Source organism: Pseudomonas oryzihabitans, assembly GCF_001518815.1.
GTDB classification, from domain to species: Bacteria; Pseudomonadota; Gammaproteobacteria; order Pseudomonadales; family Pseudomonadaceae; genus Chryseomonas; species Chryseomonas oryzihabitans_E.
On record NZ_CP013987.1, the window covers coordinates 2,362,924 to 2,585,394 of the forward strand.

Annotated in this window: 219 protein-coding genes, 1 tRNA gene, 6 pseudogenes and 2 riboswitches (2 of these 228 cut by a window edge); of the genes and pseudogenes, 139 read left to right on the plus strand and 87 right to left on the minus strand. The window is 64.3% G+C overall.

All coding sequences use genetic code 11. The features are described from left to right. A protein-coding gene (locus tag APT59_RS22715) for a hypothetical protein (protein WP_237140595.1) crosses the window boundary here: on the plus strand, nt 1–116 show its 3' portion. It extends 229 nt beyond the left edge of the window; only the last 116 of its 345 coding nucleotides appear in the window; its start codon lies beyond the left edge, outside the window; its stop codon occupies nt 114–116. A 306-nt stretch (nt 117–422) separates the two neighbouring features. Here APT59_RS22715 and dnaQ read toward each other — a convergent pair whose 3' ends face one another. From dnaQ to APT59_RS10925, 3 genes are read right to left on the minus strand one after another with little or no spacing between them, the layout of a single operon-like run. Then, nucleotides 423–1,157, minus strand: coding sequence for a DNA polymerase III subunit epsilon (dnaQ, locus tag APT59_RS10915; protein ID WP_059314869.1), 735 nt, complete (start codon nt 1,155–1,157; stop codon nt 423–425). Nucleotides 1,158–1,174: 17 nt separating this feature from the next. Beyond that, complete coding sequence (gene rnhA / locus APT59_RS10920; RefSeq protein ID WP_059314870.1) at nt 1,175–1,639, minus strand: ribonuclease HI; 465 nt, start codon at nt 1,637–1,639, stop codon at nt 1,175–1,177. Beyond that, nucleotides 1,632–2,408 carry a methyltransferase domain-containing protein gene (locus APT59_RS10925; protein WP_059314871.1) on the minus strand — a complete coding sequence of 259 codons (777 nt, stop codon included), beginning with the start codon at nt 2,406–2,408 and terminating at the stop codon, nt 1,632–1,634. Before APT59_RS10925 ends, rnhA begins: the two co-directional genes overlap by 8 nt. A gap of 77 nt (nt 2,409–2,485) precedes the next feature. Between APT59_RS10925 and gloB the strand changes: the two genes are divergently transcribed. The 3 genes from gloB (at nt 2,486) to fabI (ending at nt 6,041) form a co-directional block, all read left to right on the plus strand. Further along, a complete protein-coding gene (gloB, locus tag APT59_RS10930; protein WP_059314872.1) occupies nt 2,486–3,265 on the plus strand; it encodes a hydroxyacylglutathione hydrolase in 780 nt (259 codons plus the stop codon). A 145-nt stretch (nt 3,266–3,410) separates the two neighbouring features. Then, the gene (locus APT59_RS10935) at nt 3,411–5,045 is read left to right on the plus strand and encodes a lytic transglycosylase domain-containing protein (protein ID WP_156428944.1); all 1,635 of its coding nucleotides are present in this window, start codon (nt 3,411–3,413) and stop codon (nt 5,043–5,045) included. 195 nt (nt 5,046–5,240) lie between these two features. Next, on the plus strand, nt 5,241–6,041 hold the full coding sequence (fabI, locus tag APT59_RS10940; RefSeq protein WP_042134086.1) for an enoyl-ACP reductase FabI: 801 nt from the start codon (nt 5,241–5,243) through the stop codon (nt 6,039–6,041). Between the two features lie 56 nt (nt 6,042–6,097). On the opposite strand, the gene APT59_RS10945 is transcribed toward fabI, so the two are convergent. The 9 genes from APT59_RS10945 to APT59_RS10985 all read right to left on the minus strand — a co-directional run bounded on the left by APT59_RS10945 (nt 6,098) and on the right by APT59_RS10985 (nt 14,467). Then, complete coding sequence (locus APT59_RS10945) at nt 6,098–6,961, minus strand: formate/nitrite transporter family protein (RefSeq protein ID WP_059314874.1); 864 nt, start codon at nt 6,959–6,961, stop codon at nt 6,098–6,100. Then, nucleotides 6,961–7,206, minus strand: a complete 246-nt coding sequence (locus tag APT59_RS10950; protein ID WP_059314875.1) for a hypothetical protein — start codon at nt 7,204–7,206, stop codon at nt 6,961–6,963. The genes APT59_RS10945 and APT59_RS10950 overlap by 1 nt, the downstream gene beginning before the upstream one ends. Before the next feature lie 95 nt (nt 7,207–7,301). Then, nucleotides 7,302–7,685 (minus strand): response regulator, encoded by a 384-nt coding sequence (locus APT59_RS10955; RefSeq protein ID WP_156428945.1) that lies wholly within the window; start codon nt 7,683–7,685, stop codon nt 7,302–7,304. A gap of 105 nt (nt 7,686–7,790) precedes the next feature. Continuing rightward, nucleotides 7,791–8,003 (minus strand): hypothetical protein, encoded by a 213-nt coding sequence (locus tag APT59_RS10960; RefSeq protein WP_059314876.1) that lies wholly within the window; start codon nt 8,001–8,003, stop codon nt 7,791–7,793. Between the two features lie 228 nt (nt 8,004–8,231). Beyond that, nucleotides 8,232–9,584 (minus strand): OprD family porin, encoded by a 1,353-nt coding sequence (locus APT59_RS10965; protein WP_059314877.1) that lies wholly within the window; start codon nt 9,582–9,584, stop codon nt 8,232–8,234. Between the two features lie 128 nt (nt 9,585–9,712). Further along, nucleotides 9,713–11,179, minus strand: coding sequence for an ABC transporter ATP-binding protein (locus tag APT59_RS10970; protein WP_059314878.1), 1,467 nt, complete (start codon nt 11,177–11,179; stop codon nt 9,713–9,715). After that, nucleotides 11,176–11,997 carry an ABC transporter permease gene (locus APT59_RS10975; protein WP_059314879.1) on the minus strand — a complete coding sequence of 274 codons (822 nt, stop codon included), beginning with the start codon at nt 11,995–11,997 and terminating at the stop codon, nt 11,176–11,178. The genes APT59_RS10970 and APT59_RS10975 overlap by 4 nt, the downstream gene beginning before the upstream one ends. Beyond that, nucleotides 11,994–12,929 (minus strand): ABC transporter permease, encoded by a 936-nt coding sequence (locus tag APT59_RS10980; protein ID WP_059314880.1) that lies wholly within the window; start codon nt 12,927–12,929, stop codon nt 11,994–11,996. Before APT59_RS10980 ends, APT59_RS10975 begins: the two co-directional genes overlap by 4 nt. After that, nucleotides 12,926–14,467, minus strand: coding sequence for an ABC transporter substrate-binding protein (locus tag APT59_RS10985; protein ID WP_059314881.1), 1,542 nt, complete (start codon nt 14,465–14,467; stop codon nt 12,926–12,928). Before APT59_RS10985 ends, APT59_RS10980 begins: the two co-directional genes overlap by 4 nt. A gap of 2,050 nt (nt 14,468–16,517) precedes the next feature. Between APT59_RS10985 and APT59_RS22410 the strand changes: the two genes are divergently transcribed. Both APT59_RS22410 and APT59_RS10990 read left to right on the plus strand, forming a co-directional pair. After that, complete coding sequence (locus APT59_RS22410; protein ID WP_156428946.1) at nt 16,518–16,805, plus strand: hypothetical protein; 288 nt, start codon at nt 16,518–16,520, stop codon at nt 16,803–16,805. A 170-nt stretch (nt 16,806–16,975) separates the two neighbouring features. Then, a complete protein-coding gene (locus APT59_RS10990) occupies nt 16,976–17,326 on the plus strand; it encodes a hypothetical protein (protein WP_059314882.1) in 351 nt (116 codons plus the stop codon). Between the two features lie 72 nt (nt 17,327–17,398). On the opposite strand, the gene APT59_RS10995 is transcribed toward APT59_RS10990, so the two are convergent. Further along, the gene (locus APT59_RS10995) at nt 17,399–18,412 is read right to left on the minus strand and encodes a phage portal protein (RefSeq protein ID WP_059314883.1); all 1,014 of its coding nucleotides are present in this window, start codon (nt 18,410–18,412) and stop codon (nt 17,399–17,401) included. After that, nucleotides 18,412–20,199: a terminase ATPase subunit family protein gene (locus APT59_RS11000; protein WP_059314884.1), complete on the minus strand. Its 1,788-nt coding sequence runs from the start codon at nt 20,197–20,199 to the stop codon at nt 18,412–18,414. The genes APT59_RS10995 and APT59_RS11000 overlap by 1 nt, the downstream gene beginning before the upstream one ends. 154 nt (nt 20,200–20,353) lie before the next feature. Between APT59_RS11000 and APT59_RS11005 the strand changes: the two genes are divergently transcribed. The 12 genes and pseudogenes from APT59_RS11005 (at nt 20,354) to APT59_RS11055 (ending at nt 26,600) form a co-directional block, all read left to right on the plus strand. Then, the gene (locus APT59_RS11005) at nt 20,354–21,199 is read left to right on the plus strand and encodes a GPO family capsid scaffolding protein (protein WP_059314885.1); all 846 of its coding nucleotides are present in this window, start codon (nt 20,354–20,356) and stop codon (nt 21,197–21,199) included. Between the two features lie 27 nt (nt 21,200–21,226). Continuing rightward, a complete protein-coding gene (locus tag APT59_RS11010) occupies nt 21,227–22,243 on the plus strand; it encodes a phage major capsid protein, P2 family (RefSeq protein ID WP_059314886.1) in 1,017 nt (338 codons plus the stop codon). A 3-nt stretch (nt 22,244–22,246) separates the two neighbouring features. After that, nucleotides 22,247–22,948, plus strand: coding sequence for a phage terminase small subunit (gene gpM / locus APT59_RS11015; RefSeq protein WP_059314887.1), 702 nt, complete (start codon nt 22,247–22,249; stop codon nt 22,946–22,948). 102 nt (nt 22,949–23,050) lie between these two features. Next, entirely contained in the window at nt 23,051–23,512 is a 462-nt protein-coding gene (locus APT59_RS11020; RefSeq protein ID WP_059314888.1) for a head completion/stabilization protein, read from the plus strand. Next, nucleotides 23,512–23,736 carry a tail protein X gene (locus tag APT59_RS11025; RefSeq protein WP_059314889.1) on the plus strand — a complete coding sequence of 75 codons (225 nt, stop codon included), beginning with the start codon at nt 23,512–23,514 and terminating at the stop codon, nt 23,734–23,736. Before APT59_RS11020 ends, APT59_RS11025 begins: the two co-directional genes overlap by 1 nt. A gap of 22 nt (nt 23,737–23,758) precedes the next feature. Then, entirely contained in the window at nt 23,759–24,073 is a 315-nt protein-coding gene (locus APT59_RS11030; protein ID WP_059314890.1) for a phage holin, lambda family, read from the plus strand. Beyond that, nucleotides 24,070–24,894 carry an N-acetylmuramidase domain-containing protein gene (locus APT59_RS11035; protein ID WP_059314891.1) on the plus strand — a complete coding sequence of 275 codons (825 nt, stop codon included), beginning with the start codon at nt 24,070–24,072 and terminating at the stop codon, nt 24,892–24,894. The genes APT59_RS11030 and APT59_RS11035 overlap by 4 nt, the downstream gene beginning before the upstream one ends. Then, entirely contained in the window at nt 24,891–25,097 is a 207-nt protein-coding gene (locus APT59_RS11040) for a hypothetical protein (RefSeq protein ID WP_059314892.1), read from the plus strand. Before APT59_RS11035 ends, APT59_RS11040 begins: the two co-directional genes overlap by 4 nt. Then, nucleotides 25,094–25,447: pseudogene (locus tag APT59_RS22720) on the plus strand (LysB family phage lysis regulatory protein); the annotation flags it as partial. The gene APT59_RS11040 and the pseudogene APT59_RS22720, both read left to right, overlap by 4 nt. Beyond that, entirely contained in the window at nt 25,371–25,628 is a 258-nt protein-coding gene (gene lysC, locus APT59_RS22640; protein WP_217265991.1) for an Rz1-like lysis system protein LysC, read from the plus strand. The pseudogene APT59_RS22720 and the gene lysC, both read left to right, overlap by 77 nt. Then, complete coding sequence (locus APT59_RS11050; protein ID WP_059314893.1) at nt 25,625–26,155, plus strand: phage tail protein; 531 nt, start codon at nt 25,625–25,627, stop codon at nt 26,153–26,155. Before lysC ends, APT59_RS11050 begins: the two co-directional genes overlap by 4 nt. Further along, nucleotides 26,148–26,600 carry a phage virion morphogenesis protein gene (locus APT59_RS11055; protein ID WP_059314894.1) on the plus strand — a complete coding sequence of 151 codons (453 nt, stop codon included), beginning with the start codon at nt 26,148–26,150 and terminating at the stop codon, nt 26,598–26,600. The genes APT59_RS11050 and APT59_RS11055 overlap by 8 nt, the downstream gene beginning before the upstream one ends. Before the next feature lie 2 nt (nt 26,601–26,602). Here APT59_RS11055 and APT59_RS22415 read toward each other — a convergent pair whose 3' ends face one another. Continuing rightward, entirely contained in the window at nt 26,603–27,340 is a 738-nt protein-coding gene (locus APT59_RS22415) for a hypothetical protein (RefSeq protein ID WP_156428947.1), read from the minus strand. Between the two features lie 114 nt (nt 27,341–27,454). On the opposite strand from APT59_RS22415, the gene APT59_RS11060 reads away from it, so the two are divergent. The 18 genes and pseudogenes from APT59_RS11060 to APT59_RS22430 all read left to right on the plus strand — a co-directional run bounded on the left by APT59_RS11060 (nt 27,455) and on the right by APT59_RS22430 (nt 42,151). Then, nucleotides 27,455–28,048 (plus strand): phage baseplate assembly protein V, encoded by a 594-nt coding sequence (locus APT59_RS11060; protein WP_059314895.1) that lies wholly within the window; start codon nt 27,455–27,457, stop codon nt 28,046–28,048. Continuing rightward, nucleotides 28,045–28,389: a GPW/gp25 family protein gene (locus APT59_RS11065; RefSeq protein WP_059314896.1), complete on the plus strand. Its 345-nt coding sequence runs from the start codon at nt 28,045–28,047 to the stop codon at nt 28,387–28,389. Before APT59_RS11060 ends, APT59_RS11065 begins: the two co-directional genes overlap by 4 nt. Continuing rightward, nucleotides 28,386–29,294 carry a baseplate J/gp47 family protein gene (locus APT59_RS11070; RefSeq protein ID WP_059314897.1) on the plus strand — a complete coding sequence of 303 codons (909 nt, stop codon included), beginning with the start codon at nt 28,386–28,388 and terminating at the stop codon, nt 29,292–29,294. Before APT59_RS11065 ends, APT59_RS11070 begins: the two co-directional genes overlap by 4 nt. A 3-nt stretch (nt 29,295–29,297) precedes the next feature. After that, nucleotides 29,298–29,912: a phage tail protein I gene (locus APT59_RS11075; RefSeq protein WP_059314898.1), complete on the plus strand. Its 615-nt coding sequence runs from the start codon at nt 29,298–29,300 to the stop codon at nt 29,910–29,912. Next, the gene (locus APT59_RS11080; RefSeq protein ID WP_059314899.1) at nt 29,909–31,567 is read left to right on the plus strand and encodes a phage tail protein; all 1,659 of its coding nucleotides are present in this window, start codon (nt 29,909–29,911) and stop codon (nt 31,565–31,567) included. Before APT59_RS11075 ends, APT59_RS11080 begins: the two co-directional genes overlap by 4 nt. Before the next feature lie 15 nt (nt 31,568–31,582). Then, nucleotides 31,583–32,152 carry a hypothetical protein gene (locus tag APT59_RS11085; RefSeq protein WP_059314900.1) on the plus strand — a complete coding sequence of 190 codons (570 nt, stop codon included), beginning with the start codon at nt 31,583–31,585 and terminating at the stop codon, nt 32,150–32,152. Continuing rightward, entirely contained in the window at nt 32,149–32,574 is a 426-nt protein-coding gene (locus tag APT59_RS11090; RefSeq protein ID WP_059314901.1) for a hypothetical protein, read from the plus strand. The genes APT59_RS11085 and APT59_RS11090 overlap by 4 nt, the downstream gene beginning before the upstream one ends. A gap of 195 nt (nt 32,575–32,769) precedes the next feature. Next, nucleotides 32,770–33,573 (plus strand): hypothetical protein, encoded by an 804-nt coding sequence (locus APT59_RS11095; RefSeq protein ID WP_059314902.1) that lies wholly within the window; start codon nt 32,770–32,772, stop codon nt 33,571–33,573. A 106-nt stretch (nt 33,574–33,679) separates the two neighbouring features. Continuing rightward, nucleotides 33,680–34,846 carry a phage tail sheath protein gene (locus APT59_RS11100; RefSeq protein ID WP_059314903.1) on the plus strand — a complete coding sequence of 389 codons (1,167 nt, stop codon included), beginning with the start codon at nt 33,680–33,682 and terminating at the stop codon, nt 34,844–34,846. Nucleotides 34,847–34,894: 48 nt separating this feature from the next. Next, the gene (locus APT59_RS11105) at nt 34,895–35,410 is read left to right on the plus strand and encodes a phage major tail tube protein (protein ID WP_059314904.1); all 516 of its coding nucleotides are present in this window, start codon (nt 34,895–34,897) and stop codon (nt 35,408–35,410) included. A 57-nt stretch (nt 35,411–35,467) separates the two neighbouring features. After that, nucleotides 35,468–35,773: a phage tail assembly protein gene (locus APT59_RS11110; RefSeq protein WP_059314905.1), complete on the plus strand. Its 306-nt coding sequence runs from the start codon at nt 35,468–35,470 to the stop codon at nt 35,771–35,773. 8 nt (nt 35,774–35,781) lie between these two features. Next, nucleotides 35,782–35,901: a GpE family phage tail protein gene (locus tag APT59_RS22175; RefSeq protein WP_017640277.1), complete on the plus strand. Its 120-nt coding sequence runs from the start codon at nt 35,782–35,784 to the stop codon at nt 35,899–35,901. Next, the gene (locus APT59_RS11115; RefSeq protein ID WP_059314906.1) at nt 35,891–38,488 is read left to right on the plus strand and encodes a phage tail tape measure protein; all 2,598 of its coding nucleotides are present in this window, start codon (nt 35,891–35,893) and stop codon (nt 38,486–38,488) included. The genes APT59_RS22175 and APT59_RS11115 overlap by 11 nt, the downstream gene beginning before the upstream one ends. 5 nt (nt 38,489–38,493) lie before the next feature. Next, the gene (locus APT59_RS11120) at nt 38,494–38,937 is read left to right on the plus strand and encodes a phage tail protein (RefSeq protein ID WP_027599413.1); all 444 of its coding nucleotides are present in this window, start codon (nt 38,494–38,496) and stop codon (nt 38,935–38,937) included. Continuing rightward, entirely contained in the window at nt 38,934–40,205 is a 1,272-nt protein-coding gene (locus tag APT59_RS11125; protein ID WP_027599414.1) for a phage late control D family protein, read from the plus strand. Before APT59_RS11120 ends, APT59_RS11125 begins: the two co-directional genes overlap by 4 nt. A gap of 15 nt (nt 40,206–40,220) precedes the next feature. Then, nucleotides 40,221–40,348 (plus strand): annotated as a pseudogene (locus tag APT59_RS22725) (arsenical resistance protein ArsH); the annotation flags it as partial. A gap of 299 nt (nt 40,349–40,647) precedes the next feature. Continuing rightward, a complete protein-coding gene (locus APT59_RS22425; RefSeq protein WP_156428948.1) occupies nt 40,648–41,451 on the plus strand; it encodes a hypothetical protein in 804 nt (267 codons plus the stop codon). After that, nucleotides 41,444–42,151 (plus strand): hypothetical protein, encoded by a 708-nt coding sequence (locus APT59_RS22430; protein ID WP_156428949.1) that lies wholly within the window; start codon nt 41,444–41,446, stop codon nt 42,149–42,151. Before APT59_RS22425 ends, APT59_RS22430 begins: the two co-directional genes overlap by 8 nt. Nucleotides 42,152–42,198: 47 nt before the next feature. Here the strand turns inward: APT59_RS22430 and APT59_RS11130 are convergent, their stop codons facing one another. Continuing rightward, nucleotides 42,199–42,603, minus strand: a complete 405-nt coding sequence (locus tag APT59_RS11130) for a DUF4113 domain-containing protein (RefSeq protein ID WP_051398751.1) — start codon at nt 42,601–42,603, stop codon at nt 42,199–42,201. A gap of 155 nt (nt 42,604–42,758) precedes the next feature. On the opposite strand from APT59_RS11130, the gene imm45 reads away from it, so the two are divergent. The 3 genes and pseudogenes from imm45 (at nt 42,759) to APT59_RS22435 (ending at nt 44,245) form a co-directional block, all read left to right on the plus strand. Further along, nucleotides 42,759–43,049, plus strand: a complete 291-nt coding sequence (gene imm45, locus APT59_RS22180; protein ID WP_237140611.1) for an Imm45 family immunity protein — start codon at nt 42,759–42,761, stop codon at nt 43,047–43,049. 31 nt (nt 43,050–43,080) lie between these two features. Next, a pseudogene (locus APT59_RS11135) lies at nt 43,081–43,320 on the plus strand (phage late control D family protein); the annotation flags it as partial. Between the two features lie 148 nt (nt 43,321–43,468). Further along, entirely contained in the window at nt 43,469–44,245 is a 777-nt protein-coding gene (locus APT59_RS22435) for a hypothetical protein (protein WP_156428950.1), read from the plus strand. 155 nt (nt 44,246–44,400) lie between these two features. Here the strand turns inward: APT59_RS22435 and APT59_RS11140 are convergent, their stop codons facing one another. From APT59_RS11140 to APT59_RS11150, 3 genes are all read right to left on the minus strand, one after another. Next, nucleotides 44,401–45,492, minus strand: a complete 1,092-nt coding sequence (locus APT59_RS11140) for a DUF4238 domain-containing protein (RefSeq protein WP_059314907.1) — start codon at nt 45,490–45,492, stop codon at nt 44,401–44,403. A gap of 424 nt (nt 45,493–45,916) precedes the next feature. Further along, the gene (locus APT59_RS11145) at nt 45,917–46,141 is read right to left on the minus strand and encodes a hypothetical protein (RefSeq protein ID WP_027599416.1); all 225 of its coding nucleotides are present in this window, start codon (nt 46,139–46,141) and stop codon (nt 45,917–45,919) included. A gap of 122 nt (nt 46,142–46,263) precedes the next feature. Continuing rightward, nucleotides 46,264–46,614 (minus strand): helix-turn-helix domain-containing protein, encoded by a 351-nt coding sequence (locus tag APT59_RS11150; protein WP_027599417.1) that lies wholly within the window; start codon nt 46,612–46,614, stop codon nt 46,264–46,266. An 81-nt stretch (nt 46,615–46,695) separates the two neighbouring features. On the opposite strand from APT59_RS11150, the gene APT59_RS11155 reads away from it, so the two are divergent. The 8 genes from APT59_RS11155 to APT59_RS11190 all read left to right on the plus strand — a co-directional run bounded on the left by APT59_RS11155 (nt 46,696) and on the right by APT59_RS11190 (nt 51,969). Further along, a complete protein-coding gene (locus tag APT59_RS11155) occupies nt 46,696–46,944 on the plus strand; it encodes a hypothetical protein (protein ID WP_059314908.1) in 249 nt (82 codons plus the stop codon). Beyond that, complete coding sequence (locus APT59_RS11160) at nt 46,941–47,423, plus strand: YmfL family putative regulatory protein (protein WP_027599419.1); 483 nt, start codon at nt 46,941–46,943, stop codon at nt 47,421–47,423. The genes APT59_RS11155 and APT59_RS11160 overlap by 4 nt, the downstream gene beginning before the upstream one ends. 105 nt (nt 47,424–47,528) lie before the next feature. Further along, nucleotides 47,529–47,882 (plus strand): hypothetical protein, encoded by a 354-nt coding sequence (locus APT59_RS11165; RefSeq protein ID WP_027599420.1) that lies wholly within the window; start codon nt 47,529–47,531, stop codon nt 47,880–47,882. Beyond that, nucleotides 47,879–48,235 (plus strand): hypothetical protein, encoded by a 357-nt coding sequence (locus APT59_RS11170; protein ID WP_027599421.1) that lies wholly within the window; start codon nt 47,879–47,881, stop codon nt 48,233–48,235. Before APT59_RS11165 ends, APT59_RS11170 begins: the two co-directional genes overlap by 4 nt. Nucleotides 48,236–48,309: 74 nt before the next feature. Continuing rightward, a complete protein-coding gene (locus APT59_RS11175) occupies nt 48,310–48,549 on the plus strand; it encodes a hypothetical protein (RefSeq protein WP_027599422.1) in 240 nt (79 codons plus the stop codon). Between the two features lie 2 nt (nt 48,550–48,551). Then, on the plus strand, nt 48,552–51,389 hold the full coding sequence (locus tag APT59_RS11180) for a toprim domain-containing protein (protein ID WP_082696333.1): 2,838 nt from the start codon (nt 48,552–48,554) through the stop codon (nt 51,387–51,389). A gap of 71 nt (nt 51,390–51,460) precedes the next feature. Beyond that, the gene (locus APT59_RS11185; protein WP_059314909.1) at nt 51,461–51,703 is read left to right on the plus strand and encodes a hypothetical protein; all 243 of its coding nucleotides are present in this window, start codon (nt 51,461–51,463) and stop codon (nt 51,701–51,703) included. Continuing rightward, complete coding sequence (locus APT59_RS11190) at nt 51,700–51,969, plus strand: pyocin activator PrtN family protein (RefSeq protein WP_027599424.1); 270 nt, start codon at nt 51,700–51,702, stop codon at nt 51,967–51,969. The genes APT59_RS11185 and APT59_RS11190 overlap by 4 nt, the downstream gene beginning before the upstream one ends. Here the strand turns inward: APT59_RS11190 and APT59_RS11195 are convergent. Further along, on the minus strand, nt 51,966–53,084 hold the full coding sequence (locus tag APT59_RS11195; RefSeq protein WP_059314910.1) for a tyrosine-type recombinase/integrase: 1,119 nt from the start codon (nt 53,082–53,084) through the stop codon (nt 51,966–51,968). The two genes, APT59_RS11190 and APT59_RS11195, sit on opposite strands and share 4 nt — an antisense overlap. A gap of 102 nt (nt 53,085–53,186) precedes the next feature. On the opposite strand from APT59_RS11195, the gene dusA reads away from it, so the two are divergent. Next, nucleotides 53,187–54,197, plus strand: a complete 1,011-nt coding sequence (dusA, locus tag APT59_RS11200) for a tRNA dihydrouridine(20/20a) synthase DusA (protein ID WP_059314911.1) — start codon at nt 53,187–53,189, stop codon at nt 54,195–54,197. 47 nt (nt 54,198–54,244) lie between these two features. Next, nucleotides 54,245–55,171, plus strand: coding sequence for a transaldolase (gene tal, locus APT59_RS11205; protein WP_059314912.1), 927 nt, complete (start codon nt 54,245–54,247; stop codon nt 55,169–55,171). A 12-nt stretch (nt 55,172–55,183) separates the two neighbouring features. On the opposite strand, the gene rssC is transcribed toward tal, so the two are convergent. Beyond that, nucleotides 55,184–55,666 (minus strand): anti-sigma factor antagonist RssC, encoded by a 483-nt coding sequence (gene rssC / locus APT59_RS11210; RefSeq protein ID WP_059314913.1) that lies wholly within the window; start codon nt 55,664–55,666, stop codon nt 55,184–55,186. Continuing rightward, on the minus strand, nt 55,663–56,847 hold the full coding sequence (gene rssB, locus APT59_RS11215; RefSeq protein ID WP_059314914.1) for a two-component system response regulator RssB: 1,185 nt from the start codon (nt 56,845–56,847) through the stop codon (nt 55,663–55,665). Before rssB ends, rssC begins: the two co-directional genes overlap by 4 nt. A 204-nt stretch (nt 56,848–57,051) precedes the next feature. Between rssB and APT59_RS11220 the strand changes: the two genes are divergently transcribed. Further along, on the plus strand, nt 57,052–57,351 hold the full coding sequence (locus tag APT59_RS11220; protein ID WP_059314915.1) for a PilZ domain-containing protein: 300 nt from the start codon (nt 57,052–57,054) through the stop codon (nt 57,349–57,351). Nucleotides 57,352–57,406: 55 nt separating this feature from the next. Here the strand turns inward: APT59_RS11220 and APT59_RS11225 are convergent, their stop codons facing one another. Next, complete coding sequence (locus APT59_RS11225; protein WP_156428951.1) at nt 57,407–58,108, minus strand: VacJ family lipoprotein; 702 nt, start codon at nt 58,106–58,108, stop codon at nt 57,407–57,409. A gap of 144 nt (nt 58,109–58,252) precedes the next feature. Here APT59_RS11225 and APT59_RS11230 point away from each other — a divergent pair, with 144 nt between their 5' ends. Then, nucleotides 58,253–58,522, plus strand: coding sequence for a DUF4404 family protein (locus APT59_RS11230; RefSeq protein WP_007158392.1), 270 nt, complete (start codon nt 58,253–58,255; stop codon nt 58,520–58,522). Here the strand turns inward: APT59_RS11230 and queF are convergent, their stop codons facing one another. Genes queF through APT59_RS11245 form a run of 3 tightly spaced genes read right to left on the minus strand, consistent with a single transcriptional unit; the run spans nt 58,523 to nt 61,072 of the window. Beyond that, on the minus strand, nt 58,523–59,350 hold the full coding sequence (gene queF / locus APT59_RS11235; RefSeq protein ID WP_059314916.1) for an NADPH-dependent 7-cyano-7-deazaguanine reductase QueF: 828 nt from the start codon (nt 59,348–59,350) through the stop codon (nt 58,523–58,525). 13 nt (nt 59,351–59,363) lie between these two features. Beyond that, a complete protein-coding gene (locus APT59_RS11240; protein WP_059314917.1) occupies nt 59,364–60,143 on the minus strand; it encodes an ABC transporter permease in 780 nt (259 codons plus the stop codon). Then, the gene (locus APT59_RS11245; protein ID WP_059314918.1) at nt 60,140–61,072 is read right to left on the minus strand and encodes an ABC transporter ATP-binding protein; all 933 of its coding nucleotides are present in this window, start codon (nt 61,070–61,072) and stop codon (nt 60,140–60,142) included. The genes APT59_RS11240 and APT59_RS11245 overlap by 4 nt, the downstream gene beginning before the upstream one ends. 142 nt (nt 61,073–61,214) lie before the next feature. Here APT59_RS11245 and APT59_RS11250 point away from each other — a divergent pair, with 142 nt between their 5' ends. Then, complete coding sequence (locus APT59_RS11250) at nt 61,215–61,625, plus strand: PA2817 family protein (RefSeq protein WP_059314919.1); 411 nt, start codon at nt 61,215–61,217, stop codon at nt 61,623–61,625. 61 nt (nt 61,626–61,686) lie between these two features. Here the strand turns inward: APT59_RS11250 and nfuA are convergent, their stop codons facing one another. The 3 genes from nfuA to APT59_RS11265 all read right to left on the minus strand — a co-directional run bounded on the left by nfuA (nt 61,687) and on the right by APT59_RS11265 (nt 64,322). Continuing rightward, nucleotides 61,687–62,271 carry a Fe-S biogenesis protein NfuA gene (nfuA, locus tag APT59_RS11255; RefSeq protein ID WP_059314920.1) on the minus strand — a complete coding sequence of 195 codons (585 nt, stop codon included), beginning with the start codon at nt 62,269–62,271 and terminating at the stop codon, nt 61,687–61,689. Between the two features lie 81 nt (nt 62,272–62,352). Continuing rightward, nucleotides 62,353–63,318, minus strand: a complete 966-nt coding sequence (locus APT59_RS11260) for a sensor domain-containing diguanylate cyclase (RefSeq protein WP_059314921.1) — start codon at nt 63,316–63,318, stop codon at nt 62,353–62,355. 2 nt (nt 63,319–63,320) lie between these two features. Next, a complete protein-coding gene (locus tag APT59_RS11265) occupies nt 63,321–64,322 on the minus strand; it encodes a response regulator (protein ID WP_156428952.1) in 1,002 nt (333 codons plus the stop codon). A gap of 226 nt (nt 64,323–64,548) precedes the next feature. Here APT59_RS11265 and metH point away from each other — a divergent pair, with 226 nt between their 5' ends. Continuing rightward, the gene (gene metH, locus APT59_RS11270) at nt 64,549–68,265 is read left to right on the plus strand and encodes a methionine synthase (RefSeq protein WP_174523137.1); all 3,717 of its coding nucleotides are present in this window, start codon (nt 64,549–64,551) and stop codon (nt 68,263–68,265) included. Between the two features lie 93 nt (nt 68,266–68,358). After that, nucleotides 68,359–69,486, plus strand: coding sequence for a PQQ-dependent sugar dehydrogenase (locus APT59_RS11275; protein ID WP_059314924.1), 1,128 nt, complete (start codon nt 68,359–68,361; stop codon nt 69,484–69,486). Nucleotides 69,487–69,522: 36 nt separating this feature from the next. Here the strand turns inward: APT59_RS11275 and APT59_RS11280 are convergent, their stop codons facing one another. Next, nucleotides 69,523–69,825 (minus strand): DUF1883 domain-containing protein, encoded by a 303-nt coding sequence (locus APT59_RS11280; protein ID WP_007158402.1) that lies wholly within the window; start codon nt 69,823–69,825, stop codon nt 69,523–69,525. An 85-nt stretch (nt 69,826–69,910) separates the two neighbouring features. Here APT59_RS11280 and APT59_RS11285 point away from each other — a divergent pair, with 85 nt between their 5' ends. From APT59_RS11285 to APT59_RS11325, 9 genes are all read left to right on the plus strand, one after another. Next, nucleotides 69,911–70,939 carry an RNA methyltransferase gene (locus tag APT59_RS11285; protein ID WP_059314925.1) on the plus strand — a complete coding sequence of 343 codons (1,029 nt, stop codon included), beginning with the start codon at nt 69,911–69,913 and terminating at the stop codon, nt 70,937–70,939. 100 nt (nt 70,940–71,039) lie between these two features. After that, entirely contained in the window at nt 71,040–71,444 is a 405-nt protein-coding gene (locus APT59_RS11290; RefSeq protein WP_059314926.1) for a hypothetical protein, read from the plus strand. Between the two features lie 51 nt (nt 71,445–71,495). Then, entirely contained in the window at nt 71,496–72,518 is a 1,023-nt protein-coding gene (locus tag APT59_RS11295; RefSeq protein WP_059314927.1) for a hypothetical protein, read from the plus strand. Between the two features lie 150 nt (nt 72,519–72,668). Continuing rightward, nucleotides 72,669–73,526, plus strand: coding sequence for an iron uptake transporter permease EfeU (efeU, locus tag APT59_RS11300; protein WP_059314928.1), 858 nt, complete (start codon nt 72,669–72,671; stop codon nt 73,524–73,526). After that, nucleotides 73,523–74,722, plus strand: coding sequence for an iron uptake system protein EfeO (gene efeO, locus APT59_RS11305; protein WP_082696334.1), 1,200 nt, complete (start codon nt 73,523–73,525; stop codon nt 74,720–74,722). The genes efeU and efeO (APT59_RS11305) overlap by 4 nt, the downstream gene beginning before the upstream one ends. Continuing rightward, nucleotides 74,719–76,011, plus strand: coding sequence for an iron uptake transporter deferrochelatase/peroxidase subunit (efeB, locus tag APT59_RS11310; protein WP_059314930.1), 1,293 nt, complete (start codon nt 74,719–74,721; stop codon nt 76,009–76,011). The genes efeO (APT59_RS11305) and efeB overlap by 4 nt, the downstream gene beginning before the upstream one ends. 21 nt (nt 76,012–76,032) lie before the next feature. Further along, the gene (gene efeO, locus APT59_RS11315) at nt 76,033–76,848 is read left to right on the plus strand and encodes an iron uptake system protein EfeO (RefSeq protein WP_059314931.1); all 816 of its coding nucleotides are present in this window, start codon (nt 76,033–76,035) and stop codon (nt 76,846–76,848) included. A gap of 202 nt (nt 76,849–77,050) precedes the next feature. Beyond that, entirely contained in the window at nt 77,051–78,709 is a 1,659-nt protein-coding gene (locus APT59_RS11320; RefSeq protein ID WP_059314932.1) for a nitrite/sulfite reductase, read from the plus strand. After that, the gene (locus tag APT59_RS11325) at nt 78,693–79,193 is read left to right on the plus strand and encodes a DUF934 domain-containing protein (RefSeq protein ID WP_059314933.1); all 501 of its coding nucleotides are present in this window, start codon (nt 78,693–78,695) and stop codon (nt 79,191–79,193) included. The genes APT59_RS11320 and APT59_RS11325 overlap by 17 nt, the downstream gene beginning before the upstream one ends. 57 nt (nt 79,194–79,250) lie before the next feature. On the opposite strand, the gene APT59_RS11330 is transcribed toward APT59_RS11325, so the two are convergent. Together APT59_RS11330 and sohB are read right to left on the minus strand one after the other, a co-directional pair. Then, entirely contained in the window at nt 79,251–80,243 is a 993-nt protein-coding gene (locus APT59_RS11330) for a YhdH/YhfP family quinone oxidoreductase (protein ID WP_059314934.1), read from the minus strand. Nucleotides 80,244–80,284: 41 nt separating this feature from the next. After that, complete coding sequence (gene sohB / locus APT59_RS11335; RefSeq protein WP_059314935.1) at nt 80,285–81,310, minus strand: protease SohB; 1,026 nt, start codon at nt 81,308–81,310, stop codon at nt 80,285–80,287. A 260-nt stretch (nt 81,311–81,570) separates the two neighbouring features. On the opposite strand from sohB, the gene APT59_RS11340 reads away from it, so the two are divergent. Continuing rightward, entirely contained in the window at nt 81,571–81,882 is a 312-nt protein-coding gene (locus APT59_RS11340) for an SCP2 sterol-binding domain-containing protein (RefSeq protein WP_058765123.1), read from the plus strand. 51 nt (nt 81,883–81,933) lie between these two features. Here the strand turns inward: APT59_RS11340 and APT59_RS11345 are convergent, their stop codons facing one another. The 7 genes from APT59_RS11345 to APT59_RS11375 all read right to left on the minus strand — a co-directional run bounded on the left by APT59_RS11345 (nt 81,934) and on the right by APT59_RS11375 (nt 97,005). After that, entirely contained in the window at nt 81,934–83,415 is a 1,482-nt protein-coding gene (locus APT59_RS11345; protein ID WP_059314936.1) for an efflux transporter outer membrane subunit, read from the minus strand. Further along, nucleotides 83,412–86,522, minus strand: a complete 3,111-nt coding sequence (locus APT59_RS11350) for an efflux RND transporter permease subunit (RefSeq protein ID WP_059316878.1) — start codon at nt 86,520–86,522, stop codon at nt 83,412–83,414. Before APT59_RS11350 ends, APT59_RS11345 begins: the two co-directional genes overlap by 4 nt. A 1-nt stretch (nt 86,523) precedes the next feature. Next, nucleotides 86,524–89,655 (minus strand): multidrug efflux RND transporter permease subunit, encoded by a 3,132-nt coding sequence (locus APT59_RS11355; protein ID WP_059314937.1) that lies wholly within the window; start codon nt 89,653–89,655, stop codon nt 86,524–86,526. A 9-nt stretch (nt 89,656–89,664) separates the two neighbouring features. Then, on the minus strand, nt 89,665–90,900 hold the full coding sequence (locus tag APT59_RS11360) for an MdtA/MuxA family multidrug efflux RND transporter periplasmic adaptor subunit (RefSeq protein WP_059314938.1): 1,236 nt from the start codon (nt 90,898–90,900) through the stop codon (nt 89,665–89,667). Nucleotides 90,901–91,059: 159 nt separating this feature from the next. After that, nucleotides 91,060–91,560, minus strand: coding sequence for a thiol peroxidase (gene tpx, locus APT59_RS11365; RefSeq protein WP_059314939.1), 501 nt, complete (start codon nt 91,558–91,560; stop codon nt 91,060–91,062). Nucleotides 91,561–91,639: 79 nt separating this feature from the next. After that, a complete protein-coding gene (locus APT59_RS11370) occupies nt 91,640–95,332 on the minus strand; it encodes a translocation/assembly module TamB domain-containing protein (protein WP_059314940.1) in 3,693 nt (1,230 codons plus the stop codon). Then, nucleotides 95,329–97,005: an autotransporter assembly complex protein TamA gene (locus APT59_RS11375; protein WP_059314941.1), complete on the minus strand. Its 1,677-nt coding sequence runs from the start codon at nt 97,003–97,005 to the stop codon at nt 95,329–95,331. Before APT59_RS11375 ends, APT59_RS11370 begins: the two co-directional genes overlap by 4 nt. A 178-nt stretch (nt 97,006–97,183) precedes the next feature. Here APT59_RS11375 and xthA point away from each other — a divergent pair, with 178 nt between their 5' ends. Next, nucleotides 97,184–97,996, plus strand: a complete 813-nt coding sequence (gene xthA, locus APT59_RS11380) for an exodeoxyribonuclease III (protein WP_059314942.1) — start codon at nt 97,184–97,186, stop codon at nt 97,994–97,996. Nucleotides 97,997–98,065: 69 nt separating this feature from the next. After that, nucleotides 98,066–99,421, plus strand: coding sequence for a substrate-binding domain-containing protein (locus tag APT59_RS11385; protein WP_059314943.1), 1,356 nt, complete (start codon nt 98,066–98,068; stop codon nt 99,419–99,421). A 359-nt stretch (nt 99,422–99,780) separates the two neighbouring features. Here APT59_RS11385 and APT59_RS22825 read toward each other — a convergent pair whose 3' ends face one another. Continuing rightward, on the minus strand, nt 99,781–100,266 hold the full coding sequence (locus tag APT59_RS22825) for a DUF192 domain-containing protein (RefSeq protein ID WP_059314944.1): 486 nt from the start codon (nt 100,264–100,266) through the stop codon (nt 99,781–99,783). A 64-nt stretch (nt 100,267–100,330) separates the two neighbouring features. Between APT59_RS22825 and APT59_RS11395 the strand changes: the two genes are divergently transcribed. Beyond that, the gene (locus tag APT59_RS11395; RefSeq protein ID WP_059314945.1) at nt 100,331–101,539 is read left to right on the plus strand and encodes an MFS transporter; all 1,209 of its coding nucleotides are present in this window, start codon (nt 100,331–100,333) and stop codon (nt 101,537–101,539) included. Beyond that, the gene (locus APT59_RS11400) at nt 101,536–102,744 is read left to right on the plus strand and encodes an MFS transporter (protein WP_059314946.1); all 1,209 of its coding nucleotides are present in this window, start codon (nt 101,536–101,538) and stop codon (nt 102,742–102,744) included. Before APT59_RS11395 ends, APT59_RS11400 begins: the two co-directional genes overlap by 4 nt. A gap of 59 nt (nt 102,745–102,803) precedes the next feature. Here APT59_RS11400 and APT59_RS11405 read toward each other — a convergent pair whose 3' ends face one another. Beyond that, nucleotides 102,804–102,998 carry a hypothetical protein gene (locus APT59_RS11405; RefSeq protein ID WP_059314947.1) on the minus strand — a complete coding sequence of 65 codons (195 nt, stop codon included), beginning with the start codon at nt 102,996–102,998 and terminating at the stop codon, nt 102,804–102,806. Between the two features lie 227 nt (nt 102,999–103,225). On the opposite strand from APT59_RS11405, the gene APT59_RS11410 reads away from it, so the two are divergent. Further along, nucleotides 103,226–103,624, plus strand: a complete 399-nt coding sequence (locus APT59_RS11410; RefSeq protein ID WP_059314948.1) for a response regulator — start codon at nt 103,226–103,228, stop codon at nt 103,622–103,624. 318 nt (nt 103,625–103,942) lie between these two features. On the opposite strand, the gene APT59_RS11415 is transcribed toward APT59_RS11410, so the two are convergent. Beyond that, the gene (locus tag APT59_RS11415; RefSeq protein ID WP_156428953.1) at nt 103,943–104,203 is read right to left on the minus strand and encodes a hypothetical protein; all 261 of its coding nucleotides are present in this window, start codon (nt 104,201–104,203) and stop codon (nt 103,943–103,945) included. A gap of 157 nt (nt 104,204–104,360) precedes the next feature. Here APT59_RS11415 and APT59_RS11420 point away from each other — a divergent pair, with 157 nt between their 5' ends. Continuing rightward, nucleotides 104,361–104,594: a hypothetical protein gene (locus APT59_RS11420; protein ID WP_059314950.1), complete on the plus strand. Its 234-nt coding sequence runs from the start codon at nt 104,361–104,363 to the stop codon at nt 104,592–104,594. Between the two features lie 676 nt (nt 104,595–105,270). Here APT59_RS11420 and APT59_RS11430 read toward each other — a convergent pair. Next, a complete protein-coding gene (locus APT59_RS11430) occupies nt 105,271–105,453 on the minus strand; it encodes a hypothetical protein (RefSeq protein WP_059314952.1) in 183 nt (60 codons plus the stop codon). Between the two features lie 361 nt (nt 105,454–105,814). Between APT59_RS11430 and APT59_RS11435 the strand changes: the two genes are divergently transcribed. Continuing rightward, complete coding sequence (locus tag APT59_RS11435; protein WP_059314953.1) at nt 105,815–107,404, plus strand: ABC-F family ATPase; 1,590 nt, start codon at nt 105,815–105,817, stop codon at nt 107,402–107,404. A gap of 455 nt (nt 107,405–107,859) precedes the next feature. Continuing rightward, complete coding sequence (mqo, locus tag APT59_RS11440; protein ID WP_059314954.1) at nt 107,860–109,356, plus strand: malate dehydrogenase (quinone); 1,497 nt, start codon at nt 107,860–107,862, stop codon at nt 109,354–109,356. 133 nt (nt 109,357–109,489) lie between these two features. Here the strand turns inward: mqo and APT59_RS11445 are convergent, their stop codons facing one another. The 3 genes from APT59_RS11445 to APT59_RS11455 all read right to left on the minus strand — a co-directional run bounded on the left by APT59_RS11445 (nt 109,490) and on the right by APT59_RS11455 (nt 112,694). Beyond that, the gene (locus APT59_RS11445) at nt 109,490–111,286 is read right to left on the minus strand and encodes a gamma-glutamyltransferase family protein (protein WP_059314955.1); all 1,797 of its coding nucleotides are present in this window, start codon (nt 111,284–111,286) and stop codon (nt 109,490–109,492) included. Between the two features lie 74 nt (nt 111,287–111,360). Further along, the gene (locus APT59_RS11450; RefSeq protein WP_082696335.1) at nt 111,361–111,861 is read right to left on the minus strand and encodes a DUF1294 domain-containing protein; all 501 of its coding nucleotides are present in this window, start codon (nt 111,859–111,861) and stop codon (nt 111,361–111,363) included. Beyond that, nucleotides 111,858–112,694, minus strand: coding sequence for an undecaprenyl-diphosphate phosphatase (locus tag APT59_RS11455; protein WP_059314956.1), 837 nt, complete (start codon nt 112,692–112,694; stop codon nt 111,858–111,860). Before APT59_RS11455 ends, APT59_RS11450 begins: the two co-directional genes overlap by 4 nt. 266 nt (nt 112,695–112,960) lie before the next feature. Here APT59_RS11455 and pnuC point away from each other — a divergent pair, with 266 nt between their 5' ends. From pnuC to APT59_RS11480, 5 genes are all read left to right on the plus strand, one after another. Beyond that, nucleotides 112,961–113,524 (plus strand): nicotinamide riboside transporter PnuC, encoded by a 564-nt coding sequence (gene pnuC, locus APT59_RS11460; protein WP_059316880.1) that lies wholly within the window; start codon nt 112,961–112,963, stop codon nt 113,522–113,524. Beyond that, a complete protein-coding gene (locus APT59_RS11465; RefSeq protein ID WP_059314957.1) occupies nt 113,521–114,048 on the plus strand; it encodes an AAA family ATPase in 528 nt (175 codons plus the stop codon). Before pnuC ends, APT59_RS11465 begins: the two co-directional genes overlap by 4 nt. Nucleotides 114,049–114,085: 37 nt before the next feature. Next, nucleotides 114,086–114,640, plus strand: a complete 555-nt coding sequence (locus APT59_RS11470) for a Smr/MutS family protein (RefSeq protein ID WP_059314958.1) — start codon at nt 114,086–114,088, stop codon at nt 114,638–114,640. Between the two features lie 63 nt (nt 114,641–114,703). Then, nucleotides 114,704–115,252, plus strand: a complete 549-nt coding sequence (gene folE / locus APT59_RS11475) for a GTP cyclohydrolase I FolE (protein ID WP_059314959.1) — start codon at nt 114,704–114,706, stop codon at nt 115,250–115,252. 64 nt (nt 115,253–115,316) lie between these two features. Next, nucleotides 115,317–115,622 (plus strand): putative quinol monooxygenase, encoded by a 306-nt coding sequence (locus APT59_RS11480; protein WP_059314960.1) that lies wholly within the window; start codon nt 115,317–115,319, stop codon nt 115,620–115,622. Nucleotides 115,623–116,025: 403 nt separating this feature from the next. Here the strand turns inward: APT59_RS11480 and APT59_RS11485 are convergent, their stop codons facing one another. Then, a complete protein-coding gene (locus APT59_RS11485; RefSeq protein ID WP_059314961.1) occupies nt 116,026–116,574 on the minus strand; it encodes an adenine phosphoribosyltransferase in 549 nt (182 codons plus the stop codon). A gap of 207 nt (nt 116,575–116,781) precedes the next feature. Between APT59_RS11485 and APT59_RS11490 the strand changes: the two genes are divergently transcribed. The 6 genes from APT59_RS11490 to rbsD are packed head-to-tail and all read left to right on the plus strand — an operon-like array spanning nt 116,782 to nt 122,602. After that, nucleotides 116,782–117,738: a sugar ABC transporter substrate-binding protein gene (locus APT59_RS11490; protein WP_059314962.1), complete on the plus strand. Its 957-nt coding sequence runs from the start codon at nt 116,782–116,784 to the stop codon at nt 117,736–117,738. 15 nt (nt 117,739–117,753) lie between these two features. Then, nucleotides 117,754–119,310, plus strand: coding sequence for a sugar ABC transporter ATP-binding protein (locus APT59_RS11495; RefSeq protein ID WP_059314963.1), 1,557 nt, complete (start codon nt 117,754–117,756; stop codon nt 119,308–119,310). Continuing rightward, a complete protein-coding gene (locus APT59_RS11500; RefSeq protein ID WP_059314964.1) occupies nt 119,307–120,284 on the plus strand; it encodes an ABC transporter permease in 978 nt (325 codons plus the stop codon). The genes APT59_RS11495 and APT59_RS11500 overlap by 4 nt, the downstream gene beginning before the upstream one ends. After that, nucleotides 120,284–121,303, plus strand: a complete 1,020-nt coding sequence (locus APT59_RS11505; RefSeq protein WP_059314965.1) for a LacI family DNA-binding transcriptional regulator — start codon at nt 120,284–120,286, stop codon at nt 121,301–121,303. The genes APT59_RS11500 and APT59_RS11505 overlap by 1 nt, the downstream gene beginning before the upstream one ends. Further along, entirely contained in the window at nt 121,293–122,201 is a 909-nt protein-coding gene (rbsK, locus tag APT59_RS11510) for a ribokinase (protein ID WP_059314966.1), read from the plus strand. The genes APT59_RS11505 and rbsK overlap by 11 nt, the downstream gene beginning before the upstream one ends. Then, nucleotides 122,198–122,602 carry a D-ribose pyranase gene (rbsD, locus tag APT59_RS11515; RefSeq protein ID WP_059314967.1) on the plus strand — a complete coding sequence of 135 codons (405 nt, stop codon included), beginning with the start codon at nt 122,198–122,200 and terminating at the stop codon, nt 122,600–122,602. Before rbsK ends, rbsD begins: the two co-directional genes overlap by 4 nt. On the opposite strand, the gene APT59_RS11520 is transcribed toward rbsD, so the two are convergent. Beyond that, on the minus strand, nt 122,599–125,472 hold the full coding sequence (locus tag APT59_RS11520) for an EAL domain-containing protein (protein WP_237140509.1): 2,874 nt from the start codon (nt 125,470–125,472) through the stop codon (nt 122,599–122,601). The genes rbsD and APT59_RS11520 overlap by 4 nt on opposite strands. 350 nt (nt 125,473–125,822) lie before the next feature. Between APT59_RS11520 and APT59_RS11525 the strand changes: the two genes are divergently transcribed. From APT59_RS11525 to APT59_RS11535, 3 genes are all read left to right on the plus strand, one after another. After that, the gene (locus tag APT59_RS11525; protein WP_059314968.1) at nt 125,823–126,335 is read left to right on the plus strand and encodes a ferritin-like domain-containing protein; all 513 of its coding nucleotides are present in this window, start codon (nt 125,823–125,825) and stop codon (nt 126,333–126,335) included. Between the two features lie 40 nt (nt 126,336–126,375). Then, nucleotides 126,376–127,275 (plus strand): manganese catalase family protein, encoded by a 900-nt coding sequence (locus APT59_RS11530; protein WP_059314969.1) that lies wholly within the window; start codon nt 126,376–126,378, stop codon nt 127,273–127,275. Nucleotides 127,276–127,614: 339 nt separating this feature from the next. Then, nucleotides 127,615–128,037, plus strand: coding sequence for a hypothetical protein (locus tag APT59_RS11535; RefSeq protein WP_237140510.1), 423 nt, complete (start codon nt 127,615–127,617; stop codon nt 128,035–128,037). 45 nt (nt 128,038–128,082) lie between these two features. Here the strand turns inward: APT59_RS11535 and APT59_RS11540 are convergent, their stop codons facing one another. Together APT59_RS11540 and APT59_RS11545 are read right to left on the minus strand one after the other, a co-directional pair. Further along, a complete protein-coding gene (locus APT59_RS11540) occupies nt 128,083–128,682 on the minus strand; it encodes a glutathione S-transferase family protein (protein WP_059314970.1) in 600 nt (199 codons plus the stop codon). Between the two features lies 1 nt (nt 128,683). After that, nucleotides 128,684–129,853, minus strand: a complete 1,170-nt coding sequence (locus APT59_RS11545) for a PLP-dependent aminotransferase family protein (protein WP_059314971.1) — start codon at nt 129,851–129,853, stop codon at nt 128,684–128,686. An 80-nt stretch (nt 129,854–129,933) separates the two neighbouring features. On the opposite strand from APT59_RS11545, the gene APT59_RS11550 reads away from it, so the two are divergent. The 5 genes from APT59_RS11550 (at nt 129,934) to APT59_RS11570 (ending at nt 134,457) form a co-directional block, all read left to right on the plus strand. Then, nucleotides 129,934–130,395: a MarR family winged helix-turn-helix transcriptional regulator gene (locus tag APT59_RS11550; RefSeq protein WP_059314972.1), complete on the plus strand. Its 462-nt coding sequence runs from the start codon at nt 129,934–129,936 to the stop codon at nt 130,393–130,395. A 108-nt stretch (nt 130,396–130,503) separates the two neighbouring features. Beyond that, nucleotides 130,504–131,109 carry a LysE family translocator gene (locus APT59_RS11555; protein WP_059314973.1) on the plus strand — a complete coding sequence of 202 codons (606 nt, stop codon included), beginning with the start codon at nt 130,504–130,506 and terminating at the stop codon, nt 131,107–131,109. Nucleotides 131,110–131,116: 7 nt separating this feature from the next. Beyond that, the gene (locus tag APT59_RS11560) at nt 131,117–132,301 is read left to right on the plus strand and encodes a benzoate/H(+) symporter BenE family transporter (protein WP_059314974.1); all 1,185 of its coding nucleotides are present in this window, start codon (nt 131,117–131,119) and stop codon (nt 132,299–132,301) included. A 57-nt stretch (nt 132,302–132,358) separates the two neighbouring features. After that, on the plus strand, nt 132,359–133,360 hold the full coding sequence (locus tag APT59_RS11565) for an NADP-dependent oxidoreductase (protein ID WP_059314975.1): 1,002 nt from the start codon (nt 132,359–132,361) through the stop codon (nt 133,358–133,360). Between the two features lie 173 nt (nt 133,361–133,533). Continuing rightward, nucleotides 133,534–134,457 carry a GGDEF domain-containing protein gene (locus tag APT59_RS11570; RefSeq protein WP_059314976.1) on the plus strand — a complete coding sequence of 308 codons (924 nt, stop codon included), beginning with the start codon at nt 133,534–133,536 and terminating at the stop codon, nt 134,455–134,457. Nucleotides 134,458–134,488: 31 nt separating this feature from the next. On the opposite strand, the gene rluB is transcribed toward APT59_RS11570, so the two are convergent. From rluB to zwf, 4 genes are all read right to left on the minus strand, one after another. Beyond that, nucleotides 134,489–135,541, minus strand: coding sequence for a 23S rRNA pseudouridine(2605) synthase RluB (gene rluB / locus APT59_RS11575; protein ID WP_059314977.1), 1,053 nt, complete (start codon nt 135,539–135,541; stop codon nt 134,489–134,491). Between the two features lie 308 nt (nt 135,542–135,849). Next, nucleotides 135,850–136,488, minus strand: a complete 639-nt coding sequence (locus APT59_RS11580) for a bifunctional 4-hydroxy-2-oxoglutarate aldolase/2-dehydro-3-deoxy-phosphogluconate aldolase (protein WP_059316883.1) — start codon at nt 136,486–136,488, stop codon at nt 135,850–135,852. A 20-nt stretch (nt 136,489–136,508) separates the two neighbouring features. Then, the gene (gene pgl, locus APT59_RS11585) at nt 136,509–137,219 is read right to left on the minus strand and encodes a 6-phosphogluconolactonase (RefSeq protein WP_059314978.1); all 711 of its coding nucleotides are present in this window, start codon (nt 137,217–137,219) and stop codon (nt 136,509–136,511) included. Then, complete coding sequence (gene zwf, locus APT59_RS11590) at nt 137,206–138,675, minus strand: glucose-6-phosphate dehydrogenase (RefSeq protein ID WP_059314979.1); 1,470 nt, start codon at nt 138,673–138,675, stop codon at nt 137,206–137,208. Before zwf ends, pgl begins: the two co-directional genes overlap by 14 nt. A 163-nt stretch (nt 138,676–138,838) precedes the next feature. Between zwf and APT59_RS11595 the strand changes: the two genes are divergently transcribed. Continuing rightward, nucleotides 138,839–139,708 carry a MurR/RpiR family transcriptional regulator gene (locus tag APT59_RS11595; protein ID WP_059314980.1) on the plus strand — a complete coding sequence of 290 codons (870 nt, stop codon included), beginning with the start codon at nt 138,839–138,841 and terminating at the stop codon, nt 139,706–139,708. A gap of 180 nt (nt 139,709–139,888) precedes the next feature. Here the strand turns inward: APT59_RS11595 and APT59_RS11600 are convergent, their stop codons facing one another. The 7 genes from APT59_RS11600 to APT59_RS11630 all read right to left on the minus strand — a co-directional run bounded on the left by APT59_RS11600 (nt 139,889) and on the right by APT59_RS11630 (nt 145,754). Then, a complete protein-coding gene (locus tag APT59_RS11600) occupies nt 139,889–140,938 on the minus strand; it encodes an AI-2E family transporter (protein WP_059314981.1) in 1,050 nt (349 codons plus the stop codon). Nucleotides 140,939–141,063: 125 nt separating this feature from the next. After that, nucleotides 141,064–142,740 (minus strand): methyl-accepting chemotaxis protein, encoded by a 1,677-nt coding sequence (locus APT59_RS11605; protein ID WP_059314982.1) that lies wholly within the window; start codon nt 142,738–142,740, stop codon nt 141,064–141,066. A gap of 73 nt (nt 142,741–142,813) precedes the next feature. Beyond that, on the minus strand, nt 142,814–144,154 hold the full coding sequence (locus APT59_RS11610) for a sensor histidine kinase (protein WP_059314983.1): 1,341 nt from the start codon (nt 144,152–144,154) through the stop codon (nt 142,814–142,816). Beyond that, nucleotides 144,151–144,816: a response regulator transcription factor gene (locus APT59_RS11615; protein ID WP_059314984.1), complete on the minus strand. Its 666-nt coding sequence runs from the start codon at nt 144,814–144,816 to the stop codon at nt 144,151–144,153. The genes APT59_RS11610 and APT59_RS11615 overlap by 4 nt, the downstream gene beginning before the upstream one ends. Continuing rightward, on the minus strand, nt 144,817–145,092 hold the full coding sequence (locus APT59_RS11620) for a PepSY domain-containing protein (protein WP_082696424.1): 276 nt from the start codon (nt 145,090–145,092) through the stop codon (nt 144,817–144,819). It lies immediately after the preceding gene. Nucleotides 145,093–145,112: 20 nt separating this feature from the next. Continuing rightward, nucleotides 145,113–145,421: a PepSY domain-containing protein gene (locus APT59_RS11625; RefSeq protein ID WP_059314985.1), complete on the minus strand. Its 309-nt coding sequence runs from the start codon at nt 145,419–145,421 to the stop codon at nt 145,113–145,115. 75 nt (nt 145,422–145,496) lie between these two features. Then, nucleotides 145,497–145,754 carry a DUF3253 domain-containing protein gene (locus tag APT59_RS11630; RefSeq protein WP_059314986.1) on the minus strand — a complete coding sequence of 86 codons (258 nt, stop codon included), beginning with the start codon at nt 145,752–145,754 and terminating at the stop codon, nt 145,497–145,499. Nucleotides 145,755–145,835: 81 nt separating this feature from the next. Between APT59_RS11630 and APT59_RS11635 the strand changes: the two genes are divergently transcribed. From APT59_RS11635 to APT59_RS11650, 4 genes are all read left to right on the plus strand, one after another. Beyond that, nucleotides 145,836–146,933: a DNA topoisomerase IB gene (locus tag APT59_RS11635; protein ID WP_059314987.1), complete on the plus strand. Its 1,098-nt coding sequence runs from the start codon at nt 145,836–145,838 to the stop codon at nt 146,931–146,933. Nucleotides 146,934–147,207: 274 nt separating this feature from the next. Next, nucleotides 147,208–147,942: a zinc ABC transporter ATP-binding protein AztA gene (aztA, locus tag APT59_RS11640; protein ID WP_059314988.1), complete on the plus strand. Its 735-nt coding sequence runs from the start codon at nt 147,208–147,210 to the stop codon at nt 147,940–147,942. Further along, nucleotides 147,939–148,808, plus strand: coding sequence for a metal ABC transporter permease (locus APT59_RS11645; protein WP_059314989.1), 870 nt, complete (start codon nt 147,939–147,941; stop codon nt 148,806–148,808). Before aztA ends, APT59_RS11645 begins: the two co-directional genes overlap by 4 nt. A gap of 11 nt (nt 148,809–148,819) precedes the next feature. Continuing rightward, nucleotides 148,820–149,740 (plus strand): metal ABC transporter substrate-binding protein, encoded by a 921-nt coding sequence (locus tag APT59_RS11650; RefSeq protein ID WP_059314990.1) that lies wholly within the window; start codon nt 148,820–148,822, stop codon nt 149,738–149,740. 129 nt (nt 149,741–149,869) lie between these two features. Here APT59_RS11650 and APT59_RS11655 read toward each other — a convergent pair whose 3' ends face one another. Genes APT59_RS11655 through cobW form a run of 4 tightly spaced genes read right to left on the minus strand, consistent with a single transcriptional unit; the run spans nt 149,870 to nt 156,391 of the window. Next, nucleotides 149,870–150,532: a vWA domain-containing protein gene (locus APT59_RS11655; RefSeq protein ID WP_237140613.1), complete on the minus strand. Its 663-nt coding sequence runs from the start codon at nt 150,530–150,532 to the stop codon at nt 149,870–149,872. A 2-nt stretch (nt 150,533–150,534) separates the two neighbouring features. Next, on the minus strand, nt 150,535–151,581 hold the full coding sequence (locus APT59_RS11660; protein ID WP_059314992.1) for an ATP-binding protein: 1,047 nt from the start codon (nt 151,579–151,581) through the stop codon (nt 150,535–150,537). A 1-nt stretch (nt 151,582) separates the two neighbouring features. Then, entirely contained in the window at nt 151,583–155,332 is a 3,750-nt protein-coding gene (gene cobN, locus APT59_RS11665; RefSeq protein ID WP_059314993.1) for a cobaltochelatase subunit CobN, read from the minus strand. Between the two features lie 6 nt (nt 155,333–155,338). Beyond that, a complete protein-coding gene (cobW, locus tag APT59_RS11670; protein ID WP_059314994.1) occupies nt 155,339–156,391 on the minus strand; it encodes a cobalamin biosynthesis protein CobW in 1,053 nt (350 codons plus the stop codon). A gap of 101 nt (nt 156,392–156,492) precedes the next feature. Next, nucleotides 156,493–156,833, minus strand: a riboswitch (cobalamin riboswitch). A gap of 58 nt (nt 156,834–156,891) precedes the next feature. Then, nucleotides 156,892–157,229, plus strand: a riboswitch (cobalamin riboswitch). 86 nt (nt 157,230–157,315) lie between these two features. On the opposite strand from cobW, the gene APT59_RS11675 reads away from it, so the two are divergent. From APT59_RS11675 to APT59_RS11685, 3 genes are read left to right on the plus strand one after another with little or no spacing between them, the layout of a single operon-like run. Then, nucleotides 157,316–157,501, plus strand: coding sequence for a CbtB domain-containing protein (locus tag APT59_RS11675; protein WP_059314995.1), 186 nt, complete (start codon nt 157,316–157,318; stop codon nt 157,499–157,501). 12 nt (nt 157,502–157,513) lie between these two features. Further along, complete coding sequence (locus tag APT59_RS11680) at nt 157,514–158,191, plus strand: CbtA family protein (protein WP_059314996.1); 678 nt, start codon at nt 157,514–157,516, stop codon at nt 158,189–158,191. Next, nucleotides 158,188–158,562, plus strand: a complete 375-nt coding sequence (locus APT59_RS11685) for a cobalamin biosynthesis protein (RefSeq protein WP_059314997.1) — start codon at nt 158,188–158,190, stop codon at nt 158,560–158,562. The genes APT59_RS11680 and APT59_RS11685 overlap by 4 nt, the downstream gene beginning before the upstream one ends. On the opposite strand, the gene APT59_RS11690 is transcribed toward APT59_RS11685, so the two are convergent. The 3 genes from APT59_RS11690 to APT59_RS11700 form a co-directional block, all read right to left on the minus strand. After that, nucleotides 158,553–159,281: a segregation and condensation protein A gene (locus APT59_RS11690; RefSeq protein WP_167348582.1), complete on the minus strand. Its 729-nt coding sequence runs from the start codon at nt 159,279–159,281 to the stop codon at nt 158,553–158,555. The two genes, APT59_RS11685 and APT59_RS11690, sit on opposite strands and share 10 nt — an antisense overlap. Before the next feature lie 110 nt (nt 159,282–159,391). Further along, entirely contained in the window at nt 159,392–160,021 is a 630-nt protein-coding gene (locus tag APT59_RS11695) for an L-threonylcarbamoyladenylate synthase (protein WP_059314999.1), read from the minus strand. Beyond that, nucleotides 160,018–160,890 carry a PHP domain-containing protein gene (locus tag APT59_RS11700; RefSeq protein ID WP_059315000.1) on the minus strand — a complete coding sequence of 291 codons (873 nt, stop codon included), beginning with the start codon at nt 160,888–160,890 and terminating at the stop codon, nt 160,018–160,020. Before APT59_RS11700 ends, APT59_RS11695 begins: the two co-directional genes overlap by 4 nt. Before the next feature lie 61 nt (nt 160,891–160,951). Between APT59_RS11700 and APT59_RS11705 the strand changes: the two genes are divergently transcribed. The 4 genes from APT59_RS11705 (at nt 160,952) to APT59_RS11720 (ending at nt 164,382) form a co-directional block, all read left to right on the plus strand. After that, entirely contained in the window at nt 160,952–161,536 is a 585-nt protein-coding gene (locus APT59_RS11705; RefSeq protein WP_059315001.1) for a septation protein A, read from the plus strand. A 4-nt stretch (nt 161,537–161,540) separates the two neighbouring features. After that, nucleotides 161,541–162,218: a response regulator transcription factor gene (locus APT59_RS11710; protein ID WP_059315002.1), complete on the plus strand. Its 678-nt coding sequence runs from the start codon at nt 161,541–161,543 to the stop codon at nt 162,216–162,218. A gap of 114 nt (nt 162,219–162,332) precedes the next feature. Further along, nucleotides 162,333–162,767, plus strand: coding sequence for a Spy/CpxP family protein refolding chaperone (locus APT59_RS11715; RefSeq protein WP_059315003.1), 435 nt, complete (start codon nt 162,333–162,335; stop codon nt 162,765–162,767). A gap of 241 nt (nt 162,768–163,008) precedes the next feature. Further along, complete coding sequence (locus tag APT59_RS11720; RefSeq protein ID WP_059315004.1) at nt 163,009–164,382, plus strand: sensor histidine kinase; 1,374 nt, start codon at nt 163,009–163,011, stop codon at nt 164,380–164,382. Here the strand turns inward: APT59_RS11720 and APT59_RS11725 are convergent. Further along, complete coding sequence (locus APT59_RS11725) at nt 164,357–164,923, minus strand: nitroreductase family protein (RefSeq protein WP_059315005.1); 567 nt, start codon at nt 164,921–164,923, stop codon at nt 164,357–164,359. The genes APT59_RS11720 and APT59_RS11725 overlap by 26 nt on opposite strands. A 200-nt stretch (nt 164,924–165,123) precedes the next feature. On the opposite strand from APT59_RS11725, the gene APT59_RS11730 reads away from it, so the two are divergent. Then, entirely contained in the window at nt 165,124–166,506 is a 1,383-nt protein-coding gene (locus tag APT59_RS11730; RefSeq protein WP_059315006.1) for an adenylate/guanylate cyclase domain-containing protein, read from the plus strand. 67 nt (nt 166,507–166,573) lie between these two features. On the opposite strand, the gene APT59_RS11735 is transcribed toward APT59_RS11730, so the two are convergent. Both APT59_RS11735 and APT59_RS11740 read right to left on the minus strand, forming a co-directional pair. After that, complete coding sequence (locus APT59_RS11735; protein WP_059315007.1) at nt 166,574–168,280, minus strand: DEAD/DEAH box helicase; 1,707 nt, start codon at nt 168,278–168,280, stop codon at nt 166,574–166,576. A 281-nt stretch (nt 168,281–168,561) separates the two neighbouring features. After that, on the minus strand, nt 168,562–169,311 hold the full coding sequence (locus tag APT59_RS11740) for a spermidine synthase (protein ID WP_059315008.1): 750 nt from the start codon (nt 169,309–169,311) through the stop codon (nt 168,562–168,564). Between the two features lie 113 nt (nt 169,312–169,424). Here APT59_RS11740 and APT59_RS11745 point away from each other — a divergent pair. After that, nucleotides 169,425–170,770, plus strand: a pseudogene (locus APT59_RS11745) (class II 3-deoxy-7-phosphoheptulonate synthase). A 34-nt stretch (nt 170,771–170,804) separates the two neighbouring features. Here APT59_RS11745 and APT59_RS11750 read toward each other — a convergent pair. Together APT59_RS11750 and APT59_RS11755 are read right to left on the minus strand one after the other, a co-directional pair. After that, nucleotides 170,805–172,004: a winged helix-turn-helix domain-containing protein gene (locus APT59_RS11750; protein WP_059315009.1), complete on the minus strand. Its 1,200-nt coding sequence runs from the start codon at nt 172,002–172,004 to the stop codon at nt 170,805–170,807. A 33-nt stretch (nt 172,005–172,037) separates the two neighbouring features. Further along, nucleotides 172,038–172,289 carry a DUF1127 domain-containing protein gene (locus tag APT59_RS11755; protein ID WP_059315010.1) on the minus strand — a complete coding sequence of 84 codons (252 nt, stop codon included), beginning with the start codon at nt 172,287–172,289 and terminating at the stop codon, nt 172,038–172,040. A gap of 100 nt (nt 172,290–172,389) precedes the next feature. Here APT59_RS11755 and APT59_RS11760 point away from each other — a divergent pair. After that, nucleotides 172,390–173,241: pseudogene (locus tag APT59_RS11760) on the plus strand (LysR substrate-binding domain-containing protein). On the opposite strand, the gene APT59_RS11765 reads toward APT59_RS11760, so the two are convergent. From APT59_RS11765 to earP, 3 genes and pseudogenes are all read right to left on the minus strand, one after another. After that, nucleotides 173,242–173,982, minus strand: coding sequence for a sulfite exporter TauE/SafE family protein (locus tag APT59_RS11765; RefSeq protein ID WP_059316885.1), 741 nt, complete (start codon nt 173,980–173,982; stop codon nt 173,242–173,244). It abuts the pseudogene before it with no gap. A 121-nt stretch (nt 173,983–174,103) separates the two neighbouring features. Then, nucleotides 174,104–174,670, minus strand: a complete 567-nt coding sequence (gene efp / locus APT59_RS22555; RefSeq protein WP_167348583.1) for an elongation factor P — start codon at nt 174,668–174,670, stop codon at nt 174,104–174,106. Between the two features lie 48 nt (nt 174,671–174,718). Further along, a pseudogene (gene earP / locus APT59_RS22560) lies at nt 174,719–175,846 on the minus strand (elongation factor P maturation arginine rhamnosyltransferase EarP); the annotation flags it as partial. Between the two features lie 138 nt (nt 175,847–175,984). On the opposite strand from earP, the gene APT59_RS11775 reads away from it, so the two are divergent. Further along, nucleotides 175,985–176,677: an endonuclease gene (locus APT59_RS11775; protein WP_059315011.1), complete on the plus strand. Its 693-nt coding sequence runs from the start codon at nt 175,985–175,987 to the stop codon at nt 176,675–176,677. A 6-nt stretch (nt 176,678–176,683) separates the two neighbouring features. Here the strand turns inward: APT59_RS11775 and APT59_RS11780 are convergent, their stop codons facing one another. The 3 genes from APT59_RS11780 to APT59_RS11790 form a co-directional block, all read right to left on the minus strand. Then, nucleotides 176,684–177,295: a tRNA-(ms[2]io[6]A)-hydroxylase gene (locus APT59_RS11780; RefSeq protein ID WP_167348584.1), complete on the minus strand. Its 612-nt coding sequence runs from the start codon at nt 177,293–177,295 to the stop codon at nt 176,684–176,686. 73 nt (nt 177,296–177,368) lie between these two features. Beyond that, entirely contained in the window at nt 177,369–177,845 is a 477-nt protein-coding gene (locus APT59_RS11785; protein ID WP_059315013.1) for a DUF1289 domain-containing protein, read from the minus strand. 95 nt (nt 177,846–177,940) lie between these two features. Next, a complete protein-coding gene (locus tag APT59_RS11790) occupies nt 177,941–179,386 on the minus strand; it encodes an NCS1 family nucleobase:cation symporter-1 (RefSeq protein ID WP_059315014.1) in 1,446 nt (481 codons plus the stop codon). A gap of 297 nt (nt 179,387–179,683) precedes the next feature. On the opposite strand from APT59_RS11790, the gene APT59_RS11795 reads away from it, so the two are divergent. The 11 genes from APT59_RS11795 (at nt 179,684) to APT59_RS11840 (ending at nt 192,922) form a co-directional block, all read left to right on the plus strand. Then, the gene (locus tag APT59_RS11795) at nt 179,684–180,388 is read left to right on the plus strand and encodes a GntR family transcriptional regulator (protein WP_059315015.1); all 705 of its coding nucleotides are present in this window, start codon (nt 179,684–179,686) and stop codon (nt 180,386–180,388) included. An 8-nt stretch (nt 180,389–180,396) separates the two neighbouring features. Continuing rightward, on the plus strand, nt 180,397–181,128 hold the full coding sequence (locus tag APT59_RS11800; RefSeq protein ID WP_059315016.1) for an aspartate/glutamate racemase family protein: 732 nt from the start codon (nt 180,397–180,399) through the stop codon (nt 181,126–181,128). Between the two features lie 357 nt (nt 181,129–181,485). Beyond that, on the plus strand, nt 181,486–184,086 hold the full coding sequence (gene acnB / locus APT59_RS11805; protein WP_059315017.1) for a bifunctional aconitate hydratase 2/2-methylisocitrate dehydratase: 2,601 nt from the start codon (nt 181,486–181,488) through the stop codon (nt 184,084–184,086). Nucleotides 184,087–184,242: 156 nt separating this feature from the next. Continuing rightward, complete coding sequence (locus APT59_RS22195; RefSeq protein ID WP_082696338.1) at nt 184,243–184,455, plus strand: hypothetical protein; 213 nt, start codon at nt 184,243–184,245, stop codon at nt 184,453–184,455. A gap of 337 nt (nt 184,456–184,792) precedes the next feature. Continuing rightward, on the plus strand, nt 184,793–185,011 hold the full coding sequence (locus APT59_RS11815) for a hypothetical protein (RefSeq protein WP_059315019.1): 219 nt from the start codon (nt 184,793–184,795) through the stop codon (nt 185,009–185,011). 142 nt (nt 185,012–185,153) lie between these two features. Then, nucleotides 185,154–185,243, plus strand: a complete 90-nt coding sequence (locus APT59_RS22440; protein WP_017640468.1) for a potassium-transporting ATPase subunit F — start codon at nt 185,154–185,156, stop codon at nt 185,241–185,243. A 9-nt stretch (nt 185,244–185,252) separates the two neighbouring features. Next, a complete protein-coding gene (kdpA, locus tag APT59_RS11820) occupies nt 185,253–186,950 on the plus strand; it encodes a potassium-transporting ATPase subunit KdpA (RefSeq protein WP_059315020.1) in 1,698 nt (565 codons plus the stop codon). A 1-nt stretch (nt 186,951) separates the two neighbouring features. Next, the gene (gene kdpB, locus APT59_RS11825) at nt 186,952–188,982 is read left to right on the plus strand and encodes a potassium-transporting ATPase subunit KdpB (RefSeq protein WP_059315021.1); all 2,031 of its coding nucleotides are present in this window, start codon (nt 186,952–186,954) and stop codon (nt 188,980–188,982) included. Nucleotides 188,983–188,992: 10 nt separating this feature from the next. Continuing rightward, on the plus strand, nt 188,993–189,544 hold the full coding sequence (gene kdpC / locus APT59_RS11830) for a potassium-transporting ATPase subunit KdpC (RefSeq protein ID WP_059315022.1): 552 nt from the start codon (nt 188,993–188,995) through the stop codon (nt 189,542–189,544). Then, nucleotides 189,541–192,168 (plus strand): sensor histidine kinase, encoded by a 2,628-nt coding sequence (locus tag APT59_RS11835; protein ID WP_059315023.1) that lies wholly within the window; start codon nt 189,541–189,543, stop codon nt 192,166–192,168. Before kdpC ends, APT59_RS11835 begins: the two co-directional genes overlap by 4 nt. A 61-nt stretch (nt 192,169–192,229) precedes the next feature. Further along, on the plus strand, nt 192,230–192,922 hold the full coding sequence (locus APT59_RS11840; RefSeq protein ID WP_059315024.1) for a response regulator: 693 nt from the start codon (nt 192,230–192,232) through the stop codon (nt 192,920–192,922). Between the two features lie 293 nt (nt 192,923–193,215). Here APT59_RS11840 and APT59_RS11845 read toward each other — a convergent pair whose 3' ends face one another. The 4 genes from APT59_RS11845 to APT59_RS11860 all read right to left on the minus strand — a co-directional run bounded on the left by APT59_RS11845 (nt 193,216) and on the right by APT59_RS11860 (nt 195,865). Further along, the gene (locus APT59_RS11845; protein ID WP_059315025.1) at nt 193,216–193,590 is read right to left on the minus strand and encodes a histone-like nucleoid-structuring protein, MvaT/MvaU family; all 375 of its coding nucleotides are present in this window, start codon (nt 193,588–193,590) and stop codon (nt 193,216–193,218) included. Between the two features lie 355 nt (nt 193,591–193,945). After that, nucleotides 193,946–194,551: a hypothetical protein gene (locus APT59_RS11850; protein ID WP_237140511.1), complete on the minus strand. Its 606-nt coding sequence runs from the start codon at nt 194,549–194,551 to the stop codon at nt 193,946–193,948. 126 nt (nt 194,552–194,677) lie between these two features. Then, nucleotides 194,678–194,754, minus strand: a tRNA-Asp gene (locus tag APT59_RS11855). A gap of 163 nt (nt 194,755–194,917) precedes the next feature. Continuing rightward, complete coding sequence (locus APT59_RS11860; protein WP_059315026.1) at nt 194,918–195,865, minus strand: LysR family transcriptional regulator; 948 nt, start codon at nt 195,863–195,865, stop codon at nt 194,918–194,920. Between the two features lie 180 nt (nt 195,866–196,045). On the opposite strand from APT59_RS11860, the gene APT59_RS11865 reads away from it, so the two are divergent. The 7 genes from APT59_RS11865 (at nt 196,046) to APT59_RS11895 (ending at nt 203,190) form a co-directional block, all read left to right on the plus strand. Beyond that, entirely contained in the window at nt 196,046–197,344 is a 1,299-nt protein-coding gene (locus tag APT59_RS11865) for an MFS transporter (protein WP_059315027.1), read from the plus strand. 13 nt (nt 197,345–197,357) lie between these two features. Continuing rightward, the gene (gene rhmD, locus APT59_RS11870) at nt 197,358–198,542 is read left to right on the plus strand and encodes an L-rhamnonate dehydratase (protein WP_059315028.1); all 1,185 of its coding nucleotides are present in this window, start codon (nt 197,358–197,360) and stop codon (nt 198,540–198,542) included. 21 nt (nt 198,543–198,563) lie between these two features. After that, complete coding sequence (locus APT59_RS11875) at nt 198,564–199,898, plus strand: MFS transporter (RefSeq protein ID WP_082696339.1); 1,335 nt, start codon at nt 198,564–198,566, stop codon at nt 199,896–199,898. Nucleotides 199,899–199,916: 18 nt separating this feature from the next. Next, nucleotides 199,917–200,717 (plus strand): aldolase/citrate lyase family protein, encoded by an 801-nt coding sequence (locus APT59_RS11880; RefSeq protein ID WP_059315029.1) that lies wholly within the window; start codon nt 199,917–199,919, stop codon nt 200,715–200,717. A 13-nt stretch (nt 200,718–200,730) separates the two neighbouring features. Beyond that, nucleotides 200,731–202,164 (plus strand): aldehyde dehydrogenase, encoded by a 1,434-nt coding sequence (gene aldA, locus APT59_RS11885; RefSeq protein WP_059315030.1) that lies wholly within the window; start codon nt 200,731–200,733, stop codon nt 202,162–202,164. A gap of 109 nt (nt 202,165–202,273) precedes the next feature. Further along, nucleotides 202,274–202,498 carry a DUF2188 domain-containing protein gene (locus tag APT59_RS11890; RefSeq protein ID WP_059315031.1) on the plus strand — a complete coding sequence of 75 codons (225 nt, stop codon included), beginning with the start codon at nt 202,274–202,276 and terminating at the stop codon, nt 202,496–202,498. 125 nt (nt 202,499–202,623) lie between these two features. Next, nucleotides 202,624–203,190, plus strand: a complete 567-nt coding sequence (locus APT59_RS11895; protein ID WP_059316888.1) for an NUDIX hydrolase — start codon at nt 202,624–202,626, stop codon at nt 203,188–203,190. A 200-nt stretch (nt 203,191–203,390) separates the two neighbouring features. Here the strand turns inward: APT59_RS11895 and gabD are convergent, their stop codons facing one another. Together gabD and APT59_RS11905 are read right to left on the minus strand one after the other, a co-directional pair. Continuing rightward, a complete protein-coding gene (gene gabD, locus APT59_RS11900; RefSeq protein ID WP_059315032.1) occupies nt 203,391–204,836 on the minus strand; it encodes an NADP-dependent succinate-semialdehyde dehydrogenase in 1,446 nt (481 codons plus the stop codon). A 52-nt stretch (nt 204,837–204,888) separates the two neighbouring features. Then, a complete protein-coding gene (locus APT59_RS11905) occupies nt 204,889–206,295 on the minus strand; it encodes a purine-cytosine permease family protein (protein WP_059315033.1) in 1,407 nt (468 codons plus the stop codon). A 271-nt stretch (nt 206,296–206,566) separates the two neighbouring features. Here APT59_RS11905 and APT59_RS11910 point away from each other — a divergent pair, with 271 nt between their 5' ends. From APT59_RS11910 to APT59_RS11935, 6 genes are all read left to right on the plus strand, one after another. Beyond that, entirely contained in the window at nt 206,567–207,604 is a 1,038-nt protein-coding gene (locus APT59_RS11910; protein WP_059315034.1) for an LLM class flavin-dependent oxidoreductase, read from the plus strand. A gap of 83 nt (nt 207,605–207,687) precedes the next feature. Then, nucleotides 207,688–208,278 carry an amino acid synthesis family protein gene (locus APT59_RS11915; protein WP_059315035.1) on the plus strand — a complete coding sequence of 197 codons (591 nt, stop codon included), beginning with the start codon at nt 207,688–207,690 and terminating at the stop codon, nt 208,276–208,278. A 13-nt stretch (nt 208,279–208,291) separates the two neighbouring features. Then, nucleotides 208,292–209,131 (plus strand): alpha/beta fold hydrolase, encoded by an 840-nt coding sequence (locus APT59_RS11920; RefSeq protein WP_059315036.1) that lies wholly within the window; start codon nt 208,292–208,294, stop codon nt 209,129–209,131. Further along, entirely contained in the window at nt 209,128–210,609 is a 1,482-nt protein-coding gene (locus APT59_RS11925; RefSeq protein ID WP_059315037.1) for an aldehyde dehydrogenase, read from the plus strand. Before APT59_RS11920 ends, APT59_RS11925 begins: the two co-directional genes overlap by 4 nt. Before the next feature lie 15 nt (nt 210,610–210,624). Next, nucleotides 210,625–211,110 (plus strand): flavin reductase family protein, encoded by a 486-nt coding sequence (locus tag APT59_RS11930; protein ID WP_059315038.1) that lies wholly within the window; start codon nt 210,625–210,627, stop codon nt 211,108–211,110. A gap of 128 nt (nt 211,111–211,238) precedes the next feature. After that, nucleotides 211,239–211,994, plus strand: a complete 756-nt coding sequence (locus APT59_RS11935) for a GntR family transcriptional regulator (RefSeq protein WP_059315039.1) — start codon at nt 211,239–211,241, stop codon at nt 211,992–211,994. Between the two features lie 44 nt (nt 211,995–212,038). Here APT59_RS11935 and APT59_RS11940 read toward each other — a convergent pair whose 3' ends face one another. Beyond that, the gene (locus APT59_RS11940) at nt 212,039–212,326 is read right to left on the minus strand and encodes a DUF1330 domain-containing protein (RefSeq protein WP_059315040.1); all 288 of its coding nucleotides are present in this window, start codon (nt 212,324–212,326) and stop codon (nt 212,039–212,041) included. 78 nt (nt 212,327–212,404) lie between these two features. On the opposite strand from APT59_RS11940, the gene ribBA reads away from it, so the two are divergent. From ribBA to APT59_RS11965, 5 genes are all read left to right on the plus strand, one after another. After that, on the plus strand, nt 212,405–213,514 hold the full coding sequence (ribBA, locus tag APT59_RS11945) for a bifunctional 3,4-dihydroxy-2-butanone-4-phosphate synthase/GTP cyclohydrolase II (RefSeq protein WP_059315041.1): 1,110 nt from the start codon (nt 212,405–212,407) through the stop codon (nt 213,512–213,514). A 190-nt stretch (nt 213,515–213,704) separates the two neighbouring features. Next, nucleotides 213,705–214,727 carry an ABC transporter substrate-binding protein gene (locus tag APT59_RS11950; RefSeq protein WP_059315042.1) on the plus strand — a complete coding sequence of 341 codons (1,023 nt, stop codon included), beginning with the start codon at nt 213,705–213,707 and terminating at the stop codon, nt 214,725–214,727. Nucleotide 214,728: 1 nt separating this feature from the next. Continuing rightward, on the plus strand, nt 214,729–215,652 hold the full coding sequence (locus APT59_RS11955; RefSeq protein WP_082696340.1) for an ABC transporter permease: 924 nt from the start codon (nt 214,729–214,731) through the stop codon (nt 215,650–215,652). Nucleotides 215,653–215,656: 4 nt separating this feature from the next. Beyond that, nucleotides 215,657–216,466: an ABC transporter permease gene (locus APT59_RS11960; protein WP_059315043.1), complete on the plus strand. Its 810-nt coding sequence runs from the start codon at nt 215,657–215,659 to the stop codon at nt 216,464–216,466. A gap of 16 nt (nt 216,467–216,482) precedes the next feature. Continuing rightward, the gene (locus APT59_RS11965; protein ID WP_059315044.1) at nt 216,483–217,625 is read left to right on the plus strand and encodes an ABC transporter ATP-binding protein; all 1,143 of its coding nucleotides are present in this window, start codon (nt 216,483–216,485) and stop codon (nt 217,623–217,625) included. 29 nt (nt 217,626–217,654) lie between these two features. Here APT59_RS11965 and APT59_RS11970 read toward each other — a convergent pair whose 3' ends face one another. Next, complete coding sequence (locus tag APT59_RS11970) at nt 217,655–218,563, minus strand: LysR family transcriptional regulator (protein ID WP_059315045.1); 909 nt, start codon at nt 218,561–218,563, stop codon at nt 217,655–217,657. 370 nt (nt 218,564–218,933) lie between these two features. Here APT59_RS11970 and APT59_RS11975 point away from each other — a divergent pair, with 370 nt between their 5' ends. The 3 genes in view from APT59_RS11975 to APT59_RS11985 are tightly spaced (at most 10 nt apart) and all read left to right on the plus strand, a layout consistent with a single transcriptional unit that may run on beyond the window. Further along, nucleotides 218,934–220,097, plus strand: a complete 1,164-nt coding sequence (locus APT59_RS11975) for an isovaleryl-CoA dehydrogenase (protein WP_059315046.1) — start codon at nt 218,934–218,936, stop codon at nt 220,095–220,097. Between the two features lie 10 nt (nt 220,098–220,107). Further along, nucleotides 220,108–221,715 carry a carboxyl transferase domain-containing protein gene (locus tag APT59_RS11980; protein WP_059315047.1) on the plus strand — a complete coding sequence of 536 codons (1,608 nt, stop codon included), beginning with the start codon at nt 220,108–220,110 and terminating at the stop codon, nt 221,713–221,715. A gap of 3 nt (nt 221,716–221,718) precedes the next feature. After that, nucleotides 221,719–222,471, plus strand: the 5' portion of a protein-coding gene (locus APT59_RS11985) for an enoyl-CoA hydratase-related protein (RefSeq protein WP_059315048.1). It continues 48 nt past the right edge of the window; only the first 753 of its 801 coding nucleotides appear in the window; the start codon lies at nt 221,719–221,721; the stop codon falls past the right edge of the window.

Genomic DNA, 222,471 nt, shown 5'->3' on the forward strand with positions numbered 1-222,471 from the left:
AAGCTCAAAGCTCTCGCTCCGGTCACCATGGTGCCTTACGCCTCCTGCGCCAATACAACCTCGCAAACGCCACTCTAAAACGGGAAGAAAGATTTGCTGTTTCCGATGAAGCCTAGGTGCCCGTGTCTTCCTGACCGAGCCACGCTAATCATCCCATGCATGGTTGCCGGGATCACTGCTCCGAAACACCAGACCTGTAAATCCACAACAGCGAAGCGATTATTCCGAATCGTCTTAGGAATCAAAGGAACGAAGAAAGTTCCGTGAGACTCGAAATATGATGCTTCATGCGGGCTCAATTGCTTAGCCTGCAGCATCTTTGTTGAACGGTAGCTGAAAATTGTGAAGGCTTTCAGCTTATTCAGACGAACGCTAACGCCTGACCAATGATAGGCCAGGCGGTTAGCCGTGCAGAGGAGCCATCACTCAGCGCCAGGCGTGGATAGCCAGAGTGGTACCCTGCCGCAGCTCTTTTCGATCGCTGCCATACGGGCGGCATGGGCATCGAGATCCTCCGCGGTGGCGCTGATGACCCGGGTCCGCTGGCGATCGGCTGGTAGGCGCTTGATCGGCATGACGTAGTTGCCATCACCATTGCCCTCCTGCCCATGCGCGGCCAACGACAGGCTGGTCTGGCCACCGGTCATGGCCAGGTAGACGTCGGCGAGAATCTCGGCGTCGAGCAGTGCGCCGTGCAGTTCGCGGTTGGAATTGTCTACGCCATAGCGCTTGCAGAGGGCGTCCAGGCTGTTGCGCTGACCGGGATGGCGACCGCGCGCCATGACCAGGGTATCGAGGACCGAGCAATGCTGGGTGATATCGGCCCGCTCGGAGTGAACACCCAGGCGCGCGAACTCCATATTGATGAAGCCCACGTCGAAGGGCGCGTTATGGATGACCAGTTCCGCGCCTTCGATGAATTCGAAGAAGCTGTCGGCGATCTCGGCGAAGCGTGGCTTGTCGGCGACGAACTCGTCGGTGATGCCGTGGACCGCGATGGCACCCTCGTCGATCTGCCGATCCGGATTGAGATAGACATGGAAATGCCGCCCGGTCAGACGCCGGCCAATGACTTCCACCCCCCCGATCTCGATGACCCTATGCCCATCGGTCACCGGCATGCCGGTGGTTTCGGTATCCAGCACTACGTATCTCATCGCTACCTCTCGCCCTGCTAGACCTTGGCGGCCTGCCTGGCCTGTCTGACTTCGTCCACGCCTCGATTGGCCAACTGGTCGGCCCGCTCGTTCTCCGGGTGACCGGTATGGCCGCGCACCCAGCGCCACTCGATCTGGTGGCGCTGGACCTGGGCATCCAGGGCTTGCCACAACTCGGCATTTTTCACCGGCTGCTTCGCAGCGGTCTGCCAGCCGCGCTTCTTCCAGTTAACCAGCCACTGGGTGATGCCCTTCATTACATACTCGGAATCAGTGGTCAGGCGGATCTGGCAGGGGCGCTTGAGCGCTGCCAGGGCCTGGATGGCCGCCATCAATTCCATGCGATTGTTGGTGGTGTTGGCTTCTCCGCCCCAGAGCTCGCGCTCCGCACCCTTGAATTTCAGCAAGGCACCCCAGCCACCCGGCCCGGGATTACCCTTGCAGGCGCCGTCGGTAAAGACCTCGACGATGTCGTCACTCATTGGATTCACTCGATTCGCGCCGGCTGATCTTGGCCACCGGCATGGGCAGCAGCTTGCCGCGCGGTTCCCTGCGCACCTGGGGTGCGGGGCGCATGCCAAACATCAGCTTGCGCGCCGATAGCAGATAGAAGCCCGCACCCGCCGCCTGTTCGCGGTTGGGTTCGGCTTCGCCTTGCTCCATCCAGGCCAGACGCTGTTGCCACTTGGGGGATGAAAGCGGCGGACGATAACACCCGAAGCGCCGTTTCTCCAGCGCGAACCCCAGCACCGACAGCCAGTCCGCGACCCGATGAGCACCGAAACAGCGCGCCTTGCGCAGCGCATCGCGGGCCAGGTAATGACGCACCCCCCATAGACTCCAGGGATTGATCCCGACCACCACCAGATGCCCGCCTGGCCTGACACTGAGCGCCGCCTCACGTAGCAGTCGATGGGGGGCCAGGGAGAAATCCAGACCATGCTGCAGCAGCACGACATCCGCCGCGTGTTCGCCCAGTGGCCAGGCCCCCTCCTCGCAAACGATATCGACATCGCCGAGCGGCGGACCGATACGAACACGATGCCGGAGTTGGCCACAGTTGGCGGGCGACTCGGGATGAGGGCCATAGTGGACCAGGTAGCTGCCGAAATGCCGCTTGAGCTCTTCATCGATCAGCAGCCGCTCCTGTTCGAGCAGCAACTGCCCCAGGGGCCCCGACAGCCACTCCCGGGCCGAGCTCATCAGTTTCAACCAGCGCGGATCGACCTGGGCGGAGAATTCATCGTGCATCGTCTGGTCCTCTGATACTGAAGCCTCTGCTGTTACCGTGCTACCGACTGCTACCCTAGCGATCAGAGAGTAACCTCATGTTCGACATCCTTCCGCTGCGCGCTTTCAACGACAACTACATCTGGCTGATCACCGACACCGAGAAGAGACAGGCGGTCGTGGTCGATCCCGGCGACGCCGCACCGGTGCTGACCTGGCTCGATGACCACCCTGACTGGCGGCTGACCGACATCCTCATCACCCATCACCACAACGACCACACCGGCGGTATCGCCGCACTCAAGCAGCGCAGCGGTGCCCGAGTGGCGGCGCCAGCCGACGAGCGTATCGCCGAGGTCGACCTGCCGCTGGCGGACAACGATCGTCTGGAAGTCCTGGGCGCTACCTTCGAAGTCCTGCGAGTCCCTGGCCATACCGCCGGCCATATCGCCTTTTATCTCGCCGGCGAGCGACCGCTGCTGTTCAGCGGCGACACCCTCTTTTCCGCAGGCTGCGGTCGCCTCTTCGAGGGAACGCCTAGCCAGATGCTGGCCTCCCTACGCCGACTGGCCAGCCTGCCGGACGCCACCGAGATCTACTGCGGCCACGAATACACCCTGAGCAACCTGCGCTTCGCCCAGGCCGTGGAACCGGATAGCCCCGCCGTCCAGGAAGCCCTGGCCGAGACCGAGCGGCTACGTGACGCCCAACGCCCCACCCTACCCTCTACACTAGGTCGCGAACGCCACATCAATCCCTTCCTACGGACGACCGAGCGCAGCGTTCGGCAACGTTTGCAAGAGCAGCGCGAGGTGGCCGCGGATGCCTCGGAGGATACCTTTTTCGCGGCCCTGAGAGCCTGGAAGGACACGTTCTGACACTCATTGATCGGCCCCTCTGGCAGCGCTGGAACAGCGGGTCTTCGGTCGTCGTACAGGTCACAGGCTGACGGGTTGTTCCTTGACCCCCCGGGATGCGGTTCCTAGAATCGCCCATCCTCCAGTTCCCGGAAAGCCCAGACCAATGCCGCCAGCGACGCCGAAAACCCGCGAAATAGACGTGCTGGCCACCTCTTTCAAAGTCTCGGCGCTATGCCTTGCTGTCTTCCTCGCAGGTTGCCAGAGCACCCCGCAGTCGGCGGATCAGCCCTACCAGGCCGATCTGGAAATGACGCCCAACAAGATGCAGCGGCCTCCCGAGTGGTTGCGCAAAGCCCCGGCGGCGGCGGCCACCAGCGGCGATATCTGGGACAGAGTGAGGGACGGCTATCAACTACAGGGCGCGGGCGACAACGGGACCAACCCACGCATCGAACGCCAGCGACTCTGGTACGCGAGCCACGAGGCGGCGCTCGCCCAATCCTGCAGCCGCGGCGCCCCCTATCTGCACTACATCGTCGAGCGCCTCAAAGAGCGCAACATGCCGCTGGAACTGGCCCTGCTCCCGGTGGTGGAAAGCTCCTTCAATCCCAATGCCCTCTCGCGTAGCGCTGCCTCCGGTCTCTGGCAATTCATCCCGACCACGGGCAAGTACTTCAACCTGCGCCAGACCCGCTTCTACGACGGTCGCCGCGACATCACCGCCTCCACCAATGCCGCGCTGGACTATCTGACCAAGCTGCACGACATGTTCGGTGGCGACTGGCTGCTGGCCCTGGCCGCCTACAATGCTGGCGAGGGAACGGTGAGCCGCGCCATCGAGCGCAACCAGTCGCTCGGCCTACCCACCGATTACTGGAATCTGTCCTCACTACCGGCAGAAACCCAGGATTACGTGCCCAAGCTGCTCGCCGTTTCCCAGATCGTACGCAATCCGGACGCCTATGGCCTGGCCCTGGAATCCATTCCGGACGAGCCCTACTTCGAGGTGGTGGACATCAAGCAGCACCTGGACCTGGCGCGGGTCGCAGAGCTGGCCGACCTGGATGCCAACGAACTCTATCGCCTCAATCCCGCCTACACCCAGCGCGTGACCATGGACGGCCCCAAGCATCTGCTGGTGCCGGCGGAAAAGGCCAAGCGTCTGGTCGCGACCCTGCCCAATATCGCCCCCGAAGCCGTGGTGCGCTGGCAGGAATACCGGATACGTAAGGGCGATACCGTGCGCAGCATCGCCAAGCGCAATCGCGTGAGCGTCGAGCAACTCGTAGCACTCAACAAACTCAGTAGCAGCAGCCGCCTGTCCGCTGGCCGGGAATTGATGATTCCGCGTCGCGAGACCGGCAAGACCACCACCCCTCTCGAAACCATCGCCGTGGCCGAAGAGCCCGTGGTACGGACCTACAAGGTGCGGACCGGCGACAGCCTCTGGTCCATCGCCCGCGCCAACGAGGTGGAACTGGGCGATCTCAAGCGCTGGAACGACCTGGGCAAGCGTGGTCTCAAGGTCGGTGAAACCTTGAAGCTGCATGGCACTGGCAGCAGCACTGCCACGGCCGTGGCGATGCCGGCGTCCTATACCGTCAAGACCGCCAAGGCGGCAGCCAAGACGACCAAGACCGCCAAGGCTGCCCCGACCTACTACCGGGTCAAGGCCGGTGATTCGCTGTACCAGATCGCCAAGCGCTACAACATCGGCGTGCAGGCCCTGCAGGATTGGAATCCGCGCATCGCGTCGGCCCTGACGCCTGGTCAGACACTGACGCTGTTCCTCAACTGAGCCGCGACCCCGCACCGCAGCGGTCATCCAGCGCTTTTGTCGCGGGTATCGACCTGCTACCTTACCGCCCCACCCGTGTCGGGTACCTCCAGGTGCCCGGACCAGATCTCGCTCTGACCTGCGCAGAGCCCTGCCCAACCCGGACCTCAGCCCTCTGGCTGCTGCCTGGGATTCAACACAGAAGAGGAAAAAACCATGGGATTTCTCGCCGGTAAGCGCGTTCTCATCGTCGGCGTCGCCAGCAAGCTGTCCATTGCCTCCGGCATCGCCGCGGCCATGCACCGCGAGGGCGCCGAGCTGGCCTTCACCTACCAGAACGAGAAGCTCAAGGGTCGCGTCGAAGAATTCGCCGCAGGCTGGGGCTCGAACCCCGAGCTGTGCTTCCCGTGCGACGTCGCTGACGACGCCCAGATCGAAGCCGTGTTCGCCGCACTGGCGAAGAAGTGGGATGGCCTGGACTGTATCGTCCATTCCGTCGGCTTCGCTCCTGGCGATCAACTGGATGGCGACTTCACCGCTGTGACCACCCGTGACGGCTTCAAGATTGCCCACGACATCAGCGCCTACAGCTTCGTCGCCCTGGCCAAGGCCGGTCGCGAGATGATGCGTGGCCGCAACGGCAGCCTGCTGACCCTGTCCTACCTGGGTGCCGAGCGCACCATGCCCAACTACAACGTCATGGGCATGGCCAAGGCTAGTCTGGAAGCCGGTGTACGCTACCTGGCCGGCAGCCTGGGCCCGGAGGGTACTCGCGTCAACGCCGTGTCCGCCGGCCCCATCCGTACCCTGGCGGCCTCGGGCATCAAGAGCTTCCGCAAGATGCTGGCTGCCAACGAGCGCCAGACCCCCCTTCGTCGCAACGTGACCATCGATGAAGTGGGTAATGCCGGCGCCTTCCTGTGCTCGGATCTGGCCTCGGGCATCAGTGGCGAAATCCTCTACGTCGACGGCGGCTTCAACACCACCGCCATGGGCCAGCTCAACGACGACGAGTGATCGTGGCAGCTGCCTGATCAGCGCGAAGGGCCGGCTATTTGCCGGCCCTTCTGCTTTCAGGTTTCGCTGCGTACCTGAGCGTGGCTGATCAGCGCGAAGATCAGGCTGCCCCCGACGATATTGCCTGCCAAGGTCGGCCCGGCGAAGGTCAGCCAGAAGTCCCCCCAGCTCGCCTCTCCGGCGAACACCAGATACGCCACCTCCACACTGCCCACCACGATATGGGTGAAGTCGCCCAGTGCCATCAGATAGGTGATGAGCACAATGATCCAGATCCTGGCGTTCTCCGCTGCCGGCAGCATCCAGACCATGGTGGCGATCATCCAGCCCGAGACTATGCCCTTGGCGAACATTGCCGAGACATCGTTCTCCATCACATGGGTGCCGATCTGCAGAAATTTCGCATCGGTCTTGGCGTCGAACAGTGGCAGGTGCAGGACCACGTAGGCCACCAGGATGGTACCCAGCAGGTTACCGACCAGCACTACGCTCCACAGCCGCGCCAGTCGGCCGAAGTTGTGTAACGTGGGCTCGCTCATCACGGGTAACACCGCCGTGAGGGTATTCTCGGTGAACAGCTGCTGGCGCGCGAGGATCACCGCCAGAAAGCCTGCCGAATAGCCGAAGCTGGCGATGATCTTGGTGTAGCCCCCCTCGGGCAGATTCGCATTGAGCAAGCCCATGGCCATCAGCGACAGGCCCATGGTCAAACCCGCGGCCAGCGCCGACCAGAACAGCGCAGCGAGGGTCCGTTCCAGCTCGTGATCACCCTGGGTACGAATGATCTCGTGCAGCACCACGGCACGTGGCAACTGGTTTTCGTCGACATCCTCCTCTTCTTCGCGACTCAGCTCCGGATCTTCCGGAGTGGACTCCCCGCTCTGTCGAGGTTCTTCGTCACGCTCCTGGTCTCGCTTCATCAGACGGCCTGCTCGTCCCAGAGAAGTTCATCGTTCTCACCGATTTCCGTCACGCGATTGAGGGCCGCATCGGCGGCTTCCTCCGCTTCGGAGGCCAGGTCGAAATGCCGCTCGGTCGCGACCTTGTGAAAGGTCGGATGCGCATCCTCCCGCCGCGCCTTGACGGCGATGACCGCTTCGAATCCCTGCTCAGCCGGAACGGCAGACGAGATCGCTTCGTGATGAGTGAAATGCTTGATAGCCATGGACGCCAATGTCTCCCAACCTGAGGCGACCGGACTGGTCGCGCCTGATCAATAGACTGTCCTGGCGGGAAAACGATCTGTGCGGCGGGTGTCGATCAGGCGCCGAGCAGCTTCTGCACCTGCAGGTGCAGACGTTCGAGGGAGAACGGCTTGGTCAGCAGAGGAACCTTGCCCAGTAGCGGGGAGCCGGTATCGATGATTTCGGCAGGATAGCCGCTAATGAACAGGACCTTGAGATCGGGGCGCAGCTTGAGTGCCGGCTCGGCGATCATTACGCCGGAAACGTCATCGGGCAGACGAAAATCGGTGATGAGGAGATCGAGATGTGGCCTGCCCGCGAGGATGCGGAAGGCTTCGAGCGAAGACGGGGCCTGCAAGACGGTGTAACCCAGTTCGGAAAGATAGTCCGCAAGGATCATCAAAATCTGCGGCTCATCCTCGACCACCAGGACGACCTTGCCAGTTTCCCCACTCACCATCTAACCCCTGTACGCAAACGTTCGGCTCCCTTCGACAGAAAGGGCCGATAAAGTTCAAACTATCGAAAGGTAAGGGCCGCCGAGCGTACCGGCAGCCCCTTGGCCTTACTGCTGTTTTTTCTGGCCTTGCTCGTTGATGGTGGTCTTGCCAGCACCGGTGGCGGCGCCAGCGCCTTCACCGGTCTTCTGACCAGCCGGGGTACCCATACCAGCACTGTTGGCCTTCGGCGGGTTACCCGCGCTCTCGGCTGCGAAGGCAGCGCCACTGACGGCGATCAGACCAGCAAACATCAAGGCGGCGGTTTTCTTTGCGTTCATGGTAGGACTCCGGTTTGATTGGACACTGTTTAGGCAGGCCAAGCGCCGATTCGTTCTCTACCTCTGCATGCGAGGGCTGTAACCGGATGCGAACCTCATGAGCGCGCTCTTTTCTGTAGGGCTTAGCGCCCTCTCACCTGCTCGCGCTCAACCGGCTGGCGCCAGGCCTGGCTTGGACATCCACACCAGACCCACCGCCACAATCGTGCCAGCAGTACCGGCCGAGCGTCAGAGCAGTCGCAACGGATAGTCGACGATCACCCGCAGCTGATCCACCGAACCACCGGTGGAGAGCGAGCCGCGGTGCCAGGCCTGGCGCACCCTGATGGACAGTCCCTTGGCCGAACCGGCCTGCACGACATAGCGTCCTTCCAGATTCAGCTCGCGCTCCTGGTCATCGGCTCCGTACATCCCTCGGTAGGCGCTACCCACGGGCAGGTGGCTGCCATCGATGTCGGTACCCTTGATATAGCGGGTCATGAGACTGAGACCCGGCACGCCCAGCGTCTTGAAGTTGAGGTCGTAGCGCGCCTGCCAGGAGCGCTCTCCGGGTGCGTTGAAGTCGGAAAACATCGAAGCGTTGCCCAGGAACAGACCACCGCCGGTACGGCCGTTGTCACCCATGCCGATGTAGTCGAACGGTGTATCGCCATCGATCCGCTGCCAGCCGAGGGTGAAGGTCTGGGGGCCGTGGCTGTAAGCGGCAGCCAGGCTGTATGACGTATTGTCGATAGGGCCAGCATTGGCGGCGCCGGTATCCCGGGTGCGATAGAGGTTGCCGTCGAAGGTCAGGGATTGGGTGGCCGACAGTGGCCGTACCAGATTGAAGTTGCCGTAATACTGGTTCCAGATGTCATCGAGCTGGGCGGCATAGAGCGACAGACTGACACCCTCGGCCAGCTTGTACTTGCCACCGGCGAAGTCGACGTGATCGGCGCGGCGGCGGGCGTAGCCCGCCCAAAGATCGCCGTCCCTGTTGGTACTGACCTGATCAGTACCCGAGGTGAAATGCCCGGCTTCCAGGGTCAGGTCGGGGATATCGGTGCTCAAGAGGCTCCAGCCGGTGGCACTCTGGGGCACCAGGCGGCTGGTGCTGATGGCGAACACCGGCGCCGTGGGCAGTTGCTGGCCATAGCGAACAACCGTCTGCCCCAGCCGCAGCTTGGCTGCCGCGCCGGCCCGGGAGTATTCGTCTGCCGGCTCGTTGGCGGCATGGATTGGCAGGTTGCCGGTACCCCGCCGCCCAGGACCGGCATCGAGCTTCATGCCCAGATAGCCGAAGGCATCGACACCCAGGCCAACGGTGCCCTGGGTGAAGCCGGACTGGTAGTCCAACAGGAAGCCCTGGGTCCAGTCCTTCTGGTCAGCACGCCCGTTGCGGCGATCACTGCCGAAGTAATAGTTGCGCAGGGTCAGCGTGAGCTTGCTGTCGTCCAAGAAGCCGTCAGCCCTGGCGTCCTGCCCATTCAGGAGTAGTACGCAGCTACCCAGCACGCCGAGCGCGAGAGGTGCGGCCAGACTGCGCCCCTTCAGCCCGTGAGCGCGAGGGGATGTTCCTTTCCGATATAGCGAGAGTTCCATGAAGTCCTCGGGATACTGTTGGCGATCTAGTTATGTGAAAGGCGCGCGCGCGAAAGCAGCGGATTCCTTCCGCGGCGGTGGCGACGTCCGGTGGGTGAGGCCCGCCCTCCCCAGCGCGGGCCGTTACGTCAGGTCAGGGACTCAGCCAATCGGCTGCCCCGTCCTGCTACAGCTGCCGGCTCCTGCAGCGTCCTCGTGCCGCCGGCCAGATGCAGGCGCCGGTCCGACACGGCGTCCACGAGGTCTTCGTCGTGACTGACCAGCAGTATGGCCGTCCCGAAGGCTTCGGCAGTCTCGGCCAGCAGCTCGATCATCTCCTTCTGGGTGATGAGATCCAGCCGCGAGCTGGGTTCGTCGGCAAAGATCAGCACCGGATCGAGCAGCAGTACGCGCAGCAGGGAAAAACGCTGCAGCTCGCCACCCGAGATGTTGCCGGGCAGTCGATCCAGCAAGCCTTCGTCGAGGCGCAGGCGCTGCATCAGTCGGCCGATTCTGGAGGTGTCCAGCCGGTGCAGCTGAACCAGATCCGCCAGCAGCTGGCGAAGGGTCACCGAAGGCGCAAAGGCGGCGACCGGATCCTGGTGCAGCTTCTGGAAGGCGAAGCGGCTCAGACCCGGCTGACGCCGGATCGCGCCCGCGCTGGGAGCGGCAAGCCCCAGGATGAGGTCGCCCAGGGTCGACTTGCCACAACCGGATGGTCCGGTCACTCCGAGAATCTCGCCTGGCCTGACCGCGAAGGAGAGGTCTTCGAACAGCTGCCGACCGCCGCGCTGGACCGCCAGACCCTCGACCGCCACCACGGGGTCGCCCGTGAGCGGTCGCGGCACCCGTCTGGGCCAATGCGCAGGATCGGCGGCCAGCAACTGGCGGGTATAGGCGTGCTGCGGCTGACCAAGGACCTGTTCAGCGCTACCGGACTCGACCACCCTCCCCTTGAGCATGATCATCACCTCGCCGCCCAGTCGGCGCGCCACTTCAAGATCGTGGGTGATGATGAGCAGACTGCCGCCATCGGCCAACATGGCCTTGAGCAGGTCGATGACCTCGTCGATACGATCCCGATCCAGGCCCTTGGTGGGCTCGTCGGCGATCAGCACCGGCGAGCCACCGGCGTGGGTGGCGGCGAAGGCCAGGCGTTGCGCCATGCCGCCGGACAACTGGAAGGGATACTTGCGCTCGGCGCCGGTCAGGCCCAGTCGCGCCAGATCCGCGGTAGCCTTCTGGCGGGCCTCCGCAGTCTTGAGCCCGACCACCTGGGTATAGGTCTCAGTCACCTGGGACAGCGCCTTCATGGTCGGGTCCAGGCTCAGCCAGGGCTCCTGGGGCAGCACGGCCAGCCCCCTGCCCCAATGCTGACGGCGGCCGGACTGACGCCCCTCCTCGCTGAAGCCGTCCGGCAAGCCGACCTGCCCGTGCGCCTGCAGCCCCGCCGGCAGATTGCCGACGACGCCCTGGGCGAAGAGACTCTTGCCGGAGCCGGTTTCCCCGATGATGGACAGCACCTGACCCGGTGCCAGGCTGATGGACAGCGGTGCCACCAACTGCGCCTCTGCCGTGCGGATCTCAAGCGCCGTGGTCATGAGCGACGAGGTCATGGCTTGCGTCCTCCAGTGATGAGCATCAATGACAGCACGGTCAGAAAGATCGCGATGATCGGCAGGGCGATGACGTAAGGCGCCTCCGCGTAATAGGGCAGCAACTCGGTGATCATCAGCCCCAGCTCCGCCGTGGGTGGCCGCACGCCGATACTGACGAAGCCCAGAGCGGCAATGGCCATGATGGTCGAGGCGGCGCCGAAGGCTGCGATGGTCAGCAGCACCGGTGCCAGCTGTGGCCAGAGGTGACGGCGTACGATGTAGACGGGACCGAAGCCCAGCAGCTGGCTGGCGAACACCGCCGGCGAGGCCAGCACGGTGCGCGACAGGGCGCGGGTCATGCGGAAGTATTCCACCCACAGCACCAGGGCCACGGCGCTATAGAGCGCGACGAAAGACCCGGGAAATACCGCGACGATCAGCAGTACCAGCAGCAACCCCGGCAAGGCCAGGAACAGCTCGGCCAGCCCACCCAGCAGCTTGTCGACCAGACCGCCCTTCCAGGCGGCGAGGATCCCTAACAGCACACCAGGGATGGCGGCGGTACAGACACTGATGAAGGCCAGCCCCAGGGAGAAGCGGATGGCCACCGACAACCGGGCCAGCATGTCGCGCCCCAGGTGGTCGGTACCGAAGGGATAGGCGCTGCTGGGTGCCGCGAGGATCGCCATATAGTCCTGGCGGGCGATGTCGCCTTGCCAGAGCAGCGGGGTCAGCACCGCGAAGGCGACCAGGGCTCCCAGCAGGCTCAGACCCAGCCAGCGGGCGGAGGATTTTACCGGTGGCGCCGCCAGGGCGGCGGTAGCGTCCAGATTCATGCGTTTCTCCCGCGCGGATCGATCAGGTGGTTGGCGAGATCGACGAGGGTATTGAGGATGACGAACAGCAGGCCCATCGCCAGGGCGGTCCCCTGCACCATGGGCACGTCGCGCTGGACGATGGCATGGACCAGGCCGTGGCCAATGCCCGGCCAGGCGAACAGCGTCTCTACCACCACCACGCCCTCGATGAGATACACCAGCTGTACCCCGAGGTAGGTCACCACCGGCACCCCGATGTTGCGCAGGCCATGGCGCAGGAACACGCTGGCGCCTCTCAGCCCCTTGAGTCGGCCAAAGCTGTAGTAGGCGGATGCCGCCACCTCCACGGTGGCATCCCGGGCAACCCGGGAAGACACGGCCGCCAGGCCCAGTGCCAGGGTCAACGTGGGCAACACGCTGTGCCAGAAGGTGCCGTGCCCAGCCGCCGGAAACAGCTTCCAGGAGATGGCGAACAGCAGCACGAAGATCACGCCCAGAACGAATTGCGGCAGCGCCCGGATGGCGGTGGTCAGCACCAGCAGGCCGCGATCCAGCACACTGCCCGGACGCAGACCCGCCACCACGCCCAGCGGCGGCCCGATCAGTAGCGACAGGCAGACGGCGCCAATGGCCAGGCGGATGGAGCTACCTAGCTCATGGGCAACGACGTCCATCACCGGCTTACCGGACACCAGCGAATGCCCGAGATCCAGGGTCAGCAGATCGCCGATCCAGGTAAAAAAGCGCCAGAGCAGCGGCTGATCGAGATTAAGTTCGGCCCGCACCGCCTCGGCGGCGGCGGTATCCACCAGGTCGTAGCCGTAACGTCCGGCGGCGATGCGGTAGGCGGCGTCACCCGGCAGTAGATTCATGAACAGGAAGGTAAGGCCTCCGACCACCAGCGCGACCAGGCCCGCCTGCAGCAGGCGAAAGGCGAGCAATCGGGTCATTGGGTCCACCGCATCTTGCTCAGGCCGAAGGTGCGCTCGAAGGGATCGATGGCGGCGCCTTCGACGGCATTGGAGACCGCCATGGTCTGGCGGTACCAGGCCACGGGAATCACCGGCAGGTCCTTTTGCACCTGGGCAATGGCGGCATAGCGGTGGCGCTGTTGCTCGGCTGGATCATCGCTGGCCAGCAGCGCGGCCAAGGCCTGGTCGAAGGCAGGATTCTTCCAACCCAGCGGCCCCCATTCGGCGCCGCCGTGGCTGAAATCATTTAAGAGGGTGACCAGAGGATCGGGCACCAGGGCGAAGTTGCGGCCATAGAGCGCCAGCTGCAGTGAGCCGTCATTGTGGGCTGCCGGAATGGCGCTGGAGTTCTGCACCGCGACCTCGACATCCACGCCAACCTCCCGCAGCTGCGCCTGCAACGCGGTAGCGATCAACGGCAGCTCAGGACGATCGGAATAGGTCAGCAGCTTGAGCTTGAGAGGCTTGCCGTCCTTCTGCAGGATGCCATCGGCTCCAGGTGCCCACCCGTGCCCGGCCAGTAGCGTGCGCGAAGCGCCCGGATCGTAGGCGAGTGGCGCCAGCTCGGGGTCGTGCCAGGCAGGCACGTTCTTGGCGAACAGCTGGGTCGCCCCGGTACCCGGCGCTCGCAATACGGCGGCGGCGACTCCCTCGCGCTGGATAGCCAGACTGAGCGCCTGGCGGACCTCGACCGGCGCAGTGGCGCCAGCGCCGGAGTTGGGGGTCAGCAGCACCACCCGCGGGACCGGCTCGATCAGCACCTTGAGGCTGCTCGAGCGCTTGAGCCGGGCGATGCTCGGCGGATCGAGCTGGAATACCAGCTCCGCATCGCCACTCTCTGCCATCAGGGTACGCGTCTCGCCCCGGCCGGCGGCCAGGTAGGTCGTCCGGGCGATTTCCGGCTTGGCGCCCCAGTAACCCGTGAAGCACTCCGCGGCCAGGCGCTGCGGCGGCTCCAGCAGCGTCAGCTGGTACGGTCCCGTGCCGATGATCTTCTGCACCTTGCCCTCGGTGTCATAGGCCGCTGGTGCCAGGATATTGGTGGAGGAATGAGCCAACAGCGCCAGCAGCGGTTTGAAGGGCTTCACCAGGCGGATCACCACCTCATTGCCTGCCGCGGTGACCGACTCCATGCCGGCCTGCTTGAGCACTCCAGGCTTGCCCCGTGCCGCGTTCAGCGCGGCCGCCGCAGCATCGGCCGTGAGATCGCTACCGTCATGGAATTTCACGCCCTGCCGAATGGCCAGGCGCCAGGTCAGGCCATCTGCCGACTCCGTCCAACGCTCTGCCAGTCCAGGAAGCGGCTTGCCTTTGGCGTCGGCTTCCAGCAGCGTTTCGGTGATCTGCATGCGCTGGAAGACAAAGCCCGAGATGGACGGATCCAGCCCGCCAATCTCGAAGGGGCCGACCACGTCGAAGACGCGGTCCTGGGCATTGGAAAGCGTGGGCACGAAAGCGACCAGGGTCGCCAGCGCCGAAGCCGTCAGGGCTGTACGGAAGGTGCGGGATAAAAGCATGACAGTCCTTAGCAAAGCGAAAACGCCGATACCCACTGCTGACGCCAGAGCATCGGCCAAGCCAATCAAGGCGCACGTTATATCATAACGTTTTCGCGGGAATCTAAAGGCAATCCCTGATGGCAACATCTTGAAACAGCTAGCTAAAATCAGGCGATGGAGTTCTGGCTTTCGCCGCCCAATAACAGCGGACCTGCGCTCTGGTAGCCCTGGACGATTCACTGATGTAGGCCCGTGCAGGAAGAAAGGCCGGTATGTTCATGTGCTGAAGATGGCGTACTACAGCTAGGCGCCGTCCTGACAGGCAACTAGCGTGTCACTAGTGAGATAGCCGTCATCGAGGGCGCGGTCGTTGCTGGCATCGGCCTATCCCACGAACCGCCAAGGCGGCGTACAGACTTGCAGCGCTAAGCCCACCGCATCCCATGCTCCGCATGCGTCCCCCTCAAGCCTAAGCAGTCAGGGTCCGCTCGGAGACCGGGAAATCTTGATAGACTGTGGGCCTCTCGCGGCGCCGCCTGATCTGGGCATAGTCATTCACGCCCTTATCCCTTTCTCGCCGTGTCATCCTTTCTTCTGCTGCCGAGTGCTAGACGTTTTTTCCGAGTGCTTAGATTTAGCACTGAGCCAGGAAGACACGCCCACAGGTGCAGCACATTGCTACAAACGAAGTCTCCCAATGCTAGCCGAAACCGCCTCAAACCCAGCAACCACGCGCCCTGAGCCGTCCCGCCGCTTTTCCGTGGCGCCCATGATGGATCGGGCCGACTGAAGCTGGAACGCCCGCCTGGCGCTGCCTCCAGAGTATCCCGTTTCGGCTCGTAGCAAATTTGTAGCAACGCCTTCTCCTTCCCTCGCCTTTTCCCTCTCTCTCACCCGCGAATCCAGCCTGTTTATTATTCGCCTCGGCCAACCTCTGGGCTTGGGCGTGTGAGCGTCTATGAACGTGCGAAAGCGTCAAAGCGAGCGAGAGACCTTTTGCGCGCAAATTGGGCGAGATCCCGGATTTATGTTCGAGCAAGGGGATGGCGTTACTTCCGTTACCTGGACGCCTTTCACCGAGCTAAGGCCCGTCCTACAAGGCTTCCAGCCAATCCGGCTGCCGTTACTTTTTCGTTACTTCACCGTTCCTAAGTAACAATTTTCACTGTTACTTTTGAAAAACTGAAAACCGCTCTAAATCAATGGTTTAAGAAAAAGTAACGGTACAGGTAACGGCTGAGTAACGACCACGAAATTGGCCGCGAGCCCAGTGATGACGCGGGCTCCCTTGCCCGGCCTATCCCAAAGGAACGGAAGTAACGCCCCGAAGCACCCCATATAGGATTTGAGCCAAGTCACGCGGTCCTGCAGGTGATATTTCAACGCCTACGCTTGACCGAACCGTAGGGTGCCGCGCAAGACTCCCCCCTTACCAAGCATAAGGACGGTAAAGGTGAACAGCGACGCCAGGGCGAGGCTTGCGTCTTATGTGGAAGGCTTTTTCCCATCCACATACGAGGTGGTAGTAACCGTATACGTGCTTGAAGGAGCATCCGCTCCAATCGTCACAGTCATGGTCATGGCTCCCAACAGAGTGGTGGCCTTCCACGACGCGTATCAGCATGAAGTGCTCGACGTCTCATACATGACGAGGGTGGCTGCACACCTGGTTCAGGTCGTCCGCACAGGGCCATGCATTACACGTCTTTAAAAAGCTCCAGTGGTGCAGGGATTCGCAGGTAATTCCACGTACCCAAAGCCTCCGTCTAGCCCAGTACTGGCGTGCACCAGGGCGTCGTGCAGGGCCGCAGAAAAAGCGACACATTTAGCCCGCAGGCGTGGCGGGGGGACGACGGCGCGCGCCAGGTACAGTCTCGCGGAGTTCAGCCGGGCCGGCGGTTCATTGAACCCTCGTGAGCTCGTCCGAGGGCCTGGCGCGACTCGCCCTCTTCCTTGTGCGCTAGCACTAGCTACTCACCGGACCGGTGGTGATAGTGGCCACTGAACGTAAGGTGTGGGTCGACCTCCCATGCGTGAGGCCATTCTGGTCTCCTTGAGAGGTAGTCGGATGATCATCGATATGCGTACCTGGGCCCGAATAGGCGCGTCAGGCGCAAGCCCCCGCACAACGACCCCACTGTCGGTGCTGCAAAGCTCCATCAACAGCCTTCATTTGGCTAACCAGTCGCGGAAGGAACAACTCGAGCAGTTATCGGTGCAGGCCGTTGAGCCCGATCCTATTGAACCGCCAAATCCCGACACGCCTGGTATGCCAGGAACAACGGATGCCGATGAAGATGTCGATCCGGGTGAAGTCGATGACCAGGCCGGTGCAGGCGACCCCCTAAACCGTTGATACGAATGCGCTGGGGATCTTATTAACGCAGGCCTTTGCAGCTCCACTCTTGGCTGGCAAGGAAGCTTATCCGGTGCCGCAAAGATACAGTGGTCCATGCCTCCTCGGTGGTGGTGCGATGCTAAGAGCGGCAGTCATCTGACCCCTAACGGGGCATCCGAGGATAAAATATGTCCTTCTTCTTAAGCGGTATCGGAAACTTGCAGGTACTGCTGGACAATTGTCTTCAGCGCGAGCGTGACTATTTCAGTCAACCTGCAGGACAGCGTCGCTGCGCTGACCCATTCGTCTTCGTGCGAGCCGCACTTATTTACCGCAAGCGGCAGGACACGGGTGCCGAACGGGCAATCTGTGAGCGATGGGATCTCATCCTTCAAGATTTTGAGCGCCAGGCGCAGGCGGTAGAAATGACCGGACGTGATAACGCCCTGGCTCTGCAGCTGCGTAGCCGCAAGCAGCTGCTAGAACGGCGCGACGCGACGCAGATGCGATTGCTGCCGCGGCAACGGGAGACTGGGTAGACGCCTGGTTCTGATCGATAAATCAGAACGAGTAGATTCGCTATTGAGCTAGGCTAGCTCTTCGCGTAGAGCTTAATTTGTAGTGTTGACCAACTCATACTGCCGGAAGCGGATCACCTCCTCACCCAGCCAGTCGTTGACCTGAGTCAGCCGCGCCTGCAGCGGCTCCAGCTCATTCGCCGCATACACCTCCGCCGCCTCCTTAATCGAGCCGAAGCCGCCGGCATTCTGCGGCACGATCCCCATCAGCTGCGGCGGGATCCGAAGGCCGGCGAGCATGTCGTCGCGGGTGATGCTTTTGATCGAGTTGAATTCGTCCTTAGCCGCCACCTCGCTGACGGGGATCAGCTGGATGCCATCTTTCTTGCCATTGGGCGCGTAGACGAACAGGTTGCGGAAGTTGCCCGGGCCCTTGGCTGAGCGAAGTGCGGTGCGCAGGGAGTTGATGTCTTCCTCCTTCTGCGCGGCGTCGGTCATGTAGAAGATGAAGCCGGCGTGGCTGCCGTTGTTGTAGTACTTGCGCCGGAACAGCGTGGCCGACTCGTTGAGCAGCGCCGACTGCATCGCGGCCAGCCACTCGGGCATGCCGTAGATCTCCTGATTGATATCGGCCTCGCGCAGGTGGCAGATGGTGCCCTGGGCGAACTCATGTTCGTCCTGCCAGCCCCTGACCTGAAAGAAGCGGCCCTCCTCCCCTCGCCGCATGTACTTGGCTAGCGGCGGCTGCAGGCTGATCGGCGTACCCAAGCGTGACTGGCGGCGCTCCAGATAGGCGTTGCCGCACCAGAGGTAGTCCAGGGCCAACTGCTCGAAGGCAGCGCGGCTCAGCAGCGGATGCGGAATGAAGGTGCGGGCTAGAAGGTTGCGCTTGAATTTGAGCCCCGAATCCAGATAGACGCTTGCCCGAGTGGCCTTGGCCAGGCCGTCGAGGGACAGCGGCGGGTCGTAGTAGCGGCCGTTGAACCAGCACTCCAGGTAGTCGAAGACCTCGCGGCCATCGAGCACTGGCGCCGGATCGCCGAAGGTGAAGGCTTCGACGCCAGGCGCGTGGGCGGCCAGGCTGGTCAGGCAGGTGGAATCGCTCATCAGTAGATCTCCATGACGCCGGTGTTGCGGCCGGTCTGGCCCTCCAGCGGCTCGTTGTGCAGGGCATGAAAGAGGGCCCACGCGAGATCCGCGTGGCCCGTGGTGTCATTGCGGCCGGCGGTGTAGGTGAATTGCCGGCCGCTGGCGGTGGTGGTCTTGCGAATGGCCATGAGCGACTGGGCGACATCGGTCCAGCCGGCGTCGAATTCGAGCCGGCCGTTCTTGATCACGTCGTAGGCCTTGAGCACCAGGCGGGTCTTCACCTCGGGCGAGTAGCTGAAGGTGGTCAGCCCCGGGAAGAACTGGCGCACCAGCTGGGCCACGCCGCTGCCCATGCCCGTGACGTCGATCCCGATGTAGCTCACCCAGTAGCGCTGGCAGACCTGACGGATTGCCTCGGCCTGGGCGGCGAAGTCCATCCCGCGGAACTGGTGACGCTCAAGCACGCGAAACTTGCCGCCCGGTACCGCCGGCGGCGCGACCACCACCAGGCCGGCGGTGTCACCGCTCTCGGCGGGGTCATAGCCGACCCAGACCGGGCGATCACCCAGCGGCCGGGCGGCGAAAGGCTTGTAGTCCTCGGCCCACTCGACCCAGCTGTCCACCATGCAGGGCTGCAGCATGGCCAGGGGGAAGATGCTCGCGCCGTCGTCGACGAACTGGCACATCAACAGGTTCTGAAAGGCCTCGGCCGAGTATTCGAGCTTCAGCTCCTCTAAGTCGAATAGGTCGCAGCCGCGCGCCTCGGCATCGAGGATGGTGACGATCTGGCGCCAGATCCGGTCCTCGCAGAGCCGGCCCTGCTGCAGGGCGTCGTGGGAGACATCCAGCTTGAGGTGCTGGGCGACGGGCTTGCCCTTGTTGAAGCGCTCGCCGGTCCAGAAGGTGTAGGCCTCATGGGCCATGGAGCTGGGCGTCGAGAAGTAGGTGCGACGGTACTGCTTCTGCATGGCCATGCCGCTGGCCACCTTGTTCAGCTCCTCGAAGCGGAAGGTCCAGAAGAATTCGTCGAAGTAGAAATTGCCGTGGTAGCCCTGGGCGGTGCGGGCATTGGTGCCGAGGAAGTGCAGCTCGGCGCCGTTGGCCAGGATGATCGGATCCCCGGTCACCTCGACACCGCAGATCTCCCGCGCAAAGGCCTGGATATACGCCTTGAAGATATGCGCCTGGTTCTTGCTGGCCGACAGGAAGATCTGGTTGCGCCCGGTGATCAGGGCATCCAGGAAGGCCTCGCGAGCGAAGTAGTAGGTGGCGCCGATCTGCCGGCTCTTGAGGATGGCGCGGGTCCGCTGCTGGCCTGCCCGGTACCAGTCGAGCTGGTAGCCGAAGCACTGGTCGTGGAAGGCGCTCTCCAGGGCCTCGATCTGCTCCTCGGTGAATTCGTTGCGCGACGGCTTCTTCTTCGGTCCGGCATTGCGATTGTCCAGCTTGGGATTGAGCTCGGCCTCAGTACCGCCACCCTGGAAGCGCTGAATCCGCGCCTGGCGCTCTAGCTGGCGGTGCAGCAGGTCGATCTCCTTGAAGTCGCCGCCGGTCTTGGCGTCCTTGAGGATCAGCTGCACCAGGCGCGCCTCCAGCGCCCCGCCGATGCGCTCCACGTTGTCGGCCCGATCCCATTCGTCGCGGGCCTTCCAGCTATGGACAGTTTTCTCCTTCTCCTCGATTGCCTCGGCGATCTCTGTCACCCGCCAGCCCATCCAGTAGAGATGCTTGGCGCGGCGGCGCACGTCCATCAGCAGGTCGGTGGACGGGATAGGCACGGAGTCGGATTCAGGTAGGCTTTTCATGGCCGCCAGACTGCCGCCCCTGCTCCCTCCTCCATAGCGCGCGGATTTGTACAGCGCGCCGCTACAACGGCCCCTCGTTGCTGGGACGCGCGCGCGTCCCGACCATGCCCCTCATCGCCCAAGCACTCCCGCTAAGCCTTTGAGGATCCCCGGCATGGCCGACCCCAAGACCCCGAAACTTCGCTCTCCCTTCTTCCGCGTCGCTGTCGAGGGCGCCACCAGCGATGGCCGCCAGATCGAACGCGCCTGGATCGAGCAGGCCGCGGCCAGCTACAACCCCAAGACCTACGGCGCCCGCATCTGGATGGAGCACATCCGCAGCAGCGTGGCGGACAGCCCCTTCAAGGCCTACGGCGACGTGGTGGCAGTGAAGGCCGAAGAGGTCGAGATCAACGGCCAGAAGAAGCTTGCCTTGTTCGCCCAGATCGAGCCCACCGCCGACCTGGTGGCCATGAACAAGGCCAAGCAGAAGATCTACACCTCGATCGAGATCTCGCCCAAGTTCGCCGACACCGGCGCCGCCTACCTGGTCGGCCTGGGCATCACCGACAGCCCGGCCAGCCTGGGTACCGACGTGCTGTCTTTCGCCGCGGCCAATCCGGCGGCCAACCCCTATGCCAGTCGCAAGCTGCATGCGGACAACCTGTTCACCGTGGCCGAGGAGACCGCCCTCACCTTCGACGAGGTCGAGGACAAGCCCGGGCTGGGCGCCCTGCTCTTCGCCAAGGTCCAGGAGCTGCTCAAGGGCAAGGACGCGCAGACCCAGGGCGAGTTCGCCCAGTTCGGCGCCGCGGTCACCGCCGTGGCCGAGCACGTTCGCGAGCAAGACGAGCGCTTCACCCGCGCCGAGGCCGCCCTCACCGAATTGGCTGGCAAGCACAAGCAGCTGCAGACCGACTTCGCCGCCCTGCAGCTGCAGCTCAGCCAGACCCAAGACCCCAACCAACCCAAGCGCCCTCCGGTCACCGGCGGCGATGGCCAGAACCTGACCGACTGCTGATCAGCCGTTCACCTTCCGGAGAGATCCATGCGTAACGATACCCGTGTGCTGTTCAACCAATACCTGGAGCAGGTCGCCAAGCTGTCCGGCGTCTCCTCCTCCGCAGCGACCTTCGCCGTGGCGCCCACCGTCCAGCAGAAGCTGGAGACCCGCATCCAGGAGTCCAGCGAATTCCTTAGCAAGATCAACGTCATCCCCGTTGACGAGCTGATGGGCGAAAAAGTCGGCCTGGGCGTCTCCGGCACCATCGCGGGCCGCACCGACACCAGCGGCACCGCCATCCGCCAACCCCGCGAGATGCAGGCGCTCGACAATCGCGGGTACGAGTGCAAGAAAACCGACTTCGACACCGCCATCACCTACCAGCTGCTGGATACCTGGGCCAAATTCCCCGACTTCCAGTCTCGCCTGCGTGACGCCATTGTGAAGCGGCAGGCCCTGGACCGCCTGATGATCGGCTTCAACGGCACCAGCGCCGCAGCCACCACCAACCGCGCCACCAACCCGCTGCTGCAGGACGTGAACATCGGCTGGCTGCAGCAGTACCGCAGCAATGCACCGCAGCGCGTGCTGAAGTCGGGCAAGGCCGAAGGCAAGATCGTGATCGGTACCGGCAGCGACGCCGACTACAACAACCTGGACGCCCTGGTCTTCGACGCGGTCAGCAACCTGATCGACCCCTGGTACCGCAAGGATCCGGGCCTGGTGGTGATCCTTGGCCGCGACCTGGTGCACGACAAGTACTTCCCGCTGGTGAACAAGGAGCAGCCCGCCTCCGAGAAGCTGGCCACCGACGTCATCCTGGCCCAGCGCCGCATGGGCGGTCTGCAGCCGGTGGAGGTGCCGTACTGCCCGGACAACGGGATGCTCATCACCTCGCTGCAAAACCTGTCGCTGTACTACCAAACCGGTGGCCGCCGCCGCTTCGTAAAGGAGGCGCCAGAGAAGAACCGCATCGAGAACTACGAGTCGAGCAACGACGCCTACGTGGTCGAGGACTACGGCTTCGGCTGCCTGATCGAAAACATCGTGACGGGCGTGTAAGCCATGGCCTCCTCTCCCGCGAAAAGCCACTTCCAGGCAGCTGCGGCGGCGCTCGCCGCCGCGGCCGCCGGGCCGGCCGACACCATGGCGGGCCGCACCGTGTACGAGCAGCAGCTGGCCCAGCTGCTGCAGGACCGGCTGCGACTCAAGCAGGTGCAATCCACCCAGGCCAAGGCCGAACTCAAGCGGCAGCTGCTCGGCGCCTACGCTGACTATGTCAGCGGCGTGCTCGAGGGCGGCAATGGCGCCCAAGACGAAGTGCTGGTCACCGTGATGATCTGGCGCATCGATGCCGGCGAGTTCGCCGGCGCCCTGGACATCGCCGCCTACGTGCTGCGCCACGGCCTGCTGATGCCCGATCGCTTCGAGCGCACCCCGGGCTGCCTGATCGCCGAGGAAGTCGCCGAAGGCGCACTCGCAGCGCAGAAAGCCGGCCAGATCTTCGACCTGGACATCCTGGTCCGCACCGCCGTACTCACCGACGAGCACGACATGCCCGACGAGGCGCGCGCCAAGCTCTACCTGGCCATCGGCCGGGCCGAGCTGGCCGACGTCGACGAGGATCGACCAGGCCGTCCGGGCCAATTGGTCTCGGCGATCGAGATGCTGCGCAAGGCGATCGGCTTGCACGACCGCTGCGGCGGCAAGAAAGACCTGGAACGGGCCGAGCGCCTGGCCAAGAAACATGCCGCCCCTGGCGGCTAACCGAGCGGTCCCCCGCAACCCCGCCGGCTCGGGGCGGATCGGCCAGGCCTCGCCTAGGACCGTGAAGCCCCGATCACCGGCGACCCATTCGAGAGCAGCACCATGAGCGGATTCGTTGCAGGCGGCACCGTCGCCAGCGGTCAGGTGGTGTCCGACCCCTTCTGGCCGGCGATCGAGCTGGACCAGGTCCGCGCTCGGCTGCGGATCGATAGCAGCGTCAGCACGGAGAAGCTGAAAGCCGCGGTGATCGCCGCAGCCATCGGCGTCAACCGCGAGCTCGCCGGCTACCGCTTCGCCCAGTCCACCAGCGGCTACGCGACCCTGGCCGCCGTGCCCGGGCCCCAGGTCGACGGCATCAGCGAGCGCGCTCACCTGTACCTGCGCGCAATCGATGCCGCCACTGCGGCCGAGGTCGCCGAGCGATACCGCAGCTACGACAGCACCGCTAAGGGCGACAAGGATGCCGAGGCTCAGACGCCCACCATCGACGAGTACCGGCGTGATCAGCGGTGGGCCGTCCGCGACTTCCTGGGCCTGGCCCGGACCACCGTGGAGCTCATCTGATGGCCACCGTCGTGCGCGCCCAGCAAGGCGACACCCTGGACCGGATCTGCCTGCGGCACTACGGGCGTACCCGGGGCATCACCGAGGCCGCGCTCGAAGCCAACCCGGGCCTGGCCGAGCTGGGCCCCATCCTGCCAATCGGCACCCCTATCACCTTGCCAGACGCCCCCGCCCAAGCCTCTGCCGGCATTGCCACGCAGCAGCCGGTGAACCTCTGGGACTGACCCCATGCACGAGAAACCTCCTATGCCCGACCGTCCCGACACCTGGGCCTGGCTCGCCGCCTGGCTCGAACACAACTGGCCTGCGCTCTATGCCGGGCTGGTGGCTGGCGTCATTGCCGCCCTGCGCATCGCTTACGGCGGCGGCACCCTGCGCCGCGTGCTGCTCGAAGCGCCCCTCTGCGGCGCCCTGGCCCTGGCGGCGACCCATGGCCTCTCCCTGCTGGGCATCCCTGCCAGCACCGGCCCCTTCTGGGGCGGAATCATCGGCCTGCTGGGCGTCGAGGGCACTCGCGCCGCAGCCAAACGCTTCGTCGAACGCAAGGTGGAAACGCGATGAACCAGCCCAAGATCCTGATCCTCGGCGCCCACGGCCTGGCCGTGCGCGACCTGCAGAAAGCCCTGACCGCGGCCGGCTTCACCGTCGACCTGGATGGCGACTATGACGAAGGCACCGAGCACGCCGTCGAAGCCTTCCAGCGCTCTGTCGGCCTAGTCGCCGATGGCATCGCTGGCCCGAAGACCTTCGCCGCCCTGCTCGGCAAGCGTGACCTGCTCCACCTGGGCTACGCGGACCTCGAGCTCGCTGCCAAGGCCCTGGGCGTCCCCATCGCGGCCGTCCAGGCGGTCAACGAGGTCGAGTCCAAGGGCGAAGGCTTCCTGGACAACGGCAAGGTGGTGATCCTGTTCGAGCGCCACGTCTTCTACCAGCGCCTGGTCAAGGCCCACGGTCAGGCCGAGGCCGATCGCCTGGCGGCCCTCAACCCGAACCTGATCAACCCGAAGTCCGGCGGCTATGCCGGCGGTGCGGCGGAGTGGCAGCGCCTGACCTCGGCCCGGCAGATCGATGAGGCCTGTGCGCTGGAGTCGTGCAGCTGGGGCCTGTTCCAGGTCATGGGCTACCACTGGCAGGACCTGGGCTATGCCAGCGTCCAGGACTTCGTCACCCGCATGCAGGCCAGCGAGGCCGAGCAGCTCGACGCCTTCGTCCGCTTCGTCAAAGCGGAGCCCGCTCTGCTCAAGGCGCTCAAGGCCGGCAAGTGGGCCGACTTCGCCCGCGGCTACAACGGCCCGGCCTACGCCCGCAACCTCTACGACGTGAAGCTTGAGCGTGCCTTCGCCCGCTACAGCGCCGCCGCCCCGACTAAGGACGCCGCATGACACCCGTCACCGACGTGCAGCGCCTGGAGCCGCAGGATGGGGAGGTCTTCATCCTACCGGCCGGCGCGTCCTTTGAAGAAGCTGAGCGCCTCTGCGAAGCCATCCAGACCGCCAAGCCGGGCGTGCGGGCTGTCGTGGTAATCGGCGAGCTCGAACACCTGGACCAGGCGGCCATGGGCCGTGCTGGCTGGTACCGCCGATGATCAGCTGGAAGGAGAAGGCGCTCTTCGCGCTCGCCCTGGCCCTGACGATCACCGTGCTGTGCCTGACCCTCTATGGGCAGAGCCTGCGCATCGACCAGGCCAACCAGAAGCGCGAGGCTGCTGAGGACCAGGTCACCCAGCTGACCGGGGATCGCGACCACCTCACGGCCACCCTCACCGAGCAGCGGGCCGCCCAGGCCCAGCTGCAGACCACCCAAACCGACCTGCGCCGCGAGATCGATGTCCGCAAGCGCCGGATCCAGGAGCTCGAACATGAAAACGCTGAACTCAGGGCGTGGGCTGGCCAGCCTCTGCCTGCTGCTGCTCGCCGGCTGCGCCAGCGGCCCGTCCTCACCGGAGCCGCGGCTTACCGTGAGTGGCTGTCCAGTGGTAACGCGCTGCCAGCTGCCGTCGACCGCCCCGCGCAATAACGGCGAGCTCCTGGACGACAGCGAGGTCCTGGAAGCTGCCTGGGCCGACTGCGCCGCCCAGGTCGATATGGTCTATGACGCCCAGCAGGCCCACCCATGAACAAGCCCGAAAGCCTGCGCGCTCACCTGCTCGCCGCCGTCCCTGAGTTGCGCTACAGCCCTGACCGGCTGCTGGTCTTCATCGACAAGGGCAAGCTGCGCTGCACCGCGGCGGCCAGCCTGTCCTGGGAGTACGGCTACGAGCTGCAGATCATCCTGACCGACTTCGCCGGCCACCCGGACGCCGTGATGCTGCCGCTGCTGGCCTGGGTCCGGACGAATCAGTCCGAGCTGCTGGCCAACCTGGACAAGTCCGCCCAGGGCATCGGCTTCGAGGCCGACATCCTGGACAACTCCAAGGTAGATCTGGCGATCACTCTGCCCCTCACCGAGCGCGTGGTCGTGAAACGCCAACCGGACGACACCTACCAGCTGAGCCACGTACCCGAATCCCCGTACACCGAGTACCAGGAGCCGGCCACCTGGCAGGTCTTCACCGGTTGCGAGCTGCTCGCCGAGTGGCAATCCGGATCTGCCGGCGACGCCTTGGCCCTGGAAACGCCGCAGCCGGGTCGCAGCCATGGCTGACCTCGAGGCGCTGGAGACCTGGCTCTCGCCGCTCCTGCAGAAGCTCGAGAGCCGCGGCCGGGCCCAGCTGGCCCGGAAGGCTGCCCAGCAGCTGCGTCGCAGCCAGCAGCAGCGGATCCGCGCCCAGGTGAACCCGGATGGCTCACCGTTCGAGGCGAGAAAGCCGCGGGATCTACGCGGCAAGAAGGGTCGCATCAAGCGGCGCATGTTCGAGAAGCTGAAGATGGCCCGGTACCTCAAAGCCAAAGGTACGCCGCAACAGGCCGTAATTGGCTTCGCCGGCCGCGTCTCCCGCATTGCCCGCGTCCACCAGTACGGACTGAAAGACCGCGCCGAGCGCCGAGCCCCAGAGGTTCGGTATGCCCGCCGCGAACTTCTCGGCCTGTCTGATGAAGAGCTGAAAGACTTAGGCAATTCCATTCTAAATTGCCTAAGCAGAATATAGCCTCAGTTCTTATCAGGCTTAGACACAGCCCATTCCACCTTCGCAATTGGAACTGTAACTACATCACCATCCTTATACAAAGCACAAAAAACAGCAGAGCATTCAATTATTTTATACTCTTGGTCAGTTGCGCCCTTGGGATCCTTTAAAAATATCACAGGCGAATCTTTAAACTTCCCCTTTAAATCCTCTCTGGCCTGATCGCGGCCAACCTCTAAAAACGGACTAATAAGAAAGGCTAGCAACATTGCAAACATCAATAGCAAAAAAAATATAACGTAAATCGAAGAGAAAAACATCAGACCAGACTTTGCGACCGTTTTTAACCAAGATGTCTTTTTGGGCCCATTATTCTTTTTAAGCTCTTTCTCTTCGGACTTTTTTCCAAAGTAGACTATGGTCCCCACAAGAATTATAAAAACGATCGAAAATCCTGCCAGCTTGAGCCAGTCACTTAAGGGCCATCGCTCCAAGCCATTAAGATACCCTACAATCGCATTTATCCACGCCACAGCCGAAAGCACTGCAGCATCACTACCCTGCAGCGGAAACATCGAAGAAGATAAGTTTAAATAGCTCAAGTAGCCATCATGATAAGCCCGACCATTTAGATATGAAATAGCAGTTGCCACAGCCAAAAGGAGCGTTACAGCAGCACTTACATCCAAAACAGATCGTCCGCCCTTATTACCTGACCCGCCCGAGGACGGCTCGATGTTGCTATCTCCAGCTTCCGACATATCCACCTCTCTAAGATTTAATCTTCACCTGTAAGCAGGCATTAAATTTGTAGCTGTGTTTCCTACAAAGTCAAAGAACTGCCTGAAAATTGTACCGTTGTCATGATCCCTGGCATGACAGATACCGCCGCCCTCTCCCGCCTCATCGAGAACCTGATTCGCCTTGGCACCGTAGCCGAGGTCGACCACGGCAATCTCCAAGACAAACGCCCTGCCCGGATTCGGGTTCAGAGCGGCGAGCTGCTGACCGGCTGGCTGCCCTGGACCGCCCTGCGCGCCGGCACCACCCGCGACTGGGATCCGCCCACCGTGGGCGAGCAGGTCCTGGTCCTCAGCCCCAGCGGCCAGACCACCCAGGGCGTCGCCATCACCGGCCTTTTCAGCACGTTCATTCCTGCCAACGGCGATCGAGCCGGCCTGCACCGCCGCACCTACCCGGACGGCGCCGTAGTCGAGTACGACAGCGAAGCCCACCGCCTGCGCGCCGTCCTGCCCGAGGGCGGCGTCACCGACCTGACCAGCACCGGCGGCATCAACATCATCGGGCCGATCAACCACCAGGGCGACTACACCCAGACCGGCAACCAGAACGTCACCGGCAAGGTGGTCGTCAGCGAGGATGTGATTGCTGCAGGCATCAGCTTGGTCAAGCACCCGCACGGCGGTGTCCAGCCAGGCAGTGGCAAGTCCGGAGCGCCCACGGCATGAACCGTAGCACCGGCCTGACCGTCACCGACCTCGAGCACCTGCAGCAGTCCGTGGCCGACATCCTCACCACGCCCATCGGCAGCCGCCTGATGCGCCGGGACTACGGCTGTGACCTGTTCAGCCTCATCGACCAGCCCCTCAACGGCGCTCTCGCCCTGCAGGCCAAGGCGGTGATCGTGATCGCCCTGCTGCGCTGGGAGCCGCGCATCAACCTCACCCGCATCGCCCTGGAGCTGGGCGACAAGTCCGGCCAGGCCTTCGTCGACCTCGAGGGCTACAGCACCGTGACCAACACCGCCGTCAGCCTGCGGGCTCTGCTCACCCTGGGAGGCACCAGGTGACTACCTTCACCCCAATCGATCTCAGCCAACTGCCGGATCCAGCCGTCGTCGAAGCGCTCGACTTCGAGACCCTGCTCGCCGCGCGCAAGGCCAAGGTGGTCAGCCTCTGGCCCGTAGCCGAGCAGGCCGCCATTTCCGCCCGCCTGGAGCTGGAATCCGAGCCGCTGACCAAGCTGCTGCAAGAGAACGTCTATCGTGAGCTGCTGCTGCGCCAGCGGGTCAACGAGGCCGCACTGGCTACCATGCTGGCAAAAGCCACCGGTACCGACCTTGAGCAGATCGCTGCCGGCGTCAACCTGACCCGCCTGGCTGTCACTCCGGCCAACCCTAGCGCGGTGCCGCGCACTGCAGCCGTGATGGAAACGGACGATGCCCTGCGCGAACGCGTCCAGATGGCCTGGGAAGGCCTCAGCGTCGCCGGCCCGCGCAATGCCTACATCCTGCATGCCCGCAACGCCAGCGGCCTGGTGGCCGATGCCAGCGCCACCAGCCCGAGCCCGGCCGCCGTGACCGTTACGGTCCAGGCCCTGACCGGCGACGGCGCCGCTTCGGCAGAGCTGCTGGCTATCGTCAGCAAGGCGCTCAACGACGAAGACGTCCGCCCGGTGGGCGATCGTCTCACCGTGCAATCGGCGCAGATCCTGCGCTACCAGGTAACGGCGATCCTGCACCTGGCTAACACCGGCGCCGAGGCCGAGGTCATCCTGGCCACCGCCAAGGCGAACCTCACCACCTACGTCAACCAGCGCCGTCGCCTGGGCGTACGAATCCCGCGCTCCGGCATCGATGCCGCCCTCCACGTCGCCGGCGTGGCCTGGGTCGAGCTGGTCGGCTGGCAGGACATCACCCCTACCGAAGCTCAGGCGGCCTACTGCACCGCCACCAGCGTCACCGTAGGGAGTTGAGGCATGACAGCCCTGCTCCCACCTAATAGCACCCGCCTGGAACGCCTAGCCGCCGAGGCGCTGGCCAGCATCGGCGACGTGCCGGTCCCGCTACGCGACCTGGGAGACCCCGACCGCTGTCCGGTGGCCCTGCTGCCCTATCTGGCCTGGGCCCGCTCGGTCGATCGCTGGGACAGCGCCTGGAGCGAGGCTACCAAGCGCCAGGTCATCAAGTCGGCCTACTTCGTCCACGCCCACAAAGGGACCATCGGTGCCCTGCGCCGGGTGGTCGAGCCGCTCGGCTATCTGATCCGTGTCCGCGAGTGGTGGCAGGAAAACCCGAGCGGCACGCCCGGCACCTTCCGCCTGGACATCGGCGTCCTGGACACCGGCATCACCGAGGCCATGTACGACGCGTTGTCGCTCCTGATCGACGACGCCAAGCCGGTCAGCCGCCACCTCCTGGGGCTTGCCATCAGCCTCGAAGCCCGCGGCCCGGTCGGCCCACGCCTGGCCGCCTATGAGGGCGAAATCCTCACCGTCTACGCCTACCAACCCGAAGCCATTGTCGTCAGCAGCCGAGCCTTGCTGGGCGGCGGTGGCACCCACGCCATCGACACCCTGAGCATCTACCCATGAGCCAGACCTACTACGCCATCCTCACCGCCATCGGCGAGGCCAAGCTCGCCAACGCCGCCGCACTCAACACCACCCTCAAACTCGCCAAGATGGCGGTGGGCGATGGCGGCGGCGTTGTCCCCACCCCCAACCGCAGCCAGACGGCGCTGGTCGGCGAGTGGTACCGCGCCGGCCTCAATACCCTGGCCGTGGATCCCAACAACACCAGCCAGATCATCGCCGAGCTGGTGATCCCGGAAGCCACCGGCGGCAGCTGGATCCGCGAGATGGGCCTCATCGATGCGGACGGCAACCTCATCGCGGTCGCCAACACCCCGCCCAGCTACAAGCCGCAGCTGGCCGAGGGCTCCGGCCGCACCCAGGTGCTGCGCATGGTCCTGGTCGTCAGCAGCACCAGCGCTGTGGAGCTCAAGATCGATCCCAGCGTGGTGCTGGCCACCCGGCAGTACGTCGACGACGCCATCACCGTGGCCGTCAACCGCCTGGACAACAAGCAATCGGTGCGCGTGGCCACCACGGCGAATCTGGCCCTGTCCGGTACGCCTACCGTCGACGGCATCGCGCTGGCCGTGGGCGATCGGATCCTGGTCAAGAACCAGGACACCGCCAGCCAGAACGGGCTGTACCTGGTCGCGGCCGGCACCTGGAACCGCGCCCTGGATGCCGACGCCAGCAGCGAGGTCACTCCAGGCTTGACCGTCTACGTCGAGCAGGGCACCGCCCAGGCCGACACCATCTGGAAGCTGGTCACCGATGCGCCCATCACTCTGGGTACCACGGCGCTGAGCTTCACCGATATCACCAGCGGCTACGCTCCGCTAAGGTCGCCGGCGTTCACCGACAAGCCAACGGCGCCGCTGCCCTCGCAGTTCGACTCCTCGAACCTCCTGGCCACTACCGAGCACATCCGGCGCGCGGCGCTCCACTATCGCGCCCTGCCCAGTCTCTCGGCAGCGACCGCGCTGACGCTCGACCACCTCGGCGCCCTGATCCTCGCCGGCGCTGCAACCACCTTCACCTTGACGCTGCCGGCTATTTCTCTAGCGCGGTATCCGAAAGCCCAAGGTGCTGCCCTGTGTATCGCGGCGACAACCGCCGCCGGCGTGACCATCGCTGCGCCTGGAGAAGTGGCCATCACTACGGCGTCCGGTGAGTCCATCGCGAGCCTAACGCTCGGCCAGAACGACACCGCCGAGTTCGTATTCCTCAACGAAGGGGAATGGCGGCTGGTAGGTGGCTCGGTTGCCGATGGCTATGCCAATACGCTGCTACGCCGTACTCGCTCGATCATGGCGTCCATTACCTCTGGCGGCACCCCAGCGGCCAACCAAGCCTTCCGATGGACCAAAACCTATCCGGCTTTCAGAGCGCCTTGCGACGGTATGGTCCTGGCTGTCAGCCATCTCAATATGGGTAACACCCCCCAAGCCAGCATCAGCAATGTCGCCAAGATCACCGGAAGCACGTCAGGCAGTTTCTCGACAGGTGACAGCACGCCATTACCTATGAGCGACATCGCTGGGGTAGCTGTGGTGCGCGGTGAAACCGTGACGGTGTCGTGTGAGGCGTCAGGTTCAGCCACGTCGGTGACCTGGCCCTCTCTCACACATAACACCGCCTACTGGTTCATCCCATCCAACAACCTCGCCCTCTGACCAGGAGCCCCGACCATGCTCTACGCCATCCAATTCGACGTCCAGGGTCAACCACTCGCTCAATGCCTGTACCGCCTTGATAGTTACGACGCCTTCGAGTTGCCAGCCGACCAGCACGAATGCACCGAGGCCCAGTACCACGACTACGCCAGTCAGCGCCTGGTCAGCGGCAAGGTTCGGCTCGCGAGTGAGGCGGATCTTCTACCTGCCGCTGTCGCCGCACGCCTCGCCGTCATTGCCGAGGCGTGCAACACCACCATCCTCGAAGGCTTCGCGTCCAAGGCACTCGGCGCCGAACATCGCTACCCGGCCAAGTTGACCGACCAGAGCAACCTACAGGCGTCTGTGCTGGCCTCTCTCTTCCCCGGCCTGGCCGAAGATTGGGCCACCCCCTTCTGGTGCCAGGACGCCGCCGGCTCCTGGGCGTACCGGCCCCACACCGCTGCCCAGATCCAGCGGGTAGGCACCGATGGCAAGGACGCTATCAATGCCTGCATCGCCCAGAAGATCCAGCTCGAGGAGCAACTAGCCAAGGCCAAGACGCTGGCCGAGGTCGAGGCCATCACCTGGACGGCGCCGCAGTGATCCGCCTGGCCCTGTACAGGGCGCCGGGCGACACCTACGACCGTCTCATCCGCGCCTGGACCCGCAGCCCCTACTCGCATTGCGAGCTGGTGATGCCGGACGGTCGCTTTGTCACCAGCTCGCCCCGGGACGGAGGCGTGCGGGCCAAGGTGATCGCTCAGGATCCAGCGGTGTGGGACTTCCTGCCCCTACCCTGGATCCAAGCCGCTCACGTCGAGCAGCTGCTCGAGCAGGAAGCCGGCGCCGGCTACGACTGGCTCGGCATTCTCGGCAGCCAGATCCTGCCTGCCGGCATCCAGAGCCGGTCGCGGTGGTTTTGTTCGGAGTTTTGCGCACACGCCCTCGACGTGAAACAGCCGCACCGATACAGCCCAGGGAAGTTGGCTGCGACTAGCCGCCGTGTTCCAAATCTTCCTGCGTGATAACACTGCTTCTAACAGCACCAGTTCATCCCTAACCCGCGAAACTTCAGTCGAACATGGCATACATACTTCACCAGCACGTTGGTTGAGAAGCCGCTCTCAAATTTTCTACAAATAATGGCCCTTGGAGTTGTTACCATCCGGAAAGCTGGAAGCCTGCAGCAATAGACATCAAAGCCATGGAATATGACCTTAATGGACCACCCAGAAATCAAGCAACTTGCCAAGAACTATAGAAAAACTTTCGGCTATGAATTTAATAGCACAGCCAAAAGAGATCCAAAACTATACATATCTTTGTCTGCGCTCCTAATGATGATCCTCTGCCTTGCTCTGCTGCTATGGGATGCATCATTCCTATCACCAGACACCTTCTTTGTACTGATGTTAGTTTTTGAACTAACATTTATGCTTTTCCTAGCCCTCCATGGAGAGTCTCAGAAGGATAAAAAAACGGAGGTTTTCCGCAACTCATTAAACCTCGACAAAAACTTAACGACAGTCGAGCTTAAAGAGAAATGGATTTCCCTAAATCTTAAATACAGCAAAAGAGACTACTTCGAACTGGTTGAGGGAATTGAGAAAATTCAGGATTATTTAAAATCAAACCAAACTAAAAACCAATCTTATTTTGACCATTATATCAAGCTAGTAACGAGCTGGAGCAAGCCACTCAAGGTCTTAATGCTAAGCATCTTGGTTCCTCTTACCCTTTTCATTTTGAAGGCTACTCTAAAGAAAGAAAGCTGGACCACTTCAATTACATCCATCATGACCCCACCGAATTTCCAAATCGTAACGTTATGGGTATTCGGCATTGTGGTAGCCGGAGCAATAATATCCTTCCTCATGAGTATGGTTGCGTTGGCATTCGACTATCATCAGGACTTTAAAAAAGTTAAGGGCTGCAGTGAATCCAGCCTGGAGATACTAAAATATGACCTTGTTCGTTTTTCTGAAATAAAAATTGATAGCGAATCAGACAAGACAACTAAGTAGATTTTTTTTGTAGCGATGTTTATAACAAAAGCGGCCTAAGGAAAAGCTCAACTCAATCCGCCAGCCTGTGCAGCGTCACCTACCCACCTGCGCAGGCTTACCCCCCATGGCTGACTACCATCACGGCACGCGAGTCCAAGAGATCAATCAGGGCACGCGGTCCATCTCCACCGTTTCTACCGCCATCGTTGGCATGGTCTGCACCGGCAGCGATGCCGATGCCACCGCCTTCCCACTCAACACCCCGGTCCTGCTGACCAATGTCCAGGGCGCGGTCGGCAAGGCCGGCAACAAAGGCACGCTCGCGGCCTCCCTGCAGGCCATCGCCGACCAGGCCAAGCCCATGACCGTCGTAGTACGCGTGGCCGAAGGCACCACCGCGGCTGAGACCACGTCCAATATCATCGGCGGCGTCACCGCAGGTAGATACACCGGCATGAAGGCCCTGCTCGCCGCCAAGGCGCAGCTCGGCGTGGTGCCCCGCATCTTGGGCGTGCCAGGCCTGGACACCCAGCCCGTCACCACCGCCCTGGTGGCCATCGCCAAACAGCTGCGTGGCTTCGTCTACGCCAACTGCAACGGCTGCGCCACCAATGAAGAGGCCGTCGCCTACCGCAACCAGTTCGGCGCCCGCGAGCTCATGCTGCACTGGCCGGAATTCCTGGCCTGGTCCACCACCGAGAACAAGACCGTTACCGTCAACGCCACCGCCCGGGCCCTGGGCCTGCGCGCGCAGCTGGACCGCGACATCGGCTGGCACAAGACCCTGTCCAACGCCACCGTCGAGGGCGTGACTGGCATCAGCAAGGATGTGTTCTGGGATCTGCAGGACACCGCCACCGACAGCGACTACCTCAACAGCAACGAGGTGACCACGCTGATCAACCACGACGGCTATCGCTTCTGGGGCTCGCGCACCTGCAGCGAGGATCCGCTCTTCGCCTTCGAGAACTACACCCGCACCGCCCAGGTGCTGGCCGACACCATGGCCGAGGCGCATTTCTGGGCCGTGGACAAGCCGATGCACCCGAGCCTGGTGCGCGACCTGGTCGAGGGCATCAACGCCAAGTTTCGCGAGCTGACCCGCCAGGGCTACCTGCTGGGCGGCGAGTGCTGGTACGACGCCGACGCCAACGAGAAGGAGTCGCTCAAGGCCGGCAAGCTCTTCCTGGACTACGACTACACCCCCGTCCCGCCGCTGGAAGACCTGACCCTGTGCCAGCGCATCACCGATCGCTTCCTGGCTGACTTCGCGACCCGCGTGAACGCCTGATCCTGACCACTCGGCGCCCCCTGTGGCGCCCTCTGGAGAGCTGCCCCCATGGCCATGCCCCGCAAACTCAAGAACCTCAACCTCTTCAACGACGGCAACAGCTACCTCGGCATCGCCAAGGGCTGCACCCTGCCGCCCTTGGGCCGCAAGATGGAAGCCTTCCGCGGCGCCGGCATGAACGGCCCGGTCAAGGCCGACCTCGGTTTCTCTGATGACGGCATTCAGCTGGAATGGACTCTCGGCGGCCTGGATCTCGTCGCCCTAAAGCAATTCGGCGCCGTGGGCGCCGCAGCCGTACCCCTGCGCTTCGCCGGCGCCTACCAGCAGGACGACACCGGCGACGTCAGCGCGGTGGAAATCGTCGTCCGCGGCCGCCACGAAACCATCGACATGGGCGAGGCCACGCCCGGTGAAGACACCGAGCACAAGATCACCACCACGTGCAGCTACTACAAGCTGATCGTGGACGGCCAAACCGTTATCGAGATCGACCTCCTGGCCTTCGTCGAGAACGTCGGCGGTGAAGATCGCCTGGCCAAGCAGCGCGCCGTCCTCGGCATCTGACCCCTTTCTCGGCCCGCTCTGGCGGGCAAGCCCTAGCCTATTACCTGGAGTACCACCATGAGCACCACCACCCCTGAGAACGTCGTCGTCCTAGACCAGCCGATCGTCCGCGGCGAAACCACCATCGAGCAGATCACCTTACGCAAGCCCAACGCCGGCGAGCTGCGCGGCATCACCCTGTCCGACCTGCTGCAGTTGGACGTCAACGCCATCGTTCGCGTGACCCCGCGTATCAGTCAGCCCACCCTCACCGAGGCGGAGCTGCGCGCTATGGATCCGGCCGACTTGGTCGACGTGGGTGGGAAGATCGCTGGTTTTTTGCTGAAGAAGTCCGACAAGGCGGCGCTCTACCCCGCCACGTAGAGGATGCGATGGCGGATCTCGCCATCACCTTCCACTGGCACCCCGCTCAGCTCGACCAGCTGAGCGTTTCCGAACTGATGGACTGGCGCGAACGCGCCCGCAAGCGAGTCTCCCCCGATGGCCAATGACCTGCAGATCCGCGTCCTCCTGTCCGCCCTGGACAAGGTCACGGCCCCGCTCAAACGCATCGCCGGGGGCGGCAACGCGACCGCCCGGGCGCTCAAGGCTGCCCGGGACCGGGTCAAGGAGCTCAACCAGCAGCAGCAAGACATCAGCGCCTACCAGCGCCAGCGCGAGGCCGTGCGCCAGAGCGCCGAGGCCCTGGCCAAAGGCCAGGAGAAGCTGCGCGGGTATCGGCAGGACCTCAAAGCTATGGACGCACCCTCGGCGGCGTTCCAGAAGCGCTTCGCCAACGTTGCGGCCGAGGTCGATCGCCTGCAGGCCAAACATACCGCCCAGCGAACCGAGCTGCAGCGCCTGCTGCCGATCATGCGCTCGGCCGGTGTCGATACCCGCGATCTTGGCGGTGCGCAGGCACGCCTGCAGGCGCAACTCACCAGCGCCAATGCGGCAATCGACACCCAGCGGGGCAAGCTCGAGCGCCTGAACCGCATGCAGGAGAAGCTGGCCAGCGCACGCGGCAAGCTCAAGCGCGGCCAGGAGTTCGCCGGCAACGCCGCCATGGCCGGCGCCAGCTCGGCTGCCACGGGCGCCGCGATCGGCGGCCCGGTGCTCGGCATGATCAAGGCCTTCGCTCCGGCCGAGGACGCCGCCACCCAGCTGCGCGCCTCGCTGATGCTGAGCGACGGCACCGCCCCCAGGGAATTCAAGGAGATCTCCGACCTGGCAACGCGCCTGGGCGATCGTCTGCCCGGTACCACGGCTGAATTCCAGGAAATGATGACCATGCTGGTGCGCCAGGGGATGTCAGCCAAGACCATCCTCGGCGGCATGGGCGAAGCCGCCGCCTACCTGGGCGTCCAGCTCAAGATGCCGGTCACCGAGGCGGCTGAGTTCGCCGCCAAGATGCAGGACGCCACCCGCACCAGCGAGAAGGACCTCATGGGCCTGATGGACACCATCCAGCGCGGCTTCTACCTGGGCGTCGACTCCAACAACATGCTCGAAGGCTTCAGCAAGATCAGCCCGGCGCTAGACATCATCAAGAAGGAAGGCCTCGAGGCGGCCAACGCGCTTGCCCCCTTGCTGATCCAGCTCGACCAGACCGGCATGGAAGGCGGCGCCGCCGGCAACGCCCTGCGCAAGATCTTCCAGATGGGTATGGATACGGACAAGGTAGGCAAGGCGAACAAGGGCCTCAAGGACAAGGGCATCAAGCTGGACTTCACCGACGGCAAGGGCGAATTCGGCGGCATGGATAAGCTCTACGCCCAGCTGGACAAGCTGAAGGGGCTCAATACCGAGACCCGCCTGGGCGTGCTGAAACAGGTCTTCGGCGACGACTCCGAGACTCTCACCGCACTCAACAACATGATGTCCAAGGGCCTGGCCGGCTACCAGGAAGTCCAAGGCAAGATGAAGGCCCAGGCCGACCTGCAGATGCGCGTCAACGAGCAGTTGGGCACCCTCTCCAACACCTGGGAGGCCGCGACGGGCGCCTTCACCAACGCCCAGTCCGAATTCGGCGCCGCCGTTGCGCCCCAGCTCAAGCAAATCATCACCTGGCTGGGTGACCTCGCCGGCAAAACCGGCGCCTGGGCCCGCGAGAATCCAGTCCTCGCCGGCAACCTGGTCAAGGTAGCCGCGGTGCTGTCTGCCGTCTCGATCGCCTTCGGTACCATCGCCCTGGGCGTCGCCGGCGTGCTTGGTCCCTTCCTCGCGCTGCGCTTCATGCTCGCCCAGGTCGGCATCCGCCTGCCGAGCCTGATCGGCCTGCTATTCGATCTCGGCAAGACCGCCCTGCCCCTGGTGGCCACCGGCTTCCGGTTGCTAAATGCCGCCGTGATGGCCAACCCCATCGCCGCGGTCATTCTCGGCCTGGTCACTGCGGGCGCCTTGCTCTACGCCAACTGGAGCACTGTTGGCCCGTGGTTCAGAGGGTTATGGGAAGAGATGAAGATAGGAGCCAGGGGTGGTATTGCTGGGATTGCCAAGCTGATCTTGGACTTCTCGCCGATTGGCCTCTTCTACCGCGCCTTTGCGGCAGTGATGACCTACTTCGGCGTCGAGCTCCCCACCAAATTCACCGACCTCGGCGGGATGATGATGCAGGGCCTGGTCAACGGCATCACCAACGGCCTGGGCGCGGTGAAAAACGCCGTCATGGGCGCCGGCGAGAGCGCAATCAACTTCTTCAAGGAGAAGCTCGACATCCACTCGCCATCCCGCGTCTTCGCCTCCCTGGGTGAATTCACCATGCAGGGCCTGGCCATAGGCTTAGGCAAGGGTGAAGGCAGTCCGCTAGCCCAGATCGTCGACACCGCCAAGCGTATCGCCAGTGCCGGCGCGGTGGCCCTGGGCATCGGTACTGCCGCCACTCCGGCGCTGGCCAACGGCATCACCTTCGACGACCGCTCCGCGATGTCCGCCGCAGCGCCCGCGGCACCCGCAGGCGGCGACGTCTACAACATCACCATCAACGCAGGCACCGGTATGGACGCCCAAGCGATCGCCCGCGAGGTCCAAGCTGCCCTCACCCGCATCGAGAACCAGAAGGCCGCCCGCGGCCGCAGCAGCCTCAGAGACAGGACCTGACGACCATGATGATGGCCCTCGGCAATTTCATCTTCAGCCTCTACACCCTCGCCTACCAGGAGCTCCAGCGGCAGACCGACTACCGCCACGCCAGCAGCTCCCGCGTGGGCGCCGCGCCGGCGCGCCAATTTCTGGGCAAGGGCGACGACAGCATCACCCTGCCCGGCTGGCTCGCCCCGGAGCTTGCCGGCACGCCCAGCAGCCTGGACGTGCTGCGCTACATGGCCGGTACCGGCGGCGCATGGCCGCTGATCGAGGGCAGCGGGCGGATCTATGGCCTCTGGGTCATCGAGAGCATCACGGAGACCAAGACGCTCTTCTTCTCGGACGGCACCCCGCGACGCATCGAATTCAGCATCGCCCTCAAGCGCGTCGACGACGACACCGGCCGCGAGCTGCTCGGCGCCGGCATGGCCGGCATGGGCACCCTGCTGAGGAAACTGTTGTGATCCAGGAGCTGCTCGACACCGCCTACGGACAGCTGCGCACCCTCGGCCGCGACCTGGTGCAGGGCGCCACCTATGCCCAGGCGCGCTACCAGATCCTGGTCGACGGCAAGGACATCAGCGCCCTCATCGCGCCGCGGCTGATCAGCCTGGATCTAACGGACAACCGCGGCCTCGAGGCCGACCAGTTGAGCCTGGTGCTGTCCGACCATGACGGCCTGCTGGCCATCCCGCCCCGGGGCGCCAAAATCCGCCTCTGGCTGGGCTGGTCCACCACCGGCCTGATCGACAAGGGCAGCTACATCGTCGACGAGACCGAGCACAGCGGCGCCCCAGATGTGCTCAGCATCCGCGCCCGCAGCGCCGACCTGCGCAAGGGCCTCAAGACCAAGCGGGACCAGAGCTACAGCGCCACCACCCTCGGCGCCGTGCTGCGCGTCCTGGCCGCACGCCAGGGCCTCACCCCGCTCATCGCGCCCGACCTTGAGGCGCAGCCCGTCCTGCAGCTGGACCAGACCGGCGAATCGGACGCCAACCTCCTGACCCGCCTGGGCGAGGACTACGACGCGGTGGCCACCGTGAAGGCTGGCCGGCTGCTGTTCCTCCCGGCCGGCGGCGGCAAGGCCGTGAGCGGCGCCGACCTGGGCCACGTCACCCTCACTCGCAAGGACGGCGACCAGCACAACTACCTCCAGGCCGATCGCGAGAGCTACGACGCCGTGCGTGCCTTCTACTACGACGTCAACAGCGCCAAGAAACAGGAGGCCATTGCCGGTGGCGGCGAGAACGTGAAGGACCTGCGCCACACCTACACCGACCAGCTCTCCGCGCTGCGCGCCGCCCGGGCCGAGTGGAACCGCCTGCAGCGCGGTACTGCCACCCTCACCTACCAGCTCGCGCTCGGCCGCCCGGAGCTCATGCCCGAACTCACCTACACCCTCCAGGGCGTGAAGGCCGAGATCGACGCCATCATCTGGTACGGGGGGAACGTCCAGCACAGTCTCACGGCCAACGGCGGCTACACCACGCGCCTGGAGCTGGAAGCCAAGCTGCCGGAGGACCTGGTCGCCGACCTGGTCGACGAGATCCAGAGCGACTTCACCGGCATCATCGCCTACTACCGCGATCCCAAGACCGGCAAGGAGCATACCCTCAGCGAGGGCGACCAGAGTAAGCCGCGGCGGCTGCGGCATCTGTATGCCACGAAGGCGACGGCGAAGCGGGCAGTGGAGCGGGAGTGGAAGCGGCTGCAGGAAAGTCACTCAGCCTAAACCTAGACCGCCCGTGAAGCGGAACGCATGAAGCCCTCGGCTACTACGACTGGGTGATAGATGTCATGGAGGAGTTGATGAAATTCACCCTTCTCACCAGAGGTCGGGACGCCTACCTGGTTGATCGCTACTCCGAGCCCTAGGAGAGCGCCGAAGCACTCGCTGCGCGGGTCAATTAGCGTTCTATCTGATCGACGGCCTTTCAACCCACCAAAACAAGCAGTGAGATTGCTCATGTTTACGTAGCCAAAACGGCGGCGAGGCGGGCAGTTGAGCGGGAACTCAAAATGACCCAATAGAGGCATTTTCATATCACAGCAAGAATGTTGACCAGCTCACATTCGCCTGTCATCTTATGACCCTAGCAAGGAAGCACTGCGCGTCTACATGCATATAGGCACTGCTTCCTACCCATAGATACGGATATTAGAAGAGATACGAAATGGAATTCGATTTTTCAATAAAATATGACTCCGAAGTTGAAGAATTTGATGGCCTTGACATGTATCATGGATCAAAATCCATGCAAGGTCTTTCAGAAGTAATAGCCATTGCAACCCACGGAATTGTAAACAAGCATTTTATAAAAAAAACCACAGCTGCAAAGGGTTTCAAGAATGAATTCAAAACAAGCTTCGAAGGATCTTTCAAGCAGCGCTTCAAAGTTATATTCAACACTGAAAGAACAATAAGAAGAATCAACGAAATAACCCCTCGAAGCTATATTGAAATTCTCAAAAAATCCATAAATGAAGTTATAGGAAACAATATCGATCTGACCAGGCGAACCGCCATCAGAAATTTCGCTGATATGTATTTTAGCGAAGATATTAGCCATCGAATCTCAACATCGCTAAAAGATGTGCACGCGCCCATCAAAAACCAAGGCTACAAGGCAACTCTCTATGCTGCCCAAACGCCTATAGCGACTTTCAACCAGCAGACCCTCTCTTATCTCGAAGAGGAAATAATGAGCGACGAAAGGGAAACCCTTATTGTGGGTATAAGTCGCTTTAATGGCCGCACAGCAACTGGACGTCTCATTGCCGGCCTAGATGATGAGTCCTTCAGTTTTGTTCCTGCAAACCCACTCAGAACTGACAAGAAAAGAGAGCTAGCCAGAAGCCTTTACGGAGTAGCGGCAGGGCGATTCGAGCCAGTTAGAGTCGAAGTCACCAGAGTCACGTTAAATAATGGGATGACTAAATTTTTCTTCCTGCACGACGTATCATCGATAGATGACTAAGTCTATTTTCATAGCGGCAATACTAACCCTAATTATTGCCGCATATAGCTTTTATTTTATCCTAAACCCACACATACCTGAGCCATCTGAACTTGGGCCGCTCGGCGACTTTATCGGCGGAAATATAAATCCAATACTAACTTTTATCTCGACAATTGTATTGGTCGAAACATTTGTGGTCCAATCCCACGCAGCAAAACTTGCAAGAGAGGAAAGCAAAGAGGCTAGAGAGGCGCTACGTCAACAAACAAAAACTGCAGCTATTCAGATATTTGAAACCTCATTTTTCAATATCGTCAACATGTGTCTAAATGACTTTTCCAGCACTGAAATAGTAAAAAATGGACGGTCGATCAAAGGATCAAAAGCCTTCGAGGAAATTGAAAAGAATTTTCAATTTTTAAAATCGAGAGGAATGGATCCTGGCGAGCTATTCGCCCACCTTGATTCCGACCACAACGACATCTGCTTCAATGTTATAAAAAATTTCTCTATCCTTTACGACTTCATAAAAAATAACGCACCTGAAGGCTCGTCCGAAAAGTATATATCCATTTTAAATAGACTTATACCAACACATTTAAACTACATAATATGTATAGCTGAAAACCATATGGAATGGCCCATACTAAAACCATATCGGGAGTGCGGTTTTTTCGAAAGAAAAAGCATTGATAAACTAATTAAAGCCTATGCATGATAATCTGATTATCTAGCTTATAAGGCATCGATGATTCAGCATACCTATCATCCCGCCCGCGGCAGCTCCCCCCACCGCGTCGTATACCCCCGCGACAGCAGCTCCCGCCGCATCTGCCACCCCGGATCGGCAGGCATCCGCCCCACGTGCAGCGCCGCCTGCCCGTACCGGGCATTGATCCGGTCCACCACCTGCATCAGCTCGCTGGGCTGCCCCTGCCCGGCCGGGGCGGAGAGATCCGGCGTGAACTCGTCCGTCTGCACGATGCTGCCCAGCACCACCGCGCACTTCGAATAGGCGTAGCCCTCGCGATAGATGGGGTCCAAGCCGGCCAGGGCGGACTGCACCAGGATGCGGGTATCGTTCGGATGCGCGAGCTGGATGCCCAGGCTGCGGTGGTAACGGCGTTCCTCGGGTTCGTGCTGGCCGGTTTGCACGCTCACCAGCAGCATGGTGCACAGCGCCCCTGCTCCTGGAGCTTCTCGGCTGTTCGGGCCACCTAGGTTGCGGCACATCCTATGAGGCACACTCCCTAGTCCGCAGGACGGAATGGAAGCCAGTGATCAAGCTTATAGATTGCATTAGCGATGCTTTTCAGCGTGGAAGCGTGTTTAGGGTTCCAGGGAAATACCCGTACGAAGAAACGGTAGATTTCATGGTTTTTGAGACGCTGGAAGAAGACCGCCGTTTTGGGTTGATGGTTACCACCGGCTATAAAGCTGGCTTGACCCTGCTCCGTCTACCTGCCGAGAGCAACCATGGTACGTGTGGGCTGAGCAAGGACTGGGTAATAGCAAACTGGGCCAAGTGGATCTATCCAGACTGCGATGTATCGCAGGTAGCCGTCTATGAGGGCTATGGGCCAGGCGTCAGTGTTCGCGCCCATGGGATGGCATAGAAGGCCTAGGCACGGGCTCTCTAAATACCTAGCCACGTGGAACCGCCTGCGGCGCGGTACCTCCATCCTCACCTACCAGCTCGCCTTGGGCCGGCCTGAGCTCATGCCTGAGCTGACCTACCCCCTGCAGGACGTGAAGGCTGAGATCGACGCCATCATCTGGTACGGGCGGAACGTGCAGCAAAACCTCACCGCGGAAGGCGGCTACACCACCCGGCTAGAGCTGGAGGCCAAGCTGCCTGAGGACTTAGTCGCCAACCTGGTCGGCGAGATCCGATGCAAATGGCCGCTGTCGACCCATAGCTGACCTTCGCACCGGGCGGCATGTGGCCAAAAATGACTGTCCGACTGATGAAGCGTAGATGCCGTTGGCCGCGAAGTGCTAACGTCATTTACTCTCGTTTTCGAAGGAGACCTAGGTGGGAGTATTCTTTGAGTCGTATCAGGCGAAGATGTGTTGCTTGTGTGGATCTGGTGAGTCGCTAACTGGTGAACACAAGATCAAAGCATCTGCCTTGCGAAAAATCTTCGGAAACGATCGCATGGTCATCGGAATTTTTGATGGCGAGAGCATTGTACGTCCCGCGCAAGGCCCAAAATCCGAAGCTTTTCACTTCACCGCCCGGATGTGCTCGACGTGTAATGGAGCGAGAACACAAGCAGCCGATAGAGAGTTCGACAGGTTTCATGCGCTGGTATCAGAGCGTTGCCTGAAAGGCGAGGATCCGTCTTCAGTTTTCGACCTACCCCAGTATGAGATCGGTAGCGAAGCCTATCTCAATGTGTTCCGCTATTTTTCAAAGCTGTTATGCTGCCATGTCGCGGAGTCCTCCGGCCCTCGACCGTTGGATGTCAGTCGGTTTGCCATTGGTGACGTTGACCGTAATGTTGTTTGTCTTAGTATTGATTCGGATCCAACCTATCTCGATTTCCGGGAAGTGTACGGTGAACATAAGTATGCAGCCCATGGGGGGCTAATCGTCCCCCTAGACTCGATGACTAGACGGCCTACACGTTTCATTAGCTCAATCAGCCTAGGCGCGGTTCGGTATAGGTTTTGGACTAAATTACTACCGATTTCGGGAGAGGCTTTAAGATGGTTTCATCGGGCATTTTGGGATAAATGCCAAGCGGCTTATAAAGATGCAGTCGAAAACCCGCTATCAGATGAGCAGAAGCGCCGTCTGGGCCTTTAGGCACGCGGAGAATTCCACAGATAGCGCAAGCATGGCATCGCGTGCTTAGCCACACAAGCTTGTTCTTTTTGAATCTTTTCAGCACCTCCACACAACTCGAAAATTGTCTCGGAGCGCGATCCCGCCTCATCAATTATTTACCCGAAAGCAGCCTCTCACTCTTTCCCGCTATACCGTTCGCCTAGCACCCTCTTCATATTTTCCTCAATTGATTTAGCGTCTTGTACCGCTTTATCAAATTCGGCTTTGCTGTTCGGCCGCCGACCAAACTCATCTTGAAAATAGTAAGAGCCGTCCTTCATTTTTACCGTCATGAAACCGCTCTGAAGCGCTGTCGCATAGTTTCGAGGCATCAAAAATCTTCCCAGCTTGCTCCACAGAGTAATTTCAAGATGGCGTTCGGGGAACAAGTCTTGCTCGTTGCAGCTCGCGATGTATCGCTCTGCACGGGTTTTAATTATATAGTTGACCTCTCGCACCTGTTTCTCAGAAAGCTTTCTGCCTCTCTGAATTCCATCGTAAGTAACTATCGGATTATCAAAAAGTCTTGGATTGGTGCGTGATCTTCTAGCTCGAAGTTCGCCTTGCTTGCGCCCCCACTCCCTATGTGTGATTACCATCAAGTGGTTGCTATCGAGTGGAATTAAGGTTTGGGTTCCCAACCAGTGCTGGGGAACGTCTAAACCTTCCGGTATGGCACGATCTTTCGGAAAAACGTGAGGATTGAAAAATGTCACGGGGTGATCTGAAAAAATGAACTTGGTCTCTGACTGGGCAGCTTCAAAAATCTCTATAGCGCCCTCCATCCACATCACACAGTGCATCCTGCGAACTTCCTGCATGCGAACCATGAGTTCTTGCTGATTTTTCGTCGCAAGTGTTGACTGGAGGAATCGGAGGCCTTTAGGGGTGCGCAATCGGAGGGCATCAAGGAACTCGAAAATTTGGGTGTATGTAAAGTGCACTTTGTTCCAGTCACGTTCGAGTAACGCCTGAATTGCCTCCTTCCCCGTTCTGTCTATTGATCCAAACAGAAATCTTTCGATGTCATCATTCGGTTCGCCCAGCACGCGGGTGGTGTATAGATCCCGCTCAAAAAACCAAGCATCTGGCCCCTTGGTTAGAATTGCACGCGCTTGACCGACAATCGCTCCTTTAGCATCGCGGAAAATCTCGGGCCGCAAATCCAGTATTTTGAACGCGGTATTACCCTGTAGAAGAAATCCCCTCTGATACCACTGGGGCACGTAGTGATGTCGGTACGACTGTTGTTTGATAATTGCGATTCTCCATGCTTCTTTAGACTACTTAAGCTTCCTCTTTTGGCCGTATGCAGACCTCGACGAAGGTCTGCTATGGGTCGGTAGCGGCCTTCCACAATCTACTGAAATCGAGCCCCAGCCAATTGCCTCATCGATCGAGATTGGCAGCTGCGCATGATCCTCGGCCGAACTCTGAAAGCCGGTGATCTTCAACCGTGCCTGGGAAAGCGCGAGCTGGGCGAGTCTGCGAACCCGTGTCTGAAAAGCGTCCATGGTGGCACCTTTATACTGTACGTATAAACAGTATAAGAGACGCTATTAGAAATAGGCCAACAGACGAAGCGACGAGTGGAGCTCAGACGGTGAGAGAGGTGCCTTGAAACCAGTCGCAGTATCCTCCCCGTCTGGATCACTTCGCCCCCAGCCTGACATCTGTTTCCATAGAGGCTGAACGCTTACGCATCAGTGGCCCGCTGACCCTGGCCAGGTCCAGCACAAGCAGATAAACCCGTTGCTGATCATCTCGGGATAGCACCCTTACAGCCTCCAGCAGTTGCGCCTCGTATTCACAGGCGGCCGAAGGCACGGGTTGTCGACCAGAGATCATGAAAGGGGCTTGCTTGAGCTGTTCCATAGGTACTGCACACTCCTTGTTACTGTATGCAAGTACAGTACATTTTGTGATGCAGGTCGCCAACCGCCGAAGGCCAAAAAGCCCAGCTCTGGGCTGGGCTTTCGCGTTTCTTTTTGAGGCCTTCAGGGCTTATCGGAGTCTAGGCTGCCATCCGCCGCAGCCATGGCAAAAGCCATACGGCGCACCGACTCTTTGTTGTAGTCGGACATACCTCTGACGTAGAGAAGAATCTCCGCCTCTAGCGGCCCGACAGAGGCTTCACTGATGGCAGTAGAGCGTTGTCCCGTGATGACGAAGGACACATCCACACCTGCGCGGGATAGCGCTTCCAGATACAGAGCGTCAGGACTCCGCTCATCCTTCTCATACTTCACTTGGGCGTTTGTCTTCACGCCGCCGATTTCGCCGAAAACCCCCTGAGACATGCCGAGGCGCTCGCGCTCCTCCTTCAACCGGCTGCCGATTGAACTCATTTGAATAGACTTACCCTGTTGACTTAACTCATTTGAGTGATACAGTTCGCCTGACTTAACTCATTTGAACGAATTTGAACTATGACAGCGCTACGCACGCCGGCACAAGCACGCGAGGTCTTGGAGCGCGAGGGCAGGAGCATCGCGGACTTTTGCCGCGAGCATGACCTTGATGCTTTCACCGTGTACCAGGTACTGGCAGGCAAGAAGAAGGGAAAAAGAGGCATGGCGCACCGCGCTGCGGTACTGCTGGGCATCAAGGATGGAGAGGTAGCCACCGCTAAGGCAGAACAGTACGGACCACTGGCCCAGGGAGAAACTGGAAGATGAAACGCCCTGCCCTAGAGACCCGCCGCCAAGTCATCAGCGCCGTGATCTGCGCCTACCCGGGCGGTCGTGAATGCGCCGCCGCCCGCCTCGGCCTACCACTCAAGAAATTCGACAACCACGCCTACGAGACCGCCGGCTGCCGCCCGCTCAATGACCAGCAGATCCTGCTGCTGGAGCAGGAGACCGGCACCACCTACTTGGTGGACTACCTCGCGGCTCAGTACGGCGGCTTCTTCGTGCGCCAGGCCGAGGTCGGCGACCTGGACAACCTGGATCTCTACGCCCGCTCCGTGAAGACCGCCGTCAAGCGCGGGCTGGTGGACCAGATCATCGGCCAGGCGCTGGAAGACGGCGTCATTGATGAGAAGGAAGTCGTCCAGATCCTCGGCGCCCACCGCCGGCACCTGGCGGCGCGCGAGGAAGAGGTCTGGGCGGTGATCACGCTGCATGCGGCGAGAAGCAGCGGCCGCAAGCACTAGCCACAAGACACACCCTGAAAGCCTGCCAGGACGGCGGGCACGAAGTCGGCGCGGAGCGCCAGAACCCGGCTCAGCCGGAGCCGCTACAGGCGGCAGGGAAGAGAAATGGCGTTGTTCAAGAAACAGAAGAAGGGGCAGTTCTGGTGCTGCTTCTGCGGTGCGCCCCTGGTTTGCCGGACCAGCTGGTTCGCCCACGTATTCCTGCGCCAGCAGGTATTCCAGTGTCACTTCGCGCCCTGCAGCGCGTCGTTCTACGCCCACACCGAGCTGACCCACCTGGCCAGCCCCAGCGGCCTGCCCAACGCGCCGGCCTGCGAGCTGCCGCCCAGCACCAGCCACCTCAACGCCATGGCGCAGAAGGTATACGCCAGCAATCTCGCCATCCGCGAACAGCAGCTCGGTCTGCTCGACGACCAGGAAGAAGCCCAGCAGCCCACCAGAGAGGACATCGCATCGTGACTACCGCCAACCACCCCGCTGACTACCTCGACACCATGCAGGCCGCTGCCCTGACCTACCTGCGCCGCCATGAGTGCGAGCATCTGGGCCACAGCCAGTCCCTGCTCACCTGCGCCGCCGAGCACCTGCAGCTGATGGGTGTGCCCCAGCACACCGCCGAGCGCCTGGTGGCCCGCGCCCATGATCAGCTCGAAGCCCTCAAGGGCCATCGTTTTCTGGACATCGACTCCAGCACCGGCGACGTCGTCGTCCTAGTCAACCCGGCCACCGGCCTGCGCTACCGCATCCCGGTCCAGGAGATCTTCGACGCCCTGATCGACGAAGACCCCGGCACCCAGCGCGCCACCCGCTAACCCCCTGACTGCCTGATCCATGCCCGCCTTGCGTGGGTATGGGTGAACTGCGCCTTTTTGCCGCGAGACCCACCATGCCGAACACCCTTCCCGTCCAGATCGAGCTGCCGCCGGCGGTCGCTGAAACCTTCGCCCGCTGGCTCCAGGGCCGCGCCGATTACACCGTCAACCAGCACTGGAACGAGCCGCGCTATGTCCGCATCGAGGACACCGACAAGCGCCGCGCCGCCATCCTGCGCCGCTTCCCGTCCATGCTCGCCGCCCACCAGACCGCCACCCAGATCCGCGCTCAGCTCGCCCAGGTGGAGTGCTGAGCATGTACGCGATGGATCACCAGCTCCGCGCCGACGTGCTGCAGCGCCTCGAGGGCGACCTCGGGATGCGGCACATCGCCGGGACGAACTACATGCGCAAGGGCGAGTGCCCGGCCTGCCACAAGCGCGAGCTGTTCACCGATCACCGCGCGCCCTGGGTGCTCAAATGCGGACGCGAGTCGAAGTGCGGCCAGACCTGGCACGTCAAGGAGCTCTATAGCGACCTGTTCGAGGACTGGTCCGAGCGCTTCAAGCCCACCAGCGACGCGCCGGCTGCCAGCGCTGACGGCTACCTCCAGTTCGCCCGCGGCTTCGACCTGAGTCTGATCAAGGGCTGGTACAGCCAGGAAAACTACTGGGATCGCACCCAGGGCCTCGGCTCGGCCACCGTGCGCTTCCCGCTGGCCAAGGGCGGCTATTGGGAACGGCTGATCGATCGACCCTCGCGCTTCGGCAAACAGAAGGCCCGCTTCCAGCCGGGGGCCAGCTACCGCGGCGTCTGGTGGTGCCCGCCGAGCCTGGACCTGCAGACGGTTCAGGAGCTCTGGATCGTCGAGGGCATCTTCGACGCCATCGCCTTGACCCACCACGGCATCGCTGCCGTCTCGGCCATGAGCAGCAACGCCTACCCCGAGCAGTCACTCAAGGAGCTGGCCAGCGCGCGCCAGGGCAAGCTACCGAAACTGGTCTGGGCCCTGGATAACGAACCCGGCGCCCACCACTATACCCGCCGCTGGGTCCGCCAAGCCCGCGAGCTGGGCTTCAAGTGCGAGGCCGCGCAGATCCCGCAACCGGGCAGCCGCAAGGTCGATTGGAACGACCTGCACCAACGCTGGGCCTTCGAGCAGGACGACAGTAAGCGCGAGGACCGCCGCGACCAGGACCTCAAGGAGGCTCGGTACCACGGCGCCTTGCTGCTGGCCGATACCGCCGCCGAGAAGGCGGTGCTGATGTACGAATGGCGCGAGCGCCACGAATTCCACTTCACCTTCGAGAGCCGCCTCTACTGGTTCAAGCTCGACCTGGACAAGTACAACAAGGCCCTCACCCACATCGAGGAATCCGAGCGCGACGAAGACCGCGAGCTGACCACCAAGCAGCAGCGCGACAAGGCCATGCGCCTGGCCGGCAACGTGGTCGAGATCGCCAACTGCGCGCCCCAGGCGCTGTACTTCCAGCGCAACGAGGTTACCGACGAGTCCTGGTACTACTTCCGCGTCGAGTTTCCCCACGACGGCGCGCCGGTGAAGAACACCTTCACCGGCGCCCAGGTCGCCGCCGCCAGCGAATTCAAGAAGCGCCTGCTCAGCATGGCCGCTGGCGCCGTCTTCACCGGCAGCGGCACCCAGCTGGACAAGATCATGAAGGACCAGCTCTTCGGCCTGAAAACCGTGGAGACCATGGACTATGTCGGCTACAGCCGCGAGCACGGCTGCTATGTTTTCGGCGACCTGGCAGTGCGCGAGGGCCAGCTGCACCAGGTCAACGACGAGGACTACTTCGACTTCGGCAAGCTGCGCCTCAAGACCCTGCAGAAGACCATTGGCCTCAAGCCCAACCCCGCTGCCGGCGACTACCGCAGCGACTGGCTGCCGCTGCTCTGGACCTGCTTCGGCGCCAACGGCCTCATCGCCCTCACCTTCTGGTTCGGCTCGCTGTTCGCCGAGCAGATCCGCGCCCGCTACCAGTCCTTCCCCTTCCTGGAAGCCACCGGCGAGGCCGGCGCCGGCAAGACCACGCTGCTGACATTCCTCTGGAAGCTGTTCGGCCGCGCCGGCTACGAAGGCTTCGACCCGTCCAAGTCATCCACCGCGGGCCGCAGCCGCGCAATGGGCCAGGTCGCCGGCATGCCCATCGTCTTGATCGAGGGCGATCGCAACGACCCGGAGAAGGCCCACGCCAAGAGCTTCGACTGGGACGAACTGAAGGACTTCTTCGGCGGCGGCACCCTGCGCACCCGCGGCATGAAAACGGCGGGCAACGAGACCTACGAGCCGCCGTTCCGCGGCACCATCGCCATCAGCCAGAACGCTCCAGTCAGCGCCTCCGAGGCCATCCTCACCCGGATCGTGAAGCTGCACTTCACCCGCCCGGTGCTGACCGACGAGAGCCGGGCCGCGGCCGACACGCTGAGCCGCATGGACGGCGTGGCCCTGAGCCACTTCCTGCTGCTGGCCACCCGCAAGGAAGCCGAGGTCTTAGCCCGCTTCCACGAGCTCTTCCCGCAGTACGAGGCCAAGCTCCGCCGCCTGGGCGACACCTGCTTCTGCTGCGGCACCCGCCTGACCGGAGACAGCCATCGCTGCAGCAGTTGCCAGAGCGACCTGGTCGGCCACCTGCGCATCGAGCGGATCGTGAAGAACCACGCCATGTTCCTTGCCCTGCTCGACTGCCTTGCCTTGGTGGTGACCATCCCCGAGGACATGGTCCGCCAGACCCAGCGCACCATGGTCCGCATCGCCCTGGACCGCCAGGCGGCCATCAGCGCGGATAACCCGGTCGTGACCGAGTTCTGGCAGGTCTACGACTACCTGCAATCGCTCAGCGAGCACCCGGTCGTCAACCACAGCAAAAACCCGGCTGAGGTGGCCATCAACCTCAACGAATTCATCGAGCGCGCTGCCGAGCACCGCCAGCGCCTGGCAGACATGAGCACTCTGCGCGAGCTGCTCAAGGACAGCCGCCACTTCCGCTACCTCGACAACAAGGCCGTCGACAGCCGCATCCGCGAGCTGCAGCGCGCCGCCGCCCCGCTCGACAACCGGCCCAGCAAGGTTCGCTGCTGGGTCTTCAGCAATCCCCACTACCAACCTGCGGACAAGGCCAGCAGAAACCGCTGACAGACAGAAACGAAAAGGCCCGGGAGAGCGGCAACTCCCCCAGGCCCTGCCACCACCCCTGGAGATTCATCATGCCAATGACTCAGAGCAGCAGCACTCACCAGCCTATCACGCTCCACCCCACCCTCGTCCGCCGCTGCCGGGCCACCGCCCTGCTTGGCGAGGCACTGATCCGCTACCAGGTCAGCAATGCCCTGGGCGATCGCATCCACCTGCTGGCCCTGGCCAGCATGGCCAACACGCTAGGCGCGCTCACGGACCAGGACGCCAGCGTCATCAACCAGACCCTGGACCGCACTGGAGGCGCCCATTGAACACGACGTTCCTACTCATGGCTCAGTACCAAGGCGCGGCGGTCATTCCGCTGGAGCGTCTTTGCGCTGACTACTTCAGCCACCTGACGCCCGCCAAGCTGCGCAGCAAGATCGTGGCGGGCGTCATCGACCTGCCGCTGGTGCGGATTGAGAACAGCCAGAAAGCCGCCCAGGGCGTGCACCTGACGGACCTGGCTCGTTACCTGGACGTGCAGCGTGAGCGGGCTGTCCGCGAGAACGACAAGCTGCACAACCGGGCGAGCTAGCGCGGCACGCGTGCGCCGAGCACCACTGGCGCCGCGATGATCCTCTCCAGCCAGGGCCATCCCGCATAGGGATCGCCCTGGCCTTTCAGGTGCGTATAGCGCCGCATCGAGTTCCAGTCCCGATGGCCCGACACGCTGGCCACCCGCGGAATGTCCCAGTCCATCTCGAACAGCCGGCTCACCCCGTCGTGGCGCAGGTCGTGGAAGCGCAGGTCCTGCAGGCTGAGGAACTGGCAGGCCTTGGTGAACGACGCCGAGATCGAGTCACCGTTGTAAGGGAAGATCTCCTCACATTCCCGCGGCATCGACTGCAGGATGGCCCAGGCCTCATCCGGTAGATGGCACCAGACGTGGTTGCCGATCTTCTGCCCCGGGTTCTTCATATCGCGCACCAGCACCGCCTGCCGGCGCTCGTCCAGGTCGTCCCAGCGGATCCGCGTGATCTCCTCCTGGCGGCGGGTGGAGAAGATCGCGAAGGCGATCACCTTGGGCATGTTGATCGATGCCGGCCGGCGCCGCTGCATCTCGAAAAAGTACCCCAGCAGCTGATCCAGCTCCTGGGGTTCGGGACGCCGATCGCGCTCCTTGCTCTTGCTGATCATGCCCATTTTTTTGAGCACCCGGCGGGCGTCGGCCATGGCATGCGGATCGATCTCATAGCCCCACGCCGGCCGAGCGATCGACAGAACAGCTGCCAGGTGCGAAAGGTCGTTGCCCACCGTCTGCGCCTGTACCCCACCGCCTTCGGAGCCCATGCGCCACTGGCCATATTCCACCAGACGCTGGCTGCTAAGCTCGCGGTCCTCCAGGTCACCGAGCCACGTCTCGCCAATGGCCCTCAGCGTTGCCTCCTTGGTCCGGCCGAGCGTAGTACCGAACTGCTCCACGTAGCGGGCGATCATCTGTTGAACAGTCGATCCCTTCCGCTTCGCACGCTCCAAGGCACCTGGCTGGGCAAGCTCAGTTTCTCGCTTTTTCAGCCACGCCTGCGCGGTCTGCTTCCGGTCGAAAGTCTGGCTTTCCTGATAGACTCGAACTCCATCCCGCATGATGCGGAGTTGGGCCGTATAGCCCGTGCTGCCATCCTTCCGGCGGCGTGACGTTATCGTCCCCATTTCGATTTGCTACATGACCGTTTGCGATTGCTACATTGTAGCAACGCACCTCTAAAAACCGTCTGAAATGTAGCAAAACGAGCCTAGAACAGACGTACCGAGATGCTTGCCGAAACCGCCTCAAACCCAGCAACCACGCGCCCTGAGCCGTCCCGCCGCTTTTCCGTGGCGCCCATGATGGACTGGACGGACCGTCACTGCCGTTATTTCCATCGCCTGCTGTCCCAGCACGCCCTGCTCTATACCGAAATGGTCACTACCGGTGCCTTGCTGCATGGCGATGCCCAGCGGTTTCTGAGCCATGACGAGACCGAGCATCCCCTGGCGCTACAGCTGGGTGGCAGCGTGCCGGCTGAACTGGCCGCCGCAGCGCGGCTGGGTGAGCAGGTGGGTTATGACGAGATCAACCTGAACGTTGGCTGCCCCAGTGATCGCGTGCAGAACAACATGATCGGCGCCTGCCTGATGGCCTATCCCGAGCGAGTGGCTGACAGCGTCAAGGCGATGCGCGATGCCGTGGCCATTCCGGTGACGGTCAAGCACCGCATCGGCATCTCCGGGCGAGACAGCTACGAGGCCCTGCGGGACTTCGTCGGCCAGGTCGCGGAGGCCGGTTGCCGCAGCTTTACCGTGCATGCGCGCATCGCCATCCTGGAGGGCCTGTCGCCCAAGCAGAATCGCGAGATTCCGCCGCTGCGCTACGACGTGGCAGCACAGCTGGTGCAGGATTTTCCGGATCTCGAGTTCATTCTCAATGGCGGCATCAAGACCCTGGATACCTGCCGGGAGCAGTTGGAGGTCTTCGATGGGGTGATGCTGGGTCGCGAGGCCTATCAGAACCCCTATCTGTTGGCCGAAGTGGATGTGGCGCTCTACGGCTGCGATCGTCCGCAACTCACCCGTCATGAAGTGATGCTGCAACTGCGGCCCTATGTCGAGGCGCACCTGCAACAGGGGGGCGTCATTCATCACGTCACTCGCCACGTCCTGGGTCTGGCGCAGGGGTTTCCCGGCGCGCGGCGCTTCCGCCAATTGCTGTCAACCGATCTGCATCGCAGCCCTGAACCGCTGCGCCTGTATGACGAGGCCACTGAACTTCTCAGAGGTCACTGAGTCACGTCTCCACGATGTCCATTCGCTAACCGAAGGAAAGACCTGCCATGAGCAAGCTGGAACAACTCAAGCAATACACCACGGTCGTCGCCGATACCGGCGATCTGGACGCCATCGCCCGTCTCAAGCCCTACGACGCCACGACCAACCCCTCGCTGCTGCTCAAGGCTGCTGCCCTGCCCCGCTATGAAGAACATCTGCAGGCTGCCTTCAGTGGCGCGGGTGGCGACATCGGCCTCGCCTGCGATCGATTCGCCGTGGCCGTCGGTGGCGAGATCCTCAAGCTGATCCCCGGGCGCATCTCCACCGAGGTGGACGCACGCCTGTCGTTCGACACCGGCGCCACCCTGGACCGTGCCCATCGTCTGATCGAGCTGTACGAGAAGGCCGGCATCGGCAAGGACCGCGTACTGATCAAGATCGCCTCCACCTGGGAAGGCATCCGCGCCGCCGAGCAACTGGAGAAGGAAGGCATCCAGACCAACCTGACCCTGCTGTTCTCCTTCGCCCAGGCTGCGGCCTGCGCCGATGCCGGCGTGTTCCTGATCTCGCCCTTCGTCGGTCGCATCTACGACTGGTACAAGAAGGCCGAAGGCCGTGACTACGAAGGCGCCGAAGACCCGGGCGTGAAGTCCGTGACTCGCATCTACCAATACTACAAGGCCAATGGCTACGACACCGTGGTGATGGGTGCCAGCTTCCGCAACCTGAACCAGATCGAACAGCTGGCCGGCTGCGACCGCCTGACCATCAGCCCCGAACTGCTGCAGCAGCTGTCGGACGCCCAGGGCGACCTGCCCCGCCTGCTAACCACCGACACCAGTGGTGGTGAGCCCAAGCAGCAGCTGAACGAACCTGCCTTCCGCTGGGCACACAACGAAGACGCCATGGCCACCGAAAAGCTGGCCGAAGGCATTCGCCAGTTCGCGCGGGATCAGGAAAAGCTGGAAGTGTTGCTGCCCGGCAAGCGCTGAGTGATAGCGCGGTCAGTGCCTTTCGAGGGCACTGACCAGATCGCGAAAGGCGTTGCGGTTGGATTCATTGAGGCCCATCAACACCCGGTGGGCTTCAAGCACACGACTGCGTACCTCGGCTTCTGACTGATCCTGCGGTGGCAGATCGGTCAGGCAGTCCGGGCAAGGCACTACGGTTTCGACGATATTGAACACCTGATCGAAGCCCATGGAATCCAGCAGCCGCAGGATGTCCGGGTTGTTCGTGGTCAGCATGGGCAATAGCCCGATGCGCTGCCGTGACAGGATCGACAGCTTGGCCAGCAGGCCCAGGGTGGTGCTGTCGATGCTCTGCGTCTCCGTCAGGTCGATGACGATGGACGAGAAATTCAACGACGAGAAGATGTGCTCGATGGTCGCGTCCAACGCCGAGCAGAGGGTCAGACGCACCTCGCCGGTAAACTTCAGGACGAAGGTACCGTCCTGCTCGGCAAATTGGATTTTTCCGGTGCTCATGCCAGGTTCCTGCTCAACACCAGCAAAGCGATATCGTCAGGCATCTCGGTAACGGATGCCAGATCCAGGGCTTCGCTAAGGCCTGCCAGTGTACCGCCAGCACGGCGGACGTAGTCGGGCAAGCTGTGTTCTTTCTCTTTCAAATTGTCTCCCGGCAGCAGATCGAAGATGCCATCCGAAAAGAGGGTCAGGCTGAAACGCTCGGGCAAGGCCATCTGGTGGTCATTGTAGGTGGCCTCCTGGAACAGGCCGACCGGCAGCCCCTTGCCCAGCAGGAAGCGGGTTTCTTCCGGCGTGTGCAGGACAGGCAAAGGCAGATGGCCACCGATGCTGTACGCCAGGGTACCCGTGGTTTCGTCGATGACGCCACCCAGCATGGTCACGTGCTTGCCCAATTTGCAATCCAGTAGACCCCTGTTGATGTGACCGAGCACATCCGACGGCTTGAATTCGGGCAGCGTGCCGTTGCGCTTGGACTCATAGAGCAGGCGCGTGGTCATGAACTTGAGCAACACGGTCACGAAGGCCGACGAGGCGCCATGACCGGAGACGTCGGCCAGGTAGAAAGCGACCCGGTGTTCGTCGATGCGAAAGTAGTCGACGAAATCGCCGGACAGATAGAGCGAGGGGATGATTTCGTGGGCGAAGTTCAGCCCCTCGGTCTCCCAAGGCGTCACTGGCAGCATGTTCATCTGCACGTGGCGCCCGGCGTTCTGGTCTTCCTGCAACAGGCTCAGGCTGGCCTGCAGCTCGCGATTGGTGTTTTCCAGCTTGACCCGATAGCGATCGTTTTCCAGGCGCAGGCGGGCGCGATCCAGGGCCCGATTGACCGAGTGCTCGAGCACCATCAGGTCTTCAAGTGGCTTGATCAGGTAATCGGCCGCGCCTAGCCGCAGGGCTTCCACGACGTCGCTCATGACGCCGGCGCCGGACAGCACCAGCACGGGCGTATCGATGGACAGCTCACTGATGCGGCGCAGCAGCGTCAGCCCGTCGACCTGCGGCATGCGCAGGTCGCAGATAATGAGGTCAGGCTGTTCGCGCTCGAACATCTCTAGGCCCTGCTGACCATTGCTGGCTTGCAGGACATTGAAGCCACTGTCTTCGAGATAGTCGGCGAGACTGAGGCGAACCACCTCGTCATCGTCAATGATCAAGAGCGTGGCAGGCGAATTAGACATAGAGGATCCAGGCATGCACCCGAACGGCAAACCGGCGGACACGATCCGACACGGGCCACGGTGATTACGACACGGCGGAGACACTACTCCCATCCACCGGGGCGTTCAAGCTTGCCAACCGGATGGAATTTCTTTACAGGGTGCCGTTCATGAGTTTATACCTCCAGCACACCGCCATCCATCCTCCCAAGCAGTAGGATTGCCATGAGTACCATTGACCGCTCTTACAGTGAAAAGCGCGATTTCATTCGCATGCACATCGACTCCAAGGCCGTACTGAAGGTGGGCGATGCCTCCTTCGAGGCGCGCTGCGTCGATTTGTCCAGCACCGGTTTCCAGATCGAGGCCGCCACCAGCCTGCAGGTCGGTGACAAGGTGACTGTCGTGATTCCCTCCAGCCATGCCGAACTCCCCGGACTGGAAGCGGATGCCGAGGTCCTGCGCATCCAGGCTAGCGATTCGGGCAAGCAGCTGCTTGGCCTGTCCGTGCTCGACATGCGCTAGGCGCAAAGACCATAAAAAAGGCAGCCCACGGGCTGCCTTTTTTTATGGTCCGGGACTAGAAGTCGTCGACCACGTGACCATCCTTGACCTTGAATTCGCGGGTCTGCAGATAGGCGTTGCGAATGAACACGTACTTGTCGCCAGTGATCAGGCGCTCGGCCTGCAGCAGACCGGCACGGGTATCGACGGTGCTGAGGGCGAAGGCGCTGTTACGCACGGCCACATCATCGACATAGGGATAGGCACTGGTGTAGCTGTCCGGTACCCGGGCCAGGCCATCACGTATGCTGCTGGGGCCAAAGAACGGCAGGACCAGGTAAGGACCGCTACCGGCGCCCCACTTGCCCAGGGTCTGGCCGAAGTCTTCGTCGTTGCGCTGCAGGCCGGCCTTGGTCGCCACGTCTACCAGGCCAAGACCACCCAGGGTGGTATTCATCAGCAGGCGCGCCGTATCGACCCCGGCGTGCTCGACCTTGCCCTGCAGCAGGTCGTTGGCCAGGTTGCGCACGTCACCCAGGTTGTTGAAGAAGTTGCTTACACCGGTCTGCACGAAGCCGGGAGTGAAGCGCTGATAGCCCTGGGCGACCGGCTTGAGGGCATAGGTGTCCAGGGTATCGTTGAACACGAAGATCTTGCGGTTGAAACCTTCCCAGGGATCGGGATTCTCGGCTTCAGCCGCCATCGCCTGACCGGCGAACGTCAAGGCCGTTACAAGGAGCGCTCCCCAGACCCTGGAACCACGTCGCTCGATCATCATCGCTTCTCTCCTCGTTACACTCAGACGCCTGAAAGGCGCCGATTATAGTCATAGCTTTGCCACTTTGGCTTAGGGCCAGGCGCTGTCACTCGATCTTTGACCCGCCGTTGCGGTCAAAGAATCCGAACACAGGAGAAACGCCCCATGACCACCTCTCATTTGCAGGAACAGCTCGACCACCTCCGCCACCAGCTGGACCAGGATCCGCCCGCCTCGCCCGAGGATCGGGAAGAACTGGAACTGCTGATCCGGGACATCGAATTCCAGCTGGCTAACGAAGATGCCACCCATACCCGGGATGGCAGCCTGGTGGAAGGCGTCAATCTGGCCGTGGAGCGTTTCGAGGTCAGTCACCCCACCATGGCCGGCACGCTGCGTTCGATCATGAACAGCCTGAGCAGCATGGGCATCTGATCACTGCCGTACGTAGCGCTCGGCGGCGGGCTGGATGGCGTCACTGCTTCGGTAGGGATTGATGTCCAGCCCACCGCGCCGCACATAGCGGGCGAACACCGTCAGCTTCACCGGCTTCAGTAGCCGCCACAGATCCAGATAGATGCGCTCGACACACTGTTCGTGAAAGTCCGCATGCTGACGGAAGGCGACCAGGTAGCGCAGCAAGCTTTCCGGATCCAGCGCCAGCCCCTCTGCGTACTCCACCACCACGGTGCCCCAGTCAGGCTGTCCGGTGACAGGGCAATTCGACTTGAGCAGATGGCTGTAGAACCTCTGACTATCGCGTGCTTCACCCACGCTCAGCAGGTCCGCCTGCGGGTGGGCGTAGCGATCCACGCTGACATCCAGATCATCGACGCACTGGCCGTCCGGGCGCTGCACACCCCGGGTCGTCCAGGCATCCAGCGATACCAGGCTGACGCCCACAGCACCGCCGGCTGCTTCGCTCAGGTCCTTGACCAGTACGGCTTCGAGTTCGGCCATGCTGGCGAACACCGACTGGTTCAGGGAGTTGAGGTACAGCTTGAACGACTTGGATTCAATGATGTTCGGCGAATCGGCCGGGATGGCGAATTCGGCAATGGCCACCACCGGCTTGCCGGAAGGCAGCAGCCAGGACAGCTCGTAACAGGTCCAGACATCCACACCGCGAAACGGCAGGCTCTGCCCGTGCAGGCCCAGCTCCGCCCACTTGGGCGCGCGCGGGATCGGATAGAGCAGCGTCGGCGCGTACTGGCTGACGTACTCGGTGCTTTTGCCCAGGGGCGATTGTTCTACGCTATGCATGACGCTCAGACACTCAATGACGCATGCCGCGCCCGCTCACGAGCAGACGGATGCTGACCAGATAAAGCACGACCACGGCGCACAGCATGAAGGCGATCGCCACCCCGATACGGATGTCGGACACCCCGAGGATGCCGTAGCGGAAGGCGTTGACCATGTGCAGGATCGGATTGACCAGCGACACCTTCTGCCAGAAGGCCGGCAGCAGGTCGATGGAATAGAAGACCCCGCCCAGGTAGGTCAGGGGCGTCAGTACGAAGGTCGGTACGATGGAGATGTCGTCAAAGTTGCGTGCGTAGACGGCGTTGATGAAGCCGCCCAGGGCAAAGATCGCCGCGGTAAGGACGATCACCAGCAGCATGATGCCCAGGTGGTGCACCTGCATGTTGGTGAAGAACAACGACAGCAGGCTGACGATGGCCGCCACGGCAAGGCCGCGCAGGATGCCGCCCATGGCATAGCCGATGAGGATAACGTGCGGCGACACCGGCGAGACCAGCAGTTCTTCCACGGAGCGCTGGAACTTGCTGCTGAAGAAGCTGGAGACCACGTTGCTGTAGGCATTGGTGATCACCGACATCATGATCAGGCCCGGCACGATGTACTGCATGTAGGTGAAGCCACCCATGCCGCCGATGCGATTGCCGATCAGGTTCCCGAAGATCACGAAATACAGGACCATAGTGATCGCCGGAGGCAGCAGCGTCTGCGCCCAGATGCGGGTGAAGCGACGCACTTCGCGATGGACGATGGTCCGCAGCGCCACCATGTTGGCTTGGAATTCGGTACTCATCGGGCGACCTTGGCTAGATTCTTTTCCACCAGGGAGACGAACAGCTCCTCCAGGCGATTGGCTTTGTTTCTCAGGCTCTGGACCTGGATGCCGGCAGCGTCCAGCTGACGGAACAGGGCATTGACCCCGCTGGCCTTGTCGATCTGCACCTCGAAGGAGTGATCGCCCAACAGCTTGGCCGGATAGCCTTCCAGCTGCGGCGCCACCGTCAGCGGCTGGACCACGTCCACGATGAAGGTCTCGACGTTGAGCTTCTGCAGGAGCTTGCGCATGCTGGTGTGCTCGACCAGCTCGCCATGGTCGATGATGGCGATGTTGCGACAGAGGTGCTCGGCTTCTTCGAGGTAGTGAGTGGTGAGGATGATGCTGGTCCCCTGCCTGTTCAGCTCGGTGAGGAAACTCCACATGGAGCGGCGCAGCTCGATGTCGACCCCGGCGGTGGGTTCGTCGAGGATCAGCAGACGTGGTTTGTGGATCAGGGCGCGAGCAATCATCAGGCGACGCTTCATACCGCCGGAGAGCATGCGCGAGGGCGTATCGCGCTTGTCCCACAGCCCGAGCTGGGTGAGGTACTCCTCGGCGCGTTCACCGGCGATCCGCGCGGGAATGCCGTAGTAACCGGCCTGGGTGACGACGATGTCGAAGGCCTTCTCGAACTGGTTGAAGTTGAATTCCTGGGGCACCACGCCCAGGCAGCGCTTGAGGCCTGCGGGATCCTTGTCCAGGTCGTTGCCGAACACGGACACCTCACCACCCGACTTGTTGACCAGGGTCGAGAGGATGCCGATCGTAGTCGACTTGCCCGCCCCGTTCGGACCGAGCAGCGCGAAGAAATCACCTTCGACCACATCCAGGTCGATTCCCTTGAGGGCGGTGAAGCCGTTGTTGTAGGTCTTGGTCAGACCACGAATGGAGAGAGCTAGACTCATGTGCCTCCCGGCAAGAACTGATTCGCAAAGAAAAGTGCTACTTCCTATAACCCCGGCGGAGGGCAAAGGTTCGATCCTAGTCGAACCAGACAACGTCGGACAGTGCCCCTATACTGCGCAGCCGCTTTTTCAGGAGACACCCATGGCCACTTCCTATCTCGCCCACCACGTCGCCCTCCTCGCCCAGCTGCGTGCGGTCTTGGCCGACGTCGGCGCGGCCGAGCAGGTGCCCTCGGAGAACCACGCGCTGTTCCTCGACCGCTTCGATGAGCTGGTCGCCGGACTGCCCCAGGCGCCCGAAGAGTACGCCTATCTCGGCCAGGATCTGCTCAGCCAGATCTTCAGCCGCTATCCGCAGATCGCCCACCGGGTACCGCGCGACCTGCTGTGGTTCTTTGGCGGCGATTGCCTGCACTTCATGCCGGATGAAGAGCTGGCGCTCTACCAGCGGCTGGACGAGCGTCGCCACGAGGCGGAATCCCGCGGCGAAGCCTTCGACTGGGAGCAGGAACAGCGCCTGCTGACCCTGCCGGAAGACGCAGCGCGTCACTGAAATGTCGAAGGGCTATCGATCGGCTCGATAGCCCTTCACGACTGCAAGGGCGCCAGGCTACTTAGTAGTAGGCGTTTTCGCGGTTGGTATGGTCGGTCACGTCACGTACGGCGGTGAGCTCGGGGATACGCTCCAGCAAGGTGCGTTCGACGCCGTCCTTGAGGGTCAGGTCGACCTGGCCACAACCCTGGCAGCCACCGCCAAAACGCAGCACGGCCACGTTGTCGTCGACGATGTCGACCAGGCTGACCATGCCGCCGTGGCTGGCGAGCCCCGGATTGATCTCGGTTTGCAGGTAGTAGTCGACACGCTCGTTGAGCGGGCTGTCCTCGTTGACCATGGGCACCTTGGCGTTGGGCGCCTTGATGGTCAGCTGGCCGCCCATGCGATCGGAGGCGTAATCCACCAGGGCGTCTTCGAGGAAGGGCTGGCTGATGGCGTCGATATAGGCGGTAAAGCTCTTCAGCCCGATGGGCTGGTCATCGGGCTTCTCTTCACCAGGCTTGCAGTAGGCGATACAGGTCTCGGCGTACTGGGTGCCAGGCTGGGTAATGAAGATGCGGATACCGATCCCAGGGGTGTTCTGCTTTTCCAACAGATCAGCCAGGTAATCCTGAGCCGCGTCGGTAATGGTGATGGCGCTCATGGTAACTCCTCAACAGGTACCACAAGTTTACGCCACCCCACCCCTCGACGAAAGCCCTAGTGAAACAGTCGGATAATCGTCTCAGTCCAGCCGCTGAACGAAGCTGCTCACCCGATTGCGCCCGCCATGCTTGGATTCATAGAGCGCCTTGTCCGCCTGCTGGATCATCTGTTCGTGATTACCCAACGGCACGGACAGGTCCGTGATGCCGATGCTGATGGTGAAGGCGACGGGTGTGCCCAGCACGTCGAGACGCATGGCCTCCACAGCCTCGCGCAGGCGTTCGGCGAGCAGCCGGGCACCCTCCACCGCCGTATCGAGCAGCACCACGCCGAATTCCTCGCCACCGTAGCGCCCGGCGATGTCGGCGTTGCGCACGTGGGTCTTGATCACCCCGGCCAGGGCCTTGATCGCCTGGTCACCGACGGCATGGCCATAGGTGTCGTTGATACGCTTGAAGTGATCGATGTCGAGCATCATCAGCGCCAGACGACCGCCATAACGCTGGTGACGGGCGAACTCCTCCGTAAGGCGTTCTTCCCAGTAGCCCCGATTGGCCAGGCCAGTGAGACGGTCGGTGCGCGACAGCTCCTGCAGCTTGTCGTTGGAGAACTCCAGTTGCCGCTTGTTGATGGCGACATCGGTGACGTCGTAGATCACCACGCAGATATGGGCGATGGCGCCGGTGGAGTCACGCAATGGCAGCAGCGTCACGTTCTGGTACATGAAGGCCTCTACGCCGGTGATCGGCTGGTAGCTCTTGAAGTGCACCAGGTAAGGCCGCTGCTCCCAGATGGAGAAAGCCCGGGTGCCGAGCAGGACCACGCTTTCAGCCTTGGCGCGAAACCAGGCCTCGTCGATTTCAGCGAAGACCGCGAACAGCGATTGCTGGCTGACCTCGCTGAGAATCCGACCGGAATGGTTTTCCATGAAGCTGTTCCAGACCTCGATGCGGTAGTCGAGGTCCAGCACCACGACGCCGACATCGATGTTCTGCACGATGTCCAGCAGCCAATGGAGTTCGTTGATATCGATCTGTGCGGCCATGTTCAATTCATCAGGTAGCCGATCTTGCGCGTGATGCGCTTCACCGAGTCCTCGGTGAACAGCAGCAGCAGATCGAAGTGGACGTTATGGCCTTCCAGGCTGTAGCTGAGCTCGACGGCCAGGGTCTTCTTCCAGCGCGTCTTGTTGATGACGATGAGTTCGTCGATGGACGCGTGATGACCGAGGATGGTGGGGTGCCCTTGGGAGAAGCGGATGTCGAACTGTTCGGCGATGCCGGCCAGGCAGGCACCGATGATGATGCTCGACAGATCCAGCAGCATCTCGATGTCGCCGGACTCGCCCGCCTCGCGCCAGCGCACCAGGCGCGCCATGTCATCGAACTCGGAGTCGTGGAAGATCAGCAGCGCCTCGCCGGCGATACCCTCGCCGATGTAGCCCTGGCACACCGCACTGAGCCTATCCTCGCGCTGCGCATCCACCAGCGTCATATGCAGCTCGCTGACTTCCAGGATGTTGACGTTCGGAATGGGCAGCTGGACGAAGACATCCAGCGCCTTGGCCAGCAGGGCACCCGCGCGCCCCATGGAGACGTTGACGACCTCGCGGAAGGCATCGCGGAAACTGACCTGCAGTTCGGGACGCTCGACCGGCTCCGCTGGAACCGCGGGATTGGGGGTGTAAAGACCATGCCGCTGGAGCACCGCGGCCAATTCACCGGGATCCGCGGGCTTGCGAATGAAGTCCAGGGCACCCAGTTCGCGAACCCGCGCCAGCGCCTGTTCCTGGACGTCGCCGGAGACCACGATCACCTTGACGGCCAGGCCTTCATTGCGGATGGCCGCCAACGTGCCATAGCCATCCAGGATCGGCATTGTCAGGTCCAGCAGCATGACCTGGCCCAGCCCCTGACGCAGCGCCGCCAGGGCTTCTTCGCCATTGGTGGCCTGGGTGATGGCTACTCCCCAGCCTTCAGGCAAGGAGCGAACCAGCTGCTTGCGCGCCATGTTCGAGTCATCGCATATCACCAGAGGAATCACGGCCACCTTCCATGACGCAGTTTTGACGCACAGTAAACGTCGGTCATCAGACAGTAAAGCAGCGCTTCAGCGGTTTGCACGGCGCCCACGCCGGATCGCGACGGCGCTGACAATGAAAGAGCCGCTGACCCTGTATGAGCATTGCTCATTCTAGAGACCTTCCAATGCCGGGAGCACCCTTGGCTTTTGCTATGCTGCCAGCCTTTGTCCTTTGCCTCTTCATCTGTGTGGAATGCCCATGACCGATCGCACCGCTCGCCTCGCCGCCCTTCGCCAAGCCCTCGCGCAGCGCATTCTCATCCTCGACGGCGGCATGGGTACCATGATCCAGAGCTATCGGCTGGAGGAAGCGGACTACCGGGGCGAACGCTTCGCCGACTGGCCGAGTGACGTCAAGGGCAACAATGACCTGCTGCTGCTGACCCAGCCGAAGATCATCGCCGAGATCGAAAAGGCCTACCTGGATGCCGGTGCGGACATCCTGGAAACCAACACCTTCAATGCCACTCGGGTCTCCCAGGCCGATTACGGTATGGAAGAGATCACCTATGAGCTGAACCTGGCCGGTGCCCGGGTCGCCCGTGAGGTAGCCGATGCCAAGACCCTGGAGACACCGGAACGTCCGCGCTTCGTCGCCGGCGTGCTCGGCCCCACCAGCCGTACCTGCTCCATTTCCCCGGACGTCAACAACCCCGGCTATCGCAACGTCACCTTCGACGAACTGGTGGAGAACTACACCGAGGCCACCCGCGGCCTGATCGAAGGCGGCGCCGATCTCATCCTGATCGAGACCATCTTCGATACCCTGAATGCCAAGGCGGCGATCTTCGCCGTCCAGGGGGTGTTCGAGGAGGTCGGCATCGAGCTGCCGATCATGATCTCCGGCACCATCACCGACGCCTCCGGCCGCACCCTGTCCGGCCAGACCACCGAAGCCTTCTGGAACTCGGTGCGCCACGCCCAGCCGATTTCGGTCGGCCTCAATTGCGCCCTGGGCGCCAAAGAACTGCGGCCCTACGTCGAGGAACTGGCGACCAAGGCCGATACCTTCGTCTCGGCCCACCCCAACGCCGGCCTGCCCAACGCCTTCGGTGAATACGACGAAAGCCCCGAGCAGATGGCCGCAGTGGTCGAGGAATTCGCCGCCAGCGGCTTGCTCAACATCGTCGGCGGCTGCTGCGGCACCACCCCGGCGCATATCCAGGCCATCGCCGAGGCCGTTGGCAGGCATGCGCCGCGCCAGTTGCCGGAGATTCCCAAGGCCTGCCGCCTCTCCGGCCTGGAACCCTTCACCATCAGCCGCGAGTCGCTGTTCGTCAACGTTGGCGAGCGCACCAACATCACCGGCTCGGCCAAGTTCGCCCGGCTGATCCGCGAAGAAAACTATGCCGAGGCCCTGGAAGTGGCCCAGCAACAGGTGGAGGCCGGCGCCCAGGTCATCGACATCAACATGGACGAGGGCATGCTGGACTCGAAGGCGGCCATGGTCACCTTCCTCAACCTGATCGCTTCCGAGCCGGACATCTCCCGCGTGCCGATCATGATCGACTCCTCCAAGTGGGAGGTGATCGAGGCCGGCCTCAAGTGCATCCAGGGCAAGGGTATCGTCAACTCCATCTCCATGAAGGAAGGCGTCGAGGCCTTCATCCACCACGCCAAGCTATGCAAGAGATATGGCGCTGCGGTGGTGGTCATGGCCTTCGACGAAGACGGCCAGGCCGACACCGAGGCGCGCAAGAACGAAATCTGCGCCCGCTCCTACGACATCCTGGTCAACCAGGTGGGCTTCCCGCCCGAAGACATCATCTTCGACCCCAACATCTTCGCGGTGGCGACCGGGATCGAGGAGCACAACAACTACGCCGTCGACTTCATCAACGCCTGCGCCTATATCCGCGACAACCTGCCCTACGCCCTCACCTCCGGCGGCGTGTCCAACGTCTCCTTCTCCTTCCGCGGCAACAACCCGGTGCGCGAGGCCATCCACTCGGTCTTCCTCTACCATGCCATCCAGAACGGCCTGACCATGGGCATCGTCAACGCCGGCCAGCTGGAGATCTACGATGAGATTCCGGCCGCCCTACGCAAGCGGGTCGAGGACGTGGTGCTCAACCGTACCCCGGCAGGCACCGACGCCCTGCTGGCCATCGCCGACGACTACCGGGGCGGCGGCGCGGTCAAGGAAGCCGAGACCGAGGAATGGCGCGGCCTGCCGGTGGGCAAGCGACTGGAGCATGCGCTGGTCAAGGGCATCACCACCTATATCGTCGAGGACACCGAGGAGTGCCGCCAGCAATGCGCGCGCCCTATCGAGGTCATCGAAGGCCCGCTGATGAGCGGCATGAACGTGGTCGGCGACCTGTTCGGTTCGGGCAAGATGTTCCTGCCCCAGGTGGTCAAGTCCGCCCGGGTGATGAAACAGGCGGTAGCCCACCTGATCCCCTTCATCGAGGCGGAGAAAGGCGACAAGCCCGAGGCCAAGGGCAAGATCCTCATGGCCACGGTCAAGGGCGACGTCCACGACATCGGCAAGAACATCGTCGGCGTGGTGCTGGGTTGCAACGGCTACGACATCGTCGATCTGGGTGTCATGGTCCCGGCGGAAAAGATCCTGCAGACCGCCATCGCCGAGAAGTGCGACATCATCGGCCTCTCCGGCCTGATCACCCCCTCGCTGGACGAGATGGTCCATGTCGCCAAGGAAATGCAGCGCCAGGGCTTCACCCTGCCGCTGATGATCGGCGGCGCCACCACCTCCAAGGCCCATACCGCGGTCAAGATCGAGCCGCAGTACAAGAACGATGCCGTGGTCTATGTCACCGACGCTTCCCGCGCGGTGGGCGTGGCTACCCAGCTGCTGTCCAAGGAACTCAAGGCCGGCTTCGTCGAGCGCACTCGCGCCGACTACGTCGAGGTGCGCGAGCGCACCGCCAATCGCAGCGCCCGCACCGAACGCCTCTCCTACGAAAAGGCCGTGGCCAACAAGCCGGCCTTCAACTGGCTCGGCTATAAGGCGCCCAAACCGACCTTTACCGGTGCCCGGGTGCTGGAAGACATCGACCTGGCGGTATTGGCCGAATACATCGACTGGACCCCCTTCTTCATCTCCTGGGACCTGGCCGGCAAGTACCCACGCATCCTCACCGATGAAGTGGTCGGCGAAGCGGCCACTGCGCTGTTCCACGACGCCCAGGCCATGCTCAGCAAGCTGATCGACGAGAAGCTGATCAAGGCGCGCGCCGTGTTCGGCTTCTGGCCGGCCAACCAGGTACGCGACGACGACCTGGAAGTCTATGGTGAAGACGGCCAACCCCTGGCCACCCTGCACCACCTGCGCCAGCAGACCATCAAGCCCCAGGGCAAGCCCAACCTGTCCCTGGCCGACTTCGTCGCGCCCAGGGAGAGCGGCGTCACCGACTACATGGGTGGCTTCATCGTCACCGCGGGCATCGGCGCCGAAGAGCTGGCCAAGGATTACGAGCGCAAGGGCGACGACTACAACTCGATCATGGTGAAAGCGCTGGCCGACCGCCTCGCCGAGGCCTGCGCCGAGTGGCTGCACGAACAGGTGCGCAAGGAACACTGGGGCTATGCCGCGGACGAGACCCTGGACAACGAGGCCTTGATCCGCGAGCAGTACAAGGGCATCCGCCCTGCCCCTGGCTACCCGGCCTGCCCCGATCACACCGAGAAGGCCACCCTCTTCAAGCTGCTGGATCCCGAGGCGAGCTTCAACGAGGCCGGTCGTAGTGGCGTCTTCCTCACCGAGCACTACGCCATGTTCCCGGCAGCAGCGGTCAGCGGCTGGTACTTCGCCCATCCCGAAGCCCAGTACTTCGCCGTGGGCAAGATCGACAGGGATCAGGTCGGCAGCTACACCGAGCGCAAGGGCCAGGAGCTTGCGGTAACGGAGCGGTGGTTGGCGCCGAACCTGGGGTACGACAACTAGTCTGGCAGACGCCTCAGGTAACAAAAACGCGGCCCTTTTCGCTGGCGTCCCTACTAGGGTGTAGGGACTTCCACCGACGAGGACAGCGTGCCCATGAAAGGTCTCACCCTAGCTGCCGGCAGTCTCCTGCTCAGTCTCGCCACCCTGAACGCCAATGCCGCACCCCAGGCTCTCTCCCAGGATCAGTGGCCCTTCACGGCCACGCCCAGGGCCACCCTGGACGCGCCCTGGGCCATCGCCTTCCTGCCGGACGGCACCGCCCTGGTCACCGAGAAAGGCGGTGTGCTCAAGCACCTGAATGTGCAGACCGGCAAGGCCCAGGACATCAGCGGCGTGCCCAAGGTGGTCGCCGCCGGCCAGGGCGGACTGGGCGATGTCATCCTGCATCCGCAATACGCCAGCAACGGGCTGATCTACCTGAGTTATGCCGAAGCCGGTGAAGACGGTACCCAGGGTGCCGCCGTGGCCCGAGCCAAGCTGACCTTGAAGGAAGACGGCAGCGGGTCGCTCGGCGATCTCAAGGTGATCTGGCGGCAGACGCCCAAGGTCAGTGGCAACGGTCACTACGGCCATCGCATGAGATTCGGCCCGGACGGCAAGCTGTGGATCACTTCGGGTGAACGGCAGAAATTCACGCCGGCCCAGGACATGACCGGCAACCTGGGCAAGCTCATCCGCCTCAATGACGATGGCAGTGTCCCTGCGGACAACCCCTTCGCCAAGCAAGGCGGCGTGGCGGCCCAGGTCTGGTCGCTGGGTCATCGCAATCCGCTGGGTATCGCCTTCGATGCCCAGGGCCGGCTGTGGGAACAGGAGATGGGCCCCCAGGGTGGCGACGAACTCAACCTGATCCAGCGCGGCGGCAACTACGGCTACCCTGAGGTCTCCAACGGCGACCACTATGGCGGCAAGCCGATTCCGGATCATTCCACCCGCCCGGAATTCATCCCGCCAAAGGTGACCTGGACACCGGTGATCTCCCCTGCCGGATTGATGATCTATGGCGGCCAACGCTTCCCGGCCTGGCAGGGCAATGCCTTCATCGGCGGGCTGTCGTCCAAGGCGCTGGTGCGGGTCGAGCTCAAGGGCGAAGAGGCACGCGAAGTGGAGCGCTATGCCATGGGCACGCGCATTCGTGACGTCGAGGAAGGCCCCAACGGCAGTCTCTGGGTACTGGAAGACGGCGCCAATGCACGGCTGCTGGAGCTGCAGCCGAAGTGACGGTCAGGGTCACCCCAGGTTAGGGTGACCGCTGCCTCAGCGCAGCTCGGAGGGCGAGCGGCGGACGATCTTGATCGAGTGCTTGATGTCGGGCTTGCGGGTCACGCTGATAGGCCGCTTGGTGACGGTATCCAGGGTGATGTTCCAGAAGCCGGTGCTGGGTACGGTGATGCGCGCCGGAAAGGTATCGAAGGCGCCGCCATGATAGGTATGGCGGCCGCCGTTCTTGAAGCTGCGGAAATTCGCATCGTTCATCAGGCGGATGTTGCACACCCCCGAACTCTGGATGACGACCAGGTCGCCCTCGTTGAGATGCTCGCGCTGGTGGATGAACTTCATGACGGGTCCTCGTCTTGCAAAGGACTAGGATAGCATCCCTGCCCTGTCCTATTATCCCCGCCCGCCCTCGAACTGCCCTTTTCCCATGCGTATTTCCGATGTCGTCCAGTTGCTCGCCGATGCCGGCGCCAAGCCCAAACACAGCGCCAGAATCCTGCGCGCCTGGTGCCAGGGCCTGCCACTGGATACCGGCACTCGCCGCCAGCAGGCGGAAAACTTCCTGCCGCTGGAGGTGCGCCATGCCATCCCGGCGCTGACCGAGCGCCTGGAAGGACTGGCGCGGGTCACGTCGGAACATCCCGGCGCTGACGGTTCGGCACGGATGCTGGTGACCCTGGGCGACGGTCAGGCGGTGGAAAGTGTGCTGTTGCCCCGTGACGGGCTCTGTGTGTCGTCCCAGGTTGGCTGCGCAGTGGGCTGCGTCTTCTGCATGACCGGCAAGAGCGGCCTGCTGCGCCAGGTGGGCAGTGCCGAGATCGTCGCCCAGGTCGCCCTGGCGCGACGGATCAGGGCGGTCAAGAAGGTCGTCTTCATGGGCATGGGCGAGCCTGCGCACAACCTGGACAACGTACTGGAAGCCATCGACCTGCTGGGCACCGCCGGCGGTATCGGCCATCGCAACCTGGTGTTTTCCACTGTCGGCGATCCACGGGTATTCGAGCGACTGCCCCAGCAGGCGGTCAGGCCGGCACTGGCGCTGTCGCTGCACAGTACCAATGCCGAGCGCCGGGCCCACCTGCTGCCCAAGGCGCCGCGCTACGAACCGGGCGAGCTGATCGAACAGGGTGAAGCCTATGCCCGACTGATCGGCTATCCGATCCAGTACCAGTGGACGCTCCTCGCCGGCATCAACGACAGTCAGGAAGAGATGGACGAACTGCTGCGCCTGATGAAGGGCAAATACGGCGTGCTCAATCTGATCCCCTACAACAGCCTGGAGGTGGATGACTACCAGCGCCCCGCTGGCGAGCGCATCGTGCAGATCGTGCGCTACCTGCACAGCCGCGGCCTCCTCACCAAGGTGCGCAATTCCGCCGGCCAGGATGTCGATGGCGGTTGCGGCCAGTTACGGGCCCGGGCCGAGGTGCTGCGGCCAAGACGCGTCAGCGCCTGACCGATCGTCCTGCGACTGGCCCCGCCCATCAGGTGTGGCGGAACGCCAGGCCGGGCGGCCCCTCAGAGTGCACTCGCACCATTCAGAGGGAAGTTTTTCCATGCAGGATCGCATCAAACGCCACGACCCCTTCATCGCCGGTCTGAAGGAACGCCTGCCCGAAGAGCTGCGCGAATCTTTTACCGAGGAGCAGCTGGAAGCCCTCAAGCTGGCCTTCGGCACCCGCAGCTGGGGCAAGCACAGCGTCGATCTGCGCGGCACCGTCAAGTTCTGGCACCGGCGTTACTACTTCGTCTTCCTCGCCGGTCGCAACTACCGTCAGCTCTCGCGCCTGGAGCAGGAATTGTCCCTGCTCGGCAAGGCCACGGTGCTGGCGGCGATCCTGCTGGCCTGCGGTCTCGTGGGTCTGGTGCTGCTCTATCTGCTGAAGTCCGCGCTGGGCATCGACATCTTTCCCGACTACTCCTTCGGAGTTTGGACCTGGTTCAAGGGTCTATTCGAGTAGCACGGATTCGCTTGACCCTGGCAGGGAGGCTTGCCCATCGGGAGACTTCCTATGCCCCATCTGAATCGCCGTCAGACCCTCGGCCTGCTGGCTGGCAGCGCCGCCCTGCCCCTGCTGGGCGGCTATCCGCTCCACGCATTCGCGGCGAGCGATGAATACCTCGCCCTGGTCGAGAAGGAAGCCCCCGGCCTTGGCTTCTATCGTCTGGCCGATGGCAAGCGCATCGGCAGCCTTGAGCTACCCGAGCAGCCCCATGAGATCGTCGCCGATCGCCAAGGCCGCTATGCCTATGTCGGCCAATATGGCGTCAAGAGCTGGCAGGCACCCGGCGAAGGGGGGCATCAGGTCAGCGTGATCGATCTGGCCGAGCGCCGACTGGTACGGTCCATCGACCTGTCGCCCTATCACCGCCTGCACGGCATGCGCCTGGATGACCAGGGTCGCCTCTATGTGCTCAGCGAGACCGATTCGCTGCTCATTCGCTTCGACCAGCCCGCCACCGCCGAATCACCCAGTCAGATCGTCCCGGTGGGCGGTACCCGCAGCCACTACTTCGTGCTGACCCGCGATGGGCGTCGCGCCTATGTCGCCGATACCCTCAGCGGCCTGGTGATCCTGGTGGATGCGCATAATCCGGCCGTGCTACCGGTGAAGAAATATCTCGGCCAGGCGCCGGAAGGCTGCTGCCTGAGTCCCGACGAGCGCATCTTCTATGTGCTGGATCGGTTCGCCGGCATCCTCCATGCGCTGGACGCCCGCGACTTGACCCCCATCCACCAGATCAAGCTGCGTGGCGAAGCCGTGCGCGTGGCTGCGCTGCCAGATGGTCGCCTGCTGGTCTCCAATCTGGCGGACAAGAGTCTTTCGCTGCTCCGGCCCGATACCCTCGCCGAAGTCGCCTATCTGCCCATGGGTAGCGCCGTGCCGGGGCTCAATCTCGACGCCCGGGGTGAACGTCTGTTCGCCGCGCTGGAAGACAACCAGCTGGCAGTGGTCGACCTGCGCAACTGGCGCGAGATTCGCCGCTTCGCCACCGGCAAGGCGCCGGATACCGCGGTGGTCTTCCAAGCCTGAATCCTGCCAGCACCGTGATCCGCTGCAAGCAACTAAGCGGATTCTAGCGGCACGAGAATCATCCTCATTTAACAATCCGAATCATTGTGATACAAATCACCGACCTCCGGGCGCCTTCGCGCCCCTTCGCTTATGTCGGTGATAGCTTTCATGCTCGTTCCCTTTTTGATCATGCTCCGCGAAGGCATCGAAGCGGCGCTTATCGTTGGCATCATCGCCAGCTACCTGCAACGTACCGGTCGCGGACACTGGATGCCCGCGGTCTGGATCGGCGTGATGCTGGCTGCTGCCCTGTCGCTGTTCGTCGGCGCCGGCCTGCAGCTGGCCAGTGCCGAATTTCCGCAACGCCAGCAGGAGCTGTTCGAGGCGATCGTCGGCCTGGCCGCCACCGCCATCCTCACCTCCATGGTGTTCTGGATGCGCAAGGCGGCGCGCTCGATCAAGACCGAGCTGCACGACTCCCTGGAAAATGCCCTGTCCGCCTCACGCAACCAGGTCTATGCCCTGATCGGCATGGTGTTCCTGGCCGTCGCGCGCGAGGGCCTGGAAACCGTGTTCTTCCTGCTCGCCATCTTTCAGCAGAGCGCTGGCCCCGGTGCGCCCCTGGGCGCCCTGCTGGGGCTGATCATCGCCATCGCGGTGGGCTATGGCCTCTATACCGGCGGTGTAAGGCTGAACCTGGGCAAGTTCTTTCGCTTCACCGGCCTGTTCATTCTCTTCGTCGCCGCCGGCCTGTTCACCAATTCGATCAAGGCCCTGCATGAGGCCGGGCTGTGGAATGCGCTGCAGCAGGTGGTCTTCGACTGGAGCCACCTGCTGCCCGCGGACGGCCCGATCGGCACCGTGCTGTCCGGCATGTTCGGCTACCAGGACACTCCCACCGTCAGCACCCTCGGCGCCTATCTGCTGTTCCTGGCCGTGACCCTGCCGCTGTTCTTCCGCACCCCGGCGCCGCCCCAGCGCCCGATCACCGCTACTTCCAACGCCTCGCTGGAGCGCCCGTCGTGAGTAACCCCACCCCTCATCCGCCGAAGAGCAGCTCACTGGCGATGCGCCTGGCCGTGATTGGCTCCGCGACCCTGCTGATCGTGGCGGCCGCTGCCTTCTACTATGCCTCGCGCTCGGCTGGCCAGCGCCATGCCGAGGTGGGCGATGGCGAAGTCAGGGTCGAGATCCTGGCCAACCGCTGCGAACCCAACGCGCTCGAAGTACCCGCCGGGCCAGCACGCTTCCGCATCGTCAACCGTTCGGATCGAGCGGTGGAGTGGGAGATCCTCGATGGCGTCCTGGTGGTCGAGGAGCGCGAGAACATCGCCCCCGGCCTCAGCCAGGTCATCAATGCCACCCTGGCGCCCGGGGACTACGCCATCACCTGCGGCCTCCTGAGCAATCCGCGCGGGACGCTGAAGGTGCTGCCCACGGCCGCATCGGAAGCCGCCAGCAAGGCGGGCCCGACCCTGACCCAATTCGTTGGTCCCTTGTCGGAATACCGCGTCTACCTGAATCAGCAGAGCCGGCTGTTTCTGCAGGGCATCGCCACCCTGCAGCAGGCGCTGGCCGCGGGTGACCTGACGCAGGCGCGTGCCGCCTATGCCGCTGCCCGCCTGCCCTATCAGCGCCTGGCGGCGACCGCGCAGCGCTTCGCCGAGCTGGACAATCGCCTCAATGCCCGCGCCGACTACTACGAAAAGCGCGAACAGGATCCGGCCTTTGGTGGCTTCCATCGCCTCGAACAAGGCCTGTTCGCTGGCAACAGCACCCAGGACCTGGAGCCGGTCGCCGACCGTTTGCACCAGGACGCCGGCGCACTGCGCGATGCGCTCCTCGGCCAGTCGCTGCCACCCGAGCAGCTCAGCGGCAATGCCGCGTGCCTGCTGCACAACCTGGCCAGCACCCGGATTTCGGGTGAGGAAGAACGCTACAGCCAACTCGTCCTGCCAGGCTTCGCCGCCAACCTGGAAGGTACCCGCAAGGTGATCGACCTGCTGCGTCCGCTGCTGAGCAAGGGTCATGCGGATCTGCAACAGCGCCTCGACACCCAGGCCCAGGCCTTCGCTGACGCCCTGGGCGATGTCCAGCGCCCCTACACCGCCCTGTCCACCGACGACCGCCACCGCATCGCTACGGCGGCCCAGGCCCTGGCCGACTCCCTCGACCAGGTCGCCCCGGCCCTGGGCCTTGCCGCGACCAAGACCATGCCATGAAGAAGTCCGCCCCCGATCAGCCCAACATCGACCGTCGCCGCCTGCTGGGTGGCCTCGGCGCCACCGGCCTGGCCCTGGCCGGCGCCGGCCTCTGCCCGATGCATGCCCGGGCGGCCAGCACCGCCGAGGTGACCCGCGCCCCTGGCAGCGCCAATACCCATCAGCACCAGGACTTCTTCGGCCGGCATCAGAGCGGCATCGTCACCCCGCGCCCGGCTGCTGGGATGATCGTGGCCTTCGATGTGCTGGCTAATGACCGTGAAGACCTGGAACGGCTGCTGCGTACCCTCGACGAGCGCATTCGCTTCCTGATGCAGGGCGGCCCGGTCCCCGAGGTGGATCCCAAGCTGCCGCCGTTGGATTCGGGCATCCTCGGCCCGGTGGTGACGCCGGACAATCTCACCGTCACCGTCTCGGTGGGCGAGTCGCTGTTCGATGATCGTTTCGGCCTGAGCGAGGTCAAGCCGCGGCAGCTGCAGCGCATGACCGGCTTTCCCAACGACGCCCTGGAAGCGGACTGCTGCCATGGCGATCTCTGCCTGCAGTTCTGCGCCAACACCCCGGACACCAACATCCACGCCCTGCGCGACATCCTGAAGAACCTGCCCGACCTCCTGGTGATCCGCTGGAAGCAGGAAGGTAGCGTGCCGGTGCAGGATCCGCCGCCCGGACAACCGGCGGAGAGCGCGCGCAACTTCCTGGGCTTTCGCGACGGTTCCGCCAATCCAGACTCCACCGACCGACAGGCGATGGATCGCATCGTCTGGGTCCAGCCCGACAGCGGTGAGCCTGCCTGGGCTGCCCAGGGCAGCTACCAGGCGGTACGCATCATCCGCAATTTCGTCGAGCGCTGGGATCGCACGCCGCTGCAGGAGCAGGAGGCCATCTTCGGCCGGCGCAAGGCCAGTGGCGCCCCCATGGCCGGCGGTCACGAGACCGACGTGCCGGACTACGCGAGCGACCCCAAGGGCAAGGTCACGCCGCTGGACGCCCACATCCGCCTGGCCAATCCCCGCACCCCGGAGAGCCAGCGCAACCTGATCCTGCGCCGCCCCTTCAACTACTCCAATGGCGTGCGCAAGAACGGCCAGCTCGACATGGGCCTGCTGTTCATCGCCTACCAGGCGGACCTGGAACAGGGCTTCATCGCCGTGCAGAAACGCCTGGATGGCGAGCCCCTGGAGGAATACATCAAGCCCATCGGCGGCGGTTACTTCTTCGTGCTGCCAGGCATCACCGATCCAAAGGACTATCTCGGCCGCAGCCTGCTGGCAGCCGCACCGCTTTAAACCCTCGACAGGAGAAGTCGAATGAAACGCTCGTTCCTCGCCGTTGCCCTCGGTATGGCCCTGGCTACGCCGGCCTTCGCCGCCAACTCGCCGCTGGATCTGGTCGGCCCCATCTCCGACTACAAGATCTACGTCACCGACAACCTGGCCAAGCTCACCGAGCAGACCCAGGCCTTCACCGCAGCGGTCAAACGCGGCGACCTGGCTACCGCGCGCAAGCTCTATGCGCCGACGCGGGTCTCCTACGAACAGGTCGAGCCCATCGCCGAACTCTTCAGCGACTTGGACGCCGCCATCGACTCCCGTGAAGACGACCATGAACAAGGCGTCAAATCCGAGGACTTCACCGGCTTCCACCGCTTGGAACACGCCCTCTTCACCCAGAACACCACCGAGGGCCAGGGGCCCCTCGCCGACAAGCTGCTGGAGGACGTCAAGGACCTGCAGAGCCGCGTCGACGGCCTGACCTTCCCGCCGGAAAAGGTCGTGGGTGGCGCCGCGGCGCTGATGGAGGAAGTGGCGGCGACCAAGGTGTCGGGCGAGGAAGAACGCTACAGCCATACCGATCTGTACGATTTCCAGGCCAACGTCGACGGCGCCAAGAAGATCGTCGACCTGTTCCGCCCGCAGATAGAGAAGCAGGACAAGGCCTTCGTCGCCAAGGTCGACAAGAACTTCGCCACCGTCGACAAGATCCTGGCCAAGTACAAGACCAAGGATGGCGGCTTCGAGACCTACGACAAGGTCAGCGAACGTGATCGCAAGGCCCTGGTCGGCCCGGTCAATACCCTGGCCGAAGACCTCTCCACCTTGCGCGGAAAGCTGGGCCTCAATTAAGGCCCCAGGTGGGCGGCATCCGGCGCCGCCCACCTGGTCCTCGCTTATCGCCGGAATAGATTTATATATAAAGAAACATCGCTTTTAAGCATATAGACCTGCTGCTATCGTGCACGACCTAGAAAAGTCGCCAGAGCACCCTTCGGGTGCCCAAGACTTCGATCACGCGCAGCCGTGCGCGCCGCCTGACAGCAGGATGACCATGTACGTTTACGATCAGTACGATCAGCGGATCGTCGAAGAACGTGTCGCCCAGTTTCGCGACCAGACCCGCCGCTTCCTGGCCGGAGAGCTCGGCGGTGAGGAATACCGCCCGTTGCGCCTGCAGAACGGTCTCTATATCCAGCGCTATGCGCCCATGCTGCGCGTCGCCGTACCCTATGGCCTGCTGAACACCAAACAGGTGCGCAAGCTGGCGCAGATCGCTCGCGACTACGACAAGGGCTACGCCCACATCAGTACCCGCCAGAACTTCCAGTTCAACTGGCCGGAGCTGGAAGACGTCCCCGAGATCCTTGCCGAGCTGGCCACCGTGCAGATGCATGCCATCCAGACCAGCGGCAACTGCATCCGCAACACCACCACCGACCAGTTCGCTGGTGTCGCCCATGACGAGCTGGTCGATCCGCGCCCCTGGTGCGAGATCATCCGCCAGTGGTCGACCTTCCACCCCGAGTTCGCCTTCCTGCCGCGCAAGTTCAAGATCGCCGTCAATGGCGCTGCCCTGGACCGCGCCGCCATCGAGGTGCACGACATCGGCCTGGAAGCGGTGCGTAACGACGCCGGCGAGCTGGGCTTCCGCGTCCTGGTCGGTGGCGGTCAGGGCCGTACCCCCCATACCGGTGCGTTCATTCGCGAATTCCTGCCCTGGCAGCACCTGCTCAGCTACCTGGAAGCCACGCTGCGGGTCTACAACCGCTATGGTCGCCGGGACAACAAGTTCAAGGCGCGCATCAAGATCCTGGTCAAGGCACTGGGCGCCGAGGTCTTCGCCGAGAAGGTCGAGGCCGAATGGGCCCATCTCAAGGACGGCCCCATCACCCTGACCGACGCCGAGGTCGCACGGGTCTCGGCCTTCTTCGTCGACCCGGCCTATGCCGACCTGCAGGACCAGGACGAGGCCCTCGCCCGCCTGGACGCCGAGCACCCCGGCTTCGCCCGCTGGCGGCAGCGCAACACCTTCCGCCACAAGCGTCCGGGCTATGTTGCCGTGACCCTGTCACTCAAGCCCACCGGCGTGGCGCCGGGTGACGTCACCGACCGCCAGCTGGATGCCATGGCCGACCTTGCCGATCGCTACAGCTTCGGCGAGCTGCGTACCTCCCACCAGCAGAACGTCATCTTCGCCGACGTCCGTCAGGACCAGCTGCTGGAGCTCTGGCACGAGTTGCGCGAGCATGGCTTCGCCACGCCCAACGTCGGCCTCTTGACCGACATCATCTGCTGCCCCGGTGGCGACTTCTGCTCCCTGGCCAACGCCAAGTCGATCCCCATCGCCGAATCCATCCAGCGCCGTTTCGACGACCTGGACTATCTGTTCGACATCGGCGAGCTGGACCTCAACATCTCCGGCTGCATGAACGCCTGCGGCCACCACCACGTCGGCCACATCGGCATCCTTGGCGTGGACAAGAAGGGCGAGGAGTTCTACCAGGTATCCCTGGGCGGCGACGCCGGCCGTGACGCCACCCTGGCCAAGATCCTCGGCCCCTCCTTCGCCCAGGACCAGATGCCCGAGGTGATCGGCAAGCTGATCAACGTCTACGTCGAGCAACGCACCGAAGACGAGCGCTTCATCGACACCTACCGTCGTATCGGTATCGACCCCTTCAAGGAGCGCGTCTATGCAAAGAATCATTAAGGGCGACCAGCTGGTCACCGACAACTGGCACCTGCTACCCAAGGACGTCGCCTTCGAAGACGTCCCCAACAGCGACGACGTGATCATTCCGGCCGCGCTGTGGCTGGAACACGGCCATGCCCTCACCTGCCGCGACGGCCGCCTGGGTATCTGGCTGGACAGCGACGAAGAGCCGGAGAGCATCGCTGGCGATCTGGAGCACTTCGCCCTGATCGCCATCAACTTCCCGGCGTTCGTCGATGGGCGCGGCTATTCCTATGCCCGCCTGCTGCGCGAACGCTTCGGCTGGACCGGCGAGCTGCGCGCCATTGGTGATGTCCTGCAGGACCAGCTGTTCTTTCTCAAGCGCTGTGGCTTCGATGCGTACGTGATCCGTGCCGATCGTGATCCGGAAGCGGCCCTGGCCGGTCTGCGCGACTTCAGCGTGACCTACCAGAGCGCAGTGGATCAGCCAGAACCGCTGTTCCGCCGTCGTCAGGCCTGACCGCCTCGGACGCAAAAGAAAACCCGCCGCGGCGGGTTTTCTTTTGCCTGGGATCGCTCAACCGAGATCGACCACCACGCGACCTACCATCTTTCCCGCCAGGATCTGGCTGATGGTATCGGGCAGTTCTTCGAGGCCGATCTCCCGGGTCAGGCTGTCCAGGTCGTCCAGCTTCCATTGCACCGAAAGCTTGTCCCAGAGCGCGGCCTTGGCCATCAGTGGCAACTCGACGGAATCGACGCCCAGCAGATTCACTCCGCGCAGGATGAAGGGAAAGACCCCCGCTTCGAATGTGGTGCCAGCGGTCATGCCACAGCAGGCGACACTGCCGCCGTACTCCAGCGACTTGATGACGTTGAAGAGGATGTCACCACCCACGGTATCCACCGCCCCGGCCCACTGCTGATCTAGCAGCGGCTTGCCGACGCCGTCGGCCAGGGTCGCGCGATCGAGGATCTGGCGGGCGCCCAGCCGATGCAGCCACTCCGCCCGCTCCAGCTTGGCGGTCGATGCGGCGACGTGGTAGCCAAGCCGGGCCAACAGCTTGACCGCCAGGCTGCCGACGCCACCGCTGGCACCGGTCACCAGCACGGTGCCCGCCTCGGGAGTCAGGCCCATCTGTTCGAGCTTCTCGACGCAAAGGGCCGCGGTGAGACCGGCAGTGCCCAGCACCATGGCTTCCCGCAGGCCAAGGTTGTGCGGACGGCGAATCACCCAGGCCGCCGGAACGCGGACGTACTGGCCGAAACCACCCGCCGTATTCATGCCCAGGTCATAGCCGGTGACGATGACCTCATCGCCGACGGCGAATTCGGCGGCGCTGGAGGCTTCCACCACGCCGGCGGCGTCGATGCCGGGGGTATGGGGATAACGCCGGGTCACGCCGCGGTTGCCGATGGCCGACAGCGCATCCTTGTAGTTGAGCGATGAGTAGCGCACCCGGATCAGCACCTCACCCTCGGGCAGGTCGTCCAGGGTGCGCGTCACCACCTCTTGCCGGAAAGCGCCATGGGCCCCTTCGGTCACCCAGAGCGCCTGGAAATTGCTCATCGCAGATCCTCCCTCGAAATCTTGTTATGGAGTTATCGACCTCAGCGCCAGCGAGTCGACTCGGCCAGGCGCTCCCACCAGGTGGTCACCAGGCGATCGACGCCGAGGCTTGCGGCCATACCCAGGCGTTCGGGCAGCGACTTCTTCTCGACGAAACGCAGGGAAAAGACCTCGACCACCTGGGCCCGCTCCGCCAGGTATTCGTCACTGGTGCGCAACTCGTCCACCAGTTGCTTGCCGAGTGCGGCCTGGCCCAGCCAGACCTCGCCGGTGGCGACCTCGTCGATGTTGAGTTGCGGTCGATAGTGGGCAACGAAGTTCTTGAACAGGACATGGGTGGTGTCCAGGTCGTGCTGGAATTTTTCCTTGCCCTTCTCATCGTTCTCGCCGAACACGGTAACGGTGCGCTTGTATTCGCCAGCGGTGAACACCTCGAAGTCCACATCATGCTTCTTCAGCAGGCGATGGACGTTGGGCAGCTGGGCAACCACGCCGATGGAGCCGAGGATGGCGAAAGGCGCGCTGAGGATACGGTCGCCAATGCAGGCCATCATGTAGCCGCCGCTGGCCGCCACCTTGTCGACGCAGATGGTCAGCGGGATTCCCGCCTGGCGGATGCGCGCCAGTTGCGAGGCAGCCAGGCCATAGCTGTGCACCAGGCCACCGCCGCTTTCCAGGCGCACCACCACCTCGTCCTTGGGTGTGGCGAGGGTCAACACCGCGGTGATCTCGTTGCGCAGGTGTTCGTTGGCCGTGGCCTTGATGTCGCCGTGGAAATCGAGCACATAAACCCGCGCCTTGCCGGACTCGCTCTTGCGTTTGGTTTTTTCGGCCTTGGTCTCACGTTTGCGCAGCGCCTTGAAGGCTTCCTTGCCCAGCACGCTCTGCTGCAATCTCAGGCGTAGATCGCGATAGAAGTCGTTGAGCTTCTGGACCTGAAGCTGGCCGGCCGAGCTGCGCCGATTGCGGCCACGGACGGCGGCGGTGAACAGCAGCACGGCGATGATGGCGACCACCACGGTGACGGTTTTGGCCAGGAAACTGGCATAGTCGGCAAGAAACTCCACGGACTCTCCTAGGATGGCGGCAGCAGTGCCCTGCCCAGCATACCGAGTCATCGGACCGATAGAAACTCGGCGACCTCCAGCCTGCTCTCCAGGCCGCACCCTCGACCGCCTGGATCAGGTCGTGCTAGACCTCCGAGCTTTCAAACAAGCGTATGAATATCCGTTGACAGGGCTCCTGCCGCCCCCTACCCTCGGTCGCGTGCCCCTGCCAGATCACCATGACCTGGCCTTACCGATAAAGACCACAAGGACCCTCGCCCATGAGCGCAGCCGATGCCATCGCCACCCTGAAGAGCAAGTTCGATCCCTCCGCCGCGGCCGGCCTGGATCTCACCTATCAGTTCGACGTCGAGGGCGGTGACAACTACTACGTGGTCATCAAGGACGGTACTTGCGACGTCCAGCAGGGCGATGCGGCCGACCCGGACTGCACCCTGATCATGGACCAGGCCACCCTGGCCGGCATTGTCAGCGGCGAGACCGACGGCATGCAGGCCTTCATGTCGGGCAAGCTGCGCGTCGAAGGCAACATGATGCTGAGCATGAAGCTGGGCGAACTCTTCCCCAACTAAGCGTCAGCCAAGAAAAAGCCGGGCAATCGCCCGGCTTTTTCTTGGCTGGGATCAGGGCCGCCGCGGCGGCGCGGGCGGGGTGAGGTTGCCGTCCCAGCCACCACCGAGCGCCGCGATCAGCTGGACGCTGGTGCTGAGGCGACTGCCCAGCAGGGTCAGGTTGGTGCGTTCGTTGCTCAGGGCGGTGGTCTGCAGGGTGACCACATTGAGGTAGTCGATCAGCCCGGCCTGGTACTGGTTCTCCGCCAGCTGCAGGGCACGGCGCGCGGCGTCCAGGGCCTCCTGACGCACGCCGGCCTCGTCGTCATAGGTCCGCAGCTGCACCAGGTAGTCTTCCACCTCGCGGAAACCGTCGAGCACGGTCTGGCGATAGCCGGCTACGCGGGCATCGTAACTGGCCTCGGCGGACTCCACCTGGGCCCGGCGCAGCCCACCATCGAACAGTGCCAGGGCAAAGGACGGTCCGATCGACCAGAAGCGATTCGGCGTGCTCACCAGGCTGCCCCACTGACTCGCGCTGTAGCCGCCGCTGGCGCTCAGGGTCAGGTCGGGATAGTAGGCGGCTTCCGCCACGCCGATGGCGGCATTGGCGGCCATGACCTGGCGCTCGGCCTGGGCGATGTCCGGCCGCCGTTCCAGCAGCGCCGAGGGCACGGCGCTCGGCAGCGGTGGCAGTTGGGGAATGGCCTTCACCGCAGCCAGCTGGAAGTTGGCGGGTACCTCACCCACCAGCACCGCGATGGCGTTCTCCAGCTGGGCGCGCTGGTACCGGAGGTCGATGGCGTCGGCCTGGGTGCTCTTGAGCTGGGTAGTGGCCTGGGCGACGTCGGCCGGGGTGACGATGCCGGCGCGATACTGGTTCTGGGTCAGCCGCAGGGAACGCTCATAGGCCGCCACGGTGGCGTCGAGCAGACGCTGCTGGGCGTCCAGCACCCGTAGCTGGAGGTAGTTGGTGGCCAGTTGCGTCTGCAGACTCAGGCGGGTAGCCGCCAGCTCCGCGGCGCTGGCCTGGGCAGTGGCCCGATCCGATTCCACCTGGCGGCGCACGCGCCCCCAGAGATCGACCTCCCAGCTCACGCCGAGGCTGGCGTCGTAGGAGTTGTTGATGGTGCTGACGCCTCCACTGCTGAAGGTACTGCTGGTCCCACTGGAATTGCGGATGACGGTGTTGCTGCCCGAACCGCCGCCGCGACCGGAGCGGGTCGCGCCCAGGCTGCTGGACAGGGTGGGAAACAGCGAGGCTCGTGCCTGGCGCACCAGCGCAAGGGATTGCCGATAGGTGGCTTCGGCCTGGGCCAGACTCTGGTTGCGCTGGTTAAGCTGGACCATCAGGCGATCCAGGGTCGGATCATCATAGCGGCGCCACCAATCCCCGCGGATGTCCAGGTCCTTGGGCGCGGCAGCCTGCCAGCCCTCGGCATGCCGATACGCGACCGGCACCGTGGTGGTTGGTCGCTGGTAGTCCGGGCCCAGGGTACAGCCGGCCAGCAACAGTGCCAGGGTCAGCGTCGGCAGGCGCAGGAGTGGGGTCATAGCGGCGTATCCAGGGCAGCGTCGGTACGGATGCCGCGCCAGCGATTGACGCGGCGGCGCAGGCGTTCGAAATAGAGATAGACCACCGGAGTGGTGTAGAGCGTGAGGATCTGGCTCAAGACCAGGCCCCCGACGATCACCAGGCCCAGTGGCTGGCGCATCTCGGCGCCTTCGGTATTGCCGATCAGCAGCGGCACGGCGCCCAGGATGGCGGCCATGGTGGTCATCAGGATCGGCCTCAGACGCAGCAGGCAGGCTTGGCGAATGCCCTCCTCCGGCGTCAGCCCCTGCTGGCGTTCCAATTGCAGCGCCAGGTCCACCATCATGATGGCGTTCTTCTTCACCACCCCGATCAACAGGAACAGGCCAAGCATGGAAATCAGGCTGAACTGGCCACCCGTGACCTGGATGGCCAGCAAGGCCCCTACCCCTGCCGACGGCAGCGTCGAAAGAATGGTCAGCGGATGCACGTAGCTCTCGTAGAGCACGCCGAGCACGATGTAGACCAGCACCAGGGCGCCGAGGATCATCAGCGGCTGCCCGGAGACGGTACTGGCGAAGATGTTGGCGGATCCGCCCAGGCGGCCCTGGACATCGGTCGGCAATCCGATGGCGGCCACCGCACGCTGCACCGCGCGGGTCGCCTGCTCCAGGCTGACGTTCGGCGCCAGATCGAAGTTGATGCTTTCCGAGGCGAACTGGCCGTCGTGGGTGACGCGGTCCTCGGCGAGGCTGTTGGTGTAATGGGCGAAAGCCGACAGCGGCACCTGGGCGCCGCGACTGGTGATGACGCGGATCTGGTCCAGGACGGTCGGGTCCTGGGCATAGCGCGGGTTGATCTCCATCACCACCTTGTACTGGTTGAGCGGCTCGTAGATGGTCGAGATCTGCCGCTGGGCAAAGGAGTTGTTGAGCACCGCGGCGACGGTCTCCATGTCCACACCCAGCCGCTTGGCCTTCTCCCGGTCGATCTGCAGGGTGATCTGCTGGGTACTGCCCTCGCGTCCATCCACCGCGGTCAGCTCTGGCAGTGCCTTGAGCGCGGCCAGCACCTTGGGTTGCCAGACCTGCAGCAGCTGGACATCGCCGGAGAGCAGGTTGTACTCGTAGGACGAGGTGCTCTGCTGGCGACCGCCGAATCTGAGGTCCTGGTCGGCCATGAGGAAGAGTTGGGCGCCTGGCACCTTGGGCGCATTGGCGCGGATGCGCTCGATGACCTTTTGCGCATCCAGCTTGCGCTCGGCGATGGGCTTGAGGCGGATCAGCATCACCGCGTTGTTAACCCCGCTGCCGGAACCGGAGCTGCCGACGAAGCCGGAGGCGCTGTCCACCGCCGGATCGGCCAGCAGCGACTTGCGCAGGATCTCGATCTTGGGCTGCATGACCTGGAACGACAGGGCGTTGTCGCCACGGATGAAACCGATCAGTTGCCCGGTGTCCTGCTGCGGCATGAAGGTCTTGGGCACCACCACATAGAGCACCACGTTGAGCGCTATGGTGGCGATCAGGCTCAGCAGGGTCAGCCGGCGATGGCGCAATGCCCAGCCGAGGGTCCGGTCGTAGCCGGCCACCAGGCGCCGATGGGCACGCTCGCTGAAGCGCTGCAGCCGGCTCTCGTTGGTGGGATCATGGGGCCTGAGCCAGCGGGCGCACAGCATGGGCGTCAGCGTCAGGGACACCACCAGGGAGACCAGGATGGCAGCGGCCAGGGTCAGGGAGAACTCGCGGAACAGCTTCTCGACGATGCCGCCGATGAAGAGAATGGCGACGAAGACGGCCACCAGGGAAACGTTCATCGACAACAGGGTGAAGCCCACCTCGCGGGTGCCCTGGTAGGCGGCCTTGAGCGGCGCCATGCCGTTGTCGATGTGCCGGGCGATGTTTTCCAGCACCACGATGGCATCGTCCACCACCAGCCCCGCCGCCAGGATCAGCGCCATCAGCGACAGGGTGTTGAGCGAGAAGCCGAGGACGTACATGACGGCGAAGGTGCCCACCAGCGAGATGGGCACCGCCAGAGCCGGGATCACCGCGCTGCGCAGGCGACCGAGGAACAGCCAGACCACGCCGATCACCAGGAAGACGGCGATGACCAGGGTCAGCTCGGCTTCGTGCAGGGTGGCCTTGATCACCCCCGACCTGTCCATGGCCACTTCCATCCGGGCACTGGCCGGGACGATGGCCTCCAGCGCCGGCAGGCGCGCCTTGAGCGCAGCGATGGTCTCGATGATGTTGGCGTTGGCCTGCCGGTTGACCACCAGCAGTACCGCGCTCTGGTCGTTGTAGAAGCCGGCGTTGTAGCGGTCCTCCACAGCGTCGCTGACCTTGGCGACATCGCGCAGGCGCAGCGCCGCGCCATCCTGGTAGCGGATGATCAGCGGCGCATAGTCGGCAGCCTTGAACAGCTGATCGTTGGCCTGGATCTGCCAGTTGTGCTCGTCATTGGCCACCGCGCCCTTGGGTCGGCGCTGATTGGCGCTGTTGATCGCGGTACGGACGTCGTCCAGCGCCAGCCCATAGTGCTCCAGCTGTCGCGGCTCCAGCTCGATGCGTACCGCCGGCAGGGAGCTACCGCCGATCTGTACCTCGCCGACCCCGTTGACCTGGGACAGGCTCTGGGCTAGTACCGTCGAAGCAAGGTCATAGAGCTCGCCCTTGCTCAGGGTCTTCGAGGTCAGGGAGAACACCATGATGGGTGCCTGGGACGGATTGACCTTGCGATAGCGCGGCATCTGGCGCATGCCGCTGGGCAGCAGGTTGCGCGAGGCATTGATGGCCGCCTGCACCTCGCGGGCAGCGGTGTTGACGTTCTTGTCCAGATCGAACTGGATGATGATCTGGGTCGAGCCCTGGCTGCTCCGGCTGGTCATGGAGCTGATGCCGGCTATGGTGCCCAGCGAGCGCTCCAGGGGCGTCGCCACGCTGGAAGCCATCACCTGAGGACTGGCACCGGACAGCGTCGCCGACACCGTGATGGTCGGGAAATCCATCTGCGGCAGGGGCGCGACCGGCAGTAGCCGGAAGGCGATGGCACCGAGCAGCAGCAAGGCCAGGCTCAGCAGCAGGGTCGCCACCGGCCGGGCGATGAAAGGCGCCGAAAGATTCACGTCAGGCCGCCCTGCGCCGACCCAGGCGCTCGCCCAGGCGGTCAAAGGCCAGGTAGATCACCGGGGTGGTGAACAGCGTCAGTACCTGGCTGACCAGCAGGCCACCCACCATCACCAGGCCGAGCGGCTGGCGCAATTCGGCACCGGCACCGGTCGCCAGCATCAGCGGCACCGCGCCGAACAGCGCGGCCAGGGTGGTCATGAGAATCGGCCGGAATCTCAGCAGCGCGGCCTGGTAGATGGCCTCCTCCGGCTTCAGGCCCTGGTGCCGTTCGGCGTCGAGGGCGAAGTCGATCATCATGATGGCGTTCTTCTTGACGATACCGATCAGCAGGATGATGCCAATCACCGCGATCAGGCCCAGGTCGTTGCCGGTCAGCAACAGCGCCAGCAAGGCGCCGATGGCCGCCGACGGCAGCGTCGAGAGGATGGTCAGGGGGTGGATGAAGCTCTCGTAGAGCACCCCCAGCACGATGTACATGACCACCACCGCCGCCAGGATCAGCAGCAGGGTGCTGGACAGCGAAGCCTGGAAGGCCGCTGCCGCGCCCTGATAGTGGGTGTTGATGCCCACCGGCAGGCCGATCTCCTGCTTGGCCGCGTCGATGGCCGCCACCGCGGCACCCAGGGAAACACCGTTCGCCAGGTTGAAGGACAGGGTCACCGCCGGGAACTGGCTCAGGTGATTGATCACCAGGCGGGTCGGTCGCTGCTCCATCTTCACCAGGCTGGACAGCCGCACCGGGGCGCGACTGGTGTCCGTGGTGGTTTCGGTCGTGCTGGCCGTGCCGGTACCACTGCTGCCGCTGGAAGAGGTACCACCGCCCGCCTTCACCCAGACCTGGCTCAGGGCATCCGGTCCGAGGCTGTCGGCAGCGGCACTGACCAGCACCACCCGGTACTGGTTGGCCTGGGTGTAGATGGTCGAGATCTGCCGCTGACCCAGGGCGTCGTAGAGGGCGTCGGTGATGGCCGAGACCTGCACACCCAGACGCGCCGCGGCGTCGCGATCGATGGTCAGGTACAGCTGCAGCCCCTTGTTCTGCAAGTCGCTGGTGACATCGGTGAGTTCCGGACGCTCCCGCAGGGCCTCGGTCAGGCGCGGTACCCAGGTGTCGAGCAGGTTGGCATCCGGCGAGTCCAGGCTCAGCTGGTACTGGGTGCGGCTGACCCGGTCCTCGACGCTGAGGTCCTGCACCGGCTGCATGTAGAGGGTGATACCCACTACCTTGGCGACCTCGGGCCGCAGGCGGTCGATCACCTCCTGGGCGGTGACGTCGCGCTCGCTCTGCGGCTTGAGGTTGATCTGCATGCGACCGCTGTTGAGAGTGACGTTGTCACCATCGACGCCGATATAGGAAGACAGGCTCGCCACCGCCGGATCCTGGAGCACCACCGCGGCCAGGGCCTGCTGGCGTTCGCTCATGCCGCGGAAGGAAATGGACTGGGGCGCCTCGGTGATGCCCTGGATCGAGCCGGTATCCTGGGCCGGAAAGAACCCCTTAGGCACCAGCAGGTAGAGCACGGCTGTCAGTACGAAGGTCGCCACGGCCAGCAGCAGCATCAGTGCCCGGTGCGCCAGCGACCAGCGCAGCGCGCGGCCGTAGCCGGCAATCAGCCGCTCCAGCCAGACCAGCTGGTGCTCGGCGGCTTCCTCGCGCTTGAGCAGCCGCGCGCACATCATCGGTGTGAGCGTCAGGGAGATCACCAGGGAGATAAGGATGGCCACCGCCAGGGTGATGGCAAATTCGCGGAACAGTCGGCCCACCACGTCCTGCATGAACAGCAGCGGGATGAGAACGGCGATCAGCGAAACGGTCAGGGACACCAGGGTAAAGCCGATCTGCCGGGCGCCCTTGAGCGCCGCCTCCATTGGCGTGGCGCCCTCTTCCAGATGCCGGGAGATGTTTTCCAGCATGACGATGGCGTCGTCGACGACGAAGCCGGTGGCGATGGTCAGGGCCATCAGCGACAGGTTGTTCAGCGAGAAGCCGGCCAGGTACATGGCGCCGAAGGTGCCGATCAGCGACAGCGGCACCGTGACCGAGGGAATCAGGGTGGCGCTGAACCGGCGCAGGAAAACGAAGGTGACCATCACCACCAGCCCTACCGCCAGCAGCATCTCGTGCTGGACGTCGGTGACAGCGGCGCGAATGGTCTCGGTACGGTCACTGAGCACGGCGATGTCGAGGCCGGCCGGCAGGCTTTCCTTGAGGCTCGGCAGCAGCGCCTGGATGCGGTCGACGGTCTGGATGACATTGGCGCCAGGCTGACGCTGGACGTTGACCAGGATGGCACCGCTGCGATTGGCCCAGGCGGCCAGGCGGTCGTTTTCCGCGCCCTGGGCGATGGTGGCCACATCCCCGAGACGCAGGGCGCCGTTGTCGGCGTAGTTGAGGATCAGATCGCCATAGGCCTTGGGATCGCGCAACTGGTCGTTGGCGTCCAGGGTAGCCACCCGGGTGGGGCCGTCGAAGCTGCCCTTGGGCTGGTTGGTGTTCTCGCTGGTGACTAGGCTGCGCACATCGGCCAGGGTCAGGTTATGGGCCGCGAGCTTGTCCGGATCGACCTGGATGCGCACCGCCGGGCGCTGGCCACCGGCGAGGCTGACCATGCCGACCCCGGTCACCTGGGCGAGCTTCTGCGCCATGCGGGTGTCGACCAGGTCATAGAGCGTGGGCAGCGGCAGCGTCCTGGAGCTGATCGCCAGGGTGACGATGGGCGTATCGGCCGGATTGACCTTGTTGTACACCGGTGGCGCCGGCAGATCGTTGGGCAGCAGGTTGTTGGCCGCGTTGATCGCGGCCTGGACTTCCTGCTCGGCGACCGACAGGTCCAGTTCCAGGTTGAACCTGAGGGTGATGACCGAGGCGCCGCCGGAGCTGGTCGAGGCCATCTGCGACAGGCCTGGCATCTGCCCGAACTGACGCTCCAGCGGCGCGGTGACGGCACTGGTCATGACATCGGGACTGGCGCCGGGATAGAGGGTGAGCACCCGGATAGTGGGATAGTCCACCTGCGGCAAGGCCGCGACCGGCAGCAGGCGATAGGCCAGCAGACCGGCGATGAGCAGTGCCACCATCAACAGGGTGGTGGCGACCGGGCGCAGGATGAAGGGGCGCGAGATATCCATCGCGGCCGATCAGCCCTGGGTCTTGCCGGGCTTGCGTACCGCCGGCTTGGCCGGTTCGCTGGGCGCCGCCGAAGCCCCGGTGACCACTTCCACCTCGTTGCCCTCGCGCAACCGGTCGGTGCCTTCGGTCACCACGCGGTCGCCGGCGGCCAGGCCTTCGGTGACCACGGTGAGGCTACCGTCATCCGGACCCAGCTTGAGGCTACGGACCTGGATCTTGTTGTCGGGCCCCACCACATAGGCGAAGGTGCCATTGGAGCCGAACTGGATGGCTGCCGAAGGCACCACCAGCGCCTGGTCCAGCACCTGCTCGCGCACCCGGACGGTCACGAACTGATTGGGGAACAGTGCCTCGTCGCCATTGGCGAAACGGGCCCGGAACTTGAGCGTACCGGTGGCAGTATCGATCTGGTTGTCGAAGCTCTGCAGGGTACCGTCCGCGACCTTGCGTGCACCGCCGCGGTCCCACGCCTCCACTGGCAGGGTCTGGCCGGCACGGGCTCGCTTGAGCAACTCGCCGAGCTGGCTTTCCGGCAGGGTGAAGACCACCGAAATCGGCTGGGTCTGGGTGATGACGGCCACCACGGTGCTGTCGTTGGCGGACAGCAGGTTGCCGCCGTCGAGCTGACGCAAGCCGACGCGGCCGGCGATGGGCGCCTTGATCTGGGTGAAGGCCAGATTCAGCTTGGCATCGGCCACCGCGGCCTGGCTGTTCTTGAGGGTGCCGCGATACTGGTTGACCAGGGCTTCCTGGGTATCCAGCGTCTGCTTGGCGATGCTGTCTTCGCGGAACAGGCCCTGATAGCGCTTGAGGTCCAGCTCGGCGTTGCGCAGCTGCGCCTGATTTTGCTGCAGGGTGCCCTCGGCCTGCTGCAGGGCCACCTGATAGGGTCGTGGATCTATGGTGGCCAACAGGTCGCCGGCCTTGACCTTCTGCCCTTCCTCGAAGGCAACGCGTACCAGCTCACCGGCGACCCGAGTGCGGACGTTCACGGTATTGAGCGCGGTTACCGTGCCGATGGACCGGCGCACGATGGGAAAGCTGCGCTGCTCGACCGCCACCACGCGCACCGGCGTCGGCCCGGTCATGCCAAAGGGCGAGCGCGCGCCCTTGCCCGCGGCAGCCTCGCTCTTCTGCCCGTGCTGGTGATACCAGTACCAGCCGCCAGCGGCCGCCAGCACGATGAGAACGAGCAGCCAGACGAGTCGGCGACGGGAGGAGGAGCGGAGAGAAGAGTCGGCCATCGGAGAATACGTACACGCTGGAGAAGGCGGAAGATAAGCAGTAGCGAGACGGCTAACCAGCGCCTTTACTGCGATTTTACCTAAAGCAAAACGGGCAGACACAAAAGGCGCCTGCCCGTTTCGAAGCGCCCACCGCTCTGGGCGGTGGGTTGTCGGCAATCAGCCGAGAACGGCGAGTGCGGCCGCGTAGTTCGGCTCCTGGCCGATCTCGGGCACCAGCTCGCTGTGCAGCACCTTGTCCTGCTCGTCCAGCACGACTACGGCGCGGGCAGCCAGGCCTTGCAGCGGACCGCTGGCCAGGGCGACGCCATAGTCCTGCAGGAATTCGGCACCGCGCAGCGTGGAGAGGTTCATCACCTTTTCCAGGCCTTCAGCGCCACAGAAGCGCTTCTGGGCGAACGGCAGGTCGGCGGAAATGCACAGCACCAGGGTGTTATCCAGCTTGTCGACTTCGGTGTTGAACTTGCGCACCGAGGCGGCGCAGGTCGGGGTGTCGACGCTGGGGAAGATGTTGAGCACCTTGCGCTTGCCGGCGAGGCTGGCCAGGGTGATGTCCTGCAGATCGCCATTGACCAGGCTGAAGGCCGGCGCCTGCTGCCCGGGCTGCGGCAGGTTGCCCTGCACCTCGACCGGATTGCCGCGCAAATTGACGGTTGCCATGAACTGCTCCTTTCTCATGAGACGGGACAGGGAGTAAACACGTTTTCCGCGGACGATCAAAGCGTTACACGCCCCTGCTTTAAAAATCGCGGCGATAGAAGAAATCCAGGGAATTGGCCAGACCGCTGGCAATCTCCAGATAGAGCCGTCGGGTGAGCTGGTAGCGCAGCGCGACGGTATTGGCCGAATCGAACACCCCTACGCCATAGCGCACCGACAATCGATCGGTAAGGTTGCCCGAGGCGACGACGCTGGTCTTGTCCCCGGACCCGGCGGTATCCAGCTGGAAGTTCTGGATGCCCAGGCGCTGCGCCAGGGCGCCCGCGGTACCCGAGCTGCCGGCCAGGCCCAGCGCCAGAGCGGCCTGACCGAGCACGTTGTTGTCTCCCTCGCTTCCGCTCGACAGCGGCCGCCCCAGGACCAGGTAGGCCAGCGCCTGCTCCTGGCTCATGCTCGGCTCGGAGAACACCTCGATACGTGGCTGCTGGGCGAAGCCCGAGAGGCGCAGCCCTGCGGTGACGTTCTGCTCCTGCACCACGCGCACCGCCTCCACATCGATGTAGGGCTGGGCGATGGGGCCCTGGAAGAACAGTCGGGCGCGCCTCATGGTCAGCCGCTGACCGTAGGCGTTGTAGCGGCCGTTGCGCAGATTCAGCTCGCCACGGGTGTCGAGGTTGTCACCGATATGCACCTTGCCGACGATTTCGGCTGACAGGCCGAAGGCATCGAAGGTGAGCTTGTCGGACCCGACCAGGACGTCGACGTCCATGGCGATCTGCATGGCCTGCTGCTTGGCCGGTGCCTCCTGGCCGACGATGACGGCATCGTCCGACACCTTGACCGTGGACGGGGGCAGCTGCTGCACCCGGATACGGCCGCGGGGCACCCGGACCTCGCCGGCCAGGGCTAGGCGGCCGTCCTTCATCAGGATCTTGAGATTGGGCGCCACCTCCAGCTGCGCATAGGGCTCGACGTTGACCGGCAACTTGTCGCCGGTAATCGCCACGTCGACATCCAGGCCTTCGGCCCAACCGACACTGCCCTGGATCTGTCCACGCCCCTGGGTGCCGCTGCGCCAGCCCCCGTCGAGGATCGCGGTATCGCCCTGGATGCGTGCGGTAAGACCGAGATCTTGCAGACGGGTCGGCACGCTACCGCCGCCAATGTCGCCGCCAGTGAGCTGGATCTGGCCATTGACCCGCGGCTGCAGCAGGGTGCCGCCCAGTTCGCCGGAGCCGCTGACCTTGCCTTCGAGATGCTCGATGCCCTCGACGAAGGCCTTGCCCAGGGCCAGGTTCAGCCCCTGCAACTGAAAGCGCCCGGCCAGCGCCTGACGCGGATCGCGGGGATCCAGCCGGGCCTGGACATTAAGTTGCCCGAGGTCGGCACTGGTCAGTTGCACCTGGGTATCCACCTGTTGTGGCTTCAGGGCGCTGGTGACATCGAGGCGGTCATAGCTGAAGGTCTGCCACTGACCGGCGGCGTCGCGCAGCTTGAGGCTACCGCGCCCGGCCTGCAAGCGTATCTCGCCATCGGGCCCGGCCTTGGGCAGGCGCAGGTCGACGTCGCCGTCGAGGGTGCCCTGCCAGGCCAGCTCCGGTGGCAACAGGGGTTGCAGACTGGCCAGCGGGAAGGCACGCAGGTGCCAGGCGAGACGGGTATCGGGCAGCAACTGCTGATCGTCGCCACAGAGGCTGGCCGCGCCGGAGCGCCAGCAGTGGCGACCCAGCTCCAGACGACCACTGTTCAGGCGCTCAATGCGGGCCGGACTCTGCAGGGTCCAGTTCTGGCCGCTGGCCGCGACTGACCCACGAGACAGCTGACCCTTCCAGTCCCCGTTGTCGGCCAGGGTGCCACCTGCCGCGAGCATCAGGTTCAGTTGCGACCCCTTGAGCGAAAGATCCGCCTGCTGCTGACGGCGATCACCCTGTCCCTGCAGGCGCAGGACACCGAAATCGCGACCGGCGGCCTGCAGCCCCTGGGCTGTCAGGTCCAACGTGCCGCGTTGGCGATCATCCAGGTTGGCGGCCAGCGCGAGGCTGCTGATGCGGCTGTCGGCATAGGCCAGCTGGCGACCGTCGAGGCGCAACTGACCAGCAGGGGCCTTGAGGGTCCCGGCCACGTCCAGGCGGCCCTGGGCGCTACCGGAAAGATCGGGCCATAGCTGAGCCAGGCGGCGCAGGTCCAGCTGGAGCTGACCTTGCAAACGCTGGTCGAGGGCGCCCTGCCCCTGAATCCGGTTGTCACCCAGGCGAATGTCGAGTTCGGATACCTGCCACTGCTCGCCAGCGCCCTTGGCCTTGGCAGCCAGCACGGCCGGCTGGTTGCGCAGTCGACCCTTGAGGTCCAGATCGGCATCCAGCTGCAGGCGACCATCCTTGAAAGCGCCCGAGCTGCGCAGCGGACCGCCCAGGCTGCCGGGCAGCTGGGCTACCCAGAAGGCCGGATCGAGGCGGCTCAGGTCCAAGGCCACCTGCCAGCTGACGCCGTCGGTGAAGCCCAGATTGACCTTGCCCTGTGCCCGCCCCTGGCCGGCCTGGAGATCCAGGGACGGCAGATTGAGCTGGGTGGTGTCGCCACTGAAGGGGGTGGCCAGGGTAAAGGCGCCGGCCGGGCCCGTGGCGGCGGCCTTGAGATTGCCCAGGTAGGCGCCATCTCGATAGGCCACTTCGCCTTGCAGGCGCTGCAGGCTCACCGGTGGCTCCGCCATGGGATATAGCCGCCGCCAGGGGAAATCACGCCAGTCCAGCGTGGCATCGGCGGCCAATCCCTCGTGCCAGTCGACCTGCCCGGCCAGCACCACCCGTTGTTCGGGCGTGGCCTGCAGGCGCAGGGCGGCGATCCGCGCGCCCTGGGCATCGACGCGGCCATCCAGATTCAGGGCCACCGGACCACCCTCGCCCGGCAATTTCGCCTGGCCCACCAGGGCGTAGCCGGCGGCAAGATCGCCCCGGGCGGTCAACGTGAGGTCATTCAGGCGCAGGGTGTCGGGCAGACTGGCCGCCGCCTTGAAACCATCAGCCACCAGTTGCAGATCGGCCGGGACATTCTCCACCAGCGGCTGGACCGTGCCGGTCAGCCGTCCGGGTAGATAACCACTGCTATCGGCCTCCAGGTGCAGGGCCTTCTGCAGTTCGCCTTCCAGCTTGAGCGTCAGCGGCCAGGGAGCATTATCCGGCGCGGGCAGGCCCAAAGCGCCCTGCAGTTGCAGCGGCCAGTCGCCGTTGGGTTGCAACCGACCATGGGTATCCAGGGTGACGCCGTGGGCTGCGCCGGCCAGACGCTCGATGGCGATGCCATCGGCCTGCCAGCGGGCCTGCAATTCCACGTCTCGTGCCTGCTCGGCACCGTTGTAGAGCACTTCGCCGATGCGAACCTCGCCCAATTGCACACCGAGCGGCACGTCCAGGCTGGGCAAGCGAACCGGACCGTCCTTCTCTGGCTCGGGCTCGGTGCTGGGCGCCTGGTCGATGGCGATCCGCGAAGCGACCAGGGTGTCGATGCACAGCTGCAACCGGAACAGGCAGCCGGGCCGCCAGGCGAATTCGGGCGCCTCGACCGTCACCCGCGTGGCGCCGCCATCCCACACCAGCTGCCGCGCCTGCCAGTGGCCGCCCAGGCGGCCCTGGAAATCGGTCAGGGTCAGACCAGGAACGTGATCCAACACCAGGCGGCCGATACTGCCGTTACCCAGCACCAGGGCCAGCAGCAGGATCAGTGCACCGAGCAGAGTCGCCAGTACGCCAAGGATGACACCACCTACCGACTTCACAGCTCAGGTCCTATGGAAAAGTGCAGGCGGATGCCGCCGGGTTCGTCGAGGCCGTGGGCCAGGTCGACACGGATCGGTCCTACCGGCGAGACCCAGCGTACGCCTATGCCGACGCTGGTCTTGAGTTCGTAATTGTTGAGGTCGTTGAAGGCGCTGCCCTGGTCGATGAAAGTCGCCAGGCGCCACTTGTCGCGCAAGGGATACTGATACTCGACGCCGCCCGCGACGAGGTATCGGCCGCCTACGTAGTCACCTTCGTCGTTTTCCGGCGACAGGGTCTGGTAGTCATAGCCGCGGACGCTCTGGTCGCCCCCCGCAAAGAACCGCAACGACGGTGGGACCTTGTTGTAGCCGTTGGTGAGGTTGCCCCCCAGTTGCAGCCGCCCCAGGAAGCGATGGCCATCGCCCACCGTGATCAGGCCACGAGCCAGGGCAGTGGCATGGATCATGTTGGCGTCCGAGAGCAACCCCTCCTTCGCCGCCGAGACGCCGAACTGCAGCCGATAGCCGCGATTGGGGTCGATCCGGTTGTCACTGCGCAGGAGCGAGAAGTCCACCCCAGGCATCACCAGGTTGGAGGTGCCCTCGTCGTTGCCCAGGCGATAGCTTTCGTTACGCCATTTGAGGGACAGCACCCGCTCCCACCCGTTGGGAAACTTGCGGTGCCACTCGGGGCCCACGGTAAGCAGCTGGCTCAGGGAATCGTCGTCGGCGATCTGCTCGTACTGGTAGCCGCCGGCGAAGCGGAACTTGTCGTTGATCGGATCCTGGCCAGGAATGTCGTACCAGGTGGCGATGCTCTGCCGGGGCGCAGACAGCTCGGCCTCGGCGCCCAGGCTATGCCCCTGAGGGTTGAGCCAGTGGTTTTCCCAGGTGAATCTGAGTCGCGGGCCAACGTCCGTGGAATAGCCGGGGCCAAAGCCAAAGGTCCGCGGCTTGCGGGTTCTCAGGGTCACGGTCACCGGCACCTCGGCGGCGCCTTCGGACTTGGGATAGGTATCGAGCCGCGCACCGTCGAAGAAGCCACTGGCCAGTAGGTTGCTCTGGAAATCGGCGATCAGCTCGGAATCGTAGGGCGTACCCGGGGCGAAGGGCACCATGCGCTGTAGCAGATCGGGATCGAAGGGGGCATTGCCTTCGAAGGAAACCTTGCCCAGGACGAAACGCGGACCGCTGTCGAACACCAGCGCGATGTCGGCGAACCCGGTGGCAGGATCGATACGCAACTGATGCTGGGTAAAGGTGCCGCGAAAGAAGCCGTAGCGCTGCGCCTGGTTCTGGATCAGGCTCTTGGCGTCTTCATAAAGTCCCTGATTCAGCGCCTGACCAGGCTTCAAACCCGCCGGAACCGGCCGTTGGAAGGCGCGCAGCTCTCGCGCCGGACCTTCGATACGGATGTCGACATGGCGCAACTTGACCGGCTCGCCTGGACGCACCTCGACCACCAATCTCGGCGTCTCCCCCGGCTCGACCCGGGTCTCGATCTGCGCGTGGTAGTAACCCAGCGCCTGCGCCGCCTGCTCGGCCTGCCGCTCCGTCGCCGGACGCAGACGCTGCAAGCCTGCCGCATCGCGCCCCTCGACAGAGCCGATATAGGCCTGGATGTTGTCTCGCAGCGGGTTGTTGGCCGGCTGAACACGAACGCTGACCTCGGCCGGCGCCGCCCAGGCCATGCCATGCAGACAACAAACACCAATCAGGGCACGGCGTAGAGCGTTCGGTTTATTCATACAGGAATGCTAACGGGCGTTGCGCTGTGAGACAAACCGGAAAGGCCAGGGTTCGCCTGGTGGCCGCTTCGGCTAGGCGCTTTCTGATAGGCTAGGACCAATCATCTTTCAGGAAGGTAACATGAAGATTATTTGCTTCAATATCAATGGATTGCGCGCAAGACCTCATCAACTTTCTGCGATCATAGAACGCTACGATCCCGACGTGATCGGCCTGCAGGAAACCAAGGTATCGGATGACCAGTTTCCCCTGGCGGACGTGGAGTCCCTCGGGTATCACGTGCATTACCACGGCCAGAAGGGCCACTACGGTGTAGCGCTGCTGTCGCGTCTGGCGCCATTGGAGCTGCACAAGGGTTTTCCGGGAGACGGCGAAGACTCCCAGAAAAGATTCATCTACGGGGTCTTCGCCGACAGGCAGGGCCAGCCCCTGGTGGTCATGAATGGCTATTTTCCTCAAGGCGAGAATATCGCTCACCCCACAAAATTCCCTGGCAAGAGGAAGTTCTACGCCGATCTTCAGAATCTACTTGAAGAGCGTTTCTCGCCTGACACGCCCTTGCTGCTCATGGGTGACTTCAATATCTCCGCCCAGGATCACGACATCGGCATCGGTGCAGCCAATGCCAAGCGCTGGCTGAGAACCGGCGCCTGCAGCTTCCAGCCCGAAGAGCGCGAGTGGATGCAGCGCCTGCTGGGCTGGGGCCTGATCGACAGCTACCGTCATCTGCATCCGGACATGGACGATCGCTTCAGCTGGTTCCCCTATCGCAGCCGGGGTTTCGAAGACGAGCCCAAGCGTGGCCTGCGCATCGACACCATCCTGGCCTCCCGGGCGTTGCGCGAGCGTATCGCCGGGGCGGGCGTGGACTATGAAATCCGCGGTATGGAGAAGCCCTCCGACCATGCGCCGGTCTGGCTAAAATTGACGTGAAGTCCTGTCACGCCGCCGTCACACGGCGTGCCTAAGGTGGCGGCCTCGTTTCAGCTTCGAGGCCCGACCATGAACCGCTCTGCGCCAGTATTCCGCCGCCTGTTCCTGCAGAGCACAGTGCTCATGCTGCTGTTTCCGCTGCTGCCTTTGTCGCTCCTGGCCAGCCAGCCGGCAACCACCCTGCTGCGTCTGCAGGGCTCCAACACCATCAACGCACGCCTGGGACCCCGTCTGGTTGCGGCGTTACTCGCCGAGCGCGGCTACCGCGATCCCCAAGTGGTACCTACCGACGCGATGGACGAATGGCGGCTGACCGCCCGCGCCCCGGACGGCACCTGGGTGGCAGTCCCCATCGCCGCCCATGGCTCCAGCACTGGTTTCACCGCGCTGGCCGCCGGCACCACGGACCTGGCCGCCGCCTCGCGACCGATCAATGATGCGGAAGTCAGCGCCCTGGCCGGCCTTGGAGACTTGCGCAGCAAGGACGCGGAATATGTCATCGGCCTGGACGGCCTGGCGATCATCGTGCATCCGGGCAACGCCCTGCACGAGCTCAACCTCCAGCAACTGGCGCAGGTCTTCGCCGGAGAGATCACCGACTGGCAACAGCTGGGCGGCAAGCCTGGTCCGATCCGGCTCTATGCCCGGGATGATCGCTCGGGTACCTACGACACCTTTCGCGAGCTGGTCCTGAACCCGCAGGGCAAGCACCTAAACGCCGCCGCCAAACGCTATGAATCGAACGAGGAGCTCGCGCAACAGGTCGCCAATGATCCGGCTGGCATTGGCTTCACGAGCCTGGCGGCGGCGGCCAAGCTGCCGAAGCTCGCCCTGCGCGATGGCCAGGGTCGTGCCATCGCACCTAGCGAAGCCAGCATCGCCACCGAAGACTATCCGCTGGCACGGCGACTGTTCCTCTACGGCCCGCCAGCGCGGCGTTCGGATTGGGCCCGCGCCCTGCTCGAATTCAGCCAGACGCCGGCGGGCCAGGCCGTGGTCCAGCAGAGCGGGTTCGTCGCCCAGCGCATCGAGCCAGTCAAGATCAGTGATACCCAGGGTATGCCGGCCACCTATGGCGAACTGGCCCGACGCGCCCAGCGCCTCACGGTCAACTTTCGCTTCACCGCCGGCAGTGCGCATCTCGACAACAAAGCGCTGCGCGACGTGGAGCGCCTGGCCGCCTTCATGCACCGCCCGGAGAATGCGCAACGCCAGCTCATCCTGGTCGGCTTCAACGACACCACCGAAGACCCCGCGCGCGCCGCCCTCCTGGCCCGGCTGCGGGCCACCGCAGTCGCCACGGCCTTGCGTCACCAGAAAGCCTTCGCCAACGAATTGCTCTGGCTTGGCGACCAGTTGCCAGTGGCGGGGCTATCTCCCAATGGCCGCGTGAAGAATCGCCGCGTTGAGGCCTGGATTCATTAGAGATCGCGCATCCTGGCTTTGAGGCGAACGCGTAACGGCAGCGTCTGGCGCTACGCGATTGGCCGTTGCAGGCTAGTGAAAAGACGTTTCCTGACGGCCGTCCCGACATCCCTAGCTCGTGTGCACCACGCGGGGAGACTTAAAGTGGTTTCTCAAGATTAGCTCGTAAATAACTTTAATAAGTATATGTAAGCTATTGATAATTATGATATTTATTAGGGATTAAATCGCATTGCCTTCTAGCTGGGATAGCCTCAATTCCCATCTTGATATCCTCAACGCGCAATCGACCTGAACCCAGGCATCCGCTTGTGTCACCTAGACTAGGCAGCACAACCAATGCTTCTTGCGCGTCGTAATCATCTGGTTACAGGCCTGACGGCGCCGAGCCCCTGGATGCGCTCCCCCGGATGAATGCTCCGGGTCGAGAACCACCCCGTGGCCGTTTCCAAGGCGTAACGCGCAGGTGCATGCGAGCAATGATGGGTATCGCTCATTGGGCGCATCTCGACGACGTTCAGAATGTCGCCTTGCGCAGAGATGAAGGCGGCGGCCAGCGCACTGGGCGTATCGCGCATCCATAGGCAGCGCGCGTCGTCACCAGGGAAGACGAACAGCATGCCCTCGTCCGCTCCCAGGGGCGAACGCCCCATGAGCCCACGCGCCCGTTGCTCAGGCGTACTCGCCACCTCGACGCGGAGCCGATGGTCACCGATCCGTAGAACAAGGGGCTCGGCTGCCGCAACCGAAAAAGCACTCAGTGCCGCCAATAGGACAGCCAGTCTGGCCATGCCCGGCGACCGGCGCTGCCCGAGTGCCTGGGGATCATGGACAAAAAACCTCATGACGTGTGACCTTTGCCAGGCGAAAGCAATCTATCCCACATTGTCAGACAACCTCTCGAGTCCGATGTCGACCGCAAGCCTACCACCCGCACCCTCACCCGCGCTGGCCACCCGCATCACCCTGGGGACGGTGCTCTTCACCTTCATCGCCTACCTGACCATCGGTATTCCGTTGGCCGTGCTGCCGGGCTATGTGCATGAGGATCTGGGCTTCAACTCCATTATCGCGGGTCTGGTCATCAGCAGTCAGTACCTGGCTACCCTGCTCTCGCGCTCCCACGCCGGCCGCCTTATCGACACGGTAGGGGCCAAGCAGTCGGTGCTCTACGGCATGCTCGGTTGCGGCATCAGCGGACTGCTGATGCTGGCGTCGATCCTCCTGCAGGACTGGCCCTGGATCAGTCTCGGCGCCCTGCTGCTCGGGCGCCTGGTACTGGGCTGTGCGGAAAGTCTCTCGGGTACCGGTGCCATTTCATGGGCAATCGGCCGCGTCGGCCCGTCCAATACCGCCAAGGTGATCTCCTGGAATGGCGTCGCCAGCTATGGCGCCCTGGCCATCGGCGCGCCCCTTGGCGTCGTACTGGTCGACCTGCTGGGTCTCTGGGTCATGGGCGCCAGCATCATAGCCCTGGCGGTATTGGGCTACCGCATCGCCCAGCCGCGCCCACCCATCGTTCCGGTACGCGGTGAACGCCTTCCCTTCACCACGGTGCTTGGGCGGGTCCTGCCCTTTGGGCTCGGCCTGGCGCTGGGTGGAATCGGTTTCGGTACTCTGGCCACCTTCATCACCCTGTATTACGCCAGCCAAGGCTGGAGCGGCGCGGCGCTGTGCCTGACGGTGTTCGGCTGCTTTTTCATAGGCGTGCGCCTGGTATGCGCCAATGCCATCAACCGGCATGGCGGCTTCCGTGTCGCCATCGTCAGCCTGGCGGTGGAAGCCATCGGCCTGGCCACGCTGTGGCTGGCGCCCAGCATGACCACTGCCCTGGTCGGCGCCGCCCTCACCGGGATCGGCTTCTCGCTGGTGTTCCCGGCGCTGGCCGTGGAAGCGGTGCAGCGGGTCCCGGCCTCCAACCGGGGCGCTGCCCTGGCAGGCTATTCGGTGTTCATCGACCTTTCGCTGGCGGTGACCGGCCCGCTCATCGGCGCGGTAGCCACCCACTTCGGCTATGCCGCCAGCTTCCTGTGCGCCGCACTGTCCGCCCTTGCCGGCCTGGGCCTCAGCGTCCGCCTCCTCCGCCGTTTCGACGAGTCTTCTCGAGAACAGCCATGACCACGACCGCCCCGCCTGTCACCGCACTCGCCATCAATCGACGCATCGTTTCCATCGTCATCTTCAGTTTTCTGCTGTTCCTGGCCATTGGTCTGCCACTGGCGATCCTGCCGGGCTATGTGCATGACGATCTCGGCTACGGTTCGGTGATCGCGGGGCTGGCGATCAGTATCCAGTACCTGGCGACGCTGTTCACTCGACCGCTCGCCGGCAAGCTGGCCGATAGCATCGGCGCCAAGCGCGGGGTCATTTACGGATTGTTCGGCTGCGTCGCCTGCGGCGTCCTTACCTTGCTCGCGACTTCGTTGCAGAGCGTGCCGGCGCTTAGCCTGGGCTTGCTGATCGTCGGCCGGGTGATTCTGGGCATGTCCCAGGCCATGATTGGCACTGGCTGCCTGAGTTGGGGCATGGGCAGCGTCGGCATGCAGCACGTGAGCAAGGTGATCTCCTGGAACGGCATCGCCGCCTACGGTGCCCTTGCTATAGGCGCGCCTTTGGGCGTCGCCATGGTGGCCAGCCTGGGGCTGTGGAGCCTGGGTGTCGCTATCGCCCTGCTGGGTGCTCTGGGCCTGGCGCTGGCCTGGAACAAGGAACCGGCCCCGGTCATCGCCGGCGATCGACTGCCCTTCCACAAGGTATTCTGGCGCATCAGTCCTTTCGGTCTTTGCCTGCTGCTGAGCTCCATCGGCTTTGGCGCGATCGCCACCTTCGTCACCCTCTACTACGCCAGCAATGGCTGGCCGAACGCGGCCTTCTGCCTGACCGCCTTTGGCGCCGCCTTCATCTGCGCCCGGCTACTGTTCGCCGGGGCTATCAACAAGATCGGCGGCTTCCGCGTTGCCCTGGCCTGCTTCACGGTCGAGACCCTGGGGCTGTTGCTGCTCTGGTTGGCGGTCACGCCCGAGATGGCCCTGGTTGGCGCCGCCATGGCCGGCTTCGGCTTGTCACTGGTCTATCCAGCCCTGGGAGTCGAGGCCATTGTCAAGGTACCGCCCACCAATCGCAGCGCCGCCCTGGGCGCCTACTCTCTGTGCCTGGATCTGGCGTTGGGGATTACCGGGCCACTGGCCGGTGCCATTGCCAATGGCTTCGGTTTCAGCGCCATCTTTCTCTTCGCTGGCTTGATGGCCCTGGCGGGTCTGGGCCTGAGCGCCCTGCTCTATCGTCGCGCGCTCAGGGAAAATCTCACCGCCTCAGGCGCCTAGGCCAGCCCGGGGGCGGTGCCCTAGTGGTCCGGTGCGCCGCCCCCACCTGGCTGCTTTTCCTACAGTGGACCAGGATCCGGAATCGGCGCGGGCGGCTTGGCCGGCTCGGTCAGGTTCTCCGCCACCTCATCGGGGATCTCGGTATCGATCTCCTCATCGGCCATGTCGGAGTCGTTGAGCGGCGCCTGGTCACCACCCAGCCACCAGGCCAGGGGTACCGTCGTGTCGGGTGCGGAAGAAAGCAACAGGTTCATGCCAAGCTCCTATGAGGGGTAGGTCTTGAGCATTAGTAGGCGGTCAGCCGCAGAGGTTGCAGCGAAGCCGTGACCGCACGTCGCCAGGGCATCGCTCGTGGCGAGGCCCTGGCCAGCGCAACGCCCAAGGCCAGACTCGATCAGGAATCTGCCTTGGCACAATCGGCCAGGCAAAAAGCCGGCGCTTGACTAGACTCCAGAGATCTTCCATTCCTGGAACGCCGCCTATGGATACGCCGACCCGTCCAGCCAACGATGCCAATCTGCTCGCCGTCGTCTCAGAAGACGAATTGCTGCTGCAAGCCCTGGTACGCGAGGTGCTCAAGCAGGAAGGCTTTCAGGTGGAAACCTTCGGGACCGCCGATGCCGCCCTGCAGTTTCTGGAACTGCATTGGCAGCAGGTGAACGTAGTGGTGTCGAACGTACGAATGCCTGGGGTGATCGATGGCATCCAGCTGGCCAAGATCGTCACCGAGCGCTGGCCCGCGGTGCCCTTCGTGCTGATGTCAGGCTATGCCGGCCTGAGAAACGACGTGCCACCCGGCGTGCCCTTCCTGCATAAACCCTGGACCCTCGATCAACTGACCGAGGCCGTCTGGAAGGTCGTCCCGCTACCGGCGCCTTAGGTCGCCATGGACAGGGATGTCCGCAGACCCATTGACGGGGAACCGAACGCTCAAGGCATCTGTATCAGCAGGACAGATGTCGCAGGTTAGGAAATGACCAAGTCCCCTACTGCATGGCATCGCCCAGGTGACCCCACAGACATCGACTGCTGCCAGGCAGGCGTTCGTGCACCGAATACGGTTATCGGAGGCTGACGCGGACGAGAAAGAACGCGGCCCTTACGGCCGGCAGTTACCCACTGCGATGGCCAAGGGCACCCATCCCAGTTGGCAATGGTCAACCATCATCTTTATCACTCACTTAACATCCTATGCGAATTACGGCGCCTTCTTGCCGATGAGCACCGTATCGGCTTGCAAAGGAACAAGAGAGCCTTTCAGACGAAGTTCGTTGACGGCATACAGGACCATGACATTGAGTGCCTCACTATTCAGCACCGTGCGCTTGGCAATGAGGCGCGATACCTTTGCTGGCACCTTGGGATCCAAAAGCGTCAGCAAGACATCTTCACCTCGGTATTCGATGAAATGCTTCACCGGAGGATCCAGCATCTCCAACGCTTCTTTTAACCTGTTCATGGGACTCCCGGGTGAAACTACCGATACGCCTCATCCTTTGACATATATCTCGCAACGCTGTCGTTGACCACCCATCCGACACTTCGGGTTTAAACTCTTTCCTAACGGTGGCAAAACGATCGCCGGATACCGATCAGCCCGTACCGGAGGAAGTCGCATGAACGAACAGGACCGAAAGCATGGCCTGCTGCTGCTGGAGCGATACGCCGCGGAACAGGATGCGATCAACCAGCTACTGCGACAGATATACGAATGCCACGGAAGCGCTGACTCAGAAGCGCTCAGGGACATGCTGACGCTGTGCATCGCAGAGATACAGGACCGCCAGACCACCGTTCAAAGTGCGTTTCGCTTCCTGCTCGACCTACAAGACAACCCAGTTATCAAATAGCGAAGCGGCACTTACCATTACCTTCCACTCAAACTCCTTGCTCTTTAGCCGCTTCGTTTAATACAGACCAATAGTGGAATCAGAGAACCAGATTATTTATTGCCGTTACTTCCCAATAGTGCCGATTGCATCACCCTTCAAGATAGGGCTCTGGAGTTTCAGAAAGACGTCCTCGTTATTGACGATAGAAGGCACATTTAGCCCAATCCAAAGGAAAGCACTCTTCGGGCAGCTGAAAGCGTCAAAAAGCCTCTTCATGCTGGTGCATTACCTGCCGCTGTTCGTGAAAGAGCTCAGCACGTCGGCTGGGCTCTGTCGGGACTCAGGGGGTTACCGAGGCGCTGGTTCCTGGTCGTCGCTTTCGCCAGGCACCGGCGTCGAGGGCTCGTCAGGATCGAGCACAGACTGATCGGCGCCATCCGTATCGGCAGGCTCCGGTGGCTCAGCCGGAGCAGGCTCTGTGGCCTGCCCACCTTGCTCCCTAGCCAGCTGGACGTCGATCCCGAACATCGACCTTGCGATCATTCCGGGAGCCTGTGGCGAACTGAATCTTTGCCAATGAGTGGTCGTTGTGATCATGGGTCACCTCGCAGTGAGGCCAATAGTGGCCTCACTGTATTGGAGACGCGCAAGGAGGTACCTGTTCAGTGGCCACTATGACCGATGGTCCCGAGGCTCAAGGCACCTGCTTTTCATTCCTGGCAGCGGTGAGCGACCGTTCCGATAGCGCCTGCTGGCGTTGCTTCGCCATCTTCTGCATCCGCAGCTCGGCATTGCGGGCCTGGGTCTCCTCCAGCGTGGGCGGCAACTGCTCCCGCGGCGCTCCAGCATCTATTCGGCTCTTCGTCTGCTCGGACATATCTGCTCCTGGGATGGCTGCATCGGTGCAGCATGAGAAGCGTGCGGGTGATCGCCGTTCACTGGCCATCATCACCAGCGGTCCGAAGATCATACGACCCAGGGCGAGTCGGAGCAGCGCTCCGGTACCCACGGCGGCCTTATCACCGCTGGCGGACCTATGAGACAATGAACGCAATGTCCGGCATGAGCTTCGGCCTCATCGCCCTACAGCTGGGAAACCCTCCTCCAGATTTTTCTTTCCACCTACGCTCGCTGGATCGGCACAGGTTCAGCTCTGAGCGAGATAGCCAAGCTCGGCGTCGGTATCGAATCGATACCGTCAGCTCTCGCGACGCCTTTAGTCCCTAATAGGTACCCCCTTGATCTCCACCGCTAACATCACCATGCAGTTTGGCGCCAAGCCGCTGTTCGAGAACGTGTCCGTCAAATTCGGCAACGGCCATCGCTATGGCCTGATCGGCGCCAACGGCTGCGGCAAGTCCACCTTCATGAAGATTCTCGGGGGTGATCTCGAGCCCACCGGCGGCCAGGTGATGCTCGAACCCAACGTGCGCCTTGGCAAGCTGCGCCAGGACCAGTTCGCCTACGAAGACTGCACCGTCATCGATACCGTGATCATGGGCCACGCCGAGTTGGCCAAGGTCAAGGCCGAGCGCGACCGCATCTACTCCCTGCCGGAAATGAGCGAAGACGACGGCATGGCAGTGGCCGAACTGGAAGTGCAGTTCGCCGAATACGATGGCTACACCGCCGAAGCGCGGGCGGGCGAGCTGCTGCTCGGCCTGGGCATCCCGCAGGACCAGCACTTTGGCCCCATGAGCGCCGTCGCCCCCGGTTGGAAGCTACGGGTACTGCTGGCCCAGGCACTGTTCTCCGATCCGGAACTGCTGCTGCTTGACGAGCCCACCAACCACCTGGATATCAACACCATCCGTTGGCTGGAAGGCATCCTGGTCGCGCGCAACAGCACCATGATCATCATCTCCCACGATCGCCACTTCCTGAACAGCGTCTGCACCCACATGGCCGACCTGGACTACGGTGAGCTGCGCCTGTTCCCGGGTAACTACGACGAGTACATGACCGCCGCCACCCAGGCCCGCGAGCGCCTGCTGTCGGACAACGCCAAGAAGAAGGCCCAGATCGCCGAACTGCAGCAGTTCGTCAGCCGCTTCTCGGCCAACGCCTCCAAGGCCAAGCAGGCCACCAGCCGGGCGCGCCAGATCGACAAGATCCAGCTGGACGAGGTCAAGCCGTCCAGCCGCGTCAGCCCCTTCATCCGCTTCGAGCAGAACAAGAAGCTGCACCGCCAGGCGGTGACCCTGGAGAACGTCACTCAAGGCTTCGACGGCACCCCGCTGTTCAAGCGCCTGGGCCTGCAGATCGAAGCCGGCGAGCGGGTCGCCATCATCGGCCCCAACGGCATCGGCAAGACCACCCTGCTGCGCACCCTGGTGGGCGAGATGGCTCCCCAGAGCGGTGAAGTGAAATGGACCGACAGCGCTGATGTCGGCTACTTCGCCCAGGACCACGCCGAGGATTTCGCCGACGATGCCACCCTGTTCGAGTGGATGGCCCAATGGACCCAGGGCGGCGAGCAAATGGTACGCGGTACCCTGGGCCGCATGCTGTTCTCCAGCGACGACATCCAGAAGTCGATCAAGGTCATCTCCGGTGGTGAACAGGGACGCATGCTGTTTGGCAAACTGATCCTGAAGAAGCCCAACGTGCTGGTGATGGACGAGCCCACCAACCACCTGGACATGGAGTCCATCGAGGCGCTGAACCTGGCCCTGGAAAACTATCCGGGCACCCTGATCTTCGTCAGCCACGACCGCGAATTCGTCTCCTCCCTGGCCACCCGCATCCTCGACATGAGCGAGAGCGGTGTGGTGGATTTCAGCGGCAGCTATGACGATTACCTGCGCAGCCAAGGCATCAACGGCTAAACCCGAGGTCCGTGTAGTGGGTCCTGATACCCACTACACGGTTAAAATAGATGGTGCCCTAAGCAGTTACCCTAGGTATCATTTCGCACCGAAACGGGTACTCGACCAGGATCGCCGCGATCAATACCTATCGTTTGCGCCGGGAGGCCAGGGGTCTCCTGCCACGTCTCGTAACACGTAGCGCCCCCTACCGGCACGCTCGACGGGCTCCCTGTCGCATCCTGGCCACCCCGCCTGGTATCGGCCTCCGCCGATCCACCAGGACATTTGGCTCCAACTTAATAAATCAGAACATTGCCGGACGGCCGCTGTCGCAACTGACTGCCATGCCCTACCGGTTGCTTGCCCCTGCTCGGCCGTTTGCGGCCAGCTCGGGGTTGCCCAACTCGAGGTCGGGCTCCGACGCCCGATCTCCCTCAGGTGTAAAGCGAGACACTGTCTCAGGAGTACGATGAATGCACAGTGGTAACGAAGAGTCGGATTTCGTTTTCGTCGGCGCGGGAATCATGAGTGCGACCCTGGCGGTCATGCTCAAGGAGCTGGAGCCCACGAGTACCGTCGAGGTACTCGAACTGCTCGACGTAGGCGCGGCGGAGAGTTCCAACCCCTGGAACAACGCCGGAACCGGCCATGCGGCCCTCTGCGAGTTGAACTACACGCCCGAAAAGGCGGACGGCAGCATCGACGTCACCAAGGCCCTCAGCATCAACGGCATGTTCGAGGCTTCCAGGCAGTTCTGGTCCTACCTGGTCGAGGAAGGCCACTTCGGTTCGCCGCGCGCCTTCATCAGCCCCGTGCCACACATGTCCTTCGTGCATGGCGCCAAGGACATCGCCTTCCTGCGCAAGCGCTATGAGGCCCTCAAGGACCACGCCTGCTTCGACGGCATGGAATATTCCGAGGACCACGCCAAGCTGCGCGAGTGGATGCCCCTGGTGATGGAAGGCCGGCCAGCTACCGAAGCCGTGGCGGCGACCCATGTGGCCGGTGGTACCGACGTCAATTTCGGCGCCCTGACCATGAGCCTGCTGGGTCACCTGCAGACCCGCCCCGGCACCCAGGTCCGCTACAACCAGAAGGTGGTGGACCTGACCCGCGAAGCGGATCAGCGTTGGCGCCTGACCATCGAGGACAGTCGCTCCGGCGCGACCCGCACGCTGATCGCCAAGTTCGTCTTCCTCGGCGCCGGTGGCGCGGCCCTGCCGCTGCTGCAGAAGTCCGGCATCCCCGAGGGCGCCGGCTACGGTGGCTTCCCGGTGAGCGGACAATGGCTGCGCTGCGACGATCCGCACATCGTCGAACGGCACCAGGCCAAGGTCTACGGCCTGGCCGGGGTCAACTCCCCGCCAATGTCGGTGCCGCACCTGGACACCCGCGTGGTGGATGGCAAGAAGTCGTTGCTGTTCGGACCCTTCGCCGGTTTCACCACCAAGTTCCTCAAGCGCGGTTCCTTCCTCGACCTGCCCAAGTCGATCAAGTCGGGCAATATCGGCCCCATGCTCGCCGTGGCGCGGGACAACATGCCGCTGACCCGCTACCTGGTCGGCCAGGTACTGCAGTCCTTCGACCAGCGCGTCGAGGAGCTGCGCGCCTTCTACCCGGCCGTGCGCAAGCAGGACTGGCGCCTGGAAGTGGCCGGCCAGCGCGTGCAGATCATCAAGAAGGACCCGCAGAAAGGCGGCATCCTGCAGTTCGGCACCGAGATCGTCGCCTCCGGTGACGGTACCATCGCCGCCCTGCTGGGCGCCTCTCCAGGTGCTTCCACCTCGGTGTCCATCATGCTGACCCTGGTCGAGCGCTGCTTCCCGAGCCGCTATCAGAGCGAAGAGTGGCAGGCCAAGCTGCGCACCATGTTCCCTTCCTTTGGTCAGAAGCTGGCCGAAGAGCCGGAGCTACTGCGGGAAGTGCGCGAGCGCACCACCCGTGTACTGCAACTCGACCAGCCGGCGTGATACCCAAGGCGCCGAGCCGGAAGCGGTCCGGCGCCTCCTTTCCCCGCGAGCCTGCTCCAGCGCCCTAGTGGCTTCCTCTCCCCCTGGGAGAGGACTGGAGTGGGGATCCTCCCCTGCCCCGACGACCCGCGACCTAATCCCCCAGCGCCGCGCCCTCGCGCCGCGGATCGGCGCCGCCCTGCCATCCTGATCCCACCCGGCGAATGACCTGGATGCCACTGGTCATCTCGTCTTCGCGCAGCTGATGCCCACGCTGCTCCAGCGCCTGGCGCAAGGCCGGCGTGGTCTCGCCGCGCTCCAGCTCGGTGGGGCCGTTACGGCTGCCGAAATTCGGCAGGCCCGCCGCCGATTGGGGATCCAGCTGCCAGTCCAGCAGACCAACCAGTGTCTTCACCACATAGCCGGCGATCTGCGAGCCACCCGGCGACCCCAGAGCCGCTACCAGGTCGCCGCTCTGGCGATCGAATACCAGGGTGGGCGACATGGTCGAGCGCGGGCGCTTGCCCGGTTCGACCCGATTGGCCACTGGCAAGCCCTTCTCGCGGGGCACGAAGGAAAAGTCCGTCAACTGGTTGTTGAGCATGAAGCCCTTCACCATCAGGTGGGAGCCGAAGTAACTCTCTACCGTGGTCGTCATGGACAGCGCGCCACCCCAGGCATCCGCAGCGACCACTTGGGAGGTGGAGATGCGCAACGGTGAACGATCCGGCGCCCAAGCCAGGGTCGGCCCCGGAGGCGTACCCGGGGCGGCCTTGCCCAGGCTGCGCTCGCCTACCTGCTGAGCGCGACTGGCCAGATACCCTGAATCGAGCAGGCCGCTGACGTTGACCGGCACCAGATCCGGGTCCGCCACGTATTGGGCGCGATCGGCATAGGCCAGGCGTTCGGCCTCACTGATCAGGTGCACGGCTTCCGGTCTGGGCTCCTGCGCCGCCGGCAGCGCGGTTGGCACCGGGCGCAAGGGGGCCAGGGCCCAGGCCGGATCGCGCGCCTCCAGCGCCTGGAGAATGCCGAGCGTCTGGGCCACGGTGATACCACCGGCCGGCGGCGGCATGCCGCAGACGCGCCAGCGTTGGTAGTCGGTGCACAGCGGCGTGCGGACCTTGGCGCGATAACCGGCAAGGTCCTTGAGGCTCAGGCTACCGGGATTGGGACTCCCCTGTACCGCTGTGGCGATGGCTTTGGCCAAGTCGCCGCGATAGAGCGCGGCCGCACCCTCCTTGGCAATCAGCGCCAGGGTATCGGCCAACTCAGGGTTACGCAGGCGGGTTCCCACCGGCTTCACCTGGCCTTGGGCATCCAGATAGAGCGCAGCCATGCCGGGCGATTGCCTAAGGAAGGGATCGTGGAGGAGCTGGTTGTGCAACCGTGGCGACAGTGGAAAGCCTTCCCGCGCCAGGCGAATGGCCGGCTCGAACAGGCTTTGCCAAGCCAGCTTGCCATGGTCGCGATGGGCGAGCTCCAGGGCGCGCAATACCCCCGGTACGCCCACCGAACGACCACCGATGCGGGCCTCTTCGAAGGCCATGGGGCTGCCATCCGCGTGCAGGAAGAGATTTTCCGTGGCGCCTGCGGGCGCCGTCTCGCGACCATCGTAGGCCTGGACCCGGTGACCGTCCCAATAGAGCAGGAAAGCACCGCCGCCGATACCCGAGGACTGGGGCTCGACCAGGGTCAGAACCGCCTGCATGGCGATGGCGGCATCGATGGCCGAACCACCTCGGCGCAGGATCTCGCGCCCCGCCTCGGCGGCGAGGGGATTGGCCGCTGCCGCCATCTGCCGGGTGGCTTCACTGGCCGTCAGCCCGGTCCGGTAACCAGAACCGGCCTCGGGAGCCGTGGGCAAGGGGATTTCGCGACTCTGGCTACAGGCGGCCAGGATCAGGGACAAGAACAGTGGCGTGAGGATCGTTCGAGGGGTTCGCAACATGGGGCTCCTGGGCAACGGGCGGCATTTGCCCGCAAGCCTAGCCCATCACCTGCATCGGTGCCGCTTGCCTGACCTCAGAGCGGCAGGTGACGGTGCAGAAAGCCGCCGCAGAGCACATCCAGCCACAGCAACTGATGCAGGGCTACGATGGCGAAGAACACCAGGCGAAAACTCAGCTTGACCGTCTTGTGGCGAAACCGCTGCTGGGCGATCAGGGCGCCCGGCCAGCCGCCGAGCAGCTCGCCCAGGTGCAGGACTCGCTCCGGTACCCGCCAGCCCTTGTCGCGTGCGCGTTGCTTGTCATGCTTGTAAAGCAGGTAGGTGACGATGCTGGCGATCAGGTATAGCGGCAGTGGCCAGAGCACGCCGCGACCGAAGGCCAGGGACAGCATGCCGACCAGGGGCAGGATGAAGACCGCGATCTGCAGCAGCGCCAGCATGTCCTGACGGGCGATGGCCGCGCGCTGTTGATAGGGCGTCGGCGCGGACGCCCGCTTGGCGGTCTTGGGCGTAGCGGACTGCGCAGATGCACGAGCCGGCTTGCGCCGGCTCTGCTGTTCCTTCTCGGGTTTCACCCGGCCGCCTTGGCCGCATGCCAGTCGATCCAGCCGAACTGCCAGGTGGCCAGGATCAGCAGTCCGAAGACGATGCGGTACCAGCCGAAGACCACGTAGCTGTGATTGCCGATGAACTTCAGCAGCGCCTTCACCGCCAGCATGGCGAAGATGAAGGAGGTGACGAAACCAACCGCGAAGATCATGGCGTCGCTAGGGACGAACATGTGGCGGTACTTGTAGACCGAATAGACCGTCGCGCCAACCATGGTGGGCATGGCCAGAAAGAAGGAGAACTCGGTGGCTGCCTTGCGCGACAGGCCGAACAACAGGCCGCCGATGATGGTCGAGCCGGAACGGGAGGTGCCCGGAATCATCGCCAGGCACTGGGCGAAACCGACCTTGAGGGCATCGTGCCAGCGCATGTCGTCCACTTCTTCCACGCGGATGCGGTGCTTGCGCTTTTCCGCCCAGATCATGATCACGCCGCCGATCACCAGGGCGAAGGCCACGTTGATGGGGTTGAACAGGTACTCGTGGATCAGGTCGCCCAGGATCACACCCAGCACCGCCGCCGGCAGGAAGGCCACGATCAGGTTGCCGGTGAACCGCTGCGCATAGGATTTGCGCGGCAGGTCGGTGACGATCTCGAAGACCTTGAAGCGGTACTCCCAGACCACGGCCAGGATGGCCGCCAGCTGAATCACGATGTTGAAGGCGATGACGGTATCGCCGCGAAAGCCGATCAGGTCAGCCACCACGATCTGGTGGCCGGTACTGGAAACCGGCAGGAATTCGGTGATGCCCTCGACGATCCCCAAAATCAGCGCCTGCAAGGCACTCCATAGGTCCATGGTATTACTCCATCCAAGTGAAACATTTGCAGGTAGCCGGGTCCGAAGACGCCGGCGGCAACGGGGTTCGAACCGTGACGCTCCGCAGGGCGTGGCCCTTCGCGGTACCCAGGACAGCTCATGCTGTAGCGGCCGCCCGGCACCTTACCAGAGCGAGACCGGTTGAAGAGACCGATAGACGGCCATTAGGTGCCGTACAATGACGAATTGAATCTTTCCGGATGTGAAGCATGTCGTTTCTGGAGTCACTCACCACCCTGCTGGGCATGTCGCCCGTGGAGCTGCTGGCCGCCGTTCTCGGGGTGATCGCCGTCTGGCTGACGGTCCGCCAGAACATCTGGGCCTGGCCCATAGGCCTGGTGATGGTGGTGCTCTACGTCTGGATCTTCTACAACGTCAAACTCTATTCCGACATGCTGCTGCAGTGCATCTATGCGGTGCTGCAGCTCTACGGCTGGTGGCAGTGGCTGCGTGGCGGCCAGCAACATCAGGGTCGGGTGGTCAGCTCGCTCACCGCCAAGCCGTTGCTGGCCGGCCTCCTGGCGGGTGCGCTGGGTAGCCTTGCGCTCGGCTATCTCATGGGCACCCACACCGACGCCGCCTTGCCCTGGCTGGACGCGGCGCTCACCGGCTTCAGCCTGGTCGCCCAATTCTGGATGGCGCAGAAGCGGCTGCAGTGCTGGGTGCTGTGGTTCGTGCTGGACGTCATCTATGTGGGCCTCTTCTATTACAAGGGCCTCTACCCCACCGCGCTTCTCTATGCGGTCTTTGTCGCCCTAGCCGCCTACGGCTGGCTCGACTGGCGCCGCGCCCTGGCGAGCCCTCGATGAAGGTCGTGGTGCTGACCGGCCCCGAGTCGAGTGGCAAATCCTGGCTGGCGACGGTCCTCGCCGAGCGATTCGGCGGTGTCCGGGTCGACGAGTACGTCCGCGAATACTGCGAGCGGCACGGCACCGACACCACCCTGGCGGACGTGGAAGTCATCGCCCACGAGCAATTGCGCCGCGAAGACCAGGCGCGGGCCGCCACGCCGGCCCTGCTGCTGCTCGACACCCATCTGCTCAGCAACCTGCTGTGGAGTCGCCTGCTGTTTGGCGACGCGCCTGCCTGGCTGGAACCCGCGCTGCTGGCCCGCCGCTACGACCTGCACCTGCTGCTCGATCCCCGCGATGTGGCCTGGCAGGACGATGGGCAGCGCTGCCAGCCGGATCTCGCCGAGCGCCTGGCATTCTTCGCCCACTGCCGGGACTGGCTGCGGGCGCATCGCCAGCCGGTCCTGGAAATCTCCGGCGATTGGGCCGAGCGGCAACAGGCCGCGCTGGCCGCGGTGAGCCGATTGCTGCACGAGTCCTGACCCGCCGGTAGAATGACGCCCTGTACCGGAGAACGCCATGCACGACGACGATGCCTCTTTCGCTGACTTCACCCGCGGGATCCGTCCGCTCAAGCAGGATCGCGCCGACACCGGCAAGCCACGCGCCGACCTCGGCCAGGTCGCCCAGCGCCGCGCCGATGCGACCAGAACCACGACCGCGATCCGGGTCGACGGCCTGAGCGATGCCTTCGTCATCGACGTGGGCGCCGAGGACGAACTCTACTGGGGCCGTGACGGACTGCAGGACAGCCAGTTGCGCCGCCTCAAGGGGGGGCAGATCCCCTTCGAAGGTAGCCTGGACCTGCACGGCATGACCGTGGAGAAGGCGCGCGAAACCCTCTGGGACTTTCTCGCCGAGGCGACCCGCCTGGAAATCCGTTGCGTGCGGGTCACCCACGGCAAGGCCGCGCGCACGGATGGCCGCCGGCCGCTGATCAAGAGTCACGTCAACACCTGGCTGCGCCAGCACCCCCAGGTGCTGGGTTTCACGTCCTGCCTGCCGCGCCATGGCGGGACCGGCTCGCTTTATGTCTTGCTCAAGCGCACCATGCTAGAAGGTCGCGACGAGTGATCCTGTGACTCGGGTGACGTCTCATCCGAGCGCTCTCTTCCTTATCGACAAACAGGAACCCAAATGTCTCTCGAACAGCACTACTCCTCGATCCTGACCGGACTCGGCGAAGACATCAGCCGGGAGGGGCTGGTGGACACGCCCAAGCGGGCGGCCAAGGCCATGCAGTATCTCTGCCGCGGCTACAACCAGACGCTGGAAGAAGTGGTGGGCGACGCCCTCTTCACCTCGGACAACAGCGAGATGGTGCTGGTGAAGAACATCGAGCTGTATTCCCTGTGCGAGCACCACATGCTGCCCTTCATCGGCAAGGCCCATGTCGCCTACATGCCCAAGGGCAAGGTACTGGGCCTGTCCAAGGTCGCACGAGTGGTCGACATGTTCGCCCGCCGCCTGCAGATCCAGGAAAACATGACCCGGCAGATCGCCGAGGCCATCGAGCAGGTCACCGGCGCGGCAGGTGTCGCCGTGGTGATCGAGGCACAACACATGTGCATGATGATGCGCGGCGTGGAAAAGCAGAACTCGTCCATGGTCACCTCGGTGATGCTCGGCCAGTTCCGCGCCAACGATGCCACCCGCGCGGAATTCCTCGGCCTGATCAATCGCTGAGACCGCTGCGACGTCCGCTATCCTGAAGGGTCGAAACCTCGATCCTTCAGGAGACTCCCACACCATGCCGGACGTCCATAGCCTTACCCTGCTCAGGGCGCAGCCCGAACGCTCTCTGGCGCTGGGCGCCCATCTGCTGGATCTGGCCACCCTGGCCGTGACGGATGCGGGATGCCTGGACTACCGGGTATTCCAGGGCGGTGAAGACCGCGATCTCTGGGTGATCCAGGCCCGCTGGGCCTCGGTCGCCGCCCAGGACGATCACTTCAACCAGCCGCATACCCTCGCCTTTCTGGACGAGTTGCCCAAGCTGGCGGACGAGGTAGATCTGTATCCGCTGGAGCCCAAAAAGCCTACGGCTGAGCTTTGACGAGAGGCTGCCAGGCTTGCGATAAAGCGTAGGTTGGGCTGAGACGGCTTTATCGTCGAAGCCCAACGGGGCCGGCGCCAAGGCAGGAGCTGTTGGGCTTTGCTGGGCTCAGCCCAACCTACGACTTGATTGACCTTTTACGGCCATTGCGATCTGCAGACGCGGCCGGTCCCGAAAAGGTACCACCGTCGTAGGGTGGACAACGGCGCAGCCTTGTCCACGAACGGGCATCGGCATCAGGTGGAAAACCCTACGCGGTTTTCCACGCTACGGGCTGGACGCAATCGCGGCCATGGGCCGCTCCTACATTTGTTCGGTGTACCTGTAGGAGCGGCCCATGGCCGCGATAAACGAGAGCAAAGGCACAGCAGTGCGGACCGCGATAGTCGCGATCAACTGCAACTCAATACTCGGACAGCGCAAAGCTCGTCAGGGCGAAAGTGGGAATGCCTGCCGCTTCCAGGCGCTTGGAGCCACCCAGCTCAGGCAGGTCGACGATGGCGGCGGCTTCATGGACCTCGGCGCCCAGGCGCTTGATCAGGTTGCCAGCGGCGACCAGGGTGCCGCCAGTGGCGATGAGGTCGTCCACCAGGAGCACCGAATCACCGGCGCCGACGCTGTCCTTGTGCACCTCGATCACCGAGTCGCCGTATTCGGTGCTGTAGACCTCGGTCAGCAGCTCCGCCGGCAGTTTGCCCTGCTTGCGAAACAGCACCAGTGGTTTGCCCAGTTCATAGGCCAGGATCGGGCCGATGAGGAATCCGCGCGCATCCAGCGCCCCGACATGGCTGAAGGACGCCGAGCGATAGCGTTCCAGCAGTGCCTCCATGACGGCACGCAGGCCTTCGGGCGACTGGAACAACGGCGTGATGTCCCGAAAGATCACCCCCGGCTTGGGAAAATCGGGCACGGCACGGATGAGGGATTTCAGGGCGGATTCGGAAAAGGACATGGCAGAGACTCTCGGGCGTCGGGCGCCTGGTTGAACACGATTGCACAGTATACCGGGGCCTGCCCAGCCAGGGCCAACCAGCCGTCCCTGGAAGCTGAATCGATTCATGTAGTGACTTCCGTTGACAGCTACCAACGAAGCGGACATCCTCCTTCCCGCGCAAACGTTTGCGCGACCACAAGAACCATAAGAATTCGGAGATCCCCTATGCTGGCCTTTCGCCCTGCCCGCCTGCTGGCGGCTATCGCTCTCACCTCCGCTTCGCTGATCCTGCCGCTCACCGCCAGTCATGCCACGGCCGCCGAAAAGCCCAAGGTCGCGCTGGTCATGAAGTCCCTCGCCAACGAATTCTTCCTGACCATGGAAGACGGCGCCAAGACCTACCAGAAAGCGCATTCCGCGGACTTCGACCTGATCTCCAACGGGATCAAGGACGAGACCGATACCTCCAGCCAGATCCGCATCGTCGAGCAGATGATCGTCTCCAAGGTCGATGCCCTGGTCATCGCGCCGGCCGACTCCAAGGCCCTGGTTCCGGTGCTGAAGAAAGCCAGCGACGCCGGTATCAAGGTGGTCAACATCGACAACCGCCTGGATCCCGAGGTGCTCAAGTCCAAGGCCCTGGACATTCCCTTCGTCGGCCCCGACAACCGCAAGGGCGCACGCCTGGTGGGCGAATACCTGGCCAAGCAGCTCAAGCAGGGTGACCAGGTCGGCATCATCGAGGGCGTCTCCACCACCACCAACGCCCAGCAGCGCACCGCGGGCTTCAAGGACGCCATGGAAGCGGCCGGCATGAAGATCGTCGGCGTGCAGTCCGGCAACTGGGAGATCGACAAGGGCAACGCTGTCGCCGCGGCCATGCTCAACGAATACCCGGACCTGAAGGCCCTGCTGGCGGGCAACGACAGCATGGCGCTGGGTGCCGTTTCCGCCGTGCGCGCCGCTGGCAAGAAAGGCCAGGTGCAGGTGGTCGGCTACGACAACATCAAGGCCATCAAGCCGATGCTCAAGGACGGCCGCATCCTCGCCACCGCCGACCAGTACGCCGCCAAACAGGCCGTGTTCGGTATCGAAGCCGCGCTCAAGCTGGTCAAGGGCGAGCCCACCGGTGCCAAGGACGGGGTGATCGAGACGCCGGTCGAACTCGTCACCCAGCCCTGATCCGAGGAGAACCCCATGTCGTCCGAGGTCATCCTCAGCGCCCGCGGCATCGGCAAGACCTATGCCCAGCCGGTACTCGGCGGCGTGGACCTGGAATTGCGCGCCGGCCAGGTGCTGGCGCTCACCGGGGAAAACGGCGCCGGCAAGAGCACCCTGTCCAAGATCCTCTGTGGCCTGGTGCAGCCCACCACCGGTGAGCTGAGCTTCCTCGGCCGCCCCTATGCACCGGGTAGCCGCCGCGAGGCGGAAGCCCAGGGTGTGCGGATGGTCATGCAGGAGCTCAATCTGCTGCCCACCCTCACCGTGGCGGAAAATCTCTTCCTCGACCGCCTGCCCCGCCGTTTGGGCTGGATCGACCGGCGCCAGCTGCGCGAACAGGCGCGGCTGGCCATGGCCCAGGTCGGTCTGGAGTCCATCGATCCCGATACCCCCATCGCCGAGCTCGGTGTGGGTCACCAGCAGATAGTGGAAATCGCCCGCAACCTGATCGGCGATTGCCGGGTGCTGATCCTCGACGAGCCCACCGCCATGCTCACCTCCCGCGAGGTGGAGCTGCTGTTCGAGCAGATCGAGCGCCTGCGCGCCCGAGGCGTGGCGCTGGTCTACATCTCCCATCGCCTGGAAGAACTCAAGCGTATCGCCCAGCAACTGGTGGTGCTGCGCGACGGCCGCCTGGTGGCCGATGCGCCCATGGCGCACTACGGCATCGACGAGATCGTCAGCCTCATGGTGGGTCGCGATCTTGGCGAACACCTGGACATGGGCGAGCGCCGCTTCGGGCCACCGCTGCTGGAAGTCCAGGGCCTGAATCGCGCGGACAAGGTGCGCGACGTCTCCTTCAACGTCCGCGCGGGCGAGATCTACGGTATCTCCGGCCTCATCGGCGCCGGTCGCACCGAATTGCTGCGCCTGATCTTTGGTGCCGACCGTGCCGACTCCGGCGCGGTGCGCCTGGCTGGCAAGCCGGTCGACCTGGGCTCGCCGGCCAAGGTGGTGCGTCAGGGCATCGCCCTCATCACCGAGGATCGCAAGGGCGAAGGGCTGCTTCTCAGCCAGCCGATCAGCGCCAATATCGCCCTCGGCAATATGGCCAAGGTCGCCCGGCAGGGCGTGGTCAGCGGCGTCCGCGAGGCAGCCCTGGCCGAGCGCCATATCAAGAGCCTGCGCATCCGCTGCAACGATGGCACCCAGCCGGTGGGCGAGCTCTCCGGCGGCAACCAGCAGAAGGTGGTGATCGGGCGTTGGCTCGAACGCGACTGCCAGGTGCTGCTGTTCGACGAACCCACGCGCGGCATCGACGTCGGTGCCAAATTCGAGATCTATGGCCTGCTGGCCGAACTCACTCGCCAGGGCAAGGCCCTGGTGGTGGTCTCCAGTGACCTGCGCGAGCTGATGCTGATCTGCGATCGCATCGGCGTGATCTCCGCCGGGCGCCTGGAAGCCACCTTCGAACGCCATGACTGGGATCAGGAGCGGCTGCTGGCCGCCGCCTTCGCCGGCTATCGCTCGCGCGAAGCCATGCTGGAAGAACCTGTCCCGCCGCAACCTCTTTCTCAGGAAGCCATTCGATGAGCAGTCTTCCCGTCACCTCCTCCCGCCGTGCCTTCGGCCTGGGCCTCGGCACCTACGTGGGCCTGGCCGCCGCGCTGCTGGCGATGATCGTGCTGTTCTCCCTGTTGAGCAGTCACTTCCTGTCCTACGCGACCTTCACCACCCTGGCCAACCAGATCCCCGATCTGATGGTGCTGGCCACCGGGATGACCTTCATCCTGATCATCGGCGGCATCGACTTGTCGGTGGGCTCGGTGGTGGCCCTGGCCGCTGCCGTGGTCAGCGTCGCCACCCTGGAGTGGGGCTGGGGCATCCTGCCGGCTGCCGCCCTGGGCATGCTCTGCGCGGCCCTGACCGGCACCCTCACTGGCAGCGTGACCGTCGCCTGGCGCATCCCGTCCTTCATCGTCTCCCTGGGCGTACTGGAGATGGCGCGTGGTGTGGCCTACCAGCTGACCGATTCGCGCACCGCCTACATCGGCGATGCCTATGCCTGGCTGTCGACGCCCGTCGCCTTCGGCATCTCGCCGTCCTTCGTCATCGCGCTGCTGGTGATCGTGGTCGCGCAGCTGCTGCTGACCCGTTCGGTGCTCGGCCGCTACCTGATCGCCATCGGCACCAACGAGGAAGCGGTCCGCCTCGCGGGGATCAACCCCAAGCCCTACAAGATCATCGTCTTCGCCCTGATGGGCCTGCTGGCGGGCCTGGCCGCGCTGTTCCAGATATCGCGCCTGGAAGCCGCCGACCCCAATGCCGGCGTCGGCCTGGAACTGCAGGTGATCGCCGCCGTGGTGATCGGCGGGACCAGCCTCATGGGCGGTCGCGGCTCGGTGATCAGCACCTTCTTCGGCGTGCTGATCATCTCGGTGCTGGCTGCGGGCCTGGCCCAGATCGGCGCCAGCGAACCGACCAAGCGCATCATCACCGGCGCGGTCATCGTCGTCGCGGTGATCCTCGACACCTACCGTAGCCAGCGCGCCAAGAGACAGGGCTGATGGCGACCATCAAGGATGTCGCCGCGCGCGCCGGCATCTCCTACACCACGGTCTCCCATGTGGTGAACAATAGCCGCCCGGTCAGTCCGGGCGTGCGGGAAAAGGTCGAGGCGGCCATCGTCGAGTTGGGCTACGTGCCCAGCGGCGTGGCCCGCTCCCTGCGCAGCCGCGCCACCGGCACCTTTGGCGTGCTGGTGCCCAATGCGGTGAACCCCTATTTCGCCGAACTGGCACGCGGCATCGAAGATCACTGCGAGCGCCAGGGCTACAGCGTCATCCTCTGCAATTCCGATGACGATGCGGACAAGCAGCTGCGCTATCTACGAGTACTCAAGGAGCGACGGATCGACGGTCTGGTGGTCGCCACCGTGGACGGCGATCCGCGCTTCGCCAGGGCCCTGGCTGGCCTGCGCATCCCCCTGGTCCTTGCCGACCGGCCACTGGAGGGCGTCCAGGCCGCACACATTCGCGTCGATCACCACCAGGGCGGGCTGCTCGCCACCCGCCATCTGCTGGAACTCGGCCACCGCCGCATCGCCTGCATTGGCGGTCCTGGCGACTCTCCGGTCGCCAGCGAGCGTATCACCGGCTACCAGCAGGCCCTGGCGGACGCGGGCGTGCCAGCAGGTACCATCCGGCGCTGCCCCTTCACCGCCGCCGCCGGTCATGCCGCGGCGCGCGAGCTGCTGGCCCAGCAAGAGCGTCCGACCGCGATCTTCGCCGGCAACGACACCATCGCCCTGGGCGTGCTGCGCGCCGCCGCCGAACACGGGCTCAGCGTACCCGGCCAACTCTCGGTAGTAGGCTTCGACGACATCGAACTCAGCCGCTATCTCTACCCTGCCCTGACCACCATCGGCCAGTCGATCCGCGACCTCGGCGAGCGCGCGGCCCAGTTGCTGCTGGCGCGCCGCGAGGCGGTCGGCAGCCCTTCCACCCACGACATCGCCGTACCCCGGCTGGTGCTGCGCGAATCCACCGCGGCGCCCCCTGCTCTGGAGACCTCCCATGCACCCTGACGTCATCGTCATCGGCAGCCTCAACATGGATCTGGTGGTGCGCGCCCCGCGCCTGCCCAAGGGCGGCGAGACCCTCGCCGGCCATGACTTCACCACGGCGCCTGGCGGCAAGGGCGCCAACCAGGCGGTCGCGGCCGCGCGCCTGGGGGCCCGGGTCGCCATGATCGGCTGCGTCGGCGCCGATCCCTATGGAGACTTCCTCACCCGCAGCCTGGTCCAGGAAGGCATCGATTGCCGCGGCGTGTCGGTGGCCGCCGAGGTGCCTACAGGCATCGCCTCGATTCTGGTGGACGACCAGGGGCAGAACACCATTGTCATCGTCGCTGGCGGCAACGGCGAGCTGTCCGCCGCGCACCTGGAAGAACAGGCGACGCTGCTCGACCAGGCCAAGCTGGTGATCGCCCAGCTGGAGGTTCCCCTGGCCACCGTAGGCGACGCCCTGGCCCGCGCTCACGCCCTGGGCAAGACGGTGATCCTCAATCCGGCACCTGCCACGGGGCCGCTACCGGCCGACTGGTACGCCCATATCGACTATCTGGTGCCCAACGAAAGCGAGGCCAGCCTGCTCACCGGCCTGCCGGTGGACGATCTGCAGCAGGCGGAAGCGGCTGCACGCCAGCTGGTCGCCGCCGGCGCCCGCCAGGTGCTGCTGACCCTGGGCGGCCAGGGCCTGCTGCAGGTCAGCGCCGACAGCTGCCGTCACCACCCGGCCACTCCGGTCAAGGCGGTGGACACCACCGCCGCCGGCGACACCTTTCTCGGTGGCTTCGCGGCCGGTCTCGCCGAAGGCCTGAGTGTCGATGAGGCCATCGCCCTCGGCCAGCAGGCAGCGGCCATCGCCGTCACCCGTCCTGGTGCCCAGCCCTCCATTCCCACCCGCCAGGAGCTCGCCCGGTGAAAAAGACGCCTTTGCTCAATATCGCCCTGTCCCAGGCCGTCGCCAGTCTCGGTCATGGTGATCTGGTGGTCATCGGTGACGCTGGCATGCCCGTGCCGCCCGGTACGCCGCTGGTGGACCTGGCCGTCACGCCTGGCGTGCCCGACTTCCTCAGCGTCCTGCGCGCCCTGCTCAGCGAGATGCAGGTGGAAAGCCATCTGCTCGCCGAGGAGTCCCTCGTCGCCCAACCGCCCGCGCTGGCTGAACTGGAGCACCTGACCACGGAGGGCGCCCTGGGCACTCGGCGCCTGGTCTCCCATGCGGAGATGAAGACCCTGTGTCGCCAGGCGCGGGTCCAGATCCGCACCGGTGAATGCCAGCCCTATACCAACCTGATCCTGGTCGCCGGCGTGGCCTTCTAGCCTGCCGCGGGCAGCAACAGACGCCGGGTTGCCAGCAGCTCCAGGGGCCGGGCGAAGTGATAGCCCTGGGCATGGCGCGCGCCCATGTCCTTGAGCAATTGCAGCGCCTGGGCGTCCTCGACACCCTCGGCGACCACATCCAGCCCCAGGGACTCGGCCATGCGCACGATGGCGCGCACGATGGCGACACTGCGGTTGCTTTCCGCCAGGCGCAAGACAAAGGACTTGTCGATCTTGAGGCCACGAAAGCGGTATTCGTGGACGTAGCCCAGCGACGAAAAACCTGCGCCGAAATCATCCAACACCACCGAGACGCCCTGGCGGTCGAGGGCCTCCATGGTGGCCTTGGCCCGTTCTGGCTCGGCCACCAGGGCGCCCTCGGTCAACTCCAGGCAGATGCGCGAAGGTGCCACGCCATGCGCCGCCAGGATGCCCAGCACCTCGTCGGCGAACTCCGGCCGCACGATGCTGTAGCTGGAGCAATTGACGTGCACCACCGGCCAGTGGGCCTGGGCGGGCTCGGCCAGGATGGCGGCGATCCGCGTCAGCATGTAGGTATCCAGGCGCCCGATCAGGCGCAGCCCCTCCAGCTCGGTCAGGAAAGCCGCGGGGGCCAGCACGCTGCCGTCAGGCTGACGCCAGCGGATCAAGGCTTCCAGTGCTGCGACCCGTCCGGTCCCCACCTCGACGATGGGCTGGAAGAACGGCTCCAGCTCGTTGCCGTTCTTTAGCGCCTTGCGCAGTGCACCCTCCCGTACCACCTGGTCGGACACCACCTGGCGCAGTTCCTGGTTGAACACCGCGAAGTTGTCGCGCCCACCCTGCTTCACCCGGTACATGGCCGTGTCGGCATCGCGCAGCAGGTCGTCCGGCTGCCGATGCAGCGCGGGATCGGCAACCACGATGCCGATGCTGCAGGAGGCGAACAGACTGTGGTCGTCGAACACCAAGGGGCGATCGAAGGCCTCGATGATGCGCTGGGCGATGGCCACCGGCGGTTCCAGACCGCCGCCAGGCACCAGAATGGCGAACTCGTCGCCGCCCAGCCGCGCCAGCAGGTCGGTGTCCCTCAGGCAGCTGGACAGGCGCTCGCCGGCTGCGATCAACAGGAGATCGCCAAAGGGGTGGCCGAACTGATCGTTGATCCTCTTGAAGCGATCCAGATCGAGAAACATCACCGCCAGGCCCGTCCCCTCGCGCTCCAGGGCCGACCAGTGCAGGCTCAGGCGCTGCTGGAAGAAGCTGCGATTGGGCAGGCGCGTCAGGGCGTCGTGATTGTTCTCGTACAGCAGCCGGGCGTTGGCCTCGTCCAGCGCCCGGGTCCGTTCCTGCACCCGCACTTCCAGGGCATGGCGGGACTGCTGGATCGCCTCGGCGGCGCTGCGCCGTGACAACGCGGTGTCGATATGGCGCGACACGAACGTCAACAACTCCTGATCGCGTCGGCTGTAGTAGACGTCTTCTCGATAACTCTGTACCGCCAGCACCCCACGAACGTGCTTGCCATCGTAGAGCGGGATGCCCAGCCAGGACCAGGCCTCGAAGGTACCCGGCACCGGGGTGATTTCTCCCTGGGCGACCAGCAGGCGAGCCTTCTGCCGATCGATGAGACAGGGCCGCCGCTGGCGGATGGTGTATTCCGTGTAACCCCGGCTGCCACGCCGGGCGATCGGTGCCGTGGCGCGGCGCTCGTCGGCGAAATAGGGAAAGCTCACCTCACCCGACGCGTCGTCGTAGAGCGCGATGTAGAAGTTGTGGGCATAGAGCAGTTCACCGACCACCTGGTGCAGACCGCCTAGCAACTCGGGCATGTCCGTGCTGGCGCTGGAGAGTTCGGCGATGCGAAACAGGGCGGCCTGCAGTTGCTCGGCGCGCTCGCGTTCGGCGATCTGTTCGCGCAGCCGGGCATTGACCTCGGACAGTTCCTGGGTGCGCTGCCCTACCGTGGCCTCCATATCCTCGCGCCGAAGGATGCGATCCAAGGCCATGGCCACGTCGCGCGCGATCACCTGGAACAGCGCCTGGTCCTCGCTGCCGTAGCGCCGCTCACGGTCATAGACCTGCAGGCTGAGCACGCCGAAGGTGCGATCGGTGCCATCCTTGAGCGGGATGCCCATCCAGAATTCGGGGACCGATCCCTGGCAATAATAGGGACCCTGTACCTGAGCGGCTTCGATGGCCTCCTTGGGCAGCAGCAGGGGCACCCCGTGCATGAGCACATAGGCCGTCAGGGAGGGGCGCGTCCGGTCCATGAGCTCGAAGGAGCCTGGCTCTGGCGGGCTTTCATCGCGCTGGTCGAAATAATAGGGATAGTGGATCTGCTCCGAGTCGACATCCTGTAGCGCCAGGCAGAAGTTCTCGGCGTCGATCAGCGTCACCAGCAATTCATGGGTGCGCCGCATGAACAGCTGACGATCCACCGTCGAACTGGCCAGGTAGGTAATATCATAGAGCACCTGCTGAACGGCCTGGGCGCGCTGCAGTTGTAGCCGTTGCAGGACGAAGCCGAACCTGAGGGCCAGGGCGGCGAAATCGGTATGACCGTCAGGGCGCGCAAGGAGCCAGCCCAGGGGCGTCGGGCCACTTCCCGTCGGATGGCAACTGACCCCTACCTCGGCGCACCGCTGAGTCAGCTCATCGTCATCGAGCAGCGGTGGCCAGTCGCTGGCGCCACTGCCCATGGCCATCCGCGACCAGTTACCCCGCCGCTGATACCAGGCCCAGTCGGCAGCCGCTGCAGCCATGCGCAACTGCGCGATGATCTCCTCTACCTCCAATCCAGGCGCATTCGGATCCGGCCAGTTTCCTTCTGGCGAACGTTGCAGCCCCGGTAAGCGTGCGTCCAGCTGCTGCTTCTCAGGCACCTTCATGCTGACTCCTTCCCTTGCACTCCTCGAATCCTGACACAGAAGCCAGTGGCCTCGGCAAGTTAGAGGTGAACGGTTTACCTGGGGGTGCGAACGGCAAAGATATGACTAAAACCAAAAATACTGCGACAGGACTTGTACAGCAAAAAGCCTCTTGTCCAATAAATCGCCTTGCCAGATACCCCTTTGCCGCTGCGCTTGTAGAACAAACAGTGGCCTACCTTTCCATCGATCCGAAAGACCATCACGCAGCGAATCTATGGCTAGAGAGAAGCCACTAATAAGCAGACAGATCGCAATCTGGCGGGGCGTTCCAGCCCGTTGTCGCCTCTCTTCAAGAGCAGGAGTTTTTCATGACCGCTTCCAAAAAAGACAACCTCATCGACTGGCTGCGCGATGCCCACGCCATGGAAGAACAGGCCGAGAAAATGCTCTCCGCCCAGTCCGCGCGACTGGAGCACTATCCGCAGCTGCGCCAGCGCATCGAGCAGCACATCCAGGAAACCCAGGAACAACGCCAAGTGCTCGAAGGCTGCCTGACCCGCCTCGGCAGCAGCGCCTCCACCCTCAAGGACATGGGCGGCAAGTTGATGGCGCTGGGGCAGGCCATCGGTGGCGCGCCCATGAGCGATGAGGTCATCAAGGGCGCCATCGCCGGCTATATGTTCGAAAACATCGAAATTGCTACCTATACCGTCCTGATTGCAGCGGCTGCCGATGTCGGCGACCGCGAAACGCAGCAGGCCTGCGAACGCATCCTCGAACAAGAGAAGGCCATGGCGGCGTGGTTGCTGGAAGACCTGCCCGTCACCACCCGAGCCTTCCTGGAACGCTCCGCCGACCCCGATTTGACCGCGAAGCGCTGAACCGCCCGTGCTCTACCCGTGACTAGCCCCTGGAGGTTACATGTTCGTCCATAACAAGCGACTGCAATATACCGTGCGCGTGTCGGAGCCCAATCCGGGCCTTGCCAACCTGATGCTGGAACAATTCGGCGGTCCCCAAGGCGAACTCGCCGCCGCCATGCGCTATTTCACCCAGGCGATAGCCGAGCTCGACCCGGGTCGTAAGGACATGCTGTTCGACATCGCCACCGAAGAGCTCAGCCACCTGGAAATCATCGGCTCGATGATCGCCATGCTGAACAAGGGCGCCAAAGGCGACCTGGCCGAGAAAACCCAGGAAGAAGCGGACATGTATCGCTCCCTGACCGGCGCGGGCAACGACTCCCACCTCACCCAGATTCTCTACGGTGGTGGCCCGGCCCTGACCAATTCGGCTGGCGTACCCTGGACCGCGGCCTACATCGACACCATCGGTGAACCGACTATCGATCTAAGGTCCAACATCGCCGCCGAAGCGCGGGCCAAGATCGTCTACGAACGCCTGATCAACGTCACCGACGATGCGGGCATCAAGGACACCCTGAGCTTTCTGATGACGCGCGAGATCGCCCACCAGAAATCCTTCGAGAATGCCCTGCACTCCATCCAGCCCAACTTCCCCCAGGGCAAGATGCCGCCGCGTCCGGAGTTCGCCAGCGTCTACTACAACATGTCGCAAGGCGAAGGCGATCTGCGCGGTCCCTGGAACCAGGGTCAGGATTGGGAATACGTGGAGCAGCCCGGACCTGCCGTGGATGGCGGCGACGGCATGGCCAGCGTCAAGCTGCCGCCCATGCAGGCCAAGGCGGTGGAGCAGCTCGCGACCCGGACCATGTCGGATCCCGAAGCCGCGCCGGTAACCGGTGCTGATCTGGGCGCTGGTCTGGCCAAGCAGCTCGACAAGAACCGCCTGGACGAGTGATGTAGAAGCGGCGACGCCTTTATGGCGTCGCCGCTTTCTCCCCGCGCTGACGACCTTCCGTCGGCCAATTCACCCTACCCCCTCTTTCGCACGAACCTGGCCATTTGCCATCGGTCCTACCGCTCTCATCGTAGTAGGGAACCCCTGATGGAAGATTATCTGTTGGCCTTCGCCATGGTCGCTCTGACCGCCCTGTTCATAGGTCTCACTACCGTCGGTCTGGTGGAATTCACCTGATGGCGTTTTGCCGCTTTTAGCGCTGAACATTTGCCCCGCGGCGCAGTCTGCCGCTGTGCATTGATGCCATCACGTCATCTCGACGTAGCCAGGGACGCCACCATGAAACGCCACGCTTACGCCTTAGCCTTCGTTGCAGCCGTCGTATGCAGTACCCCCGCCTTCGCCATGGACCAGGATGCCCTGCAGTTCGAGCAGGCCAGCATGCTTGCCTTCAAGAGTTGCGCGAACAAGGCAGTCATCGCCGGTACCCGCATCGGCGACACCGCACGTTTCTCCGATACCGACAGCTGTGTCGACCAGGCCCTGTCGCAGGTCGAGCCCGCCTACCAGAAGGCGCTGACCTCCCTGCGAAACAACGGTACCGCACGACGCTGCCTGCAGACCTACTACAGCAATTGGCTGACCCTCATGAAATCCCTGCCGGCGCTGCAGTCCAAGCCGCCGTCCTCGGTACTGCTGACCGCCAACGGTGGCGAGCGGCGGCTCAACCAGTACTGGCAATTCGTGGTCAGCGCACGCTGAACCCAGGCGCGCCAGCCTAGGGGAGCACTGCTCCCCTTTTTCATTTCAGCCAATGGCGACATGGCCCGGTTGCGCTGCGACCCGGCCCAGCCAGGCGCTGATCGCCGGAAAATCGTCCAGCGCAAAGCCGCCCTCCTCGGCCACATGGGTATAGGCATAGAGCGCGATATCGGCGATGGAGTAGCACTCGCCGACCAGGAAAGGCGTTCGCTGCAACTGCTGCTCCATCACTGCCAGCGCCCGGTAACCACGCGTCAGGCACTGTCGATGCTCGGCTCGACGCTCCTCTGGCATTCCCTGGTAGAGCTGGATGAAGCGTGCCACCGCCACATAGGGCTCGTGACTGTACTGTTCGAAGAATTGCCACTGCAGCACCTGGGTCCGTAGCCGCGGCTCGCGGGGCAGAAAGGTCGTGCCTTCGGCCAGGAAATTGAGGATGGCGTTGGACTCCCACAGGCAGGTGCCGTCTTCCAGTTCCAGTACCGGAATCTTGCCGTTGGGATTCTTTGCCAGGAACGCCTCGCGCTGGGTTTCACCGGCGAGGATATCGACCTCGTGCCAGTGATAGTCCAGCCCGAGCAGGTGCAGCATCAGCACCACCTTGTAGCAGTTGCCGGAACGACGATCGCCATAGACCTGATACATCTCACAGCTCCTTGTTGGTAGGGGTGGCGTCCCGAATCACATCGGCCAGGCGCGCCAGGCCGGTATCCAGCCGCGCGGGCAGCACATGACTGAAATTGAGTCGTAGCAGGCCAGGGTGTCGATCCGGATCGGCGAAGAAGGGCTCGCCCGGCATGAAGGCGACATCCTGTGCCAGCGCCCTGTCCAGTAGCGTACGGGTATCCAGTGGCGTTTTCAGTCGCAGCCAGAAAAACAGGCCACCCTGGGGTAGCTCCCAGTCGGCGATATCGCTGAAGTGTCGCGTGAGCGCCGCGGCGAAACCGTCCCGGCGCTCGCGATAGAAACTGTGCAACTCGGCCAGGTGCCGCTCATAACGCTCACTGCCCAGCCACTGCAGCACCTGCCATTGGCTCATGCGGCAGGTATGCAGATCGGCGGCCTGCTTGAGGGCTCTTAGCGGCTGGAGCAGGTCGGGTGAGGCGATCAGATAGCCCACCCGCAAACCAGGCATCAGCGACTTGGACAGACTGCCGGTATGGATCCAGGCGCTGCGCTTGAGCTGAGCGCACAGCGGCCGCGCCGGTGCGCCGTCGTAGCTGAGTTCGCGATAGGGCTCGTCCTCGACCAGGGTCACCGCGAATTCATCCAGCAGCGCCGCCACCGCCGCGCGATTGGCCGTGGAATAACGCACGCCGGAGGGATTCTGGAAGGTCGGGATCAGATAGGCGAACGCTGGCCGCTGCTGCTCCAGGCGTTCACGCAGCTCCTCCAGATCGAGTCCCTCGGAGGTCAGGCTGACACCCAGGCACTCGGCGCCAAAGAACTGGAAGCTCTGCAGGGCCGCCAGGTAGGTAGGCCCTTCCACCAGTACCGGGGTGCCGACGTCGAGGTACAGCTTGGCGATCAGATCCAGCGCCTGCTGTGAGCCCGTGGTCACCAGCACTTGTTCCGCCGTGCAGTCCAGTCCATAGGCACGCGCCTGGGCGGCGATGGCCTCACGTAGCGCCGGTTCACCCTCGCTCATGCCGTACTGCCCAAGCCCGGGTGGCATTCCGCTCCAGTCCACGGTGGGCAGACAACACTCAGCCGGCAGGCCACCGGCGAAGGACATCACCTCCGGCCGCTGTGCCGCCGCCAGGATGTCACGGATCAGGCTGCTCTTGAGTCGGGTCACCCGTTCGGAAAATGCCATCTGCCCTCCTGTGGCCTGCGGCCTGGCAATGAGTCAAACTACTTGACCGACCCTAATCCACCCTTGAAAGACAAGTCAATATGCTTGACCTAAATCAGACCACCCAGCAGCGCCTGGTCATGGAGACCTTTTTCTTCGGTTACCAGGCCTTCACCGCCAAGGCCGACGACATGCTGGCCCGCCGTGGCCTGAGCCGAGTGCACCAGCGCATCCTGTTCTTCATCGCCCGCGAACCTGGGCTGAGCAACAAGGCCCTGCTGGAGGTGCTCAACGTCAGCAAGCAGGCGCTGAACATCCCGCTGCGGCAGTTGCTGGAGATGCAACTCGTGATCATGGAGACGGATACCGCGGACAAGCGTAAACGGCGGCTGTCGCTGACCCGTGGCGGTGCGGCGCTGGAACAGACCCTGAGACGGGAACAGATGCGGCTGGTGCAAGCAGCGCTGGGCGCGGTCGGCCCGGACGCCGCCGCGGGCTGGTTGGCGTTCAATCAGGCCTTGGCCGGCCATCACGATACCGCGGCTGTTAGTCAGGACAGTTGAGCACACCTGATCGATCATGGAGAACTGTATCGGTCGTTCGCGGCCTCGGTGTACGGATACCGCCTGTCGACGCCTGGCTAAGCTGGCGCAAAGCCCAGGAATGTCCTCATGACCGTCGAACTCCTCTCTGCCTTCATGCTCTTCGCCTTTGTCTCCTCCGCCACGCCGGGACCCAACAACATGATGCTGCTGGCCTCAGGGGTCAACTTCGGCTTCCGGCGTACCCTGCCGCACATGTTCGGCATCAGCCTCGGTCATATGCTGCTGGTCATCTGTACCGGCCTGGGCCTGGGTCAGCTGTTCGTGCTCTATCCACCCCTGCAGATCGCCTTGCGGGTGATTGGTGGCGCCTACCTGCTCTATCTGGCCTGGAAACTGGCCACCGCGTCAGCGCCCACACCACGGGAGACAGGCAGCGGCAAGCCCTTCGGCTTCTTTCAGGCCGCGGCCTTCCAGTGGGTGAATCCCAAGGCCTGGGTCATGGCCATCGGCGCCGTCACTGCCTATATCCCGGCCGAGAACTTCACCGCCAACCTGTTGCTGGTCGCCGTGCTCTTCGCCCTGATCAACCTGCCCAGCGTCAGCCTCTGGACGCTGTTCGGCATGGGCTTGCGGCGGCTGCTCAGCAGTCCTGCGCGACTGCGATTGTTCAATTGGAGCATGGCGCTGCTGCTGGTACTGTCCCTCTACCCCATCCTGTTCGGCCATCACTGAGGCTCGCATGCACGCTGCTCCGCAACGGCTGACACCTCTGGCCGATAGCTCTCCCGCCGCCGTGGTCGCCGGTTTCGTCGCCATGCTGGTGGGCTACACCAGCTCCCTGGTGCTGATGTTCCAGGCCGGTCAGAACGCCGGCCTGAGCACCGGACAGATTTCCTCCTGGATCTGGGCGCTATCCATCGGCATGGCCGTGACTACCATCGGCCTCTCGCTGAAGTACCGCACCCCCATCGTCATCGCCTGGTCGACTCCGGGCGCCGCCCTGCTGGTCACCAGCCTGCCGTCGGTGCCCTACAGCGATGCCATCGGCGCCTTTGTGATCTGCGCGGTGCTACTTGCCCTCTGCGGCCTGACCGGTAGCGTCGACCGCCTGCTGCGCCGGGTACCGCCAGCGCTCGCCGCCGCCCTCCTGGCAGGCATCCTGTTTCGCATCGGCATCGAGATCTGCACTGCGGTCCAGCACCAGACCGCGCTGGTACTGGGCATGGCCCTCGCCTATCTGGTGGCCAAGCGGCTGTGGCCGCGCTATTGCGTGCTGGTGGCCCTGATGGTCGGCCTCATGCTGGCCGCCGGGCTGGGCCTGCTGGATTTCCAAGGCTTGCGGCTGGAACTGGCCGTCCCGGTATGGACCGTGCCGACCTTTTCCCTGGCTGCCACCATCGGCATCGCCATCCCGCTGTTCGTGGTGGCCATGGCCTCCCAGAACATGCCCGGTATCGCCGTGCTGCGTACCGATGGCTACGACGTACCGGCTTCGCCGCTGATCGCCACCACAGGGATCGCTTCACTGCTACTGGCCCCCTTCGGCTCTCACGGCATCAACCTGGCGGCTATCAGCGCCGCGATCTGCACCGGCCCTCAGGCCCATGAAGATGCCAGCAAGCGCTACACCGCCGCAGTCTGGTGCGGCCTCTTCTATGGCATGGCCGGTCTGTTCGGTGCCACCCTGGCGGCGCTGTTCGCCTCCCTGCCGGGCGAACTGGTAATCTCGGTGGCCGCTCTGGCCCTGCTAGGTTCCATCATGAACGGCCTGCACGGCGCCCTGGCCGACCCTGGCCAGCGCGAACCGGCGCTGATCACCTTTCTGGTCACTGCCTCGGGGCTGACGCTGGCCGGCATCGGCTCCGCCTTCTGGGGCCTGGTGGCCGGTCTTTTGGCCAGTTTGCTACTCACCGCACGCCGCTAGGAAACCTCAGCCCCTCCTGACCGGTCGGAACTGGATCCTTCACGTCAGGAGAACACCATGTCCCGTACCAATCGCCAGTTCCTGCTCGCCAAGCGCCCGTCCGGAGAACCCACCGCCGACACCTTCGAGCGCGTCGAGCAGCCAGTCGGCGAACCCGGCGCCGGTCAGGTGCTGATCAAGAACCTGTTTCTCTCTCTCGACCCGGCCATGCGTGGCTGGATGAACGAAGGCAAGTCCTATATCAAGCCCATCGGCATCGGCGAGGTCATTCGCGCGCTGGGCGTGGGTGAGGTAGTCGCATCCAACCACCCGGATTTCAAGACCGGCGACACGGTCAACGGCATGCTTGGCATCCAGGACTACTACCTCGGCGACCCCCAGGGCTTCTACAAGGTGGATCCCAGCAAGGCCAGCCTGCCTCAGTATCTCTCGGTGCTCGGCATGACCGGTCTGACCGCCTACTTCGGTCTGCTGGAGGTCGGTGAGCCCAAGGCTGGCCAGACCATCGTGGTCTCCGGCGCTGCCGGTGCGGTGGGCAGCATGGTCGGCCAGATCGGCAAGCTCAAGGCCTGCCACGTAGTGGGCATCGCCGGCGGCGCGGAAAAGTGCCGCTATCTGATCGAGGAACTGGGCTTCGACGCCGCCATCGACTACAAAGCTGAACCGGATCTGGCGGCTGCGCTGCGTCGCGAATGCCCCAACGGTATCGACGTCTATTTCGACAACGTCGGCGGCGAAACCCTGGATGCGGTGCTGACACAGATCAACTTCCGCGCGCGGGTGGTGCTCTGTGGCGCCATCAGCCAGTACAACAGCGACAAGGTCCAGGGCCCGCAGAACTACCTGGCGCTGCTCAGCAACCGGGCACGCATGGAAGGTTTCATCGTGCTGGACCACGCCGCTCGCTACGCCGAAGCCCAACAGCAGCTGGCGATCTGGCTGGCCGATGGTCAGCTCAAATCCCGTGAGCACGTGGTGGAAGGCCTGGACACCTTCCCCGAGACCCTGATGAAGCTGTTCTCTGGCGAGAACTTCGGCAAGCTGGTTCTCAAGGTCTGAACCAGGCGTCGGAAAATCGTCACGAGCGGGCCGCTTGGGCGGTCCGCTTGGGTAAAAGACGTCAACTTACAGACGGCCACTGGCCAGCATATCGCTAAGTAGTTGATTTTATTGATTCTCCTGAGCTGGCACGGTTCTCGCTGTAGCGAGGCCATCGGCCAAGGAGAACAGGCATGGTCCCGCCCTCATCCAACACCATCAATCTCGATCGCGCGCGTCAACAGCGTAACGCCAGTCAGGCTGTCTTCAGCCGCGAAAGCAACCCTGAGGTCCTTGGCACGCTACGCCAACGCCTGACCTCCGTGCTGCAGTCGTCCCTGGATCTCGAACGGGTGCTGCAACTCTTCCAGCAGGAAGTGGGCACCCTGATCGAGCTACCCGGACTCAGCTACCGCCATGCGCGAGAAGACGTGGCCATCCGCCTCGGTCTGGAAGAAGGTCATCAGGTGCATTACCACCTGAGCCAGGGTGACATCCGCCTGGGCGACCTGAGCTTCAGCCGTCACGACCCGTTTCGAGACAACGAACTCTCGGCCCTGGAATACCTGCTCGGCAGCCTGATGTTTCCCCTTCGCAACGCCCTGCTCTATCGCGAGGCCTTGAACAATGCCCTCCGCGATCCTCTGACCGGGGTCGGCAATCGCAGTGCCCTGGATCGTGCCCTGGTACGCGAACTGGAGTTGTCACGGCGTACCCAACAGCCGCTGTCGCTGCTGATGCTGGATCTGGATCACTTCAAGCGCGTCAATGATCGCTTCGGCCACAGCGTGGGTGACGATGTGTTGCGCCAGACCGCCTGCACCCTCGGCAACAGCCTGAGAAGCATGGACATGGTCTTTCGCTTTGGCGGCGAGGAATTCTGCGTTCTGCTTTCGGCCACCGGCCATGAGGCGGCGCAGATCGTGGCCGAACGTCTGAGGGCGGCAGTGGAAACTCAGGGTACGACGGATGGGGCCATTCCACTGCCGGTGACCCTGAGCATCGGCCTGGCGACCTTGAGAGAGGTTGAGTCGCCGCGCTGCCTGGTGCTGCGCGCGGATCGAGCCCTCTACCAAGCCAAAGCCGAGGGCCGCAATCGCCTTTGCAGCCTGGCCTGAAGGTCGCCTGTAGCCAGGCGACCGTTATTGCTTAACGGCGACCGCCCTTGCCAGTACCGCCACCGCTGGGCCCACGACGCGGGGCGATGCCCGGCGAGGTACGGCCCTTGCTGACCGGCTTGCGGCCCATCTCGCTGGGCCGTTCGGCCACGGCAGAGCCTTGGGGCTTGCTGGTTTTGCTGGTCTTGTTGCGCGAACCCCGACCGGCATCGATCGGCCGCGCGGTCTTGCGCTGCTGACGCTCGATCTTTTCCTTGGTCTTGCCCCCCATGGACGGGAGCGCTACCGGTGGCAGGCCGACTTCGCCCGCGAGGATGTCGATCTCCGCCTGGTTCATTTCGCGCCAGCGTCCAACCGGCAGATCGCTGGTCATGAACACCGGACCGAAACGCACGCGCTTCAGACGGCTCACCACCAGACCCTGGGATTCCCACAGCCGGCGTACTTCGCGGTTACGGCCCTCCATCACCACGCAATGGAACCAGTGGTTGAAGCCATCACCCTCAGGTGCCTGCTGGACGTCGGTGAAGCGCGCAGGACCGTCTTCGAGGATCACCCCGTTCTTCAGGCGCAGCAGCATCTCTTCGGTCACCTCGCCACGGACCCGTACCGCGTACTCACGGTCCATCTGGTAGGACGGGTGCATCAGCCGGTTGGCCAGTTCGCCATCGGTGGTGAACAGCAGCAGGCCGGTGGTGTTGATGTCCAGGCGACCAACGTTGATCCAGCGGCCCTGCTTGGGCTTGGGCAGTCGATCGAACACGGTCGGCCGACCTTCGGGGTCGTCACGGGTGCAGATCTCGCCTTCGGGCTTGTTGTAGATCAGCACACGCCGCACAACTTCCTCGGCCTGGTCGCGCTTGAGCAGGCGCCCGTCCACCGCGATGGCGTCCTTGGGCATGACCCTCAGACCCAGGGGGGCGACCACCCCGTTGACCTTGATGCGACCTTCGCCGATCCAGGCTTCAACATCGCGACGCGAGCCAACGCCCAGGCGCGACAGCACCTTCTGCAGCTTTTCGCCGGCTGGCGCAGGTGGGGTTTCGTCGAGGGATTCGTTTTGGAGATTCTTGTCGAGGGTCATCAGGCACCTCCCGGTGTAGTGGACGACAAAGGCACCACGGAACGGGCGCCAGGAAAAAGACAGGGGCGCATGATAGCGCCCCTGCTCGCGCCAGCCTAGCGAGTGTGGTGTCTCAGAAGTTGACTGCACAATCTTGGCGGCGCTTTTTCGACTTTAGCGGCGTTGCCACTCCTCGCCATAGCCTTGCTATGACTCGTCCCGGCGCCTCGCCACATCGGAGCGCCGAACCGCCAAAAAATCACTCGCCAATTCTTGCACGAACTTTAGAGACACCGCACTAGCCCAGTGGGTGACGGATGGCCGCAGGCTCAGTCGAGCGTCGCCAGGGCGTCGCGGCAGAGCTGTTCGACGCGCGTCCAGTCCTTGGCCTTCACCACATCGCCGGGCAGCATCCAGCTACCGCCCACGCACAGCAAGTTCGGCTGCTGGAAGTAGTTCTTTACATTGCCCGGATTGACGCCACCGGTGGGGCAGAACTTGAGCTCGGCGAAGGGACCAGCGAAGGCTTTCAGTGCATCCACACCGCCATAGACGTTGGCGGGGAACAGCTTGAAGCGGCGATAGCCAAGGCGGTACGCCTGCATGATTTCCGACGGCGTGGCGATGCCTGGCAGCAGCGGAATGGGTGCCGAAACCCCAGCCTGGAGGATCTCCTCGGTGGTACCGGGTGTGACGATGAACTGGGCACCGGCCTCGACCGCTGCGTCGAACATCCGCACATCGAGCACCGTGCCGACCCCGACGTCCAGCTCGGGACGTTCCTGACGCAGCAGACGCACCGCATCCAGCCCATGGGCTGATCTCAGGGTGATCTCCAGCGCAGTGAGACCACCCGCGGCCATGGCGTCGGCGAACGGCAATACGTCGGCCGGATCGTTGATCACGATCACCGGCAGGATTCGCGCGCGGGCGCACAGGGCATCTAGGGTCGCGATCTTGTTCTGCATGTCCAAAACTCAACTCCTCGTCAGGGGCACCAATAGACGACCAGGGGTTCGCGCAGGAACGCCTTGATCGGAGTGGCCAGCTCGTCGCCCTCGGCCAGAGCGGTTTCCAGTACCTGTCGCTTGCCCGCGCCTTGGACGGCGAGGATCTGCTGACGGGCGCGGCTCAGATAGGCACGGCTCAGGGTGATCCGGGTCTGGGGCGCGGATGGCGCTACGCCGGGAAAGCTCAAGCGTTCGCTGGTCGGGTCCAGGGCCTCTTCCAGGCCAGGACTGCCCGGGAACAGCGAGGCGGTATGGGCGTCATCGCCCATTCCCAGGACCAAGACATCAGGGGTCGCCAAGGCGTCGCGCAGGCGGGCCTCGGTCAGGGCCATGCCCTCTTCCGTGGTGGCCGCTGGCGTGTAGAGATCGACGAAACCCGCAGCAGCGGCCGGTCCCTGGAAAAGGTGCTTGCGCAACAGGCCGCCATTGCTGTCGGGATGGTCGCCTGGCACCCAACGCTCATCGGCCAGGGTGACCAGCACCTTGGACCAGTCCAGGTCGGCCTGGGCCAGACGCTCCAGGAAAGGCACCGGACTGCGGCCACCGGAAACGATCAGCAGCGCTTCGCCACGGGCAGCCAGGGCTTCGCGCAGCGCCGCGGTGACCGTCTCGGCCAGCGCCGCGGCGTGGGCCTCGCGGTCGGGCCATTCGTGCAGGGTCACACCCTGCCCCAGATCAGATGTCGCCATACCAGGATCTCCCGTCTCGTGCGATCAATGCGATAGAGGTCAGCGGACCCCAGCTGCCGGCGGCATAGGACTTGGGCGAATCGCCCATCTTCGACCAGCCGTCCATCAGCTGATCGCACCATTTCCAGGCCGCTTCGATTTCGTCCTTGCGAACGAACAGCGACTGGTTGCCCTGCATGACTTCCAGCAGTAGCCGCTCATAGGCATCCGGCGTGCGCAGGTGCTTGAAGGTCTCGGAGAAGTTGAGTTGCAGCGGACCACTGCGCAGTTGCATGCCCTTGCGCAGGCCCTGGTCCTTGCTCATCACCTGCAGCGAGATGCCCTCATCCGGCTGGATGCGGATGATCAGGCGGTTGCTGATCAGGCTGCGTTGCTCCGGCGCGAAGATGTAGTGTGGTGGTTCCTTGAAGTGGATGACGATCTGCGACAGCTTCTGCGGCATGCGCTTGCCGGTGCGCAGATAGAAAGGCACACCGGACCAGCGCCAGTTGCGGATATCCGCGCGGATGGCGACAAAGGTCTCGGTGCGGCTTTCGGTATTGGAGTTGGGCTCTTCCAGGTAGCCCGGTACCGGCTTGCCATCGCTGTAGCCCGAGGTGTACTGCCCCAGGACCACGCGGCTGGCCAGCTGATCGGCGGTGATGGGCTCCAGTGCCTTGAGCACCTTGACCTTCTCGTCGCGGATGCTATCGGCCGAAAGATCCGCCGGCGGATCCATGGCGGTCAGGCAGAGCAGCTGCAGCAGGTGGTTCTGCACCATGTCGCGCAACTGACCGGCCTGGTCGAAATAGCCCCAGCGGCCTTCGATACCGACCTTCTCGGCCACGGTGATTTCCACGTGGGAGATGTAGTTCTGGTTCCACTGGGTCTCGAACAGGCTGTTGGCGAAACGCAGGGCGATGAGGTTCTGGACGGTTTCCTTGCCCAGGTAGTGGTCGATGCGATAGACGCGGTCTTCAGGGAAGAAACGTGCCACGGCATCGTTGACCACCTTGGAGGATTCCAGGTCGTAGCCGATGGGCTTTTCCATCACCACCCGGGTACGCTCGCACAGACCAACGGCGGCAAGGTTCTCGCAGATGGCACTGTAGACCAATGCCGGAGTGGCAAAATAGGCGATCAGCGGGGCGGTCTCGCCCACATCCTCGGCCAGTCCCGTATAGTCTTCGCGATTGCGGAAATCGATGGCGCGATAGCCCAGGCGAGCGCGCATCCGGGTCCATACCGCTTCGTCCCAATCGGCTTTGGGCACATAGTGGCGTAGACGCTCCTCGATGTGCTCAAGCTGCTTGACCCCATCGCCCTGGTCACGCGCCAGCGCCATGATGCGGGTATCCTCGTGCAGCAGACCTTCACGATCCAGCTGATACAGGGCAGGGAAAAGTTTGCGTAGGGCCAGATCGCCCAACGCGCCGAAGATTGCCAGGGTACAGGGTAGAACTCGGACGCCAGCCATAAATATTCGTTCTTTTACTTAAAGTTTGAGATATTCCAGCGCCATCATAGGGGAGCCGGGGCGATTCGCGTAGTCTTTATATTAAAAAATACGGCCCAGAGTCAGCCTGGTCCAAACCTTTTATAGCCTTAGGATAGAGGCACAACAACCACTAGGAGTTCTCATGGATCGTGCCAGCACCCTGCTGCAAACCATCCAGACCCGTATCGGCGAACTCAATCGCGCGGAGCGCAAGGTCGCCGAGGTCATCCTGCAGAATCCCCGGCAGGCCACGCGTTACACCATCGCGGCCCTGGCCCAGGCGGCGCAGGTCAGCGAACCCACGGTCAATCGTTTCTGCCGCTCCCTGGGCGTGAGCGGCTATCCCGAAATGAAGATCCAGCTGGCGCAGAGCATCGCCAGTGGTGCGGTCTACGTCAGTCAGGCGGTGGCCGCCAACGACGGTCCCGAGGCCTATGCGGAAAAGATCTTCAGCAGCACCATCGCCTCGCTGGACAGTGCCCGCCAGCGCCTGGACGCCGGGGTAGTGGATCGCGCGGTCGACCTGTTGATCCAGGCTCGGCAGATCCACTTCTTCGGCCTGGGCGCCTCGGCGCCGGTGGCCCTGGATGCCCAGCACAAGTTCTTTCGCTTCAACATGGCGGTCTCGGCGCATTCGGACGTGCTAATGCAACGGATGCTGGCCTCCATCGCCCAGACCGGCGAGCTGTTCGTGATCATTTCCTATACCGGACGCACCCGTGAGCTGGTGGACGTAGCCAAGCTGGCGCGGGATAACGGCGCCTCGGTGCTCGGCCTCACCGCCAGCAATACCCCGCTGGCCAAGGTCTGTACCCTCAGCCTGGACATCCCGCTGCCGGAAGACACCGACATCTACATGCCCATGACCTCGCGGATCATCCAGCTCACCGTGCTAGACATCCTGGCGACCGGGGTGACGCTCAAGCGTGGCGTGGATTTCCAGCCGCACCTGCGCAAGGTCAAGGAAAGCCTGGTCGCGACCCGCTATCCCTCGGAGCCGGACCAGGGCTGAGGGCGCTCCTGCGCTGTGCGCAAAAGCCTGATTACAAGCTCGCAAGCCTGCGTCAAACGACCCCGTGAAAACGCCTGAGGACGCTCGTCTACCTAGGGTGAACGAGCATTCCGACAGGACTGGTCTTCCAGGCCGTTTTCAGCGTGACTGGCCGACGCGCGGCAAACCGTAAGCAGGGTTTCAGATGTCATCGCGGTGGCTGAACAGGTCCCAGGTCGACATGAACAGCGCCGCGATCAGCGGGCCGATGACGAAGCCGTTGAGACCGAACAGCGACATGCCGCCGATGGTGGAGATCAGCACCACGTAGTCGGGCATCTTGGTGTCCTTGCCCACCAGGATAGGGCGCAAGATGTTGTCCACCAGGCCGATCACCACCACCGCGAAGACGATCAGGATCACTCCCTTGAGCACCGAACCGGTCGCCAGGAAGTAGATCGCCACCGGTACCCAGATCAGCGCCGAGCCGACCGCGGGCAACAGCGACAGGAAGGCCATCAGGGTACCCCAGAGCACGGCGCCCTGGACCCCCAGCACACCGAGAATGAAGCCACCCAGAGCGCCCTGCACTGCAGCGACGATGATGTTGCCCTTGACCGTGGCGCGCACCACGGCGGTGAACTTGGCCATCAGGCTGCGCTTGTGCATGTCGCTGAGCGGTATGGCCTTGCGAATCATCGCCACCAGCTGCGAACCGTCGCGCAGCAGGAAGAACAGCAGATAGAGCATCACGCCGAAGCCGATGAGGAACTGGAAGGTGCCCTGGCCAAAGCTGAACGCCTGGGTAGCGACCCATTGACTGCCCTGCATGGCGCCGGTGGACAGCTTCTGGCGGATGCCATCCAGGTCACCAGCGCCAAAGCGCTGCAGGACGCCACGGACCGAGTCCGGTAGCGCACCCCAGACCTGCTGGTAGTACTGGCCGAAATTGAGTTGACCGCTACTGATCTGTTGGTAGAGCAAGGAGCCTTCCTGCACCAGGGAAATGGCGATGAACACCACCGGCAGGATGACGATGAGCAGGATCACGAACAGGGTGCAGAGGGCGCCGAGGTTACGTCTGTTGTTGAAGCGGCTGACGAACCAGCGCTGCAGGGGGGCGAACAGGATGGCGAGGATGGCACCCCAGAACACCGCGCCCAGGAAGGGGGTGAGGATCCAGACGAAGGCCAGCGAGACCACCACCAGCAGGATCAGGAACGTCTTGTTTTCCAGCCGAGCACTTTTCATTGGCGTTTCGCGATTCCAAACAAGGAAGACAGGCCTTGCTTAGAGCCTCGGAAGCCGTGGGGTTCCCATAAGCACCCCCAACTCGGCCTGGAGAGGCGCGCCGGAGCTTCCGGCGCGCCTCCGGATCATACACGGAACTGGCGGACCAACCCGTTCAGGCGTTCGCCCAGGCCGACCATTCCAGCGGTACTCTGGGCCCCCTGCTGAGCACCCTGAGCCATGCTGTCGACGGCATTGGCGATGGTATGGACGCTGCGATTGATCTCCTCGGCCACCGCGGTCTGCTCCTCGGCGGCGCCAGCGATCTGGATGTTCATGGCGTTGATGGTGGCGATCAGCTCGCTGATGGCGGCCAGCGCGGTGCCAGCCTGCTCGGCCTGGGCGGTGGTCGCCTCACCCATGCCACCCGAGCGCTCCATGGCACCTACCGCACGCCCCGTCGCCTGCTGCAGGCGATCGATCATGCCCTGGATCTCCTGGGTGCTCTGCTGGGTGCGACTGGCCAGCGCCCGCACCTCGTCGGCCACGACGGCGAAGCCGCGACCGGCTTCACCGGCCCGGGCTGCCTCGATGGCGGCGTTGAGGGCCAGAAGGTTGGTCTGTTCGGCGATGGCGCGGATCACATCCAGAACGCCAACGATGGCCCCCACATCCTGCTTGAGGCCGTCGAGGGAGACGCTGCTCTGGCGGACCTCTTCGACCAGCTCATGGATGCGCGTCACGCTGGTGGCAACCGTTTCCCGAGCCAGACGCCCCTGCTCCTCGGTCTGCCGGGTCGCCTCCGAGGCCTTCAGCGCGCTACTTGCCACTTCCTGGGCTGCAGCGGACATCTGATTGATGGCGGTGGCCACCTGATCGGTTTCGCTGCGCTGACGCTGCATGTCGCGATCGGTGTGCTGGGCCTGCCGAGCGACATCTCCGAGCAGACCGGTGAATTGCTGGGTGATGTCGACGACCTGGGTGATGGTGCCCTGGATCCGATCGACGAAACGGTTGAAGGAGGCAGCGAGCTCACCGATCTCGTCGCGACCGTTGACGGGCAGCCGACGAGTGAGATCGCCCTCTCCGGCGGCGATGTCGTCGAGATTCTCGCGGATCTGCGCCAGGGGCCTCAGGGTCCGCGCCGCGAAGACGTGCGCCACGATACCGATCACCATCAGCAGCACGCCCGCCACGCCAAGGATCAGCCAGAGCTGGGCACGGGTGCGCTCGGCGACCTGATCGGCTACCGCCGCGACCTCGGCGTCCACACCGTCCAGGTTTACCGCCGACCCTATCACCAGGTCCCACTTGGGCAGGTAATCGGTGTAGGCGAGCTTGGGGACCAGCATGTCCTTGTTGCCCGGCAGCGAGGAGCTGTAGCGGCTGAAGTGAGAGCCGTCCTTGCCGGCACGCACCAACTCCTGGTTGAGGTAGACGCCCGCAGGATCGCGGTTGTCCTTGAAGCTCTTGCCGATGCCGGCCGGGTCATTGCCCTTGAACAGCCGGACGACGTTGGAGTCGTAGCCGAAGATATAGCCGTCCTTGCCATAGCTGATCGACGACAACAGGCGGATGGCCTCCTTGCGCGCCTCGGCATCACCTTCCGCGGCCTTGTCGTACAACGGCTTGACCACGGTCATGGCCGTCTCGACGGTGTTCTGCAACGCACTACGACTCTGGGCCATCAGCCGCTCGCGGGCGTCGGTGACATCCTTGAGTGCCTGCTCATGCAATACCCAGTAGGACAGGCCACCCAGTACAAGGGTAAACAGGCAGACGGGTAGCACGGCCAACAGGGTAACTTTCAGTTTGAGGCTCACGGCATTCTCCTTGGTTGCAAGAGCGTGTGCCGTTATCGGCTACCGCGCAGCAAACTTGACCGCAAAGTCACCTCTAGTACGGGTGTTTCGTGCTCGTCCTTGGGAACGGCAGCCGGATGACCACGGTGAGCCCGCCCAAACTGGAGGGCTCTAGCGTCAGGGCTCCACCACAGCTCTCGACGATATCCCGAGCGATCCCCAGGCCCAGGCCGTGTCCCTCGACACCCTCATCCAGGCGCGTGCCGCGGCTCAGGATGGCCTGACGCTCGTCTTCCGGCACCCCCGGGCCATCGTCCTCGATCAGGATCAGGTATCCCTCTTCCTGCCGAGCGACTTCCAGACGTACCCGCTGCGCGGCCCATTTGCCCGCGTTGTCCAGAAGGTTGCCAAACAACTCCAGCAGATCCTCCCGATCCCAGGGCAGACGCAGCCCCTCCGGCAGCCGGCAGTCGAAGGTCAGGTGCTCGCCATGCACGCGCCTGAGCAACGCACAGAGCTCCTGTAGCTCGGCGACATCCAGGTGCGCCCCGGGCAGGGCCTCGCCGGCGAGCCGGGCACGCCGCAGCTCCCGCTCCAGCCGTTCACGGATGCGTGCCAGCTGCTCGCGCAGCACGCCGCGCTGATCAGGCAGCGCCTGCAGCTCGGGTCGCTCGGCCAGGCTGGTGAGTACCGCCAGGGGCGTCTTGAGCGCATGCCCCAGGTTGCCGATGCCATGGCGCGCGCGCTTGAGGCCCTCATCCGTGTGCCGCAGCAACCCATTCATCTCGGCTACCAGCGGTGCCAGCTCGGCAGGTACCGTGGCGTCCAGTGCCGTGCGCCGCCCCTGATGCAGCTGGGCGATCTGCTCGCGCACCTGGTCCAGCGGTCGCAACGCGCGGCGGACGATGAGCCGCTGCAGGAGCAACACCAGCAGCAGCGTCGCCAGCCCTAACAGGGCACCGAGGCCAAGGATACGGGTCAGGCTCGCCAACAGCGGATTGTAGTCATCGGCGACGGTCACCCTCACGCGCTGGCCATAGCGCTGATAGTCGGCACGATAGGTGAGCAGCTGCTGGCCACTAGGTCCGTCGGCTAGCGACTCGGTCAGGCCTTCGGCGGACGGTGTCTCGAGCTGGGCATCCCAGAGCGAGCGCGAGCGCCAGCGGATATCCAGCGCCGGAATCTCGATGAGGAAATAGCGGCCAGACAGGGGCCGGGTGTACAGACTGCCCAGGCGGCCTTCGTCCAACTGCAGGCCATGAGGGCCGCGCACCAGAGCAGCCAGCAGGTTTTCCGTCTCACCGCGCAACCCGGTTTCCAGATAGCGCCGCAGTGCGTGGTCCACCAGCCAGGCACCGCTCAGCACCAGCAGCAGCCCCGCCACCAGCAGAATGGCAACCAGCCCGATCCTGAGCCGGGCCTGGATGGACCTCAATCCACACCGCCCAGGCGATAGCCCTGACCGCGGCGTGTTTCGATGACGTCTCGCCCCAGCTTGCGCCGCAGATGGTTGACGTGCACCTCGATGACGTTGGAATCACGCTCGCTCTCACCATCGTAAAGATGATCGTTCAGGCGCGTCTTGGACAGGATCTGTCCGGGATGCAGCAGGAAGCAGCGCAGCAGGCGAAACTCCGCGGCGCTCAGGGGGATGGTCTCGCTACCGCGAACCACGCATTGGCGCGCCTCGTCCAGCGCCAGCCCCGCGGCCTGCAGCAACGGCTGATTGGTCACGCCCCGCACCCGCCGCAGCAGCGCGGCGATGCGCAGGCCCAGTTCCTCGGGATGGAAAGGCTTGGTCAGGTAGTCATCGGCACCAGCCTTGAGACCCTCGATACGCTCCGCCCAGCTATCACGGGCGGTCAGGATCAATACCGGGGTTGCCAGGGCGGCGGCGCGCCACTCGCCGAGCACCTCCAGGCCTGGTCGCCCCGGCAGGCCGAGGTCGAGCACGATGAGATCATAGGGCTCCTGGGCGCCCTGCCAGGCCGCGTCCCGACCATCCGCCAGCCAGTCGACGGCATAACCCTGGCGGGCAAGGAATGCGGCGATCTCGTCGGCCAGGGCTACGTCGTCCTCCACCAGCAGCAAGCGCATCTAATCGTCCACCTCGTCTTTCATGATGGCGCCGTCCATCGCGCCGATTTCCAGCTCGCGGACCACATCATCGACGAGAATCTCGATCTCGTAGCGATACTGGCCGTCCTCCTCCTCCAGCTCGGCCTCCAGCAGCCGTGCCTGGGGATAACGAGCATTGACCTGTTGCAACAGGGATTCCAACGGGCGGATCACCCCTTCCTTGCGAAGCCTCAAGGCCTCGTCCTGATCCAGATCGCGAGCCTGGATCAGGGGTGGCAGGCTGCCGAGCAACAGCAGCCCGGCCAGCGCGACACCTAGTCGTCGCGCTGGTCTTTCAGGACTTCGCCGGTGGTGGCGTCGAGTTCCAGATCCCATTTCACACCTTTGGGGTCACGCAGTTCCAATTGGTAGACATAGCGGCCGTATTCTTCTTCCAGCTCGGTTTCGTGGGTCGTCGAACCCGGGTGCTTGGCAATGGCGGCCTGGTTGAGCACCTCGAAGCTCTTGATCTTGCCACTGTCACGCAGCTTGAGGGCTTCGTCGGGGCCGAGGTCGCGGGCCTGGGCTACGCCCACGCCGGCGAGCAGGAAGGCGGCAGCAGCGATGGTGGTCAGCTTTTTCATGGTGATTCCTCTCTGGTTGCAGTTCGATCTGGGTCCAGAGTAGCGATTCGCCATTAATCGAAACTTAAACGGCGCTTAAGCCAAGCTTAATCGGATCGGGCCCTGCCAGGGCACTTCGGCATCCAGGGGTCCGCCCTTCTGCGTCACCCGCAGCCGACCGTCGCGGGCCAGCTCGCGAGCCGCATGGCGCAGCGGCTCCATCAGCGGCCGCCAGTCCGCGGCCAGGTCGCGAGCCACTTCCGAAGGGCAGAAGGTCGTGCCTGGGCGCCGTGCCGCCGCCTTGGCCAGCAAGGCGTCACGCAACTGTGCGTCGGTCGGCTTGAGTGCGGTCATGAGAACCCGGTCCCTTTTCCTGGAGTCCACCGTTTCGACCAGGAAAACGTCGGTGTAGTCATGACCTCTCGCTCGAAAGTAATGCAACGTCTCGCCCAGACCGACCTGCCCGTCCCCGATGACGAGCGTGATGACACCGGTACCGCTCTCTGCACCCCCTTGCCGCCCGACCTCAGCTACGTCGACGACAGTCAGTCGGGCCTGAGTCGGCGCAAGCTGCGCGGCAAATGGGCCTATTTCACCCCGGACGGCGAGCGCATCCGCGACCAGGCCGTGGTCGAGCGCATCAACAAGCTGGCCATTCCACCGGCCTATACCGAGGTATGGATCTGTCCGGATGCCAACGGCCACCTGCAGGCCACCGGTCGCGATGCTCGCGGCCGCAAGCAGTATCGCTATCACCCCCGCTGGCGCGAGATCCGCGATACCGACAAGTACGAGCGGATGCTGGCCTTCGGTCAGGCCCTGCCCAAGCTGCGCCAGCGCGTGGAAGAGGATCTCGCCCGGCGAGGCCTGTGCCGGGAAAAGGTCATGGCTACGGTCATCAGCCTGCTGGATGCCACCCTCATCCGCGTTGGCAATGCCCAGTACGCCAAGAGCAACAAGTCCTACGGCCTTACCACCCTGCGCAACCGGCACGCCGAAGTCCATGGCAACACCATCGCCTTCCACTTCCGTGGCAAGAGCGGCGTGGAGCACAACATCAAGGTCAGCGATCCGCGCCTGGCACGTACCGTGAAGAAATGCCGGGAGTTGCCCGGCCAGCACCTGTTCCAGTACGTGGATGCCGATGGCGAGCGTCACACCGTGACCTCTTCCGACGTCAACGCCTACCTGCACGAGTTGACCGGCGCCGACTTCACAGCCAAGGACTATCGCACCTGGGCCGGCAGCGCCCTGGCGCTAGAAGCCCTGCGTGAACTGCGCTGCGAGACCCAGACCGACGCCAAGAAGGAGCTGGTGGACATGGTCAAAGCGGTGTCCCGCACCCTGGGCAATACCCCAGCGGTGTGCCGCAAGTGCTATATCCATCCGGGTGTGCTGGATGCCTTTCTCGCCGGCGACCTCTGCACCCTGCCCAAACCGCGCAAGCGCAAGGGCCTCAAGGAGGAAGAGGTGCTGCTGCTCAACTTCCTGCAACGCCTGGAACAGCGGATGGCGGAAACCCAGGCCGCCTGATGATCAGGGCGGCTTAGGCCGCCTTCCCTTCCATCTTGACCTATTGGCCGCTCGTAGCGCGCCTTGCCCACTCATGTCGCCTTCACACAGCCGCCAAGCGCCTTGATGACTCACCAAAAACGTTATGTTATAACTTAAAAGACGTTAATCAAGGTTCGATCATGGCACCCCACCACTCTTCCCTCCTGCTGCTCTCCGTCCCTACTCGCCTGCTGCTCACCTGCATTCCACTGGTCGCCCTGTGGCTGGCGGTCTCCTGGGCGGTCGCCTTGCCATGAGCGCCGCCATCGAATTGCAGGACCTGACCCTGGCCTATCAGCGTCACCCAGCCATCCACCACCTCAGTGGCCGTTTTCGGACCGGGAGTCTCACCGCCATCGTCGGCCCTAACGGGGCGGGCAAGTCGACCCTGCTCAAAGCCATCGCCGGCACCTTGCGTCCCGTCAGCGGGCGGGTCAACCGGGCCGTATCCCAAAGACGCCTGGGCTATCTGCCGCAAGCCGCGGAGATCGACCGCAGCTTTCCCCTCAGCGTGCTCGAAACCGTGGTGTTAGGCGCCTGGCGCGGACTGGGCATCTGGCGTGGCGTTACCGCCGCCCACCGGCAGGAGGCGTGCCAGGCACTGCGGGCGGTAGGTCTCGAAGGCCTTGAAGATCGTCTGGTAGGCGCCCTGTCCTCCGGGCAATTCCAGCGGGTGCTGTTCGCCCGCCTGCTGCTGCAGGACGCACCCGTCTTGCTGCTCGACGAGCCCTTCACCGCCATCGATGCCCGAACCACTGCGGATCTGCTGACCATAGTCCGCCGCTGGCATGGTCAGGGCCGCACGGTGATCGCCGTGCTGCACGACCTTGAGCAGGTCCGCCAGCATTTCCCCGAAACCCTGCTGTTGGCCCGGGAAGCCATCGCCTGGGGCAGCACCGAGCAGGTGCTGGTAGCCGACAACCTGGCTCGGGCGCGCAATCTCGCCGAGCGCTGGGACGCCAACGCGGCGGTCTGTGAGCGCGCATGACCCTCTATCAGCTGCTTTTCGAACCCTTCGTCGAGTTCGGCTTTATGCGCCGTGCCCTGGTTGCCTGCCTGGCCCTGGCGCTGGGCGCCGGTCCGGTCGGCGTCCTGCTGATGCTCAGGCGCATGAGCCTGGTGGGCGATGCCATGAGCCATGCCGTGCTACCCGGCGCAGCCCTGGGCTTCATGGTCGCGGGTCTGTCACTACCGGCCATGGGTATCGGCGGCATGCTCGCCGGGCTCCTGGTGGCCGGACTCGCCGGGCTGGTCAGCCGCTTTACCAATCAGCGCGAAGACGCCAGCTTCGCCAGTTTCTACCTGATCTCTCTGGCCGCCGGAGTGCTGATCGTGTCGCTGCATGGTTCCAGTGTGGATCTGCTGCATGTGCTGTTCGGCACCATCCTGGCCATCGACTCCACTGCGCTCTACCTGGTCGCCAGCATCGCCACCCTGTCGCTGTTGGTCCTGGCCGTGATCTATCGACCGCTGGCCCTGGAATGCTTCGATCCGGGCTTTTTGCGCGCCGTTGGCGGTCGTGGCTCCCTCTATCACCTGCTGTTCCTGTTGCTGGTGGTGCTCAACCTGGTGGCCGGCTTTCAGGCCCTGGGCACCCTGATGGCGGTGGGCCTGATGATGCTTCCGGCCACGGCTGCGCGCTTCTGGGCCACCAGCCTGCCCGGCCTGATGGCGGTGGCCAGCCTCATCGCCAGTCTCAGCGGCCTGGTCGGCCTGGTGCTGTCGTACCACCTTGGCTATGCGTCGGGGCCCGCCATCGTGCTTACCGCTGGCGGCTGCTACCTCTTTTCCCTGCTGTTCGGCCGTCTGGGCCTGTACCGGCGGCTACGTCCTCGCCCTCATCTCACCCACTGAAAGGAGTCATCATGAAATCCCTGTTCTCGCTGGGCGCCGCCCTGTTGCTCGCCGTTGCCGGCCAGGCACAGGCCGCGCCGGTCAAGGCCGTCGCCACCTTTACCGTAATCGCCGACGTGGTCAAACAGGTAGGCGGCGACCAGGTGCAGGTCACCTCCCTGGTCGGTCCCAACGGCGATCCTCATGCCTACGAGCCCACTCCGGCCGATGCCCAGGCGCTGAAGCAGGCCGACGTGGTCTTCATGAGCGGCTTGCACCTGGAAGGCTGGATGGATCGGCTGATCAAGGCCTCCGGCCAGGCGCGTCCGCCAGTGGTGCTCAGCCAAGGCGTCAAGACCCGGGAAATGGCAGAAGACGAGGATGATCACGGTCACGACGACCACGGTCATGACCATGGCGGCATCGATCCCCACGTCTGGAACAGCCCGCTCAACGTGATCGTCTACACCCGCAACGTGGTGAAGGCGTTGTCCGAGGTGGATCCGTCCGATGCCGCCCTGTTCAAGGCCAACGGCGATCGCTACATCGCCGAACTGGAGGCCCTGGATCGCTATGCCCGCGAACAGATTGGCCAGGTCCCCAAGGCCCAGCGCAAGGTGCTGACCTCCCATGATGCCTTCGGCTATTTCGCCGATGCCTATGGCGTGACCTTCATTTCTCCCCTGGGGCTGTCGACCGAAGCCGAGGCCTCGGCCCAGGACGTCGCCAAGCTGATCCGCCAGATCAAGCAGGAGCACGTTGCCGCCTACTTCTTCGAGAACTCCAATGATCCACGCCTGGTACAACAGATCGCCAAGGCCAGCGGCGCGCAACCGGGTGGCGAGCTCTATGTGGAGGCCCTGTCACCCGCCGATGGCCCGGCGCCTACCTACGCGGCCATGTTCCGCTACAACGTGGATACCCTGGTCAAGGCGATGAAGGGCGCTCACTAACAGTCGAGTTCTCCTGACAGCGCAAGACGCAGGTCCCGCCGCCTTGGGCTTCGACGGCAGAGCCGTCTCAGCCCAACCTACGTCCGTAGCATCCGTAGGTTAGGCTGAGCGCAGTGAAGCCCAACAGGGCTAGACGACCGGCACCTCTTCGAGATGCCGGTACTCCGCCCCCAAGCGGCGAGCCAGTTCCGCTGCCCGCCCCAGGCGCAGCGGACCCAACTCGATGTCCAGGACCCGAATGGGACAATTCGGGACCGCCAGGCCTTCCAGCTCGCGCAGCCGCCCATCGGTGACCAGCAGCAGCTGGCACTCTTCACCGGGTTGCTGCCGGCGGCGGCGCGCCAGCCAGTCCTCGGCTTCCGCCAGCCCGGCCAATAACGGCGTGCCGCCGCCCGCTTCCAGCTGATCCAACCAGGCCTGCAACACCTGCCCACTACGCTGTCCCTGGAAGGACCACTCGGGTCGCGCGCCCGCCGCTTGCAGCACCGCCACCCGGACCCGCTGTCGATAGGCCTGTTCGAACCAGTCGGCCAGCACCCCCTTGGCCTGGGCCAGGGCGCCATGGCGACGAGTGGACGCAGAGTGATCGAGGATCACCAGCCAGAGTTGGGCTGGCCGTCGACTGCGAGGCTGGCGCACGAGATCGCTCATGCGCTGCGGGCGACCGCGAAGCAATGTGGGCACCCAGGCGACGGCGCCTGCTGCGCCCGGTGACCGTGCGCCCTGACGACCGCCTGACGCCTTGCCCACCCCGACCCGGGCATCGCGATCCTGGGTGTGGGGAGATCGGATGCCTAGGGCTTTTTTAGCCCGCCCAGTCGACGTCTGGGGCCGCCTGCCACAGGCTCTGGCGCCAGGGCACCCCAGGCGTCTCCCTCACCTCCCGCAGGCTCGCCTTCACCCTGTCCCTGTTGGTTACCCATCCCCTGCTCAGGAGTAGCGGAAGGAGGTGACTCATCCTGTAGGGGTGGTATTGTCTGAGCGGAATCCGCCGGCTCTCTGCGCCGATGGCGCAGGGCGAAGTCGGCTACGGCGGTAATGTCCGCGTGTTCTATCGCCGCGGCGCCGCGCCAGGCGGCATGCGCTCGAGCGGCGCGCAGCCAGACCAGGTCGGCGCGCAGGCCATCGACGCCAGCCTGGTGGCAGCCCGAGGTGATGGCCTCAAGGGCCGCATCATCCAGGGGAATGCTGGCCAGGCGCTCACGGGCCTGGGCGCAACGTTCGCGCAACCGCGCCTGATCAGGCTCCCACTGGGCGACGAATGCCGTGGGATCGCTATCGAAGGCCAGTCGCCGACGCAAGATCTCAGCGCGTTCACGTGGCGCCGGCCGGCTGTCCAGTGTCAGGGCGAAACCGAAGCGGTCGAGCAACTGCGGACGCAGCTCGCCCTCCTCTGGATTCATGGTGCCTACCAGCAGGAAGCGGGCAGCATGTTCATGGGAGATGCCGTCGCGCTCTACCCGGTTGAGACCACTGGCGGCTACGTCCAGCAGCAGGTCCACCAGGTGGTCCGGCAGCAGATTGACCTCGTCGACATAGAGCACACCCCCGTCCGCGGCGGCCAGCACCCCGGGCGCGAAGCGCGCCTGCCCCGCGCCGAGGGCGGCGTTCAGATCCAGGGTGCCGACGATGCGCTCTTCACTGGCCCCCAGCGGCAGGGTGACGAAGGGGCCGTCCCCGAGCAGATCTGCCAAACCACGCGCCAGGGTCGACTTGGCCATGCCGCGGGGGCCTTCGATCAGCACCCCGCCAATGCGGGGGTCGATGGCATTCAGGCACAGCGCCAGTTTCAGGTCGTCCGCGCCGACCACGGCGGCCAGGGGGAAGACGGGAACGGTCATTTCAGGCTTCATCCATATCCATCAGTAGCTGTTCGAGGGCTTCACGGTAGTCGCCTGGCTCCTGCCAGAGGCCGCGCTGCTGGGCTTCCAGCAGGCGTTCGGTCATGTCGCGCAGGGCTTCGGGGTTGTGGCGCTCGACGAAGTCGCGGGTATCGGCGTCCAGCAGATAGGCATCGGCCAGTTGCCGATAGTGGTGGTCCTCCACCAGTTCGGTGGTGGCGCCAAAACCGAACAGATAGTCCACGGTGGCAGCCATCTCGAAAGCGCCCTTGTAGCCATGGCGTTTCATGCCGGCGATCCATTTGGGATTGGCCGCTCGCGAACGCACGACCCGGCCCAGTTCTTCCTTGAGAGTGCGGATGCGTGGCAGGTCGGCCTGGGCATGGTCGCCGAAGTAGCTGGCGCGGCGCTGGCCGCTCAGGGTTTCGGCAGCCGCCAGCATGCCACCCTGGAACTGGTAGTAGTCGTTGGAATCGAGCAGGTCGTGCTCGCGATTGTCCTGATTCTGCAGCACCGCCTGCAGGCGGCCCAGACGCCGGGAGAAGTCGTCGCGCGCAGCAGTGCCCTCGTCCTCGGCACCATAGGCATAGCCGCCCCAGTTGAGATAAGCGGTAGCCAGCTCGCTGCGGTCCTGCCATTGGCGCTCCTCGACTGCACCCTGGACACCGGCGCCATAGGCCCCAGGCTGGGCGCCGAAGATGCGCCAGCCCGCCTGACGCCGGGCCTGGTCGGCCTCGATGCCGGCCGCTTCCAGCGCCGCCCGCTCCCGCCGCACCTGGGCAGCCAGGGGATTGAGGTCGTCCGGTTCGTCCAGCGCGGCGACCGCCTGGATCGCGGCATCGAACAACCGTACCAGGCCACCGAAGGCATCGCGGAAGAAGCCGGAGATACGCAGGGTGACATCCACTCGCGGTCGATCCAGCAGTGACAGTGGCAGGATCTCGAAGTCTTCGACCCGGGCGCTGCCGGTCTGCCACACCGGGCGCACGCCGAGCAGCGCCATGGCCTGGGCGATGTCATCGCCGCCGGTTCTCATGGTCGCCGTCCCCCAGACGGAAAGGCCCAGCTGGCGCAGGTGATCGCCCTCCTCCTGTAGATGGCGCTCCAGCAGCAGGTTGCCCGACTGCCAGCCAAGTCGCCAGGCCGTCATGCTTGGCAGGTTGCGCACGTCCACGGAGAAGAAATTGCGCCCGGTGGGCAGCACGTCCAGTCGGCCGCGACTCGGCGCCCCACTGGGCCCGGCCGGGACGAAGCGACCGCCTAGAGCGGCCAGCAGGCCGGCGATTTCCGCAGGGCCACAGCCATCCAGGGCCGGTGCCACCTGGGCGACCAGCTGCTCCAGCACCGGGCGGGTCGCCGGCAGGTCGGCCAATGCCAAGGGCAGTGGTTCGCCATCCACCATCGCGGCGACCAGGGCGAGCGCGAGCACCTCAAGACGCTCGCGGGTGTCGCCCCGGGTGCGCCAGGGTTCCGCGGAAAGCGCGGCAAGGCACGCCGGACGGTCGCCCTGCCAGGGCTCGCCAAGATCGGCGGCCAGAGGATCGAACGCCAGCTGCAGATCCTTGGCCAGGGCGCGCAGCAGGCTGGCGTTGCCGCCCTGGGCGTCGCCGCGAGGAATGCGCAGCAGGGCCACCAGGGTGTCGCGGCGCAGCTGGCCGGTCGGGGATTCGCCGAACACGTGCAGGCCATCGCGGATCTGGGATTCCTTGAGGTCGCAGAGATAGGCATCCAGCTGGGGCAGCCAGCTGTCGGGGTCATCGGTAATGACCAGGCCCAACTCGCGGTCCAGGGCAGTCTCGCGCACCAGCTGCAGGATCTCGGCGCGCAGCTCGGTGGCCCGGCGCAGATCCAGCAGGCTGGCGTCATAGTATTCGTCGGCCAGGCGCTCCAGGTCGCGCAGCGGGCCGTAGCTCTCGGCCCGGGTCAGCGGCGGCATCAGGTGATCGATGATCACCGCCTGGGTACGACGCTTGGCCTGAGCACCCTCGCCCGGATCGTTGACGATGAAGGGATAGACGTTGGGCAGCGGCCCGAGGATGGCGTCCGGCCAACACTCCTGCGACATGCCCACGCCCTTGCCCGGCAGCCACTCCAGGTTGCCGTGCTTGCCCAGGTGGACCACCGCCTGCGCCCCATAGGCCTCGCGCAGCCAGAAGTAGAAGGCCAGGTAGCCGTGGGGCGGGACCAGCGACGGGTCGTGATAGACCGCAGCGGGATCGACGTCATAGCCGCGGGCCGGCTGGATGCCGACGAAGGTCAGGCCGAAGCGCACCCCGGCCACCATCAGCCGGCCACGCCGCTGCATGGGATCGGCCTCGGGCGGCCCCCAGCGCTCGGTCACCGCCTCCTGCAGGCTTGGCGGCAACTGGGCGAACAACGCCTGGTAGTCATCCAGCGCCAGGCTCTGCAAGGCTGGGCGCAGATCGCGTAGGGCACTGTCGTTGGTGACGCCACCGAGCAGGCGCTCGATCAGGGCAGTACCGCTCTCCGGCAGATTGGCCACCGGATAGCCGGCCGCCTGCAAGGCCTCCAGCACCTTGAGGGCAGCCGCCGGGGTATCCAGGCCTACGCCGTTGCCGATACGACCATCGCGGGTCGGATAATTGGCCAGGATCAGGGCGATGCGCTTGTCCGCCGCCGGGCGCCGCGCCAACTCGACCCAGTTGCGCGCCAGGCGGGCAACGAAGGCCATGCGCTCCTCGTCGGCCTGGTAGTTGACCACGTCGCTCTGGCTGCGCTCGCAGCGCCAGGCCAGACCCTTGAAACTGATCGGCCGGGTGATGATGCGCCCATCCAGCTCTGGCAGGGCGATGTGCATGGCCAGGTCGCGGGCGCCCAGGCCCTGGGGATTCTCCAGCCAGCGCTCGCGGTTGTCCTGGGCACAGATGGCCTGGAGCACCGGCACCGGTCGGCGGAAAGGTGCCAGGTTAGGCCGCTCCGGACTGGATTGGGCGAAGCCGGTGGTATTGAGGATCAGCGCGGTACCGGTCTCATCCAGCAGCCGCTCCACTTCCGTCAGGCAAGCGGATTCCTTGAGACTGGCCACGGCGATGGGCAGCGGATTCAGTCCCTGGGCCTGCAGTTGCTGGCAGAAGATATCAACGAAGGCCGTGTTGGCCGACTGCAGATGGGTGCGATAGAACAATAGCGCCGCCGTCGGCCAATCCGGCTGCCAGCGTTGGCGCCAGCCGTCGAGGCCAAGGCCTTCGGGCTGGTACACCGCCACGCGCGGCAATTCTCGTGGCGCCTCGTGGGTGTAGCTGGCACCCAGGCATTCGGCGGCCAGGCAATGGAGAAAATCCCGGGCATTCGTCAGACCGCCCTGGCGCAGATAGCGCCACAGTCGCTCGGCCAGCTCGGGCGCGACCGTACCCAGGGCCATCAGCTCCGGATCAGGGCGATCACAACCCGGTACCGCGATCAGGGTCAGACCCCGTGCGGCCAGCTCGGTGAGGCGTTCCATGCCATAGCGCCAATACCCCTGGCCGCCGTGCAGGGAGATGAACACCACCCGCGCCTGGCTCAGCACCTCCTCGACATAAAGATCCACCGAGGCGTGGTTCTGCAGCTGCATGGGGTTGGCCAGGCGCAGGCTGGGATAGCCGTCATCCAGGGTGCGGGTGGCCTCGGCCAGGAGCGCCAGGTGCGAGTCGCCACTGCAGAGGACAACGATTTCACCCGGCGTCTGCGCCAGGTGGGCAATGCCGTCATCCGGGACAAAACCGCCCGGCTGGGTACGCAGCAGATGCATCTAGGTTCAGGCCACCGCAGCGCGCAGCTGAGCGGTGATCGCCGCCTGGTCCAGCTCCTGGCCGATCAGCACCAGTTGGGTGCGACGGGGTTCCGCCGCCTGCCAGGCACGGTCGAAATGCTTGTCGAAACGGGTGCCGACTCCCTGTACCAGCAGGCGCAGCGGCTTGCCGGCAATGGCGGCGAAGCCCTTCACCCGCAGCACGCCATGGCGCTTGACCACCTCGGTCAGGGCCGCCAGCAGGGTCGCTTCGGCGACTTCGGGCAATTCGACACCAAAGGAGTCGAATTCGTCATGATCATGGTCTTCATGCCCCTCGAGGTCGTGGTGGGTCGGACGGCTGTCGATATGGGCCTCGGACTCGGCCTGCAGCCCCAGCAGCACCGACAACGGCAGCACGCCGCGACTGGCTTCCACCACCTTGACCGCCGGCGGCAATTCCTCGGTCACCTCGGCGCGGACCCGGGCCAGCGCCTCGGCATCCAGGCCGTCGGCCTTGTTGAGGATCACCAGGTCGGCACTGGCCAGCTGGTCTTCGAACAGCTCATGCAGCGGCGACTCGTGGTCCAGGTTGGGATCCTGGCGGCGCTGAACGTCCACCTGCTCGGGGTGGGCGGCGAAGGTGCCGGCAGCCACGGCCGGACTGTCGACCACGGTGATCACCGCGTCCACGGTGCAGGCGTTGCGGATCTCCGGCCACTGGAAGGCCTGCACCAGCGGCTTGGGCAAGGCCAGGCCGCTGGTCTCGATGAGGATGTGGTCGATGTCGCCACGACGCGCCACCAGCTCCTTCATGACCGGGAAGAACTCTTCCTGCACGGTGCAGCAGAGGCAGCCGTTGGCCAGTTCGAAGACCCGACCCTGGGCTTCTTCTTCGGTGCAACCGATGCTGCACTGACGGAGGATCTCCCCGTCGATGCCCAGTTCGCCGAATTCATTGACGATCACCGCGATGCGGCGGCCTTCGGCATGGTCGAGCATGTGGCGCAACAGGGTGGTCTTGCCGGAGCCGAGGAAGCCGGTGACGATGGTGACGGGGGTCTTGGCCAGGGTTTTCATGGGCTGCCCTTAGGTGAAATGCGAGAAAAGGCGGGCAGGCATGCCGGACGCTCGCACGCTGGCGAGGCCCTGGTGGCAGCCCGGATCACCCCGCCCGGTTGCGTATGGAAAACTAGCGAGGCAGGTCTCCTGGCTCACGGCGCCCGACTCCGGCCTTCCCGCGTGAGCAGTGGCCTTAGAGCTTGTTCATGATTTCGCGAGCTAGAGTCGAGCAAGGCGAAGATACTTAAGGAAGCGGATCGGACTCGCGCTCGAGTTTACGAATGGTAAATGAGCATTCCGAAAGCATCTTCAACGCAGTTGACCGACGCGCAGCACATTATGAACAGGCTCTGTGGAGAGGCTGAAGATGCCGCTTACAGTTGCGGGGGCAGCCGCGGTGTCGCACCGCGTTCCCTTTCAAGCTCTTGCGGACAAGAGCACCTCGAAGCCCGACAGGCTACGAGTGCCCCGCCGGGGTGTCAATCGAACAGGCTTGACCGTCGGACGACCCGCGTGGTCTGCTCGACCCTGCTTCAGGTGTCGCGACTCCGCCATGGGTCGCGGTGAAACGGGAAGCCGGTCCAAGTCCGGCACTGCCCCCGCAACGGTAGACGAGCGCAGGATCACGATGCCACCCGGCCGGCAAGCTTGGGGAAGGCGATCCTGGTAGTCGTACGGGAATGCGATCTTGAGCGAGCCCGCGCACGGCAAGACGAAACCTTCGTAGCAAGCGTCATTTACAGGGTGTAGATGAGTCTTGCGGAGAAGGATTCGACAACGCCGGGCCGAGCGCAGCCAGCCCGCCCCCACAAGACCCTCGTGAGTCCGGAGACCGGCCTGTCGCCTTCAAGCAACCCGCGGTGGGCGGTCGTGCTGGACGGCGGCTGCCTACCGGCCCGCTGCCTAGGCGCGTCCCTGCCGCTTCGACTCCGAGGCCTCGTCATGACCGCTGCCCGCTCCACCACCGCCCTGCCCCAGACCAGTACCCGCACCCAACGCCTGACGGCCACCCTGCTCGCCTGCCTGTTTGGCCTGGGCCTGGTGTTCCTGGCCGGCTTTTCCCATGTCGAGGCCCTGCACAACGGCGCCCACGACACCCGCCACAGCGAAGGCTTCCCCTGCCACTAAGAGGAGATCGGCATGTTTCAGCGTATCGCCTTCAGTGCCGGCGTGGCCGGCCTGCTCGCCGCCCTTCTGCTGAGCGTCCTGCAGAGCCTCTGGCTGACCCCGCTCATCCTTCAGGCGGAAACCTATGAGGTACAGGTCGAGGCACCGGTCATGACGGAGCATCATGAGCACGGCGCAGAAGCCTGGTCGCCGGAAGACGGCTGGCCACGCACCCTGGCCACCTTTGGCGGCAACCTGGTGGTGGCTGTGGGCTTCGGCCTGGTCCTGGCGGGCCTGTTCAATCTGCGCACACCGCACCGAACCTACCAGGGCCTGCTGTGGGGACTGGCTGGCTATGCCACCTTCTGCCTCGCGCCCAGCCTCGGCCTGCCACCGGAACTGCCAGGGACCGCCGCAGCCGACCTGACCCTAAGGCAAACCTGGTGGATCGGCACCGCTGGGGCCACCGCGTCCGCCCTCGCCCTGCTGGTCTTCGCCCGCCATCCCGGCTACAAGATCATCGCTCTGGGTCTGCTGGTATTGCCGCATGTGCTAGGTGCGCCCCAGCCCATCGAGCATTCCAGCCTGGCACCGCACGAGCTGCAGCGGCACTTCCAGATCGCCGTGCTGGCGAGCAATCTGCCATTCTGGTTGTTGCTGGGACTGGCCTGCAGTTGGCTGTTTCGCCGTCAGGGCGCGTCACACCCATGAAACGGGTCCTGGGCCTGGGCTGCCGGCGGGGCTGCTCGCTGGACGAACTCGCCGAACTGGCGCAGTCGGTGTTGCAGGAAGCCGAGTGCGAAATCACCGCCCTGACGGCCCTGGCCACGGTGGAAAGTCGACTGGAAGAAGGGGCCTTATGCGCCCTCGCCGAGCGCTGGCACCTGCCACTGCTCGGTTTCACGGCGGCGCAATTGGCTCAGCAGGTCGGCGTCCTTTCACCCAGCGCTGTCGCGCTGGAACACACCGGTAGCTCGAGCATTGCCGAGGCCGCGGCATTGAGGGCGGCTGGCGAAGGTGCCCGATTGCGCGTGAGCAAGCGCAAGAGCGCGGCCGCCACGGCGGCCCTGGCCTATTCCTGAGGCGCCACTTCGGCGTCGGCGCCACTGATCCGGGCGCGGACATGGATGGGGCTGAAGGCTTCGTGCTGGACCAGCTCCACCAGGGATTCCTTGACCAGTTCGAGGATGGCCATGAAGGTCACCACCACACCGAGACGGCCTTCTTCCTGGGTGAACAGGGCGACGAAGGGCACGAAGGCGCCGTCCTTGAGTCGCTCCAGCACCTGGCTCATCCGCTCGCGGGTAGATAGCACCTCACGAGTCACCTGATGGCTCTCGAAGAGATCCGCCCGGCGCAGTACCTCGCCCATGGCCAGCAGCAGCTCGCCCAGTTCGACCTCGGGCAACAGTTTGCGCGCACGCGCCTCGGGCGCCGGCAAAGTGGGTACCACGAAGTTACGCCCCTCGCGCGGCAGGTCGTCGAGATCCTCGGCGGCCTTCTTGAAGCGTTCGTACTCCTGCAGCCGGCGAATCAGTTCGGCGCGCGGATCCTCATCCTCGGCTTCCAGGCCTTCGGCCCGGGGCAACAGCATGCGCGACTTGATCTCCGCCAGCATGGCCGCCATCAGCAGGTACTCGGCGGCCAGTTCCAGCTGCACCGCCTTCATCAACTCGACATAGCTCATGTACTGCCGGGTGATCTCGGCGACGGGGATGTCGAGGATGTCGATGTTCTGCTTGCGGATCAGATAGAGCAGCAGGTCCAGCGGCCCTTCGAAGGCTTCGAGAAAGACCTCCAGCGCATCCGGCGGGATATAGAGGTCCTGGGGCAGCTCGGTGAAGGCCTCGCCATACACCAGCGCCAGGCGTAGCTGCTCGGGTTCGAGCAGCTGGGGATCCAGGGCCTCGCTCATGCTTCGATCATGAAGGGCGTGGGATCACCGGCACCGACACGGATCACCTCGGGCTCGTCGTCGGCCAGGCTGATGACGGTGGACGGCTGCAAGCCACCGGGTCCGCCTTCGATCACCAGGTCGACGAAGTGGTCGAGGCGTTCGCGGATTTCCCAGGCATCGCCGAGGGCGTCCTCATCCCCGGGAAGAATCAGGCTCACGCTCATCAGCGGCTCGCCCAGTGCTTCCAGCAGCGCCAGGGTGATGGGATGCTGGGGCACCCGAACACCAATGGTGCGCCGCTTGGGATGCAGCAGCATCCGCGGCACCTCGCGGGTAGCGTTGAGGATGAAGGTATAGGGCCCGGGCGTATAGGCCTTGAGCAGGCGGAAAGCGCTGGTATCCACCTTGGCATAGATGCCGAGCTCCGAGAGATCGCAACACACCAGGGTGAAGTTGTGCTTGTCGTCGAGCTGGCGGATGCGGCGAATCCGCTCCACGGCGCTCTTCTCGCCGATTCGGCAGCCCAGCGCATAGGACGAATCGGTGGGATAGGCGATGACACCACCGGACTGGATGATTTCCACGGCCTGACGAATCAGCCGCGGCTGGGGATTCTGCGGATGAATCTCGATGAACTGGCTCATTGGGGTTCCCGATTCTGAGGGTACAGCGGTTGACTGAAGCGCGCCCAGAGGGGCGGCAGATCTTCGGGCAACGGACGGTACATGCCCAGGTCCGACCAATCGGCTGGCGCATGGAAATCGCTGCCCGCACTCACCATCAGACCAAATTCCCGCGCCAGAATTGCCAGGGTGCCGACCTGCTCGGCCGGCTGTATGCCGTTGACCACCTCGATGGCATGGCCGCCACCGGTGACGAATTCGCCGATCAGCTTCCGCAGCTTGGTGCGCGTGAAGCCATACGCCAGGGGGTGCGCCAGGCTGATCCAGGCCTTGGCGCCCTTCAGGGTGGCCAGGGTATCGGCCAGGGTCGGCCAGTGCTGCTTGACGTCACCGAGCTTGCCGCCGCCCAGCCACTTGCGAAAGGCATCGCCCCGGTCTTGGACAAGACCGGCCTGTACCAGGTATTCGGCGAAGTGCGGTCGCGCCGGCGCGTTGCGACTATCACCCAGCGCCAACTGCACCGCCCGAGCGCCTTCCAGAGTGCCGGGCATGCCCTTGGCCGCCAGCCGCCGGTCGATTTCCCGGGCACGCTCCCAGCGTCCTTCGTGCAAGGCTTCCAGGGCGGCGTTCAGCGCTGGGGCCTCGGGATCGAAGTTGTAGCCCAGCACATGCAAGGTCGCCCCGCCCCAGGTACAGGACATCTCGATCCCGGAGAGCAGGCGAAGACCCAGGCCATCCGCCGCCTCCAGCGCTTCGGCGTAACCGTCCAGGGTGTCATGATCGGTGATGGCCAGCAGCTGTACCCCGCGCTCATGGGCCCGTCTGACGACCTCGGCGGGCGCGAAGGCGCCGTCCGACGCAGTGGTATGACAGTGCAGGTCGATACGCATGGGCTTTCTCCTTCGGCTTCATCGGGTATTATGCCGCGATGCACTGCTATCGGCTGCGTTAATGAAACAATTCATCGACTTCATTCCCCTCCTGCTGTTCTTCCTGGTCTACAAGCTCGATCCGCGTCCGGTGGAATTCGCCGGGCACGCCTTCACCCTGGGCGGCATCTTCAGTGCCACCGCGGTGTTGATCATTGCCTCTCTGGTGGTCTACGGCGTGATCTACGCGACCCAGCGCCGGCTGGAGAAGAGCCAGTGGCTGACGCTGATCGCCTGCCTGGTATTTGGCGGCATGACCCTGGCGTTCCACAGCGAGACCTTTCTCAAGTGGAAGGCGCCGGTGGTGAACTGGCTGTTCGCCCTGGCCTTCCTCGGCAGTCAGTTCATCGGCGACAAACCGCTGATCCAGCGCATGCTGGGCCACGCGGTGCGCTTGCCCGCGCCGATCTGGACGCGCCTGAACATCGCCTGGATCATCTTTTTCATCGTCTGCGGCTGCGCGAATCTCTATGTGGCCTTCACCTACGAAAGCTTCTGGGTCGACTTCAAGGTCTTCGGCAGCCTGGCGATGACCCTGGTATTCATGCTCGGTCAGGGCCTCTATCTGGCGCGCCATCTGCAACCGATGGATGAACCGCGAGATTGATTCCATGAGTCAGATTCTGCTGATCGACGATGATCAGGAGCTGTGCGAGCTGCTCGGCGCCTGGCTGAAACAGGAAGGCTTCGAGGTCACCGCCTGCCACGCCGGCAGCGACGCGCGCATCCAGTTGCGCGACGCGACGCCGGACGTCGTGGTGCTGGACGTGATGCTGCCCGACGGCAGTGGCCTGGAGCTGCTCAAGCAGCTGCGTAGCGATCATCCGCAACTGCCGGTGCTGATGCTCTCGGGACGGGGCGAGCCGCTGGACCGGATCCTCGGCCTGGAGCTGGGCGCCGACGACTACCTGGCCAAACCCTGCGATCCGCGCGAACTCACCGCGCGCCTGAGGGCCATCCTCAGGCGCAGCCATCCGGCCCAGCCGGCAGCACGCCTGCAACTGGGCGACCTGTCGCTGAGCCTGGCACGGGGCGTGGCCAACATCGGCGAAACCGAGATCACCCTCACCCTCACCGAGAGTCGCATCCTCGAAGCCCTGCTACGCCAGCCCGGAGAACCCCTGGAGAAGCAGGCCCTGGCCCAGGTGGCACTCGGTCGCAAGCTGACACTCTATGATCGCAGCCTGGACATGCACGTCAGCAATCTGCGGCGCAAGCTCGGTAGCCACGCCGATGGCCGTCCACGCATCCTGGCGCTGCGCGGTCGCGGCTACTACTACAGCGTCTAGCACCGCCACGTCGCCTTTACCCCCTCTTTACGCCCGCTGACCGCCACTGACTCCCCCTGCTCCTAGACTGGGCCCATCCGGTATTGCACCGGTCATCCCAAGGAGATTTCCCCGATGCGCAAGCTCATGCCCGCCGTGCTGTTCGCCGCCCTGCTGCCGACCCTGACCCTGGCCGCCACCCAGGACGGCCCTGACATCACCCCGCCGCCCCACGGCAAGCTGATGGATGGCGGCCCCCGTGGCGACGGCCCTCTGCGCGACCTCAAGCTCACCGCCGAGCAACGCGAGCAGGTCGGTAAGCTGATGGGCGAAGAGCGTCAGCAGCAGCGCGAGATCGTCAAAAGCTATCTCGACAAGCTGCCCGAGGATCAGCGCAAGGCCCTGCATGATCAGCTGGATGGCAACCGCGACAAGACTCGTCAGTCCATTCGCGCCCTCCTCAAGCCCGATCAGCAGAAGCGCTTCGACGAAATGGAAAAGAAGCGGGAGGATCGCGCCAAGGAGTGGGCCGAGTTCCAGCAGTGGAAGCAGGACCACAAGTCCTCGTAATTCCCACCCGCTGCGCCGATGGTCCTCGGCGCAGCGCCCAACCAAGAGCCTGCCCCCAATCTCGCGCGTTAGAGTCAGACAAGGCTAGGCGGCCCCGCGAAAACACCTGAAAAAGCGGATCGGACCTGCGCTCACGGTTACCACTGGCAAGTGAGCACTCCGACCGGGCTGACGACCCAGGCCTTTCCGACGCAGTCTGGCCGACCCGCAACAGGATAAAAGCAGGCTTCAAGGCGACCGCATGGTTTTTCGCTCTCTCTTCTGGCGCATCTTCGCCACCTTCTGGCTGGCCATCCTGTCCGCGGTGGGCCTGACCATGCTGCTCGGCCACCTGGCCGATCAGGACTCCTGGATCCTCGCGCAGCATCCCGGCTTGCGCGACCTGCCCGAACAGTGGGTGCAACGCTATGAAAACGAAGGCCCCGCCGCCGCCCAAGGATTGCTCGAACAGCGCAAAGGCCGCTACGGCATCGATGTGCTGGTGCTGGGCGAGAACGGCTCGCCCCTGGTGCGCGGCACCCTGCCACCGCGCATCTTCGACCAGGATCTTGACCAGCCGCAGCGTCAGCAGCGCCCCGGCCCCGGCGCCCGCGATCCAAACCGTCCGTTGCCCTGGCGACGGCTGACCGACGAATACACCAGTTCCAGTGGCCAGAACTACCTGTTCATCTATCACCTGCCCACGCCCGAGCTAGGCGCCTGGCGCCGTCAGAGTCTGTTCTGGCCGGTCGGCATGCTGGCCATCGCCACCGTGGTGTTGACCCTCTTCAGCCTGCTGCTGACCCTGAGCCTGACCCGGCCGCTCAATCACCTGCGGCGCGCGGTGCACGATCTCGGCCAGACCGCCTATCAGCAGGACACCCTGGCGCGTCTTGCGCGCCGCAAGGACGAACTGGGCGTGCTGGCCGGAGACTTCAATCGGATGGGCGCCCACCTGCAGCGCCTGATCGACAGCCAGCGCCAGCTGCTGCGCGATGTGTCCCACGAATTGCGTTCACCCCTGGCACGCCTGCGCATCGCCCTGGCACTGGCCGAACGCTCCGATCCCCACGACCTGGGCAACATGTGGCCGCGCCTCACCCTGGAATGCGATCGCCTGGAAACCCTGATCGGCGAGATTCTCGCCCTCGCCCGCCAGGAAGCGGATCCGGGCCCACCCGAGCAGCTGGAACTGCACCCGCTGCTCGAAGGCCTGGTCGAGGATGCCCAGCTCAGCGCGCCTCAGCAGCGGATCGAACTGGACGTTCCCCTCGCCCTGCGCCTGGACGGTTGGCCCGATGTGCTGGAACGCGCCTTGGACAATCTGCTGCGCAATGCCCTGCGGTTCAATCCGCCAACACGGCCCATCGTCATCTCCGCGGCAGTGGCGGAGGGGGAAGTGCGCATCCAGGTGCGCGACCACGGCCCCGGCGTCAGGGCCGAGGACCTACCGCGCCTGGGCGAGCCCTTCTTTCGCTCGGACCAGCAGCAGGCCACTGGCTACGGCCTGGGCCTGGCCATCGCCCGGCGTGCCGTTGAGCGCCATGGTGGCGAGCTGCACCTGAGCAACCACCCGGACGGCGGCTTTCTCGCTACCGTCACCTTGCCACTCAGGCCGGTCCTGGCCAATGGCTGACCTGGGCGCTCAGATCGCGCGCCGCCGGAACTCGCGGCGCCACCTCCGGCGTGCCCAGGTAGATGTAGCCCACCAACTGCTCGTTATCGGTCAGCCCCAGGCCCTGCAGCACCCAGGCGTCGTAGCTGAATTCACCGGAGCGCCAAACCGCGCCCAGGCCCAGGGCGAAGGCCGCATTGACCAGACCGTGGGCGACGCAGCCAGCGGTGATGATCTGCTCCTGCAGGGGCACCTTGGGGTGCTCCTGGGGCGCGGCGACGACGGCGATCACCAGGGGTGCCCGCAGCGGCATGCGTCGGGCCTTGTCCAGGGCGGCAGCATCCGCCTCGGGCTCGCGGCGACGCAGGGCTTCGGCATAGAGCTCACCGAGGGCGGCTCGATCCTCGCCAGACACCAGAATCAGCCGCCAGGGGCGCAGCAGCTTGTGGTCCGGGGCACGGTCCGCGGCGCGCAGCAGTGTCTCGAGTTGCTCGGGGGTGGGGCCCGGTTCGGTCAGGCGACCGACCGAGGCGCGGTTGCAAAGGGCTGCGAGGGCATCCATAGCGTCTCTCCTGTAAAGATGCCGCAGTGTACCCCAGGGACGACTGGTGATTTTCGATGTCACAGCAGCGGAATTGCTGACATTCTTGGCCGCCACCCAGGCGGTCAGCTAAGATCGCGACAGCTAGAAAACCCGGCCGCTTTCATCGTCGCGAACGGAGTTATCCCGACCTCTCGCCTTTCTCGAAACGGACCCGACAGATGAAGTTTGCGCTCAACCGGTTCCTCGCTGCATCCGGTGACAGCCTGGGCGTCTACTACGCTCGGGTATTCGCCTATCTGATCGCCGCCGCCAGCGTCACCGCGGGTTACTACACCCAAGCCGATGCCGTGGGCCTGTGGCTGATCCCCTATGCCCTGCTCTATCCCCATGTGGCCCAGACCCTGAGCCTGAAGCTCAGGCGCGATCGTGGCGCCCAGACCGATATCCTGCTGGCCGCCATCGATGCCATCCATGTCGGCATGGCCGCGGTGGTGTTGCGCTTCCCGCTGATGCCCACCCTGATGCTGCTGTTCATGCTGGGCTACACCAGCATGTTGCGAGGCGGTCCGCGCCTGCTCGGTCTCTGCCTGCTATTCGCCACCAGTGCCGCGGCGCTGGGCAGTGCCACCTTCTTCCAGGGCGTCGACCTCACCAGTCCGCTACTGGTGGCCGTCACCAGCGTGGTGGGCACCATGCTGCACCTCTGGGGGACCGGTTACTTCCTGCATCGGCAGCGCAAGCGCCTCATACAGATCAACGACGACCTCAAGCGCGAGCAGGAGAAGTCCGCGATCCTCGCGCACAACCTGGCGAAATACCTCTCCCCTCAGGTGTGGGAGTCCATTTTCACCGGCAAGCAGCACATCGCCCTGGGTACCCAGCGCAAGAAAATCACGGTGTTCTTCTCCGACATCAAGGGCTTCACCGAGCTGTCCGAAGAACTCGAGGCCGAAGCCCTCACCGACATGCTCAACAACTACCTCAACGAAATGTCGAAGATCGCCGTGAAATACGGCGGGACCATCGACAAGTTCGTTGGCGACTGCGTCATGGTGTTCTTTGGCGACGCCAACAGCCAGGGCGCCAAGAAGGACGCCGTGGCCGCGGTCTCCATGGCCATCGCCATGCGCAAGCACATGAAGGTGCTGCGCCAGCAGTGGCGCAGCCAGGGCATCAACAAGCCCCTGGAAATCCGCATGGGCCTGAACACCGGTTACTGCACGGTCGGCAACTTCGGCTCCAGCACGCGCATGGACTACACCATCATCGGTCGCGAAGTGAACCTGGCCAGCCGCCTGGAAAACGCTGCGGACGCCGGCGAGATCCTGATCAGCCACGAGACCTACTCGCTGATCAAGGACACCATCATGTGCCGTGACAAGAGCTGGATCACCGTCAAGGGCTTCAGCAAGCCGGTACAGATCTACCAGGTGGTCGACTTCCGGCGCGACCTGGGCGCCTCGCCCAGCTATGTCGAGCACGAGCTGCCGGGCTTCTCCATGTACCTGGATACCAACAACATCCAGAACTACGACAAGGAGCGGGTCATCCAGGCGCTGCAGCTGGCGGCGGAGAAGCTCAAGGACAAGGTGATCTTCTAGCCGACCGCTTTCCTGCAGGCAGAAAAAAGCCCCGGATATCCGGGGCTTTTTCATGTGACCGCGGGGATCAATCCTCGCGATAACGACGCAGGCGCAGGGCCTTGCCCGCCACGCGGGTGTCCTTGAGCTTGGTCAGCAGACGCTCCAGGTTTTCCTCGGGCAGCTCCACCAGGCTGAAGGAGTCACGGATCTGGATGCGGCCGATGGCCTCGCGATCCATGCCGCCTTCGTTGATGATGGCACCCAGCAGGTTCTTGGCAGCAACGCCATCGCGCGCGCCCAGGGCGGTGCGGCAGCGGACGCGGCCTTCCGGCAGGGGCTGCATCGGACGACGCTCACCACGATCGGGACGCTCGCCGCGCTCGCCGCCACGATCAGGGCGTTCGCCACGCTCGCTGCGCTCGCCACGGGGACGCTCGCCACGGCCGGCGCCGGGGGTCAGCGGCTGCTCACGGCGCACCGACTCCAGGTCCAGGGCACGGCCGCTGGTCAGCTTGGCCAGCAGCGCCGCCGCCAGGGTGGAAGGATCACACTGCAGACGCTCGCACAGCTCCTGACGCAGCGCGCCGTGGGTGGCGTCGGCATCGGCCAGCAGCGAACCCACGCCATCGGCCAGACGGGAGATACGAGCTTCCAGCACGGCTTCGGCGTCGGGCAGACGGATCTCGCCAACCCGCTGACCGGTCACGCGCTCGATGACCTGCAGCATGCGACGCTCGCGCGGGGTGACCAGCAGCAGCGCGCGGCCTTCACGCCCGGCACGACCGGTACGGCCGATACGGTGCACGTAGGATTCGGGATCGTAGGGCATGTCCACGTTCAGCACGTGGGTGATGCGCGCCACGTCCAGGCCACGGGCCGCGACGTCGGTGGCGACCACGATGTCCAGCGAACCGTCCTTGAGGGATTCGATGGTCTTCTCGCGCTGGGCCTGGGGCATGTCACCGTTCAGGGCGCTGACGCGATAGCCCTGGCGTTCCAGCAGTTCAGCCAGATCCAGGGTCGCCTGCTTGGTCCGCACGAAGGCGATCAGGGCGTCGAAGTTTTCCACTTCCAGCAGGCGCAGCACCGAGGCCGGCTTCTGGTCGGCATGGACCATCAGGTGCGCCTGCTCGATGCGGGCGACGGTCTGGGTCTTGGCCGCGATGCGGACGTGTTGCGGCTCCTTGAGGTGACGCTCGGCGATGGCACGGATCGACGGCGGCAGGGTCGCCGAGAACAGTACGGTCTGGCGGGTTTCCGGCATGGCCTCGAAGATGAATTCGAGGTCGTCCATGAAGCCCAGCTTGAGCATCTCGTCGGCCTCGTCGAGCACCAGACGCTGAACGGTGGCCAGCAGGTTGTCGTCACGGCGCAGGTGGTCGCACAGGCGGCCGGGGGTAGCGACGAGTACCTGGGCACCCATGCGCAGGGACTTCAACTGCGGCCCCATGGGCGCGCCGCCGTAGAGGGCCACGACCTTCACGCCGGGCATCTCGGTGGAATAGGTTTCGCAGGCGGTAGCGACCTGCAGGGCCAGTTCACGGGTAGGAACCAGCACCAGAATCTGGGGTTCACGACGGGACGGGTCGAGCTGCGAGAGCAGCGGCAGAGCAAAGGCTGCGGTCTTACCCGTACCGGTCTGCGCCTGGCCGATCATGTCGTGGCCGGCGAGGATCACCGGAATGGACTGCGACTGGATGGGCGACGGCTCTTCGTAGCCGACGGCCTTGATGGCGGCGAGGATGGCGGGATTGAGATTGAGCGCAGCGAAATTGCTGATGTCCTGGGTCATTGTCTTGCCTCGTGTGCTTCGCAAAGACCCCAAAGCCAAGAGCTGCGCTTATCCGAATGACCGAAGTCGCCCAGGCAGCCAAGGTGTGAGCTTTTTGCGAAATAGCGGATGAAAGGGGGTGAAGCGTCTAGGATTGTTCGCCGTCGGGCGAACGCACGACCGGCGTGGCCATGGTGGCGGACCGGGAGAATGCAGTTCCTGAACGGAAGGTCAAAAAGACCGGGGCGAATAATACCCGAACCCTGGACATTTCTCCAGAGAACCTTGGTCTATCTTGATGGTCAGGTTGCCGCACGCAAGTTGTCCAGGTAGGACTCCACATCGAAGCCTATCTGCGGGGTCAACTCCCTTGCGCGCCGCCGCGTCTCGGGCTGGTCCAGCTCCTGTTCCAGACTGGCCGGCACCAGCAGGATGACATTGCCTTCCACCACCGGGCACTCCCAGTAATGATGGCGGAACAGCCCGCGCAGCAGCGCGGCGCCCAGGGGCTTGCCGTCGGTGGCGCTCCACTGGTTGATCATCAGCCAGCCGCCGGGATTGAGCTTGGCCTGGCAGTTTTCCAGGAAGCGCCAGGCCAGATGGGCACTGGACGGACCGACATCGGTATAGAGATCGACAAAGATCAGATCGGCAGGCGCCGCGCTGTCGAGCAGGTCCAGGGCATCGCCGATGCGGATGGCCAGGCGCGGGTCCTCGTCGAGGCCCAGATGCTGGCGCGCCAGGCGTGGCACCGCAGGGCGCAGCTCCAGGGCTTCCACCGCCTCCAGGGGCAGCCACTTGAGGCAGGCCTGGGTCAGGGTGCCGGCGCCCAGCCCGAGAAACAGCGCCCGTCGCGGCTGCGGGTGGCAGAGCGCGCCGAGCAGCATGGCGCGGTTGTAGTCGTATTCCAGCCAGGCGGGGTCCGCGGTGAAGACGCAGCTCTGCTCCACCTCCTCGCCGAACTCCAGGAAGCGATAGGGCCCCACCTCCACCACCCGGATCCGGCCATGGTCATCGACGACCTCTTCCAGCAACACTTCCGTCTCGGCCATCACCGCCCTCCTCTATAGGCGCCCATGGTAGCTGCGATGGGCACTGTCTATCGAGCGTTACACCCTTCATCGGTTAGTATGAAAGGCTTCATCGAACCACCGCAGAGAGAGCCATGTCCGCGCCCTGGAGCCCCACCAGCTGGAGAGGCCTGCCCATCCAGCAGCAGCCCGAATACCCCGATCACGCCCGCCTCGCCGACGTCGAGCGCACCCTCGCCGGCTATCCGCCGCTAGTGTTTGCCGGCGAAGCCCGCGAACTACGCCGGCAATTCGCCGAGGTCACCCAGGGCCGGGCCTTCCTGTTGCAGGGTGGTGATTGCGCGGAAAGCTTCTTCGAATTCTCCGCCGGCAAGATTCGCGACACCTTCAAGGTGCTGCTGCAGATGGCCGTGGTCATGACCTTCGCTGCCGGTTGCCCGGTGGTCAAGGTTGGCCGCATGGCCGGGCAGTTCGCCAAGCCGCGTTCTTCGAACGATGAGGTCCAGGATGGCATCTCCCTGCCCGCCTACCGTGGCGATATCGTTAATGGCATCGACTTCACCGAAGGCAGCCGTATCCCGGATCCGCAGCGCCTGATCCAGGCCTACAACCAGTCCACCGCGACCCTCAACCTGTTGCGCGCCTTCGCCCAGGGCGGTTTCGCCGACCTGCACCAGGTGCATCGCTGGAACCTGGACTTCATCGCCAATTCGGCCCTGGCCGACCGCTACCACCAGTTGGCGGATCGCATCGACGAGACCCTCGCGTTCATGCGCGCCTGTGGCCTGGACACCGCGCCCCAGGTCAAAGAAACCAATTTCTTCACTGCCCACGAGGCGCTGCTGCTCAACTACGAGGAAGCCTTCGTCCGCCGCGACAGCCTGACCGGCGACTGGTATGACTGCTCCGCGCACATGCTCTGGATCGGCGACCGCACCCGCCAGCCTGACGGTGCCCACGTCGAATTCCTGCGCGGCGTGAACAACCCCATTGGCGTCAAGGTCGGTCCCTCCACCACCAGCGAAGACCTGATCCGGCTGATCGACACCCTCAACCCCGAGAACGATCCGGGTCGTCTCAACCTGATCGTGCGCATGGGCGTGGGCAAGGTCGGCGATCACCTGCCGCGCCTGATCCAGACCGTGGAGCGCGAGGGCCGCCAGGTGCTGTGGAGTTCCGACCCCATGCACGGCAACACCATCAAGGCGTCCAGCGGTTACAAGACCCGGGATTTCGCCAGCGTGCTGGGCGAGGTCAAGGAATTCTTCGGGTACACAAGGCCGAGGGCACCTATGCCGGCGGCATCCATATCGAGATGACCGGCCAGAACGTCACCGAGTGCATCGGTGGCGCCCGTCCGGTTACCGAGGACGCCCTTTCCGATCGCTATCATACCCACTGCGACCCGCGCCTGAACGCCGACCAGTCCCTGGAACTGGCCTTCATGATCGCCGAGACCCTCAAGGGCATTCGCCGCTGAGTCGAGGTCGGGAGGTCGCCTGCGCGGCGACCTCCTAGTGCCGCGCCAGTGCCTCCTGCAGCAGGCTGGCCGGACCATGCAGCGCTACCTCCGCCAGGCCCAGCCAGTCCGCCAGCGCACGCAACTGTCCTGCCAAGGCATCGCAGCCCTCGTCATCCAGCCCCGCCGGCTCCAGGTGCACGGCATGCACCGCCAGCCGTGAGGCCGCTCGCTCAGCCCGTAGATCCACTCGCGCCGCCAGGCGTTCGTGATAGAGAAAGGGCAACACGTAGTAGCCATAGACCCGCTTGGGCGCAGGTGTATAGATCTCCAGTCGATAGCGGAAACCAAATAACTGCTCGGTACGTTCACGCTCCCAGACCAGGGAGTCGAAGGGCGACAGCAGCGCCGCGGCGCTTACCGGCCGCCCGGGGCTTGGAGTGTTCGCGACATAGGCGAGCTTCGCCCAGCCCTGTACCTGAATAGGCCGCAAGCCGCCCTCCTCCTGCAATTCGGCGATGCCCTGACGGGCCTCGGCCGGACTTAATCGAAAATAGTCACGCAGCTGGACCTCGGTCGCTACGCCCAGGGCTCTGGCGCTGCGCAGCAGCAGTGCCCGGCGCGCCGCCTCCGGTGTCGGCGCAGGCGCGGCAAGGGTCGCCGCCGGCAGGACCCGCTCCGGCAGGTCATAGAGCCGCTCGAAGCCCCGCCGCCCAGCCACCGTGACCTCGCCGGCGGCAAACAGCCACTCCAGCGCCAGCTTGCCCGGGCTCCAATCCCACCAGGGACCGGCCTGATCGACCCGCTTCGCCAGGCTGCCGGCGCCCAGGGCGCCGCGCTGCACCACCGCCTCCAGGGTCTGGGCCACCAGCTGCGGCTGCTCGGCCGCGAAACGCGCCAGCTGCCGATAGATGCCGATGCCCTGACGGGCCAGCTCACGGCGCCAGCGCAATTCGGCCCAGACCTCCGCAGGCACCAGGGAGGCTTCATGGGCCCAGCATTCATAGAGCTGTCGCGCCCTGCCCGAGCCCCAGGCCAGGGCGTCGAAGTCGGCAAGGTCATAGCGTCCCAGGCGACTGAACAGCGGCAGATAGTGCGAGCGGACCAGGGCATTGACCGAGTCGATCTGCAGCACGTTGAGGCGTGCACCCTGGCGGTACAGGGCGGCCAGGCCGGCGCCGCCCTTGGGTTGGCTACCGAAACCCTGGGCACGCAAGGCCAGGCGCCGGGCCTCGCGCAGGGAAAGGCTATCCATCCGAGCTCCTGCTTAAAGAGGTGATCCTCCACCCTAGCAGGATTGGCGGTCGCCCTCCTCTGCAGGCTGCTGCCAGAACGGCTTGTCGGCCTCCTGCCAGGCATCAGCGCGGCTCAGACCCAGGTCGTGCAGTGCGCCTTCATCCAGCCGATAGAGGGCCCGGCGCTGACGGGAGACCTGCACTGCCCGCTGCAGCCAGACCAGGATCCGACGCAAACGAAACCTGACGTCCGGAAACTCACGGACGCGAGTGGACGAATGACTGTGGTGAGCGAGCTGAGCCATGGTGAATCTCCTTTTCCAAGGGTATGGCTCAGGTCTGAAAGCCCGGATAACATCAATCCAACGAATCCTTCTGATGTAACCCATTCATCTGGTTGATGCCATGAATTATCCGAGCATAGAGACCGATCTGCTGCGTACCTTTGTCGCTATTGCCGATCAGGGCGGCTTCACCCGTGCGGCCGAAGTGGTCAACCGTACGCAGTCCGCAGTGAGCATGCAGATGCGCAAGCTGGAAGACGACCTGCTGCAGCGCCGGCTGTTCGAGCGAGATGGGCGCTAGGTACGGCTGACGGCGGAAGGCCAGATTCTGCTGGGCTATGCCCGGCGAATCCTCAAGTTGCACGGCGAAGTCATGACGACCCTGCGTGCGCCGCACATGGTGGGTACGGTGCGCATCGGCACGCCGGACGACTATGTCATGAGGTTCATCCCAGGGATTCTCGCAGGCTTCGCCAAGGCCTACCCGCTGGTGCAGGTGGACGTGCACTGCGAGCCCAGCGCCGGCCTACTGCAGCGCCAGGACCTGGATCTGACCATCGTTACCCGCGAGCCTGGCAACGAGATCGGGCTGCCGCTGCGCCGGGAGCGCTTCATCTGGGCCGAGGCGCCCGGCTTCGATGTCCATCAGCGTGACCCGCTGCCCCTGGCCATGTTCAATACCTCGTGCTTTCTCAGCGAATGGGCCCGGCGTGCGCTGGACACTCGTGAACGCGGCTATCGCCTGGCCTACAGCAGCCCGAGCCTGGCGGCGCTGCTGGGCATCGTCAAGGCGGGCCTGGCGGTCACCGCGCAACTGGAAAGCCTGCTGCCCAATGAGCTGCGGCGGCTGAGCGAAGCCGATGGCATGCCGGACCTGCCCGCCTGCTCCATCGAACTGCTGCGCAATCCCCGCAGCGCCTCGCCGATCATCGACACCCTCGCCGAGCACATCGCCGAAGGCTTTCGGCAATAGTCAGCGCAGCGCCAGCAGCACCGCACACAGCAGCAGGAAACCGCAGAACAGCAGGCGTAGCAGCCGCTCGGGAAGCTGGTGGGCCAGGCGCACGCCCCAGCTCACACTGAGCAGCCCACCCACCGCCAGCGGGATGCCCACGTGCCAATCCACCTCGCCGTGCCAGGCGTAGCTGGCCAGGGTGACACCCGTGGTGGGCAGCGCCATGGCCAGGGACATGCCCTGGGCCGCGACCTGGGTCATGCCCATGACGCCGGCCAGGATCGGGGTGGCGATGACCGCGCCGCCCACGCCGAACAGGCCACCGACCAGACCAGCCACCAACCCCAGCACGCCGAGGCCCAGCCGGCTGGGCGCGGTCAAGGGCGGCTGACCGCGGCGATAGAGCTGCCAGAGGTTGTAGAGGACCAGCAGCAGCAGGAAGCCCACGAAGCCGTGACGCATCGAGCGGGCGTCCAGGGATACCGCCAGCACGGTGCCTACCAGTGCCGAGACCATGCCCGCGCCCGCCAGCAAGGCGGCGCGACGCCAGTCGATACGATTGCGCTGGTTGTACTTGTAGACCGACAGCAGCACGTTGGGCACCACCATCACCAGGGCGGTGCCCTGGGCCAGTTGCTGGTCGAGGCCGAACAGCAGGGCCAGCACCGGAATGGCGATCAACCCACCGCCGATGCCGAACAGGCCACCCACCACGCCCAGCACCGCGCCGAGGACGACATCGATCAAAAGCTCAGGCAGCAATTCCACAGCAGCACTATCCAGGGATGAATGGGTACGGAGAGGTCAGCCGGGCGCTACGACACCGGCGCCCAGACAGCAAAAAGCCCGGCGAGCCGGGCTTTTTATCGAGACGCCTGGTTTAGACCTTGGCGCGCGACTTGTACTCGTTGGTACGGGTGTCGATCTCGATGTGATCACCGATATCGCAGAACTCGGATACCTTCAGCTCGTAGCCGTTGTTCAGGCGAGCGGTCTTCATGACCTTGCCCGAGGTATCGCCGCGAACGGCCGGCTCGGTGTAGGCGATCTGGCGCACGATGGTGGTCGGCAGCTCGATGGAGATGACGCGATCGTTGTAGAACACAGCTTCACAGACGTCGGTCATGCCGTCTTCGATGAAGGCCAGGGCTTCGCCCAGGTCGTCCTTCTCGACTTCGTACTGGTTGTAGTCGGCGTCGACGAAGACGTACAGGGGATCGGCGAAGTAGGAATAGGTCACTTCCTTGCGATCCAGGATGACCGGCTCGAGCTTGTCGTCGGCACGGAAGACGGTCTCGGTCGCGCTGCCGGAGAGCAGGCTCTTCAGCTTCATCTTGACCACTGCAGCGTTACGGCCGGACTTGTTGTAGTCAGCTTTCTGGATGACCCAGGGAGCGTTGTCGATCATGGCCACTTGGCCGGCACGGAACTCTTGTGCGGTTTTCATGCGGTTATCCGTATGGATGGAAGAACGGGATTTCGAGGCGCCATATGATAGCCAATCTGAGTGGAAATGCACCAGGCTGGCAGCAAGATCGCTGTGAGAAGCCATCCGATCGCTCCAATCACGCGCCAGCAGACGCCACGCCGCCCCTTGCGCCTCCAGGGCTGACCAGGCTGCGGCCAGGTCACCGCGGCCGTTCCAGGCCAGCCAGAAGGCGGTGACCGCCGCTGCCAGTTCAGGCGAGGCGGCCTCGGTATAGCGCCCGAGAAAGGCCTCCAGTTTGACGAAGTGCGCGTCCTCCTCCTGCGGATAGATGTGCCAGACGAAGGGGTGCGCGGCCCACTGCGCACGAACGAAGGAGTCCTCACCGCGAATGGCGTTGAAATCGCAACACCAGAGCAGTCGGTCGTAGGCCTGCTGGGAAACGAAGGGCAGTACCTGCACCCGTAACGCGCCCCGGTGATGGCTATCACCGGCCTTGAGCCAGTCGACCCCCAGCCAGGCGGCGACGTTGGCCAGTACCCGGCCCTCGGGCACCAGCAGACAGGTGGGCTGGGTTGCCGCGCTGAGGGCATCGAGCCAGTCGATCAGTGCGGGATTCTCGTAGGCGAACAGCGAGAACAGCCGCTCGCCCGCTTGACGCTGGACGCCCAGGCCGGCGAGATAGGCCGCCGCGGCCGCAGGATCGGCGACGAAGCCGTCGCGCTCGCCGAGCAGTCCGCGCTCACGCAACAGCCCGCCCACCTTGGGAGTGAAGCCGGGAAAGAAGAAATACTTGTTGAGTCCGGTGGGCTGCAGCGAAGGCAAGCCGTGGCAGCCTTCGATCCACTCCTCGGCGCTCAGGTACTCCAGATTGAGCCATAGCGGGCGCTCGTTGCGGCGCGCCATGGCCGTGACGAAACCTTCCGGCAACTGACAGGCGAAGGCTTCCACCACCACGTCACCGGATTCGGCGTCGGCCCAGTCGGGACGCCATAACCGGACTTCCACCCCCCGGTGCCATTGCTGTTCGGCGGCTCTGTCCACGCCGGGCTGGATGCGCGCCAGGGGATAGAGGTCGTCGATCCAGAGGCGGACCTGCTGGTCGTGTTCGGCCACCAACTGATGGGCCAGGCGCCAAGTGATGCCTGCGTCGCCATAGTTGTCCACCACCGTGCAGAAGATGTCCCAGGCTGCCATGCCTTACCTCTAAGTCGTTGATATCGAATCGGGTTCCGCTTCACCAGCGGTGCGATGCGGGACGGCTTCCAGTGAACCCAGTCACATCGCGACCCTGTGCGGGTCGGTAGTATCCGCGCTTTTTCGGACGGATTCTCCATGTCGTTGCGCTCTGCCCTGCTGTTCTGTTTGACCCTGGCGTCCCTGAGCGCCCTGGCGACGCCTCAACCGCCCCGTACCTTCAGCGAAGCCAAGGTGGTCGCAGCCAAGGTCTATGCCAAGCAGGGCGTGGACTTCTACTGCGGTTGCCACTACAGCGGCAAGACCGTGGATCTCAAGAGCTGTGGCTACATCCCGCGCAAGAGCGCCCAGCGCGCCAGCCGCATCGAATGGGAACACATCGTCCCCGCCTGGGTGATTGGCCACCAGCGCCAGTGCTGGCAGAAAGGCGGTCGCAAGAACTGCACGGCCAAGGACCCGGTGTACCAGAAGGCCGAGGCCGACCTCTTCAACCTGGTGCCGGTGGTGGGCGAGGTCAATGGCGACCGCAGCAATTTCGCCTTTGGCTGGCTGCCGCAAAAGGCGACCCAGTACGGCGCCTGCCAGATGGTGGTGGACTTCAAGGCCAAGACCGCCATGCCGCGCCCGGAGATCCGCGGCATGGTCGCCCGTACCTACTTCTACATGAGCGACCGCTACGGCCTGCGCCTGTCCAAGCAGGACCGCCAGCTCTACAGCGCCTGGACCAAGCAGTACCCGCCCGAGGCCTGGGAGCGCCAGCGCAATCAGCGCCTGGCCTGCATCATGGGCCACGGCAATCCCTACGTCGGTCAGACCAAGGCCTGCAAGTAGCGCGACTCAGGCAGCGCTTGGAATACCGCTGTGGAATCTCATCTCGCGGTCGCTGGAGCTGATCAGCTCCACTTCCAGCGCGCGGACCTCGGCGATCTTGGCATCGACGTCGTCCCGCTCGCCATAGAGGTAGGCGAGCTTGAGATAGTCCTGAAAATGCCGCGCCTCGGAGGCCAGCAGGCCGCTGTAGAACTTGCCCAGCTCCTCGTCCAGGTGGGGCGCCACGGCGCCGAAGCGCTCACAGGAGCGACACTCGATGAAGGCCCCGATCACCAGGCTGTCGGTCAGCTTCAGGGGCTCGTGATTGCGACAGAGCTTGCGTAGGGCGCCGGCGTAACGCGCCGAGCTGACATTGCGGTGCTTGATGCCACGGCGCTTCATGATCTGCAGCACCTGCTCGAAGTGGCGCAGCTCCTCGCGGGCGATGCGCGACATCTTCCAGGACAGTTCGGCGCGATTGGAATAGGTGAACAGATAGTGGAAGGCGGCGCCGGCGGCCTTCTTCTCGTTGTTGGCATGGTCCTGCAGCAGCGTCGGCAGATCCTGCAGCGCGGCTTCGACCCAGGCATCCGGCGTACGGCAACCGAGGAATTCGTTCATCTCGGGCAAGGACATCAGCGTAATCCCGTGCAAAAGCCGCGCATTATAGAGAAAGGCGCGCGCCTGGGCAGCGCCGCTCGCCTGCCAGCGCTCAGACGCGACTGTCCACGCCTTCGAGCAGGAAGCGCGGGGCGATGTAACGGTCGTAGTGGGCTTCGGAGAGCAGGAAAAATTCCCGGTCGATGGCGTCACGCAGATCGGCCAGTGGCCGCTCGCGAAATTCCGGCAGCAGGCGCACACCATAGGCATCCAGCTGCTGGATATGCCGCGCACCGCGAGCCAGCAGCTGATAGGCCCAGCAATATTCCGACTGGTCCGGCCGGAAGCGGATGCTGCGCTGCTGCAGCTGCTGACGCAGCAAGGCCGGATCGAAGACATCGACCTTGGCCGACACCACCTGCACCAGCAGCAGTTCGAGACGCGCCCAGACGGCGCGGCGCTCGTCCTCGTTGTAGAGATTCCAGTTCACCACCTCGTGGTGGAATCTCTTGCAACCACGGCAGACGTGGTCGCCGAACATCGTCGAGCACAGGCCGACGCAGGGCGTCTTGATGACAGGAGCGGGCATGGACGGCAAGCCTTGGAGCAAAACGCCTAGTCTAGCCGGAAACGCCGATGACCGGCGCGGGTACCCGTGCCGGTCGTGCAGGATCAGCGGGTCGATCACACTGCCGCCGCGCCCCGGACCGACAGCGGATTGGCGCTGCGCCGACTCAAGGCATAGAAGAACAGCCCGCCGAGGAAGCAGCCGGTAAACCAGGCGAAATTGGCGATCGGCTTGAACCAGGGCACGAAGGTGAAGCACAGCCCGATCAGCGCGGCAGCCACCAGTGCCTGCACTGCGACCCAATTGACGCCACCGCTGTACCAGTAGGCACCCTCGGGGGTGTCGTCGAACAGGGCAGCGACCTCGATCCGTCCTTTGCGCAGCAGGTAGTAGTCCACCAGCAGGATGCCGAACAGCGGGCCGATGCAGGAGGCCAGCACGTCCAGGGTGTAATGGATCACCTCGGGATTGTTGAACAGATTCCAGGGCGTGATGAAGATCGAGGCCACCGCGGCGATCATGCCACCGGCGCGCCAGCTGATCTTGCTGGGCGCCATATTGGCGAAGTCGAAGGCGGGTGAGACGAAGTTGGCGACGATGTTGATGCCGATGGTAGCGGTGATGAAGGTGAAGGCACCCAGCAGCACGGCGGTGGTGTTGTCGATACGGGCCACGGTGGCGATGGGATCGTGGATCATCTCGCCGAACACCGGCAAGGTGCCGGAGACGATCACCACGGTGACCAGCGAAAAGGCCAGGAAGTTGATCGGCAGGCCCCAAAAGTTACCGCGACGCACGTCCTGCATGGAACGGCAATAACGACTGAAGTCCCCGAAGTTGAGGGTGGGACCGGAGAAGTAGGACACCACCAGGGCGATAGCCATGATCACCTGCCAGAACGCGGCCCAGCCGGTGAGTTGCTTTTCCGCCAGGGTGAAGCTGATGTTGCTCCAGCCGGCGCGCCAGACGATCCAGGCGGCGAGCAGGAACATCACCGCATAGACCGCGGGACCGGCCCAGTCGATGAAACGACGGATGGAGTCCATGCCCGCCCAGAAGACGCAGGCCTGCAGCACCCAAAGGGTGAGGAAGCCCATCCAGCCGAGATAGGACAGCCCCAGAAAGCTGGTGTCGCCAAAGGCGGCCAGGGCCGGAAAGAATCTGAGCACCACGATGATCAGCGCGCTGGAGGCGAGATAGGTCTGGATGCCGTACCAGGCCACTGCGATCAGGCCCCGGATCACTGCCGGGATGTTCGCGCCAAAGACGCCGAAGGCCAGGCGGCAGATCACCGGATAGGGTACGGCGGCTTGCTGACTGGGCCGGGCGACGAGATTGGCGATCACCTGAATGATGCAGATGCCCACCAGCAAGGCGATCAACACCTGCCAACTGGCCAGGCCCAAGGCGAACAGGCTGGCGGCGAAGACGTAGCCACCGACGCTGTGTACGTCACTCATCCAGAAGGCGAAGATGTTGTACCAGATCCACTTCTGCTCGACCGGCCCGAGATCTTCGTTATACAGACGTGGGCTATAGCCCGCGGGACGCTGCTGGGTCATGGATCGCCTCCTCCGTGGTGACAGGCACCTGCATACGGGGCCTATCTGATCTTGTATACAATTCGCCAGGCAGAGACCGTGCCAGTTACTTGGGAAAGGCGTTAACTTCCTGGCTCTACAACAGATTTTCTGAATGAAGCGCTTTGCCACGGGTCTTAGAGTGCTACCTGAAACGCACTTCCTTGGGGCGTTTGGTGGCGGCCAGGCGCTACCTTGGCGCACAGGGGTGGTGTTTCTCGCCCATCGTCGCGCGCGGCATTTCTGTATACAATTCATCCAAATCGCCGGAGTTAGCCCATGGGTGCAGCCCCCTCACCACTCGCCGTTGCCGCCTCTCCCCGGGACGAGCGGATCTACCAGGACATTCTCGACGCCATCGTCGAGCATCGACTGACCCCAGGCACTCGGCTGCCGGAAGACACCCTGGCGGAAACCTTCGGCATCAGCCGAACCGGCATTCGCAAGGTGCTGCAGCGGCTGGCCCTGGAGCGGCTGGTGACCTTGCGCGCCAATCGCGGCGCCCAGGTCGCCCAACCCACCGCCAAGGAAGCCCAGGACATCCTGGCTGCGCGCCAACTGATCGAACCCGCCTTGATGCCCCTGGTGGCCGCCCGGATCGACAGCGCCCAACTGGCTCCCTTGCGGCAGCTCTGTAGCGAGGAGCACGAGGCCCAGCATGGCGGGCGCCACAGCCTGGCGATCCAGCTGTCCGCGCGCTTCCACGTCGAACTCGCGGCCCTGGCCGACAATCAGGTACTGACCGAGCAGGTCGCCCAGCTAGCCAGTCGCTCATCGCTGCTGATCGCCATCTATGGTTCGCACCACAGCCTGGGCTGCGATTGCGGCCAGCACGGCGAGCTGCTGGACCTGCTCGCCGAGGGCCAGGGCGCGGCCGCCAGCGACTGGATGGCGCAGCACCTGCGCCTGATCCGTGAATCCCTCAGGATCGACCGGCCCGTGGCCGCCGAGCCTGATTTCCGCAGCATCTTCAAACGCAGTTGAGGCGTCCCATGCAGATTCAGGTCATCAACCCCAATACCAGTGCCGGCATGACCGCCAAGATCGGCCGCGCAGCCCAGGCCATCGCCCGCCCAGGTACCACCATTCTCGCCAGCAATCCCGAGGCCGGCCCGGTCTCCATCGAAAGTCACTATGACGAGGCGGTAGCCGCGGTCGGAGTGATCGAGGAGATGCGCAAGGGCGTCGAAGCCGGCTGCGCCGCCCATGTCATCGCCTGCTTTGGCGATCCAGGCCTGCTCGCGGCACGGGAAATGGCCAAGGGGCCAGTGCTCGGCATCGCCGAGGCTGGCTTCCATCTGGCCAGCCTGCTGGCCACCCGCTTCGCCGTGGTGACCACCCTCACCCGTACGCGCATCATTGCCGAGCATCTGCTGCAGCGATATGGCTTCGCCGAGCTGTGCACCTCGGTGCGCTGCATCGATCTGCCAGTGCTGGCACTGGAGGACGCGGACGACAGCCTGATCGAGCTGATCGCCGCCGAAGGGCGCCGGGCGCGTGACGAGGAAGGTGCCGGCGCCATCGTGCTGGGCTGCGGCGGCATGGCCGATCTGCGCGAAGCCCTGAGCGAGGCCATCGGCGTCCCGGTGATCGAAGGCGTGAGCGCCGCGGTCAAGCTGGCCGAGTCCCTGGTCGACCTGGGCCTGGGGACCAGCAAGCACGGCGACCTGGCCTATCCCATCGCCAAGCCCTTCACCGGGCGCTTCGCGCATCTGGGCCGCTAGACTACGGCCAAGGTCTAACAGCGTGACGCACACGATGCGACAACGCAGCGCTTAACTTCGCCAGAGGCTTGGCGTAGAATTAGGCAGCCTTATAGGCGCAATGTCCGATACGAAGCTGTTTTCAAAGCGTCACGAGCAAAGTTTCCGGCGACCTTCCGGGCAGCGGCGGCCTCATCAACCGCCAACTGCCCGACCTGCCTTGCAGCAGCCGGCGTAAAACTTTGAAAACAGCTTCTAGCGGAGTGCGTCCGGCGTGACGGTGGTCCTGCCCGCAGCCTCCCCCGTCAAACCCTGCCGGATACATTTCGGGGCGCCAGCCCCCGGACGCAATATTGGACCACTGATGAGGGTCAACCCGTGCTTGAAGCCTATCGTAACCACGTAGAAGAGCGTGCCGCCCAGGGCATCGTGCCCCAGCCGCTGAACGCCGAGCAAACGGCCGGTCTGGTCGAACTGCTGAAGAATCCCCCTGCCGGTGAGGAAGCCTTCCTCGTCGACCTCATTACCAACCGCGTCCCGCCGGGCGTCGACGAAGCTGCCTACGTCAAGGCTGGCTTCCTCTCCGCCGTCGCCAAGGGCGAGGCCCAGTCCCCACTGATCTCCAGGCAGCGTGCCACCGAACTGCTGGGCACCATGCAGGGCGGCTACAACATCGCCACCCTGGTCGAGCTGCTGGACGATGCCGAACTGGCCGCCGTGGCCGCCGAACAACTCAAGCACACCCTGCTGATGTTCGACGCCTTCCACGACGTGGCCGAGAAGGCCAAGGCCGGCAACACCCACGCCAAGGCTGTCCTGCAATCCTGGGCCGAAGGCGAGTGGTACAAAAAGCGTCCGGAAATCGCCGAGAAGTACACCCTGACCGTGTTCAAGGTGCCTGGCGAAACCAACACCGACGACCTCTCCCCCGCGCCCGACGCCTGGTCGCGTCCGGACATCCCGCTGCACGCCCTGGCCATGCTGAAGATGGCTCGCGACGGCATCGTGCCCGAGCAGCAAGGCAGCATCGGTCCGCTGAAGCAGATCGAGGAAGTACGTGCCAAGGGCTTCCCGGTCGCCTACGTCGGTGACGTGGTCGGTACCGGCTCTTCCCGCAAGTCCGCCACCAACTCGGTGCTGTGGTTCTTCGGCGACGACATCCCCTACGTGCCCAACAAGCGCGCGGGCGGCTTCTGCTTCGGTTCCAAGATCGCCCCGATCTTCTACAACACCATGGAAGACGCCGGCGCCCTGCCGATCGAGTTCGATGTGTCCGCCCTGGAAATGGGCGACGTCATCGACGTCTATCCCAAGGCTGGCAAGGTCACCCGCCATGGCAGCGATGAAATCGTCGCCACCTTCGAACTCAAGACCCCCGTGCTGCTGGACGAAGTCCGCGCCGGCGGCCGTATCCCGCTGATCGTCGGCCGCGGCCTGACCGAGAAGGCGCGCGCCGAATTGGGCATGGGCCCGTCCGACCTGTTCAACAAGCCGGACCAGCCGGCCGAGAGCACCAAGGGCTACACCCTGGCGCAGAAGATGGTCGGCAAGGCCTGCGGCGTCGAGGGCGTGCGCCCCGGCACCTACTGCGAGCCGAAGATGACCACCGTCGGTTCCCAGGACACCACTGGCCCGATGACCCGTGACGAGCTGAAGGACCTGGCCTGCCTGGGCTTCTCCGCCGACCTGGTGATGCAGTCCTTCTGCCACACCGCGGCCTATCCCAAGCCCATCGACGTCAAGACCCACCACACCCTGCCGGATTTCATCCGTACCCGTGGCGGTGTCTCCCTGCGTCCTGGCGACGGCATCATCCACAGCTGGCTGAACCGCATGCTGCTGCCCGACACCGTCGGCACCGGTGGCGATTCCCACACCCGCTTCCCGATCGGCATCTCCTTCCCGGCCGGTTCGGGCCTGGTGGCCTTCGCCGCTGCCACCGGCGTGATGCCGCTGGACATGCCCGAGTCGGTACTGGTGCGCTTCAAGGGCAAGATGCAGCCCGGGATCACCCTGCGTGACCTGGTGCATGCCATCCCCTACTACGCCATCCAGAAGGGCCTGCTGACCGTCGAGAAGAAGGGCAAGAAGAACATCTTCTCCGGCCGCATCCTCGAGATCGAAGGCCTGGAAGACCTGACCGTGGAGCAGGCGTTCGAGCTGTCCGATGCCTCCGCCGAGCGTTCCGCTGCCGGCTGCACCATCAAGCTGTCGCCCGAGTCCATCACCGAGTACCTGCAGTCCAACATCACCCTGCTGCGCTGGATGATCGAGGAAGGCTACGGTGATCCCCGTACCCTGGAGCGCCGCGCGCGCGCCATGGAAGCCTGGATCGCCAACCCGGAACTGCTGGCTGCCGATGCCGATGCCGAATACAGCGAAGTCATCGAGATCGACCTGGCCGAGGTCAACGAGCCGGTTCTGTGCGCGCCCAACGATCCGGATGACGCCCGCCTGCTGTCCCAGGTGGCCGGCGACAAGATCGACGAGGTGTTCATCGGTTCCTGCATGACCAACATTGGTCACTTCCGCGCTGCCGGCAAGCTGCTGGACAAGGTCAAGGGCTCGATTCCGACCCGCCTGTGGCTGTCGCCGCCGACCAAGATGGACCAGCACCAGCTGACCGAGGAAGGCTACTACGGCATCTACGGCAAGGCTGGCGCGCGCATGGAAATGCCGGGCTGCTCGCTGTGCATGGGCAACCAGGCCCGTGTGGCCGCCAACGCCACCGTGGTCTCCACCTCCACCCGTAACTTCCCCAATCGCCTGGGCGACGGCGCCAACGTCTACCTGGCCTCGGCGGAACTGGCCGCAGTGGCTTCGATCTTGGGCAAGCTGCCTAGCGTTGAGGAGTACATGGAATACGCGAAGAGCATCGACAGCATGGCAGCGGACGTCTACCGCTACCTGAGCTTCGACCAGATCGCCGAATTCCGTGAAAGCGCCGAGAAAGCCCGTATCGCCGCCGTCGAAGTCTGACGCCAGCCTGCGGTACTGAAAAGCCGCCCTTCGGGGCGGTTTTTTTATGCGCCGCGATCCTGGCTCGCCAGGACGGCTCCTTCCCCTGAGCCGGCCTTAAGCGGCGGTTAACTCAGACGCCCTACGCTAAGGCTTTCCTTCTGCCGAGATCACCCCATGAAACGTCTTGTCATCGTGAGCCTATCCACGCTGTTGCTCGGTCTCGGCCAGACGACGATGGCAGCGGGTTGTATCAAGGGCGCCGTGGTTGCCGGCGTGGCGGGACATGTGGCCGGACACCACGCCATCGCCGGCGCAGTCGCCGGCTGTTTCATCGGCCATCACCTGGCGGCGAAGGCGAAGGAAGAACAGCAGCACGGTCATTCCTGAATGCGATAAGGCGCTTTCCAGAACAGGACATGAGTCGCTATCAGCATCACGACTATTCACCGAAGCAGCCATTCGCACAGCGCCTGAGACGGCTTTAACGCAGACTCTTCACGTCATCCCCAAACCCAGTCCGTATCGCGGCCATGGGCCGCTCCTTAGGTTCAGGTATGGCTGTAGAGCGGCCCATGGCCGCGATATCGATAGTACGCCGACGACCCAGGTGATTAATGGCGTCCAAGACGACTTGGTAGCCAAGCTGTAGCGCGGGAGAACTGGCGAGGCTGGTGAAGGTCAATTGTTACAGGACATTACTTCGCACCCACGAGAGGTCGCCACCATGAAACTCCTGCCTACCCTTGCCCTTTCCGCTCTGCTACTCGGCGCTAGCCAAGCCACCTTCGCCGCCGGTTGCGTCAAGGGCGCCGTGGTCGGCGGCGCCGCGGGCCATGTCGCCGGGGGTCACGGCGTTGCCGGTGCCGCCGCAGGCTGCGCCATTGGTCACCACGAGGCCAACAAGAAGGCCAAGGAAGAACAGCAGAACGCACCCAAGCAATAGTCTCCAGGCCCCGCCAGCACTGGCGGGTGGGGCCGATTTAACGCTTTCTTTACGCCCCGCCAACCTTCCCCGCCTCGCTTCTTTACGCCCCTCCTCCTGACAATTTCTCCACGCGGCAGCTGCCGTCTCTGGAGAACTCGTGATGACCCCCTGGAATCTTCTGGCCCTGCTTCTGGCACTGGGTCTGTTCGTCTATCTGCTGGCGGCGCTGTTGCGCGCCGGCCGCTCCTAGGGAGGCGGCATGGACAGCCAAGCCGCGTTCCTGATCCTGGCCTTCCTGGCCCTGACCTTTCTTCCCGCGCCCTTCCTGGGGCGCTACTTCTACCGTGCGCTGGAAGGCGAGCGGACCTGGCTGAGCTTTGTCGGCACGCCCCTGGAGCGCCTGACGCTAAAGGTGGCGGGCACCGACGGCCGTGGTCAGGACTGGCGCACCTATGCCATCGCCCTGGTGCTATTCAACGGGCTGGGAATCGCGCTGCTGTTCGCCATCCTGCTGCTGCAGGGCGGTCTACCACTCAATCCGCAGCAGCTGCCTGGCCTGGAGTGGACGCTTGCGCTGAACACCGCCATCAGTTTCGTGACCAACACCAACTGGCAGGCCTACAGCGGCGAGGCCTCGCTAAGCTACTTCAGCCAGATGGTCGGCCTGGGCGTGCAGAACTTCGTCAGCGCCTCGGTAGGCGTGGCGGTGCTCGCCGCCCTGGCGCGCGGCATCGCCCGGCGTAGCGCCCAGGAGATCGGTAATTTCTGGGTGGACCTGTTCCGGGTGGTCTTCTATGTCCTGCTGCCGTTGTGCCTGCCGTTGGCGCTGCTGCTGATCTGGCAGGGCGTGCCCCAGACCTTCATGCCCTATGTCGACGCCACCACCCTGCAGGGCGCGACTCAGACGCTGCCGCTGGGGCCAGCCGCGAGCCAGATCGCGATCAAGCAGCTGGGCACCAACGGCGGCGGCTTCTTTGGCGTCAACTCGGCGCATCCCTTCGAGAACCCCACCGCACTGAGCGATCTGCTGGAGCTGTCGGCCATCCTCATGATTCCTGCGGCCCTGGTATTCAGCTTCGGTCACTACGTCAAGGATCGGCGGCAAAGCTGGGCGATTTTCGCCGCCATGTTCGGCCTGCTGGCAATCGGCGCCACGGTCGCCATCGCCGCCCAGAGCCAGGCCAACCCGGCCCTGACCAATCTGGCGATCACCCAGGGAGCCTCGATGGAAGGCCTGGAAACGCGCCTGGGCGGGACTGCCTCCGCACTCTGGGCGACGGTGACCACCGCCGCGTCCAACGGCTCGGTGAATGCCATGCACGACAGCCTGGCACCCCTGACCGGCCTGGTCGCACTGTTCAACATGATGCTCGGCGAGGTGATATTCGGCGGCGTCGGGGCCGGTCTCTACGGCATGCTGCTCAACGTGCTGATCGCCGTCTTCATCGCCGGCCTCATGGTCGGCCGCACGCCGGAGTACTTGGGCAAGAAGCTGGAGGCACCCGAGGTGCGGCTGTTGGTGGCGACCCTGCTGGTGATGCCACTGGGCGTGCTGGTGCTGGGCGCCATCGCCGCCAGCGTCCCGGCTGGTGTAGCTGGCATCGCGGCCACGGGCCCCCATGGCTTCAGCCAGCTGCTCTATGCCTATACCTCGGCCACGGCCAACAACGGCTCGGCCTTTGGTGGCTTCGGCGCCAATACGCCCTTCCACAACCTGATGCTGAGCCTGGCCCTGCTGATCGGCCGCTTCGGCTACATCCTGCCGGTCCTGGCCATTGCCGGCAGCCTGGCGGCCAAGCGTGCCGTCCCGCTCGGCCCCAACAGCTTCCCCACCCACGGCCCGCTGTTCGTCACCCTGCTGGTGATCACCCTGCTGCTGGTGGGAGGCCTGACCTTCCTGCCGACGCTCGCCCTGGGGCCGATCGCCGACCATCTGCAACTGTTCGGAGTCCGCTGAAATGGATGCCCAGACCCACACCCTGCCCACGCCCACTCCTGGCAACCTCTGGCGCCAGGCGCTGCGGCAGGCCTTCGTCAAGCTCGACCCACGGCAGCAGATCCGCTCGCCAGTGATGTTCGTGGTGGAGATCACCGCGCTGTTCTCCACCCTGCTGTGCCTGGCGCCGAACAATGGCGTCAGCACCGGGGTGGCGGTGCAGATCACCCTCTGGCTGTGGTTCACCCTGCTGTTCGCCAACTTCGCCGAAGCCCTCGCCGAAGGCCGCGGCAAGGCCCGCGCCGACAGCCTCAAGGGCATTGGCCAGAATCTCGCCGCACGCCTTGAGGAAAACGGCGAGAACCAGATGGTGCCGGCCAGCTCGCTGCGCAAGGGGCAGATCGTGCGGGTGGAAGCCGGCGAGCTGATCCCCGGCGACGGCGAGATCATCGAGGGCGTGGCCGCGGTCAACGAGGCGGCCATCACCGGTGAATCGGCGCCGGTGATCCGTGAATCCGGCGGCGATCGCTCGGCAGTCACCGGCAATACCCGCGTGGTGTCGGACTGGATCCGGGTGCGCATCACCGCCAACCCCGGCGAATCGACCCTGGACCGCATGATCGCCCTGGTGGAAGGCGCCAAGCGCCAGAAGACCCCTAACGAGGTCGCGCTGGACATCCTGCTGATCGGCCTGACGCTGATCTTCCTGCTGGTGGTGGTGACCCTGCAGCCCTTCGCCGCCCTGGCCGGTGGCGAGCTGCCGCTGCTGTTCCTGGTGGCCCTGCTGGTGACGCTGATCCCCACCACCATCGGCGGTTTGCTCTCGGCCATCGGCATCGCCGGCATGGATCGCCTGGTGCGGCTGAACGTGATCGCCACCTCGGGTCGCGCCGTGGAGGCCGCCGGGGACGTCCATACCCTGCTGCTGGACAAGACCGGCACCATTACCTTCGGCAACCGCCGCTGCAGCGCCCTGTACGCCGCCCAGGGCATCACCCCCAAGGCCCTGGCCGAGGGTGCCCTCTATGCATCGCTGGCCGACGAGACCCCGGAAGGCCGCTCGGTAGTTGAGTACCTGCGCAACCTGCACCCGCTGGAAGAGCCGCCACGCGCCCAGGTCGCGCCCATCCCCTTCAGCGCCGAGACGCGCCTGTCGGGCATCGACTGGCAGGGCCGTGAGTACCGCAAGGGGGCAGTGGACGCCGTGCTGATGTTTCTCGGCCAGACCCGCGCCGACCTGCCGGAGGTGCTGGCCCGGGAGATCGAGACCATCGCCAAGAGTGGCGGTACCCCGCTGCTGGTCTGCGGCGAAGGCCGGCTGCTGGGCGCCATCCACCTCAAGGACGTGGTCAAGCCGGGGATTCGCGAGCGCTTCGCCGAGCTGCGGACCCTCGGCATCCGCACCGTGATGGTGACCGGCGACAACCCCCTGACCGCCACCGCCATCGCCGCCGAGGCGGGCGTGGACGATGTCATCGCCGAAGCCACCCCGGAGAAGAAGCTGGAGCGCATCCGCAGCGAACAGGCCGAAGGCAAGCTGGTGGCCATGTGCGGCGACGGCGCCAATGACGCCCCTGCTCTGGCCCAGGCCGATGTCGGCATGGCGATGAACGACGGCACCCAGGCCGCCCGCGAGGCCGCCAACCTGGTGGACCTGGATTCGGACCCTACCAAGCTGCTCGACGTGGTGCAGGTGGGCAAGGAGCTGCTGGTGACCCGCGGCGCCCTGACCACCTTTTCGGTGGCCAATGACGTAGCCAAGTACTTCGCCATCCTGCCGGCGCTGTTCGCCGGCATCTATCCGCAGCTGAACGCGCTCAACGTGATGCACCTGGCCAGTCCGCAGAGCGCCATCCTTTCGGCCATCGTCTTCAACGCCCTGATCATCGTCGCGCTGATTCCCCTGGCATTGCGCGGGGTACGGGTCAAGGCCGCCAGCGCTGCCGCCCTCTTGCGCCGCAACCTGTTGATCTATGGGCTGGGCGGTATCGCCGTGCCCTTCATCGGCATCAAAGCTATCGACCTGGCGCTCGGCGCCCTTGGTCTGGTCTGAGGAGACTGCCATGCTCATGCAATTCCGTTCCGCCGTGCTGATGCTCCTGCTGCTCACGGCCCTCACCGGCGGCGTCTATCCCTTGTTGGTGACGGTGCTCGGCCAGGCGCTGTTCGCCGACCAGGCCGGCGGGAGCCTGATCCGTCGCGACGACGGCAGCGTCATCGGCTCCCGCCTGATCGCCCAGCAATTCACTGGCCCCGAGTGGTTCCAGCCGCGTCCTTCGGCCGGCGACTACGCCACCGTCTCCAGCAGCGCCAGCAACCTGGCGCAGTCGGCGCCAGCGTTGCGCGAGCGGATCGAAAAGGCCATGCCGGACGTGCTGGCGGCCGGCCAAGGACCGGTGCCCCAGGAACTGGTGACCACCTCCGCCAGCGGCCTGGATCCTGACCTCAGCCCGGCCGGCGCCCGCTACCAGATCGCCCGTATCGCCGCCGCGCGCGGCCTCCCACCGGAGCGGCTGGAAGCCCTGGTACGCGAGCAGACACGAACCTCGCGCATCGGACCGGCAACAGTTAATGTCCTGCTTCTCAATCTGGCCCTGGCGGAACTGGCCCCATGACCGACAACACCGGGCGCGCCGAGGCGCTGCTCGCCGAACACCGCGAAGGGCGTGGTCGCCTCAAGGTCTTCCTCGGGGCGGCGCCGGGTGTCGGCAAGACCTACGCCATGCTGCAGGCGGCCCAGACCGCCCTGCGCCAGGGCCGCCGGGTACGGGCCGGCATCGTCGAGACTCATGGGCGCCGGGAGACCGCCGCCCTCCTCGCCGGCCTGCCGCAGCAGCCTCTGCGACGGGTGGAGCACCGTGGCCTCAAGCTCACCGAACTGGATCTGGAAGGCCTGCTGGCCGATCCGCCGGAGCTGGTGCTGGTCGACGAACTGGCCCACAGCAACGCCTCCGGCAGTCGCCATGCCAAGCGTTGGCAGGACGTGGAGGATCTGCTGGCCGCCGGTGTCCACGTCTATACCACCGTCAATGTCCAGCACCTGGAAAGTCTCAACGACGAGGTGCGCGACATCACTGGCGTGCAGGTTCGCGAGACGGTACCGGACCAGGTGCTGCTCGATGCCGATGACCTGGTGCTCATCGACCTGCCACCGCGAGAACTGCTGGAGCGCCTGCGCGAGGGCAAGGTCTATGTACCCGAGCAGGCCCGTGCCGCCATCGACGCCTTCTTCAGCCAGACCAACCTCACCGCCCTCCGTGAACTGGCCATGCGCACGGCTGCGGCCCAGGTGGATTCGGCGCTCGCCCTGAGATACCGCCAGCAGGGCCAGGCCGCGCCGCCGCTGCTGGGCCGGCTGATCGTCGGCGCTGGCACCGCCCCTTCGGCGGAACGCCTGGTGCGCCACGCCAGCCGCCTGGCCGACCAGCGCCACCTGCCCTGGACCCTCGTCCACGTCGACACCGGTCAGCCTTTGGACGATGCCGCCCGCACCAACCTGCAAGCCAGCCAGCGCCTGGCCGAGCGACTCGGCGGCGAGGTGCTGACCCTGCGCGACAGCGATCCCGCCCGGGCGCTGGTCCGTCATGCCCGCGACCAGCGCGCCAGCGTGCTGCTGATCGGCCGCGGCCGCCCGCGCGGCTTCAGCCTGAGGCGTCGCCTGGCCAGCCGCCTGTTGCGCCTGGCACAGGGGCTGGAGATCGCCATTCTCGACCTGGACCGCGACGCTCCACCCACCACGCGCCCCCGGCGAACCCTGAAACCTGGCCCCTATGGCGTTGCCATCCTGGCGACCGGCGTGGCCGCGGCCATCGCCGAAGGCCTTTCCGGGTTGCTGGAGCTACCCAACATCTCGCTGATCTTTCTCGCGGCCGTCCTGCTGGTGGCGGTACGCAGCAGTCGCGGTCCGGCGCTGTTCTGCGCGCTGCTGGGCTTTGTCGCCTATGACGTCCTGTTCATACCTCCTGCCTTCTCGCTGACCATTAATCGCGAGCAGGATGTACTCACCCTGGCCTTTTTCCTGCTGATGGCCCTGCTCACCGGCAACCTGGCCGCACGCCAGCGGCGACAGCTGCAGGCGCTGCGCCTGACCCAACGCGAGACCCTGGCGCTGCTGGATTTCACTCGCCAGCTGAGCGCCGCCAGCGACCGCCAGGCGGTGGTCAGCGTGACATTCAAGCAGCTGGGCACCACCACTCGGCACGTCTGCCTGCTGTTGCCCGAAGACGGCGAACGGCTGGCGACTCAGCCCGCAGATCTGGCCCTGGCCGATAACGAGCGCATTGCCGCCGAGTGGGCCTGGAAGCAGGAAAAGCCAGCCGGTTGCGGTACCGACACCCTGCCGTCCGGTCGCTGGTGGTGGTGGCCGCTGCTGGCCGAGAGCGGCAGCCTCGCCGTCCTGGGCGTGCGCTGCGACGACGCCCAGCCGCTGGATCACGATGAACGTCGTCAGCTGGCCAGCCTGGCGCAGCCGCTGGCCCAGGCCCTGGCCCGGGTTCGTCTCAGCGAAGATCTGGAGGCGGCCCGCCTGCACGGCGAGACCGAACAGCTGCGCAGCGCCCTGCTGGCCTCGGTATCCCACGACCTGCGCACCCCACTGACGGTGATGCGTGGCTCCATCGACGCCCTCGCCACCCTGGGTGAGGCCATTCCCGCCAGCGATCGCCAGGAGCTGCTGGAGGCTACCCGCCAGGAGGCCGAGCGCCTCGACCGCTATATCCAGAATCTGCTGGATATGACCCGCCTAGGCCATGGCAGCCTGCAATTGGCCCGCGACTGGGTCGATCCCGGCGACATTCTCGCCAGCGCCTTGCAGCGTCTTCAGCCGCTGCTAACCGGGCTGCAGGTGGACACCCGGATCGAGCCGGGCTTGCCCCTCCTCTGGGTGCATCCGGCGCTGATCGAACAGGCCCTGGTCAATGTGCTGGAGAACGCCATCCGCTTCTCCGCACCCGGTGGGCGCCTGGAGATCTGCCTGGGTCGCCAGGACGGCGAGTTGCAGATCACCGTGGCCGATGAAGGCCCAGGCATTCCGCCGGAAGACCGCTCGCGAATCTTCGACATGTTCTATACCGCCGCGCGCGGTGATCGGGGCGGCCAGGGCACCGGCCTGGGCCTGGCGATCTGTCAGGGCATGGTGGGCGCGCACGGCGGCCGGGTCAGCGTGGACGAGGGCCTGGGCGGCCGGGGTACGACGATGCGGATGCATCTGCCGCTGCCGGCGGCGCCACCTGCGGAATAAGCCTAAGTATCCCTGCAGCACCAGACGCTATGATGATGCCCTCCTGCCTGGAAAGCCCCAGATGCCTGCTCACGTCCTCGTCATCGACGACGAACCCCAGATCCGCAAGTTCTTGCGCATCAGCCTCGCCGCCCAGGGCTACCAGATCAGTGAAGCGGCCACCGGAACGGATGGCCTCGCCCAGGCGGCCTTGGGCCAGCCGGATCTGGTGATCCTCGACCTGGGACTGCCGGATCGCGATGGCCAGGAGGTACTGGTCGAATTGCGCGAATGGTCCACGGTACCGGTACTGGTGCTGTCGGTACGGGCGGACGAGCGCGAAAAGGTCCGCGCCCTGGATGCCGGCGCCAACGACTATGTCACCAAGCCCTTCGGCATTCAGGAGTTTCTCGCCCGCAGCCGCGCGCTGTTACGCCAAACCCCCGCCACAGCCGCCCACCAGGCCGCAGCGCTGGAAGTAGGCCCGCTTCGGGTGGATTTCGCCTATAGACAGGTAACTCTTGCCGGTATCGAGATCGCCCTGACACGTAAGGAATACGCGGTCCTGGCCGCCCTCGCCCAACATCCCGGGCGTGTAGTGACTCAACGCCAATTGCTGATCGATATCTGGGGGCCGAGCCACGCCCAAGACAGCCATTACCTGCGCATCGTGATCGGTCATCTGCGGCAGAAGTTGGCCGACGATCCGCTAGCGCCACGCTATATCGTGACCGAACCTGGCGTAGGTTATCGCCTGCGCGCCGATAACGGTTGAGCGAATCGGGACAGCATTGGTTTCGCTATAGGCAAAGGCAGCCCGCCATGTGTTTGCCACTAAGACGAACCTTCTCGTTGGCACTGGCCGCCACGGATACGCATCGGAAGCTGATATGGCAGTGGCAGACATCCGCCTCTTTTCAGCGGATAGAAGCCGAAAAACCGCGCGCTAGTCTGGCGACTGCAACTTCAGCTGCTGGTCTCAACCAAGAACTATCAGGGACAGCAGAAAAAGGATGCCGGTCGGTAGCGGAGCCTTGCGCTGTTACCGACCGACGTCCCGGCAGCTACTTACTGCAGCCAGCCTTCGACGGTATCGGCGCCGTGTTCGGCTTTCCAGGCCTTGAGCACCTTGTGGTTGCCACCCTTGGTTTCGATGACTTCGCCAGTCTTGGGGTGCTGATAACGCTTGGTGCTGCGCGGACGACGCTTGCCAGCCGGCTTTTCCGGATGCGGCGTCTGCGCCTTGTGCTTGGGGGCAGCATTAGGATCCAGAATGCCAATGATATCGCCCAGGTTCATCTGGTATTCGTCCATCAACTCCTGCAGCTTGCTTTCGAATTCGATTTCCTTCTGCAGGGAACTGTCCTGCTTCAGATCTTCGAGCAATTGCAGTTGGGCGCGAAGTTGTTCTTCGGCGGCACGGAATTCGGCGAGACGGGACATAGGCACTCCTGATGAAAAGTAACGGCGAGACGTGAGACTTCGCTGACGGGCGAAAGTTGGAGGCGAAGATAAAGGATTAATGCCAGAGTTGCCAGTGACAAATAAAAAGGGACGCGGCAAAGACCCTGTCTTGCAAACGAAAGTTGATTTAATTAAGCAATCCTTAACTAAAGCCAATCCCTTGGCGCCAGTTGTGCCTAATGGAGCGCGCGCCAACATTGGTAGGCGCCAACTGTACCCCCGTAGTTCACGGCAGGATTCATGCTGGAAAAGGAGTAAAACAATCCCGTGAAAGTCACCTGGACACAACTTTTGCATGTCCAGGAAATTCGGCCAGAGGGCTCTGGTAGGCGCGTCAGGCCGATGCTTCCACGTCCGAACGAGCTTCGGGCAATGGTGACCAATTGAAGGTTTCCGCAATTACCCGCCGGTACGCCGTGTCGATGGACACCGGTGTCCGACGGATATAGTCGCGCGCATGAGTCTGACGATCGGGATCGAGTTTGCGCAGGTAGTCGAGCGCCTCTTCCACCGTAGGCATCCGCTGATTGAGCCCTGCGCTACGGGGTGGCAAGGCCGTCCAGACCACCGCTTCCAGCTCCTTCGCACGCGCCCACTCGCCAATACGTTGCTGGAACTCTGATTGCGGGCCGCTCGGCCAGCTGCCGATGCACTCAGGCTGTTCTCGCGGCACGCCCTCGCGCTCGCGCAGGGCGTCGCGGGCTTCTTCCAGGCTATCGACAGCCAGGTAGGCCCAGAACACCTGAACGTCCGCGGCATCCTCACAGAGCACCGTGGCCAGCTCTCCGCTGTCGCCCTCCCGAGCGAACTCGATGGGCAACCGGGGTCCATCGACGAACCAATCCGAGGCCACCGGTAATTCCGCGGCCTTCCAGATCAACGACCCCCAGCCCAGACAGGCGATCTTCATGGCCACTCCCCGCGTATCGACGATGGGCATTGGAGGCCACCGAAGCGTTTGGGTTTCGCACCAGCAAGACGTGGCGACAAAAATTCAGGACGAAAAAAAGCGGCCACGAGGGCCGCTTCTTTCGATACCCGCGAGCCAGAGCTAGTGGGTGGTATGTGGCGCAGCGGACGGGACTCGAACCCGCGACCCCCGGCGTGACAGGCCGGTATTCTAACCGACTGAACTACCGCTGCGCATGGAAGCCTTGCGGCATCCTGCTGGCCTTTGCCGAGAACCTGTTCAGCGGGGTTCTCTGCACCAGCGGCAGCTAAGATACTGATTTATCAGGAAAGAAACAACAGGCACAGGAAAATATTTCTGATCGCGCCGCGAAGCCAGCCAGAAGCCCCGTTCTGTTCAAGCTTCGCCACCGCTCGCCTGGCGCCTGAGCAGGGTGAGAAACCCCTCCAGCGCCGCGCTGGGCACCTGTCCCGCGCGCAGCAGAATGCCGAAGGGTGTCAGGGGTTCGGTGATCTCCAGATCGAGGGACACCATCAGCCCGGTGCGCAGATGATCCCGTACCACCGCCTCGGTCAGCACCAGGATGGCGTCGGTGATCTGTACCAGCTGCAACATGGCGAACACCGAGCCGCATTCGATGACGTCCGCGGGTGGCGGCAGCTGCCGTCGGGCGAAGGCCGCCTCCAGGGCCACCCGTGCCGGGCTGGCTTCCGGCTGCAGGATCCAGGGCCACTCCGCCACCAGCTCCGCCAGATCGGGCGCGGCGCGACCGGTCAGCGGATGCCCGGTGCGCACCACCACCGCGAGGTGCTCGTTGCCCAGCGGCTCGAAGACGAAGCGTCCCAGGTCCGCCTGCTGGGTGAAGCGGGCGATGGCCACGTCGATCCGCTCCTGTTCGAGCAGCTCGGTGAGCTGGTCGCTGGTATCGCCAAGGATGCGCAGCTGCAGGCCGGGTTGGCGCGCCTTGCTTGCGGCGATGGCCCTGACCACCAGATCGGGCAAGGCGCCCATGATGGCGCCGATCGCCAGATGCCCATAGCCGCCGGAGCGCCGGGCGTCGAGATCCTCGGCGCAGCGATCCAGGCCATTCAAGGCGCGCCGCGCGAATTCCACGATCTCCATTCCCAGCGCCGTGACCTTCAAGCCCCGCGCCTGGCGCTCGAACAGCACGCAGCCAAAGGCCTCCTCGACCTCCTGCAACATGCGGGTGGTGGCGGGCTGGGACATGTGCAGGGCTTCCGCGGCGCGGTGCAGGTTGAGGGTCCCGGCCAGGGTCGCCAGCATCAGCAGATGCTTGTAGCGCAATCGATTGAACAGCGCGCGGGCATGAGGGGAGGCGTTCATCTGCAGCATCCTTGTGGAGAGATCAGTGATGCGTCCTGAGCGAGTCGGCGGGTCTGGCCAAGGCCACGTCGCCTGCCGATACCTTAAGGGTATCGATACTTAACCAAAAGCGATTATCCAGGCATTGCAACTGCGACTACCTTGGGCCGTGGCCGAATCACAACAACAAGAGAGATCGCCATGCACACCTCCCTGTCACCGGGGCTGGTCGCCAAGGTCACCCGGCGCCTGCTGCCCTTCCTGCTGCTGATGTACGTCATGGCCTTTCTCGACCGGGCCAACGTAGGTTTCGCCAAGGTCGCCTTCCAGGCCGATACCGGCATCTCCGACGCGGCCTTCGCCCTTGGCGCCGGGATCTTCTTCGTCGGCTACGCCTTTCTCGAGATTCCCAGCAACCTGATCATGCACCGCGTCGGCGCCCGCCTGTGGATGTGCCGCATCATGGTGACCTGGGGGTTGATCTCCGCCGCCATGATGTTCGCCCATACGGCGACGGCCTTCTATGTGCTGCGCTTCCTGCTCGGGGTAGCCGAAGCCGGCTTCTTTCCCGGGGTCATCCTCTACCTCACCTACTGGTTTCCCTCGCGCTACCGCGCCAGGGCGCTGGGTTTCTTCTATTTCGGCGCGCCCCTGGCCTTCATCTTCGGCAGCCCGCTGTCGGGGCTGCTGCTGGAATTCGACGGCTTCGGCGGCCTGCACGGCTGGCAATGGATGTTCCTGGTGGAAGGGGCGCTGGCCAGCCTGGTGGGGGTCTGGGCCTGGTTCTACCTGGACAACCGGCCGCGCGATGCGCGTTGGCTGAGCGATGCGGAAAAGCAGGCGCTGCAACAGGCGCTGGATGCCGAGGACGCCGCCAAGCCCCATCACGGTGGGCTGCTGCGTCTGCTCGGTCAGCCGCGCATCCTCCTGCTGTGCAGTATCTACCTGCTTATCCAGGCCAGCGTCTATGGCGTGGTCTTCTACCTGCCGACCCAGGTGGCCGGCCTGCTGGGGCAGAAGGTCGGTTTGCTGGTCGGCCTGGTCTCGGCGATTCCCTGGGTCTGCGCCCTGCTCGCCGCCTGGCTGATCCCCAGTTGGTCGGATCGTACCGGCGAACGCCGCCGCACCGCGGCCGCCACCCTGGCCATTTCCGGGCTGGGCATCGCCGCCTCGGTGACCTTCTCGCCGCTCTATGCGCTGATCGCCCTGTGCTTCGCCGCCGCCGGCTTCATCGCCGTGCAGCCGCTGTTCTGGACCTTTCCTTCCGACCAGTTGCGCGGCAGCGCCGCGGCCGGCGGCATCGCCCTGATCAACACCTGCGGCGCCATCGGCGGCTTCATCGCGCCCCTGGCCAAGCGCTGGGCCGAGGTGACCTTCGCCCACCCCGGCGCCGGCCTCTATCTGCTCGCCGGGACCACCCTGGTGGCGGCCGCCCTGATTCTCGGCCTGCGCCAGCGTCGCCAGGCCGATCCCCAAGCCCAGCTCACGCCCAGTCACTAAGGGAGCCCTTTCCATGACCCTACCCACCATCAAGCAGGTTCGTGCCTACACCCTTCGTGGCGGCGGCGCCGATTATCACGACCAGGGCGACGGCCACTGGATCGACGACCACATCGCCACGCCCATGGCCAAGTACCCGGAATACCGCCAGAGCCGCCGCAGCTTCGGCATCAACGTGCTGGGCACCCTGGTGGTGGAAGTCGAGGCCAGTGACGGTACCGTGGGCTTCGCCGTCACCACCGGCGGCGAGCTGGGCGCCTTCATCGTCGAGCGACACCTGGCGCGCTTCCTGGAGGGCGCCAAGGTCACCGACCTGGAAAAGATCTGGGACCAGATGTACCTCTCGACTCTCTACTACGGCCGCAAGGGCATAGTGCTCAACACCATCTCCGGAGTGGATCTTGCGCTCTGGGACCTGCTCGGCAAGCTGCGCCAGGAACCGGTACACCAGCTGCTCGGCGGCGCCGTCCGTGACGAATTGCAGTTCTATGCCACCGGCGCCCGGCCGGACCTGGCCAAGGAGATGGGTTTCATCGGTGGCAAGCTGCCGCTGCAGCACGGCCCGGCCGAGGGCGAGGAAGGCCTGCGCAAGAATCTCGAGGCCCTGGCGACCATGCGCGAACGGGTCGGCGACGACTTTTGGTTGATGCTCGACTGCTGGATGAGCCTGGACCTGAACTACGCCACCCGCCTGGCCCAGGGCGCCCATGAATTCGGCCTCAAGTGGATCGAGGAGGCATTGCCGCCGGACGACTACTGGGGCTATGCCGAACTCAGGCGCAACGTGCCGCGCGGGATGCTGGTCACCACCGGGGAGCACGAGGCCACCCGCTGGGGCTTCCGGCTACTGCTGGAGATGGGCTGCTGCGACATCCTCCAGCCCGACGTCGGCTGGTGCGGTGGCCTCACCGAGCTGATCCGCATCTCGGCGCTGGCCGATGCCCACAACGCCCTGGTGGTGCCCCACGGCTCCTCGGTCTACAGCTACCACTTCGTCATTACCCGCACCAACAGCCCCTTCGCCGAGTTCCTGATGATGGCGCCCAAGGCCGACGAGGTGGTGCCCATGTTCCATCCGCAACTGCTCGACGAACCCGTACCGGTGCGGGGCCGCATGCGCGCCTCGGCGCTGGATCGGCCTGGCTTCGGCGTGCGCCTCAATCCGGAGTGCGCCCTGGAACGACCCTATAGCCACTGAGGCGTTGCCCGGGAGGGCTGGATGAAAGCGACCCAAGATACCCTGGTGACACCGGTACCGAATGCGCGCCCCGCCGCGACGCCATTACCCCCCAAGAGCGCCCGCCTCAAGCGGGTGCAGGTAGTCGCGCTGGCGCTGCTGGTGCTGGCCGGCTTCGTCAACTACCTCGACCGCAGCACCCTGGCCATCGCCAACCAGACCATCAGCGGCGAGCTGGGCTTCACGCCGACCGAGATGGGCCTGCTGCTGTCGGCCTTCGCCTGGGCCTATGCCTTTGCCCAGTTGCCCATCGGCGGCGTGCTGGACCGCTTCGGCGCGCGCCTGACCCTGGGCCTGGGCATCTGCCTCTGGTCAATCGCCCAAGGCGTGCTGGGGCTGCTCAGCAGCCTGCACCTGATGATCCTCGCCCGCATCGGCCTGGGTATCGGCGAGGCGCCGCAATTCCCGGCCGGTGCCAAGGTGGTCAGCGAGTGGTTCAACGTCCGCGAACGCGGCCTGCCCTCCGGCATCTTCAACCTGTCGTCGTCCCTGGGGCCGGCGATCTCCCAGCCGATCCTCACCGCCCTGCTGCTCTGGCTCGGCTGGCGGCAGATGTTCATCGCCATGGGCGTGCTCGGTGTCCTGGTAGCGGCGCTCTGGTACCTGAGCTATCGCGACCGGGTGCAGGTGGCGCTGGACGCCGCCGAGCGGGCGCACCTGGACGCCGGCCTGCCGCCTCAGGACGCCGGTATGCGGCTGACCTTCGCCGACTGGCTGGGGCTGTTCCGCCGCCGCCTGACCTGGGGCGTGGTGATTGGCTATGTGGGCATCATCTACATGCTGTCGCTGTTCCTGACCTGGCTGCCGGCCTACCTGGAACGGGTCCATCACCTGTCCCTGTCCCAGGCCGGCTGGGTCGCCAGCCTGCCGTTCCTGGCCGGGGCCTGTGGCGTCATCAGCGGCGGCCTGCTGGTGGATCGCCTGACCCGCAGCGGTCGCAGCCTGGCCTTCAGCCGCAAGCTGCCGATCTGTGGCGGTCTTGCTGCGGCCGGGCTGTTCGCCCTGTGCAGCGCCGGGGTAACCGGCATCGGCAGCGTCATCCTCTGCTTCAGCCTGGCGTTGTTCAGCCTCAACGTGGCGGTAGCCGGCACCTGGTCGCTGGTCAGCGTCGCCGTGCCTTCGCACCAGGTGGCGTCCCTGGCCAGCATCCAGAATTTTGGCGGCTACTTCGGCGGCGCCTTCGCCCCGGTCATCACCGGCATGATCGTCCAGCAGACCGGCTCCTTTGGTCTCGCGCTGGGCATCGCCGCCGCCGTCGCGGTGGCCGGCGCCCTGAGCTATGGGCTGCTGGTGCGCCTCCCCGATACCCCTTCCTGAATCCTCCTGGAGACCGTCATGGATCTACCCCGCAACCCCTTCAAGGCCCGCCTGGCGGGCAGCGACACCCTCTACGGCCTTTGGGCCGGCTTCGCCACCGGCTACGCCGCCGAGATCGCCGCCAGTACCGGCTACGACTGGCTGCTGATCGACGGCGAGCACGCCCCCAACACGGTGCCGAGCATCCTCGCGCAATTGCAGGCGGTGGCGCCCTATTCCACGGCACCGGTGGTGCGCTGCGTAACCGGCGATGCGGTGCTGATCAAGCAGTTGCTGGACATCGGCGTGCAGACGCTGATGGTGCCCATGGTGGAGACCGCCGAGCAGGCCCGCGCCCTGGTACGAGCCATGCGCTATCCGCCCCACGGCATCCGTGGCGTCGGCGGCGGCCTGGCCCGCGCCACCCGGTGGGACGCAGTGCCCGACTACCTGCACACCGCCCATCGCGAGCTGTGCCTGATCGTCCAGGTGGAATCGCGCCTGGGCAGCGACAATGTCGCCGAGATCGCTGCGGTGGAGGGGGTGGACGCCGTCTTCGTCGGTCCGGCGGACCTCTCCAGTGGCCTGGGGCATGCCGGTAATCCGGGCCATCCGGAGGTCCAGGCGCGCATCCGCGCGGCCATCGAGGCGACCCGCGCTGCCGGCAAGGTGGCCGGGATCCTGGCGCCCCAGGAAGACGATGCCCGGCGCTATCGCGACTGGGGGTGCCAGTTCGTTGCCGTCGGCATCGACATCAGCCTGTTCCGCCAGGCGGCGCTGGCCAACCTGGCCCGCTATCGCCCCCTCGAAGCGCCCCAGGCGCCCTCTCGCACCTACTGACCCGGAGTTCGCCATGGCCGATCTGCCCCTCTACCAGAACTACATCGATGGCCGTTTCCTGCCGGCCGCCGAGGACTTTCTCGTCCATAACCCGGCCACCGGCGAGGCCCTGGCCTGGGTGCCGGCGTCCAGTCGCGAAGACGTCGATCAGGCGATCGCCGCCGCCCGCCGTGCCCAGAAGGCCTGGGCGCGCAAGCCAGCCATCGAGCGCGCCGGCTATCTACGGCGCATCGCGGCAAAGCTGCGCGAGCACGCACCGCGGCTGGCCCGGACCATTGTCGCCGAACAGGGCAAGGTCCATGACCTGGCCGAGGTGGAGGTCAATTTCACCGCCGACTATCTCGACTACATGGCCGAGTGGGCGCGGCGCATCGAAGGCGAAATCATCACCAGCGACCGACCCGACGAGCAGATCTTTCTACTGCGCAAGCCGCTGGGCGTGGTGGCCGGCATCCTGCCCTGGAACTTCCCCTTCTTCCTGATCGCCCGCAAGCTTGCGCCGGCGCTGATCACCGGCAACACCATCGTCATCAAGCCCAGCGAAGAAACCCCGATCAATGCCCATGAATTCGCCCGCCTGGTGGCCGAGACCGACCTGCCGCCCGGGGTCTTCAACCTGGTCAGCGGTGCCGGCGCCGTGGGGGGCCAGCTCAGTGCCCATGCCGGCATCGACATGGTCAGCTTTACCGGCAGCGTCGGCACCGGCTCGCGGATCATGGCCGCTGCCTCGCCGAATCTGACCAAGCTCAACCTGGAGCTGGGCGGCAAGGCGCCGGCCATTGTCCTGGCCGATGCCGACCTGGACCTGGCGGTCCGGGCGATCCGTGACTCGCGCATCATCAACACCGGCCAGGTGTGCAATTGCGCCGAGCGGGTCTATGTGGAACGCGCGGTGGCCGAGGACTTCATCGAGCGCATCGGCCGCGCCATGGCCGCCACCCGCTATGGCGACCCCCAGGCTGATGCTGGCGTGGAGATGGGGCCGTTGATCAACGCCGCCGGCCTGGACAAGGTGGCGGCCAAGGTCGATGTCGCCCTCGGCCAGGGCGCTCGCCTGGTCACCGGCGGCAGCCGCGCCGACCTGGGTCGCGGCTTTCACTTCCAGCCCACGGTACTGGCGGACTGTCGCGCCGAGATGCCGATCATGCGCGAGGAGATCTTTGGCCCGGTGCTGCCGATCCAGGTGGTGGACGATCTCGACGAGGCCATCGCTCTGGCCAACGACTGCGAATACGGCCTGACCTCCTCCGTCTATACGCGCAGCCTGAGCAAGGCCATGCACGCCATGCGCGAGATCGACTTCGGCGAGACCTACATCAACCGGGAAAACTTCGAGGCCATGCAGGGCTTTCACGCCGGGGTGCGCAAGTCCGGCATCGGTGGCGCGGACGGCAAGCACGGGCTCTATGAGTACACCCACACCCAGGTGGTCTATCTGCAGGGCTAGGGGTCGAGGCTGGTGGCTACCCGCTTCGCTCGAATGTTCTTGGGCGAACGCGGGTCGAAACAGGCGCAATCCAAGATCAGGCACGGGCCAGCGGCCCCAGGGAGACCAGATGCAGAACTACCACATCGTACCTACCGACACCGGCTGGGAATTCAAAGAGGAACATGGCGATCGTGCCCTGCTCAAGGCGTCGACCAAGGACGCCATCGTCCACCAGGCGGCGCAATACCTGGATGGCAAGACCGGCAGCGTCAAGATCCACACCAGCGACGGTCGTATCGAGGAAGAGCGTACCTATCCACGCAGTGCGGATCCGGCCCAGTCCAAGGGCTGACGCGTCAGGACCTTGCTGCTGAGCACGGCAGGGTCCTGCTTTGACCGCATCCCCCTCGCCTACCATTCGTAGTGGTGGTATACCGTAAGACCATAACAATCAGAATGGCGGTCAGCGAGGTCAGCATGAATTCATCTCCGCGTTTCTGCTGCCAGTGCGGCAGTGCCGAACTCCTTCGTAGGCGGCCAGCAGGAGATAGCCACGAGCGGCTGCTGTGCGGCGCCTGCGGTCATGTGCTCTACGACAATCCGCGAGTGATCGCAGGCTGCCTGGTGGAGCACGAGGGACGCTACCTGCTCTGCCGCCGGGCCATCGAGCCACGCCGGGGCTACTGGACACTACCAGCAGGCTTCATGGAGAACGACGAGAGCGCCGAGCAGGCCGCGCTGCGGGAGACCTGGGAGGAAAGCGGGGTCAGGGCCCGGATCCTCGCGCCCTACTCCATCTTCAATGCGGCGGGCGTCAATCAGGTCTACCTGATCTTCCGCGCCGAATTGGTCGAAATCGACGCCGAGGCTGGCATTGAAACCCTGGAGCGCCGCTTTTTCGCACCGGACGAGTTGCCCTGGGCCGACCTGGCCTATCCCTCGATTCGCCAGATCCTCGAACGCCGGCTTCAAGAACAGGTACAGGGCCATCATGGTCTCTATTTCGGTACCGCCGAAGCCGGACAGTTGCATACCCTTGGCTGACTTGAGCGGGCCCCGTTGGGCTTCGACGATGGAGCCGTTTCAGCCCAACCTACGGTAAAGGTAGGTTGGGCTGAGCATAGCGAAGCCCAACACATCCAGACTCGGTGCCTCCCGTTGGCCTTCGACGATGGAGCCGTTTCAGCCCAACCTACGTATCTAGCGTAGGTTGGGCTGAGCGTAGCGAAGCCCAACGAACGGGATCAGACGCCCAGGCAGAGGTACTTGATCTCGAGGTATTCCTCGATGCCGTACTTGGAGCCCTCGCGGCCCAGGCCCGAAGCCTTGACGCCACCAAAGGGCGCGACTTCGTTGGAGATCAGGCCGGTGTTGATGCCGACCATGCCGTACTCCAGCGCCTCGGCCACACGGAATACGCGGGACAGGTCGCGGGCATAGAAGTAGGAGGCCAGACCAAATTCGGTGTCGTTGGCCAGCTCGATGACCTCGGCCTCGTCCTTGAAGCGGAACAGCGGCGCCAGCGGGCCGAAGGTCTCTTCCTTGGACACCTTGGCGCTCTTGGGCACGTCGGCGAGGATGGTCGGCTCGAAATAGCTGCCCCCGTTGGCGTGGGCCTTGCCACCGGCGATGACCTTGGCGCCTTGGCTCACGGCGTCGTCGATGTGCTCCTTGACCTTGGCCGCGGCCTTGGCGTCGATCAGCGGGCCGATGGTGACGCCCTCCTCCAGGCCGTTGCCGACCTTGAGCTTGGCCACCGCGGCCTTGAATTTCTCGGCGAAGGCGTCGTACACGCCGTCCTGGATATAGAGGCGGTTGACGCAGACACAGGTCTGGCCGGCGTTGCGGTACTTGGAGGCGATGGCGCCTTCCACGGCCTTGTCCAGATCGGCGTCGTCGAAGACGATGAAGGGCGCATTGCCGCCCAGCTCCAGCGACAGCTTCTTGATGGTGGGGGCGCTCTGCTCCATCAGCTTGGCACCGATCTCGGTGGAGCCGGTAAAGGAAATCTTGCGCACGATGGGACTTTCGGTCAGCTCGGCGCCGATCTCGGCGGCGGAGCCGGTGACCACGCTCAGCACACCCTTGGGAATGCCGGCGCGCTCGGCCAGCTCGACCAGGGCCAGGGCCGAGTACGGGGTCTGGCTGGCGGGCTTGATGACCATGGTGCAGCCCGCGGCCAGGGCCGGGCCGGCCTTGCGGGTGATCATCGCGGTGGGGAAATTCCACGGCGTGATGGCGGCGGTGACGCCGATGGGCTGCTTGATCACCAGGATGCGCTTGTCGGCCTGGTGGCCGGGAATGGTGTCGCCATAGATGCGCTTGGCTTCTTCGGCGAACCACTCGATGAAGGAGGCGGCGTAGACGATCTCGCCCTTGGCCTCGGCCAGTGGCTTGCCCTGCTCCAGGGTCATCAGCCGGCCCAGGTCATCCTGGTTCTCGATCATCAGCTCGTACCAGCGCCGCAGCTTGGCCGAACGCTCCTTGGCGGTCAGCGCACGCCAGGCCGGCAGGGCGCGGTTGGCGGCGTCGATGGCACGTTTGGTCTCGGCGCGGCCGAGCTTGGGAATGGTGCCCAAGGTCTCGCCGGTGGCCGGGTTGTCCACGGTGACGGTGGCACCGCTGTCGGCGTCGATCCAGGCGCCGTCGACATAGGCTTGCTGGCGAAACAGGGAAGCGTCTTGCAACATGGTCTGGATTCCTAGCTAGAGAGTTGAAGGCGATTACGAAGGGCTGCTGCGGTCATTGCGGGGAAGCCGCCTGCAGACGCGCTACCTGGGCCGGTGAGCCCTGATAGGCCAGCCAGAAATACAGCGGGCAGGTCACCAGCAGACCGAACAGCCAGGAGAGGTCGGCGCCTGCCACCAGGTCGGCATAGGGCCCCTTGAACAGCGCCGTGTTGGCGAACGGCAGCTGCACCAGGATGCCGACCGCGTAGGCGGCGATGGCATGGCCGTTGAAGCGACCGTAGCGGCCACCGTCGGCGGCGAACAATGAAGGGATGTGGTAGTCGCCGCGCTTGATCAGATAGAAGTCGATGAGATTGATGGAAGCCCAGGGCACCAGGATCATGGTCATGGCCAGTACCAGGCCGATGAATCTTTCGATGAAATCGGCCGAGGCCATGAGCGCCACGCTGCAGCAGCCCACCAGCACCAGGCTGGACAGCACCACCTTGACCTTGACGCCCGGTGTCCAGCTGGCGGCGAAGGTCTGCACGCAGGTGATGATGGCAAGTACCGCGCCATAGAGGTTGAGGGCGTTGTGGCTGATGATGTTGAGCAGGAACAGCACCATCAGCACCGGGCCCAGCCAGCCGGTGGCCTGGGCCACGGCGGCCATGGCGTCGTTACCGGCCGGCACCGCCAGCACCGCCACCACACCAAAGGAAAAGGCCAGGATGGTGCCCAGGGTGGCGCCCAGGTAGGTCGCCCAGAAGGGTCGTGCGATCCCCACCGCTTCCGGGAGATAGCGCGAATAGTCGCTGGTGTAGGGCGAGAAACTCAGTTGCCAGATCACCCCCAGCGACAGCGTAGCGACGAAACCGCTGGCATTGAGACCGCCCCGGGTCAGGAAGTCCGCGGGCAGCGGCTGGCTCAGCATCATGGCGAAACCCGCCAGCAACCCCGCGCCCATGACCCAGGTACCCCAGCGATTGAGGGTATGGATGCAGCGATAACCGATCACCCCGATGGCCGTGGCGCTCAGGGCGCCGACCACGATGGCCAGCGGCATGGGTACGGCCGGCACCAAGCCTTGGATCGACTTGCCGGCCAGCACCACGTTGGAGGTGAAAAAGCCCACGTAGATCAGCGCGGTGACGCAGACGATCAGCAGGGCGCCATAGCGGCCGAACTGGCCACGACTTTGCACCATCTGCGGAATGCCCAGCCGCGGGCCCTGGGCCGAGGCCAGGGCCAGCACCACCCCGCCGAGCAGATGCCCGAACACGATGGCCACCAGGCCCCAGGCCAGATTCAGGTGGAAGGTCTGGACCACCATGGCGCCGGTGACGATGGGCAACGGCGCGATATTGGTGCTGAACCAGAGGGTGAAGAGATCGCGGCTATGGCCGTGGCGTTCGGCCGAGGCGACGTGATCCACGGTATGGGTTTCGATGGCGACGGCGGAGCGAGGGGCTGCGGACATCCAGGAATTCCATTGTTGTAGTTGTGGAAGACGCCTGCTGGACAGGTCGTCCTGGTAAGCGGAAAGTATTACGGTATACCAGATTACACAACCGCCTTTTACCGGGTGGGTTTGCCATCTGAGCACCGTCGCCAGATCTCGTTACATCTCCGCTTGCCAGCTAACGTATTATGGTATACCAATAAAAACATCGACTGGCTGAGCCGTCGCGTACCGCCAACAAGAGACACCCGAGCCCCGCGCCGAGGTGGAAGACAAGAGGTAGGCTTCTATGAAATTTTCCCTGTTCGTGCACATGGAACGCTGGGACGAAAGCGTCAGCCATCGGCAGCTGTTCGAAGAGCTGACCGAGCTGACCCTGATGGCCGAAGCCGGTGGGTTCTGCACCGTCTGGGTCGGTGAGCATCATGCGATGGAATACACCATTTCCCCCAGCCCCATGCCGATCCTGGCCAACCTCGCAGCTCGCACCTCGACCATCCGCCTGGGCGCCGGCACCTTGATCGCGCCTTTCTGGCATCCCCTGCGTGCAGCCGGTGAATGCGCCCTGCTGGACGTGATCAGCGAAGGCCGCATGGAAGTGGGCCTGGCCCGCGGCGCCTACCAGGTGGAGTTCGATCGCATGGCCGGCGGCCTGCCCGCGACGGCCGGCGGCAAGCACCTGCGCGAACTGGTACCGGCGCTGCGCAAGCTGTGGGAGGGCGACTATGCCCACGACGGCGAAGTCTGGCAGTTCCCCACCTCCACCAGCGTGCCCAAGCCGGTCGGCACCCCGCCGATCTGGATCGCCGCGCGGGATCCGGATTCGCACAATTTCGCCGTGGCCAATGGCTGCAACGTCATGGTCACGCCGCTGATGAAGGGCGATGAGGAAGTGGTCGACCTCAAGCACAAATTCGACAACGCCCTGGCCAACAATCCCGGCGTCGCCCGGCCCAAGCTGATGGTGCTGCGCCACACCCATGTGCACGCCGCCGAGGAGCCCGAAGGCTGGAAGATCGGCGCCCAGGCCATCGGCCGCTTCTACCGCACCTTCGATGCCTGGTTCGGCAACAAGGAAACCCCGGTCAACGGCTTCCTCGCCCCGAGTCCGGAAGAGAAGTTCGCCGGCCGCCCGGAATTCGAGCTGGAGAATATCCGCAAGAACACCATGATCGGCACGCCGGAAGAGGTGATCGCCCGCCTGCGCCACTACGAGGAACTGGGCGTCGACGAGTTCAGCTTCTGGTGCGACAACAGCCTGCCTTTCGCCGAGAAGAAGAAGTCGCTGCAACTGTTCATCGACAAGGTGGCGCCCGCCTTCGCCTGATCCCCGGGTTGCGTAGTGACGCAGCCCTCAACACGCTCAAGTGCGTGGCATACCATCATCCAACAGACATCCCAGGAGTCAGCATGAGTTTTGAAATCCGCAAGGTCGTCACCTATCTCGAAGAAACCCATATCGAAGGGGGCAAGGCCACCGACAAGCCGGTGACCATGGCCGGCGTCGCCGTGGTGATCCGCAACCCCTGGGCCGGCCAGGGCTTCGTCGAAGACCTCAAGCCCGAGATCAAGGCCCACTGCTCCGACCTGGGCGCCTTCATCGTCGAGCGCCTGACCCGCGCCATCGGCGGCGCCGAACGCATCGAGGCCTATGGCAAGGCGGCCGTGGTCGGCGCCGACGGCGAGATCGAACACGCCTCGGCGGTGATCCATACCCTGCGATTCGGTAACCACTACCGCGAGGCGGTCCAGGCCAAGAGCTACCTGAGCTTCACCAACAAGCGCGGCGCACCGGGTACTTCCATCCAGATCCCCATGATGCACAAGGATGACGAGGGCCTGAGATCCCACTACATCACCCTGGAAATGCGCATCGAGGATGCCCCGCGGGCCGACGAGATCGTGGTGGTGCTGGGCGCTGCCGATGGTGGCCGCCTGCATCCGCGCATCGGCAACCGCTACATCGACCTCGAGGAACTCGCGGCTGAAAAGGCGCGCTGAGGAGAACCCGCGAATGATCCGGTCTACAGACGCCAAGACCCCCGCCGGCACCGCCTACCGCATCGCCGGCGATGGCAGCCCCCTCGTCCTGATCCACGGGGTGGGGCTCAGCAAGGACATGTGGGGCGGTCAACTCGCGGGGCTCGCACCACGCTACCAGGTGATCGCCTATGACATGCTCGGCCATGGCGAGAGCCAGCGCCCGGCGGCGCAGGCGACGCTCGACGACTATGCCGCGCAGCTCACCGAACTGCTCGATCACCTGGCGCTGGAAACGGCCGTGGTGGTCGGCTTCTCCATGGGCGGCCTGATCGCCCGGGCCTTCGCCCTGAGCTATCCGCAGCGGCTGGACGCGCTGGTGATCCTCAACAGCGTGTTCAATCGCTCGGTGGAGCAACGCAGCGGAGTTCTGGAGCGGAGCCGCCAGGCCGAACTCGAAGGCCCCGACGCCAATCTCGATAGCGCCCTGGCCCGCTGGTTCAGCCGCGAGTATCAAGGCGCCAACCCGGCGCAGATCCAGGCGCTGCGTCAAGCCTTCGCCAACAACGACCCCCAGGGCTATCTGACCACCTACACCCTGTTCGCCACCCAGGACCGCTACGGTGCCGAGCGGCTGGACAGCCTCCAGGTACCCACCCTGGTGGCTACTGGCGAGCTGGACAGCGGCTCGACCCCGGAGATGGCGCGCCAGCTGGCCGCACGGATTCCGCGCGCGCGCACTGCCGTGCTGGCCGACCAGCGCCATATGATGCCGGTCGAGTCACCCAAGCTGGTCAACGCCCTGCTGCTGGACTTCCTCGACGACGTCCTGGCCAAGGCCCCTTCCACTTCCATCAAGGGATACGTGGCATGACCCTGCAACGTTTTCAGATGTGCATCGACGGCGAATGGACCGCAGCCCAGTCCGGCCGTACCTTCGCCAGTCTCGATCCGGCCACTGCGACCGCCTGGGCGGAATTGCCCGACGCCGATGCCGACGACGTCGACCGCGCCGTCCAGGCCGCCCAGCGAGCCTTCGAGGCGCCGGCCTGGCGTGGCCTGACCGCCAGCGCCCGCGGCAAGCTCTTGCGCCGGCTGGGCGATCTCATCGCCGCCAATAAGGAGGCCCTGGCCCAGCTGGAAAGCCGCGACAACGGCAAGCTGATCCGCGAGACCCGCGGCCAGGTCGGCTACCTGCCGGAATTCTTCCACTACACGGCGGGCCTCGCCGACAAGATCGAAGGCGGCACCCTGCCCCTCGACAAGACCGACCTCTTCGCCTACACGGTGCATGAACCCCTGGGCGTGATCGCCGGCATCGTGCCCTGGAACAGCCCGCTGTACCTGACCGCCATCAAGGTCGCCCCGGCCCTGGCTGCTGGCAACACCGTGGTGATCAAGCCGTCCGAGCACGCCTCGGCCACCATCCTGGAGCTGGCGCGACTGGCCCTCGAAGCCGGCATTCCTCCCGGCGTGTTCAACGTGGTGACCGGCTATGGTCCGGGCGCCGGCGCGGCCCTCACCCGCCATCCGCTGGTGCGCAAGATCGCCTTTACCGGTGGCGCCGCCACGGCCCGCCACGTGGTCCGCGCCAGTGCCGAGAACTTCGCCAAGCTGAGCCTGGAGCTGGGCGGCAAGTCGCCCAACATCATCTTCGCCGACGCCGACCTCGATAGCGCGATCAACGGCGCGGTGGCCGGTATCTATGCCGCCTCCGGGCAGAGTTGCGTGGCCGGCTCGCGGCTGCTGGTGCAGGACGAGATCTACGACGAATTCGTGACCCGGCTGGTGGAGCGCGCCCAGCGCATCCGCATCGGCAATCCCCAGGACGATGCCAGCGAGATGGGCCCGATGGCCACCGAGCAGCAGCTCGCCATCGTCGAGCAGCTGGTAGAAGCGGCCCTGGCCGAAGGCGCGACTCTACGCCTGGGCGGCAAGCGACCCGACACCGGCAGCGCCGGCTGGTACTACGAACCCACCCTGCTGGAATGCGACCGCCACTCGCTGCGCATCATGCAGGAGGAAGTCTTCGGCCCGGTGGCCGCGGTGATCCGCTTCAAGGACGAGGCCGAGGCCCTGCGCCTGGCCAACGACAGCGAGCTGGGCCTCGCCGCGGGCATCTGGACCCGCGACCTGGGCCGTGCCCATCGCCTGGCGCGGGACATCCGCTCCGGCATCATCTGGGTCAACACCTATCGCGCGGTCTCGGCCATGGCGCCGATCGGCGGTTTCAAGAACAGCGGCTACGGCCGCGAGAGTGGCATCGACTCGGTTCTGGCCTATACCGAAACCAAAACGGTATGGATCAATCTGTCCCAGGCGCCGATGCCCGATCCCTTTGTAATGCGTTAAACGAGGTTGGCAGTCATGATCGATCCCGCAATCTACAAGCAAGTGATGGGCGCCTTTCCGTCCGGCGTCACCGTGGTCACCACCCTGGATGCCGAAGGCAACCTCGCCGGCCTGACCGCCAGTGCCTTCAGCGCCCTGTCGCTGGATCCGGCGCTGGTGCTCTTCTGTCCCAACTACAGCTCCGACACCTACCCCCTGCTGCGTGACGGCAAGGGTTTCGCCATCCACCTGCTGAGCGCCGAACAGCAGCGTATCGCCTATGCCTTCGCCAGCAAGGGCAAGGACAAGACCCAGGGCATCGAATGGACGCGCAGCGCCCTGGGCAATCCGCTGCTGGCCGATGCCACGGCGGTGATCGAGTGCGAGCTGTGGCGCGAGTACGACGGGGGCGACCACGCCATCATCGTCGGGGCGGTGAAGAATCTGATCGTGCCGGACCAGGAGGTGATCCCGATGCTCTATCACCGGGGCCGCATGGGCGCCGCACCGATCTATGCCTGAGCGGACGGGCCCATGAACGCCTGCAGGGGGCATGCTAGACTTGCTCTCTTCCGCCCTGGCGAGCACGCAGGCCCCACGTAGTCGCGTGCCTCGTCGTCGCCTGTAGAACCGGTCCGCCAGAGAGCCCCATGAGACGCGCGCAACTAGACGACAGCTTCAAGATCACCCGCAGCCCGGTCACCCTGCGTGAAATGGTGTGCAATCGCCTGCGCCAGGCGATCCTGAACTTCCAGTTGCTGCCGGGCGACCGCCTGGTGGAGCGCGATCTCTGCGACCGCCTGGGTGTGAGCCGCACCTCGGTGCGCGAAGCCCTGCGTCATCTCGAATCCGAAGGCCTGGTGGAATTCGCCGATGCCCGTGGGCCGCGCGTCGCCATCATCACCCTGGAGGATGCCTGCGACCTCTATGAGCTGCGCTGCGTGCTGGAAGGCCTGATCGTGCAACTCTTCACCTTGCGCGCCGGCCCCCGTGAAATCGAGGCGCTGGAACAGGCCCTCGAGGAGAACCGCAAGGCCCTGGAGGGCGCCGAACTGCCAGAGGTCATCGAGACCGTGCAGAATTTCTATAACGTGCTCATGGAGGGCTGCGGCAATCGCGTCGCCGCCACCCAGCTGCGCCAGCTGCAGGCGCGGGTGAGCTACCTGAGGGCCACCTCGGTGTCCCAGGCCAATCGCCGTCAGGCGAGCAACGCGGAGATGGAGCGCATGGTCGCCGCCATCCGCAGTGGCGATGCCCTGGCCGCCCACCAGGCGTCGGTCGATCACGTCCGTGCCGCCGCCCAGGTCGCCCTCGACTACCTGCAGCGGCAACAGGAGCACCAGGGCGAACAGGCCCGTGAGCTGTTCATTCCCCGCGTCCAGGACGAGCCGCGCATCGAGCGCTAGCCGTCTTCGGCCAGACGCGGCAGTGCCGTGCCTGGCCGCCTGTCTCATAGTCCTTCGACGATGAAGATCTCGGCCCGCGCCGCCGTCTGCCGGTGCCCGCAGGCGTCCTGATACTCCGCCGAGCGATAGCAGGCCAGGGCCTGTTCGTAGGAATCGAACTCGATCACGACCCGGCGCGTCGCCCAGCCCTCTCCCTCCAGCTGCTCAGCGCGTCCGCCCCGCGCGAGGAAGCGTCCGCCATAGCGGGCGAAGGCCGCAGGGGCGCGCTCCGTATAGCCGCGATAAGCCTCGGGATCGGTCACATCGACCTCTGCAATCCAATAACCTTTCATGGCGCTTTGCCTCTTTCGCTACGTTTTGTCTCATGGTATACCAGATTACAGAACAATCCAGAACCCTGAGAGGTAGCCGTGGCCATCCATCCCATCGAAGCGATCATCGAGGATTTCCGTGCCGGCAAGATGGTCATCCTGGTCGATGACGAAGACCGCGAGAACGAAGGTGACATCCTGCTCGCCGCCGATGCCTGCACCCCTGCCGCGATCAGCTTCATGGCCCGCGAAGCCCGCGGCCTGATCTGCCTGACGCTGACCGAGGAACGCTGCCGCCAGCTCAACCTGATGCAGATGGTCAGTGACAACGGCACCGTCCACGGCACCGCCTTCACCGTGTCCATCGAAGCCGCTACCGGCGTCACTACCGGCATCTCGGCCGCCGACCGGGCGCGCACCATCGAAGCCGCGGTGGCACCGGATGCCACCGCGCGGGACCTGGTCCAGCCCGGCCACATCTTTCCGCTACGTGCCCGCGACGGCGGCGTGCTGACCCGTGCCGGCCATACCGAGGCCGGTTGCGACCTGGCGCGCCTGGCCGGTCGCAACCCTTCCGCCGTCATCGTCGAGGTGATGAACGACGACGGCAGCATGGCCCGGCGTCCGGATCTGGAGCGTTTCGGCGAACGCCACGGCATCAAGCTGGGCACCATCGCCGACCTCATCCACTACCGACTGCGCCACGAACACACCGTCATTCGCATCGGCGAGAGCGAATTGCCCACCGTGCACGGCACCTTCCGCCTGCTGACCTACGAGGACCGCATCGAAGGCGGTGTACACCTGGCCATGGTGATGGGCGACATCGACCGCGAGACGCCTACCCTGGTTCGCGTCCATGCCCTGGATCCCCTGCGCGACCTGGTCGGTGCCGAATACAGCGGGCCGCCGAGCTGGACCCTGTGGGCTGCCCTGGAACGCGTCGCCCGGGAAGGCCACGGCATCGTGGTGGTGCTGGCCAACCACGAATCTTCCCAGGCGCTGCTGGCCCGGGTGCCCTCGCTGACCCAGCCCAAGCGGCTGTTCGAACGCTCCCAGTCGCGCATCTATGCCGAGGTAGGCACCGGTGCGCAGATCCTGCAGGACCTGGGCGTCGGGCGCATCCGTCACCTGGGTCTGCCCCTGCGCTACGCCGGCCTGACCGGGTACGAACTGGAGATCGTCGAAACCCTGCCTTTTCCTGGCTGAAGCCCTTTCCAGAGGCCTCTGGAAGGCTTGCAAAAAGTTTGGAATACCATAATATCGAATGACAAAACGGCCCATTCGACAGGGTCGACAGCTCTACTTCGAGGTGCCGCTATCCGCCTCGAATCGCACGACTCCTACAAGGCCGCGACACCTCTGCCGCGCCGATCCAATAACAAAAGAGGGCGTCACGATGTTGCTGAAGCTTAAAGTCGTCTCTGTGGTCGCTGCCGGCCTGTTGACTACGCTGGCCCTTCCGGCCCAGGCGGAAAGTCTCAACTTCACCAGCTGGGGCGGTACCACCCAGGACGCCCAGAAGCAGGCCTGGGCCGAACCCTTCACCCAGCAGACCGGCATCCAGGTAGTGCAGGACGGCCCCACCGACTACGGCAAGCTCCAGGCCATGGTGCAGAGCGGCAACGTCCAGTGGGACGTGGTCGACGTGGAAGCCGATTTCGCCCTGCGCGCCGCCCAGCAGGGCCTGCTCGAACCCCTGGATTTCAAGACCATCGATCGCAACAAGATCGACCCGCGCTTCGTCAATGACCATGCGGTGGGCTCCTTCTTCTTCTCCTTCGTGCTCGGCTACAACCAGGGCAAGCTCGGCAGCAAGCAGCCGCAGGACTGGTCGGCGCTGTTCGATACCACCACCTACCCCGGCAAGCGCGCGCTCTACAAATGGCCGAGCCCCGGCGTTTTGGAGCTGGCCCTGCTGGCCGACGGCGTGCCCAAGGACAAGCTCTATCCCCTGGATCTGGATCGGGCCTTCAAGAAGCTCGACACCATCAAGAAGAACATCGTCTGGTGGGGCGGCGGTGCCCAGTCCCAGCAGTTGCTCGCCTCCGGCGAAGCGACCCTGGGACAATTCTGGAACGGTCGCGTCCATGCCCTGCAGCAGGACGGCGCGCCAGTAGGCGTGAGCTGGAAGCAGAACCTGGTCATGGCCGACATGCTAGTGGTGCCCAAGGGCGCCAAGAACAAGGACGCCGCGATGAAATTCCTCGCCGAGGCCAGCAGCCCTCGCGGCCAGGCGGATTTTGCCAATCTCACCGCCTATGCGCCGGTCAACGTCGACAGCATCGCCAAGCTGACCCCGGACCTGGCCAAGAATCTGCCCACCGCCTATGGCAGTGAGCAGGTCACCCTGGACTTCGCCTACTGGGCCCAGCACGGTGGCGAGATCGCCAGCCGCTGGAACGAATGGCTGGTGAAATGACATGTCTGCCTCCAGCTCCAGCCGGGCGGTGCTCGGCACTGCCAAGGACCGCCGTGCGCTGAACGATCCGGCGCGGACCCGGGGTGAACGCGCCGTCCGCTGGAAGGGCGCGAGTCACCTCGTCCCTGCCCTGCTGTTCCTCGGCCTGTTCTTCCTGGTCCCGTTGATCGGCCTGCTGCTGCGCGGCGTCCTCGAACCCACGCCGGGCCTGGGCAACTACCAGACCCTGTTCGCCAATGGGGCCTATGCCCAGGTGCTGCTCAACACCTTTGGCGTCGCTGCCCTGGTGACCCTGTTCAGCGTGCTGATCGGCTTTCCGCTGGCCTGGACCATCACCCTGATGCCCCGCGGCTGGGGCCGGGTGCTGTTCAACATCGTGCTGCTGTCGATGTGGACCAGCCTGCTGGCCCGTACCTACGCCTGGCTGGTGCTCTTGCAGGGCTCGGGGGTGATCAACAAGTTGCTCATGGCGATGGGTCTGATCGACGAACCCCTGGCGCTGGTCAATAACCTCACCGGGGTGGTGATCGGCATGACCTACATCATGATTCCCTTCATCGTGCTGCCGCTGCAGGCGACGCTACAGGCCATGGACCCCATGGTGCTGCAGGCCGGCGCCATCTGCGGCGCCAGCCCCTGGACCAATTTCCGCAAGGTGTTCCTGCCCATGTGCCGCTCGGGCCTGGGCTCTGGCGCGCTTATGGTATTCGTCATGTCGCTCGGCTACTACGTTACCCCGGCGCTGCTGGGCGGAGCGCAGAACATGATGCTGCCGGAGTTCATCATCCAGCAGGTGCAGTCCTTCCTCAACTGGGGCCTGGCCAGCGCCGCCGCGGCCTTGCTGATCGTCATCGCCCTGGTGCTGTTCGCCCTCTATCTCAGGTTGCAACCGGAATCCCCGGTCGACCCCCAGAACGCGAGGTAACCCCATGCTGCTGACTCCCAGTGCCCTCGGCTGGCGGCTGCGCGGTGGCCTGCTGCTGATCACCGGCGCCATCGCCGCGGTGCTCCTGCTGCCCATCGTCTTCATCGTGCTGCTGTCGTTCGGCTCGTCCCAATGGCTGGTCTTTCCGCCGCCCGGCTGGACGCTCAAGTGGTACCAGCAATTCTTCGCCAACCCGGAGTGGATGCAGGCGGCCCTGGCGAGCCTCAAGGTGGCGCTGCTGACCACCCTGGTTTCGGTAGCCCTGGCGGTGCCTTGCGCCTTCGCCCTGGTGCGCGGCAAGTTTCCCGGGCGCAAGACGCTCTATGCGGTCTTCACCCTGCCGATGATCGTGCCACTGGTGGTGATCGCCGTGGCCATCTATGCCCTGTTCCTGCGCCTGGGCTACACCGGCACCCTACTGGCCTTCGTGGTCAGCCACGTGATCGTCGCCCTGCCCTTCGCCCTGATCGCTGTCATCAACTCGCTCAAGCTGTTCGATCAGTCCATCGAGGATGCCGCGGTGATCTGCGGCGCCTCGCGCCTGCAGGCCATCTACCGGGTGACCCTGCCGGGGATCTGGCCGGGGGTGTTCGCCGGCGCCCTGTTCGCCTTCCTGGTGTCTTGGGACGAGGTGGTGCTGAGCGTGATGATGGCCAGCCCCAACCTGCAGACCCTGCCGGTGAAGATGTGGGCGACGCTGCGCCAGGACCTGACACCGGTGATCGCCGTGGCCTCCACGGTGCTGATCGGCCTTTCCCTGCTGGTGATGCTCGCGGCTGCCCTGCTGCGCCGCCGCCAACCCCTTTCCCGCTGAGCTCCCGGAGCCTGCCATGAGCGCCGTACTCCAGAACAACGCCCCCGCGGCCCCGCTGGTCCGCCTGCAGAACCTGAACAAGCACTACGGCGATTTCACCGCCGTGGATGATCTCTCGCTGGACATCCAGGAGGGCGAGTTCCTCACCTTCCTCGGCTCCAGCGGCTCCGGCAAGTCCACCACCCTGTCGATGCTGGCGGGCTTCGAGACGCCCAGTTCCGGCGCCATCAGCGTGGCTGGCCGCTCGCTGCTGAGGGTCCCACCGCACCAGCGCGACATCGGCATGGTGTTCCAGCGCTATTCGCTGTTTCCGCACCTGTCGGTGCGCGACAACATCGGCTTCCCCCTGGATATCCGCAAGATCGGCGCCGCCGAGCGCAACCAGAAGGTCGACGCCATGCTGCGCCTGGTGCAGCTCGAAGCCTTCGCCCATCGGCGTCCCGCGCAACTCTCCGGCGGCCAGCAGCAGCGAGTGGCCATCGCCCGGGCGCTGGTCTACGAACCACGCATCCTGCTGATGGACGAACCCCTGGGCGCGCTGGACAAGAAGCTGCGTGAAGACCTGCAGGACGAGCTGCGCCAGCTGCACCGTCGCCTCGGCATCACCATCGTCTACGTGACCCATGACCAGGAGGAGGCGCTGCGGCTATCCCAGCGCATCGCCATCTTCAGCCACGGGCGCATCGTCGGCCTGGGCAGTGGCTACGACCTCTACCAGAATCCGCCGAACGCCTTCGTCGCCGCCTTTCTCGGCAACTCCAATTTCCTGCGCGTGACCGCGCGGGCCCAGGCGCACTGCGCGTTCGAGGGCCAGGAACTGGCGATGCGGCCCACCGCCAGCGTCAGACCGAACCAGGAACTGCTCCTGATGCTGCGCCCGGAAAAGCTACAGCTGCTGACCACCGAGCAGGCGGCGACCCTGCCCATGCCGGCGGGCTGGAACGAGATCCCGGCCCAGGTGGGCGAGGCCCTCTTCCTCGGGGAAAGCCAGAGCTGCGTACTGCAGACCGCGGGCGGCGCCCAGCTGATGGTCAAGTCTCTGGCCCACACCCAGGGCCTGCAACCTGGCCAGGTGGTGCGCCTGCGCTGGGCCGCCAGCGACGCTTGCGTCTACACCGAGTGGAACGACGCCGACCTGACCAAAGCCGCCGCCCACTGAGGCCGGAGAGCGGGCCTCCCGCGTCCGCCTCAGCCCGCCGCCGATACCAGAAACTGCCGAAACGCCTGGGCGCCGGGTCCCAGGCGCTCCTCGGGGCTCCAGATCAACCCCAGCTCCATGGGCGGGATGGCATCGGCCACCGGGCGCGCTTCCAGCTTGCGGCCTTCCAGGGACCAGCCGCGATACAGCATGTCGGACAGGATGGTCACGCCAAAGCCGTGGGCGACCAGGCCGCGCAGGGATTCCATGGACGAGGTCTTGAACACCACGTTGGGTTCCAGGCCGGCCGCGCGCCAGTAGCGCAGGGTGGAGGTTTCCCCTTCGTCCACCGTGGCGAGGATATAGGGATAGGGCGCGATGTCGGCCAGGCTGACCTGCTCCGGAGCGAGCAAGGGATGGGCGCTGGGCAACCAGAGCTGGCGCGGCGAACGCATCAGCAGATGGCGCTCGAAGGGCTGGGCGGCGTCGACGTTGGAGATGACCGTGAGGCCGAGCTCCAGGGTGCCATCGTTGATGCCCGTCTCGATGCTGGGTCTGTCCATGTCGCGCAGGTCGATGTCGATCTGCGGATAGCTGCGCTTGAAGCGCGCCAGCAGGGTCGGCAGGTAGTAGCCGAGCACCGCATAGGAAGCCCCGACCCGGGCCTGGCCGGTCAGGGCATGACTCTGGAACAGCGGCTGACTCACGGCGTCCTGCAGGGTATCGAGGATGTGCCGGGCATGGTGGTAGAACTGGTGCCCCTCGGCGGTCAGCTTGACTCCATGGGGTAGTCGCTCGAACAACCGCACCGCAAGCATCGTCTCCAACTGGCTGACCGCCGTGGTTACGGCCGACTGGCTGACGTTGACCGCGCTGGCGGCCAGGGAAAACTGGCTGTTCTCGGCGGCGGCGACGAAATAGCGCAGTTGCCGCATCGAGATGTCCTTGTGCAGTGCCATCTGATTTTCCAATACCTGGATTCTATTTTTATCGTTTCACGATAGCGCATTTCTCCTCCTAGACTCAGAGGCACAGGCGCGCCGCCTTCCTCTCGCGGTCGCCACGACAAGAATAATGAACAGGAGGACGGACCATGTGCGCCCTGGCGCCATCGCTCCGCATGCGCGTCTCCCCCGCGCCCATAGCGTGCCGTCGGCAGCCACGTCCGACGCCTTTCCTGCCCGTGCTCCCGGGCCGCGCAGGATCCTGCTTGCTCGGTCATCTTCCGGTATTCCCTCCTGGCCCTGGTACGCCCGGCGCTGCCCCGCTGCGCCCGTACGGCCTCCTGTGCCCTCTCCTCACCCGCCAATCCCAACAACAGGTGACCCCATGAGCTATCCAAGTCTCAACTTCGCCCTGGGCGAGACCCTCGATCTGCTGCGCGATCAGGTGCGCACCCTGGTCACACGCGAGGTGGCACCGCGCGCGGGCGAGATCGATGCCAGCAACAGTTTCCCCATGGACCTCTGGCGCACCTTTGGCGACCTCGGGCTGCTTGGCATCACCGTGGGGGAAGAATACGGCGGCTCGGGACTTGGCTACCTGGCGCATGCGGTGGCCATGGAGGAGATCAGCCGCGGCTCGGCTTCGGTGGCCCTCTCCTATGGCGCCCACTCCAATCTCTGCGTCAACCAGATCCATCGCAACGGCACCGCCGCGCAGAAGGCGCGCTACCTGCCCAGGCTGGTCAGCGGCGAGCACATCGGCGCCCTGGCCATGAGCGAGCCCAATGCCGGCTCGGACGTGGTCTCCATGAAGCTGCGCGCCGAGCGGCGTGGCGATCGCTTCGTGCTCAATGGCAGCAAGACCTGGATCACCAACGGCCCCGATGCCCATACCTATGTCATCTATGCCAAGACCGAACCGGAACAAGGCGCCCATGGCATCACCGCCTTTATCGTCGAGCGTGACTGGACCGGTTTCAGCCGCGGCAGCAAGTTCGACAAGCTGGGCATGCGCGGCTCCAACACCTGCGAGCTGTTCTTCGACGACGTCGAGGTGCCGGAGGACAACGTGCTGGGACAGGTGAACGGGGGCGTGAAGGTACTGATGAGCGGCCTTGACTATGAGCGGGTGGTCCTCGCCGGTGGTCCGGTGGGCATCATGCAGGCCTGCCTGGACGTGGTCCTGCCCTATATCCACGACCGGCGGCAGTTCGGCCAGAGCATCGGCGAATTCCAGCTGATCCAGGGCAAGGTGGCCGACCTCTACACCGGCCTCAATGCCAGCCGCGCCTATCTCTATGCCGTGGCCCAGGCTTGCGACCGTGGCGAGACCACCCGCAAGGACGCTGCCGGGGTGATTCTCTACACCGCCGAGAAGGCCACCCAGATGGCCCTGGAAGCCATCCAGATCCTCGGAGGCAACGGCTATATCAACGAGTACCCCACCGGCCGCCTGCTGCGCGACGCCAAGCTCTACGAGATCGGCGCCGGCACCAGCGAGATCCGCCGCATGCTGATCGGGCGCGAGCTGTTCAACGAAACCCGGTGAGGAGCCCTCCATGACCGTGCTGACCTCCACCCTGAACCGCCGCACCCCGGACTACCAGCGCAATGCCGCCGCCATGGCCGAGCAACTGGCCCGGCTCGACCAGCTCCTGGCACGCATCCGTGAAGGCGGCGGCGCCAAGGCCCAGGCGCGCCATACCGCCCGCGGCAAGCTGCTGCCCCGCGAGCGCATCGACCAACTGCTGGACCCCGGCTCGTCCTTTCTGGAAATCGGCGCCCTGGCGGCCCTCGACGTCTATGAGGAAGAGGTACCGGCGGCCGGGGTGGTGGCCGGTATCGGCCGCATCGAGGGCGTCGAGTGCATGATCATAGCCAACGACGCCACCGTGAAAGGCGGCTCCTATTATCCGCTGACGGTGAAGAAGCACCTGCGCGCCCAGGCCATCGCCCTGCAGAATCGCCTGCCCTGCCTCTATCTGGTGGATTCCGGTGGCGCCAACCTGCCGCGCCAGGAGGACGTCTTCCCCGACCGCGAGCACTTCGGGCGGATCTTCTTCAACCAGGCGACCATGAGCGCCCAGGGCATCCCCCAGATCGCCGTGGTGATGGGCTCCTGCACGGCCGGCGGGGCCTATGTGCCAGCGATGAGCGACGAGACCATCATGGTCCGCCAGCAGGCCACCATCTTTCTCGCTGGCCCGCCGCTGGTGAAGGCCGCCACTGGCGAGGTGGTCACCGCCGAGGAACTGGGCGGCGCTGATGTCCATTGCCGCATTTCCGGCGTGGCCGACCACTATGCCGAGAACGACACCCATGCCCTGGCCCTGGCGCGGCGCTGCATCGCCAACCTCAACTGGCGCAAGCTGGGTGACCTGCAGCTCAAGGCGCCAGTCGCCCCGCTGTATCCGGCCGAGGACCTTTACGGCCTGGTCCCGGCCGATCCCAAGCAGCCGCTGGAGGTACGCGAGGTGATCGCCCGCCTGGTGGACGGCAGCGTCTTCGACGAATTCAAGGCGCAGTTCGGCACCACGCTGGTCTGTGGCTTCGCCCATTTGCAGGGTCATCCGGTAGCCATCCTCGGCAACAACGGCATCCTCTTCGCCGAATCGGCGCAGAAAGGCGCGCACTTCATCGAACTTGCCTGCCAGAGACGCATCCCTCTGCTCTTCCTGCAGAACATCACCGGCTTCATGGTCGGCAAGAAATACGAGGAAGGCGGCATCGCCAAGCACGGCGCCAAGCTGGTCACCGCGGTGGCCTGCGCCCGGGTGCCCAAGTTCACCGTGATCATCGGCGGCAGCTTTGGCGCCGGCAACTACGGCATGTGCGGTCGCGCCTACGATCCTCGCTTCCTGTGGATGTGGCCCAACGCACGCATCGGCGTGATGGGTGCCGAACAGGCGGCCGGGGTGCTGGTGCAGGTCAAGCGCGAGCAGGCCGAACGTGCCGGCGAGCCCTTCGACGATGACGAAATCACGCGCATCAAGGCGCCCATCGTCGAGCAGTACGAGCGCCAGGCCCATGCCCACTATTCCAGCGCGCGGCTGTGGGACGACGGGGTGATCGACCCGGCCCAGACCCGCGAGGTCCTCGCCCTGGCCCTGTCGGCCAGCCTCAACGCCCCTCTCGAGCCGACGACCTTCGGCGTCTTCCGGATGTAGGCCATGACTGACTTCCAAACCCTGGATCTGACCCGCGACCCGCGCGGCTTCGCCACCCTCTGGCTCGACCGTCCGGACCGCCACAACGCCCTGGATGCACGGATGATCGCGGAGTTGGGCACAGCGCTCACCGAGATCGCCGCCGATGCCGAGCTGCGCTTTCTGCTCGTACGTGGGCGCGGCCGGCACTTCTGCGCGGGTGCCGACCTGGCTTGGATGCAGGCGTCCGCCACCCTGGACGCGGCCGCCAACCAGGCCGACACCGAGCGCCTGGCCGAGGTGATGTATCGCCTGCAGGCCTTGTCGATGCCCACCCTCGCCGTGGTGCAGGGCGCAGCCTTTGGCGGCGCCGTGGGTCTGGTCAGTTGCTGCGACCTCGCCGTGGCTGCCAGTGACGCCACCTTCTGCCTGTCGGAGGTGCGCATCGGCCTGGTGCCCGCCGTCATCGGCCCCTTCGTCATCCGCGCCCTGGGCGAACGGGTGGCACGGCGCTACATGCTGGGTGCCGAACGCTTCTCCGGTGCGCGCGCCGCCGAGCTGGGCCTGGTCGCCGAGACCGCGCCCGCCGCCGACCTGGAGCCCCTCGTGGAAGCCTGGATCGCCCGCCTGCTGGACAACGGTCCTCAGGCCTTGCGGGCCTGCAAACGGCTCCTGGACGGCGTCGGCGATGGTGTGCCGAGCCCCACGGTGCGCCAGTTCACCGAGGGCCTGATCGCCGCGGTCCGCGTCACCCCTGAAGCCCAGGAAGGCCTAGCC

Excerpts from the sequence above, each read along its gene's own strand:
- dnaQ (WP_059314869.1), bottom strand. The coding sequence starts at position 1,157 with ATGAGATACGTAGTGCTGGATACCGAAACCACCGGCATGCCGGTGACC.
- rnhA (WP_059314870.1), bottom strand. The coding sequence starts at position 1,639 with ATGAGTGACGACATCGTCGAGGTCTTTACCGACGGCGCCTGCAAGGGT.
- APT59_RS10925 (WP_059314871.1), bottom strand. The coding sequence starts at position 2,408 with ATGCACGATGAATTCTCCGCCCAGGTCGATCCGCGCTGGTTGAAACTG.
- gloB (WP_059314872.1), top strand. The coding sequence starts at position 2,486 with ATGTTCGACATCCTTCCGCTGCGCGCTTTCAACGACAACTACATCTGG.
- APT59_RS10935 (WP_156428944.1), top strand. The coding sequence starts at position 3,411 with ATGCCGCCAGCGACGCCGAAAACCCGCGAAATAGACGTGCTGGCCACC.
- fabI (WP_042134086.1), top strand. The coding sequence starts at position 5,241 with ATGGGATTTCTCGCCGGTAAGCGCGTTCTCATCGTCGGCGTCGCCAGC.
- APT59_RS10945 (WP_059314874.1), bottom strand. The coding sequence starts at position 6,961 with ATGAAGCGAGACCAGGAGCGTGACGAAGAACCTCGACAGAGCGGGGAG.
- APT59_RS10950 (WP_059314875.1), bottom strand. The coding sequence starts at position 7,206 with ATGGCTATCAAGCATTTCACTCATCACGAAGCGATCTCGTCTGCCGTT.
- APT59_RS10955 (WP_156428945.1), bottom strand. The coding sequence starts at position 7,685 with ATGGTGAGTGGGGAAACTGGCAAGGTCGTCCTGGTGGTCGAGGATGAG.
- APT59_RS10960 (WP_059314876.1), bottom strand. The coding sequence starts at position 8,003 with ATGAACGCAAAGAAAACCGCCGCCTTGATGTTTGCTGGTCTGATCGCC.
- APT59_RS10965 (WP_059314877.1), bottom strand. The coding sequence starts at position 9,584 with ATGGAACTCTCGCTATATCGGAAAGGAACATCCCCTCGCGCTCACGGG.
- APT59_RS10970 (WP_059314878.1), bottom strand. The coding sequence starts at position 11,179 with ATGACCTCGTCGCTCATGACCACGGCGCTTGAGATCCGCACGGCAGAG.
- APT59_RS10975 (WP_059314879.1), bottom strand. The coding sequence starts at position 11,997 with ATGAATCTGGACGCTACCGCCGCCCTGGCGGCGCCACCGGTAAAATCC.
- APT59_RS10980 (WP_059314880.1), bottom strand. The coding sequence starts at position 12,929 with ATGACCCGATTGCTCGCCTTTCGCCTGCTGCAGGCGGGCCTGGTCGCG.
- APT59_RS10985 (WP_059314881.1), bottom strand. The coding sequence starts at position 14,467 with ATGCTTTTATCCCGCACCTTCCGTACAGCCCTGACGGCTTCGGCGCTG.
- APT59_RS22410 (WP_156428946.1), top strand. The coding sequence starts at position 16,518 with ATGATCATCGATATGCGTACCTGGGCCCGAATAGGCGCGTCAGGCGCA.
- APT59_RS10990 (WP_059314882.1), top strand. The coding sequence starts at position 16,976 with ATGTCCTTCTTCTTAAGCGGTATCGGAAACTTGCAGGTACTGCTGGAC.
- APT59_RS10995 (WP_059314883.1), bottom strand. The coding sequence starts at position 18,412 with ATGAGCGATTCCACCTGCCTGACCAGCCTGGCCGCCCACGCGCCTGGC.
- APT59_RS11000 (WP_059314884.1), bottom strand. The coding sequence starts at position 20,199 with ATGAAAAGCCTACCTGAATCCGACTCCGTGCCTATCCCGTCCACCGAC.
- APT59_RS11005 (WP_059314885.1), top strand. The coding sequence starts at position 20,354 with ATGGCCGACCCCAAGACCCCGAAACTTCGCTCTCCCTTCTTCCGCGTC.
- APT59_RS11010 (WP_059314886.1), top strand. The coding sequence starts at position 21,227 with ATGCGTAACGATACCCGTGTGCTGTTCAACCAATACCTGGAGCAGGTC.
- gpM (WP_059314887.1), top strand. The coding sequence starts at position 22,247 with ATGGCCTCCTCTCCCGCGAAAAGCCACTTCCAGGCAGCTGCGGCGGCG.
- APT59_RS11020 (WP_059314888.1), top strand. The coding sequence starts at position 23,051 with ATGAGCGGATTCGTTGCAGGCGGCACCGTCGCCAGCGGTCAGGTGGTG.
- APT59_RS11025 (WP_059314889.1), top strand. The coding sequence starts at position 23,512 with ATGGCCACCGTCGTGCGCGCCCAGCAAGGCGACACCCTGGACCGGATC.
- APT59_RS11030 (WP_059314890.1), top strand. The coding sequence starts at position 23,759 with ATGCCCGACCGTCCCGACACCTGGGCCTGGCTCGCCGCCTGGCTCGAA.
- APT59_RS11035 (WP_059314891.1), top strand. The coding sequence starts at position 24,070 with ATGAACCAGCCCAAGATCCTGATCCTCGGCGCCCACGGCCTGGCCGTG.
- APT59_RS11040 (WP_059314892.1), top strand. The coding sequence starts at position 24,891 with ATGACACCCGTCACCGACGTGCAGCGCCTGGAGCCGCAGGATGGGGAG.
- lysC (WP_217265991.1), top strand. The coding sequence starts at position 25,371 with ATGAAAACGCTGAACTCAGGGCGTGGGCTGGCCAGCCTCTGCCTGCTG.
- APT59_RS11050 (WP_059314893.1), top strand. The coding sequence starts at position 25,625 with ATGAACAAGCCCGAAAGCCTGCGCGCTCACCTGCTCGCCGCCGTCCCT.
- APT59_RS11055 (WP_059314894.1), top strand. The coding sequence starts at position 26,148 with ATGGCTGACCTCGAGGCGCTGGAGACCTGGCTCTCGCCGCTCCTGCAG.
- APT59_RS22415 (WP_156428947.1), bottom strand. The coding sequence starts at position 27,340 with ATGTCGGAAGCTGGAGATAGCAACATCGAGCCGTCCTCGGGCGGGTCA.
- APT59_RS11060 (WP_059314895.1), top strand. The coding sequence starts at position 27,455 with ATGACAGATACCGCCGCCCTCTCCCGCCTCATCGAGAACCTGATTCGC.
- APT59_RS11065 (WP_059314896.1), top strand. The coding sequence starts at position 28,045 with ATGAACCGTAGCACCGGCCTGACCGTCACCGACCTCGAGCACCTGCAG.
- APT59_RS11075 (WP_059314898.1), top strand. The coding sequence starts at position 29,298 with ATGACAGCCCTGCTCCCACCTAATAGCACCCGCCTGGAACGCCTAGCC.
- APT59_RS11080 (WP_059314899.1), top strand. The coding sequence starts at position 29,909 with ATGAGCCAGACCTACTACGCCATCCTCACCGCCATCGGCGAGGCCAAG.
- APT59_RS11085 (WP_059314900.1), top strand. The coding sequence starts at position 31,583 with ATGCTCTACGCCATCCAATTCGACGTCCAGGGTCAACCACTCGCTCAA.
- APT59_RS11095 (WP_059314902.1), top strand. The coding sequence starts at position 32,770 with ATGGACCACCCAGAAATCAAGCAACTTGCCAAGAACTATAGAAAAACT.
- APT59_RS11100 (WP_059314903.1), top strand. The coding sequence starts at position 33,680 with ATGGCTGACTACCATCACGGCACGCGAGTCCAAGAGATCAATCAGGGC.
- APT59_RS11105 (WP_059314904.1), top strand. The coding sequence starts at position 34,895 with ATGGCCATGCCCCGCAAACTCAAGAACCTCAACCTCTTCAACGACGGC.
- APT59_RS11110 (WP_059314905.1), top strand. The coding sequence starts at position 35,468 with ATGAGCACCACCACCCCTGAGAACGTCGTCGTCCTAGACCAGCCGATC.
- APT59_RS22175 (WP_017640277.1), top strand. The coding sequence starts at position 35,782 with ATGGCGGATCTCGCCATCACCTTCCACTGGCACCCCGCTCAGCTCGAC.
- APT59_RS11115 (WP_059314906.1), top strand. The coding sequence starts at position 35,891 with ATGGCCAATGACCTGCAGATCCGCGTCCTCCTGTCCGCCCTGGACAAG.
- APT59_RS11120 (WP_027599413.1), top strand. The coding sequence starts at position 38,494 with ATGATGATGGCCCTCGGCAATTTCATCTTCAGCCTCTACACCCTCGCC.
- APT59_RS22425 (WP_156428948.1), top strand. The coding sequence starts at position 40,648 with ATGGAATTCGATTTTTCAATAAAATATGACTCCGAAGTTGAAGAATTT.
- APT59_RS22430 (WP_156428949.1), top strand. The coding sequence starts at position 41,444 with ATGACTAAGTCTATTTTCATAGCGGCAATACTAACCCTAATTATTGCC.
- APT59_RS11130 (WP_051398751.1), bottom strand. The coding sequence starts at position 42,603 with ATGCTGCTGGTGAGCGTGCAAACCGGCCAGCACGAACCCGAGGAACGC.
- APT59_RS11145 (WP_027599416.1), bottom strand. The coding sequence starts at position 46,141 with ATGGAACAGCTCAAGCAAGCCCCTTTCATGATCTCTGGTCGACAACCC.
- APT59_RS11150 (WP_027599417.1), bottom strand. The coding sequence starts at position 46,614 with ATGAGTTCAATCGGCAGCCGGTTGAAGGAGGAGCGCGAGCGCCTCGGC.
- APT59_RS11155 (WP_059314908.1), top strand. The coding sequence starts at position 46,696 with ATGACAGCGCTACGCACGCCGGCACAAGCACGCGAGGTCTTGGAGCGC.
- APT59_RS11160 (WP_027599419.1), top strand. The coding sequence starts at position 46,941 with ATGAAACGCCCTGCCCTAGAGACCCGCCGCCAAGTCATCAGCGCCGTG.
- APT59_RS11165 (WP_027599420.1), top strand. The coding sequence starts at position 47,529 with ATGGCGTTGTTCAAGAAACAGAAGAAGGGGCAGTTCTGGTGCTGCTTC.
- APT59_RS11175 (WP_027599422.1), top strand. The coding sequence starts at position 48,310 with ATGCCGAACACCCTTCCCGTCCAGATCGAGCTGCCGCCGGCGGTCGCT.
- APT59_RS11180 (WP_082696333.1), top strand. The coding sequence starts at position 48,552 with ATGTACGCGATGGATCACCAGCTCCGCGCCGACGTGCTGCAGCGCCTC.
- APT59_RS11185 (WP_059314909.1), top strand. The coding sequence starts at position 51,461 with ATGCCAATGACTCAGAGCAGCAGCACTCACCAGCCTATCACGCTCCAC.
- APT59_RS11195 (WP_059314910.1), bottom strand. The coding sequence starts at position 53,084 with ATGGGGACGATAACGTCACGCCGCCGGAAGGATGGCAGCACGGGCTAT.
- dusA (WP_059314911.1), top strand. The coding sequence starts at position 53,187 with ATGCTTGCCGAAACCGCCTCAAACCCAGCAACCACGCGCCCTGAGCCG.
- tal (WP_059314912.1), top strand. The coding sequence starts at position 54,245 with ATGAGCAAGCTGGAACAACTCAAGCAATACACCACGGTCGTCGCCGAT.
- rssC (WP_059314913.1), bottom strand. The coding sequence starts at position 55,666 with ATGAGCACCGGAAAAATCCAATTTGCCGAGCAGGACGGTACCTTCGTC.
- rssB (WP_059314914.1), bottom strand. The coding sequence starts at position 56,847 with ATGTCTAATTCGCCTGCCACGCTCTTGATCATTGACGATGACGAGGTG.
- APT59_RS11220 (WP_059314915.1), top strand. The coding sequence starts at position 57,052 with ATGAGTACCATTGACCGCTCTTACAGTGAAAAGCGCGATTTCATTCGC.
- APT59_RS11225 (WP_156428951.1), bottom strand. The coding sequence starts at position 58,108 with ATGATGATCGAGCGACGTGGTTCCAGGGTCTGGGGAGCGCTCCTTGTA.
- APT59_RS11230 (WP_007158392.1), top strand. The coding sequence starts at position 58,253 with ATGACCACCTCTCATTTGCAGGAACAGCTCGACCACCTCCGCCACCAG.
- queF (WP_059314916.1), bottom strand. The coding sequence starts at position 59,350 with ATGCATAGCGTAGAACAATCGCCCCTGGGCAAAAGCACCGAGTACGTC.
- APT59_RS11240 (WP_059314917.1), bottom strand. The coding sequence starts at position 60,143 with ATGAGTACCGAATTCCAAGCCAACATGGTGGCGCTGCGGACCATCGTC.
- APT59_RS11245 (WP_059314918.1), bottom strand. The coding sequence starts at position 61,072 with ATGAGTCTAGCTCTCTCCATTCGTGGTCTGACCAAGACCTACAACAAC.
- APT59_RS11250 (WP_059314919.1), top strand. The coding sequence starts at position 61,215 with ATGGCCACTTCCTATCTCGCCCACCACGTCGCCCTCCTCGCCCAGCTG.
- nfuA (WP_059314920.1), bottom strand. The coding sequence starts at position 62,271 with ATGAGCGCCATCACCATTACCGACGCGGCTCAGGATTACCTGGCTGAT.
- APT59_RS11260 (WP_059314921.1), bottom strand. The coding sequence starts at position 63,318 with ATGGCCGCACAGATCGATATCAACGAACTCCATTGGCTGCTGGACATC.
- metH (WP_174523137.1), top strand. The coding sequence starts at position 64,549 with ATGCCCATGACCGATCGCACCGCTCGCCTCGCCGCCCTTCGCCAAGCC.
- APT59_RS11275 (WP_059314924.1), top strand. The coding sequence starts at position 68,359 with ATGAAAGGTCTCACCCTAGCTGCCGGCAGTCTCCTGCTCAGTCTCGCC.
- APT59_RS11280 (WP_007158402.1), bottom strand. The coding sequence starts at position 69,825 with ATGAAGTTCATCCACCAGCGCGAGCATCTCAACGAGGGCGACCTGGTC.
- APT59_RS11285 (WP_059314925.1), top strand. The coding sequence starts at position 69,911 with ATGCGTATTTCCGATGTCGTCCAGTTGCTCGCCGATGCCGGCGCCAAG.
- APT59_RS11290 (WP_059314926.1), top strand. The coding sequence starts at position 71,040 with ATGCAGGATCGCATCAAACGCCACGACCCCTTCATCGCCGGTCTGAAG.
- APT59_RS11295 (WP_059314927.1), top strand. The coding sequence starts at position 71,496 with ATGCCCCATCTGAATCGCCGTCAGACCCTCGGCCTGCTGGCTGGCAGC.
- efeU (WP_059314928.1), top strand. The coding sequence starts at position 72,669 with ATGCTCGTTCCCTTTTTGATCATGCTCCGCGAAGGCATCGAAGCGGCG.
- efeB (WP_059314930.1), top strand. The coding sequence starts at position 74,719 with ATGAAGAAGTCCGCCCCCGATCAGCCCAACATCGACCGTCGCCGCCTG.
- efeO (WP_059314931.1), top strand. The coding sequence starts at position 76,033 with ATGAAACGCTCGTTCCTCGCCGTTGCCCTCGGTATGGCCCTGGCTACG.
- APT59_RS11320 (WP_059314932.1), top strand. The coding sequence starts at position 77,051 with ATGTACGTTTACGATCAGTACGATCAGCGGATCGTCGAAGAACGTGTC.
- APT59_RS11325 (WP_059314933.1), top strand. The coding sequence starts at position 78,693 with ATGCAAAGAATCATTAAGGGCGACCAGCTGGTCACCGACAACTGGCAC.
- APT59_RS11330 (WP_059314934.1), bottom strand. The coding sequence starts at position 80,243 with ATGAGCAATTTCCAGGCGCTCTGGGTGACCGAAGGGGCCCATGGCGCT.
- APT59_RS11340 (WP_058765123.1), top strand. The coding sequence starts at position 81,571 with ATGAGCGCAGCCGATGCCATCGCCACCCTGAAGAGCAAGTTCGATCCC.
- APT59_RS11345 (WP_059314936.1), bottom strand. The coding sequence starts at position 83,415 with ATGACCCCACTCCTGCGCCTGCCGACGCTGACCCTGGCACTGTTGCTG.
- APT59_RS11355 (WP_059314937.1), bottom strand. The coding sequence starts at position 89,655 with ATGGATATCTCGCGCCCCTTCATCCTGCGCCCGGTCGCCACCACCCTG.
- APT59_RS11360 (WP_059314938.1), bottom strand. The coding sequence starts at position 90,900 with ATGGCCGACTCTTCTCTCCGCTCCTCCTCCCGTCGCCGACTCGTCTGG.
- tpx (WP_059314939.1), bottom strand. The coding sequence starts at position 91,560 with ATGGCAACCGTCAATTTGCGCGGCAATCCGGTCGAGGTGCAGGGCAAC.
- APT59_RS11375 (WP_059314941.1), bottom strand. The coding sequence starts at position 97,005 with ATGGCCTGGGCGGCGCCGGCCGAGGTCAGCGTTCGTGTTCAGCCGGCC.
- xthA (WP_059314942.1), top strand. The coding sequence starts at position 97,184 with ATGAAGATTATTTGCTTCAATATCAATGGATTGCGCGCAAGACCTCAT.
- APT59_RS11385 (WP_059314943.1), top strand. The coding sequence starts at position 98,066 with ATGAACCGCTCTGCGCCAGTATTCCGCCGCCTGTTCCTGCAGAGCACA.
- APT59_RS22825 (WP_059314944.1), bottom strand. The coding sequence starts at position 100,266 with ATGAGGTTTTTTGTCCATGATCCCCAGGCACTCGGGCAGCGCCGGTCG.
- APT59_RS11395 (WP_059314945.1), top strand. The coding sequence starts at position 100,331 with ATGTCGACCGCAAGCCTACCACCCGCACCCTCACCCGCGCTGGCCACC.
- APT59_RS11400 (WP_059314946.1), top strand. The coding sequence starts at position 101,536 with ATGACCACGACCGCCCCGCCTGTCACCGCACTCGCCATCAATCGACGC.
- APT59_RS11405 (WP_059314947.1), bottom strand. The coding sequence starts at position 102,998 with ATGAACCTGTTGCTTTCTTCCGCACCCGACACGACGGTACCCCTGGCC.
- APT59_RS11410 (WP_059314948.1), top strand. The coding sequence starts at position 103,226 with ATGGATACGCCGACCCGTCCAGCCAACGATGCCAATCTGCTCGCCGTC.
- APT59_RS11415 (WP_156428953.1), bottom strand. The coding sequence starts at position 104,203 with ATGAACAGGTTAAAAGAAGCGTTGGAGATGCTGGATCCTCCGGTGAAG.
- APT59_RS11420 (WP_059314950.1), top strand. The coding sequence starts at position 104,361 with ATGAACGAACAGGACCGAAAGCATGGCCTGCTGCTGCTGGAGCGATAC.
- APT59_RS11430 (WP_059314952.1), bottom strand. The coding sequence starts at position 105,453 with ATGTCCGAGCAGACGAAGAGCCGAATAGATGCTGGAGCGCCGCGGGAG.
- mqo (WP_059314954.1), top strand. The coding sequence starts at position 107,860 with ATGCACAGTGGTAACGAAGAGTCGGATTTCGTTTTCGTCGGCGCGGGA.
- APT59_RS11445 (WP_059314955.1), bottom strand. The coding sequence starts at position 111,286 with ATGTTGCGAACCCCTCGAACGATCCTCACGCCACTGTTCTTGTCCCTG.
- APT59_RS11455 (WP_059314956.1), bottom strand. The coding sequence starts at position 112,694 with ATGGACCTATGGAGTGCCTTGCAGGCGCTGATTTTGGGGATCGTCGAG.
- pnuC (WP_059316880.1), top strand. The coding sequence starts at position 112,961 with ATGTCGCCCGTGGAGCTGCTGGCCGCCGTTCTCGGGGTGATCGCCGTC.
- APT59_RS11465 (WP_059314957.1), top strand. The coding sequence starts at position 113,521 with ATGAAGGTCGTGGTGCTGACCGGCCCCGAGTCGAGTGGCAAATCCTGG.
- APT59_RS11470 (WP_059314958.1), top strand. The coding sequence starts at position 114,086 with ATGCACGACGACGATGCCTCTTTCGCTGACTTCACCCGCGGGATCCGT.
- folE (WP_059314959.1), top strand. The coding sequence starts at position 114,704 with ATGTCTCTCGAACAGCACTACTCCTCGATCCTGACCGGACTCGGCGAA.
- APT59_RS11480 (WP_059314960.1), top strand. The coding sequence starts at position 115,317 with ATGCCGGACGTCCATAGCCTTACCCTGCTCAGGGCGCAGCCCGAACGC.
- APT59_RS11485 (WP_059314961.1), bottom strand. The coding sequence starts at position 116,574 with ATGTCCTTTTCCGAATCCGCCCTGAAATCCCTCATCCGTGCCGTGCCC.
- APT59_RS11490 (WP_059314962.1), top strand. The coding sequence starts at position 116,782 with ATGCTGGCCTTTCGCCCTGCCCGCCTGCTGGCGGCTATCGCTCTCACC.
- APT59_RS11495 (WP_059314963.1), top strand. The coding sequence starts at position 117,754 with ATGTCGTCCGAGGTCATCCTCAGCGCCCGCGGCATCGGCAAGACCTAT.
- APT59_RS11500 (WP_059314964.1), top strand. The coding sequence starts at position 119,307 with ATGAGCAGTCTTCCCGTCACCTCCTCCCGCCGTGCCTTCGGCCTGGGC.
- APT59_RS11505 (WP_059314965.1), top strand. The coding sequence starts at position 120,284 with ATGGCGACCATCAAGGATGTCGCCGCGCGCGCCGGCATCTCCTACACC.
- rbsK (WP_059314966.1), top strand. The coding sequence starts at position 121,293 with ATGCACCCTGACGTCATCGTCATCGGCAGCCTCAACATGGATCTGGTG.
- APT59_RS11520 (WP_237140509.1), bottom strand. The coding sequence starts at position 125,472 with ATGAAGGTGCCTGAGAAGCAGCAGCTGGACGCACGCTTACCGGGGCTG.
- APT59_RS11525 (WP_059314968.1), top strand. The coding sequence starts at position 125,823 with ATGACCGCTTCCAAAAAAGACAACCTCATCGACTGGCTGCGCGATGCC.
- APT59_RS11530 (WP_059314969.1), top strand. The coding sequence starts at position 126,376 with ATGTTCGTCCATAACAAGCGACTGCAATATACCGTGCGCGTGTCGGAG.
- APT59_RS11535 (WP_237140510.1), top strand. The coding sequence starts at position 127,615 with ATGAAACGCCACGCTTACGCCTTAGCCTTCGTTGCAGCCGTCGTATGC.
- APT59_RS11540 (WP_059314970.1), bottom strand. The coding sequence starts at position 128,682 with ATGTATCAGGTCTATGGCGATCGTCGTTCCGGCAACTGCTACAAGGTG.
- APT59_RS11545 (WP_059314971.1), bottom strand. The coding sequence starts at position 129,853 with ATGGCATTTTCCGAACGGGTGACCCGACTCAAGAGCAGCCTGATCCGT.
- APT59_RS11550 (WP_059314972.1), top strand. The coding sequence starts at position 129,934 with ATGCTTGACCTAAATCAGACCACCCAGCAGCGCCTGGTCATGGAGACC.
- APT59_RS11555 (WP_059314973.1), top strand. The coding sequence starts at position 130,504 with ATGACCGTCGAACTCCTCTCTGCCTTCATGCTCTTCGCCTTTGTCTCC.
- APT59_RS11560 (WP_059314974.1), top strand. The coding sequence starts at position 131,117 with ATGCACGCTGCTCCGCAACGGCTGACACCTCTGGCCGATAGCTCTCCC.
- APT59_RS11565 (WP_059314975.1), top strand. The coding sequence starts at position 132,359 with ATGTCCCGTACCAATCGCCAGTTCCTGCTCGCCAAGCGCCCGTCCGGA.
- APT59_RS11570 (WP_059314976.1), top strand. The coding sequence starts at position 133,534 with ATGGTCCCGCCCTCATCCAACACCATCAATCTCGATCGCGCGCGTCAA.
- rluB (WP_059314977.1), bottom strand. The coding sequence starts at position 135,541 with ATGACCCTCGACAAGAATCTCCAAAACGAATCCCTCGACGAAACCCCA.
- APT59_RS11580 (WP_059316883.1), bottom strand. The coding sequence starts at position 136,488 with ATGCAGAACAAGATCGCGACCCTAGATGCCCTGTGCGCCCGCGCGCGA.
- pgl (WP_059314978.1), bottom strand. The coding sequence starts at position 137,219 with ATGGCGACATCTGATCTGGGGCAGGGTGTGACCCTGCACGAATGGCCC.
- zwf (WP_059314979.1), bottom strand. The coding sequence starts at position 138,675 with ATGGCTGGCGTCCGAGTTCTACCCTGTACCCTGGCAATCTTCGGCGCG.
- APT59_RS11595 (WP_059314980.1), top strand. The coding sequence starts at position 138,839 with ATGGATCGTGCCAGCACCCTGCTGCAAACCATCCAGACCCGTATCGGC.
- APT59_RS11600 (WP_059314981.1), bottom strand. The coding sequence starts at position 140,938 with ATGAAAAGTGCTCGGCTGGAAAACAAGACGTTCCTGATCCTGCTGGTG.
- APT59_RS11615 (WP_059314984.1), bottom strand. The coding sequence starts at position 144,816 with ATGCGCTTGCTGCTGGTGGAGGACGACGTAGCCCTGGCCGACGAGATC.
- APT59_RS11625 (WP_059314985.1), bottom strand. The coding sequence starts at position 145,421 with ATGAAAAAGCTGACCACCATCGCTGCTGCCGCCTTCCTGCTCGCCGGC.
- APT59_RS11630 (WP_059314986.1), bottom strand. The coding sequence starts at position 145,754 with ATGACCGCACTCAAGCCGACCGACGCACAGTTGCGTGACGCCTTGCTG.
- APT59_RS11635 (WP_059314987.1), top strand. The coding sequence starts at position 145,836 with ATGCAACGTCTCGCCCAGACCGACCTGCCCGTCCCCGATGACGAGCGT.
- aztA (WP_059314988.1), top strand. The coding sequence starts at position 147,208 with ATGAGCGCCGCCATCGAATTGCAGGACCTGACCCTGGCCTATCAGCGT.
- APT59_RS11645 (WP_059314989.1), top strand. The coding sequence starts at position 147,939 with ATGACCCTCTATCAGCTGCTTTTCGAACCCTTCGTCGAGTTCGGCTTT.
- APT59_RS11650 (WP_059314990.1), top strand. The coding sequence starts at position 148,820 with ATGAAATCCCTGTTCTCGCTGGGCGCCGCCCTGTTGCTCGCCGTTGCC.
- APT59_RS11660 (WP_059314992.1), bottom strand. The coding sequence starts at position 151,581 with ATGACCGTTCCCGTCTTCCCCCTGGCCGCCGTGGTCGGCGCGGACGAC.
- cobN (WP_059314993.1), bottom strand. The coding sequence starts at position 155,332 with ATGCATCTGCTGCGTACCCAGCCGGGCGGTTTTGTCCCGGATGACGGC.
- cobW (WP_059314994.1), bottom strand. The coding sequence starts at position 156,391 with ATGAAAACCCTGGCCAAGACCCCCGTCACCATCGTCACCGGCTTCCTC.
- APT59_RS11675 (WP_059314995.1), top strand. The coding sequence starts at position 157,316 with ATGACCGCTGCCCGCTCCACCACCGCCCTGCCCCAGACCAGTACCCGC.
- APT59_RS11680 (WP_059314996.1), top strand. The coding sequence starts at position 157,514 with ATGTTTCAGCGTATCGCCTTCAGTGCCGGCGTGGCCGGCCTGCTCGCC.
- APT59_RS11685 (WP_059314997.1), top strand. The coding sequence starts at position 158,188 with ATGAAACGGGTCCTGGGCCTGGGCTGCCGGCGGGGCTGCTCGCTGGAC.
- APT59_RS11695 (WP_059314999.1), bottom strand. The coding sequence starts at position 160,021 with ATGAGCCAGTTCATCGAGATTCATCCGCAGAATCCCCAGCCGCGGCTG.
- APT59_RS11700 (WP_059315000.1), bottom strand. The coding sequence starts at position 160,890 with ATGCGTATCGACCTGCACTGTCATACCACTGCGTCGGACGGCGCCTTC.
- APT59_RS11705 (WP_059315001.1), top strand. The coding sequence starts at position 160,952 with ATGAAACAATTCATCGACTTCATTCCCCTCCTGCTGTTCTTCCTGGTC.
- APT59_RS11710 (WP_059315002.1), top strand. The coding sequence starts at position 161,541 with ATGAGTCAGATTCTGCTGATCGACGATGATCAGGAGCTGTGCGAGCTG.
- APT59_RS11715 (WP_059315003.1), top strand. The coding sequence starts at position 162,333 with ATGCGCAAGCTCATGCCCGCCGTGCTGTTCGCCGCCCTGCTGCCGACC.
- APT59_RS11720 (WP_059315004.1), top strand. The coding sequence starts at position 163,009 with ATGGTTTTTCGCTCTCTCTTCTGGCGCATCTTCGCCACCTTCTGGCTG.
- APT59_RS11725 (WP_059315005.1), bottom strand. The coding sequence starts at position 164,923 with ATGGATGCCCTCGCAGCCCTTTGCAACCGCGCCTCGGTCGGTCGCCTG.
- APT59_RS11730 (WP_059315006.1), top strand. The coding sequence starts at position 165,124 with ATGAAGTTTGCGCTCAACCGGTTCCTCGCTGCATCCGGTGACAGCCTG.
- APT59_RS11735 (WP_059315007.1), bottom strand. The coding sequence starts at position 168,280 with ATGACCCAGGACATCAGCAATTTCGCTGCGCTCAATCTCAATCCCGCC.
- APT59_RS11740 (WP_059315008.1), bottom strand. The coding sequence starts at position 169,311 with ATGGCCGAGACGGAAGTGTTGCTGGAAGAGGTCGTCGATGACCATGGC.
- APT59_RS11750 (WP_059315009.1), bottom strand. The coding sequence starts at position 172,004 with ATGGATAGCCTTTCCCTGCGCGAGGCCCGGCGCCTGGCCTTGCGTGCC.
- APT59_RS11755 (WP_059315010.1), bottom strand. The coding sequence starts at position 172,289 with ATGGCTCAGCTCGCTCACCACAGTCATTCGTCCACTCGCGTCCGTGAG.
- efp (WP_167348583.1), bottom strand. The coding sequence starts at position 174,670 with ATGAAAACCGCACAAGAGTTCCGTGCCGGCCAAGTGGCCATGATCGAC.
- APT59_RS11775 (WP_059315011.1), top strand. The coding sequence starts at position 175,985 with ATGTCGTTGCGCTCTGCCCTGCTGTTCTGTTTGACCCTGGCGTCCCTG.
- APT59_RS11785 (WP_059315013.1), bottom strand. The coding sequence starts at position 177,845 with ATGCCCGCTCCTGTCATCAAGACGCCCTGCGTCGGCCTGTGCTCGACG.
- APT59_RS11790 (WP_059315014.1), bottom strand. The coding sequence starts at position 179,386 with ATGACCCAGCAGCGTCCCGCGGGCTATAGCCCACGTCTGTATAACGAA.
- APT59_RS11795 (WP_059315015.1), top strand. The coding sequence starts at position 179,684 with ATGGGTGCAGCCCCCTCACCACTCGCCGTTGCCGCCTCTCCCCGGGAC.
- APT59_RS11800 (WP_059315016.1), top strand. The coding sequence starts at position 180,397 with ATGCAGATTCAGGTCATCAACCCCAATACCAGTGCCGGCATGACCGCC.
- APT59_RS22195 (WP_082696338.1), top strand. The coding sequence starts at position 184,243 with ATGAAACGTCTTGTCATCGTGAGCCTATCCACGCTGTTGCTCGGTCTC.
- APT59_RS11815 (WP_059315019.1), top strand. The coding sequence starts at position 184,793 with ATGAAACTCCTGCCTACCCTTGCCCTTTCCGCTCTGCTACTCGGCGCT.
- APT59_RS22440 (WP_017640468.1), top strand. The coding sequence starts at position 185,154 with ATGACCCCCTGGAATCTTCTGGCCCTGCTTCTGGCACTGGGTCTGTTC.
- kdpA (WP_059315020.1), top strand. The coding sequence starts at position 185,253 with ATGGACAGCCAAGCCGCGTTCCTGATCCTGGCCTTCCTGGCCCTGACC.
- kdpB (WP_059315021.1), top strand. The coding sequence starts at position 186,952 with ATGGATGCCCAGACCCACACCCTGCCCACGCCCACTCCTGGCAACCTC.
- kdpC (WP_059315022.1), top strand. The coding sequence starts at position 188,993 with ATGCTCATGCAATTCCGTTCCGCCGTGCTGATGCTCCTGCTGCTCACG.
- APT59_RS11835 (WP_059315023.1), top strand. The coding sequence starts at position 189,541 with ATGACCGACAACACCGGGCGCGCCGAGGCGCTGCTCGCCGAACACCGC.
- APT59_RS11840 (WP_059315024.1), top strand. The coding sequence starts at position 192,230 with ATGCCTGCTCACGTCCTCGTCATCGACGACGAACCCCAGATCCGCAAG.
- APT59_RS11845 (WP_059315025.1), bottom strand. The coding sequence starts at position 193,590 with ATGTCCCGTCTCGCCGAATTCCGTGCCGCCGAAGAACAACTTCGCGCC.
- APT59_RS11850 (WP_237140511.1), bottom strand. The coding sequence starts at position 194,551 with ATGCCCATCGTCGATACGCGGGGAGTGGCCATGAAGATCGCCTGTCTG.
- APT59_RS11860 (WP_059315026.1), bottom strand. The coding sequence starts at position 195,865 with ATGAACGCCTCCCCTCATGCCCGCGCGCTGTTCAATCGATTGCGCTAC.
- APT59_RS11865 (WP_059315027.1), top strand. The coding sequence starts at position 196,046 with ATGCACACCTCCCTGTCACCGGGGCTGGTCGCCAAGGTCACCCGGCGC.
- rhmD (WP_059315028.1), top strand. The coding sequence starts at position 197,358 with ATGACCCTACCCACCATCAAGCAGGTTCGTGCCTACACCCTTCGTGGC.
- APT59_RS11875 (WP_082696339.1), top strand. The coding sequence starts at position 198,564 with ATGAAAGCGACCCAAGATACCCTGGTGACACCGGTACCGAATGCGCGC.
- APT59_RS11880 (WP_059315029.1), top strand. The coding sequence starts at position 199,917 with ATGGATCTACCCCGCAACCCCTTCAAGGCCCGCCTGGCGGGCAGCGAC.
- aldA (WP_059315030.1), top strand. The coding sequence starts at position 200,731 with ATGGCCGATCTGCCCCTCTACCAGAACTACATCGATGGCCGTTTCCTG.
- APT59_RS11890 (WP_059315031.1), top strand. The coding sequence starts at position 202,274 with ATGCAGAACTACCACATCGTACCTACCGACACCGGCTGGGAATTCAAA.
- APT59_RS11895 (WP_059316888.1), top strand. The coding sequence starts at position 202,624 with ATGAATTCATCTCCGCGTTTCTGCTGCCAGTGCGGCAGTGCCGAACTC.
- gabD (WP_059315032.1), bottom strand. The coding sequence starts at position 204,836 with ATGTTGCAAGACGCTTCCCTGTTTCGCCAGCAAGCCTATGTCGACGGC.
- APT59_RS11905 (WP_059315033.1), bottom strand. The coding sequence starts at position 206,295 with ATGTCCGCAGCCCCTCGCTCCGCCGTCGCCATCGAAACCCATACCGTG.
- APT59_RS11910 (WP_059315034.1), top strand. The coding sequence starts at position 206,567 with ATGAAATTTTCCCTGTTCGTGCACATGGAACGCTGGGACGAAAGCGTC.
- APT59_RS11915 (WP_059315035.1), top strand. The coding sequence starts at position 207,688 with ATGAGTTTTGAAATCCGCAAGGTCGTCACCTATCTCGAAGAAACCCAT.
- APT59_RS11920 (WP_059315036.1), top strand. The coding sequence starts at position 208,292 with ATGATCCGGTCTACAGACGCCAAGACCCCCGCCGGCACCGCCTACCGC.
- APT59_RS11925 (WP_059315037.1), top strand. The coding sequence starts at position 209,128 with ATGACCCTGCAACGTTTTCAGATGTGCATCGACGGCGAATGGACCGCA.
- APT59_RS11930 (WP_059315038.1), top strand. The coding sequence starts at position 210,625 with ATGATCGATCCCGCAATCTACAAGCAAGTGATGGGCGCCTTTCCGTCC.
- APT59_RS11935 (WP_059315039.1), top strand. The coding sequence starts at position 211,239 with ATGAGACGCGCGCAACTAGACGACAGCTTCAAGATCACCCGCAGCCCG.
- APT59_RS11940 (WP_059315040.1), bottom strand. The coding sequence starts at position 212,326 with ATGAAAGGTTATTGGATTGCAGAGGTCGATGTGACCGATCCCGAGGCT.
- APT59_RS11950 (WP_059315042.1), top strand. The coding sequence starts at position 213,705 with ATGTTGCTGAAGCTTAAAGTCGTCTCTGTGGTCGCTGCCGGCCTGTTG.
- APT59_RS11955 (WP_082696340.1), top strand. The coding sequence starts at position 214,729 with ATGTCTGCCTCCAGCTCCAGCCGGGCGGTGCTCGGCACTGCCAAGGAC.
- APT59_RS11960 (WP_059315043.1), top strand. The coding sequence starts at position 215,657 with ATGCTGCTGACTCCCAGTGCCCTCGGCTGGCGGCTGCGCGGTGGCCTG.
- APT59_RS11965 (WP_059315044.1), top strand. The coding sequence starts at position 216,483 with ATGAGCGCCGTACTCCAGAACAACGCCCCCGCGGCCCCGCTGGTCCGC.
- APT59_RS11970 (WP_059315045.1), bottom strand. The coding sequence starts at position 218,563 with ATGGCACTGCACAAGGACATCTCGATGCGGCAACTGCGCTATTTCGTC.
- APT59_RS11975 (WP_059315046.1), top strand. The coding sequence starts at position 218,934 with ATGAGCTATCCAAGTCTCAACTTCGCCCTGGGCGAGACCCTCGATCTG.
- APT59_RS11980 (WP_059315047.1), top strand. The coding sequence starts at position 220,108 with ATGACCGTGCTGACCTCCACCCTGAACCGCCGCACCCCGGACTACCAG.